Below are 213,518 nucleotides of genomic sequence, written 5' to 3' on the forward strand. Positions count from 1 at the left end.
TGGCGGGGGCTCGTCTGATAAAGATACATCGCCCAATCCCGATCAAGGTAATCGCGTGCCAACCGTTACTATTAATGGTGATAACAGCGCACAAGAAGCGAGCGTCGTAACACTTAATGCTGCGGCGAGCGATAGTGATGGCTCGATCAGCAAATATGCGTGGTCTATCACATCGGGTGAGAACGTTACTTTAAACAATAGCGATCAAGCTTCGGTCGATCTCACTTTGCCAGATGTAGATAGTGATACTCAAATCACTATTAGCGTAACGGTAACCGATAATGATGGCGCAACCGCGCGCGATGAACACACACTTACTATTGTCGATAACGCAGATAACCAAGCGCCGAATGTGGTAATTAATGGGGTTGCTGAGGTTGATGAGCAGAGCGAGCTTAGCCTTACCGCTACTGCCAGCGATAACGATGGCGAAATTGTCAGTTATTTATGGCAACTAATAAGTGGTGAAGGGGTCACGTTAAGCGATACCGATAAAGCACAAGTAAAAGTCACCACAACAGATATCGATGAAGATCAGCAAGTTACTATTGCCGTTACGGTAACCGATGATGATGGCTCAGTTGCGACTGCACAGCATCAGCTGCTAGTAAAAGCCAGCGCGCAAACGCAAGTATTTACATTGAAAGGTCGCGTTAATAGTGGCGCTAATTCAGCCGTAAATTTAACGGTTGGCGATCAAGTTTTTACAGCAACTACCAATGACAGTGGCGAATTCAGTTTGCCCGTTGAACTCGATGAAAGCTATAACTCACAATTGGCTAAGTTATCCGCACCCAGTAATTCGGTATTTTTTTCTGAGTTTAATTTCGTTTCGCAATTGCTGACATTAGGCGAGCTAAAGCAACGTGCTGGCAGTGATAATATATTAACTGATGATGAGTACTTTGCCGTTAACGTCGGTAATATATCAACGACTCTATATTACATGCTTGATGACAAAGAGAGTATTACGACCGCAGAGCAGTTAGAAAAAAATTACGGCAGAGTTTATACCGAGGTGCTAACAATGCGCGCAGGTGTGCTGCATATGTTACTTAACGGTAATCAGGGTGAAGCCTACCCCATACCTACAGGCGTTACAACACTAGAACAATTGTTTGAAAATGATGAATTAATTCGTGAGTTTGAACAGCGCATGTCTGATACCTATCCGGAAAGTATGGCTCACGGTCAAGTACTACGCTCTGAAACAATTGCTTACCCTGCAATTAATGAAACTAAGCAATTAGTTTTTTCACCACAGCTACCTTTTATGAGCGATGGTCGTCATTTTACGCTAAACCCAGATGGTACGGGCAGTACAGTACTAGAGAATGGTAGTAGTAGCGAACTTACCTGGCTTATTGATGAGCTAGGCAATTTAACCCTAGAATATACATCGCCCATTACCTTGATACATAGTGAAATAGTGATACATGAAGTGCAGTTAGTAACGACTGAATTTTATGCTTTTTTTCAGCGTGGTAACACAATCGAAGGGGTTGTAGCTGAAAGGTTTCGTATAGTCGATAAAGACGGAAATGTCGTTGATGACAATTACGGAAGTTTACGCCACGGCGGGTTTACAGAAAAGCGAAATGCAACCAAGTTATCCGAAGCGGATTTCTTAGGGACGTGGTTAATCGGTGATGTGTTCACTCCTGAAAATGCTATTTTGTCTGAGCCAGCAGTCGCTAATCTAATGGCGGACGGTTCTGCAAGCATTGAAGTGCCAATCACAGGTTTTTATACTAATAATGCCAAGTGGCAAGTGACTAATGGCAATTTAGAGATAATCTCAGGTAGTGGCGATAATGAGACTCGCTTTACTTACTATATTCTAAACAAAAACGAAATCGGTTATGCGTTTGTCGCAGATGTAACTAGCGGCGGCCAACAATTTGCACGTAATGGCATTATGTTGAAACAGCAAACTGCTACAGGTTTTAGCGAAAATGACATTGTAGGCCATTTTAAAGAGGTGACAGGGTATCGTCTTTATGGACATGAAAACTTAGTTATCTATGATGATCTGATTGCGCGAGAGGATATCGACGAGGATGATAGAGTTGCCCGTATTGATGAAAACGGTGTTTTGCGATTGGAAACGTATTTAGATAAAGATACTTCTACGCGATGTCGTTCAAGCGACAACGGGCGTTGCTACCTGTCGCAGCAAACGTCTTATCGTTTATTTGCTAAAGACACAAATCAGTATGTTGTATTGCGTACAATCGCACTGTACAACATTAATGGTGATCCTGGTTACGGCTTTAGTAATATTACTCGCATAGAAAAACAAGACGGCATCAATATTACGCAGTTTGACTATGGTATGTTGCACAGTTTGCGTGTAAGGGAGCACTTACCAAACGGTCAAGAAAATGATTATGACTTCAGTGAGTCATATGTCAGTGATGGGGAAAACGAACCTAGATATTCACTCAGCGTTAGCTATGCAAATGGTGAGTATGAAGACACACCATTCTATCTTGATAATGGTATTGCTTATTTCACATTAGCGGGCAAATCGATGCAAATGTCGCTTGAGCAGTTTGAGCGAGATACACTGACTGTTTGTTTGCATGAAGCGGGCGGCACATGTACCGACGCAGATAAAAAGCAGCTAGATATGCGTTGGAATGCCGCAGAAATGCCGGCACAATAATTAAAAAAGAGAGGCTTAGTTAAGCCTCTCTTTTTTTACTTTTTAGTCGGTTGCTACAGGCTATACCATAGACCAATCCAGCCCCGTACCTCATCTTGAATGGTATCGCCTTCAATTTTGGCAATGCCAAAATCAATATTAATATCATTTAATACAGAAGGTGCAACGGCAAAGTCGAATTGGCTATTTAGCTTAATTCCGTAGCTAGTGGCGAGTTCGCTGTTATTGAGCTCATGCTGAGATACATAAAGCCAAGGTGTATTTTGCTTAAACGCAAACCCAGCTCCAAAGCGCTGATAATCATCACTTAATGCGGTATAAAACGGTAGTTCATTAATGAGTGAGCGATCAGCTTGTGCTTCTGGCTTAATTAAACTGGACGCGAAGCCACCAATATTCATTAGCATGTCATCACGTTGTTTTGTTTGGTAATCAACGTAAAGTGGCATATTCCAAGCTTTACCGAATAGCGCTACGTTTGCATCAAAGCCTTGCCAACTGCCATGTGAGCTATCACCACTGTAGATACGTGCGGAGGCAGTTTGACCAATCGCAAATGTTTGCCAATCACGTTGCCAAATTTGATTCGCGCCGAGAGCAAGCCATTGGTTATGGCTATCACCAATATCTTTGTAGCCATACGCAAGATGACTATTCAATTTAAATGCCCCGTTGCGATAAGGGTAACTGGCCTGCAGATAGGCTCCGGTAGCGTCTTCCTCAGCAGCTAAGACATCAGGGTGTTGATATTGATTTGCGGCTTTAAGTTTATAATCAAATGCGTGTGCTAAAAATTGCCATTTATCGAGTTGATATTTCACGTCTAAATAAGCACCGTTTAAAGCATTTTTATTGTCGATTGCGCCACCAAATTGCCAACTCAACTTATTGAGCAGATCTTTACCTTTTACACCCACGTGTAACAGTGCAGTACTGGCACTATTGTATTGCTCAGCAAGTGTAAACGACATTGTTTGATTTGATGGTGAATAATCGCGTTGTGTGCCAGCCGTTTGCTGATAAATCTTAGCTGGCGGTAAGCTTGGTTGCTCTGCTTTATCGATTGTGGCTTTTGGTGATAATTCGCGCTCTGTTACTTCAGTTACGCTTGCATTGTCACTTAGTTGGTAAATATCAGGCCCCTCGGAATTCACAGCTAAATACAGTAAACCGTGCTGTTTGCTTGGCATTGGGTATTGTATAACTTGCTGCCCAGCGCTGAGCTGTTCTAACTTGTCTGATGCAAAGGTATAACGATAAAGATTTGTTTGACCATTTACCCCTGCAACATAGTAAATACTTTCGCCATTTTCGTTCCATTTAGGATATGACAAAAATTGGTAGCCCTTTGGCATTGGCACACTTACATCGTTATTTGATGTTAAATCTTTTACCCATAGTGCCCAATTTTGGTTAAGCTCAGTTTTAAGATAAGCCAGCTTGTTATTTTGGTATTGCGGGAAGTCGTAAACTGTTTGTAGTGATGGTTGGGTTAAATCGCTCATTTCACCCGACGTTAAATTAATTTTTACCAGTTGTGAGTAGCCATATTCAACACGCTCGGCATAAGCCGTATTGCTGTCAGCTAAGGTAAAGCGGCGCACATTAGCAAACTGAGTAAGTTGTTTAGTTTCACCAGTTTCGCTATTCCAGCTGAAGAGATCTTGGTGCAGTGTATTCATTTCGTTGTTAGCAACGCTAAATGCACCGTATACAAGGGTACTATTATCACGCCAAACTGGGTTTAAAATACCTTTGCGATTAATTGAGTTAAGGGTTTCTTTTGTTTCTTTTTTGAAGCTGGTGGGTTTGCTATTTGCAATGTCTTTTGCATCGTCTTCTAGCAGCTCTTTCTGCGCTTCTTCAAACTCTTTAATGGCGTCAGCATTTTCTTCTGTTGCATAAATTGTGAGCTTGGTATTGCCATCTTTGTCTTTACTAACAATGGCAATTTTATCTTCATCGGGTGACAGGCTCGGCGCTGTTTGAATGTAATTGAGATCAAACCAGCGTTTCGTTTCAAGTGCTGTTTGATTCGCTTCTTGTGTTAGTGCTTTATGGGTATATTCAGCAACAAAGCGACGATACAGTTTACTTGGCTTTTCAAGAAATACGCCGGTAAACGCACTATCGAAGTCACGTTTTTTAACCGCTTGCATACGTGTCCATACAGCATCTAATTGCTCTTTGCTGTAGTTATGTTCAAGCCATTGTAAAAAACGCACACCAACGAGATACGCCATAGAACCTGCCATATAGCCACCATCTTCTTCGCTTAGCTGGCTATAACTTGGCAAACTTCCTTCTTTAGCAAATTGCGTGATGAGCGATTCAACATAGTTATCGTGTAAACGGCCGCGGCCAGTCATTTGCGATTCAAGCAACGTTGCATAGCCTTCAGCAGCCCAGCGCGGTGTTGGGTTGTGAGCAATATCATAGGCGCTTGAGAAGTTACGTAGCTTTTGGCGCCACTCACTGCGTGTTGGCTGTGCTAAATGCACTAAGTGCACATATTCATGTAATACGAGTAGTTGCTGCCAGCCCGAACTATTTGAAATAACCGTATCTGATTGGGGTGGTGTGGCAAAAAATGCCATCATAGGGTCAACACTGCTTGGAATAGCAAAACCGTTTGACTGGTTATAAGGGTCGAAAACAATCACATCAACTTGTTTTTCTAAGACACGATTTTGCTGCTCTTTTACTTTTTCGCGAACAACCTCAAGTTCGTTGGCAGCTGATGTAGCCCAGCTTTGGTAAGCTTTCGGGAAATGAACTTTAAAGTTCTCAGTTTCAATGGTTTGCCAGTTATCGTTTGCTGAGGTTGCAAAGCTTGCGGCAACCATCAATGAGAGTAGCGACTTTTTCATATTATTTGTTCCTTTAATTTTATGCGAGCTAGCTTACTGCACGCATAAAACTAAAAAAAATAATAGTGATAAGCGGTTAATCTAAATTATTGATGGTTACATCCAGCGCTTTTTCGATGTCTCTGCCAGCAGTACTAGCCTGTTCATAAAGTCATTTACGTCACTTTGTGGTAAATAGGGCACGCTAATACCACCACTCGCTAACTGAAAGCGCAATGAGCTAAGATGTTGTTTGCGCATTGGCGGTGTTTGTGTGGTAGCAATTTGTTGAATTTTAAAGCCTTTAAACACTTTATAGCTTACGCCAATCAGCCCTTTTCGCGTGAATACTTGCTCTCCGTCAAAGTAAAAGCCAAAGCGCTTGTAGCGCAAAAAACTCAAAACCACACCCAGTAACAATGGTGCAATTAATACTGGCCACGCGCCATCAAGTAGTGGATTAAACAAAAAAGCACTTATGATGGAAATAGGCAGAAGCCAGTAAAGCACGAAAGTCTTGTAAAAGTAGTTAATGGCGATTGGCTGAAATGGCACATTAGTAATGTTTAACTGTTTATCCCAGCATAAATTCATAACATCGTTCACTTGGCTTTTTGTCAGTACAGGCACAATTAACGACTGCCCTTTTTTTACCGTATTTGCATGGCTGTTATTAATTTGTTTGCAGTTAATGGTGTAGCGTTTAAGCAGTTTTGCAATCCAGTTTTGTTTGACTTCAATTGACTGAATTTTACTAACGCTTAGCGACATTTGATGGCGCTCAAATAATCCTGAAATACGCTTTATTTTGTTGTTTTCTAAGCTAAGTTCATAGTTGTAAAAGCGAATAACTGCGCCCAGTACCGATGCGAATACAAACAAGGCAATACCGCTTAGAATAATGGTGGCACCCGCGGCCATCTCGGCATATTCATTATTGGTCACAAGATTATTAAAAAACAGTGTAAGCGGCGCGGCAAAGTCTTGTTTAATATAGTCAGTAATTTGCTCAGTGAAAGGCGCAAGTGCCGCTAATACTAAAAACATCATGCCTGACATTAAGCCAAACTTTGCCACTTCAAAATTCGCTAATGTTAAATCGGGCGACTGCGCAGCTTGTTGCGATTCGCTTTGTTGCTCGGTTTGCTCTGGCTTGGCTCGGTAATTAAATATTTGGTCACGCAACATATTTGCGTAGTGATCCGATACCCCCGGTAACACAACTTCTTGCTGGGCTGAGCCCGCAGCATCAAAGTGGCAGTTCACCGCTGAAAATGGTGAAAAGTAAAATGGTATTGCTAAATTAACGTTTTGTACTTTGGCAAAGTTAAGCGTGACGCGCTCTTTTTTAAATACACCTTTACGCAAAATAATTTCGTGGTCGGTAACTTTGTAGCGAAAATTAAAGTAATAAAGGGTCGCGTAAGTCACTAAAATCAATGCTAATACGCTGGCACCTGAAGCAAACCAAAACAGTTTATTCTCAACTTGGGTGACCCAAATAGCAAAGGCTGGCGCAATATTAATGAGTCCGTCTTTTACAAAACGCACGATAAAGTGCAGCACAAAATAAATAATCGCAATTGGCGACAGCTTTTGCCAAGTGGCTGTATTGTTATTACTCATCGTCGTGACGCTCACTTGCGGTGTTTGCCAAGATAAACTGTCTTAGTTTACTGGCGCGCTCTTGGCTTAGACCATGAATTTCGAGATCAGCGCCTGCACCGCCAGCGGTAAACAATTTTAACGTGGCGAGTTTTAGCTTGCGCTCAATAGGATTACGGTGGGTTTCAATATGTTGAACACGATTAAAAGGTATGGCGATGGTGCGCTGCCAAAACACTCCGCGTTTTAATAGTAGATCGTGTTCTCTCAGTGCGATAGATGTCATTGCGACGCTACGCTTGGTAAACCAAGCGACGTATAAGTTTATCAATACTAATGCACCTGCAACCAATGCGGTTATGATATTTTCAACTGGCGATAAAAAATAAAGAAAGATCACAACAGCGATACTTGCTGGTATTAAAAATACAAAGGTGCCAATTAGTGCTTCTTTGCTTGCCAGTTTATCCAGAGGTTTAAAATCTGCTTGGGTAAAGTCAGGTAGTGTTTGTTCGGAAATTTGATGGTTGCTAAACACGTGATGTCTCTTTGTTTTTATAATCTTTGCCTATTAAAGCAAAAAACTCAGCAAATGCTGAGTTTTTATGATTTTCGGCAATATAGCGTGATTAAAGCCAGCGCACAGTATGAATTAACGAATGGCTTTCGCCTGGTTGCAATGTCACTTTGTCATCCATCACGTTAGCGGCTTCTAAACACAGCATGGTATGGAACTCGTCATCGCGAAAGTTACTTAGGCGCTTTGATTTTTCAATCCACGGATTCCACAGCACACACGAACTTGAATTTTCACGGCCAACTTCAATAATACCGTCAGGCGTATTAATGGTTTGAACCAAAGGTGTGTTTTGATAAACCATATCGGTTTCACGGGCAAAATTCACAATGTCGTTTTGTGCAAATGGGCCTTCGCCAAACTCAATATAGTTAGCACCTTGCAGGCCATCGACTGTGGTGTTTTCAATTTCAGCGGTAGGGAAATAGGTATGCAGTGCTTGTGTTAACTCAAATGCAGCATTGCCAGTATTCGTGTTTACCAGCGCAATGTGCAAACTATCGCTTAGCGTGAATACGACTTTTAAGCTCGATTGATGTGGCCAGTATTCTGGATTTACTTGGCCCATCGGCAATGAAAAACTCACAACAATATTATTGTCGTTTTCTATCACTTCTTCTGCGCGCCAAAGCATAGTGCGGGCAAATCCGTGTTGCGGCCAACCGTCATTAGCACTCATGCCAAACCAAGGCCAACAAATAGGAATACCACCGCGAACGCCTTTGCCGACTTGATAGTCTTCATCTTGCGATACCCAAATTAAAGGCTTTTTGCCTTTTGGCGTAAATTCGGTAAGTTGCGCGCCTTGGAGAAAAATTTTAGCGCTGCAAAAGCTCGATTCAACTGATAGGTACTCTAGTCCTGAATCAGTATGCTTAACGGTAACAGAAGGAGATAAATTCATAAGGCATCCTTATAAAAGGGAACTCAATTTAATGCAGAAAACAAGATAACCAATGCGTGATCAATTAGCAAATCAGTAAATTTCATATAGTTCTAGTTAAACTAACGTCATCTTATCGCAAACTTCATGTGATTTAGTTATTTGCCTTGATATACTGAAATTCTTTTTCACAATATGAACACACACATGAAAAAATCTCTTATTGCACTTGCAGCAGTGGCAGCATTACTGGGCTGTCAGCAACAAGAACAGGTGTCATCGCCGAGTGTTGTAGCAAGTGATACTACTAATTTAAAATTAGTGAGCTGGAATATTGAGCATTTAGCTGACGAGATTGGTAAAGGCTGTAAGCCACGTAGCCAAGCTGATTACCAAGCGCTTGCAAGTTACGCCGCAACCTTAAATGCCGACATAGTCGCACTGCAAGAAGTGCAGTCAGAAAAAGCGCTTAAGCGCGTTTTCCCTGAATCACAGTGGCAGTATGTGGTTTCAAGTCGTGCCGATAACGAGGCGTATGAGTGTCGTGGTCACGATGGTTTGTTTTCAACGCCGCAGCGTACAGCATTTGTTGTTAAAAAAGGTATTAACTTCATCGCTCAAGATGACTTTAAAGCACTAGCCCTTGATAACCCAGGATTGCGCTACGGTACCTCAATTAGTCTCAATAATGGTCAACTAGAACTACTGAATGTGCATATGAAAAGCGGTTGCTTTGTTAGCGACTATCGCAAAGATACTAAAAAAGCCTGTACTACTTATCAGCAGCAAGGGCCTATTTTAGAAAAGTGGGTTAACCAGCGTGTTGAAAACAAGCAAGCGTTTGTTGTACTGGGTGATTTTAACCACCGTTTAGTTGACCAAAACAATCGTTTTTGGCAAGAGCTAAGTAAAGAAGACGGCGAGCGCATTTTATTAAGCAGTATGCAAAACTTAAAAAGTTGCCACCCAAAATACAAAGCGCCAATCGATCATATTATTACCGGCCCAATTTCAACTCAGTGGATTGTTGATGGCTCTCAAAAAGTAGACGCGTTTGGTAAGCAAGGCGAGCTAGATTACAAAGATATGTTAAGTGATCACTGCCCAATAAGTTTAACGCTATCAATTAAATAGTTGAAAAGAAAGCGCACGATAGTGCGCTGTCTTTTCTTTCTAACCTTTCTCTACTCTTCGCATATAAATAAACCTGTACACCCAAGCTAACATCAAACTGGTGTTATATTGCTTGTTTTTTAGCTACCAGTTGAGCCAATATAATACGTACATAACGTGATTGGGCTTTTACATGGATGAATCTCAACTAAATCAAGCGGATGCTCAGCAGAGGGTGGATCAGATACACGCCTTTGAATCTGAACTGGCACAATTACAACATGCTGGCGTGATCACCATGCCAGTTGAACAGCAACAGGCTGTTTTTCAGTATCATCAGCAGCTTTTACCCAGTTAGCCAAGCAATTTGACGTTGATACGACACCTCAGTCTAAGCACCTAACATTAGGTATGAAAATCGCTTCGCTGTTTGGTGCCTTGGCGATGGCGGTGAGCTTATTCTTTTTGTTTTATCAATTTTGGGGCTATTTAAGCACAAGTGTGCAAGTGGGTATCTTGGTTACTACGCCCATTGCATTGTTCTGTGGTGCGATAAAGTTAGCTGAAAATGAATCCCACGGTTATTTTGCTAAAATAGCGGGTCTGGTTGCGTATGCGGGGTTCGTACTTAACGTAATGCTGCTTGGGCAGATTTTTAATTTAACCTCATCGCCTAATGCGTTTTTGATTTGGGCCGGACTCGCCTTTATTTTGGCGTATGCTGTTAACGCGCGAGTATTGCTGTTTTTTGCAATTGTGAATGTGTGCAGCTTTATTGCAATGAAGGTGGGCGCATGGAGTGGCATGTATTGGATCAGTTTTGGCGAGCGCCCTGAAAACTTTATTGTGCCGAGTATATTGCTGTTTTTAGTCCCGGATTTTATCAATCAGCGTGCATTTAGTGGCTTTGCTGCAATGTATCGTGTTTTGTCTCTGATCATACTGTTTTTAGTTGTGCTTATTTTGTCAAACTGGGGTGGCGTAAGTTATTTCAATTATGATGATGACCTTGTTGAAGGCGTTTATCAAGTTGCTGGGTTTGCGTTAAGTGCAGCGGCGATTTGGCTTGGAATTCGTAAAGAGTGGTCGGGCGTTGTGCAAACTGGCAATGTATTTTTTGTGCTGTTTCTTTACACCAAGTTCTTTGATTGGTGGTGGGATTGGATGCCTAAGTATCTATTTTTCTTTGTACTTGGGTTATGTGCGCTGCTTGCATTATTGGTATTTAAGCGAATTCGTAAGTTAGCCAAACACACGAGGACAAGCGCATGAAAAAGTACTTAATTTGCGGTATCGCGTTAATTGTTTTTACCAATATTTTTATTTTAGGTGGTGTTTTTTATAATCGCTCTGGTGAGCCAACGGCACAGCTCGTTTTATCTGAACGAGAAGCACGCTTGCCATATTTATCTGGTTTTGAAAAAGAAAACTCGGGCGTAGGGCTTTCAATTTCTTGGCGTGCATTGGCAAACAAAAAAGACGAGCTTGCTTATTACAACAACCGCAGTATAAACCTAACCAAGCAGCAGTTAATAGCGTTAGGGTTTACTGAACTTGAAATCTCTGAAGATGGCTGGGCGCAGGAACGTACGTTATTTTTTGCCCTTGAATACAATGGCGAGCAATATCAAAAGTCACTAGCAAATGCGCAGAGTTATTATGAAAAAGCGCTTGCTCGTTTTGAGTTGGATACTAATGATGAACAGCTCAAATATGCCAAAGAGCGAGCCTCTGAGGCATATCAACAAGAGTTGCATCGCAATAGTCGTTTGTTCTTTTTAGAAGCGGCACAAGACTATAAAACACTTGCAACTAAATATGCAGCGCAAAGCAATATCGTTATCGTTAAAGGAAATGCGAAGCCCTACTTTAATGACTACAGCAAAGATCACTCTTTGCATTTGCGTGCGCTATTGGTGAACAGAATTAATGTACCTGCTCATTTCGTAGAAACCTTGGCAAGCTTAAAAACATCACGAGGACAAACAAAGCCAGACTATAGCGTGACGGTTAATTGGGGCAAACGTTTGGAACCTTGGATTGTAGATATACAGATCAACTAATACACAGTTTTAAAGCGTATATTTTATAGCTTGATAAAAGCGCAAAATACAGTGCGGCTGCAAAGTTACGGCAGCCACATGTTTATTGTCATTTTCTTGCCGCAAATGTGACACTTAACTGTAGTCAGTTCTCAATATCGGAACAGTATATTTTCTCAAGGGACTATTACGCATCGGATGCGCCAATTCACAACTGAGAAAATATAACAATGAAAAGAACAATTCTATTAAGCTTATTGCTGCCTAGCGCACTATTTGCTGCACCCGAAGTTCACTATCAAGAATGTAAAACAACCTTTGATTATGCGCTGGCAAAATACCAAGGTACAACCGACAAAAATAATAGCGGTAGCCAGTGGTGTTATTTAAAAACACCGAAAGACGGTGAAAGTTGGGGCAATGTGCGTACTGAGTCTATTCCTGAGTTTAAAACAGTTTCAGGTAAAACGTGTTTAGCGCCATCTAGCTATCAAGGTGAAAAATTCTATGGTTGTACTACTCGCAATCATTCATCGCCATGGTGTTATGTTGCTGAAGGTGACTGGGAAGAATGTGACGCGCTAGCGCCTGAACCGCTGTTAACTCATACACAACCACAGCAAAGCAAACGTTTAGACAGAGTAGCATTAGGTAGCTGCTTTAAAACCAAAGGGGATATGCCAGCAGCGTTAGCACGCTTAATTGGTCATCAACCTGACCTATTTTTATGGTTAGGCGATAACATTTATGCCGATACCACAAACATGGCCTTAATGCGTCAGAAATACAATGATAAAAAGCGCAACCCTGATTATCAGCAGTTTTTAAAGGCTAACATCCCAGTTATGGCAACATGGGATGATCATGATTTTGGGCGCAACAATGATGGTAAATATTATCAAAAACGTGCAGAGAGCCAGCAAGAATATTTACGTCATTTTGACGTTGAAGCATCGGATCCGAGGCTTAATGGTCAGGCGGGTATTTACGAAGCTAAATTGCTCGGACCAAGTGGTGAGCAAACTCATGTGATCACACTTGATGCGCGATATTTCCGTTCACCCACTTTTAGTAATTATGGCACCTGCGAAGGTGATAACAGCACGATTTTGGGCGAACAACAATGGCAGTGGCTTGAAGCAGAGCTCAATAAACCGAGCGAAATTAAAATTATTGCCAGCGGTATTCAAGTATTACCGCCGCTTCACAAAGGAAGAAGCTTAAATAGCTACTGTGCATATGGAAATGGCAACCAGTTTAATCAAGCGATTGCTAATTTGAATGAAGAAGCGATGTCTGGTACCAGTTACGAATCATGGGCAGAAATGCCCGCTCAGCGAGAAAGGCTCTTACGACTTGTGCAAAAGTCGGTAAATGCAGGCAAGACTAAAGCAGTGATTTTCTTATCAGGCGATCAGCACTGGGGTGAATTGTTACAAAAAGAGATACCGGCTAGTCCAGAATTTGGAGCGCCCGTTACCGTATACGAAGTGACTGCATCAGGCTTTGGTCAAAATTGGCCGTATCATATTGAAAACCCATTGCGCTTGCCGATTTATGCCGATTCGCAAGGCAACGGTGATTACTCAAAACAATGCAAATTACCTTACAAATATGCGCTGGTTGAATACCAAGGGTGTATTACACGTGATCACGATAAACCTTGGTGCTATACCGAAGTGGATGAGAACGGCAAAGGTATTGAAGGGGCGTGGGGTAACTGCGCACCAAGCGGTGCTGAAATTCCAACCGGTAAAGTTGGCGTTGTGAGTAGCAATATTAGCTCACTAACAACGGGTAATCGTCATTTGATTAATAAGTCGGGCAGCAACTACGGCATGCTTGATATAGATTGGCAAAAACGAGAAGTAAAACTGTCAATTCAAACAGCCAAAGAAGTAGCCGTTTCTACGATAGTGACGTTTTAATACTGCATAAAAATGGCAATAAAAAAGGCGCTAATGCGCCTTTTTTTGAATGTAAAAATGCTTACTCGACTTATGGGACTCTCTTTACCGTAAACAGACTCCGAATATCGCTAGATGTAAGGGTTTCAGGAGACCAATTTTGAGCAAAGCAAAAAAAACGTAAACAAAATTCCTTTTTTAAAGCGATTTATCTTAGTGTTGTTTACGCTTCGGTACCTGATTAGTTAAGCTCTATATTCTCGATATCGTTTCCGTCACTTAGTACAAAAAAGTAAGTTTTTAACTATAGTTGATTTTATGCAAGCCGATGTTCGGACAACGAAGCTAATCACAACAGTCTATGTACGTTAACAATCAGTTTTTTCAGCTTTAAGGATGTCATCTGCAAACTTTTCAAAAGCCTTTGAGTAAATTTTACTCCGTTCAGTTAGAAAGTCACTTCTAGCTCCCGATATTGCAAATTGATAAACCATCAAAGAAGCCATGTCATGAGCATTGTCTTTTCCAGATTCAAATTTTCCCCCGTTATGAACAGAACCTAACCTTTCAGATAGTGCTGAAAACAGGGCATCATCATACGTTATTGCTGAGGTTATGACGGGAGAGTTTAATGCTGTTTGCGAGGTCAAATTGGCCCTAGTAAGTAGATCTATATCCGCAAGTCCCATTAATGATCCTTTCTTTATTTTGAACAGTTTTGAAATGCCCACATTCTTGTCATTCATAAATTTGCGAGCTTTTTTCTGATCTTTGTTTTGCTCGAACATTTTTCTTTCAATTGTGTTCATGAGTACCCACTTTACATAAAATGGATCTAAGTAGCTCAATTTAATATTTGGAACACTATATTCAGCAACAGCCATGGGAATTCTTATACGTCCATTCTGTTGCTCAAAATTGATCTTCCAAGACTTTTCGTTTATTTGATTTAGGGCGTTTTGAATGTTCTTTGAGTCAGCATGAAGTAGCTTTGTTTGTTTTTTAATCTCTTTGAGTGAGCTGAACCCTGTATGATAGGTAGGTATACCAAGCTCAATAGCTACATTTTCACTTATCTTTAAAACTTTTTTGTAGTCAGAAATATTTGAAATAGGTAATTGTTCATTTAACTCATAAAGTACAGCTGGTGTTATGCATAACCAAATATTAGCGTGTGCGTAATCTTCAAGAAAGCACAGTAATGCTTTAGTCGCTATGAATCTAACTTCTCTTTGACGATTATTCTTTGCGGACAATATATCTTGAATGACATTAGTATCCAGAAGGAGGGTAAATCTATTTGCCTCTATTAGATAATAATGCATAAACAACTGCTGCTTTAATAAGCTCTGTATAAAGGCCACTTTCTCTTCTTCTGTAGAGCTTAAAAGAAACTCTTTTACTTGCTCCGATCTCTTAGACTTTTGAATTAATATTTGATTTTCAAAGTCGCTGGTGACTCTCATAGCAAAGACTGTACTATCACTAGTATTTCTAGATTTTTTAAAACTAAAAATAATTTTCTCCTTTTGCTCCTGCAATAAATAAAAGCAAGCCTAATTAACCAACTAAAAGTATATTTATAGTGAAATTTTTAAAGGCTATGTGGTAGTTAAGATCGAAGAGGCCCATGATAAATTATTTACAAATTTTACATTCAAGCTAGATAACTCTGTGTCAATTGGCTGGCGTAATTTGTTTGGCTCTCCAAAATCGGATTTGTTTGAGCTTGAAAACACTATATCTTTACTAAATGAAGCCACTCTTAATTGTCTACACAGTTCAAGGTAGTGTTCATAAATAGTACAGTCCTTTGATTCATCTTTCCCCAGAGCTGAGGGGGCAATATTTTGTACAACTCGCCCCATAGCTCTACCAGCACACTCATTGTCTAAATCTATCACTAAAGCTTGTTGTTGTAATTGCTCAGATAACAGTTTTAGTTCATTGTGAAGACCGTACTCACTAGGTTTTCTCGTATAGTTAAATGTTCCGGACGCTGGAAGTTTCGATAGCGTGTTTTGGAACTGAACAAGGTTTTTATCTAGTTTTTTTAAATGTTTTTCTACTTCCGTATAGACAGTTTCTATATTCTCTAATAGTTCACTTTGAACTATTTCACTTATGATCATCCAAACACTATTCTGATTAAGAAAACTTTGAGCTGCAAATATTGTGTTCACATCTGCGCCTTCCCTTGAACAAGTGCGAACTAAGTCTAAAAGAACGCATGTATCTAATAGCAATACAGGTCTTGGCTCTTGCATTATTTTTTGGCTTAAGTCTGACAAGCTATACTTCATAACTTGCCCCTACTTTAAATATTCAAGAAGTTCAATTGAATACTCATAATCACATGCGAGCTCTATAGATGAATTTTCACTCCAACCATCTTCAACCAAAAACTTTTCTAACTGCTCAGGTGAGATTTTATAGCTTGATTCAGCAGTTAACTTTATAAATTCAAACCACCGTTTTTTATCAAGTGGGTGACCATGACCGGTTGATTTATTTGCCAATCTAGAAAAAGATCTGAGAGCCTGAGCGGCTTCTGAACACACTAAATCTTCTAGCTCTATTGTTTCTTTTGATAACTCTATATTTAATTTGAATTTTTTGTCCGCTTTGGATAGTAATTCGCTACAAAATTTCCTTTGTATTTCATTATATTCAGAAATACTCAAACGATTTGTCATAACAGGAACGATATTAGATGTGTATAAAGTATCTTTTTCTTTTTCAGCTAACCACAGACTTGAGTGAACCTCATCGTTAAGCATATAGTTGAAACAGAACATCATACCATCTGTAAATTTGGTTACGTCATGCTCTTTACTAAAGTCTCTTTGCCAGTTCCCAGGCTGTTGACCCAAGTAATTTATAAATTCTTCAATATCATTTTTATTTATCGTTATCTTTAAATCTTGAAATTCTTGCATTTTTCTTCTCGCTTTATATTTTGAATACCTTATGAACGCGCACTTGTATTATGTTGAGTCTCCATAGTTTGAGATGTCAAAGTTTTCTTTTAATAAAACTTACGGTGACAATACCAACACAATTAAACCATCCAAATTTTTCCCTCTATTAAGGCCTGGGGTATATCAAAGTCATAGTCTTTACAAAGAGGGTGATTGCTTAATGCATGACGAAGAATCATCAGTGCTTCGTAAACTTCTTGCATTAAACCTCTTTGCTCTTGAACAAGAGATTTATCATATTTATTTTCTGTAATGCTATGTGCTGGCGATTGCCTTTGTTTTCTAATTTTTTTAAATACAGATATTGCAAAGTCCCATGGACTCCAATCTGTAGAGTTATAATTTTTTCTAAGCCACTCGTCTAGTAGTTGAATTGTTCCCTTTGGGACTACTTGCACCTTCCCATCTCGCCGTTCAATTTCTTGCTCTAAGTGGAGTTCGCCCTTAAAAAATTTCTTATTGATGTTGTCAGACATGATCTTGTCTAATAAATGGATAAATGATTCATACTCTTGTATTGTCGGCCTTAAAAGAAAGGCAAATTCTTGTGGCTTACTTTCTAAATATTTACCGAATTCACTTTTAAATAAGTTGGGCTTCCCTATTTTATTGACCATTGCATTGATGATTTTTTGCTCGTATAGCACGGCATCGAATACTGAGATATGAGTGGGCCATCTCCCTAGAATTTGCGATCCATAGAAGTCGGGATGGACTTTTAATTGTTCTTCAACGAGTTTTGATTTCCAAATATTTTGATGTTCTTGACTTAGGTCTGCTACATCACTTACAAATGCGGCTAGATATCTGTTAAAATCATCGTCGTAAGCTATGCCAAAAGCTTTAAGTAATATCTTATCCTTTTCCTGTGTTGATTCTGACAAATAATAGTCATCTTTTATACATATCCTACCTCCAATATCGTTGCACTCGTAAAAGTAACGAGGATCTCGTCGATAAAAGTCTAATAACTCTAGATCAAAGAATATAATCTCTAATTGACCAATTCCCTCAGCAAGCATACGTTTAAAGGGGCTATCAGACCATTGCTCTGAAGATAACTTGGCCTTTGCTAAAGATTTTGAAGGATACACGCACGTGTGATGTATATTATCTTCTTTAATTGCTGATAATTGTTGTAATTTATCTGGAAATCCTTGTCTTATTATGTGTGGATTCATCTCAAAATCAGACGATGTAACCCTAAGTCGATCTTCTTCTATTCCTCTTGATAGCAATATTGAGAGATCTAAAAAAGTTATACTTAATTCATCAATTAGATTAGATATACTAATGCCATTAAAGTCGCCTGAATTAAAATAGTAATCTATGACTTTTTCTTCTAATTCTCTTAGCGAAGTCAAAATTTTCATTTATTAAGTTTCCATTAGATTGGTGCTTACACATCACTGCTCTTTATTAACGAAATAAGCTTAAATTCGCACCCAAACATATCTTTTAACTGATTATAAACATCAGGTCTCACAATAATGTCACAGCCCTGAATACTGGGAGATTCGACATCAAATTGCTTGCCTTGTACCCACCAATGACGACAAACCAGAATCGGCTCTCCCTGACTATTTTTCCATTCAAACTTTTCACCAAAATTTGGAGGCACTACATCGAGAAGCATCAAAATTTCAGGTGGAGGTACTAATAAAAACTGATTCCCAAACCAGTCTCTGTGCTTACTTAAGCCAATTAGTGGTGTCCAGAAATCATAAGGCCTCTGATAAACTTCAACTTCTCCTTCACACCACCACAGCGAATTATCATCCAGTGGCATAAAAGGGAAGTGCATGTCTCGTGATGATTTTTCAAGAGGTGTGACCGCCGCACCCGAAAATAAGGTTAATAGCTCTACGGGCCTAGAAAAATCATGTTGCCCTTTTAGATATTGCTTTTCTATACAACCTAGTTGTATCCAACCGTTATATCTTGAATCGCCTGAGACTTCTTTGAGTTCACAATGCCCTTGGGCTAATTCGTTAGGTAATTCCCAATTTGGGCGAGGAACTCTGCTGTTCATTATCGCTAAATACATTCGCAGGTCAGGCAGCATTTGTTCGACAAATAACTGTTGATCATTAGAGTCTAAAATATTTACAAATGAACATGCTTGATCATTTAAGACCGAAAAAAATAATTCAAATTGCCAAAAAACGATTTCTACGGGGGGGTAACCTTTACCATCTCTACCCAAAGATAATTTTAGTCTTTCACGAGTTCGTTCAATATTTGCACCTAACCGCTCTATAGAATGGAATTGTTTCCACATTCGCTCTGCAAGCGTGTTATCAATATCGCACAACCACTCTAGCGATTCATTTATGTCGTAGTTAAAAATAGAATTAACCTCGTCAGCGGTGCATTCTGGTAAGTTTTTAACATCTGTTGGCTGTACATTGTTATTGAATGAAAAATCAACATTTGCTCTTTTAAGTAAGGCTGATGCTAAAACTGATACACTAAAACTTTGTGAGTTAGTGTAATTAATCAACGTGTCCTTAGAGAGGTTAGTTATCAAGTAAGGAGAAACTTCGCAACTAATAAGAAGATAAAGTACCAATGATTGATCTGTTAATTTGCTATCTCGACATAACCACCAATTCAAAGGTCTACTAACCGATTCTGGATGATGAATAATGGCTTGCATAAGACTGTTAAGAGCTGAAATTTTTCTTGAAACTCTCGGTTCCAATAGCCTAGCAAGTAATAATAAAACAACTCCTTCATTTACATCCCAATGTATCCTTTCAGATGCCCTGAAAATAGCAAACCACGTATTCTCAGAGGTCAAGGGGAGTCGCCTTGATATAACTTCAAATGCCTCTTTCCAACAGTCAGCAGCTATCTGATGATTTCCCCATTCAGAAATCCTAAGCATCAACCCTTTAGTAATGCCTGCTCCATAATCTGTATTTCTCAGCCTGTAAGATACTTCTTCAGCAACTGTTCTTTCGGCTAATTCTTTATCTAAGAGAATACCTTTCTCTAAAACTCCCTTATGATCTTCGCCGCCAAAACTATACCAACCACCACCTCCTCTGGATTGAGTATAAGCTAGTGCATATGCAATAGACGCGAGAGAATTTAATCCGCTATTTTCAAGTGCCTCAGCTAAATAAACAATTGGATGCACCTTAACTGAAAAAAGGGAGACTTCTCGGGCAAAAAAATAAAGTAATCTTTTGGCTGAGGCATGATCTTCTGCGCTAGTTAGCTCATCAATTTTGTAAGATAAATAAATGGAAAGTTTGACAAATACTTTGGATTCATTGGATTCAGACAATTTACCTATATTTCTAATACCTCGTATAATTTCAGCATGTGAAGGATTTTCGGGGAAAATAGGATATTCGAATGTTAAGCCTAAATTAGTAGGTAATGTTCTTCTTTTCGGAGTAGTCTCCTTTTTCTGAGTTTTAGTTTTGAGATCTTGGCTGCATTCTATAAAAATGTTGTTTTCTACAGCAGCGCTTTCTACTGCCTTGACCGCACTTTCTTTATAGTTTGTAGCATCATTTGCTACTTCAGCTGCTAGTTTAACTAACCGTTTTTGCGCCATTTTCGGTGTTAGTAATGCTACCGAATCCAAACGCTCTCTAGCTACTTTTTGCCCCTCATTTTCATATTCAATTTTGAACGGGATAGTTTCCCAAAGGCCATTGACAAGAATGGGGAATGCTTTGTTTTGAAGATGTTTAGCAACAGATTTTAATGCCGATATTGTTGGCCAGCTTTCAATACCCTCTTCTTCAGATATTGTACGAGCTAGAACTACAATTGCATTGACGGGATCTATTTCCAGAAAAGCATCAAACCAAGCATTTGGGATGTGGTTAGTTGAACGCTTGTCAGTATGGCGAAGAACTGCACCAATCAAAGGTTGAACCTCCTCAAGTGCTTCAAGAGCTAACTGAGAGCCAATATTACTTAATATAGGAATCGTCTCTACGATATCGAACAGTGTAATATCTTTTCGCCATCCATACCCACTTAAATAAGTTCCTACTTCAGCCCAAGATTCTAGCGCTTTTTCTTTCTGATTAGTTTTATGCTCAATAAGCGCCCTCTTCATCGAGTATTGAGCGTGAGTTGAGTAATAAGAACCTCTGTTATTCAAATACTTAATTTCATTTTCAATCGAAGTAAATACCATTTTTCCTGTTACTTCAGAGGTCGCATAAGGAAGAAGTATATCTATAAAGGTTCCAACAGATATTGGGCCTCCATCTTCTTGATCGAATCTCGTGGCGGTACTTGAGCTAACATTTTGAATTATTCCTAAAACTGAACGCCATTCATCCTGAGTTTTTATCAGAGACAGTCCAAGCTCCAAACTTTCCTTTATTAAACCGTGAAGCTTATACAAGTCACATGCTCGGGGATTACCCGAAAATGGATTAACATCCTCATTAAGGAGTGAGAAAATGTAACAAATATCATATGGCTCATTTGAACGCTTCGCTGACTCAGCAATCACTAGTTCAAGTACATATCTTAACCAACATTTGTACCAACCAATTCCTTCCAATCGTTTTAACTCACCTTTGACTAAAGCTTTCCCTGAGTTGGAGAATGCAAGTGTACGTAAAGTTGATATCCAACTATTGACGTATTGAGTTTCAGGGAATCCAGAGTCGATTCCTAAGTCAAAACTTGAGGGTGTAGGAGTACTGTTCCAATCGATTTGAGGTGTCGAACCGAATTCTATACACATTGAAGCGATAATAGGAGAAGATGTAATTAGCTCATTAGCCGTATCCGATATAATTTTGGCTGTGTTTTTATCACCTTTTTCTTTGTAACTATCCGCTATACCTAAGCGAATAGCTATACTTATAATCGCACTCTTAGAGTCAAACCTCTGTGCTAATTTCAGTAGTGTATTCTCGTACCCATTCCTAGAAAAGCGCCACGATACACAACGTATAAAATGAAATGCGGGCTCATCGATATTACTCAATAAATACTCATAAAACCTGCGTAATATCGACCATACTCGCCCTAAACTTATCTGCCCTTGTATCTCTGCGAGGTTAACCTCATTTTCCGAAGTAAGTTGTTTGTTTGTGTCAAAATGTTCCCCGTAAATTGATTCTCCAACATTGTCTCCCAGAGCGAGGTATTCTTTCCAGGGAGCAACTCCTCCAGAATCATCGACAAACAGACACGCTAACAAACCATCTTCACGAGCTAAGGTGGGCTTCCCATCAAATAGTAGTCGTTCAGCTAAGTTAACTTCACCAAATAATTGGCCATATGCAAACCAAAAGTCATCCCAAGTATGACCTTCATCAAAGCAGGTTGATAATGCTCGCCTAAGTTCTGAACAGCGGACAATTATTGGCCAATTGCATTCCCTGCCAGCTACATCTGCAACAATTGCAATATTCGATTGGATAGCTTGTATTGGATGGCCATGGCTAACACTAGTAGCAACAAACGAGTGATCTATTAATCTATATATTTCGTTATGATTCTTAGCTCTTCTCAATGCAGGAAGTAAGAATCGATAGCTTTTGGAACTTTGATAAAATCCGATAGATTCAAGCCAATCGATAACGGGAGACAATACATTATTTAAACTTTGTCCCTTAGCTCTCATTTCATCCAGCATGAATCGTCGAAAGCTTTCATGAAAAATTCGAAAACCTCCCTGAGCGCTAATATCCGTCAGTATTGGTGAGAGGGCAGTTAAAGCTTGAGGGATGTATGAAGATATTATGTTTGGAACAATTTCGGTCAACTCTTCTCTGTTGACAGCAAAATCAATTACTCCAAAAATATCTGCAATAGCTTGGGCTTGCTCCGCAATTTTTTTATATAGATATTGATAATACACTGCAATGTCGCCATTGATAGATGGTGACATTTGTAACCATTCTTGCGGAGTGTCATAACTTCCACTTTGTATCGCCGTTGTAAGCCCTTTGCATAAATACCTTACATAGAGTGGGTTACCGTCACATTTTTCAGCAAGATGTGTCAGAACTTCATCTACCGTCTCATCAGCTACGATTCCGATAGATGCTAATGACCGAACTACACCATGTAGTCTTGCTAAAACTTTAACCTCATCACTATTCCAATTAGGTAGATTATATGTAAATACATCATTTTCTTTTCTAGAAATTATTGGTTCTAAATGTTCACCAGGCTGTGAACCTATAATGACTTTTACCCCTTTGGGGAGTGATAGAGTGGATAAACGCTCTATAATGTCAGTGTCATCGTCACTGAGTGTATTTGATGAAGTTTTAACTCTAGATATATGATCCAACCCATCAACTATGAGAACAATCTCTTGCCCTAATGTAGATGCATTTTTTAGTGCCAATTCAAGAGTCTGTATATCTGCTGAAAGCCGATTCAATTCTTGACTTAACTCTGGTAATACTTCATATAACTCAGCAATGATATTTGCATAAAATACATCCGATGTTACTCTGCGTTCAATTAATTCATCCCCAGGTTCTAGATAGCAGTAATGACGCGCTACTATGAAATCAGGTGAAAGCTCTTCGGCAAGAGATGTTAAATCCCATGATTTACCTGCTCCTGGAGGTCCTGTTACGATGTGGAAGCCATCTTTGGAGATCTCACTTCTAATTTTGTCCCTAAAAGCAGTACGGTTGAAAAAATGATTTTTATCTAATGGAAAAGCTTGTGCAACTCGACCAAAGTCGGTTCTAATCTCTAAGCTTTTAATCACTTCGTTAGGGAATAAAGTAGCTTCCTGTGTTCTAGCCAGTGTTGCTAACGAAACGGCTAAGGCAGCAACATCTTCACTTTGTCTTCCTGTGTTAGGGTACTGACCGATGCCGACGTATTCTTGAAGCATTTTTAAAACAGCGTTTTCTAAGGGGCCAGGGTGTAAAAGGTTAGTTGACGCAAGAGGTAGGTTTAATTCAATAATAAATTTGTCGCAAAAAACAACAAAATCATTTCTATCAAATTCGACTGCTGTATCTATTGAGCGATGGAGAGGCGTCCAAATAGGTTCTTCCCCTAGTGGCCAAATTTTATCTGCATTTAGCTTAAAGCTTTTAACAATAGTGCCGTCAAATGTTGGCTCTGTGATTATCGGTTCAATTAAATTAATCAATTCGTCGGAAGAGCTCGGCGGTTGCCAAGTAGCGCATAACCTATACTCTTTAACTAGGTATGGACTTCGAACATGAGTTAATAATAATCTATCAATGCGAAGTGTCGATTGATTACCTGTAAAGTCGTTTTTTTTAATTGCTCTTGAAGCATCTGGACTAGATTTAATTTGTTTGCGAAATACATTGCCTGAAACAACAACTTCTAAATCATCTAATCGATCATCTTCAACCTGCTTCTTATCTACTGTAACGCTGTCACATTTTCCAAGAGTACTTTTTATAAGAAAATATGCAGTAGCTATATCTTGGTAACGGTAACCTGCATGGGCTGGCTTTAAATTCCCTTTATTCATTGATTTCCTTAAAACTATTTCAGAGCTTTGTTTAACGTTGGCCGACTTACATCAAAATGCCTAGCTACTTCAGCTTTGGTCATATCTGGATCGAGCAACATAGCGTGTGCTTTTTTTATATCAGCAGGTGTTAGCTTTTGCTTCCTACCGCCTTTACGGCCTCTGGCTCTCGCTGCTTCAAGACCTGCTTTAGTTCTCTCTGATATTAATCTACGTTCAAATTGAGCTATGGAACCGATCATATGAAACGCTAGCTCACCCACAGCCGTTGTTGTGTCTATGTTTTCATTGAGGCTGATAAACTGAACCCGCTCAGATTTAAAGCCATCAAGTAATTCAATTAAGTCCTTTAAACTCCGACCAAGCCTATCTAGTCGCTGGACTATTACTACATCATTAGCACGTAGCGCATCAATCATACGTTCAAATTCCGGTCGTTGCTTTGATCTACCACTGCACTTTTCTTTATATATACGTTCGCAGCCCGCTGCTTTTAAAGCATCAAGCTGGGCGCTTTCTGATTGTTCGTCCGTGCTTACTCGTGCATAGCCGATTCTCATTACTATCCTAAAATAAAGGTAGGTTAACTTTACATTGATTACTTTACGGATTGTTTTACGTTTGAGCAAGCCAATTGAAATATATAAAGCGGCGTAATCATAATAGTAAACTAACGACCGTTTGATTTACGTTTGAATGTTATTCACAAATTAGTAACGCTCCATCCCGATCACGAATAAGCCTTGATTGTAATATTGACTGCCTGTTATGCCTTGATTCTGATCTGCATATTTAAATAAGGCTTCATTCCGATCACAAATAAGCCTTGATTGTAATATTGACTGCCTGTTATGCCTTGATTCTGATTTGCATATTTAAATAAGGCTTCATTCCGATCACAAATAAGCCTTGATTGTAATATTGACTGCCTATTATGCCTTGATTCTGATCTTAATTTTGTTGAGATACTGATTTCTTTCATAGTTGTGTTAGCCTGTATTTGAAACATTTTGGATATTTTTAATATGTCAAAAGAGAGCAAACCACAGCACATAAACCCATTTAAAACTGGCTCACTTAAGAACCCTGGAGTTGACGTTTTTACGTCAAGAAAAAGAAGCAAGAATAAACTCAGACAAATCAACGGTCCTAATTCAAATATCTCGTCGCCAGCAAGATTAGACATTGACGCATTAGTAGAAGGTTTAATTTCTATTGATCAAGATACTGATGCTTGCGGTTTTGTTAACGTCCCTAACAACAAACAATCATTGCATCCAGCAACATTTTTCATGCTTTTATATTTGATCAAAGTCCGAGCAAATGGCCTAGATGACAAAGAGGTTATCGCCAGCTTAGGTATACCTGAACTCCAATTTTATGATTTTCTGAAGCAGGAAGTCCCAGTTACTAAGGCTTTAGCGAGTAAGTTAAGAATGCTTACACACATGCCCGACGAGTTCTGGTTACGAGTTCAAGCTAAATTTGATAATGCTGACATTGAACACATTGATTGTAATAGCATGAAATTATTTGAAATCAGCATTCATTTGAACGTTGGTGACTTGTCGCTCAGTATGGATGATATTGATAACCGTCTATATGAAGCGGGATTTGACGACGCATTCATTGGTCACAATGGGAAAGGTGCGATATCGGTATCTATAGAACGAGAAGCGACGAACAAGGAAGAATTATTAAAACAGGTAAAAATACATCTTTTAAATATTTTCCCGAACCTTAAATATAAAGATTCAGTAGAATGAATAAAGTCCATCATTTTTGTTCTCAAAACTCTCTTGAGAGAGTCGTAGTATTAGATATAGAGCATACTTGCACAAGCAACAACTCTATTCCTAGGGAAGAGAGAGAAACTATAGAGATTGGCGCAGTATTAATTGATACGAAACAGTTTCATGTTATTGATGAATTCCAATCCCTCATAAGACCAATTCGGCACCCAGTAATTAGTAAATTTTGCGCCGAATTAACAGGTATTAAACAATCTGAATTAGTGAAATCTGAGCCATTTCAAAATATCTATAAGGATTTTCTGAATTGGTTACCATCGAACGATGAATTTCTATTAGTCACTTGGGGATCATATGATTTAATTCAAATCAACATAGACTGTTCTTTTCACCAATTAACACCATTTTCTCCATCAAATACATTGAACTTGAAACAGGCATATAGAAGAGCCTGTAAATTAAAAAAACCAGTTGGATTAAAAAAAGCCATCGAAATTTCAATTGGTACATTTACAGGTAATCACCACCGCGCACTCGATGATGCTAGAAATACAGCGAAGCTTCTTCCTTCCATCCTACCTTTGCTTTAAACGTTCCTTACTAAGTTGTCACTACTCTAGTGCAGCATACTTGTAATCAATACTTAAGAAGTTTTGCTTTTAAAAATTGAAAATCACATATCAGCTTTTTATATCAGACGAGGAAGATGAAATTGTTTTTGCATTAAGAGCATGGCAAAGCCTTGAACCTGCTATTTAGATCAGAATCAAGGCTTCATCATAATTTTTCTTACGAGTACCTCTGGCTGATTGTGTAGAAATTATCTAGTTCTTTCACATTTACCTTAATTCTATCTGCTAGCATAGTTCTTCCTTCTGAGTCTAAAAAACGTGACTTCGCTAGCGCCCTAAGATTATCTTTAACGCCTAAGAACAACTCCATTTTATCGTTTATATAACTCTCGTCTAATCCCTTTGCTCTTAATACAGCTTGAACATCATACACAATAGAAGGTTTACTGCGGTGTATATTCTTAGATTGATCATTAATTTCGTACTTCTTTTCAGCAAGTTGAAGAGCTAGCTCAAAATCAAAGGAACCGTCAGCTAAAGCATATTGCTTTATATGTCCAAAATGTTCTCTGTAATTAAGCCCACAGTGCTGCTCATCACCATTGCGCCAAATATCTAGGTAACCAGCAAAAGGGGTGTCAGATCTGATAATGAGGTAATCAAAAAGCTGCCAAAACATCAAGTAAGCTGACTCACTTGGTTTTAAGTAGTAGAGTTTCTTATCAAGAACCTTGTCATAGACAAATAGCATATCAACTGCGGAAACCCACCAAATTTTGAGTCCATCTTCATTTCGAATAAGAAGAAGCAATTCTGACAAACCCATTTCGACCGTTCCTAAGTCATTTAAATTATTGTTCATCTTAACCACCTGTATTTCTGTATGATCTATCTAACTGTTCTTCAGTAAAACCCTCTTGAGCTGCATTGTATGCCCACCGTTTGAATTTTGCCTTGTACCAGTCCTCTTTTGCTTTCAAGCGCTTTATTTCTATCAGTGCTTCGTCTAAACGAGTTTGCATATAGTTAAAAGCTTCATCGTCATTCCCAAGCTTTATTCCTCCTTCACCGCTAGTCTTTTGTTTCGAACGAACGTAGGCTAGATCCCATGCCTTTTTAATTTCCTCGTGTTTAGATAGTCCTGCTTTGGTATAACTGAAGCCAATTTCTGTCTGTAAAACAGCAATGAATCGAGTCCAGGATAGTTCATCCGTCCAACTATTAAGAAGCCGCACAGCTTTAGCAATCATTTCAGGTGTCATGTTTGGAGATCTTGCCTTCATAGATTCCTCCGCGAAGAAAGTAATGCTTCGAAATGCTCAACTTCGTCAGATTCATCTAAGGATTGTGAATTTTTTATCTCAACCGATAAACCAGCCTTTGATTGGGAAAAAGTAGGAGGGGATAATGTGAATATTGTCCCATCTTCAATTAACGGATCCGTGAGCTGTTCTAATGCCTCAGACCATCGCTTAGCAGTTTGTTGGTGTTTCTTCATCCATCTATCAACGCCTGGCTCTCCCATTTTGTTAGCCGCTTCGCAATGTTCAATCGCCTTTAACTCGATTCTGAGTTGACTTTCAGCTTCTCCAATCTGTCGTTTGTCCCCTTTAATAAACGTATGCTCGCCGCAACCAATGCAGTCCTTATCTTTCGGGCATGGTGTAAGAGCATAATTGTGCCGACATAAACCAAAGCGCGTTGAAATGATTGAACCTAACTCAAGCTGCAAAGCCTGATCATAACTAATTGCTTCTTTGATTCTTCTCTCTTCGGCCTTGGTCGACAAAGAGCCCAATACATTGATCTCTTTAGGAGCATTTTTTCCCATCGCCACATAAGCCTCGATAAACGCTTCTTGCGGGATATGGTTATACCAATCGTTTTGGTCGACACTATCACGTCCTGACCAAAATGCTATCAATGTTTGAGTAACGTATTTTGATTGAGCTAACGTATTGAGAAAGTGCCTAGGTTGATGTGTGGTCATCTCCCAGTATTTGCGTGTTTCAGGATGAAATAGATTGTGACGCTGGAAAATTGATTTACATTTCCCTGTTGCTTTACCTAAATCTTTTAGAATTTGTCCTTCGTTTACTAAAGAGGGGATATGTATTTGGTCTGAGACATTGCTTCGCAGACAGTGACGAGGAACGCAAAACAAAGCATTATGTGCCAATGTACCCAGGACTTTATCGGCTACCCATGAATCTGGGAGCTGACCTAACACCCATTTTTCAAGTGAATCAAAGTAATACAATCTTCCCCGCAGTGAGTTTCCAATCCGTTCAGGGTCTCTCGTTGTATTAGATGTGGGCAGTATTCCCATTTTTGAAATAGTGGCATCGTGAATATAATCTGAACCAATAATTTTCATAATTTCATGTTTAGTAATATGCTCGCCACGAAGATGCTCAGTTCCTATAGGTAAGTACAATTCATTTGGATGATCTAAATACCATTTCGCGGCTTTTCGAGCTGATTTACCGTATTCTATCAAACGAGATATTGCTTTTTCTGCAACCTCGTCCCATTCATCTGAGAGACTATATTTGGGGACAGCACCTCCACGCTTAGACGGCTTCCAAGACAATGCAAAGACACCATCCATTTCAGTAATACAGTTTTCAGAAAGGCTAAGAATTTCACTTATCCTACTCGGTGAATACATAGCCAATGCAAACCAAGAAGTAGTTATAATATCGCCTCCGGATGATGGTTTAGTAAAAGCTAAACTTAAGTCAATAATGCACTTCAAATGTGGTATTTTACTTGACGGTATCGGCACCCCAGTGGGTAACACATTGACACTGCGGTCATTATTCCTCTGAAATTTAGTGGGAAACTTCCAGTCAAAGAATTTAGATGTCAGACCTAATTCATTAACTAGCTCAACAATTTTATTCATATCCGGGCCGCACTCACTAACAGTACTAACACCTTCTTTAATTATTAAATCAGCTGCTCTATCTAATACCGAGCACTCCAATTGTGTTAAATCTGCTGTTCTGCCCATATCGCGAAATGCCTTTTCTATATACCGTAAAACGATATTCCATCTGTACGGTTTCGTAGCTGCAATGCCAAACGCATAAACTACTAGAGCTTTAGCTGCATCGATAAATGATGGTGAGAGAAATTGTATATTTTTTTTAGCATTGCCTTTTGATTCAAGGTTAACGAAACGTACTGAATAACTTCTATTGCTGCCTCTGTACTTAATCCAAGGCTCGAAATCAAAATCCTCCCTTTCCCATATATTCGCTTTTTCACCTTTAAATATTTTTGAAGACTTAGCGTGGACTATAAAACGCTGTAAGTTTTCTTTTGCCGATAACTCAGATCGACTGACAAATGGAATTATCACTCTCATTTGAAGCTCTCCTTCTCCTTGGTTTTAATTGAGTTCAAAATTTCTTTTACTGCGACATATTGCTCAACTGTTATAAGCCTAATTCTTTCCTCAATTTCACTATCAATGTCACTCTGAAGAACAGTCAATAACTCATCCCATGGAGCATCCTGAAACGGTTCAAATTTCCTACACGTCAAACATGCTCTTGGCGCGTGCTGGTAGCAATTGGCCATTGTTCCGCATGCACCAATGGGCTGACCGATAAGATTCGCAAAATCTCGAATGAGAGCCCCGCTATCATGTTGCCTTGTGGCCTCCTCTAAAGACGATACCAGACGCCCCTGAAATGCCTGCCCAATAAAGGACATCTCTTTCCCTATAGCATCTCTAAGTGGTTGTTGAACTGACGGTAATGATGCACGGTAATGCTTAATACATACGGTTTGTCTATGAGTTAGCAACCTAGCGGCTTCATGATCCGTCGCCCCTAGCGCTATGGCTCGCGTTCCCAAAGTGTACCTGAATCGGTAAGGGTAAATTGGTATCTCCCCATTTAATCGCTTGGAATATGTTTTTACGGACCGAAATGCAACTTTTAGGTCGTTAGAAATTTTTCTTGATTGGTCTGCAAAAAGAGGATCTTCAGGGTTTTTATTAGTTTGTTGATTTAAGTAATTGATTAGCACTTCACTTAGCACAGATGGAGCTTTTCTCTTCCACTTTCCTTGATTTGCGGATTTCTCTCCCTTGGCCATGGGAACTGCCAATGTGACTTCTTTACCTTCTGGCCCAGATGTATGATGACATCTTTTACTTTCATCCTTGCTATTTGGACAGGTCTAACACCAGTGCCAATCAACAGCCAAATCAATGCCCAATAATATGTATCTAAATCCCCACTTTCGTAGGCTCGATTAACTCCTTCTCGGATGTTTCTCAGCTCTTGCTCAGTAAAAGCTCCTCTTTTAGGGTCATTTACGATAAGCGCGAAATAAGCTCCTTTACCTTTTTCTTCAAACTTTTCTGGCGATTTCAAAAAAGCGATTAGTTCTACATCAAGTCCCGGCAAGCCTAATTTTTGGCATCGACTTAATACTGCTTGCAAAAAAGGCCAAGCAGAAGGTCTATGGTTATCAGTCCACATTTGAATATCATTTAAAGTAACCGATTCACCTTCTTGGCCTTTAAAAAGGTGTCCAATATAGCGATTACAATTCTGTATGTAAGAAAGCGAATGAGTTCTGAACATTTTCCTAAGACAGGTAAGTAAGGATTTTTTTGCAGTCCCATGTGGCATTGTCCAAGAAAAATCAAAGGTATGATCACCCATATCCGAAGAAAGAATGGTCTTGCCACTGAAATCAATTTCTACAACTGATTTATCAAGCAGAAGAACTTCTTCGATATTACTATTGAGGGGTTCTTTAGATTTTGAAGTATTCAAAGTCATTACTTATCCTTCATGATTTGTTGCGTTACTCGCTCTGCGATTGCATCCGACTTTCTTCGTATATGGCGGCGAGCATATTTAGCGCCCATATCAGAATTTAGGCTCCAACCTTGAAGGCGATTTCTAATTTGTGTTTCTTTTTCAACAGAAGGTCTTTCGCTGTCAGGCATGCTATCGATAACCTCACTAAAGTTATCATTCCATGATCGCCTTAAAGTGTGAGGGGTTACATGCTCAGGCAATGTTAACTTAGATCTAATCTCTTCAAATATTCTATTTATCTGCCGTGGGGTAATTTGTTCTCCTAAAATACTGGTAAATATGAAACCACGTTTACGCGCACTCAAAGGTAACTTCGACCAATGTTTCTGTATGAAATAATCAAAAGCCTCTGCCGCTTCAATTGAAATTGGTACTGTTCTAGCTTTAGTTTTCGAAACGCATATATGAAAGCGCTGAGTTGAATAATCAATATCGCTGACTCGGGCCATATGCACTTCTCCACGTCTAGCTCCCGTATCAACATATAATCGCCATAAAAGATAATTCCTTACCTGAAGGAAATCGCTTTGGTAGTGTATTGCAGGTTCATTGAGTTCTAATGCCTCATTAATCTTTTTCAGCGTACTATTTGAGGCCCCCTCCAATTTCGTTTCATCATCTTGAGCTGATTTTGTATCGCCCCTCTCTCGAAGCTCATGTAAGACCGCATTAGCATGATTTCTAAGCTCGTAGGTGTTGTTACCATTTCTGCTTAACTCCCCAAGCCTTCTAACTAGATGCCATTTCATATATTTAGCAACCCAGTTAATACGATTGATTACGTCACTATCATTTTTTAAACGAATGAGTTTCATCTTTTTTGATTTTGGTTGAGCTGAACCTTGCTTGCATAATTCAGTTTTAATTCGCAGAGCAAGCTGCCTTTGGGACTTAACTTGGTAAGATAAAAAATCAGCGAGGCTTGCAATTTTCTCAACTGAGAAAAAGCCGCCATACCTTAGTTCTTCGTCAAAATCTTTGGAATTAGACCACGCCCAGAGATGAGCAGAGCCAAGAGCTCGGAGTACTGAATCACTAGTGTTTACAGACTTTTCAGATCTATCGTATTTTGAAACTATGTAAACATTAGGCCAAAAAATAGGGGTGAGGGTTTCCCTATTTAGCAGGATCAGTTCCACACCATATTCGGTACAAATTCGGTCAACTTGAAAATCAAAAAATATATTTTTAGATGGAATTTCAGTAGTAGGTGTCGGTTTTGTTGAAACCAACGATAAGGAAGTTTTGGTTTTAGACATAAGCAATACCCAGCACAGCATTTAGCTGTGTTGTTAGTTATGACATTGCTCTATGTCAGTTGTCGAAATATGCGACTGTACTTTGAAACCAACCAACTAAGAAGTTAAAGAATATCTTCAAAGAGGTTAATTAATGTTTAGGTCAGTAAACATCGTAAGTAAAGCTAACAGTGTAAATGTAATATGTCAAAGAATTACTTTTTTCATAATTCATACTCCATTATGTTTACACTTAAAATACGTCTCCATATGAAGAATTTGATAATTTTTTTGTTTACTGTTTTTTAAATGGGGAATAGAAAGTAACCAACTAATATTAAAGTAAATTATTAATAGATTAGCTGGTTACTGTTTACATTAAAGATTAGGTCTCATCACTCAACCGTAACTGATTTTGCCAGGTTACGCGGTTGGTCAACGTCAGTACCTTTAATTACTGCTACGTAGTAAGACAGTAATTGCAGTGGGATGGTGTACACAATTGGTGCTAATACATCGTCAACTTGATTGACGTTAATAACACGCATTGTGTCATCTGAGACAAATTCAGATGCTTTATCAGCGAATACATAAATAATACCGCCGCGTGCACGCACTTCTTCAACGTTTGATTTCAGCTTTTCCAGTAGCTCGTTATTTGGTGCAACAACGATGATTGGCATATCGGCATCAATAAGTGCCAATGGACCGTGTTTTAGCTCACCTGCTGCGTAAGCTTCTGCGTGAATATACGAGATTTCTTTTAGCTTAAGTGCACCTTCCATTGCGATAGGATATTGATCGCCACGACCTAAGAAAAGTGCGTGATGTTTATCTGCAAACTCTTCAGCTAAGTCTTCAATGCCTTCAGCAAGAGACAGTGACTCTTCAAGCTTGTTTGGTAACGTTTTAATAGCGTTAACAATTTCAGCATGCTCAAGGCCTTTTTCTTGGGCAATTGAAGCTACTAACATTAATAAACCAACAAGTTGAGTAGTAAAGGCTTTTGTTGACGCAACGCCAATTTCAGCACCCGCTTTCGTCATAAACGCAATATCTGATTCGCGCACTAGCGAGCTGCCAGGCACATTACAAATCGTCATTGAGCTCATATAACCTTGCTCTTTAGCTAGGCGCAGTGCAGCTAAAGTGTCGGCTGTTTCACCTGATTGTGAAATGGTTACAAGTAGGCTGTTTTCATGAACAAATGATTTGCGATAGCGGAACTCAGAAGCAATTTCAACGTTACAGCTAACACCGGCATATTGTTCTAACCAGTAGCGTGCAACCATACCTGAGTGGTATGAAGTACCGCAGGCAATAATTTGCACATGCTTAACTTGCTTGAAAATATCCGATGCCGTATCGCCAAATGCGTCAACCGCTACTTTATCACCGTCAATACGTGCTTCTAGGGTGTTGCGAACCGCTACTGGCTGCTCGTAGATTTCTTTGAGCATATAGTGACGGTATTCACCTTTGCCTGACGCATCTTGGGTGATGTTAGATTCAACTACATCGCGTTCAACAGCGTTACCATCGATGTCGAAGATTTCAACTGAATCACGAGTAATACGGGCCACGTCGCCTTCTTCTAAAAAGATAAAGCTGCGTGTTACAGGTAGTAACGCTAGTTGGTCTGAGGCAATAAAGTTTTCACCTAAGCCTAAGCCAATCACCAGCGGGCTACCAGAGCGAGCCACAATAATTTCATTAGGGTTTTCTTTATCAAAAACCACGGTGCCGTAAGCGCCTTCAAACTCTTTAACAGCCGCTTGCACTGATGCAAGTAGCGAATCATGGTTTTGGCGTAGCTGGTGGATTTTATGCACCATTACTTCGGTGTCAGTATCTGACAAAAATTCGTAGCCGTCACCGCGCAGCTGGGTGCGCAATTTATCGTGGTTTTCAATAATACCGTTATGTACAAGCGCAAGCTGTTGACTTGAAATGTGTGGGTGAGCGTTGGCTTCAGTCACGCTACCATGAGTTGCCCAGCGAGTATGCGCAATTCCCGTTGTGCCTTTTACATCTGCATCAGTAAGTGCTGTATCGAGGTTGGCAACCTTACCTACTGCTTTTACAGTGTTAAGTGTTTTGTCGTTGTTGCCTAATGCTACACCTGCTGAGTCGTAGCCACGGTATTCAAGGCGCTTTAGGCCTTCAATTAAAATTCGGTTAACTGGGCGTTCTGCCACAGCGCCAACAATGCCACACATAATAATCTCCTTAAATTGCACGGTATGTGAGCGTTAAATGGGTTACAGGTTTGTTGTCGGAACCTGTAAATTCGTTACTTGGCGCAAATAACAGTAACCTGATGTTGTTCAATTGCCTGCTTAGTGTTGTCGTCTAAGCCATCATCCGTTACTAAATAATTTACTTGCTGCCACGGTATTTCTAAATTCGGTATCTTTTTACCAATCTTGTTCGATTCAACAAGCACAATTACTTCTCTTGCTGAATCAGCCATAACGCGACTCAAACCGATCAATTCATTGAATGTAGTAGTACCTCTATCAATATCAATGCCATCGGCACCAATAAATAATTGATCGAAGTCGTAAGAGCGCACAACTTGCTCGGCAACTTGTCCCTGAAAAGATTCCGAGTGTGGATCCCAGGTGCCGCCAGGCATTAATAAAGTTGGCTCATTTTCCAATGAAAGCAATCGGTTAGCTACGTTGATGGCGTTAGTCATAACGACTAAGCCACGCTTGTGTGAAAGCTCAGGGATCATAGCTGCTGTGGTACGACCGCTATCAATAATAATGCGGTTATGATCTTTAATGAGATCAGCTGCGGCTTTTGCTATTTGCATTTTGCGAATTGGATCGAGCTTTTCGTCGCTATTTGCAACGATCTCTTGCGGTAATGCCATTGCACCACCATAACGGCGCAACAGCAGGCCGCTTTGTTCAAGTGCGGTAAGATCTTTTCGAATCGTAACTTCTGACGTTGCAAATTGTTCTGCGAGTTGTTCAACGCTAACTTCACCAAGTTCGTTCACTTGCTGCAAAATAGTATGGCGTCTTTGTTGGGTGTTACGTTTCGTCATTTCATTAATAAGTTTCGTTTCGAAAGTTATGATATTTTAATCGAAACTTAACAGATCGCAAGCGCTTATTTTATGAGTCTGCTTTGCATCTAAATCCTGCTTGTGTGAAAATATTCAATGGAAGTAAAAAATTACAAGGAATCAGAATGTTAAATGGATTTAAATCGATATTTCTCATCGCGTTATTATACTTATCTCCTAATGCACTTGCTGGTGCAACACAATGGATGGACTTTAAGTTAGAGCATGGCCATATCAAAGTGCCAGTAATTGTTGGTGGTGTTAAAGCACATGCTATCTTAGATACAGGTGCTAATGTAAACGCAATCAATGGACAGTTTGTTAGACATCATAATTTAGACCTAAACAAAGGTTCGAGTATTTATGTCAAAGGTGTTTTCGATACTGAAAAGCGTAAAACTTATAAAAATGTCCCGATCAACTTATTTGGCACCGATATTGAGTTAGACGATATGGTCGACTTTCAATTAGGCCCATCTGATGATGCTATTTTGCTTGGCTCTTCATTTTTTTCCCTTTTTATCGTTCAAATTGACTATCCCAATAATAAAATGCGTTTACTAACGCGAGATACTTTTGACTTAAAAAAGCTAAAAAATATTGAAATGCATAATCAAAAGGGAACAGGTCTGCCTATCGTTAAAGTTAATTTCAATAAAAATGATTCTGCATGGTTGTTGTTAGATACCGGTAATACTGGCGGTATTATGGTTGAACGTAGCTATGCAAATAAGTTGGAATGGTTGGAAAGCTATCAGACAGAAACAGGTTTAGTTATTGGGGTAAATAAAATAAAAGGAACTGAAAGCTTTCGCATTGATTCACTGAAATTTGGACCTTATACCCTTGAAAATGTGTTGGTGACAGTTCCAGCAGAAGGAGAGCGAAGTAATTTGGAAAGTCGCTATGAGGTGAGTACAGGTTCTCGTTTGAGAGGAAGAAGAGTTAGAGGTTTGCTTGGGTACGACATTTTAAAGCATTTTGTTTTGACGATAGATTATAAAACAGGGTCTGCACATATTAGTTTACCAGAAGAATAGTCTGAAATATCAGATAGCTGAACATTGTAGTTATTCAGTGATTTATTTATAGTGCGTAAAGCGTTAATAAAAACAACAAGATGCTATGAAGGAAAAAAAGCAATCCAAACTTCACTTTTCGCAAGATAAGGTGAATCTATTTTTGGCGCTATGCGCCATTATTATTTCAGCAGCCTCATTTTATGCCACTTTTTTACAAGCTAATGCGGCAGAAAAGCAGGTAAAAGCGGCAACTTGGCCTTGGATGCAGTTTGTTTCTGGTAATGCGAATATGGAAAAACGCAGCCAAGAGATTACCTTTACCTTAAAAAACTCTGGCGCAGGTCCTGCCCTTGTTAAATATTTGAAGTACACCTACCAAGGTAAAGAGTATTACGATGTTTATGACTTTATCACTGCATGTTGTTTTGACATTAAGGCCTATGAAACGGCGCTGAAAGAACTGCAAAAAAAGTCACCGAAGGTCAATTTCTTTAGAGAATTTGGCTGGATCACCACCTCATTTGCGCAAAACGCACTTGTGCCACCGGGAGGTTCAATTAGTCTTTTAGCGCTTGAAAAAACCAAGTACAACGAGAAATTTTGGCAGATTCTTGATAAAAAACGCTTTAAAGTAAAAGCTGAGGTGTGTTACTGCTCCATACTCGAAAACTGTTATATCAGTAATGGCAAAGGTGATACCCAAGAAGTTGAAGCGTGTCCAGCAATTGTTGAATCAAAACCAATTGTAAAAACCACACCCGTAGAAACAAAAAAAGCCGCTAAATAGCGGCTTTTTCAATAGCGTTGCTGTTAGCTTTTCTTGATAGGGCGCTGCCAACCATCAATATTGCGTTGCTTTGCACGTGATACCGCTAGTTGCTGCTCTGCAACATTAGCTGTAACAACTGAGCCTGCGCCAATTGTGGCTGTTTGACCAATTTCAACAGGCGCTACCAGCGAGCTGTTTGAGCCAATAAACGCGTTATCGCCAATAATGGTTTTAGATTTATTCACACCATCGTAATTACAGGTAATGGTGCCGGCGCCAATATTCACTTTTTCGCCTACTTCCGTATCGCCAAGGTACGTTAAATGATTCGCTTTAGAGCCTTTGCCTAAGCGGGTCTTTTTCATTTCGACAAAGTTACCAATGTGCGAGTCTTCTTCCATAATGGCACCTGGACGAAGGCGTGCAAATGGGCCAAGTGTACATTTAGCAGCAACTTTTGCCTCTTCAACAATAGAGTTAGCTTTAATCACCACGCCATCGCCAATTTCGCAGTCTTTTAGCACGCAGTTCGGGCCAATAACCACATCGTCACCAAGTACTACTTTGCCTTCAAATATGACGTTTACATCAATTTGTACGTCTTGACCTGTGGTGACTTCACCGCGTACATCAATACGCGCAGGATCAGCCAAGCTTGCGCCATTTAGCATTAAATCTTCAGCTTGCCACGCTTGATAAGCGCGCTCTAATGCAGCTAGTTGCACGCGATTATTAGCACCTTCCACTTCCATTAAATCGCTTGGTTGGGCAGAGGTAATTTCAACGCCATCAGCGTGCGCCATAGCAACAATATCTGTTAGGTAATATTCGCCTTGCGCATTGTTATTTGATAAGCGGCCGAGCCAATCACGTAACAAACCGCCGTTAACCGCCATAATACCTGAGTTAATTTCAGTGATTTTTAGTTGCTCTGGGTTGGCATCTTTTTGCTCAACAATACCCACAATATTGCCATCTTTACGCTCAATGCGGCCATAGCCCGACGGATCATCTAAGTTGACGGTTAAAATAGCGAGGCCTTTACTTGGTGTTACATCAAGCAGTGCTTCTAATGTTGATTTCTTAGTAAGTGGTACGTCGCCGTATAGGATTAATACGGTATCGTCATTCGCGATATGCTCTTTTGCCTGTGCCACCGCGTGGCCCGTACCAAGTTGCTCTGCTTGTAATACCCAGTTCACATCGTTATGCGCTAGGTGCTCTTTTAATAACTCGCCGCCATGACCGTAGACTAAGTTAGTGGTGTTAGCGCCAAGCGATAATGCATTATCAATAACGTGTTGCACCATAGGCTTGTTGGCAACAGGGTGCAGTACTTTCGGCAGCTTTGAACGCATACGAGTACCTTTACCCGCAGCGAGAATAACAGTGGTTAATGCCATTAAATTAATTTCCTTTTTTCACATCGATAACAATCCAACATGGTTAGCGTTAAATAAACCCACTCCCTGTGCCGATTAAACTCACGTTTTAACATGAGTACCTAAATCATACTGAATTGTAAAAACGGCGGATATTTTAACCTGCATTGCAATTAGTTAAAACAGTGTAAGCGTAATAATAAAACTCAGTATAAAATCGTATTATTGTCTTAATTTCACCAGTTCTTTTTTAATTAAATACTTATTAATCGTTTGTTAAATACTGATTTTAAATGCTTTTTTAGTAATTTTAGATGTTGAAAGCCTAGAGCAGATACTTTAATCTTAACGCGAGTGCGAATGATTATCGTTAAGGAAAATGTAAATGAACTTCTCTCGTACGCTAGTTTCAACAGCCATTCTTTTAGGCTTATCTACCACAGCGTTTAATGCACAATCCCAAAATAACAATGAAAAATCAGCAGGTGAGCAAGATATTGAAACGATTTCAGTATTTGGTCACAAGCTAACAGTGGCAAAGCATGATGCCGCGGCATCGATCTCACAAGTTAACGACGAACACATTAAGCGTAACCAAGAAGCTGAACTAAGCAATATTTTGAAAGAGTTACCGGGTGTTGATATGACAGGCAGTGTAACGCCACTTTCAGGTCAACCAGCGATTCGTGGTTTATATGGCGAACGTATTTTTGTATCAATTGATAATGTGAAACGCAAAACAGAATCAGATGGCGGCAGCAATATTGCAACTATTAATAGCTTAGGTATCGATCCAGCCCAATTAAAGCAAGTTCAGGTACTGCGTGGCGCAGATTCGTTAACCGTAGGTTCTGGCGCAGTAGGTGGTAGTATTCGTTTGGTCACTAAAGATGCAAGCGATTACTTAAATGGTGAAGAAGGTTTTGGCGCTCGCGCTCAGGTAATGCACCAATCTGTGTCTGACTCGAATAGTTTTAGCGGTTCTTTATTTGCATTAACTGCGCAAACAGACACGGTTTTGCATGCCTCTTATGTTGAATTTTCAGATATTGATGTTGTACCAAGCGACGATAAAGGTGACGAAGTTGGCGAGTTAGCCAAGTTGGAAAAAATCAGTAATGACTCAGCTAGAACCAACGCAACAATTAAAAACACGTGGTATTTTGCACCAGGTCATAGCTTACAAACCAAATTAGATTGGAGTGAAACCGAATCGCTTAATCAGCCTTATGGGCAGCGTTTAGATTTAGCACTGCGTTATCCTACATTGTCTGAAGACTATAAAAATGACTACATTGAATTAATGAGTAGTTATACCTATCAGCCAACCTCACCGCTTATCGATTTAGATGTGCAGGCGGTGTTCTCAAAGAAAAGTTACGATGAAGTAACTATGGGCTACATTGTAAATCGTGGTAATAAAATAGCGTTCGATAAATTAAGCGATGGCAGAAACACACGCACAGGTTTAAGGATTGCTAACTTATCTGAATTTGAAGGCGTGATTAATCACAAATTAGCGCTTGAGTTCAATTTTGAATACGAAGAATTTGAACAAAATGAGTTTGAAGAAGGTGTCAGCTCAACGTTCTACGGTAAAAGTGATTCAACTAATTTCTCATTTGCGGCAATTGACCAAGCCAGCTTTTTAAACGATACATTACTGACCACAGCGGGCTTGCGCTATGATGTCTTCGATCGCAGTAGTAACACATTTGATGATTACGATAATAGCGATAGCGGCGAGTTATCTAGTGAATTAGGTATAACCTATAAAGCGACTGACTTCCTTAATTTTTATGCCAAATATGCAGAGGCATTTCGCGCACCTTCAGTACAAGAACTGTATAAAAAAGATGAGTGGCGCTGCCACATTGGCGGCAAGATTTGCTATCAAGAACCGCAGCCTGATCTAAAACCAGAGCTATCAGAAAATATTGAGATGGGCTTTGGTTTAGATTGGTCTAACGTTGCTTTTGCCGACGTGTTTACTGTTAAAGCCATGTATTTTAATAACGATATCGAAAACTTTATCGATAACGTACCGTTTATGTATTACGTTGACGAAAATGGCAATAAGCAGCTGGGTTCACCTGGCCCTAACCCTAACAATGGTGTGCCGGTTGCCACGCACCGTGATTACAGTGCGAAAAACATCGGCAAACTTGAAAGCAGCGGTGTTGAATTAGAACTGCATTACTCGCTTAGTAAATTTGATGCGTATTTAGGGTATTCTACAATTGAAATGGATGCGTACGGTGTACCTAACTTCTTTTTAGGTACCATTGAAAATGACAAACAAGCCTACACAGAAGCGCCTGCAGATAAACTAACGCTTAATCTAAATTACCAAGTGCTTGATAGCCTTAATGTGGGTGTGCAGATGCTTGCATATGCTGAACAAAAACGCTTGCCAGAAGCCTATTTAGACCGAGGTTGGGGCACAGATTCATACCAACTTTATAATTTAAATGCGAGCTATCAAGGCGAAGGTGTGCTTTCAGGGCTAGGCGTTGTTGTGGGGGTGGATAATATTACCAACGAACGCTATTTACGTGCACCAGCCAGTAATGCAACAGATGCGGGTGAACTAGGGCGTAACTATAAAATTACGTTAAGTTATCAATTTTAATATAAAAAAGCAGGCACACAGTGCCTGCTTTACTTGTCTGTTTATAGCTTAGGTTTTACAAACTTAAGCGTGAAACGGTTACTTTCACCAATAGATAGGTACTTGGCTTTATCTTTATCACCTAGTGCAAGTGTTGGTGGTAATGTCCATACGCCTTTTTCGTACTGCGCTTGATCAAGCGGATTGGCATTCACGCCCGAACTGGCAACCAATTTAAAGCCCGCTTTTTTAGCAGCTGCTTCAACTACACTTTGTTTAATGTAACCCGATTGGCGAAAGGCTTCGGTGTCTAGGTTTTCAGGTAATTTGTGATCGACGACACCTAAAACACCGCCAGGTTTAAGCGCTTTAAATGCAGCATCAAGTGTTGATTGCATCATCTCGTCGCTAGTCATATAAAAATTATGTAAGTTACGGAAAGTTAGCACCATGTCGGCACTGCCTGCAGGGGCCATTTCTGGGCTAAATTTAGGGTGAAATTCGGTGATTTCAGTTTTACTGAGTGCCGGTGTATTTTTAATTTTTGCCTGATACTTTGGTAAATGTTTATTGAAGTAACCAATATCTGTACCTGACGGAAAATGCGCTGCAACAAATTTACCTTTTTCAGCTACCATAGGCGCAATAATTTCGGTGTACCAACCGCCGCCTGGCCAAATTTCTACTACATTCATATCTTTGCTTAAACCAAAGAAATTCAGCGTTTGTTGTGGGTTACGAAATTCATCACGTGCTTTATTTTTATCGCTGCGCACTTCGCTTTTTACTGTGTCTTGTAGCGTTGTTGCATGAGCGACCGTGATAGATGCGGTCGCAATTGCTGCACTAATCGCTAGGTTAAGTAAGGTTTTCATGTTTAGTCCCTAAAGGTAAATTATCGGTACAAGCTAAACATAAAACTGTTGATTGTTTAAGCATTTTGCGTCGTAACTTGTTGCAAAATATTTCTATTTAGCCAATTGCTAAATTTTTAATCGATTTTTTAGGTGGTTTTAACTCAAGCAAACTAGCTAATTAATCACGATTTTGTTTCAATTCGTTACAGAATAAACGTGACAACTAGAAGACTCCGAGATGAAGCAAATATTAAAGACCTCACTTGCGATGGCAGTGAGCTTAGCGTTGTGCTCACAGGCAGGCGCAGAAGAAGCGAAAAAAGAAGAGAAAAAAGAGTGGCAAGTTGAAGCGCCACAAGGTGAATTTTTAGATGCCAACATCAAAGTGCAACAAGGTACTTGGATGAACGTAGATGTAAGCCCAGATGGAAAAACACTGGCGTTTGATCTACTTGGTGATATTTACACAATGCCAATTTCAGGCGGTAAAGCAACTAAGCTAACGTCAGATATTCCTTGGCAAATGCAGCCGCGTTTTAGCCCAGATGGCAAAAAGATCGCGTTTACGTCAGACCAAGGGGCGGCGACAATATTTGGCTAATGAACATTGATGGCTCAAACCAAGTTGCGGTAACCAACGAAACATTCCGTTTATTAAATAGCCCTGTATGGAGCCCCGATGGTGACTTTATTGCTGCGCGCAAACACTTTACGGGCACACGTTCACTTGGTGCTGGTGAAGTATGGCTTTACCACAAAGCAGGCGGCAAAGGTGTACAGCTAACTAAGCGTGCAAATGACCAAAAAGATTTAGGTGAACCAGCATTTTCACCTGATGGTCGTTATGTTTATTTCTCACAAGACGCGACACCAGGTAAAACGTTCCACTACTCAAAAGATTCAGTTGCGGGCATTTATAAAATTAAACGCTATGACCGTGAAACTGGTGAAATTGAAACCATTATTGAAGGCATGGGTGGCGCAATTCGCCCAACACCATCACCTGATGGCAAAAAGCTTGCTTACGTAAAACGTGATGATTTCCAATCAAGCCTTTATGTATATGACTTTGCTACGGGTGAACACACAAAGCTATATGGTGCGCTTGAGCGTGATATGCAGGAAACATGGGCAATTCACGGTGTTTATACGACCATCGCTTGGACCCCTGACAATGAAGAGCTGATCTTCTGGGCGGGCGGTAAACTTCACAAGCTGGATGTTGAAAGCAAAAAAGTAAACGACATTCCATTTGAAGTGGAAACTAGCAAAAAGCTACAAACGGCATTACGTGTTGCACAAAATCTTGATACCAAAGAATTTGACGTAAAAATGCTACGCAATGTGCAAGTTTCGCCAGATGGTGAAACTGCGATTTTTGAAGCTATGGGTCATATCTACAAGCGTGATTTAGAGTCGGGCAAAGTAAGACGCTTAACTAAACAAAGCGACCACTTTGAGTTCTTCCCGTCGTTTTCTCGCGATGGTAAGAAGATAGTGTACGTAACTTGGGATGATAACGAGCAGGGCACTATTCGTGTGGTGTCAGCACGTTCAGGCCGCGGTAAAGACATTGTTGAAACTAAAGGTAAATACGTTGAACCAACCTTTAGTCCAAATGGCGATACTGTGGTGTACCGTAAAATTAAAGGCGGTGCGATTCTAGATCCAAGTTACTCGGTAAAACCGGGTATCTATGCTGTAAGCAGCCGTGGCGGTGACGAAGAATTTATTACCAAGCATGGCATTCAACCGCAATTTGGTGCTGAGAACGATCGTATTTATGTAATGCAAGCATGGCCAAAACCATCGCTTTCTGTGGTTGAACTAGCCAGCAAAAAAGAGCGCAAACTATACGAAGCAAAACACGCGACTGAATTCCGTGTATCGCCGGATGGTAAGTACTTAGCGTTTGCTGAGCGTTTTAAAGTATTTGTAACGCCATTTGTGGAGCGCGGCAAAACCATTAATATCGGTCCGAAAGATAGCCAGTTCCCAGTGGAGCAACTATCAGTTCGTGCTGGTGAAAATATTAGCTGGAACACAGCAGCAGATAAACTTTACTGGTCGCTAGGTCCTGAGCTTTACCATGCTGACTTAAACGGTGTGTTTGATATTGCCAAAGATGAGTCAAAGTCGTTTAAAGTTGAAAACGGCCAAAACATTGGCTTTAAACAAAAAATGGATGCACCAAAAGGTGTAATTGCACTGACTGGCGCACGCATCATTACCATGAAAGGTGATGAAGTCATTGAAAATGGCGTTATCGTAACGGACGGTAAGCACATTAAAGCGGTTGGCACAGTAGCAGATGTGAGCGTACCAAGTGATGCATTAATTATTGAGATGAACGGCAAAACCATTATGCCGGGTCTTGTTGATGCACACGCGCACGGTTCGCAAGGTTCAAATGAAATTATTCCTCAGCAAAACTGGGAAAACCTAGCAGGCTTGGCATTTGGTGTAACGACAATTCACGATCCATCAAATGTCACAACTGAAGTATTCGCAGCCAGCGAAATGCAAAAAGCCGGTAAAATTGTCGCGCCGCGCATTTTCTCAACGGGTACGATTTTATATGGTGCGAACATGCCTGGTTACACTAGTCATGTTGATAGCCTAGACGATGCGAAATTCCATATTGAGCGTCTACAAAAAGTGGGTGCGATTAGTGTTAAATCGTACAACCAGCCTCGTCGTAATCAGCGTCAACAAGTTGTGCAAGCTGCACGTGAACTAGGCATGATGGTAGTGCCAGAAGGCGGCTCATTACTGCAGCATAACTTAACCATGGTGGTGGATGGCCACACGGGTGTTGAGCACTCACTACCAGTGGCGAATATTTATGATGATATTAAGCAGCTGTGGAGCCAAACTAAAGTAGGTTATACACCAACGTTAGGTGTTGCCTATGGTGGTATTTGGGGTGAAAACTACTGGTACGATAAAACAGATGTGTGGTCGCACCCAATTCTGTCTAAATACGTACCTAAGAACAAGCTACTACCGCGCTCAATGCGCCGCGTTAAAGCGCCTGATCATCATTATAATCACGTAAATAACGCCCGTGTTTCGAAAGAATTACAAGACTTAGATGTACTAGTAAACATTGGTGCTCACGGTCAACGTGAAGGCTTAGCGGCACACTGGGAAATGTGGATGTTCGCGCAAGGTGGCATGGCACCACTTGAGGTGATCCGCACTGCAACCATCGACCCTGCAACGCACTTTGGTTTAGATAAACATATTGGTTCACTTGAAGTAGGTAAGCTTGCTGACTTAATGGTGATCGATGGCAACCCGTTAGAAAATATTCGCGATACCGATAAAGTAACGCACACTATGATTAACGGTCGTTTATTCGATACTGCAACGATGAATGAAGTAGGTAAGAAAAAACGCGAAAAGCTGTATTTTGAAAAATAAGCTTTACGTAATCTGATTTCAGGTTAAATAACGAAAAGGCTGAACTTAGGTTCAGCCTTTTTATTTCCTCTAACAATATCTATTTACCTACCGTTATCGCACTTTTTCAAATATATTCAAAGACTTTTCGAACATGAATCTCAATCGATTAGTAGCAAATTTACACTAGCAGATTACCGAGCGAGAGAGCTGCTCTGATTAGTTGAGAACATGCAGCTATATTTTTGTTTAAGTTATATACTTATAGCCATCTAGATGCAGTAAGGTGTTGTGTGAAAGTGAATAGTGTCGTGCGTGTTTGGTTGTTTTTAATGCTGCTGATGTGGTCAGTATTTGCTAGTGCCAATTCCCATATGAAGGTTGTTTTTATTAACCCGGGTTATGCTACAGATAATGATTCTGGCGACTTTTGGCCAAATGTGAATCACTTTATGGTTGCCGCTGCAAACGACCTCAATATCGATCTCGTATCATTGCATGCTGAACGCAATCATATTCTGATGAAAAAACTGGTTAGCGATGCGATAGCGCTAAAGCCCGATTACTTAATTCTCGTAAACGAAAAGCAAATGTTACCGCAAATGCTAGAGCAACTTGTCGGCACCGAGATTAAAGTGTTTTTGCTGCTCAATAAATTTAGCCGTTCACAGCAGGCATCGCTGCCAAAGGCGATCACGAGTAAGGTAATAGGGTGCTTATCGCCGAACAATAAAGAGGTTGGTGAACAGCTTGCACAGGCATTAATTAAACGCGCTAGTAAGTTTAAAAAACAGCAACTTACTATGTATGCACTGCTTGGTGATTACAATACACCGGCGGCAGAGGAGCGTCGCTTTGGTTTGCAGCGCGCCTTAAAAAAACACCCTCATGTGAGTTTAATAGACTCAACGGTTGCCAATTGGTCTGAGTCGAAAGCTTATAAAAAAACCTATGGCGTATTGTCAAAGCATCCCGCTGACATTATTTGGTCGGCAAATGACGCAATGGCGTTTGGTGCAATTGCAGCGGTAAATAAGCTAAAGCAATCAGATAAGGTCATTATTGGCGGCATTAATTGGGATGTTCATGATAAAGGGTATGCGACCGATGTTTCTTTTGGTGGGCATGTAACGTTGGGCGCAAAAGCATTATTGATGCTGCATGATAATCACCTTTACCCAGAAAAAGCGGGCGCTATGAGTCAGCAACTCGCAATTTTTGAGTCCTCGGACTCACCAGCTCGAGCGCCGTTTGGCAAACTATTACGTGAACAAGAGTTCGAACAAATCGATTTTTCGCGTTTTTCTGTGTCGTCGCAGCAACCGCTAGAATTTAACTTGCAAAACTTGGTTAATACTCGGCATTAGAGTCTTGCTGTGAAAGAGAATTTTTGATGCGCTCGATGCGTAATCACGCAAGGACTTAGCGCAGGTTGCAAATCATTACGCCGATGATTTGCTCGGCGCTAATCGGTCCTATTTGGCAGCACGCTAAACTGTTAGGGTCGTCACCAGCTAACCAATAAAGACCATTTTTATCTTGATAGGCAATGCGTTGAATTATGGCGCCAAAAATAGGGTGTGCGACTTTAACTATTTGCCCTTTTTTTAAATGTTTCATACTGCCAAAGCTATGTAATAGCACATAATTATTGGGCATTATTGCGGGCGACATGCTGTTGCCAGTTACTTTATTTATGCTTAATCCGAACATTTTTTGTGTTCTCTGTTTTAAGCGATGCGTCGCAATTTGCCGTAACAACTTCAAATTTAAATAGTTTATCGAGCTGAGTTAGAGCCCTATTCAAGCTTGCTGCTTTTTTCATATTCCCTCCTTAGCAAGGTTACGCATTTTTATCTTGTAACTGACAAAAACAAACAGTAATACCGTTGGTGTTATCCATGCTAAGTGAATGAACAGGTCAAACAATGGGCTATGATCATGTCCTGTATGTGCCATAAGGCTGCGTGGTAGCAATAAACATACTGCTATGATTTTGATGTATAAATTAGACATACCAACCTCCCTAACTAGTGCACTAACGCAGCTTTTAATTTTGCGTTTTTAATATCTGCGGGGGCGGCACACACATGATCAAGCACATCTATACAGCGAGTGTAATTTGCATGCTTTCCTTTAAATGTCGAAATGCTTTTAAATGTGACCGAAGACATCTGTAAGGCATGGCTTTGCGCGTGCTCTGAGATCGCTTTATTGTTGGCTTGTTGTAATACGCGATAATGGGCGTGCAATAAACATTGCAGTGCACGTTCTAGCTGGCCTTGTTGTTCGTAGGTGGCAGCGAGGTTCTGATAACCGCATACCCAAGCTTGCATCGCTTCTAAGTTGCTAACTTTTTGTTGCCATAGCAAATCAACCAGCTCAATAGCGCGATTGTAGTAGCGTTCCGCCTCTAGCCAATTATGTGAATCAAAACACTCATTGCCTTTAATCATTGTGGATTGCCAGCTCATATTAAAATACCTAACCTACCAACTTAATGATAATGATTATTGATCGCGTTTGAGCTGTTGTAAAGAAAAAAGGCTCAATTAGATTGAGCCTTGCGTGCTAGGGAACTTAGCTATAAGTTGATTTTACAGCTTAGGGTTTATAAAACTTAGACTGTTTAATGATTTGGATATCCGGTTGCTCGATAGCTTGAACTTTAAAACGAACATCCGTAACTTTTTGTTTTAAATCATAGCCATCAGCCGTAATCGTGACTGGGAACTGGCTCATCTCACCAGCTGGAATAACAATGTTTTGTGGTGCGCTTAGCACAAAACGTGAATCTTCGAGCAGTGTTAGCGTGTAATTCAGTGTATTTTGCGTTTTATTGGTAATTCTTAGCGTGTAGGTGTTCTCAGTTAACCCTTCGTAATTCACGCGATAAAGCGCATTTCGGTCACGTAGAATACTGGTTTCAATAGGTACGCGTAGGTTCATCCAAATCAACATAGTGACGATTACTAAGCCAGTAAAAAATCCATAACCTACTAGCTTTAAACGGAATTTATTGGTCTTTTGGCCAGCTAGTTGGTGTTCACTGGTGTAACTAATTAAACCTTTTTGGTAATTAAACTTTTCCATGGTTTCGTCACAAGCATCAATACATGCGCCACAGTTAATGCACTCGTATTGCATGCCGTTACGAATATCAATACCGGCAGGGCACACTTCAACGCACAGATTACAGTCAACACAATCACCTAAACCAAGTTGTTTCGGATCATCTTTACGTTTGCGGCGACCGCGTGATTCACCACGTTTTTCATCGTAGGCAACGACATACGTATCTTTGTCGAACATTACTGCTTGAAAGCGAGAATACGGGCACATGTAAATACACATTTTTTCTCTTAAAAAACCTGCGTTACCGTAAGTACATACGGCAAATAGACCTACCCAAAACCAAATCAAGCCAGACCAATCTAAGGTTACTAAATTGCTATATAACTCTTTAACAGGCACAAAGTAGCTAAGAAAGGTGGTAGCAGTTAAAAATGAAATACTCAGCCAAGCTAAATGCTTGAGGCCTTTTTTGCGAAATTTTTCAAATGACATCGGTGATTTATCAAGCTTAATGCGTTTATTACGGTTGCCTTCTACTTTTTCTTCAACCCAAATAAACATCATCATCCATACCGTTTGCGGGCAGGTGTAACCACACCAAACTCGACCGAGCCAGGTGGTAACAAAAAATAGCGCAAATGCACCCGCCATAAATATCCATGCTAGCAAGGTGAAGTCTTGAGGGAACAAGGTAGTATTAAAAAAGCGAAACTGCTGCGCGCCGATATCGAGTAATATGGCTTGCTGGCCTTGGTAAGGAATAAAAGGGATTAAGATAAATGCCAACATTAATGCCCAGCCAATATAGCGGCGTAACTTTTGGTATTTACCTTTTTGTGATCTGACGTAAATTGGCCCCTCAGTTTTGTAGGGCTTAATGATCAGATCTTCTTCTTTGATATCAAACTTCATAATATTTCTCGACAGTAGATAGAGCATTGCGCTTATCTAGTGCTTAACAAATACTATGCCAAAAAGAAGTTGTCGTAACCTTATGAAATATAAGGTTAATTATTGTTTTTAGTTTTTGTCCAAGCCGCGTTATTTCGCGTGTCCGCGATATGTCGTGGATTTTAGCTGTTCTTTTTATGATAAAAACAGCTAAAAACGTCATTTTATACTCGTGTAATCCCAAGTTTTTTCATTTTTGAGCGCAAGGTGCTTTCTGGTAAATCGAGTAGTTTGGCTGCGCCATTGCTCCCGCCTATCTTACCTGAGCATTGTTCAAGCACCTGCTCTATGTAAGAGCGTTCCATTTCTGCTAGCGTAAGTTGTGCAAAGTTACTGGCATCTAAGTTGGCTTGAAAATCTTGCTTGATTTGAATTAGCGAACTCTGACTTAAGATAACTTCGCGTTCGAGTACGTTTTGCAGTTCACGAATATTGCCGGGCCAATGATAGGTTGCAAGGCGCTTTAAACTGGCCTTGCTGATGCCTTTGATTGGTTTACTCAATTTGCGAGCAAGCTCTGAAATAATGTTATGACAAAGCAAAGGCAAATCATCTAAGCGCTCTCTGAGGGCTGGCATAGTAAGGGGAAAAACGTTCAGGCGATAATATAAATCCATGCGAAACTCGCCTTGCTGAACCATTTTTAATAGGTCTTTGTTCGTTGCTGCGATAACGCGAATATCAACCTTAATGGTTTGGTTACCGCCAACGCGTTCAAATTCTTGTTCTTGCAGTACACGCAGCAATTTGCTCTGTGCTTCAAGGCTCAGTTCGCCAACTTCGTCTAAAAATAAGGTGCCTTTGTCTGCTAGTTCAAAGCGTCCTTTACGTCTTTCGGTAGCGCCAGTAAATGCGCCTTTTTCATGACCGAACAGCTCGCTTTCTAACAAGCTAGGCGTAAAGGCTGCGCAATTTACTTTAACCAAAGTATTGTGACAGCGTTTGCTTAAGCGATGAATATTACGGGCTATCAGCTCTTTACCTGTGCCGTTTTCACCTAAGATCAGCACAGTGCTGTCGGTTTTACTGACTAAACTTACTTGTTCAAGCAATTGCTTAAATCGCGGGCTTTGTCCTACTAAGCCAGAGTCGCTCCAGTTCTCGTCGATTTCACTTTGAAGATAAGTATTTTCTGCTTGTAATTGTTCAGATAAGGCTTGCACTTGGGCTAGAGCTTCACGCAGTGCGCGATCGCTTTCTTGCTGCTTAGTTACATCGCGGAAGATTGCAACAGCACCAACTATTTCGCCATTTTTATAAACGGGAGTTGAGGTGTATTCCACTGGAAAGCTTGAACCATCTTTGCGCCAAAATACTTCATGGCTAATACTGCGCTCTTGTCCGTCTTGCATGGTGGCATAAATATTACATTCATGCGCTGGGTATGGGCTGCCATCGGCGTGGCTATGATGATGATATTGATGAATTTTTTCGCCGAGTAATTCGCCGGCTTGCCAACCTGTCATGCGTTCTGCTGCAGGGTTTATAAATACTGCTTTTCCTTCTAAATCAAAACCATAAACGCCTTCACCAACTGCATTTAACAATAGCTCTGAGTCTGCTAGCAAGTTTTTAAGATTATCCATATATCACAACCCACGAAATATCGAGGGTCAATAATGCCAAGCTTAACATCAAATTACCAGCAACTAATCATCTGTATTTTAATGATAAGTGGCAATATAAAATGACGAGCGATCTGTTTATCCCTTTGTTTACCCGTAAAATATTGCAAACAATAAGAAAAAGCGGGAAAAACAATGACACAGGCAATGATCCGTGTGGAAGAGGTAAGTAAGCAGTACGCCTCAACTAAAGCGGTTAATCAGTTAAGCTTTGCGGTAAATAAAGGCGAAATTTTTGCCTTATTGGGGCCTAACGGCGCAGGTAAATCATCGCTGGTACGTATGTTAGTAGGTTTTACAAAACCTGATAGCGGAAAAGTATCAATTCAATTAGATGGTCGCTACTTTAGTGAAATTCCGGCGAATAAACTGGGCTACTTACCAGAAGACCGCGGACTCTATGGCGAAAAAACCTTACTGCAAAACCTTCATTACTTTGCTGCGCTGCATGGTGTAAGTAAACAACAAGCAAAACAAAATATTGATTACTGGCTAAAGCGATTTGATTTACTAGGCCGCGAAAATGAACCGCTTAAATCACTTTCAAAAGGTAACCAGCAAAAAGTACAGCTGATCACCGCAATTTTACACAGTCCCGAAATTGTTATTTTGGATGAGCCATTCTCTGGACTCGATCCGATTAACCAAGAAAAAGTTGTATTGTTTTTAGCAGAATTAAAGCAACAGGGAATGACGGTTATTTTAAGTGCCCACCAAATGGCCATGGTAGAAAAAATGGCCGACAGAATGATGTTGATGAACAAAGGCGAAGCTGTTTTATATGGTTCACTTAGTGCGATTAGAGAGCAAATTGGTGGTGCATTAGAGCTAGAGGTGAGCTTTAGCGGTGAATTAAATGCCGAAGCGCTGCAAACGCATTTTGGTGACATTAACTACCGCCTAAATAAAGCGAATACCTTGGTTGTTACGTTAAACGATAAAGCACAGCTAAATGATGCGTTAGCAATCCTGCCCAAGTTAGGTCAAGTAGAGCATTTATCAAGCCGCACCATGGATTTACATCAAATGTATTTAAAAGCAATTGAATCGCACCAAAAGCATGCGTTAACTGAGGAGAGTAGTGATGAATAACCAAGTAACACAAGTTGCTAAATGGGAGTTTATGCACTTTTTCAAATGGAAACAGGAGCTTATTAGCAAGTTAATTATGCTGGTAATCGCTGTGGTTGTGTTTTTTTGGCAAAGTGCGTCAAGTTTTACTAGCAGTGATTATCGTATTGCCATTTCGGCTAATAGTGCTTTTGACATGACCTTAGATGGGTATGTGTTTACGCAAACACAAGACGATAAAGACAAGCTTACCTCTGCCCTTGAGGCGCAAGAATTTGATGCTGTGTTACTCATTGATGAAGCCGTAAGCCCTGTAAACATTGAGTTTATTAGCAAAGGCAAAATGGCGTGGCAACAGACTCTGCAAAACGCGCTAAAACAGCACTATGTTGAAAAAGTCAGTGATAAACTTTCGCTTTCGGCGCAGCAATTAGCATTGATTAATAACCCAATTGTAGTTTCAGCTGTGTATTTAGACCAAAATATCAAAAGTGAAGAAAGTCATTCAAGCGCTACAGCAATAGGTGTTTTAGTGTTGTTATCGGTTGGTATTTTTATGTCGTTTGCTCAGGTATTTGTCTCGATTACAGGCGAAAAGCAGCAGCGTGTAACAGAACAACTCTACGCCACAATGAGTGCACAAACTTGGGTCGACGGAAAAATTCTAGGTCAAGTATTACTCGCATTAAAAGCCATGTTAAGTACCGTTATTTCAGTATTGCTAGGCGTTGCATTTTTACAGGTGATTATTCAAGGACAAGCACTCGACTTGTCGTTTATTGATTGGTATTTGTTGCCCTGGGTATTGGCGTTTGCGTTGCTCGGCCTTTATTTCTCAACGGCATTTATGGCAGCAATTGCAGCTGCAATTGATGATCCAAACCACAGTGGCAAGTCGTCATTTATGATGATCCCGCTTGTACCAATGATTTTAGCGTTTGTATTAATGGATAGCCCCAGCGGTTGGGTTATGACGTTTTTAAGTTACTTCCCACTTACGGCGTTTGCTGTAATGCCAGTTAAAATGGCGTTGGTTGATGTGGCGATTTGGCAACCTATTTTGTCACTGGTACTGACGCTGGCATTGTGCATCTATATGCGTGGTGTGGCTGGGCGCTTATTTAAAATGGGCATGGTGATGTATGGTAAAGAGCCAAGCTTTAAACAAATGTTAGGGTGGGCGATTTCAGAACGCTAATATTAAAAAGAGGCTTCGGCCTCTTTTTTTAAGCATATTTACTGCCAATTATTTCTTGCTCGGTCGAATTTTTGAGCTAAATCAAGTTTCGAATCGGCTGGTAATTGGTTAGGAAATAAACTTGATTTAAGTCAATTCTCAATCTCAAAACGGGCGCATACTTAATTCCAGAAACCGATTTATCACCGATAAGTTGGATAGTTTAAGAAGGAATTTCGTTATGAGAAATGTGCAAAAATCAGAAATTATCGTTACGGTTATCGCAGTATTAGCATTAGTTGTTACTGTTGTGGGTCACTTAGCTGGTGCAAGCATTGCTAACTCAAGTTCGTTTGGCATTATTGCAGCGCCTGTACCTTTGCTACTATTTATTATTGCATTTGCAGCGTATAAGTATGCTGCATCTCATGACGAAGATTCAGGTCATTAAACTTGTCCCAATTAGTTTTACTTTACTTGCGACAAAGGCAGCGTTAGCTGCCTTTTTTCGTACTAATTTGAAAACAATTTAACTTAGTTTAAGTAAGCGTTTAACATCCAAACCAGTTTCTCTTGCTCTTTAATATAATCACTCATTAGTGAGGCTGTACCTTCATCCTCAGCGTCACCGGCTAATGTTAGTAATGAACGCTGTGTTGCTATTAACTCACTAAAGCCAGTTAGTAGGTTACTAATCGCTTCGCGCCCCGCACTAATGTTCTTTGCTTCAGTGATCTTGCTGTTGGCAAGGTAGTCTGAAAAACCGTGTAGCGGTTCACCACCTAACGTTAAAATTCGCTCAGCGATTTCATCGACTTTCAACAGTAAATCGTTGTAGATTTCTTCAAATTTAGCATGCAACTCGAAGAAGTTTTCGCCTTTAATATTCCAGTGAAAGCCACGGGCATTCATGTACTGAATTTGGTAACTGCTAAGTAAGGTATTTAGTTCAGCAACTAAGTTGTTTGTGATTGTTTTGTCTAATCCAATAATTGAAACGTTTCTCATAACCCACCTCATATTCAATGTATTTAATATGTTTAATTTGTTTCGATGGGTTTATTATCAGACAAGTTTTTAATTGAATAAATCACTTAAAGTCGATTGCTGCATTCTGTTTTTGTGATGATAAAATGGACTCAATGTAATCCATTACTTTGCGGGAATAAATGAGGCTGGTATGGCTTAAATGAAAGACTTTGTGTTCTGCCATACCTTTGAGTTTAGTTTCATCAAGCAATACAGTGCCGTCAGATTCACTGTTTTTCTTAATGAGCGGCATTAAACCAAGTGGCAGATCACCTGCAATGCTGTAAAGCTTGGCGCTAAATGGCCAATCGTGGTTTTCAGATAAAAGAAACTCAACACTATTTTTTAAAAACAAGTCAAACCCTTTATCTTTCATGTGTTTGGCAAGTGTGGCGCCTTTGTGGGGAGTGCCTAATGTGATGACTTTTTTTACACTTGCTGCGTGTTGGCTATTGGCTTCAAGGTAGGCGCGTGCAATTAACCCCCCCATTGAGTGGCAAACAAACGCGGTATTTTCACCGTCAATAAAGCTATCGATTTGCTGAAAAATAGTTGCAGTATTTGGCGATAAGCTTTGATAACTTAAGTTCAGGGTATCAAAGCCAAGTTTTGTTATGCGTTTACTGAGCGGCAGCATAACAAAGCCCGACATATACAGGCCGTGTAAAATAACTACTTTTTTTATCGCCATACTACTTTCACTTATAAAATGGTGATCGGCTCGATAAGAATTGAATCGGTATCGTTGCTGACCCAAACTTGACCATCTTGCACAGTAACAGACAACTGCATATGTCTTGCTGCTAATGGAATAAGTTGTTGAGACTGCTCAAATGGAAGGCTAAACACGCGTAAGTTGGTGTGCTGGAAAAACTTACCTTGGTGCTTTTCAAGCCACACTTTTTGGTCGCCGTCGCCATAGGTATATAAAATGGCTTGTTTTGACTGGTTGCAGGCTTTTTTCAGGCGTTTTTCGTCAGGTAAACCAAGATCGATCCAAGTTTCGATTTCGTCGCTTAATGACTTTTGCCAAATTTCAGGCTCATCGTCAGCGCACAATCCTTTAGTAAAGCTCAACGTATCTGTAGCATTTAATGCAAATGCCAAAATGCGGATCATTAAACGGTGGTCGTTTTCAGATGGATGTTGAGCAATTGTTAGACTGTAATCACCGTAGTGGTGTCTATCCATGTCGCTTAGGTTAAGCGATAGCTTATGTACTTGTGACTTTAACGCCATAATTTCTATTAATGTAAGAAAGGTTACTGCTATTGTAACTGAATATAGTTAAAATACGCGTACTTTCATGCTTTGGAGAAAATAAATGGCGATTCAGTGGTTTCCTGGTCATATGAATAAGGCGCGCAATGAGATAAAAGAAATCATGCCGCAAATGGACGTGATTATTGAAGTGCTGGATGCGCGTATTCCTTACAGTAGTGAAAACCCTATGGTTGGCGACCTGCGTGGTGATAAACCCGTGATTAAAATCTTAAATAAAGCTGACCTTGCCGACCCTGAAATGACCAAAGCGTGGATGACGTATCTTGAGCGTGAAGCGGGTGTTAAAACCTTACCGCTTGATAACAATAAATCGAGCGAAGTGCATTTAATCAACGACCTCTGCAAAAAGTTAGTACCCCACAAAGTAGGCGCAGATAAGCAAATTAAAGCCATGATTATGGGTATTCCAAATGTTGGAAAATCAACGCTTATCAATACATTAGCTGGCCGCATTGTGGCTAAAACAGGTAATGAACCAGCGGTAACTAAGGCGCAGCAAAAGATCCGTTTAGAAGATGGCATTATGTTGTACGACACGCCAGGAATGTTATGGCCAAAAGTTGAAAATGAAAATTCAGGTTACCGTTTAGCGGCAACCGGTGCGATTCGTGATACCGCGATTAACTATGAAGAAGTGGCGAGTTACACTGCTGAGTATTTATTGTCAGCCTACCCAGCGTTATTAAAATCACGTTATAAAATGGATGAATTACCAGAACAAGACTGGGAATTTATTGAACAAGCAGGGCGTAAACGTGGCTGCATTCGTTCAGGCAACCAAGTTGATACTCACAAAATGTCTGAAATTCTGATCAATGAACTGCGCGATGCCGTGATTGGTCGCATTTCGATGGAAACACCAGAGATGCGCGAAGAAGAAGAGGTTATGGTAGCTGAATTACGAGCCAAGGCTGAAGCTAAAAAGCAGGCTCGTGAAGAAGAGAAAAAACAACGCCGCGCTCGTGCCCGTAAAAATCGCCGCTAAGCTTGGATTTAGAGTAATTATTCACTACAGTTAAAACAGTGTTTAACTGTAGTGAATACGTAGTGCGTTGCCTATCTAATTGTTTACCCATTCTTTTTTTAATCAGTTTTGTTTGCTCAGCTAAGCAAGAAATTTATTTTGCCACTGACCTATTGCCAGAAGAAGGTACACGCAAAGCAGACCTCGTATCACAGCTAGTTTATTACGTTACCGATGAGCTTAAAAACGACTACCGAGTAACATTTCAGCAAACCAGTCGTGAGCGAGAGTGGCGACTAATTGAAAAACAAAGCAACATTTGTGTTTATAACAAAACACACACACCCAAAAGAGCAAAACTTGCCGTATTTGCAAGCCAACCATTAATTGTTTATGCGCCTAATCGCTTAATTTTAAATCGCGATATTGGTACGGCTCCATCGCTATCGTTAACAACAGCATTATCGCTTGGTCTAAATATTGGCGTTGTAAAAGGACGCAACTACGGCGAAAAGCTTGATGAGTTAATTATGCAAAATTCTGAGTTGTTGTATGTTGGCGCGGGAAGTTACAAAGCAGAGCGTTTAAAAGTGATGCTCAAACAGGGTAAACTCGATGGTATTATTGAATATTCTTCGGTATTCAAAAGCCGTCAGCCCGACGCCAATATCGGTAAAGACTATTTTATTTATGCGTTAACGGAAGCTCAGCACGCAGTAAAAGGTTACTTAGCGTGTGCAAAGTCAGATGTTGGTGAAAAGTTTGTTGCCGATTTTGAAAACGTTATGAACAGTGCTGGCTATCGTGCATTTGCCATAAGTAAATTTCACGAGGCAAGCGGTTTAATTGAGGCTGACTTTATTATTGAACAGTTGGGATACAAATAAAAAAGACCTCGTTCTGAGGCCTTTTGGTTTCATATCTACCGTCACCGATATGAGCAATGTAGCAAGTAATTCGTATAAAGTGGCTACTAGCAACTTAGCTTCAGGGGCGTGAAGCGCTGCTGCTAGCAGCCGTAGCTTGTTAATTAAGTATAAAAAGCTACTAAGGTCGAGAAACACAAAGAAGAGTGAGTGCGAGTTATGCTTCTTTGTTGAGATTGATTATCAATTAGATCTTAGTGGCTGTCAAATACTTTTTGATAATAATTCTCATTAATGTTGTAACAACTTAATTACACGATTAAAAATAAAAAAGGCCTCGTTCTGAGGCCTTTTGGTTTCATATCTACCGTCACCGATATGAGCAATGTAGCAAGTAATTCGTATAAATTGGCTACTAGCAACTTAGCTTCAGGGGCGCGAAGCGCTGCTGCTAGCAGCCGTAGCCTAAAAAGCTACTAGGGTCGAGAAACACAAAGAAGAGTGAGTGCGTGTACTGCTTCCTTGTTGAGATTGATTATCAATTAGAACTAAAAAACTGTCAATACCTTTTTGAGAATAATTCTCATTATTTTTAAAGGTGTGCTACACAATCAATTTAATTTATTGATTTATATTGATTTTCAATCTTTTAAAATGTTTGTTAGTTTTTCTTGTTTCTGAACTGGTTACAGGTTTGGGGGCTTTTTGTGCAGTGACTTTTTCTAAAAAAAGCATAAAATTTTATATTCTGGTTACCCTCTTTGTAATAAAAGTGAAACTTACTGGCCGTATACTAATTTCAAATACTTCGCTGCTGAACGAACTATTTCCCTTAGGTTATTTGGCCGACTTCGCTTTTTGCAAAGTCGGCTTTTTTATGTCTAATTTATTTGAATTTTACTGTTTTTGTACTGCGGCTATAACTGCGAGATTCAGGTTTAGTCCACTCACCTTGTTTGAAGTAGCTGGTGCTCACCACAATTTTACCGTCGCTTAAACGGCTTGAAGATTTTACTTTGGTAATGCCATCTTTGTTGCCCGTAACATCCTCATACGCTACGAATTCATTTTCTGCCGTTATTTCCAGTTCACCTTGAGTATAAAATCCAGCCGTAGTGAAGTAGAAAAATACCAGCTTTTGCTTTTTGTTATCCCAAAAAATTAACGACTCACCACCGTATGCGCCGTCATTAATTGAGTGTAGGGTGCGCAATGTTGTGCCATTTAGTGCGCTTTCCCAGTGACTTACATCAACGGCACCATTACTAAAAGTTGACTCCCACGTGCCTAAATAAGGCTCGAAAATTTTCAGTTTTTCGTCTAATGCTTGGGCTTGGTTAGCGAATGTTTGCAGCAACAAACACATGGCTATAACAAATAGTTTTTTCATTGGGGTTCTCTTTCGTCTTATTATTATTGAGTAAGTGTGTATTAAAAATACAACTTGCTTTGCAATCACCTAAGCTTAGTGAAAATTAGGCAAAAGAAAAGCCCTAACATTTGTTAGGGCTTAGGTATGCCGTATGGCATGAGCAAGTATTAAAGCGCTGTAAAGCGAATTGCTACGCCACCGCCCGCCGCCATTTTCAGGGCAAGTTCGTCATTTTGCGTAACGGTTTTGTTGTAGATCGCCATTTCGTATGGTTTGTTGACCCAATTAGCGTTTTCGCCATCGCTATACACTTGGGCAATGTATTTGCGATTTGGTTCGAGAAAGTTAAGGTTAATTTTCTCAGTACGTGCATTTTCATCGGTTACTGCACCTAAGTACCAATCATCAGAATGCTTATCTTGGCGCGCAAATATAATGTACTCACCTACTTCGCCAGCAATCGCTTTGCTCTGTTGCCAGTCTGTCGGTACATCTTTGATAAACTGGAACGCTTCTGGCTTTGCGCGGTAATTACGCGGTAAATCGGCTGCCATTTGAATTGGGCTGTAAAGTACAACATAAAGCGCTAACTGTTTTGCTAGCGTGGTTTGCGGTCGGTTAGTGTCACTTCCTAAACCATTAAACGATAAATCAAAAATACCTGGTGTAAAATCCATTGGTCCAGATAGCATGCGGGTAAACGCTAGGGTAGGCACATGACTTGGCGGATTAGGCGGTGTTCCCCACGCATTGTATTCTTGTCCGCGTGCGCCTTCACGAGAAATCCAATTTGGATAAGTGCGACGCAAACCTGTGTCTTTAATTGGTTCATGGGTATTAATGCTAATTTTATGTTTGGCAGCAAGTGCTACGTTGGCTAAGTATTCATTTACCATAAATTGGCCGTCATGCCACTCACGCTTTACTTGGCCTTTTTCGTCTACTCGTTTGATATTGCCACCATCGGCAACGTAGCCGGTTTTAACTTGGCTAACACCGTGTGTTTGGTAAAGTGCAAAGGCATCTTGCATTTGATTTGCGTAGTTGCTGACATTGCCAGATGTTTCATGGTGACCGACAATCGCCACGCCTTTGGCTTTACCATAAGCTGCTAGCTCGGCAAAGTTAAAGTCAGGATATGCTTGGGTAAAATTAAATACATCCCCATTGTGGAACCAGTCTCCATCCCAGCCAATATTCCAACCTTCAACCAATACACCTTTAAAGCCATTTTCGGCAGCGAAATCGATATATTCTTTGGTTAGCTGGGTTGTGGCACCGTGTTTATCACCGCTGCCCCAAGTATTTTCACCAATATGCATTCCCCACCAAATACCTACGTATTTGCTTGGCTCTACCCAATCAACATTACCTAGTTTATTTGGCTCATTGAGGTTTAGAATTAAGTCTGAATTAGCAAGGCCAATTGCTGATTCACTGATCTGAATAGTACGCCATGGTGTTGTGAAGCCATCGTTTGTTTTGACTAATGTGCCATCGCTCCAAGGAGTTAAATCGGCGCTAAATTGTCCATCGCGGCCTTGCTTTAACGTCATCGCAGCAAAATCAACGAGCGAGGCTTCATGAATGCTAAGGTGAATATTGTCGTCGCGCTTAAGGGTAATTGGCGTATGAACATGACGCGCTAAATTAAGCGGTGTTTTGTTGTAAACATATTCGTAGCGATTCCATTCACGTGCAGGGATCCACCAAGATTGTGTCGCGTGTGAATCGGTAAGGTTAAATTGTGTCAGTTCTTTGCTGATTTCTGCCCCAACATAGCCTTGTTTAGCAGCTAGTTCGTATCGAAAACCAATGCCATCATCAAATACTTTAAATGTGATGTTAAACGTGGTGCCAGCTTGTGAAAAAGTTAACGTGAGTTTGTTGTGATTATCTTGAACTGACTGGCGCTCCCCCCAAGGTTGTTGCCATGTTTCATTATGTGAGGAAATGGACGAATTGCTGATTTTTGCGTTATGGCCAAGACTTGGGTGCTGGCGAAAATCAAAACCAAGACTTGATGGGCTAATTAGTGTTTGATCGTTGAAAATTACTTGGTAGCTCGGCAGTTCTTGCTCATCGGATACAACTACTTTAATTTGCTGATTCGGCGAACTTACAGTAACAGTTTTTGCTTGCAGGCACGGTGCAAGCATAAGCAGTAAAAGCGCTTTTTTCATCTTGTTTCACTTGTTGTCAATGTGGGAGCATCAAGAGTAAAAGCTTGTGAAAAATCACACCAGCGCTTGCAAACGTATTCAATAACGCAAAAAGCCCTCAAAGAGGGCTTTTATAAAGTTGTTAACTTGTTAGTTGTGCTTACTTAGCTAATGCACGCTTTAAGAAGTTAGGTGTTGCTAGTGCGCCTTGATGAATGCCTACGTTGTAGTATTCAGTGTCAAATGCTGCATTTTCAACGTCTTGTGCTCTAAACGCTGTGAAGTTTTCGCCTTTGCGCGCCATCGTTGCTGACCATAAACCCGATGGGTAAATTGGTTGTGGGAATGGCAGTGTTTGTAAATCGGCAAAACCAACGTCTAACATTGCTGCACGGGTTTCACGCAGTAGTTGTTGGTGCATTAATGGTGATTCGCTTTGTTGAATCAAAATGCCGCCAGTGCGCAATGCTTTTAAACAGCTAGTATAAAATGCATGGTTAAATAAACCTTCGCCCGGGCCTACTGGATCGGTGCCATCAACAATAATGACATCAATTGATTCTGGTGCAGCTTCAGCCATAAATTTAATGCCATCATCAAACATTACCGATGCGCGAGAGTCGTCGTTTGATTCACATAACTCAGGGAAGTACTTTAACGACATTTCAGTTACTACTTCATCAATATCAATTTGATGAACGGTTTCGATGTCCGGGTGTTTTAGTACTTCACGTAATGTGCCGCAATCACCACCTCCAATGATCACAACATTTTTTGGTGCAGGGTGTGAAAACAGCGCAGGATGGCTCATCATTTCATGATAGAAAAAGTTCTCGCGTGTACTTACCATAGTACAGCCATCAATAATCATTAAATTACCAAAGTCTGTTGTTTCGTACATTTCAACAAGTTGAAAAGGCGATTGTTTTTACTCTAGTTTTTTATTAATGCGCAGTGAAAAAGCACTGCCATCACGATCACTTATTTCAGTGAACCAAGTATTAGCATCTAAATTAGACATAGTAGTTTTCACTTACCATTTATGTGTTTAAAAATTGCGGCAATTTTGCCAGCGAAATGCGTGTTACTCAATTAGAAAATAAAATTATAGCCGAACAAATGAATTTTTATGGCTAGTGTGTAAAAAGCAAATTAAAATATCGCTAACTATCTGACTTTATGAAGACCTTACATTGGCTATAACTAACGCACGTGAAACATACAATATCGCTCATTGGAGTGAAGGCTACTTTGATATTAATGAGCAAGGAGAAGTGGTTGCATTTCCAGATAAAGATCACAGCAAACCGGGTGTTTCGCTGGCAACCTTAACAGAGCAATTTAAAGAGCAGGGGTTAACGTTACCTGTGCTTGTGCGTTTTACCGATATTTTGCAATCGCGTGTTGATACCTTAGTTAATGCATTTGCTGATGCTAAAAGTAATCGTAATTATCAAGGTAATTACACCTGTGTCTACCCGATTAAAGTGAATCAGCAATCATCTGTAGTTAAAAAGCTACTCGCTCACCAAAGCAATAAAGTAGGGTTAGAGGCAGGTTCTAAACCTGAACTAATGGCTATTTTGGGTGTAGCGGATAAGCCTATTCGCATTGTATGTAATGGCTACAAAGACAGTGAATTTTTACGTTTAGCGTGTATTGGCCAAGCCATGGGGCACGATGTGAATATTGTGGTTGAGAAACTTTCGGAGCTTGATGTACTGCTGCAAGAAATTGAAAAGTTAGGTATCGAGCCGGGAATTGGTATTCGCATTCGCTTAAATTCAGTAGGTAAAGGCAAGTGGCAAAATACTGGTGGTGAAAAAGGTAAATTTGGCTTAACTGCCAGTCAGGTGCTAAGTGCAATCGAACGCTTAAACAAAGCGGGCAAAGGGCATTTGTTAAATTTAGTGCATTTTCATATTGGCTCTCAAATTGCCAATATTCGTGATATTCATCGCGCTTTAAAAGAATGTGCGCGCCATTATGCAGAGTTATGCCAAATGGGCGTTGCTTTAAAAACCATTGACGTGGGTGGTGGCCTGGGTGTGGATTATGAAGGTTCAGGCTCGCGTAATTCATGTTCAATGAACTACACGGTTGCCGAATATGCACGTAATGTAGTGAATACCTTTGCCGATACCTGCGAAGCACTTAACTTACCGCAGCCAGATATTATTACCGAATCAGGGCGTGCACTTACGGCGCACCACGCAGTATTGATTACCGATGTGATCGATGTTGAAGAAGCGCCAAAGTTACACAGCGATATTGTACTTTCAGATAATTCGCCGCAAGTATTACAAGAAATGTGGCAAGCCAAACAGCGTTTAACACCGCGTCTAGCGCTTGAAATTTATCACGATGCAATGCACTTGTTTAGTGAAGCGCATGAACAATATGTACACGGTTTATTATCGATGACCGATTGGTCGCAGATTGAAACCTTGTATTTTGACATTTTGCGTGCAGTACGTGGCCAACTTAATGCCAGCGCCCGTTCACATCGAGAAGTGATTGATGATTTAAACGAAAAATTAGCAGATAAACTCTTTGTTAACTTCTCTTTATTCCAATCATTGCCAGATGTATGGGGTATTGAGCAGCTGTTCCCGGTTATGCCAATTGAGCGCCTCGATGAGTCATGTTCACAGCGTGCAATTATTCAAGATATTACTTGTGATTCGGATGGTCAGATTCGTGAATACGTTGATGGTGCAGGTGTTGAAGCAAGTTTGCCGATTCCACCTTACCGTCCGGGTGAACAGTATCACCTAGCAATGTTTATGGTTGGCGCGTACCAAGAGATTTTAGGTGACCTACATAACTTATTTGGTGATACAGATTCAGTGCATATCGAGCTCACCGAAGACGGCTTTACTACCACTAATGCACTGAAAGGCGATAGCGTTGAAGATGTACTGAAATACGTGCATTACAATGAAGGCGCTTTAAAAGCGAACTATCAAAGTCGCCTTGCTGCGAGCAATTTATCAAGCGATACCCAACAAGCGTATTTCGATGAATTGGCCGCAGGCTTAAGTGGTTACACTTACTTCGAAGACTGACCTGTTGGTTAGGCTATTTATTGCTGAGTGAAAAAAGGCTAAAATATGGTCTTTTTTAGCTTGTTCATCCAGTAAATTCGATAAGTTGCGTGATGTTGTATTATATAAGAGCCGTTATTTCACTACTGTTTTATACCGTTAATACCTTATTTTGGTTTGTGCCAATTTTTATTTCTGGGGTATTAAAACTTTTACCGATCAAGCCATGGCAAGCAATGTGGAGTGCCGTTGCTAAGTGGTGCGCGAGTCGTTGGGTTGGTACTAACAGTATTATTCAATACATTTTCACGCCAACTAAAATGGTGGTAACGGGCGATCACGATTTTACCTATAAAGATTGGTACCTAGTGGTTGCCAACCATCAATCTTGGGTTGATATTTTAGTGATGCAGCGCGTTCTGCATAAGAAAATTCCATTTTTAAACTTCTTTTTGAAAAAAGAGCTTATTTACGTGCCATTTTTGGGCTTAGCGTGGTGGGCGCTTGATTTTCCATTTATGAAGCGCGCGAGTAAAAGTCAGCTAAAAAAGAACCCATCACTGCGCACCAAAGATATGGAAACGACTAAAAAAGCGTGTGCAAAGTTCAAGCATGTTCCCGTAAGCATTGTGAATTTTGTAGAAGGTACGCGCTTTACAAAAGATAAGCATACACGCCAAAAAAGCCAGTTTGATAACCTGCTAAAACCTAAAGCAGGTGGTGTTGCGTTTGTAATGGAAGCAATGGGCGAACAACTTAATAAACTTGTTGATGTGACTATTTGCTATCCAAATGGCACACCAAGCTTCTTTGATTACTTAGCGGGTAAAGTGCCCGAAATTCGTGTGCACATTGAGGTAAAGCCTGTTTCAGCAAGTTGGGTAGGTAATTACTCGAGTGACTCAGAGTTTCGTGTGCAATTTCAAAACGAATTAAATACGCTTTGGCAAGGTAAAGATCAGCAGCTTGTTGAGCTAAAACAACAGCAAACTGAGGGCGTCTAATGTTATCGAGATTCCTGCCAGGTGTGCTGTTAGCACCGATTATTTTTACCATTTTAGTCGGTAACGTCGTGCTGTGGGGCGGTGTTATTTTTGTTATTGGCTTACTGAAAATTGTATTACCACTACAAATTATCCGAGATATTTTACACATTGCTTATGCAGCCTGGTGTAAGGGCAACTATTTAGGCGTATGGTTGGCGTGTGACAACTGGCAAGTTGACATTGAAGGTGAGCTCGACGAGAAAGCGTGGTATTTGCTTATCGCAAACCACCAAAGCTGGCTTGATATTATGGTGTTGAGTGGCTTAGGGCGTTTACCTGCACCTAAGTTCTTTTTAAAAGATGAATTAAAATGGGTGCCTTTTGTTGGTGCTGGCGCATGGGCCATGGACATGCCGTTTATGAAGCGCGTAAGCAAAGCTAAAGTGGCTAAAAACCCAAAACTTAAAGGCATGGATGTAGAGCGTACTAAACGCGCTTGTCGTCATTTTAGATTAAACCCTACAACCATTATTAATTTTGTTGAAGGCTCACGCTACACCGAAGCGAAGCACAAAAAGCAGCGCAGTCCATTTAAATATTTACTTAAACCGAAAGCAGGGGGTATTGCCTTTGCCCTTGAAGTACTTGGTGAAAAAATGGATGGCTTGTTAAATACCAGTATTGTGTATCACGGAACATCCGAGACAATTTGTAAAGACATGCTGTTTGGCAAGCTCACTAAAATACACGTCGATATAAAAGTACAACCCATCTCTGCAGAGCTAATTGGTAATTATCAGCATGACCGGGAGTTTAGGGTTGAGTTTCAACAAAAACTTAATGTAATTTGGCAAGATAAAGATCTGCAAATTAGTTTAATGCAAGAAAATGAGCAGTTACCAACGATTAAACCAGCGCATTCGAGTTAAAAAGGATTTATATGAGCAAGGTAGAAAAGCTAATATCCCCTTGGGTTAAAGAGGCATTTCCACATTTAGATTGGCTGTCACAAGTGCTTTCTATTTGCTCTGGCGTATTGCTGCTAGTCATTATTTACTATGTTGCACGCTGCTTGGTATTACCGGGCTTTGAAAAACTAACCGTTTATATTTCACCACATCGATTAGGCCAACTTAAGCCGCTATTTAGCAAACTTAATAGGCGCCTAGCGGGGTTTATATGTAGTGTGGTGTTTGTATCTGGCTTTCGTTATTTTTACTTACCTGGTGATGAAGGCGAGGTGTTTTACCGCTCAATTGGCCAAATTATTGCCATTATCTACAGTGGCTTTATTTTTAGCTCGGTTATTAGCATTGCAGGGGCTGCATATAATCAGCTGAGTTTTGCGAAAGAAGTGCCAATCTTGGGCATTATCCAAGTAGCTAAGCTTATTACCTTTATCGTAACGTCTATTCTCATCATTAGTGTGTTAATTGACGAATCTCCGGCATATATTCTATCGGGCTTTGGTGCGCTAGCGGCGGTGCTGTTATTGGTATTTAAAGATACTATTTTGGGCTTTGTTGCTAGCATTCAAATTGCCGCAAACCGACTAGTAAAAGATGGCGATTGGATCCAGTTTGACCAATACGGAGCTGACGGTGAAATTGAAGAGTTAGGGTTAAATACAGTTAAAGTACGTAACTGGGATAAAACCATTACTACTGTGCCAACCTATGCACTTATTTCTCAGTCATTTAAAAACTGGCGCGGCATGCAAGAGTCTGGCGGCAGACGCATTAAGCGTGCGATTCACCTTGATCTTAATAGTATTCGTCTTATCGATAGTGACTTCTTAGAAACCCTGAAAAGTAATGAATTTATCACCCAAGTGCTCAGCAATGAAGAGTTAAATAATGCAAAAGCACAGAGTAATGTGAAGTTATTCCGCGCTTATGCAGAAGAGTATTTGCGCCAGCATGAGGCGCTGAATCATAATTTAACTTTAATGGTACGCGAGCTTGCGCCGAGCGCAGAAGGTTTACCGGTAGAGCTTTATTGCTTCAGTGCAGATAAGCGCTGGATCCCTTATGAGCACTTACAAGCCGATATTATGGATCACTTGCTAGCAAGTTTAACGATGTTTGGTTTACGCCCTTATCAGCACGTTACAGGTCAGCTTACAGGCTAATAATCAGGCTTAATACCTTATTGTGATATTGAATGCTCGCTTGTTGGCTGGCAAAAAATTCAACGTAGTGGCTTTTTATTCGCGAAATAATAAGGCGTGGTTGATAACTAAAGCCTGTAACGCTCACAACACAATTTTGTTGTTCAAATGTAACCTTTACGTGCAGCGGTTGAGACACTTTCAAGTTTAGCATATACAGCAAGTTGTAGACTAACAACGGCGGCACAGTGACCGATTGCTGTGCTAATTCTGGCGCGACCTCTACCGTTAAATCGCCTGCATTCGCTAGCCGTTGCATGTATGACAATGCACTTAGCTCTTGTTGTAATTCAACTAGATCTTGTTTTCCGGCTTGTAGTTTGTAACGCAGCAGCTCAGCTAAATCGGTAATAGACTCGCTTGCCTTATCGGCATCTTTATCCATTAACGCTTCAATGTTGTCTAAGCATTGATAGAGAAATGCGGGCTGAACTTGCTGCGATAGCATTTTAAGTGAATGGCTTTTAATGCTTTTTTCGATACTGGCTTTTTCTCGAATGGCTTGTGCACTGACATAACCAATAGTCCAAACAAGGCTTAAAAATAGGTTAAATTTGGTGAGTAATTTTACTAACTGCTGTCTGTCATTGGCCTCGACATACCAAATATAACTAAGCAAAGTACTTGGTAAATATAAAATAGCGACCGCAATAATTACTGCACTCAATACCACTAACGCACGATAAAAACGCTGCTTCTGCAGCATGCGCTTGATAAAGCTGCGGGTAACAAAGTGCCAAACAGATACCAATAAAAGGGTATACAGCAACCATTCGTGAGCATATTTAAATAGTTTTTCTGGTGCAAAAAAGGTCACTGCAACTAACGGGAAAAACAAGATTAATACCGTGATAATGCCTTGTGCAACGTAATAATCGTACGACTTATTCACCTGTCTTGTCCTTTTTCAACGGGATCTGTAATTCAACGCTGAACTGGTCATCACTGCGTTCTGAATTGATTGTGAAATTATCACGATAAAGTAATGCTAAGCGCGCTTCAAGATTAGCTAACCCTGTGCGAGTGCCATCAGCTTGACGCGCGGTTTTATTAATTGGATTACTTACGGTGATTGACAGTTTTTTATCTTGCTTGGCAACGGAAATAGCGATGGTACCGCCTGAAGGAATTTGCCCGATGCCATGTTTAATCGCATTTTCTATCAAGGTAAAAATACTCATACTCGGCACAAGCATAATTTCACATTCGCTAGGCACCTTTAAGTCGACATTGAGGCGCTCTTCAAAGCGCACTTTTTCAAGCTTTAAGTAATGGCGGCAAAGCAATAGCTCTTGTTTAAGTGCAATACAGTGTTGTTTATTATCGAAATGGTGCTTAAACAGCTGGCGGAACTCTAATAATAGCTTTTTAGCTTCGCTAACGTCCTCGTACAGCATACCGCGAATGCTATTTAATGAGTTAAATAAAAAGTGTGGGTTAAGTTGATATTGCAGCACATCGAGTTGTTGCTGCTTTAGTTTTTCTTTTAATTTGTGCTTGTGCATAATGCCGTAAGCTTGCAGATAACACAGCATGTAAAAGCAGTAAAAAATACTGTGTAGAAACGCTTCAACGTAAAAATATGCCGGACCAAGCGGTTTGTCGTAACCCTTAATACTGGTGCTAATAGTGAAGGTCATATAAGAGTTATTTTCGCCCGAATGGTCATAGTCGGGATCAGTTATTTGTTTTGTGCCACCTTCTATTTTAAATAAAAAGCTACCAGGCACAGAAACCGTATGTGTGTAAGTCGCGCTGGCAAGACCTGCTAATACGCACAAAACTAAACCCGCAAAATAGGCTTTTTTACCACTGTTTGACCTTTGCCTAATGAGTTTTAGTGGTAGGTAGATAATCAGCAGTGGTAACAAAATAATGTGTATGGTGTAGTGGATTAGGCGTTCAGAATCAACACCCTCAACTCGCAATGGGCCAAACTCCCAGATAAAACTGACAAGAAGAATAAGTGAAAACAGCAGTAAGTTTATACCTATTACTACTTTATGTTTTGTCAGCCAATGCAAGTGTCACCTAATGTGAGGGAAAAACTGTTTGCAAAATATAGCTTTTTAAAATAAATGGCAATAATTGATTGCTTATAGGGCTATGCCATAATTAATAACATATGCTGAACTGAGCGCTAAGTTTTGTTTTAATCCGCGGCAAACGCAGCTATATCGTTGTACTACGGGTAAATTAATAAATATTTACATTTGTTTAAATATTGTAGCCTAGGGTTTTTTTGGGGGGGCTTTTTGGCTAGAATCACGAAGGTCTATTAAACTTTGTTGTTTTATTTGGTTTTATTGGGCAGTGTCTAGCGCAATATAATTGCTTAAATTACAATAGACTCTAGGTATGCAACCGCAGAACAAGGATTTTTTGCCACTCTGTAGTTAAGGCAGAATTGTGAAAATAAAATACGTAGCACCCTTTATAATCTTTGTTTCGCTTCTAATGGCAGCGCCAAGCTTTGCTAGTAGTCGTTTGGTGGTTGCTGTTGATCATGCACCTCCATACAGTTACACCCAAGGTGAAACCCGCCCCCGAGGCTTATTAATCGACATTATGATGCGCATTTCTAAGCAGCTTAATGTATCTTTACAGCTTATTCCATGTCCTATTTCGCGCTGTGTGCAGTTAATTAAATCAGGTCAAGCCGATATTGGTGGGGCGTTTATTAAAACACTAGAACGTCAACGTGATATGGCATTTCTTGAACCGGCCTACATGGTATTGAACTCACCATTTGTATTTTATGCACAAACCGAAAGCAAAACAGTGGTTAATACATTTGATGACCTTTACGGGAAGCGTATTGGTATTGTGCGTGGTGCGGCGCATTTTGCTCGTTTTGATAATGACCAAAAGTTAATGAAAATCGCGGTGCAAAGCGAAAAAGTAGCGATGGATTTACTTTTAAAAGGTCGTTTAGATGTGGTTATTGCTGTTGAGCAAACAGCTGACCATTCACTGAGTGTCTTAAATCAGCCTTCACACAGGCTTAAAAAACTAACCTACCGCCATGATGAGCCGATTCTCGGTTACGCAGTGGCCTCAAAGCGTTCAGAAAAGCAGAAGTTGATCGAGCAAGTGCAAGTTGCCCTGCTGGATTTAGCAAAAAGTGGAGAGTTGTCACAAATCGTTGATCTGTACGACTTACCACCAGTTGATGTGAAATAACTTCGCAATTCAGCGTTTATTCAGACATACCACACTACATTTTTATAAAACTCCAAAGATAAAGAGAGAGACAATGACTTACTTCTCGTCACGTAAATTACTGAGTGTTTCTATTTTGGCTGCGGCTATTGCAGCGTCAGGTTGTGCTACAACCAATGCGGAAAAAGGAGCGATGATAGGTGCTGTAACTGGCGCAGTAATCGGTAAATCTACCTCTAACCACAAAAATAAACGCGCAGTGATTGGTGCTGCTGTAGGTGCCATTGCAGGTGCCGCGATAGGTGATTATATGGATCGTCAAGAAGCAGAAATGCGTGAGCAGCTTTCAGGTTCAGGTGTTGAAGTAGTCAGGGAGGGCGATAACTTACGCTTAGTGATGCCATCAAATATCACTTTTGCGAGCAATCAATCAACCATTACGCCACAATTTCACGACACCTTAAACTCAATTGCGAATGTATTGAGCCATTATGATAAAACGTTTTTGAGCATTGAAGGACATACTGATAGCAGTGGTAGTGAAAGTTATAACCAAACGTTATCAGAGCGTCGAGCACGTAGTGTGCAGCAATACTTAGTTAACCAGTCAATTATGCAAGCGCGTTTATCTGTTGTTGGCTACGGTGAAATGCGTCCAGTTGCGAGCAATGAAACCGCTTCTGGTAAAGCCAAAAACCGTCGTGTTGAAGTACAAATTGTACCTAACCAAGCGTAATTAAAAGCTATACCTTATCAGCTAAATTAAGGCTTCCAATCGGAAGCCTTTTTTATGCTTTAGCAAAAAGTCTCACATACATTTTCAGCTTTGCAGCTGATCACTGTTACCTTGTTATAACCAATACGTTGCAGTTGTTCTGCCGCTAAAGTAGCACGCCCGCCCGTTGCACAATGCAAGTAAATTGGTCGTTCTGCGTCTTTTTCAATTTCAATCAACTTCATTTCGAGCACGCCACGGGGAATATTGATAGCACCTACTGCATTTTTAATTGCGTGTTCAGCGGGTTCACGCACATCAATAAGTAAGCCATTGTTCTTGGCTATTTCACTTTTTGCTTGTGCAGCATCCATTTTTACAACATGTTCAGATGCAAGTTTAATAAGATCTGGAATAGTCTTCAGCACAGTTAATCCTCCAAGCCAAATTTACGAAGTATCGTCATCATTGGGCACCACTTAGTAAACGCTGACTGTAATAAATTAACAGCGATAAATAGCGTGAAAAAGATCCAGTTAGGGTGCACAAAGTGCGTTAGTAACAGTGACACTATCAGCATCACACCGGCAATTAATCTTAGTGCATCATTTACTTTCATTCGAATAACCTACTTAAAAGTGGAGTTGCATTTAAATATATTAGAAAAACCTAAATTAGTAAATTCTAATATTAGACTTTTCTAATATAACAGCTTATACTTTGCTCAAATTTGAGAATAAAGAATTGACGCCTATGATGTTAGATATGGACAAAATGCTTGAAAATGCAGCAGAAGCAGAGCAGTTTTTAAAATTGATGGCAAACAAAAATCGCTTAATGATCTTGTGTACATTAAATCAAGGTGAGCTAAGTGTTAGCGAGTTGAATCAAGCTGTACCATTGGCGCAATCTGCATTGTCACAGCATTTAGCGAGTTTACGTAACTCGGGCTTAGTAGAGACGCGTCGAGAAGCGCAAACTATTTATTATCGTATCGTCGATCCGCGAGTGAGCGCCATGTTAAGCGCGCTTTACGATATGTTTTGTCAGCCTGAATAGCAAGGATAGGGTCATGAGCACATCACACCCAATTGATCGTTTAGTTGCAAGTTCACTGCAAGGGCGTATTCCACTGGTGATTTTTATTTTCGCTTTGTTAAGTGGCTTGTTAGCGCTTAAATTCACCGCGCGAGAAGAAGAGCCACAGATAGTGGTACCTATGTTGGATATTCTGGTATCGGTGCCAAATATCAATGCCAATCAAGTGGAACGACAAGTAACTATTCCCCTTGAAAAACTGTTGGCGCAAGTGCCAGGTGTTGAACATGTTTACTCAGTAACACAAACCGGTGGAACAACCGTTACGTTGCGTTTCTATGTAGGTGAAGACCGCGAAAAAGCGATTTTAAACACTTACAATAAATTGTATGCCAATCAAAATTCTATGCCGAATATAGTGGCGAATTGGCAAGTAAAACCAATTGAAGTGGATGATGTAGCTATTATGATGCTCGGCTTATGGAGTGAGCAGCCGCAACTTTATGATGATTATGAATTACGCCGCATTGCACAAGAAGTTTCAACTCACTTACAAGCGATAGACGATACCTCTGAAGTAAAGGTTATTGGTGGTCGCCAGCGCAGCGTGCAAGTTTACTTAAATACCACTAATCTTGCTGCCTTTAATACAACCGTAATGGATGTTTATAACGCGATTAACGTATCAAACCAATTAGCAGCGGTTGGTGTGCAGGTATCGAATAGCGAATCTGTAGTGCTTGAGGTGGGTGATGTATTCAGACAAAGCGATGAATTAAATCATTTAGTAGTTAACGTTATAAATGGTAAGCCCGTGTATTTATCGGATGTTGCAACGATTCAAGATGGACCAAGCGAAGCAACAAGTTATCAGTGGTATAGCGAGGCAAGTGCCAATTTAGCCGATCACCCTATGGTGACGATTAGTATTGCGAAACAAGCAGGCAGCAATGCAGTTAACCTTGCCAACAAAGTACTAGAAAGTATTGATGTGTTAAAAGGGCAGTTGATACCCAAACATGTCAATGTTGCAGTATTGAGAGACTATGGCGAAACGGCAAATGAAAAGGTTAATAACCTTGTTTCGTCATTAGCATTTGCAGTATTTACCGTGGTGGTATTTATCGGAGTCTTTTTAGGTTGGCGACCAGCCATTGTTGTTGGTTTAGCTGTGCCGATTTGTTATGGCTTAACACTTATTTTGGATATGGCCTTTGGTTACACCATTAACCGAGTCACCTTATTTGCGCTGATTTTATCACTGGGTTTGCTGGTAGATGACCCAATTACCGGCATAGATAACATTAAACGTTTTATGCTAAAAGGCGACGGTAAAACGAGTCAGATAGTGGCCGCAATGAGCGAAATTCGCCCCGCTCTAATAATGTCTACAGTATCGATAGTGTTGGCGTTTGTGCCAATGGCCTTTATTACCGGCATGATGGGGCCTTATATGGCACCGATGGCGTTTAATGTGCCAGTTAGTGTGATTGTGTCTACTTTGGTTGCGTTATTCGTCACCCCGTGGTTGGCAAGTAAATTACTTAAAGATTCAACAAAACAACAAGAAAGCAGTAATAGTGGCGACCTTTACCATAAAATTTTAACGCCAATTCTAGCGTCGAAATCGCGTGCCAAAACAGCATTATGGTTAACGCTGGGGCTTTTCATTGCCAGTGCATTACTACCTGTTTTTCGCACTGTGCCGCTCAAATTATTGCCTTTCGATAATAAAAATGAAGTGCAAATACTTATCGATTTACCTGAGTCAGCCAGTTTAGAGCAAAGTGCAGCACTCTCTAGCGAAATTGCTCAACAAGTAAAGCGTGTTGCGGAAGTTAAAGCGGTTGCCGTTTATGTCGGTGAGCCCAGTGCAATCGACTTCAACGGCATGGTTCGCCAATACTATATGCGTACGAGAGAAAACCTCGCTGAAATACGCGTATTGCTGGTAGATAAAAGTGAACGAGAACATCAATCTCATGGTGTCGTCTTGCGCTTACGAGAATTACTTGCGCCATTTAATAAAGATGGCGTGAATGTAAAAGTTGTTGAGGTACCACCTGGCCCACCGGTGTTATCAACGTTAGTTGCCGAAGTATATCGTGACCCATTTGTTGCACTCGAACAGCAACAATTAGCGGCACGCAATATCGCGGTGCGTTTGGCAAGTGAGCCACATGTAGTGGAGGTTGATACCACAATGCAGGCAAAGCAACAGATTAATCGTTTTGTGGTAGATAAAGAAAAAGCCGCACTTTCTGGTATCGCAACGGAAGATATTAAACGCACATTAATGATTGCAGGATTCGGCGTAGAGGCGGGCAGTATCGCCAATCAATATGAAGCTGAGCCTCTGGCAATAAAATTACGCATACCTTATCAAACGCGCAACCAAGCTAGTGAGCTTGATGGTCTGTATATTCGTGGCCGAGAGGGCATTGCGCAAACCGATTTAGGTCTTGGTTTAGAAGCTGCACCGCAACCATTAGTTGCCTTAAGTGAATTAGGCCAGTACCAAACGTTGAACGTTACTCAGCCTATTTACCGTAAAGACTTACAGTCAGTGATTTATGTCACCGCCGAGTTAAATGGTCGCACGCCTGCGGAAGTAGTCGCAGATATTAATGCTGACCAACGTGAACAACTTAACGATCAGCAAACAAACCATGTTGCTTGGCAAGATCGTCATTATCTTAATAACGGTGGTGGTGAGTTATGGTCAATTCCAAAAGGCACTTGGCTTACGTGGAGTGGTGAAGGCGAGCTAAGAATAACCGCGCGCGTATTTAGAGATATGGGTATCGCGTTTGCCTTTGCACTCACGGGGATCTTCTTTATTTTACGCTTACAAACTGGTTCTTATGCATTGTCGGGTATTATTATGTCGGCTATTCCGCTGACAGTAATTGGTATTATGCCGGGTTTTTGGTTAATGAATCAGTTTGGTGAGCGAGAGATTGCAGCGAGCCCAGAACCTGTTTTGTTTACCGCAACAGCGATGATTGGCATGATAGCGTTGGCCGGTATTGTGGTTCGCAATTCACTTATTTTGGTTGAATTTATAAGTGCTGCACGTGCACAAGGTGCTGCGATAAAAGAAGCGCTATTAATGGCAGGCAGTGTGCGCATGCGCCCAGTATTGCTCACGGCTGGTACCACATTACTTGGTAATTTAGTGATTATTCTTGACCCCGTATTTAGTGGTTTAGCGCTAGCAATTATCTTTGGCATTATTTCTCTACCTTATTCAGTTTGATCATTGTGCCTGCTGTTTACTATCTGGTTTTCGACGACACAAAAAACAGCGCGCAAGACGCTCAGGAGCAATAAATCATGACAAAAAAAACGTTATTAATTCCGATTGTTGCGATTCTCGCGTTAGTGGCAATGATCATCATGATGGCAGGTGGTTTCAGCGACAAAATTGCGCCGAGTACCGCATCGCCTCAATTACAAAATGTGCAAACTATCACTATTGAACCCTACGCATATACCGATAGGCTTTGGTTACCAGCCAACCTTATCGCAAAGCAAAACACACAAGTAGCGAGTCGTATTTTAGCAAATGTGACCTCAGTAAATGTTCGTGCTGGCGATATGGTGCAAGCAGGTGATGTGATTGCTGAGTTAGACAACCAAGATCTCAAAGCGCAAGTGCGTCAAATTGAAGCGCAGGTTGAAGCCGTTTCGGCTCAGTTAACGCAAGCGTCGTTACAATTAAAGCGTAATAAAGCGCTTCGTGAGCAGGGGTTGATCTCTGTTAATGATCTGGACTCTGTGCAGTCTACATTTGATCAATTACGAGCAACTAAACTAAGTTACGAGCAGCAGCGTGATCAAGCTAATGTAACGCTAGCTTACAGCAAGATCATTGCACCGATAGCAGGTAAAGTGGTTGATCGTATGGTTGAACCGGGGGATTTAGTGAATCCGGGGCAAGCCGTTGTAGCGCTTTACAATCCGAGCAGTATTCAAATTAGTAGTTATATTCCTGAAAGCCAAGCGGTAACCCTAGCCTTAGGTCAAGCGTTGCAAGTGGAACTATCGGCATTACAGCAAGTAAGAACTGCGCGGATCAGTGAAATTGTGCCGCTTGCTGACAGCGCAGCTCGCAGCTTTGAAGTTAAACTCGATTTAGCGGGTGATAATCTTGATGGTTCGGGTTTGATGCCTGGAATGTATGCCAAAGTGGGTATTGATAAGGCCACACGCGATGTTATCGCAATTGATAAGCGATATATTCAGCAATTTGGTCAGTTATCAAAAGTGTCGGTATTGGAAAACAATCAAGTAAGTGAGCGATTTGTGCGTTTAGGTCAGCAGCTTGATAATAATCTGGTGATTATTATCTCGGGTTTATCTGCTGGCGAAAAATTGGTTATTTAGCTTATTGATTTAGCTGCCCTCTAACTTGCTATTGCCACATTACTAAAATAGCAGCGAGGGCAATGAGGATTAAACCGAGCAACTCATTTTTGCTCGGTTTTTGTTTTAGCCAAAATATCGCAAGTAAAATAGTAAACAGTACTTCTATTTGCCCCAACGTTTTAACATACGCGACGTACTGTAAACTCATTGCACTAAACCAGCCGATTGAACCAATACAACTCGTTACACTTATAGCGAATGTGGTGGGCAAGTGCTGTTTTAATTTGCTAAATGTATGCCTTTCTTTTATCGCAATGTGCGCAATTAAAATGATACTTTGCAGTGTTAATACCCAGAGTAATACCCATGCAGCGCTGTGTGGGAATGGTAAATCAAGGGCAATACTGGCTTCACGTACTGAAAGAGAGGTTAAAGCAAATGCGCTGCCGCAGCTCAAACCAATCAGCACGGTTATTAATTGAAAGCCTTGATTGAACCTTAATCCACTTAAAACAAATACTGCCAAAGCGCCAATCAACACGCCAAACCAACCGAGCGGTGTAAGTGCACTACCAAAAAATAATGCACCTAATATAGCGGCAACAAGCGCCTCACTTTTTGCCAGCCCAGCACCAATTGCGAAATTTTGTTGTTTAAATAAAACCACCATAAGTGCTGTCGCAATGATTTGCATGCCCGCAGCAATGGCAACATAACTTATGAATTGACGGTTAAACTCGGGGTGAGCGATTGGCTCAAATTGATAGAGCAAAACAAGGTAGATAAGCGCTATCGGAGTGGCAAATAAAAAACGCGCTAAGGTTACACCGAGGGTGCTGACATCTTTACTTAACTTACTTTGCAGGCCATTGCGAAACGTTTGCATAAATGCTGCTAACACAGTAAAGAAGACCCAAAGCATTAATAAGTACCTTAATCAACAAAATAGCATAGTAACAGGTATTGCTAGGCTAGGTCGGTGAATTGCTATGGATGTGAAAAAAATTCATTAAAAGTGCGACATTATGTCGCAGGCAGTTTTTTATAACTGTTTTATACTCTGTTTTGTAGCTCGCTCATTGCTACATATTTTCCACACAATGCTATTGTTGATTTGCCGCAAGTTTTGCGGCTTATTTTTTTCTTAGCTCGTCTATTTTTTATTCTAGATCAAAGTTTTTTCGGCCAAAAAATCTAAGCTACACCCAGCTTATATAAAGCTTACTCTTTTTTATTAATGTTTGAATCAACCCCTGATTTGGTTTAGCACAACAGCAAGGAATTGTTATGAATACCAATAAATTTTTAGAGCTTTCTTGGGAATACTTAGACGTAATTGTAACGACAGTATTTTTTATTGGCACTATGGCTTATCTAGCGATGAATGGTATGGAAAAAGCGTTACTACCGGGTGGTTTGATAGCAAGTCTTTATATGTATGTTCGATTCAGGAAGTAATCTGGGCTTTTGTTATTTCACAGTACTTGCCGGGTGTAAGATTAAGCTCGGCAAGAGATAAACTTGCTATTCTTACTCTCTTTAAATCAACCACATAATTACCACAATATTTTGTCATGCGGCGGATCTGACGGTTTAGCCCTTGCGTTAATATAATACGAAATTGGGTTTCGTTGATTTGCTCAACCTCACAGCGGCGGGTAATAACGCCTTTTACAGGCACGCCACTCATCATTTGCTGACAAAACTCATCGGTAATAGGTTTACTCGTGGTGACGATATACTCTTTTTCTTTATCAAAGTCAGGATGATTGAGTTGTTGGCACAGCTCTCCGTCATTTGTAAGCAGTAATAAGCCGTGAGAGTCTTTATCTAAGCGTCCGATTGGAAACAGCCTGATTTGTTTTGGCAGTAAATGCACTAGGCTAGTGGGATCGCTCTCAATAAGCTTGCAGTCAACGCCAATCGGCTTATAAATCGCGAAATAGGATTTTGTCGTAAGCGCTTTAACCTGCTGACCGTTGACCTCAATAACATCACTGGCATCAACATGGTCAATATGATTTGCTGGGCGACCATTGACGAGCACACATTTATCGTCAATTAAGCGAGAAGCTTGGCGTCTTGAACACACGCCAGCATCGGCAATAAATTTTGCCAATCGTATTTTGTTCACGAAATGTAATTTATCCCGAGTGCAGGTTAGTTTAGTTAACTGTAGTAATTTGCAGGCACATGCTATCAGCATCGACAACCTTGATACGGCTGCCTTTATTTATCTGACCTTCAAATGTCACTCTCCAAAACGTATCGCCTATTTGAATACGGCCATGTCCACCGCTTAAGTCGTGCTCAACTACCAGTTCGCGGCCTATCAGGCTGGCTGCGCGTTGATTCAGTGGGCCGTGGTCAGAACGGTTGTTAAATTCTTTAAAGTATTTCCAGTATGCGATAGAAAAGCCAAGCGCAGACAGTGCAAACAAAATAATTTGTGTTTGCCAGCTTAGTTCTGCAAATAACGCGTTAATAATCGCAAGCAAAAAAGCAGCAATGGCCGTACCGAGTAAAAAACCAGATGCACCTAATGCTTCGGCACCAAGCAGCAATAAGCCGAGTGATAACCAGTGCCATGGTTCTAAATTATTTAATAGTTCCGAAATCATAACTGCTCCTAAAACACAGCACAGCGGCAAGCTGTGCTGTTGTTAAGTATACATGTTTGTATAGTTTATTTCTTGCCAAACGCTTCTTTTGCAATTTCAGCAACACCAGCAATCGACCCGAGCATATTGCTTGCTTCTAGTGGGATCATCATTACCTTGTTGTTATCTGATTCGGCTAATTTACCGAGTGATTCCATGTACTTTTGTGCGATGAAATAATTAATTGCGCGCGAGTCACCATTTTGAATTGAATCAGATACTAAGCGAGTTGCTTCGGCTTCTGCTGCCGCTAAACGTTCACGTGCTTCGGCTTCGCGTTTAGCTGCTTCTAATTGGCCTTCAGCTTTTAAAATTTCAGCCTGCTTTTGGCCTTCAGCAACCTTAATTGATGCTTCACGTTCACCTTCAGCTTCTAAAATACTGGCGCGCTTTTCACGCTCGGCTTTCATTTGGCGAGCCATGGCATCCACTAAGTCCATTGGTGGTGCAATATCTTTGATTTCGATGCGGGTTACTTTTACACCCCAAGGATCGGTTGCTTCATCTACTTTTACCAGCAGTGAGCCATTAATCTTATCGCGGTTCGAAAGCATTTCATCAAGCTCCATCGAACCAAGAACTGCACGGATATTGGTCATTACTAGGTTACGCATAGCGCGTTCTAAGTCATTTACTTCGTACGATGCTTTAACTGGGTCAAGTACTTGATAGAAACATACTGCATCGGTAGTAACTTGTGCGTTGTCTGATGAAATGACTACTTGTGGTGGTACATCAAGTACTTGTTCCATCATATTTTGTTTACGGCCAATGGTATCTACCAATGGGATAATTAACTGTAGGCCTGGCGGTAAAGTACGGGTGTATTTACCAAAACGCTCTACCGTGTAGGTGTAGCCTTGTGGCACCATTTTCACCCCTAGGGCTAAAATAATAAATACGACGGCTAAGCCAATTATTATCGTAATATCAAACTGTTCCATAATTGCATCTCCTGTTTAACTGGCTTCAATTTAACGTTTTTTAACATGAAATAACAGATTTAATGATGAGTGGGGAATGGCAGTGTTGAATGGTCTTTGCTTTTTTAATGAAATCACGCAAGCTGGTATTAACACTAAACGGAGGGTTTATGAATTATCTTATTTTGGGTATTAATGGGCATGTCGTTGCAATTAATAAAGACGATGGCAGTGAGCTTTGGCGTAAAAAGTTAAAATCAGGCACAATCACTGTAGTAAGCAGTGATAATACCAAGGTGTACGCGTCTTCCTCTGGTCACTTATTCTGTTTAGATAAAGCCACAGGTGAACAGATATGGACTAATTCGCTAAAAGGCTTGGGTTACGGCACATGTATTATCGATGTCGGTAATCACGCAGCGTCTGTAAGCGGAACTATTGCGGGTAATGCAGCTGCCACTGCAGCAACCACGGCGGCGACAACAGCAGCTATTGCGGCGTCGGGCAGTGTATCAGCTGGTGATGGTGGCTAATGGCTGTTTTCTAAATCTTGGTGAGTTAAAACTCATAACTCAATGTTGCGCGAACATTGCGCCCTGCCTGCGGGTATGGGTGTAATGTTGTGCCCCCTTGCTGATACTCGGCATCCAATAAGTTATGCGCAGTTAATGCTAGGTTTAGGCTGTTACTTAACTGATAATCAAGAGCTGCGTTGAGTAATATAACGTCATCGACTTTATAATTAGGCGCATTGAAATTAGCACCTTGATTTGGATAAGGATCGCTAATTTCTTGGCCATTCGAAATAATATGAATGGGTGATGTTTGCTCACCAATGTAGCGCACAGTGAGACTCGCATTTGCATCTTCAAAAATTGGCCAGCTGGTAACTAAGTTTGCCGTGATGCTAGGTACATTATTAATATCATCACCGCTCGTGGCAAAACGTTCAGAGTCAATAACCGCTTGATAACCCAAAGTGGCATGCCATGTAATATTACGCTTGGTAATACGAGATTCTAACTCTACGCCCCAAGTTGTTAACTCGCCGGCATTAGAATAATTGGGTTCATTTGCACCAGCATAGTTATCGCGAAAGATAAAGTCATCAAGCTGATTGTAAAATACGTTAACGGCGCCATAAAACTGATGTTCAGGTAGCTTTATGCTAGGTGTCAGTTGTAATGAGGCGAGCTTTTCGGGTTTAAGTGTTTGCGCACCACGAAATGAGCTTAAGGTACTAAAGCGGTTCCAATAGGTTGCGTCGACAAATGAAGTGGCATAAGACGCTTTAAAATTATAGCCGTTTTCCCCTTGGTAAATAATCGCCAAACGCGGGCTAAAATCGTCAATATTATCGCTGCCAGTACGATTTTTTTGATCGTACCTTGCACCTGCGTTTGCTAGCCAACGTTCTGACAATCGGTATTTAACTTGTGCAAATACTGAATAAATTGATTCGCTGCTTTCTTTTAACAGTGGTGTTTGCTGGTCAGCCGGAAGGTAATCATCACCATTTAGCGATGCCTTGAAATCAGAATCGGTTACTTTCATATGATCTAGCTGTAAACCGACCAAATAATCCCATTTACCAATACGTTTACTGAGGTGAGTTAGTAGCCCTGAAGAGCGCTCCTGCCAATAAACGCGAAGGGCATTATTGGTTGTTGGCTGTGTTACTACCACCGTATCGACTTCATTTTGATCAAAATAAAGCTCTTGATGCCACTGCCAATCAAATAAAGTATCGCTGTGATTTACATTGAAGTGTGATGCGGTGTAACTAAAGCCTGGTCCCGTACCTTGGTATTTACGGATCTTGTCATACACATAACCTTCACCACTAAGGCCGCCCGTTGTAAAGGGTTCAACATAATGTGAGCGTCTAGTGTTGGTGAAAATGCGCCAATCTTGGTAGTTAAGTTTAGCGCCAATATCATATGTATTGGTGTCTTGATAAGCACCTAGGTTCGCTTCTGCATCAACAATCGGGTTGGGTGAGTAATTGTCTTGTGGGGAGATTGCGTGTGTTTCACCTTCTGCGGAAAACACTTGTGCCCATGCCAGTAAATCCCAGCTATCACCCTGTTTACCATAGGTTAAACTAGCTTGTTTATGTCCTTGATTCCCGACAGTTACGGCTAGTTTTGAGTTTTCGAGCTCTGTAGCTGATTTTAAAATGATATTAACGGTGGCTGTGAGCGCCACATTGCCATAAATTGAACTCGACGGCCCTCTTAGCACTTCTATTTGTTTTATTTTGTCGAGGCTAATGGCGTAGTCGGGTGATGCCATTGAGTAGCTTCGGCTGTTTAGCCTGTGGCCATCAATTAAAAACAATATTTTTTGTTGTGAAGACGTAAATACCCCACGAGCTGCAATGTTAGGTTCATTTTGATCTTCAACATGGGTGATGTTTGGCACATAGGTGACGAGCAAATCTTTAATGTTGCGAGCACCTGATTGCGAAATCATATTTGCGGTAATTACGGTGACCGGAACAGGCACTTCACTCAGTGTCTCTTTTGTTAGAGACGCAGAAGAGACCTCGACATTGAGCAGTTGTTCTAATGAGAGGCTAAATAAGTCATTGTCCTCACTGGCTGTTAAAAATGATGAATTTAGCGCTAGCAACAAAGTGCTGGGTAGTGTGAGCCATTTTTTTGTTTTGTTGATGTTCGCTAAATTCATTTTGCCACTCTTAACACTTGAGTATGTTTGTAAATACCTGAACTCAAATAAAAAGCCTTAAGGCCTAGGATGACTTAACATCTTGCCATATTTATAAATTCGCGCAAGCTTATTGCAATGGCTTTTGCTCGCCCGACATTAAACCACGTTTGAATTCGCCATTTTGCCAAAGCAATATTTCGCCTTTTTCTCCTCGCTTGATTGAGCTATCAATCGCGATGATCTTGCTGTTAAAGCGTGTTTCAATGGTTGGCATTGAGGTATGTCCTACAATAACCTTTTTGGCATTAAGTTGTGATAAAACGGCATCGACTTGTGTATCGTTGAGCGCGTCATCTCTAAAGTAGCCGCGGTACCAAATAGGGCCGTTACTGCCATGTAGTGTTAGCCATGTTGGGTTTTCTTTTAACGCTTTTTTGCCTAAACCAATGGTTTGACGAAACTCACTATTAGCTTGCTCTAAGCTCAGTTTAAGATCTAAGAAGTCTTGGTGAATGCCGCCGTGTAGAAAAATAAAACCATTGATATTAATGATCGTCGACTTGCTGCGCAGCCAGCGGCCTAATACGCTTTTGTTACTGTATTGCTGACGTAAGTCGTTATTAAAGTGCGATACTGCATGCACATATTTCGGGTGCAAATATCGTTGATCATCACGTAGTACCATGTATTCGTGATTACCTAGCAGGTAGTGAAGTTTTCCGCCCGCTGCTAATGCCTGTTGTTCTAATTTATAAATTAACCACAGTGCCTCAGTAACTGTGTCGCCACGGTCAAAAATATCACCGGTAATCACCAAATGCCCTTTACCGAAAGACCAATTTAGAGATTGATCGATAACCTTGTTATTCACTAATAAAGTTTTGAAAATATCAAACTGCCCATGGATATCACTGATTGCCGCAATCTTTTCGACGCCCTGAAAGTTGTCGATGCGATTTGCGTTAAAGGTTGGCGTTATTGTGAGTGGGCCATTGTACTCTGACACCGTTTTTTTATTGGCAACGATATCAATGCGTTCAACTTTATTATTGTTATAAAACAGATATGGGCCATCGTTGTATAGCGTGGATGCACTGAGTGCGCCTGAAAAGGCGATGCTGATAAGTGCAGAAACAGCAAACCAAGATTGAGTCATAACATTTTCTTATATGATTATTAGTCGATGCCTAGCGTGGCGAAGCCGTGGCGAACACGCAACTCTTTCTTGCTCGTTTTTATATCTATTTTATATTTAAGCCATTTTAATTCTTTGAATTTAAATGATTTTGCTGTTTATAGTTGCTCGCGTGCATACTTTAAATAACTTGTTAAGCTTTGCTGCCAAAGTTGTTTTAAATATTCGTTATCAAATATTAACTTGTTATTTAGTAAGTCTCGTTCACTTTGTTTTAGTGCCAATCCGAAACGGTTAAAGCCTAGTTGTAATGCCGTACTGGCTAAGCGATGTAAGGTGCGAATTGTTTCATCAGTTTGTTTTTCAAAACCTGTTTCGCAGCGCGCCAGTTTGTCGCGTAGCGACATAATAAATTCATCGTAAATGGCATTAAACTCTTCTTGCGCAAAAGATGCACTCAGGCTTTGTGCTGCGCTTGCATCAAATAATATGTCTTCGACATTCTGGCTGGTTTGCGAAAAAGACTGTTGTTGCGAGTTAAAAATGGCTTGGCGCAGCTTTTCGAGTTTAATTGGCTTGCCGACAATATCTTTGATGCCGAGCGTTAAATACTCTTTTACCTCGTCCGGGCTTAAGCTAGCGGTAAACGCTAAAATTGGCGTGTGAGAATTGATATGGTCAATGTCGTTTAGTTTCTTTACAACCTCCTGACCTGAGAAATCAGGTAAATTCATATCGAGTAACACTAGGTCAAATGCCTGTTGTTGTAGTATTTGAATTGCTTCTTCACCGGAACTTGCCAGTGTGACTTGGTGTTGATCCATTGCCATAAACTCAATTGCGAGCTTTTGATTTAACGGAAGATCTTCAACTAGTAACACAGATAACCCAGTTAGTGTATCGGCTTTTTCTTTGGTTTGTTCAACAAGGCTTAGCTCGCCAAGACTAAAGCGAATATCAAAACTAAAACGGCTACCTAAATCGAGTGTACTTTCAATATTGAGCTCGCTCTGCATTTTATTAAGTAATCGCTCACTTATTGCTAATCCAAGGCCAGTTCCACCTTTTATTTTTCCAGCATCACTTTGTACATAAGGTTCTTTTAATTGTTCAATTTCTGATGCCGCAATGCCTGGGCCTGAATCTGTTACGGTAAATCTTACAATATGCTCTAGAGGTGCTTTAGAAAGAACTTCAACCGACAGTGTAACTTGGCCTGTGTCGGTAAATTTAATCGCGTTACCGAGTAAATTAATCAGTACTTGGCGCACGCTTTGTTGGTCAAAGTAATAGCACGCTTTTTTCGGTAAGTTATTGTTGAGCTTGAAATCTATGCGTTTTTGTTGGGCGAGAGGGCGATATAACAAGCATAAGTTTTCTAACCAAGGTGTTAGCTCTATGTCTTCCTCTGTTCCTGTTTCAGCATTTTGTTCTAAACGTGCGTAATCAAGTACTTTGCCAATTAGTAAGTTGAGTGATTCTGATGAATTGATGATTGCTTCACAATAAGGCTTCACTTTGGCGCTAGGTGATTGGTTTAAAATTAATTGAGCACTACCCATAATGCCGTTAAGTGGGGTTCTTATTTCATGACTCATGGTACTTAAGAATAAACCACGTAGCTCCGCATCTTGCTGGGCTTTATCTTTTAGGACTGAAAAGTGAAGAGCTTTTCGTTCACTGCACAAATAGGCCATACCTAGTGCGTAAAGTAATGGGCTGACAATGCCCGTAACCATAGCTCCTATCGCAAACCATTCATGTTTAAATAATTCGGGTGTGCCTAGCGGCATAAGGTAGTACGTACGAATTGGGTAAACGGTAATGAAAATAAGCGCGTGGCATAAATAGATATGTTTAGAGAAGCGGTGATTGGACGTATCCATTGTGAACATAATCCATAGGATCATAACGCCTTCAAGAAACCGCTGAAGGTTAAATATTAGTAATCGATTGTGTGCATTTGATTCGCCATAGGTGTACCAAGAAAACATGATGATGCAGCAGACAGTCACCAGGTTAAATAGCTTTATAGCGATACTGTTAATCGCAAAAAAACGCTGCAGGCAATGAATACTTAATATCGAGCAGCTAAGAATGATTAAACTTGCAATACCCGCTTTTATATCGATAACGCGATATAAATAAAGAGAGTAACTAAACAGAGCTAGTAACATTAAGCTCGGTAAAAGCAGATTGGTAAACGCCCCATCGACGCTTTTATTTTCTCGCCAAACTTGAAAACTAATAAACCACGAGAGTAATAAAACAACGCCACTAACAATGTAAAGGGTATTTAAATCAAGCATATCAAGACTTCTGTAAGCTGTATTTAGCTATGCTATCTTAACGGTGGCTAAAAAAGCAAAAGGCAAACATTAATTGCTCGCCTTTTAGTTATTGGATTGGGATGTCATAACTAAGATTAGTTATGTTGCTTTACAAAAGCAAGAAGCTTTTTAACATTTATTTTACAATATTGTTGTTTGCAAGTTGTTCTTGGCTTGGCTCAAGTCTTAAGTGCGCAATTGCTTTGTATGAATTGTGCTTTTGTGCAAATTCAGAAAGAGAAAGGCCATTACAAAATAGCACCTCTTTAGCTTGATGTTTACGTAATCTCGCTTGCTTTAAGCGTTTTGTAATAACCACTGGTTTATCTTTAATAATTGCAGCGCAAAGGCTTGAATCTGCTGAAGAGTCTGTTGTAACTACTTGCTTGCTATGTGCTGAAGATGGTGCGCTAGTTAATGAGAGTAGTGCGATTCCTGCTGTGATTAATAGTGTTTTCATTTTCGTGTCCTTTAATGTGGCGTTGGGTAAAGTGCACTGAAAAGGTAACTTAAAATTTTCATAAGAGTGTTTGAAAACTATTATGTGCTGTAACCAAGTATGTAGGAATTTTCTGTTTAAAAAGTAATCGATTAACAAGTTGCATAGTAAAACATAGGTATTCACATCTACATTGTTGCTTATTTTGCAATTAAATTCCGTTCGCCATTTAAATCAATCCGACTGTCTTAGGTTATTTAGTTAAAAATGTAAAAAGGAGCAAAAAGGTTAATTTTTTAGTGCTGGGTCATAACAAATAATTTGTTACACATGTATAGCGAGAACAAGCATAAAAAAGACCATTTGGGTCAATACGCGCTGTTGATTTAATAACTAAATTTGTCTGATGTGAGTACTATCAAGGCAAGCTTGAATTAAGTTACGACTAAGGCAGGCTGTATTGCTGCCTTTAGTTGTTGCAATAACGCCACGCATGTACAGTGCAACAAAGCTAAATTATGTGTTGTCTGTATATCAATACAAGTAAGCAGTAGATTTATAGTTTACTGTTTTTCAGATAGTTTTTTATCTTAACAGCTCCGCCCAGTGATTCTCTTATTGCAATAATTTCAGATGCTTGTAAATTAAGCATTCTGGCAACAAATAAGTTCATCATAAGGAGATAAAAGGTGACTGACCAGGTAGTTGAAACTAACGAAAAGCAAGATGCGTCGGCAAAAAATGGCGCTAAGATTAACTATGTACTTTACCTAGCGAGTATTATTTTAGGTATTACAGGTTTGATCGGCGTGATCATGGCATATGTTAATAAAAAAGATGCACCAGAATGGCTACAAACACATTATCAGTATCAAATCCGTACGTTCTGGATTGGTTTATTGTATGTTGTGATTGGAACAATTCTTTCTGTTGTTGTAATCGGCTTCGCAATCATTCTATTTTATCTTGTATGGCTAATTGTACGTTGTGTTAAAGGGCTTAAAGCGCTGGACAAAAACGAGCCAATCGAGAATCCAACATCTTGGATGTTCTAATCAGTTGATTTGAGATGTAGAAGGGCGCCTTACGGCGCCCTTTTTGTTTTACCATTTCCAAAATGAGGTAGGAAGTGATTTGGTTTTGTTGGTTGTAGGGGACATATACCAAGTTTCGTTCTGGCTACTACCATTGTTGGTATAGTCTAAAAACGTACTATAGGCTTCGCCCAAATCTGTATATTCAAGCGGTGGCAACCACTGATCAGGGAATACCAACGCATAAGGGTAGCCAAGTTGGTCTTTATACTCACTATTAAAACTGCCGCTATTGGTTGACTGAGAAAGTTGGGCTGTATTGCCAGAAAGATGAATTTCATAGCCTGTTGTCAGCACATGCAAATAAGGGTCATAAGGTGCAGCTGGAATAGCATCGAAACTAAGTGGTGAGTCCAAGTCAAATGAAAAGCTGAACTTGTGGCCTAGAATCGGCGTTTGCTCACTCAATGTATTCGCAAAATCAGAGCCTTCAACTTTCATCAACGCTTTGGTATTTTCAAATAGTCTTAAATTTAGGTTTCCATTCACCGCTTGCAGCTGTGGGTAACCAATCGCTTGTTCGGAACTTCCTGGTTTAAATAGGTTAACTTGCGCGTTGCCCGACACATAGTCACTGAAAGGTACGTGTAGATACCAATCGTGATTAGCCGAGGCGCCTCGGGCGATCATATAACCAACGCCAATCACAGAAACGACCTGTGAGTTTGACACACCAAAGCCAACGCGATAACCAATTACCAAATCATTAAAATCGTAATCACCGCGATTGGGGTACTGATCTTCATAAGCAACCACAAAATATGACGCACTGCTAGGATAATATACCCATGAATCAACGGTTTGTTCTACTTGCGATTGTGCGACTACTAAGGGAGCTTCATCGACACCAGGAGCTAGCTCAGTTAATACTTGAGCATCATAAGGGTTAACAACCGCGATATCTTCGTAACCGCCCGTATAATCATAAAATGCCTCGGGATCGCCAAGTGATTTGTTGGTTTGTTGTAATCTTACGGCAAGAAAAATAGCGTCTGCATTAGCTATTGAGTCAGGTACCAAAATAGTAAGTAAACTATCAAACTCCGAAGTGATGTCATTCAGCGTGGCGCCGGTAATGCGTGATGAGCCCGATTCACCGATCATGGTGTAGCGAAAAGTACGGGAAGTTTCGCTAATCGCGGCAACTAGGCTGGTGGTTGGTGTATAAAACTCATTGTAACGAGACTCACTGCCATTTCGTACAACGATAAGTTCGACCGTATCGACAGTAACGCCTTGGGTTGATGCTTTTTCAGTGCCATTTGCCGCTTCGTTTATATCTACTGCAAATACAAGTTTGTTGCCATGCGCATTACGTAGTGATTCTAAGTCATCTACCGTTAGGTTATTAGTGCTTTGTTGTGCTTTAAAAAGGTCAATGTAGCCGTAACCTTGTTTGATGGTATCGGCTAGTTTTACTGATTCCACCGCAAATGTCTGGAAGCTTATAAAAAGAAATAATAGGATACTGATTTTCATAATGAAATCTCCCCAGTTACCTGCTCATCATCACTAAAATCCGAAAAAATATCGTATTTAATAGTTTTAACCTTGTTAGGTACGTGGATTGAGAAAACGTGTTGTTCTGGTACTTTGCCCAAAAATAGCGTTTGCTCTGCATCAACATATACTTTGATGAAGATGTTGTTACCATTTAAGGTAAGCTCTTGCAGATTAATTTCGACTTTATGCTGTTGAAATTGAGCGAAGTTAGCATTTTCATCAACAGGGTTATCGATAAGCTTATTTGATTTAACCGACACTGGGGTTGGAATAGATTCAGGTGTATCGCTTGAGCCACCACCACAGGCGATGAGCATAAGGCTACATAAAATACAGGCAATGTGTTTCATAGAAAACGTCCTTCTTCACAATCGTAAATAGCCTGTTCAAGAAATGAGCCTAATTTAAGGTTATGAATTTTCTATGATTATTTTTTGGGGTTTAGTTTTGCGTTGCATTTTGCAATGCTTAAAAACCAATTATGGTTACTCGACCTTGAGCCAAAGGGGGGATTTGTATCGAGATATCAAGTCGCCTATTAGCGGGCGTCTTGTAGAGACTTTCTAATTTGGGAAAGGATTGGTCTATAAAGTTAGTACTTTTTAAGCGTAAACTTTTTCGGCTTTGGTGATCAAGAAATGCAACAGCGACCTTTTGCAGTATCTGTTGACTGGTTTCCATCACATACTTACTTGGGCGTTTGGTTTTAATAACGCGTTGAATATGTCCATTTGTTACGTTTGGGTTGCTTTTTGCCAAGGTGCACGCGGCATAAATATCGAGTAATGCCACAGAACGTACTTTTTGTGTTTCACAGTCTTCAAATACCGCCATAATACAAGGCAGTTTAGATTCATCAAATACCTGTGCTTTGATAGTGTTAATTGTTAGCTCGTTTGAGGTGAGCTTTACTAAGCTTTTTTCGAGTTGAGCTAGATTAGGCAGTGCCAATCCCTCTGAGAGCTCTTCTATCTCGTCCAGTATAATTTCGCTTTGCTCAGCGCCTTGCACCAAAGGCAATAGTTTTTCGTAAAGCTCTTGATCATCAAATGGTTTGCTGAGTACAAAGTCAGCCCCCGCCTTTTGCGCTTGTGCGAGTTGCTTTGTATCGTCGATGGTGGTGATCATACCGATTTGCGTTTTTAGCTGCTTTTTACGAATCGCCTGAATTAATGCAATTCCGCTGAGCTCGGGCATATTCCAATCAGTCAGTAAAATATGAGGTTGCCATTGCCCAATGATGGAAAGGGCATCAATCGGATTATTTGTTTTTTTTATTGAAAGGTGACGATAACCAAAACCTTCAAGCGAGCGTCTCACAATTTCAAGGGTCGCTTTGCTATCGTCTACAACAAGTATTCTCAAAATTAACATCTGCAGTTGTAGATAATTTATTCAGTATAGTCGCAAAAAATAATCAAGACTATACTTAACTCACTGTCTTACTGGAGAAGTTATGAATATCCCAGGTTTAACCTCATTCAAAGTTTTAGAAATACTCGCGCTGGACCTAGGTTTGCTTATTCTTTTGGGTTGGTTTGTTATTTTATGGCTGATCCTTCGAGAGTTTAGAAAATTTGCACATAAAGTGGGTGGCAATGGCTCGCATATCGACGATAAATTGATCGCAGAATATCAAGATTCAATTGAGATGGCGCTTAATTACAGCGCTGATAACCGCGATACGCTCGATGCGTTAATTCGTGTGCAACAAGGGCTAGAAAATCAACTTGCAAATATTAAGGCATCGACATCAGATCACATCAGTAAAGAAGAAAAAGCGTCAATGGATGATTTGAATGCGCGTTTAAAAAAGGCGCATAAATTAATTCATAAGCTGAAAGGTGATTTAGACACCAGTGTGAAAAAGCTAAAAATTACCCGTGAAAAACTTTACTCTCAATACGACACAGTTGAGCGTTTAACCAAAGAAAACAAAAAAATTAGCGAGCAGTTTGAACAATTAGAACGAGAATATGTGCAATTAACATCAAACGCCTCCACAACTTCAAGTAATGACGAAAACAACAATTTAAAAAGAGCGCTACAGCAATACAAAAAGCAAATGGCCGAGCAAGATCAAGTTATTCAACAATTAATGGCTCAAGGCGCAGATAATACAGATGCCGGTGAGGCTAAAAAATTACAGCAAAAATTGTTAGAAGCCGAAGAGCGATTAACACATCTAGTAAAAGAAAAAGATTTTGTAGAGAAGAAGTTTCTCGACTTGCTACAACAAGTCGAGAAAAAATAACTTAGATGATTTGGCGTTGCTTTAAAGCAGCAATGATTTGGTTAACTGAATCGGCAACTGTATTTGCACCGGTATCAAGCGTAATTTCAGGTGTTTCAGGTGCTTCATAGGTTGAATCAATACCTGTAAAGTTTTTAATTTCACCAGCACGCGCTTTTTTATAAAGTCCTTTCGGATCACGCGTTTCACACACAGCTAACGGGGTATCTAGGAAAACTTCAATAAACTCACCGTCTTCTACTAGCTCACGTACCATTTTGCGTTCTGCTTGGAATGGTGAAATAAATGCGCTTAATACAACAAGCCCTGCATCAACCATTAACTTAGCAACTTCGCCCACGCGACGGATATTTTCTTGACGATCTTCATCACTAAATCCTAAATCACCACAAAGGCCATGACGCACATTGTCACCATCGAGTAAGTAGGTATGAATACCCATTTCATGAAGAGCGGTTTCTAGTGCGTTAGCAACGGTACTTTTACCTGAGCCTGACAAACCTGTGAACCATAAAATGCATGGCTTATGGCCTTTTTGCTCTACCCGTGCTGATTTTTCGACATGGTAGTTGTGCCAAACAATATTTTCGTCACTCATAATGGGTTCTACAATCCGTTAATTAAAATGGAAAAACAATAGGTATAAAGATCAACGCAGTAATTGAATATACTAACGACATGGGAACACCCACTTTGATGTAATCTTTAATTTGATAGTTGCCTGCGCTATACACCATAAGGTTGGTTTGATAACCAAATGGCGAAATAAAACTGGCAGATGCGCCAAATGCAACCGCCATAATAAATGGCAGTGGGCTAACACCAAAGCCAATCGCTAATGAATAGGCGATAGGGAACGAAAGCGCAGCTGCCGCGTTATTAGTAATTAATTCTGTACAAAGTAAGGTCAAAAAGAAAATAACCACAAGTGCGGTGTAGGGACCAAACTGACCAACTAGACTTAGCACAAATTCCGAGATTTGCGTTGCCACACCGGTGTCGATCATCAATTTTGCAAGGCCTATGGCGCTTCCAACGATAACAAAAAGCTCAAGTGGAAAACGGCGCTTTACTTCGCCAACCGAAACCACGCCCCACAACATAAATGCAATTAATAATACAATTAAGCCTTTAACAAGCGGGACAATGTCGAAAATACTGAGTGCAATGACAGCAATAAAACCCGCAAACACACAGTGAGACTGTTTTTCATCAAGGTGGCTTTGTAAGTCGAGGCCTGAGATATAAACAAATTCGCGTTTGAGCTTTTTGTTTGATTGGAAATCACTGCTCGGAGCTAAAATAAGGCTGTCACCAGCTTGTAATTGAATATTGGCGAAGCTACCTTCTAAACGACTGTGGCCGCGACGAATAGCCACTACTGCTGCTTTAAACTCCTTACGGAAGTTAGCATCTTTTAGTGTTTGACCAACCAACGAACTGCTATGACTGATAACCACTTCAACAAAGTGTTCAACCGCCATTTCGTGTTTATCGTGAATAACTTCTAATCCGTCAAACTGCTTCAATAATGGCACCGATTTTAAGTCACCTGAAAACAGTAAAATGTCGCCAGCTTTAATTACTTGCTTTGGCGTTACTGCGGCAATACGCTTTTCACCGCGTATAATCTCGGCTAAAAAAATATCTTTTAATTCACGTAAACCGTTCTCTTCAACCGTTTTGCCAATTAATTTAGAGCTCGCTTTTACTTTACCTTCGAGATAAAACGGCGTGACTTCATCGTCAGCTTCTTGATAATTGGGCAGAAATTTTAACAGCAGCAAAATTGCAATTAAACCGGCACTTAAAACCGCAAGACCAACCAAGGTGAAGTCAAAAAAGCCGAGAGGCTCCATACCAGCTTCAACGGCAAAGCCATTGACAATAAGGTTAGTTGACGTGCCAATTAAAGTGAGTGTGCCACCTAGTATTGCCGTATATGACAAAGGTAATAATAGCTTTGAGGGGGCGTGGGTTTTGTTTTCTTTTACCGCAGAGATAAGGCTTGCTACCACAGCCGTATTGTTGGTAAATGACGATAAAAAGGCGGTTGATAAGCCTAACTTAGTGACTGACTTTGATAAGCTTCCTTTTGCTAAGGAAGTTGACAGTTTACGAACAAAGGCCGTTTTTTCGATGCCAATACTTATCAAAATCAACAACACAAGTGTAATAAGAGATGGGTTAGTGAAGTTAATTAGCACGCCTTCTAAATCTATCAGACCTGCTAAATAACTTACACTAATTGCGCCAGCAAAAACCCACGCAGGTTTTAGTCGCGTGCCAAATAGGCAGGCGACTAAAACGAACATAATAAGGCTAAGGCTGACTTGCTGATACATACTTATAGCTTTGAAATATCAATTGCTTGCCAGTGAGGGAAGTGTTTACGCACTAATGCATTAAACTCAACTTCAAAGGCACTAAAATTTGATGGTGCTTGTTGTGTATCGGCAGTGTCAAGTACTTGTTCAATCATACCAGCTGCAACCGTTAGGTTTGATAGGCGATCAATCAAGATAAATGAGCCAGTTTCACGGTTGGCAACATAAGCGTCAGCGAGCACTTGCTCATCAATTTCAATTGTAACAATGGCGATTTCATTAAGCTGTAGGCTGTCTGCCTGACCGTGTGCGAGCGTGTTAACATCGATAGTGTGGTCAATCGCAACGACTTTTGCAGTTGTTTTCTTAGTTGCCAACTTAACATTGTATTCTTTGCCTAGTACTAACGGAGCTTCGTGCATCCATACTAATTTTGCTTGCAGGCGGTTTGAAATCTTGGCCGTACTATTTGCTGGCACAATAACATCACCACGACTGATATCTATTTCATCGTTAAGTGTTAATGTAACGGCTTGTCCGGCTTCTGCGCGCTCTAAATTACCATCAAAGGTTACGATTTCTTTTACTGTAGACGTTTTGCCTGAAGGCAGTGCTTTTACTGCTTCACCTACCGTTAATTCACCCGCAACTAAAGTACCTTGAAAACCACGGAAGTTTAGGTTGGGGCGTGTAACTAGTTGTACTGGTAAACGTGCTTCAAACTCGGTATTAGCCGCTGCCGCAGGCGAGTCTTCAAGTAACTCAAGTAGCGGGGCGCCTGTGTAATACGGTGTTTTTTCAGAGCGTGTTACAACGTTATCGCCTTTTAAGGCAGACATTGGAATAAAACGAATGTCTTCAACATTAAGTTGCTTTGCAAAGTCTAAATAGTCTTGCTGAATTTTGCTGTAAACGGCTTCATCAAAATCCACGATATCCATTTTGTTGATCGCAACAACAAACTGTTTAATACCAAGCGAATCGCAAATAAAGCTGTGACGTTTGGTTTGCACTTGCACACCGTAGCGCGCATCAACCAGAATAATCGCTAAATCAGCAGTCGATGCACCGGTTACCATGTTGCGCGTGTACTGTTCGTGTCCTGGTGTATCAGCAATAATAAACTTGCGCTTATTTGTTGAAAAATAACGGTAAGCAACGTCGATGGTGATGCCTTGTTCACGTTCAGCTTGCAAGCCATCAACGAGTAGTGCAAGGTCTAGTTCTTCACCCGCATTACCTACTTTTTCGTTATCTTTATGAAGTGCAGCTAGCTGATCTTCATAAATTTGGTGGCTGTCGTGTAACAAACGACCAATAAGTGTTGATTTACCGTCATCTACGCTACCACAGGTTAATAAACGCAATAAGCTTTTATCTTGTTGACGCGATAGGTATTGCTCAATACCTAATTCTCTTACTTCATTTGCTGTCGACATTAGAAATAGCCCTCACGTTTTTTCTTTTCCATAGAACCAGACGAATCGTGGTCAATTGCACGGCCTTCGCGCTCAGATGATGTTGATAACAACATTTCTTCAATGATGCCGGTTAAGGTATTTGCTTCAGACTCAACCGCACCTGTTAGTGGGTAACAGCCTAAGGTACGGAAACGTACAGAGCGTAGCTCTGGCTCTTCGCCTTCACGGAGTGGCATACGTTCGTCATCAACCATGATAAGTAATCCATCGCGTTCAACAACAGGGCGCTTGTCCGATAGGTAAAGCGGCACAATTTCGATGTTTTCTTGGTAGATGTACTGCCAAATATCAAGCTCAGTCCAGTTTGATAGTGGGAATACACGAATGCTTTCACCTGGATTTACTTGGCCGTTATAGTTGTTCCAAAGCTCTGGGCGTTGATTTTTAGGATCCCAGCGGTGATTTTTATCACGGAACGAATACACACGCTCTTTTGCTCGTGATTTTTCTTCATCACGACGTGCACCACCAAATGCCGCATCAAAGCCATACTTATCAAGCGCTTGCTTTAAGCCTTGGGTTTTCATAATGTCAGTATGCTTAGATGAACCATGGGTAAATGGGCCAACGCCCATTTCGATCCCTTCAGGGTTTTTATGCACAATTAGTTCAAAATCGTATTCTTTTGCTAAGCGGTCACGAAACTCGATCATTTCGCGAAATTTCCAATCTGTATCTACATGCAGTAGTGGAAAAGGAATTTTGCCTGGGTAAAAAGCCTTGCGCGCTAAGTGCAATAACACCGATGAATCTTTACCAATTGAGTAAAGCATCACAGGGTTTTCAAACTCAGCCGCAACCTCGCGGATAATTTGAATACTTTCAGCTTCGAGTTGCTGAAGATGGGTTAATGCCATGATTTTGTCCTAAAACGTAAAGTTAATTCTAAATTCTTTATGCCGCATTGGTGAGCAGCTGGCTGCTCGACAAATGTGACTGTTGTGAATTACCAAACCAAGCAAGCTCTTTGCTAAGGTTGGCTACTTCACCAATAATCAGTAATGCTGGCGATTTAATTTGCTCGCGTTCAATTAAATTTGCCAAGTCATTGAGTTCACCTGTTACCACACGCTGTTCTTTACGTGTGCCGTTCTCAATAATTGCTACAGGTGTCTCAGGTGCGCGCCCATATTCAATCAGTTTTGCTTGAATATGCGGCGATTTTATCACACCCATATAAACAGCGAGAGTTTGATTTGCTTTTGCCAGAGATTGCCAATCAAGTTCTTGGCCCTCTTTTTTACAATGGCCTGTGACAAATTGAATTGCCTGCGCATGATCGCGGTGCGTAAGCGGAATACCCGCATATGCCGAGCAGCCTGCTGCGGCAGTAATGCCTGGTACAATTTGAAACGCAACTTGGTGCTTTGCCAGCTCTTGTACTTCTTCACCGCCGCGACCATAGATAAACGGGTCACCGCCTTTTAAACGGCATACTTTTTTACCTTGCTTAGCAAGCTCAACCAAGATTTGGTTGATTTCATCTTGCGGCACGCTGTGATTACCTAAGCGTTTGCCAACACACACCAGCTCTGCGTCTTTACGCACCAGTGCCATAATTTCGTCAGACACTAAATAGTCGTATACGATAACATCCGCGGTTTGCATTGCTTGCAGTGCTTTAATCGTTAAAAGCTCAGGATCACCTGGGCCCGCACCGACCACAAACACTTCGCCGCTCAACTGGTTGTCACCTGCTAAGATGTTTTCAAAGGTTTGTTCTGCAGCAGCGATATCGCCTTTAGCTACTTGCGCTACTGCATCTGAAGTAAATGCTTTTTCCCAAAACATGCGACGTTTGCTAAAGCTATCTAACTGGCTTTTTACTTTATCGCGGAAGTTACCCGCAAGCTGCGCTAATGGGCCAATATGCTGTGGGATTATGGTTTCAAGCTTTTCACGTAAGCGACGCGCAAGCACCGGCGCTTTGCCTGCGCTCGAAATCGCGATGGTAATAGGGCTGCGATCCACAATCGATGGAAAAATAAAACTGCACTTTGGTTGATCATCAACCACATTTACGAAAATATTCTTTGCTTCGGCTGCATCGAAAACTGCTTTATTAACGGCTTCAAGATCTGTTGCCGCAATAACTAAGCTCTGGTTGTTAACATGTTGCTCAGTAAAGTAATCGTGGATAAGGGTTACTTTTTTAGCGTTACTAAGTGCTATTAATTCCGCACAAAACTCGGGCGCAACAAGGGTAATGCTGGCGTTAGCCTGCAGCATAGCTTGGCATTTGCGATGTGCTACATCACCACCACCAACAATTAATACAGGCTTATTTTCAAGCTTGGTAAAAATTGGAAAATAGTCCACGTGTTGTCCCCTAAGAAAGCGATAATTTTGCGCTGTGTTATCAGGCTGATTGCGTTACAGGCAAATATTTAGCATGGAGCATAGAGAAGAGCATGGAAAGAAAAAAATAACTTTAAATCTAGCTATATTCTTTTTAGTTATATATCAACTTTGATTTTGGTTTAAGCAAGTAAAAACAAGGGGTTTAATTAAAAACGTTGTGTTTAGTGGCGATTAGCCATTATAGTTATTAGATATAAATTTTTATTTTGAGCTGAGACAGCGATGTTGCAAGTGATTTATTTATGCCTATTTGCCTGTTTTGGCGCAACGGCAACCTGTTTTTTGCAGTTTATGTATTTTTATTGGATTAAGCGAGAAATGAAGTTAGTTTATTTGCAGCGCGCAGGCGCAGGCCTTTTGCTTGCGATACTCTGCTATGGTTTTATTATGGTGCTGCATTAAGGGTTATTAAATTGTGCTGCGCGGCGATAACTTTGCTGGCAACAATAAAAAAGGGCGCTAAGCGCCCTTTTCTGTTTGTTTCTCAATATTTGCTTTGATTGCTAGGCCACACATCAAGCGCCGCGATAAAAGCACGCTCAAACAGAACAAAAATAGAACAGCAAAGATCAACAGAGCCTAGTCTTTTTCGTTTAACCAAATCGCAGCTTTCTTAGCGAAGTAGGTTAAAATGCCATCGGCGCCAGCGCGTTTAAAAGCAAGTAATGACTCCATAACGATTGGTTTTTCAGCTAACCAACCATTTTCGATAGCCGCCATGTGCATCGCGTATTCACCGCTTACTTGGTAGGCAAAGGTTGGTACGCCAAATTCATCTTTTACGCGGCGTACCACGTCAAGGTAAGGCATGCCAGGTTTTACCATTACCATATCTGCACCTTCTTGCAGATCTAATGCGACTTCACGTAGCGCCTCGTCTGAATTGGCAGGGTCCATTTGGTAGGTCTTTTTGTCAGCACCTTTTAAATTGCCGGCAGAACCGACTGCATCTCTAAATGGACCATAGTAGCTCGAAGCATATTTTGCCGAATAAGCCATAATGCGCGTGTTGATAAAACCGGCATCTTCTAATGCTTCACGAATCGCACCAATGCGACCGTCCATCATATCTGATGGGGCAACAACATCTGCTCCTGCCTCGGCGTGAGACAGAGCTTGCTTAACTAGAATGTCTGTTGTGATGTCGTTTAGTACGTAACCGTCTTCATCAATAATGCCGTCTTGACCGTGTACCGTAAATGGGTCGAGAGCAACATCAGTTATGACGCCCATTTCTGGCACTGCTTGCTTAAGTGCTTTAACGGTACGCTGTGCAAGACCTTCAGGGTTGTACGCTTCTTCTGCTTCAAGTGATTTTTTATCTGCTGGCGTCACTGGAAAGATAGCGATCGCAGGTACACCAAGTGCCGCAAGTTCTTTTGCCTCTTCAATAAGTAAATCTATCGACAGACGTTCAATTCCTGGCATAGAATCAATTTTTTCACGACGACTTTTACCCTCTAATACAAATACTGGATAAATTAAATCGGCCGTTGTAAGTACGTTTTCTTGCATTAATTTGCGTGAAAAAGGGTCTTTACGCATACGGCGCATGCGTGAATATGGGAATAAATCTAAACCTGATTGGGCCATTATAACTCCTCGGGGTCTTTGGGTGACTGGGTTGAATCGGCAATAAAAACACGATTACGACCTTGCTGCTTGGCGCTATAGAGTGCCTTATCTGCCCAGTCGGTATATTGATTTGGATCTAAGCTTGCATCGGCAGTCTTGCTAAATATGCCGGCGCTAATAGTCAGTTTTACATCACCAGAGCTGGTTTTTATCGCATGTTTTGCAATATTTTGACGAATGGTTTCAGAAACTAACTTAGCACCTTGGCTATCGGTATTTGGTAAAATCAGGGCAAACTCTTCACCGCCATAGCGACATGCGATATCCGATGGACGACGCAATGCCCCTTTGATACTCGCTGCAACATACTTAATCGCTTCATCACCCGCTAAATGACCATATTCGTCATTGATTGGTTTGAAATGGTCGATATCCAACATTACTACAGCCAAAGGTGTTTGCTCACGGCGAGAGCGACGAAACTCCATGGTGATTTTCTTATCAAAATGACGGCGATTACGCAGCCCAGTTAATGCATCAAGTGTATTTAGTTCTTCGAGCTCAAGGTTCTTTTCTTGTAGTTCTCTAAGGGTCACTTCTAGCTCAAAAGTACGCTGCTGTATTTTACTTTCTAATTCTTCTTGGTGTAACTCTTGTAAGCGAATTGTTTCACTCTGAATGGCTTCGTTAGCTTCCGCTTCTGCAAGGCGTTTTTGTTGCTGACTTACTTTAATATCGCGCTGTTGAATATATTGGCTAATTGCAATTAAAGTGAGGGCAATACAGCTAATCAGATAACTTACACCAAACACCACCATAAGTTGGCTAAAGTAGATACTGTAAGAAAACAGCAATGCGCCTTTATACAAAAGGGTGATTAGCAGCGGCAAAATGCACACTACAAGTAATTGTGCCTTGGTGTCTTTTTTCTGCGCGCGAATGCCGGTTATCAGTAACAAAATAAGCACATGAATAAGCGCAAAAATAACCGCTACAGTAAGCGCTATGGTATAGCTTAAAAAAGGTGTTATAACTACTAAAGCTAAGCTGATACCAAGCGTAATGCGCAAACAGGCAACGTGTGGCTTAGCGAGGCTATGTAGCCCTAAAATTCGTTCGGTAAGAATGTTTAGTGGGACGAGCACAAAGATGGTTAACGCCGGAATAATGGTATGAATTAGCCAAAAGCTTTGGTCAGAAATATAGCGATAAACATAGCCGAGTAGCCACGCAAATAAAAACCAAACGCAAATATTAAACACTGCTGCAAGAGCAAAGCTTTGCTTTTTAGTAATTAAAAACAGCACAGATAAAATCAGCGATGAAGCAAACATCACTCCTAATATCAGCCCCATAATCAGGTTGAACTTGGCTTTTTTCTCAATGTACTTATCGTGCTGCCAAAGCGATAAGTTAAGCTTCATTACACCTGCTGTTTCAGCTTTTATATAGTATTCATAGTGTGTATTTGGTGACAGGCTGAGTTTAAATATCTGATCAGCATCTTTTAAATAGCGCGTTTTAATCGGCATGCTATCACCAAGTGTAAGCTGGGTTTGCGCTAAGTTGTTGCCTTTTTGAAATAACGTGAGCTTATCGATATGAACAAATGCGTTAAACAAAAAGAGCTCTTGCTGCATCTGTGTATTATTATTTATCTTAAATTTCAGCCAAACAGGTGAATTACCCAAGCCAAGATTGACTTGCCCTGATTCAACACGTTGCCAGGTATTTACTGGGATTTTCTCAGGAGAATCACTTGGTACTAGGCTGTAGTCAAATACTAACTGGGTGTATCCGTTTAATTTAGTATTTAAGGTATTTGCTTGCAGTGCACATGAGAATAATAGGCAAATAAACAAGATCAGTCGCATGCACTCACTTCCAAAGCAAAGAGTTTATGCGCATTGTTAAATGCTGCATCAGCGACTTCTTCTACAGGTAACCCATACAACTCAGCGGCTTGGGCAACAACATGTGTAATATGCACTGGTTCACAGCGGCGAGATTTTGGCTTAGGTTTAATATTGCGTGGTAACAAATACGGTGCATCGGTTTCAAACAACAGCTTGTCGAGCGGAATTTGTGGCAATAATTGACGCAACGTATCTCCGCGGCGTTCATCGCACAGCCAACCCGTGATGCCAATATAAAAACCGAGTTCTAAATACGCCTCTAAAGCTTGCTCACTGTCAGTAAAACAATGCACAACGCCTGGTACTTCAGCTTCTTTTACTATTGCTAAAAAGTCTTGATGCGCATCACGCTGATGCATATAAAGCGGTTTATTAAGTTTATTTGCCAGTGCCACTTGTGCGGCAAATACTTCGCGCTGTTTGTCGCGTGGTGAAAAGTCCCGATTATAATCGAGGCCACACTCACCAATTGCAATTACGGCGCTATCGCTTGCCAGTGACGCGATGGTTTCGCAATAATTGCCTTGTGCTGTTTTCGCATCATGCGGGTGAATGCCCGCACTTGCTGTTAGATTAAAGGTGTGGGCGAGCGCAATAGCTTGGCGGCTATCATCAATGTTTGAACCAATTAGTAGCATATTCTCAATGCCTGCCGATTGGGCACGGCAAATTACATCTGCTCTGTCTTTGGCAAATTGCTCGCTGCTGAGGTTTACACCGATATCAAAGTAACGCATACGATTATTTACGTTTTACTTTAATTCCTCTGTTTCTACCTTCAACTTTCATCGTAAATGAATTAAACATGCCGCGAGAAACGATAACTGTCTCACCTTCTTTAACCGTAAAGTAATCAGAGCCAATTTGGTGCCAAACATGGCCGTTCTCTAACATTATCATAAGCTCGCCGTGTGGTTTTTTCTTAACGCCAACCACAACAGAGGTTATTTCATCCGCCTCTTTTTTTACATTTTTATGCTCAAGGCCAAAATCGTCTTTTGCTGTTTGTGGTTTTGCTTTGTTGTTTGCTGCTTGCGCAGCGGCCGCAGGCTTAGCTTTTTTATTGTTGTTCGCTTTTGCTGCTGTAAGCTCTTTTCCTGCAACAACTTGGTCATAACACTGCAAGCGCTGAAAATCATTTTCGATAAAACTACATGCTTTTAATGCCTGTGTATTAATTTCTTGCGCACTTAGCGGCAAAGTAAGTAGTGAGAATAAAACAATAGATAACTTTTTCATTTTAGTTTTTAGCCTCTTCAGGGTCTGTGTTCTTTTGATAAAATCCTGCTAGCAGTAAGCCTAACTCAAAAAGGGCTAGCATGGGAATAGCCAACAATGTTTGTGATAAAACATCTGGTGGCGTTAAGAACATCGCAATAACAAATGCGCCAACGACAACATAAGGTCGCTTTTCTTTTAGTTTTTCTTTTGTTGTCGCACCGCTCCAACACAGCAGCATAATGGCGACAGGAATTTCAAACGCAATACCAAACGCGAAGAATAGCTTTAAGACAAAGCTTAAATAACTGCTGATATCGGGTGTAATGGTCATTACTTCAGGGCCAATGCCAGTGAAGAATCCCAGTACAATTGGCATTACAAGGTAATAACAAAAGGCAATGCCGCCATAAAATAAAATTACTGAGGCTGCCAGAATTGGAATTAGCGCGCGCTTTTCATTTTGATACAAGCCGGGCGCAATAAACCCCCAAATTTGATGCAAAATAAACGGGAAGGCTAAAAACAACGCAGCGAACAATGTGAGTTTGAATGGCGCAAAAAACGGCGCCGTAACATCGGTTGCAATCATGCTCGCATTTTCGGGTAAGTGCGAAATAAGCGGTGTTGCAACGAATTCGTAAATATCATTAGCAAAATAAACCAATGCTAAAAATATCAACAAAATGGATGCGAGTGCTCGCATTAGTCGGTTGCGTAATTCTACTAGGTGACTAATAAAGGTTGGCGCTGGTTCAGCGTTACTTTGGTTGTTGGTCATTATTGCTGTTCTGCGCTTGCTCTGTATTTTGTTCGGTATTTTTGTAACTGTGAGTTACCGATTGCGCCGCTTCTGAAAGTTCAGTAACTGAGCGTTTTAGCTCTGGCGACAGGTTATCCATACCTTGTTGTTCTGCTTTCTTTAAGTTTTGGTGCAATTCATGAACGCGCAGTTCTTCATTAATTTCAGCCTGTACATTTGTTGCCATTTGTTTGACCGTTTTTATCCAGCGCGCTACTGAGCGTACCGCAGTAGGTAAGCGTTCAGGGCCGAGTACAATTAGGCCTACAACTAAAACAACAAATAGCTCCCAAAAGCCCATTATTTAAACCTTATCGTGCTTTTTTTCGCTGTCGGTAACTTTATCGCTTTCGCTTTTGTTTTGAATTGCGTCAGATTGTTTGTCTTCATCTGATACTGCTTTTTTAAATCCTTTAACAGCGCCACCTAAATCACTACCAATACCGCGCAGTTTTTTAGTACCAAACAGTAATACGATAATTGCCAAGATAATAAGTAGCTGCCAAATGCTAATACCACCAATACCCATAATATGTTCTCCAAATCAGTAGATGGTTAAATTATACCTAATGATTGCTTGAATGTCGCAAAGCTCGCCAAGCGCTCACTGTTGCAGCCGTAAACAGTGCAGCAGCAGGAATAATGAAGTTAGTAACAAAAAATACTGTGCCAGTTAATGTGAATGTCATGGCAAATATTGCCCAGACTATAGCACGATTAGATTGTTGTATTGTGACGTTTGCACTCGAATTAGTGTGTTGTTTAAGTGCTTTGTAGAGTAAATCTGGCATTTCAGGCAGTTTTTCACCCCAAAATGGCAGATTTTCTTTAATTTGTGATAATACCGCTTTCGGGCCAATTTGCTGTTTTACCCATTCTTCTAAGAATGGTTTAGCGGTTTTCCAAAGATCAAGTTGCGGATAAAGCTGACGGCCCAGCCCTTCAATATAAAGTAAGGTTTTTTGCAGTAACACAAGCTGCGGCTGTACTTCCATATTAAAGCGTCTAGCGGTATTAAACAGGTTTACCAGCACTTGGCCAAATGATATTTCGGCTAGTGGTTTTTGGAATATAGGTTCGCATACGGTGCGAATTGCAAACTCAAACTCTTCAACATTTGTATCGGCTGGCACCCAACCTGAATCAACATGAAGCTCTGCAACTTTGCGATAGTCGCGGTTAAAGAATGCAATAAAGTTTTCCGCTAGATAGCGTTTATCTTCTTTATTGAGCGTACCGACGATACCGCAATCTATACCAATATACATTGGGTTTTCAGGGTGCTCTCGCGATACAAAAATATTACCAGGGTGCATATCAGCATGAAAAAAGCTGTCGCGGAATACTTGGGTAAAGAAGACCTCAACACCGCGTTCGGCAAGTAGCTGTAAGTTAGTGTTTTGTGCTTCTAGCGCTTCAAGATCTGATACTGGAATGCCATATATGCGTTCCATAACAAGCACGTTTTTACGGCTTAAATCGCTATAAACGTAAGGAATATAAAGACTATCTGAATCTTCAAAATTACGTTTAAGCTGAATTGCATTAGCACCTTCACGCTGTAAGTCGAGTTCATCTAACAGGGTTTTCCGATACTCGTTAATGACTTCCACAGGGCGTAATCGTTTGCCATCGGGCATAAATTGACTGACTAACTTGGCCAGTTGTGCCATTAGCTTGAGATCAGAGTAAATAGCGTCTTCAATGTCAGGACGAATAACTTTAATCACAACTTCGTGTAGCTCGCCTGCGTGTTTTAGTTGTGCAGTATGAACTTGTGCAATAGATGCGGAAGCTAGCGGTGTTTGTTCAAACTGTTCAAATAGCTGATGAATATCATCGAGTTCTAGTGCTTGTTCTATTAGCTGTTGCGCTTTATTGCCGTCGAATGGTGCGACATTATCTTGTAATAAACTAAGTTCTTTCGCGATATCAGGGGGTAATAAATCACGGCGAGTTGATAGCATTTGGCCAAATTTAACCCATACAGGCCCCAATGACTCAAGGGCTAAACGCAAACGCTGACCGACACTTTTATCTTTATGTTTATTGCCAAGCCAAAAAAAACAACTGCGCGCGAGTTTGCCATACCAAGGAAACAGGTGTGCCGGAATTAGTTCATCTAAACCATAGTTAAGAAAGGTTTTAATAATTTTATAAGCACGTGAAAAATGCACTAATTGAGCCCTTAAATTGCGTTACAAAGCTTATCTACGCGCTGCTCTAATTGCGCTAAGCCTTGCTGTAATGAGCGACACTGCTGTTTAAATAATTGCGCTTCCAGTGGGTGAATAGACACTTTTAACTCGTCTTGCAGTAAGCTGGTAAACGTTGTCTGTGATACCGCACTTTGTTTTTTTGCGTTACTAACCGCGTGTTTAATGCCATTGACTAGCGTGTATGCCGGGCCATCACCTAAATACGATGACAAATTATCAGCCCAGTCGATGTTCAGCGCGTTAAATGCCTTGCTATATTGTTGGGCTAGGTTTAAATCACCTTCAAGGTCGAGTTTGCCGCTGCGAATTAGTTGGGTTACTTTTTCTGGTTGCTTGAGTTCAAGCAAGGTACTTAAATCTGCGCGAATGAGGCAGTCGCTTTGGCTATCGCCTTTTGGTAAAACATGAAAGCGTTGACCATCAAATAACAGCGTAATAAACAACGAAATATCGGTAACATCAATGGTAAGCTGTTTACGCGTAGCTGCATGTAACTCAGAGACAAACTGCCCATCAAGCTTGGTTAGTTGATTCAGCAGTTGTTCTATTGCGGCAGAAATTAGGCTCGACACCATAAGCTTAGAATTTAAACCCTTTATGAAGTGCCACAATGCCACCAGTTAGGTTTTCGTAGCTAGTCATTTCAAAACCCACATCTTCCATCATTTGCTTAAGCGTTTCTTGATCTGGGTGCATGCGAATTGATTCCGCTAAATAGCGATATGATTCAGCGTCATTCGCAACTAACTTGCCCATATTCGGTAACAGGTTAAACGAGTAGAAATCGTAGGCTTTACTCAGTGGTTCGTGAATAGGTTTTGAAAACTCTAATACCAGTAAACGACCACCTGGCTTTAATACACGCTGCATTGACGCCAGAGCTTTGCTTTTATCGGTTACGTTGCGAAGGCCAAACGCAATTGTAATAAGGTCAAAGGTGTTATCTGGGAATGGTAACGCTTCGGCGTTCATTTGTACGTATTCAATGTTACCTACTTTACCTAGGTTACGCAGTTTTTCGCGACCCACTTTAAGCATTGAGTCGTTAATATCGCCTAATACTACTTGGCCTTCTGGGCCAACGATATCGCTAAAACGTGCCGTTAAATCACCTGTGCCACCGGCTAAGTCAAGAATTGTTTGGCCAGCGCGGGCACCCGAGCAAGCAATTGTGTGGCGTTTCCATAAACGGTGAATACCAAACGACATTAAATCGTTCATTACATCATATTTAGCTGCAACAGAATGGAATACATCGGCGACTAGGCCCTGCTTTTCTTCTCGTGCAACAGATTTGTAACCAAAGTCAGTTTGCTCGTCGTGTGGCTTCATTTTCAATCCTATGATTATTAACGTCCATAGTTTACTCGAATGGAATAACAAATGACAATCATCAGCGTGCCTTAGCGCTTAAATTGGGCACTTTTATTGATCTCACACTAAACTGGAATTATGGAATAAAAATTAGTCAAAACAATCGATGACCCTGAAAACCTATTTTAATGTGATTGTTGCTTTCATTATGGTCTCACTTTTTATTGTGATAACCAGTTTTACCGTGAGCAATAGCAAAGCATTTATGAAGCATCAGCTCGCTGAGCAAACTGAATTGTTGGGGTTAACGTTAGTGCAAAGTATTTCGCAGTCTGCAAATGCTAATCACCAGTTATTGACGGAGCATGTTTCACAGTTTAGCCGCTTACATCGATATGCTTATATTAGAGTGCAGCACCTTGATAAAACTTTAATTGAAAAGCGTGCTACACAGCCCTCGACTATGCCGAAATGGCTTGCGAATTACCTGTCTGTTTCTAGTCCATTATTTCAACAAAGTTTCGCACTTGCGGAGCAAGAATACATGGTGCAATTGCAGCTACAGGCTTCGCCCGCGAATAACTATATCTATGGCTCATTTAAAGATGTGTGTGCGGTATTTGCTTTTTTCATCTGTTTTGCTTGGTTTATTTTACACATTGCAATTCGCGCGCTTAAAGCCCCGATAGATGCTTTGCATCAACACACCAATAAACTTGCGAATAAAGAGTTTACCGAAGCACCTGAGATACAAAGTGTGTCTGAAATGAACGCGTTAATGTCGAGCCACAATCGCATGACAAATCAAGTGAAAGAGCTGGTCAACGAGCTAACTCAGCGCTTGGAACATGCTAAAAACGCGTTATACAGAGATGAACTTACGCAACTTGGTAATCGCCGTTTGTTTTGCGCGCAATTTGAACAATTGCTAAGTGATGAGAAAAACCAAAGCGGAGCACTAATATTAGTGCGCTTAAGTGAGTGGGAAACGGTTCGTCGTAAAGAGGGATTTTCGGTAGCGCGGTCCTTTTTAGAAGATGTGATATACACCTTGCAAACACATTCAAAGCAAGGTGTTAATGCACGAATTTTTCGCTTAAACGACAATGAATTTGCGTGTGTTTTACAGCATGTTACGCGAGATGAGCTAGTTAAAGTTTTGAGTGATATGGCGTCGCACTTGGCGCGTTTGCAAGGGCAATACCAGCAAAAGAAAGAAGTATTAGTAGGCGCTGTGTTATGGCAAAGCGGTGAAGCAATGTCGGAGGTTATGAAAGCGGCAGATGAAGCCGTGTTAATCGCCGCGAAAGAACGCAGAAAATATCATTTATATGAACCGTCTCAACGTATTAAAAAAGTATCAGATATGCTGGCGACACGTGAGCGTGTTTTAATGGCGATTATGAATCAACACTGGGCTTATCGCAGCATAGCGTAATGATGTCAGATCAAGTTAGTTTAATGTTTTCAGAAGTGCTCACGAAAATCACCTATCAGGACGAAGTGATCCCTACTTTGTTACTGCAATCAAAAGCCGAGCAATTTTCAGCAAGTGGCGAACTCGATAAGCGTATTTTTAATTTGATTAGAAGCTGGTATGTAAAAGGACAATTGGATTTGCCAGTGAGTATTAATGTATCGGTTCACAGTGTATTAGACGATACCTTTTACGCGTGGTTAGCTGAGCAGGCACATCAGTTCTCTGATTTGTTTACCTCAATAATTTGGGAGTTTGATGAGCAAATGCTGTCGCAAAGCCAGCTTGCACCGCAGGTTATTTCTAAGTTACATAAATTGGGTTCTAAAGTAGCGATTGACCACTTTGGCACTGGAGACAACACATTACTCGCATTGAGGAAGTGGCCGGTTGATATTGTTAAGCTCGATGGTAGTTTTATTCGTGAGTTAGAACAGAAGCAAGACTCTTGGTACTTTCTTGAGAATATTATTAAATTGGCGCACAGTTTGGGTGTTGTTGTGGTATGCGAGCAGCTTGAATCTGAAGAGCAGGTCAAATGGGCGCAGCAGTTAGGTAGCGATGGCTTTCAAGGCTTTAAGCTCGCACTACCTCACGCGATTGGGTAACAATTCCATTAAATTTTACGCCGATTTTAGGTTAAATAGCCTTATAGCCATAAAACCTAATGAGTATTATAAAATACGTTATTTTTACCTTGAAGTTTGGCTCTTGCGACTGAGTGTCTGGCGCTTGCAGTTAACTGCTTAAGATCTTGCTCTTTTTCTTTCATCTCGCTAATACCTAACGAAACGGTTAATGTTGGTAAGCGCTTACCACTGCGAGAGCTTATAAATTTTAGCTTTTCTACACCAGAGCGCATGCGTTCTGCAATTTCTTTTGCTGTTTGTACGCTTACGTCAGGCAGTAAAATCATAAATTCTTTGCCTTTAGTGCGCACTGGCAGACCACTGTCTTGCACGTATGAACGAATTTTTTTGGCGACTTTACCAATTACAACATCACCAACTGCTTGACCATATTTCTCATTAAAGTCATTAAAGTCATCAATATCAATGGCTATAGCACACAGGGATTTACCTTGTTCAACCCAAACCGCAGCTTTGTCCACCATGTAGGTTTCTTTATATAGGCCGGTTAGTGGGTCAACATGGCGATGCTTTTCAATTTGTTGCAGTTGCTGCTGGCAATTTTTAAGCTCTTGTCTAGCTTGTAGTAATGATTCATGCACGTGTTGTTGCGAACCTTTGAGCTCATAGCTCGCATCAATTAAGTCAGCAATAAGCTGTTTTGCTTCACTGATATCAGCATCGTCAATGGCAACTAAACTGCTATCTAATGTGGCGATATACTTGTTTACGCTATCACTACTTTGGTCAACTGAATTATCCATAATATCAATTGTTTCTGACACACCTTTAACAAGTTGCTTCTGGCTTGAATCGTGTTCAGATAAATAGCGGCTAAATAGGTTTTCTAGGATGTAACTATCTAATTTTTCGTCGGCAGCAAGCAGTGCTTCAATTTCTTCGCACAGCGCATCATGAGATTTTGAGATATAGCTATAGATCGTATGATAATTGATCGGAATTGGTGGTAAGTTATACCTTTCTAAAAACCAGCAAACCTCCGTCATTTTTTGCTGTGCCTGTGCCATGGAATCATGGTACTTCATAAAATCCCAACCTCAGTGGTTAATTACTGCTTAAATATTCACCCTAAATTACTAGCAACCTTCATCCCTTGAAGTCCAAAGTAATTAGAAAACAATTTTTATCTTTTGGGAATAGGAAAAGTCTATTAATTATTAAAAAAAATCGCTTTTATTTAGCTTAAATTTAACCGGTGGCACGATGTGATTTCAGTGAGATATGTAAAAGGTGTGTGATTACTGTATTTACTATGTTGATTTTATTGGACTTAAGTGTTTTTGAGTTAAGTAATTTATGATTTTTTGCAATTATTTACTTACTTGGTCGCAAATTGGTTGAGATTAAAAATTGAATTTGCGTATGCTGGGTCAATTTTCTATTTTGGTTATTGTTTATGAAACCGTTCAATTTATCCCTAGTTGCGTTGACATTATCTAGTACTTTATTGGTAGGCTGTCAATCTACTCAAGATATCACAAAGCCTAGTTCAACGAGCGTGCAAGCGCAGAGCGTGAATGTCTTTGAAAGTGTCGCGAATGACATTGTGGCATATCGTAAAAGTGTTGATCCGTATCAGCAAAAAGAAGGTGTTAACGGTTATTTTTTACCAAATTTATCACCTGAGTTTCTAGCTAATAATCATGCCAAGAATGTTGCGTTTTTAGCGCGATTAAACGCTGTTGATGTGAGCGCGTTGGATGAGCAAAACCGAATTAACCACGCGATTATTGTTTCTCAAGTGCAAAACTCGGTAGATGAGTATGACTTTAATGCACACTACATGCCGTTAACCTCTGAGTTTGGTTTTCACTCTGCATTGTCATTTATGGTGTCGCGCAGCAGCTTTAAAACCGTTGAAGATTATCAGCTTTACTTAAAACGCCTTGCAGGTGTACCGCGTTATTTTGAGCAGAATATAGCGTGGATGAAAAAGGGGATTGCGATAGGGCTAACTCAGCCAAAACCAGTGCTGTTGGGTTATGAGGATTCAATTAATGCATTTATTGTAAAAAGCCCAGAACAGTCGGAGTTCTATAAGCCATTTAAAAACAAGCCAGAGCACATTTCTGACGTTGATTTTGCAAAACTTAAAACGCAAGCGCAATCGATTATAAGCAATAGCGTGATTCCATCGTACCAAAGCTATTTATCGTTCTTTGAAACCGAATATGCGCCGAATGCACGTGCCGAAATTGGTATTTCAACCACGCCAAATGGCAGTGAGTTTTATCAAAATCGTGTTAAGCATTACACCACAACTGATATGACCGCCGAGCAGGTACACCAGCTGGGTTTAGCTGAGGTGAAGCGGATTCGAGATGAAATGCAGCAAGTAATTGCGAAAACTGGCTTTACCGGCAGTTTTGCTGAATTTGTGCAATTTTTACGAACTGACCCGCAGTTTTACGCTAAATCGGCAGAGCAACTACTAAAAGAAGCGTCGTTTATAGCGAAAAAAGCAGATGCGCAGTTACCTAAGTTTTTTAAACTGCTACCACGTACACCTTATGGCGTAGCGCCAGTACCAGACGCAATCGCGCCTAAATATACAACAGGTCGTTATGTCGGTGCGAATAAAGACACTGCGCCAGGGTATTATTGGGTAAATACATATGGCTTAGATAAGCGTCCGCTTTATGTGTTAGAAGCATTAACATTGCACGAAGCTGTGCCGGGTCACCATTTACAAATATCACTCAATAAAGAACTAGAAAATGTGCCGGGTTATCGTCGCAGTCACTATATTTCGGCATTTGGCGAGGGCTGGGGCTTATACTCTGAATACCTCGGCAAAGAAATGGGTTTTTACCAAGATGCCTACAGTGATTTTGGCCGTTTAACCTATGAAATGTGGCGTGCGGCACGTTTAGTTGTCGACACAGGTATGCATATGTTTGGTTGGAGCCGTGAGCGCGCAATGACCTTTATGCAGGATAACTCTGCGCTTTCGCTGCACAATATTAAAACTGAAACAGATCGTTATATTTCATGGCCTGGACAGGCGTTATCATACAAAATTGGTGAGTTAACCATTAAGCGCTTACGTAAAAAGACAGAGCAAGCGTTAGGAGCTGAGTTTGATATTAGAGAGTTCCACTTTCAAATTTTGAAAAACGGTTCACTTCCTCTGAATTTACTCGAAGCACAGATTGACGCATACATCGAAACGGCGAAAAAAGCGTAAGGGTGCATTGCTAAAATAAAGGCTGCACCAAAGTCCCATGATTCTTATATTCGTGAGATGGTTTCGAAGCAGCCTACATAGCCCCCGACCTGTTATCGTGGCAGCTTCGCAATCATAGGAATGCTCCCTTAGACCGATAGCTTTGCGTCATCAGCTTTCGCTGAGTTTGCCTTTGTCGAACTTAACAGTTCAAATTAAGTCTAGAACGGGTTTTAATATTTTGCCTATCAATTTGCTGTTTTTTTACTGCAATCTAAACTGAGATAATTTCACGTACTGCTTGCTCCACTTATTAGATGGCGCTACAGTGCGTATCATTAGTAAAATAAACAATAGTTATCATGAACTTAGTTATAAAGAAAATTCTAGTAGCTATTCGACGCCATATTCACTACGTAAGTTGGACGTCGGTTGTTTCTCTGCTGGCAGCACATATGCTCTTAACTTGGGTGTGTTTATTTGCAGCGAAAGAAACAGAGTTATTAGGGATAAATCAATTTATTTATTACTACATAGTGACCACTTCGACGGTTGGGTATGGCGATTTAAGTCCCAGCTCCGATTGGGGAAAACTATTTGTAGCCTTGGTGCAAATTCCTATTGGATTAGCACTGTTTGGTGTGGTGTTAGGTAAAGTTGGACAAAGTATTACGGGGTTAATCAAGGCATCTATGACGGGCGATAAAGATTATTCAGGACAAAGCGAACATATTCTAATTTTTGGTTATCATCCTTCGCGCACACGTAAGATGATTAATTATATTTTGGCTGATAACAAGCGCCTTGAGCGACGAATTTTATTGGCCGTTGACGAGCAGATGACGCATCCGTTTTCAGATAACCCACACGTGGATTTTGTTCGCCTTTCAAGTTTCACTGATGTAGATGAACTTAAGCGTGTGGCAATTGATGGTGCTGATAAAGTAATCGTTGATGGCAACGATGATGATCATACGTTTACTACAGCGCTGAAAATCAGTCGTTTAGTGCATTCATCTTGTCATATCAGCGCGTACTTTCTTGATGAAAGTAAAAGTGAGATGTTGCGAGAGCACTGCAAAAACGTGGAATCTACGAGCTCGAAGTCGGTAGAAATTTTGGTTCGCTCGATGCAAGATCCAGGTTCAAGTCGTATTCAAGAAGAGCTGCTTTCAACGTTACATGGTGATACTCAGTTTAGTTTGGAAGTCGGTGATATTAAGCAAAATGTTAAATTTGAAGTGTTATTTTTCCACTTTAAAAAGCAGTTTGATGCGACCATTTTAGGTGTAGCGCATAACCGTATCGGTGAGGGATTAGACTTGAATCCGCCACTAGAAATGGAAATAAAACAGGGCGACATTTTGCATTATATGTCTGTTGAGCGAGTGCTCAGTGACGAAGTCGATTGGCAATCGATGTAATAGTGCATTAAACAATAAATAAAAAGGCAACCTAGGTTGCCTTTTTTAGCGAATGCGAAAATGTGGCTCCATATCGACCTCGCCAAGATAGTCGATTGTTGCATAGCTAGTATCACATCTTGCGAATGCTAGGTAGTTTTCTTCTAGTTTTCGCGCAAAAGCAAGTTGATAACCATAGCGATTTAATTTATTTAATTCGACTTTTTGGGCAAAACTTAAGTTGCTCCAAAAGGCATTTAAATCGCCTTCTCCTTGCCTTCTTTCCGCTGTAGGCTTATTTGTTAAAGCAGACATAATCTTTCGCAATTAAAAATTAGACAACTTATACTAAACTATTAAAAAGAATACTGTCTAGTCCGATCTGCTTACTTTGTATACTTGTAAATCGTGGTGCAATTTCATGATTGCAACAGCGAGAAACACACTGAACGTCACTCCTCTGGTAATCAATTCACTCTTTAAACAAACTCTTTGGCTGCTCGTTTACGTGGCTATTTAATTGAATTGCTAGTGTAATTATCGAGTATATATTGCCACTCAGATTCTCTCACTGGTTGAATTGATAGTCGGCTGCCCTTTTGCACTAAATGCATGTCAGCCAATTGTTGATCGGCTTTAAGTTTGGTGAGTGGAATAATACGTAACTTTTCAACGAACTCTAATGTAACACTTATCCATCTTGGGTTGTCGGGTGTTGCTTTAGCATCAAAGTATTTTGATTGCGCATCGAATTGAGAAGGATCGGCAAAGGCTGTTTTAATTACCTTAGCAATGCCAACAATGCCGGGTTGTTTACAGCTAGAGTGATAGATAAATACGAGATCGCCTAACGCCACTTGGTCGCGGAGAAAGTTACGTGCTTGATAGTTGCGAATACCATCCCAAATCTCGTCATTTTTTGCTTTTAAATCGTCGATAGAAAATTCGTCAGGCTCTGTTTTAAATAACCAATAATGCATTACCTATTCTCGCTAATGTTAAAGTGGCGGGTGTTTGCTATTATAGCGATACTAGGAAATTACGAAATAGTGTTATGAGTCAGGTACTAAACGATCTTTTAGCATTGCTGAAGTTAGAAAAAATAGAACAGGGGCTGTATCGTGGCCCTAGCCAAGATCTTGGTTTTAAAGCTGTTTTTGGCGGTCAAGTTATGGGGCAAGCGCTATCTGCTGCAAAAGAAACCGTTGCAGAAGATAGGCAAGTGCACTCGCTGCACTCATACTTTTTAAGACCTGGCGATGTTGATCACCCGATTGTTTATGATGTAGAGAACATTCGCGATGGCCGCAGTTTTAGCACGCGCAGAGTTAAAGCGATTCAATTTGGTAAGCCGATATTTTATATGACTGCTTCTTTTCAAGTGGATGAAGAGGGGGTGACTCACCAAGCGGCGATGCCTAATGTACCAGGCCCTGAAAAACTGCCATCGTCACTGGATGTTTATCGCGAACACAAAGAACTGATCCCGGAAAAAATTCGCAATAAAATTATTTGTGACAAGCCAATTGAAATGCGACCGGTTAATTTTCAAAACCCGTTTAAGCCAGAAGTAACCCTTGCTGAGCGTTATGTATGGTTTAAAGCTAATGGCGATATGCCAAATGACCCGCGAGTACATAAATATTTACTGGCATACGCGTCTGATTTTGAATTTTTACCTACAGCGTTACAACCGCACGGTTTGTCATTTTTACAACCGGATATGCAAGTAGCCACCATTGACCATGCGATGTACTTTCATCGTCCATTCCGTTTGGATGAATGGATTTTATATGCTGTAGATAGCCCTTCTGCCAGCGGTGGTAGAGGGTTAGTGCGAGGGCAGTTCTTTAATCAAAAAGGTGAGTTAATTGCCTCGACGATTCAAGAAGGTGTGATTAGAAAATATGGATAAAAAAGGCGGTGTATACCGCCTTTATTTTTATTGCCAATAAGGGCTAGTCTTCAAGTGCACTGGCAATACTTGGATTAAGCTGCTTTAGAATAATTTGACTCAACTGTTTTGTTGTCTCATTGCCTGTGATGCGACCTTGTTCGCAATCATCAATCATGTGGTTTTGCTTAAGCGTGCTAATAAAGCCAGACAACACTTTTTTATCGAAGAATTCTGGTGTATCGATACCAAATAGCTGTGCAAGCTGTTGTGCAAAATCTTGGCTTTGCGTTTCAAGCTGGTCGCGCGAAATACTGTCACTTGCCAGAATTAATTTAATTACGCTGGCATAGCGAATTAATGTGCACTGGATAAAACGTGCTAACAAGTTAAGCTGAGCAAGAGACTTGCTGCTAGGGTTAACTGAAATCGCATCGTTTTCAACGGTTAATAACCCAATACCGCTCAAGGCTTCAAGTGAGTCATTTAGATACGTTTCGCAATACGGTTGCATAAACCACTCCTGTTTAAAGAGTGGATATAACGCGTTAACTTGCTTGATTAGCTGGTCGCGAGAAATGTGTTTTTGGCTAATTAATATTGAGCTAATTAGACTTGGTACTGCGAATAAATGCAGTACGTTATTGCGGTAATAGTTCAATAATACTTTTTGCGTGTCTTGAATACGGATTACTTTAACTCGCCCTTGCGTAATCACTTCAAATTTATCTAATGTGAGTGCATGTTCAAGCAGCTCTTCAGCGCTTTTGTTTGGCACACTGACATCTTTGCTGTACGGCGCTAATTCAAGCAATCTCATGTAGTTTGTCATACAAGCAATGAGCTCGTTACGCGTCATCGCCTGTTTTTCGGTGTTTAACAAAATTGATGACATTAAAGTAACGGCATTGATCGCAGCCGCATTGTTGATATTGACCATCACTGAATCAGCAAGTTTGCCTACCATTGGTGTTAGCCAGTTAGGCTTTTCATCTGCAGCAATGCTGTCGCGCCAATTTGATTGGTGCTGGGTAAGGTATTGATTAATATTGATTGGCTCGCCAAAATTTACATTACCTTTGCCGTAATTCTTGAGCTTACGTAGAGTTTTGAAGACGCCCAGTACTGACTCATTTTTCTTCTTTTGCCCAGCAAGTTCACCAAGGTAGGTGTTAACTTCCATTACATGCTCGTAACCAATATATACAGGCACGATTGAAATTGGACGATCAATACCGCGCAAAATTGATTGTAATGTCATCGCTAACATACCGGTTTTAGGTGGAAGCAAACGGCCAGTTCGGCTGCGGCCGCCTTCGGTATAAAACTTAACTGCGTAGCCTTTTATAAATAACTGACTTAAATATTCACGGAATACTGCGGAATAAAGCTTGTTGCCTTTGAATGAGCGGCGCAAGAAAAAGGCACCACAGCGTCTAAATATTGGGCCTGCAGGCCAAAAACTTAAGTTTATACCTGCTGCAATATGTGGTGGCACATAACCTTGATGGTAAATAACATAAGTGAGTAATAAGTAATCCATATGGCTGCGGTGGCACGGCATATAGATAATTTCGTGGCCTTTGTCGGTCAGCTCTTGAATTCGTTCCGGGTTATTTACTTCAATACCGTTGTATAGTTTGGTCCACAGCCACGTCAGAATGCGTTCAGAAACCCCGATCATTGATTCGTTATAGTTGGCAGCAATTTCATCAACTAGTTTTATGGCATTTTGTCGCGCTTCTACAATTGAGATGTTTTTACTTTTTGCTTCATCTTCAATCGCGGCTTTGACAGTGCTTGATGCTAAAAGACCTTGATATAACTGATCGCGAGATGGCAGTTTAGGGCCAAGCGCAGCAAGTTTCTGACGTTTAAAGTGGACACGGGCAACACGAATGAGTTTATGCGGTAAGTCATCACTTTGTTGCTTGCTGGTAAGCTGCGATAGTTCTAATGGACGACTAAAACGAATTAAGTTGTCGCGGCCAGACAGTAATACGACAAATACTTTACGCAACCAGCTTGGTGTAAGAGAACTGGATAAAATAGTGCCAAGGCCTGGCTTTTCTTTGCCTGGATTGCGTCCCCATAAAATGGTGACCGGAATAACTTGTAAATCGGTAACGTCAGATTGCTTTAATGCTGCAAATATTTCTTCGCTGATTTCGAGCGCTGGACTGTCTTTTTTTGCTTTACCAAACAGTGGCGAGCGATGGTGAATTGGAATGTACCTTGGAACTTGTTTATCACCAATTTGCTGAGTGACTTGAGGGTCTGGTAAGCCGAGCTTTTTACAGGTGCTGCGCAACGCGGCTGAATCAGAAAAAGAATTTAATAATGTGATGTAAACGGTCGGCTTGTTTTTATCTATTGCTAGGTTGTCTAACGGGTGTTCAGGTACTATTTTCGAACGCACTAAAAGCTTGTTCATACCGTTTGCAAACCACTGAATCATAGAGCCAACCAACTTCATAACACCAACCTAAAAACAAAAGGGGCGCTAGCATACCAGTTAACTCTAAAAGATTAAACAACTGGTCGTGCCAGAGGAAAAATAAAGCAATTTACTGCGATGATTTTTGATTTGCAGCAATTATCGTCTGTAACTAAGCATAGTGCTAATTATCAAATAATTAAAAGTTGCGAAATAAGAATAACTGTATATACTCACAGTTATCTGTACTGTATGGAAAACCAGTGAATGAGACCATTAACAAAACGTCAGGCACAAATCTTAGAACTTGTTAAAGTATTTATTAAAGATACTGGCATGCCGCCAACGCGCGCAGAAATCGCATCGACACTCGGTTTTAAAAGTGCAAACGCTGCAGAAGAGCATTTAAAAGCATTAGCCAAAAAAGGCGTCATTGAAATGGTGCCGGGCGCTAGCCGTGGTATTCGTTTAGTGGAAGAAGATGAACCCGAGCAATTAGGTTTACCGTTAATTGGTCAAGTTGCTGCAGGTTCACCTATTTTGGCTAATGAGCACATTGAAAGTCATTATCAAGTTGATCCTAACCTATTTAACCCATGTGCAGATTTCCTGCTACGTGTACGTGGTGAGAGTATGAAGGATATCGGCATTATGGATGGTGATTTGCTAGCTGTTCATCGCACGCCAGTGGCTAATAATGGCCAAGTGGTTGTAGCCCGTGTTGATGAAGATGTAACGGTAAAGCGTTTTGAAAAAGCAGGCAAACAAGTATTGTTACATGCAGAAAATGACGAATTTGACACAATTAAAGTCGATTTAGAGCATGACCATTTTAATATCGAAGGCCTTGCGGTTGGCGTTATTAGAAATGCCGACTGGATGTAATACACTTTTGTTGACCTTGGCTAGTGAGTAATTTTGCTAGCCTCACCCTGCTTTAAAACACCCTATTTCTTACTATAACCCCTTCTGTTTTTACATCTTCAAAAATCGCTAACTTATAGATTTATAAAAAATTTATCTTAAATTTGACTTGCGTAAAATTTAATCGTTTACTAGACCTTAGTAGTAACCTTGTTTTCTTTTTAAGCAAAGTGCGGCTTTTAGAAAACAAATATAATAAAGAAAATGGAGTGATGCTGTAGTGCGTCGTGCGATTTAATCGCTAAAACTTTCACTGACCATTTCCTAACAACATAATAATAATTAGCTAAGGAGCGAGCATGAGGCTAGTGAAACTATCCTTATGGTTACTATTGAGCTTTCCTTTTTTAGCAGTTGGGACGAGTCAATATAACTTACCTGTTGGGGTGACAGACATCAGCCGTGATGTCTACGAGCTCCATATGACAATTTTTTATATCTGTTGCGTTATTGGATTAGTAGTATTTGCCATTATGTTTTGGGCAATAATCCATCACCGTAAATCAAAAGGAGCAGTGCCTGCTCAATTTCATGAAAGTACCAAAATTGAAATACTTTGGACCGCAATTCCATTTGTAATTTTGATAGGTATGGCGGTGCCTGCAACCAAAACCTTGATTGCCATGGAAGACACCACCAAAGCTGACCTTACGATTAAAGTTACAGGGTCACAATGGAAGTGGCATTATGAATATCTTGACCACAATGTGTCGTTCTATTCTGTTCTTTCGACTCCGCGTGAACAAATCACCAATCAAGACCAAAAAACAGAAACCTACCTGTTAGATGTTGATAAACCGCTTATTATCCCAAAAGGAAAAAAAGTACGCTTTTTAATGACTTCGGACGACGTAATTCACTCTTGGTGGGTACCTGAGTTCGCGGTTAAAAAAGATGCGAACCCAGGCTTTATTAACGAAGCGTGGACTAAGGTCAATGAGACCGGTATTTATCGCGGTCAGTGTGCTGAGTTATGCGGAAAAGACCATGGCTTTATGCCTGTGGTTGTTGAAGTTAAAGAGCCTGCTGAATTTGAACAGTGGTTGGCAAATGCGCAGCTTGAAAAAGCGCAAGCGGCGGCCGCCGAAAAAGCGTCACTTGATCTTACATTATCTCAAGATGAGCTAATGACGCTAGGAGAACAAGTGTATATGGCTAATTGTGCTGCGTGTCACCAACCTACTGGGATGGGATTGCCAGGTGTGTTCCCAGCGCTAAAAGAGAGCCCTATAGCACTTGGCGATGTTAAAGCACATATCGATATTGTGGTTCATGGCAAGCCAGCAACAGCAATGCAAGGCTATAGCAAAATGTTGTCACTAAAAGAATTAGCGGCAGTAGTGACCTATGAGCGAAATGCTTGGGGTAACAACACTGGCGATTCAGTGCAACCAAGTGATATTCAAGAATCTGTGGGAGAAGCACAATAATGACAACACTAGCTGAATCTCATCACCACCATCATGCGCCAACAGGTTTAAAACGTTGGTTATTTACAACTAACCATAAAGATATCGGTACGCTTTATCTGTTATTCGCTCTGTTAATGTTTTTAACGGGTGGCGCAATGGCACTGGTTATTCGTGCCGAATTATTTCAACCAGGCTTACAATTTGTAGAGCCACACTTTTTTAACCAAATGACTACAGTTCATGGCTTAATCATGGTTTTCGGTGCAGTTATGCCTGCGTTTACTGGCTTGGCAAACTGGATGATCCCTATGATGATTGGCGCGCCAGATATGGCACTACCGCGCATGAATAACTGGAGTTTTTGGATTTTACCATTTGCGTTTTTCATTCTGCTTATGTCGTTATTTATGGAAGGCGGCGGCCCAGCTTTTGGTTGGACGTTCTATGCCCCACTATCAACCACATACAGCAATGATAATACGGCACTATTCGTCTTCGCTGTGCATATTATGGGCATTAGCTCAATTATGGGGGCAATCAATGTAATTGTAACCATAGTGAATATGCGTGCACCGGGCATGACGTATATGAAATTACCGCTGTTTGTATGGACGTGGTTAATTACCGCATTTTTATTAATTGCGGTGATGCCGGTACTTGCTGGTGCAGTGACTATGGTGCTAACTGATAAGTACTTTGGCACAGATTTCTTTAACGCGGCAGGTGGTGGTGACCCTGTAATGTTCCAGCATATTTTCTGGTTTTTCGGGCACCCTGAAGTTTACATCATGATTTTACCGGCGTTTGGTGTTATCTCGACGATTATTCCAGCGTTTTCACGTAAGAAACTGTTTGGTTATGCCTCAATGGTGTATGCCACAGCATCGATCGCGTTTTTGTCGTTTATTGTATGGGCGCACCACATGTTTACCACTGGCATGCCATTGGCGGGGGAGTTGTTCTTTATGTATAGCACCATGCTGATATCTGTGCCTACGGGGGTTAAAGTTTTCAACTGGGTAGCGACAATGTGGCGTGGCTCGATTAGCTTTGAAGTACCGATGCTGTTTTCCATCGCGTTTATTGTGTTATTCACCTTAGGTGGTTTCTCTGGATTGATGCTAGCAATAACACCGGTCGATTTTCAGTATCACGATACTTACTTTGTGGTTGCTCATTTCCACTATGTGTTAGTAACGGGGGCTGTATTCTCGATAATGGCAGGGGCTTATTATTGGTTACCAAAGTGGACAGGCAACATGTATCACATTGGTCTTGCTAAAACCCATTTCTGGTTATCACTAATTAGCGTAAACATTCTGTTCTTCCCAATGCATTTCGTGGGCTTAGCCGGTATGCCGAGACGTATTCCTGACTATGCACTGCAGTTTGCTGATTTTAATGCATTGATCAGTGTTGGTGGCTTTGCCTTTGGTTTATCTCAATTACTTTTTGTTGCCGTTGTTTATAAGTGTGCAAAGGGTGGCGAAAAAGTACCTGCCAAAGTGTGGGATGGGGCTGAAGGGTTGGAGTGGGAAGTTGCATCGCCTGCACCTTATCATACGTTCTCTGAGCCGCCGGAAGTGAAGTAATGAATAACGTTAAGCTACTCAAAAAGCTAATCTTAACCAGTTTATTAATGTTTGCGTTTGCCTTTGCGCTGGTGCCACTTTATGACGTTTTCTGTGATATCACAGGATTGAATGGAAAACCTAATATGGAGCAGGCTCAAGTGAGTGCACAAAGTGATGAATCGCGCAGTGTACGCGTTACATTTATCACACACGCGCAAGCTGGCGCACCGTTTAAAGTCAAAGCTAAACGCTACAGTGTTGACGTTAGCCCGGGTGAAATGGAGCGCATAGAGTTTATTGCGCAAAACCTTTCGAGTAGCAACAAGATAATGCAAGCCGTACCGTCAGTAGCACCAGGTCGGGCGGCTAAATATTTACATAAAGTGTCTTGCTTTTGTTTTAATCAACAGCCGCTGACAAGCAAAGGCTCAGCGGATTTGCCATTGCTCTTTTACCTCGACGAAACCTTGCCAAATGATATTCATGAAGTGACCTTGTCGTACACCATTTACGATATTACAGCAGATGTTGAAGGTAAAGTTGCAAGCAATAGCAAGCGCGATGGAGAGTTAGTCAATGAAAACTCAATATGAAAAATATTATGTACCTGAGCAAAGCCAATGGCCGATTGTGGGTGCTGTTGCTCTGTTCTTAATTGCCATTGGAGCTGGCTTAGCGGTAATGCAAACTGCTAAACAGCAAGGTGGTTTTGGTTTTCACATTTTAATCTTAGGCATTGCGGTTTTACTTTATATGCTGTTTGGTTGGTTTAAAAATGTGATTGATGAGTCTCAAGGTGGGCTTTATTCATCGCAAATGGACCGCTCGTTTAAACAGGGGATGGCGTGGTTTATTTTCTCTGAAGTGATGTTTTTTATGGCATTTTTTGGAGCGCTATTTTATGCCCGTACATTTGCTGTACCGTGGCTCGGTGGTGATAGCAATAACGCGATGACAAACGAGGTGCTATGGCCTTCATTTGAAGCCGTGTGGCCTTTAGTTAGTACGCCAGGTGGTACAGAAACGCAAGTAATGGGTTGGCAAGGTTTACCACTTATCAACACTATTATTCTTTTAACCTCATCGGTGACTTTGCATTTTGCACACACCGCAATTGAGCATGGAAAACGCACGCAGTTAAAGGCAATGCTTGGTTTTACTATTGCTTTAGGGGCGATATTTTTAGCGCTACAGGGTGAGGAGTACGTTCATGCATATCAAGATCTAGGTTTAACACTGGACTCAGGTATATATGGCAATACGTTCTTTTTGCTAACTGGCTTTCACGGCATGCATGTCACGTTAGGCACGCTCATTTTACTTGTCGTATTTATCCGAATTTTAAAAGGGCACTTTAGTGAAGAAAAGCACTTTGCTTTCCAAGCTGCAGCTTGGTATTGGCATTTTGTTGACGTTGTATGGTTGTGTTTGTTTGTCTTTGTTTACGTACTTTAAATGTCAATAACCACTAACCAACAATATAAGGATTGCTGTTTGGTGTGATGATGCCAAACAGCATTGCCAGCAAAATAATCATCAGAACAAGTGCAGAAAATAACACTCGACGCCCTAAATAATGGGACATAGAGTTTGCAGCAGCGTCGCTTTTAAGCATACAAAACAGTGCTTTAAACAAACTAAAAACGATGTAGAACAATAAGAATACGATAATTAATTTTATCAACATAAGTTTAGGGAGTTTGCTATATGCGGTTAATCCAGAATAGTGCAAAAAGCATCACTCTGCTAGTGTGTACAACAACTGTCGCATTAATATGCGCGAGTTTAGCTGTGTGGCAGTATCAAAGATCACAGCAAAAAATAACGATTATTAAAAAACTAGATCAGCTTAGCCAACAAGGAGTTATACCTTGGTATCAGCTAACTAGTTTACCAAGCGATTGGCTTGCAACGGGACTCAAAGTATCCCTATCAGGCGAAGTCTCTTCACAGTTTTGGTGGCTTGATAACCAAGTGGTTAATGGCCGTTTTGGTTACGACTTGATCGTTGCCGTGAAACCAAAAAACTCTTCACGCTGGTGGCTGGTTAACCTTGGCTGGTTTGCGGGCTCATTAAATCGAGATCAATTACCAGAAGTAAGCTTGCCGCAGCAACTAACACTCACCGCATTATTAAAGGTTGGTAACTTTACCAGCTTCAACTTGGTATCAAATGATCTTGAATTACGCCAAGGACAACGGTTGCAATACATTACGCCAGAGTTTGCAGCAAGTGCGCTCCAGCAGCCATTCGCGCCATATATTCTTTACGCGCAGCCGGACAGTGCGCTGGGCGAATTTCATTACCAAGTTATTAATATGTCGCCAGATAAACACAAAGCGTACGCCTTGCAGTGGATTTTACTCGCTCTCGCTGCGGTTGTGATTGGTGCGGTTATGTATCGAAAAGGAAGTGCACATGAATAAGACTCTTGGACTTTTTATTATTTGTTTTTTAGCGCCAGCGTTAACTGCTTTTTTGGCGTTAAAGTTTGATTGGCTTGAGCCCGCACAAACTAATTTCGGACATTTTGTTGAAAATGAACAAAAAATTGAAAAGTGGCCAGCGGAATCTCAACTTAAATGGTCGCTCGTTACTTTATCGGAAGAGGTTTGTACGCAACATTGCGAAACTCGAAAACAACTAATTAAAAATGTGTTTGATGTGCTTGGTAAACATAATTTATATGTGGGGGCATTTTCCCTTTCGAGCAGCCAGCAGGCATTGCAGCTGACCAATTTAACTGCACATGAAAATGTTGTTACACAACTTGAAAATCAAACTCTTGCTATTGAATCAGATGCAATTTATTTAGTCGATCATCACGGTTTAATAGTGCTTGAGTATCCCGTTAATTATCAGCTTCAGTCAGACAATAATATGAAACGCGGGCTTATAAAAGACCTTAAAAAACTGCTCAATTATAGCCGCAGCAGAGCATAGGAGGCGCGAATGAATCAATATCATAAAATTGTACTGTTTGGCTGTGTTTTTGCATTTATTGTGGTGGGATTGGGCGCGTATACACGACTTAGCGACTCGGGCTTAGGCTGCCCTGATTGGCCAGGGTGTTATGGTTTTTTAACAGTGCCAAATGAAGTGCATGAGCTAGAAAAAGTCGAAACACATTTTCCAACACATGAAGTCGATCAAGGAAAAGCGTGGAAAGAAATGATCCATCGCTATTTTGCTGGCACGCTGGGTATCATTATTTTGCTTATTGCGATAATGGCATTTAAGCAACGGCAACACCGATTAGCGCCAGTGAAGCTACCGTTACTAATTTTGGGGCTAGTCGTATTTCAAGCTGCGTTAGGCATGTTAACAGTCACTATGAACTTACAGCCGCTCATCGTTATGGGGCATTTGCTCGGTGGCTTTACGATTATGAGCTTGTTGTTCTTGCTCTATATCAGGCTTACCACAGAGCGCATACCTGGTGGAGATTCGGGCGCAAAACCTCATTATGGTTTGGCAATAATCGCTTTGAGCTTTGTTGTTTCGCAGATTGCATTAGGTGGATGGTTAGCGGCAAATTACGCGGCGTCACATTGTGCAGATTTTCCTTTGTGCGGCGCTAATACATTTGAGCGTTTTTCATTTACGAGTATTTTCCAATTACCGAATGATCACGCCAGTTATGAGTTTGGGGTGTTGTCGGCTGAAGCGCGTATGTCGATTCATTTTCTCCATCGCATTTGGGCAATGGTTACCACGTTTGTCGTGCTTTGGGCTGGTTTTAAAATTCTAAAAGACTGTTATTCAACAATAATAAAACGAGCTGTTTATCATATTTGGGTGGTGTTGCTTTGTCAGATTGCGCTGGGTGTTAGCTTAATTTTGATGCATATCCCGCTCAATATTGCGCTTATTCATAATATGACAGCATTATTGCTACTTTTAAGTTGCGTTCGGCTTGCATATCTCATTAAAAGCAAGTGCTAGGGAGTAAACTATGACCAGTTATGTTTTACAATTTCAGCGCTCACTAAGCGCTAAAGTTCATGAATACTTAGTGCTTTGTAAGCACAAAGTTGTGATGTTGCTAGCGCTTACCGCTGTGGTTGGACAAGGTTTGGCACCCCACGTTGGGCGAAGCTTGCTAGAGCAGATGTTAACCATAGTAGGTATCGCATTATTAGCCAGTAGCGCTGCGGTGATTAACCATATTGTTGATAGCGATATAGATAAAAAAATGAAGCGAACCGACTCGCGTCCAGTCGCAACTGGCAGTGTGACAAATCGTCAGGCGTTTGTCTTTTCAATGACGCTGTTAGTTATTGGGTTTTGCATGTTAGTTGCTTACGCAAATTGGCTGACCGCTTGGCTTACCTTAGTTGCTTTAGTAGGTTATGCGTTTATTTATACCCTGGTATTAAAAAGACGCACGCCACAAAATATTGTGATCGGGGGTTTTGCTGGCGCGATGCCGCCATTGTTGGGCTGGGTGTCTGAAACTGGCTCAATGTCAGCAGAACCTTGGTTATTAGTAATGATAATTTTCACTTGGACACCACCGCACTTTTGGGCGTTAGCCATTGATCGTAAAAAAGATTATGAAAACGCAAAAGTCCCCATGTTGCCTGTAACGCATGGTATTGAATTCACCAAAACAATGGTGTTGTTATATAGCGTTTTATTGACATTGGTTTGTGTTTTACCGTTTTTAATTGGTATGTCAGGAAACTTTTATTTAGCGATAAGTGTGTTACTTAATGGCGTGTTTATGTATCGTGCTTGGGAGCTAAAATTTGCTGCCAAAGAAAAGTCTGCGATAAAGCTATTTATCTATTCCATTTGGCAACTTATGATACTATTTATCGCACTATTTATTGATAAGTGGTTGATTTAAATGAGCCAATTTAAGCTATTAATTGTTACATCTTTAATCTTTATGGTTTTGGGTTGCGGCCCAAAATCACCTCCGCAAACAAACGCATTACTCTATCAAGAGGCTAAGATTGTTAAGCCATTTGTATTGCAAGACCAAAATGGCCAACAGGTTACTAATCAAAACTTAAAGGGCAACTGGACGCTATTATTTTTAGGTTATACAAGTTGCCCAGATATTTGCCCAATGACGTTGGCAAAATTAACTCAGATAACAAAAGAGTTATCGCCTAACTTTGTCATAAATGTATGGTTTGTATCGGTTGATCCTAAGCGTGATAACGCAGAAAAACGCAAGCTGTACATTGATTACTTTAACCCCGATTTTACTGCTGTTTCAGCAGAGCATAAGCATTTATTTCCATTTGTTCGAAACCTAGGTTTAGTGTACGCCATTCATGATGATGGTGAGTCGGAAAATTACACAGTTGACCACAGTGCATCAGTCACGTTAGTCGACCCAAATGGCGCGGTTAGAGCCATTTTTAAACCTGAATTTGCCAAAGGCAAAGTACCGTTAATTAATCAGAGTGAAATGACACAAGATCTGACCTCAATTATTGGTTACTACAGCAATTAGTATCGATTTATGATCTGCTAACGCATTAATTAGCTTTAATTAAATCGATATTATTTTGGCAAATTTTCATTCTGGGTCTACGCTTAATTTTAAGCGAACAAGGAAAGAAAATTATGTATCAGTTACCTGCTGAGCTTGTCATAAACTCAGTCTCTGAGCTTAAAAGAATCTCTCTTAGATTTATTATCGAAACAATCGAGCATTGATCTGGATATTTCCTCGGTTACTCGTGCTGATACCGCTTCAATTCAATTACTCTGTTCGTTGCAAAAAAATCTAGCGGAAACTCAGCATCAAATTACGTGGCATGGCAAAAGTGATGCGTTATTTGCTGCAGCAAAAACATTGGGAGTGCAAGATTTTCTTGCCTTATCAGAACAATAATTTGGGGTCTGTATGAAAAAGATTTTGGCGGTTGATGATTCTGCATCAATGAGACAAATGGTTGGTTTTACGCTTAAAAAAGCCGGTTTCGATGTAACAGAAGCGAAAGACGGAAGCGAAGCGTTAGAAATCGCTAAAGGCAACAGCTTTGATGCGGTCATTTCTGATGTGAATATGCCGATTATGGACGGCATTACACTTATTCGAGAACTAAGAGCGCTACCTGCCTACAAGTTTACGCCTATGCTAATGCTTACTACCGAATCGGGACTGGATAAAAAAACCGAAGGTAAAGCCGCTGGCGCCACTGGATGGATCGTAAAACCATTCAATCCAGATCAGTTATTAGCAGTTATCAAAAAAGTCATCCGATAAATCAGGAGGCGGCATGAGCATAGACTTAAGCCAATTCTTTGAGGTTTTCTTTGAAGAGAGCCTTGAAGGTTTGGATGTCATGGAATCGGAGTTACTCAACCTCACACCTGGTGATGTAGACAACGAGACGATTAATACTATTTTCCGTGCCGCGCATTCTATTAAAGGCGGAAGTGGAACCTTTGGCTTCACACATGTTTCCGATTTTACTCACGTTTTAGAAACCCTTTTAGACCAAATCCGTGAAGGCAGCAGAGAATTAACCGCCGAACATGTGAATCTGCTTTTGCAGTCGGTTGATTGTTTGCGCGAAATGTTAGGTGATTTACAAAATAATCAAGAAACAGACCTAACGACGGCAACTCAGTTAAAAGAAAAGTTTGAGGCAATTTTAGCGGGTGAGTCACAGCCAGCTAGTACACCAGCTGCTACAAAAAGTAGCAACGATAATCCACCTGTGGAGCACGGTGCACTTGATACCTACGAAGTGATTTTTAAGCCGCAACATCATTTATTTAAAACGGGTAATGAACCCATTTATTTGATTGAAGAGTTGGCAGAACTAGGTCAGCTTGACGTAACGGCAAATTTAGATGATGTGCCTGATATTCACAACCTTGCGGCTGACGAATGTTTTTTAACTTGGTGCTTTTACCTTGAAACCGATAAAGGTGAAGAGGCGATAAAAGAAGTATTTGAATGGGTTGAAGATGATGCCGAAATCACTATCACCTTGTGTGGCGGATTATTTGGTGACGATCCCATAGAATCTGAACCAGAAGATGTTAGTGAGCCAGTTACTGAAGAGGCACCAGCGCCCACAGCTGAAAATAAAAGTGACAAACCTGCGCCAGCAGCAAAAGCTGCTGCAAAAAGTGCTTCCACAGAAAGTACGTCAATTCGAGTCAGTATTGATAAAGTAGACTCACTAATTAACATGGTTGGCGAGCTGGTAATCACTCAAGCAATGCTTACACAGCTTGGTGAAGGAGAAATTACCGAAAACAAATTAATGGCCTTGCAAGAAGGACTTGCACAACTTGCTCATAACACACGTGACTTACAAGAAAGTGTGATGCGAATTCGCATGCTGCCAATCAGTTTTGTATTTAGTCGTTTTCCGCGTTTAGTGCGAGACACATCGCAAAAGCTAGGAAAAGAAGTCGAACTAAAACTTCTTGGTGAGCAAACTGAGCTTGATAAAACAGTAATGGAAAAAATCTCAGATCCTATGGTGCACTTGGTGCGAAATTCACTGGATCATGGCCTAGAAACACCAGAGCAACGGGAAGAGGCGGGAAAGCCAAGAGTTGGTACCGTAACACTTAATGCATTTCACCAAGGCGGTAACATAGTTATTGAAATTATGGACGATGGTGCTGGCTTAAATACACAAAAAATCAAACAAAAAGCGATTCAAAACGGCCTAATTAGCGATTCAGACGACTTATCGGATGATGAAATTAATGAGCTAATTTTTATGCCCGGTTTTTCAACTGCAGATCAAGTGAGTGACATCTCTGGCCGTGGTGTGGGTATGGACGTAGTAAGACGTAATATCCAATCGCTAAATGGCTCAATTGAGGTTACTTCAGAACAAGGTATTGGTTCTACCTTTACGATTCGCCTGCCGCTTACTTTGGCTATTTTAGATGGTCAATTAGTGACTGTAGCGCAACATACTTACATCATTCCGCTTATTTCTATTGTGGAATCATTGCAAATTGATTTGAAAATGGTGAATTGCGTGGGCGGCGGCTTAAACGTTTTACGCTTACGCGATGAATACATTCCTATTTTACGACTACATAAAATCTTTAATCACAGTGGTGCAATTGAAGATCTCGATAAAGGCCTGCTGGTTATCGTTGAAAGTGATAACCAAAAAGTCGGGTTATTAGTTGACGATTTACTGGCACAGCAACAAGTCGTTATTAAAAGCCTAGAAGCTAATTATCAGAAAGTAGAAGGGGTTTCTGGCGCGACGATTCTAGGTGACGGAAGAGTATCGCTAATTATTGATATTACAGGGCTAATCAAATTAGCGGGCCTGAAAAAAGCAGGCACTTCTGAGCTTGCAATTGAGCCGATAGAAAGTGAGGAAGCTTGATGGAAGCGATAGCAAATGATCTTCTCGAATCGAGCGAAGAGAATCAAGAAGAGAATATCTGCCAGTTTCTGACTTTTATGATGGCAGATGAAGAATATGGTGTGGATATTCTCGCAGTGCAAGAGATCCGTGGTTGGGAAGAAATAACTCAAATTCCCAATTCGCCAAGTTATGTCAAAGGTGCCATTAATCTGCGCGGCACAATAGTCCCTATTATTGATTTGCGGGCGCGATTTGGCTTGCCTCAGGTGCCGTATAGCTCAGTCACTGTAGTAATTGTGGTCAAAGTTGACCTAGAAAGTGGCGACAAAATTATGGGATTAGTGGTGGATGCAGTATCAGATGTTTACAGCATTTCAGAGTCTGATGCGCGCGATGTGCCTGATGTAACCAATACAGAAAATACCGAGTTTGTTCATGGTCTGGTCAATGTCGGTGAAAAAATGGTTGTGTTGTTAGATTTAAAACGGGTGTTGAATCTTTCTAAAGAGCCGGACTAATAAAAACAATAGCTCATCAACTGGTGAGTGCTAAGTGAGTGTAAAGCCGATAATGAAATGCAATCAAATAAAAAAGGGTGGAGATTGATATGTGGTGGTCTAGCAAAACACCAGACGCAGCATCTGGGAAATCTGAGAGTGATTTAATTTTAGCAGCCTTAAGTCGATCTCAAGCTGTGATTGAGTTTAATCCTGATGGTACTGTAATTACGGCTAACACCAACTTTTTAAATGCGTTGGGTTATCGCTTAGAGCAAATCCAAGGACAGCATCATCGCATGTTTGTACCCCCTGCACATGCCAATAATGCTGAGTATAGCCAGTTTTGGGCTCGGCTAGCGCGTGGCGAGTTTATCTCTGGTGAATTTAATCGTATTAATGCCGAAGGCAAAGAGATTTGGATTCAAGCGTCATACAATCCTGTTGTCAACGAACATGGTGTTGTTACTAAGGTTGTAAAATACGCAACGGATATCACAGAACGTAAACTGGCTGCCGCGGATTCCGAAGGGCAGCTAGAAGCAATTCGTAAATCGCAAGCCGTAATAGAGTTTAATCTTGATGGCACAATCATTACAGCGAACGATAATTTTTGCAGTGTTATGGGTTATCGATTAGATGAGATTGTTGGCAAACATCATAGTATGTTTGCGGAGCCAGAATACGCTTCGAGTCAAGACTATAAAGATTTTTGGCAAAAATTGAATCGCGGTGAGTTTTGTACTGGTGATTATAAACGAATTGGCAACGGCGGAAAAAATGTATGGATTAGGGCGTCGTATAATCCGATTTTTGATCCGAACGGTAAGCCTGTTAAAGTTGTGAAATATGCAAGCGACATTACTGAGCAAAAAGAAGCTGAATTTGAAGCGCGTTTGGCCGCCAACCGTGCAAACGCACTTAAAGTATGTCAAGCAAATGTAATGATTGCAGACAATGACTTAAAGATAGTTTTCATTAACGATGAAAATTTAAAAATGCTAAAAAGTCGCGAAGCATCAATTCGCAAAGTGCTGCCAAACTTTGATGCCAATAACTTAATCGGGCAGTGTGTTGATGTTTTCCACAAAGACCCTAGTCATCAACAAAAAATGCTAGCTGCGCTTAAAGATGTGTATCGCACCAGAATCACGGTTGCTGAATTAACCTTTTCGCTAATTGCTACACCTTGGCTGAATACCGAAGGTGAACGCATTGGTACCATTGTCGAGTGGCAAGATTTGACCGATGAATTGGCAGCGCAAAGAAAAGCAGAGGCAATTGCCGCTGAAAATTCACGAGTTCGCCAAGCACTTGATACGGTTAATACCAACACTATGATTGCTAATGCGAGCAATGAAATTGTGTATATGAATAGTGCTGTGTTAAATATGATGCGCAATGCCGAATCCGACATTAAGCGCGATTTACCTAACTTTAATGCGTCGTCATTAATGGGTTCAAATATGGATGTATTCCACAAAAACCCGGCGCATCAGCAACAAATGATAGAGCGATTGACATCAACGTATAGCACTGAAATTTTGGTCGGCGGTCGTACCTTTGCGCTTACTGCGAATCCTATCTTCTCCGATAATCAGGAGCGTTTGGGCACGGTTGTAGAATGGCTAGATAGAACTGCTGAGGTGGCAATTGAGAAAGAAATTGACGAGCTGGTAACCGCGGCATCGCAAGGTGAACTAGATACACGTATCGATCAATCGGGTAAGCAAGGCTTCTTCTTAAATCTTGCGCAAGGACTTAATAGATTAGTTGAAATATCTGATGAGGTAATTACTGAAGCGGCAGAAATGCTTGATGCCATGGCGCATGGTGACTTAACCAAGCGCATTCAGAGTGATTACTTAGGCTCATTTGATAAGTTAAAACGCGATGCAAATACAACCGCAGAAAAGTTAACCGAAGTGATAGAGAAAGTTAGTGTGTCTTCTAATCTTGTTGCCAGTGGCGCGGAAGAAATTTCGCAAGGTAATACTGATTTAAGTCAGCGTACCGAAGAGCAAGCGTCTTCATTGGAAGAAACGGCTTCAAGCATGGAAGAGATGACCAGCACCGTTCGCCAAAATGCAGATAATGCAAAAGTTGCGAATGAACTTGCCAACGACACCCAAGTGAAGGCTAAACAAGGCGGTGAAGTGGTTGAGCGTGCGGTAGAAAGCATGGCCGAAATCAATCAAGCCAGCAAGAAAATTGCAGACATCATAGGTGTTATTGACGAGATTGCATTCCAAACTAACTTACTAGCACTGAATGCTGCAGTAGAAGCTGCAAGAGCAGGTGAGCAAGGGCGAGGCTTCGCGGTTGTCGCCGGTGAAGTGCGGAATTTAGCACAACGTTCAGCCGCAGCAGCGAAAGAAATAAAAGAGCTAATCCGAGACAGTGTGAGTAAAGTTGAAGACGGAACGCTACTGGTGAATGAATCGGGTAGTACGCTGCAAGAGATAGTTGCCTCTGTGCAACGAGTGACAGAAATGATCGCTGACATAACGGTAGCATCCGAAGAGCAAAGCTCGGGTATTGAGCAGGTTAATAAAGCCATTACGCAAATGGATGAAATGACTCAGCAAAATGCCGCGCTTGTAGAGCAAGCCTCTGCGGCGAGTGAATCCATGGCGGAGCAAGCAAATGGGATGCGTCAGTTATTAAGTTTCTTTAATACTAGCGGTAATCATAGTATTGAGTCTCCGATGATTACACAGCGACCAGCAGCAAAAAGCGCCCCAAAAGTTGCTTCACGTAGTGAGCGCCTGCAAATAACCTCGGTTCCATCGGGCGATGATTTCGCCGATAGCAGCGAAGAGTGGGAAGAGTTTTAACTGTTCGTTAAAGCTAGGCAAAGGTTTCTACCTAGCTTACTCTAGGAGTCATTGTGGCGAAGGAATTTCTGCTAACAGATCAAGAGTTTGAGTTGATCGCGAAAATGGTTTATGAAGCCTGTGGTATTGTGCTTGGTAGCCATAAACGCGAGATGGTTTATTCTCGTTTGGCGCGCCGTATTCGTGCATTAAATTTGGCAAGTTTTGCACAGTATATTACTTACCTTGATCAGCATAAACGCGACGAGTTCAGTCATTTTATTAATGCAATTACCACCAATTTAACGTCATTTTTTCGTGAACCGTACCATTTCGATTTTTTGCGTGAAACGCTTATTCCTCAAATTCTTGAACGCAATAAAAGCTCAAGGCGAGTAAGAATATGGTCTGCGGGCTGTTCGACAGGTGAAGAGCCTTATACGATAGCGATGACTTTGGCTGATAAGTTTCCGTCTAATTGGGATGTAAAGATACTAGCAACGGACTTAGATTCAAATGTACTGGCGAAAGCAAGCGCAGGTGAATACGCAGAAAACTCAATTACAGGTTTAGATAATGGCTTAAAAAAACGTTTTTTTCTGCGCAATAAGCAAAGTGGCCTGTTTAAAGTGAGGCCTGAATTGAGAGACAAAATTTACTTTAAGCGACTTAACTTATTACAAGAGTGGCCTATGAAAGGTGAATTTGACGTGATCTTTTGTCGTAATGTTGTGATCTACTTTGATCAGCCAACAAAAGAACTGTTATTTCAACGCTATGCTGCTCAGCTATGTTCGCAAGGGCATTTATTTTTAGGCCATTCAGAAAGTATGAATAAGACACAAACGGAATTTGTAGCGCTTGGTAAAACCATGTACAGGAAGGCACTTTGAACGAGAATTTTAAGCAGTGCCTAAACGGCTTTGAAAACATAAAACGTTATTGGGATAGAGGCCGTGACGCCGTTGTCGCGAAAATTTTACCCGGCGAAGTGTATGTTACTAAACAAAATGAATTAATTTCTACGGTGCTGGGCTCGTGTATATCAGCATGTGTTTATGACTACAAAATGGGGATAGGCGGCATGAATCACTTTATGCTTCCGGCAAATAATAATGCGAGCATTGATAGTCTAAGCTGTCGCTATGGTAACTGGGCGATGGAGTTTTTGATTAATGAAATTATTAAAAACGGTGGCAATCGCGATAACTTTAAAATTAAAATTTTTGGTGGTGGTAAGATAATTCGCGGAATGGGCGACATTGGCGAAGGTAACATTATATTTGTGTCGCAATTTTTAAAAAATGAAGGACTGCAAGTTGAGTCCCATGATGTTGGTGGGCCTTGGCCGCGAAAAGTGCTGTTTAATCCCACTACAGGCAAAGCACAGGTAAAAAAACTTCGAAGTATGCATAACGATACAATTCAACAACGTGAATTTAAATATCTTCACGAAATTGAAGAGCAAGATACGCATACTGATATCGAGCTATTTTAGGAATTAAGATGATCAGGGTTTTAGTAGTTGATGACTCACCATTGATTCGAGCGGTACTGACTGAGGTCTTACAGCAAGCACAGGATATTGAAGTAATTGGTACGGCAAATGATCCGTATCAAGCAAGGGATCTGATTAAAAAACTTAATCCAGATGTGCTAACGCTCGATGTAGAAATGCCAAAAATGGACGGCGTGAGTTTTTTAAAAAACTTGATGCGACTAAGGCCAATGCCAGTTGTGATGATTTCGACCTTAACTCAGCAAGGCGCACCGATTACGCTTGAATGCTTAGAGTTAGGAGCCGTTGACTTTGTTGCTAAACCAACACAACAAGTTGGCGACAAACTGCATGGTTACGCGCAAACCTTACACGAAAAAATAAGAGCGGCAGCAAAAGCTCGTGTACGAGCGATAAAACCCGTAACTCCCCCTGTGGCGAGTGTGGCTACGGGCACGTTTGATAATACTAAGCTGGTGGCAATTGGTGCATCAACCGGTGGCACTGAGGCAATTAAAGAAGTGTTAACAGGCTTGCCTGACAATTTCCCACCGATTGTTATTACTCAGCATATTCCACCTGTTTTTTCAGCCTCGTTTGCAGAGCGTATGGATCGTTCAGTCGCGTTAACGGTTAAAGAGGCGGAAGATGATGAGGAAATTAAGCCTAATCATGTTTATATCGCACCTGGCGATTACCACTTAGCAATAATTAGCAAAGGTACGAAGCTGATGTGTAAAGTAGTTCAGTCTGCGCCTGTTAATCGTCATCGCCCAGCTGTCGATGTGTTGTTTAAATCAATTGCTAAATTAAATTTGGGTAAAAAAGTGTGCGCGTCGTTACTTACCGGCATGGGGGCTGATGGTGCCGCAGGTTTGTTAAAGCTAAAAGAGTGTGATGCGTATACTTTAGCGCAAGATGAGGCGTCGAGCGTGGTTTGGGGTATGCCACGCGCTGCAGTCGATTTGGACGCAGCGCAAAAAGTTCTTAGTTTAGATTCGGTTGCAAATGAAATTGCAAATTGGGCAAAAAAATAACCGTGCTATTTAGCAATCACGAAAGGGTGAGATAACCAGTAAAATCGGCCCGCTTTAGATTTACTTGGCGCAGTACAATTGTAACGCGAACGTCCTTTGTTTAGCTCACCTTCACTTTGCACAGTAACTTCATTTTCACTTTGCCAAGTAATTTTGGCTGTGTTACCGCTGATAAAACAATTGAATTGTGAATTGTTAAAGTCTTTTTCGGTAAAGGTTAATTCGAGTACTGGTGTTGTGTTGGTTGTAACCGATTGTGCTTTTAGGTTAAATGAAAACGGCAGACTTGCGATTTTTGTTTTTAACGTGTCTAAATTGGCATAGAACCCTGATGCCGGAAAGCGCGGCACGCGCGTTAAGTCGGTATTTAATCCAACAGCGCCTGAATGCTGACCAATACCAACATAGCCTAACTCTTTTACTAACGTTTGTAATTCACGATTAAACTCACCATAGGGATACGCGACATACTTAAAGTTGTGGCCAATCTCCTGCTTAATACGTTGTTCAGAATGCGTAATATCCTTACGTATTCTCTCTCGCCATTGCGCTAGTGACTCGTTATCTTCGCGAATATGCAAGTAATCGTGCTTTGCGCTGTGGTTTGCAATGTATGCACCTTCTTTTGTCAGTGCTTTTAGCTGCGGCCACGTCATCACATAGCTTTTACCTTCATCTATCAGTTGTGGGTTTACAAAAATGGTATAGGGATAGTTAAAGCGCTTTAAAATGGGGGCAGCTTGCGTGAAGTTATTAATAAATCCATCGTCAAATGTGAGTGCAACTGTTTTGTCAGGTATACTCTTTTGCTCTTTAACTGCTTCAATAATGTGCTGAAGTGGAACAACACTATAATTATTATCTTTTAAATAACTTAAGTGGGCGCTGAATTCACTTTCAGATAGGCTTGTCACACGTGGTAAAGTTTCTGATACATGGTGATATTGTAAAATCACAGCGGCATTAGCAAACGTAAAATAACAGATTAACCATAATCCAATAAATAAATGAAAAACTTTTTTACTCGTCATAAATCGTTCCATGTTGGGCTGCTAGTACTTGCTTGGCCGATGATTGTATCAAACATTAGTGTACCACTTCTCGGTTTGGTAGATACAGGTGTAATCGGCCACCTCAGTGACGCTAGCTTTTTAGCCGGCGTGGCACTTGGCAGCATGGTTATCAATTTACTTTTCTGGCTCGCTGGTTTTTTACGTATGAGCACAACCGGCTTGGTTGCACAGGCTTACGGCAAAGACAGTAAAAATGGTTTGCTGCAAGAGCTAAAGCGCGCAGCACTATTTGCATTCGCTGTTGCGCTATTGTTACTAGCAATAAGCCCTGTGATTAGCCATTTTATGGGACTGTTTTTGTCGGGCAGTGATGCCGCGATAAAGCACGCACAAACGTATTTTAATATTCGTATTTTTAGCGCACCTGCTGCATTACTCAATATGGTGTTATTGGCGTGGATGTTAGGCACGCAATACAGTAAAGGCACGTTAATGATCGTGCTGGTGACTAATATCGCCAATATTGTTCTCGATATTGTATTTGTAGTTGGTTTTGACTGGCAGGTTGAAGGTGCTGCACTTGCTTCGGTATGCGCCGATTACATTGGTTTAATAGCTGCTGTGTTGTTGCTCAAAGCACGTTTTGCTAAGCATGGATTATCGTTCTCCGCGCTTATGAAAACATCACTCGACGGCCTAACTAGTGCGCTTAAGTTAAATCGAGATATCTTTATTCGTTCACTGTTTTTGCAGCTTTGCTTTGCCTTTATGACTTACTATGGCGGTTTCTTAGGGGATGCAACGCTTGCTGCAAATGCTGTATTACTTAACTTCTTATTGTTAGTAAGTTTCGCGTTAGATGGTATTGCCTATGCTGTAGAAGCTAAAGTGGGTCAAGCGAAAGGGCGCAAAAAGGCGCAAGCAATTCATCTTTGGGTTGTTATCGGGCGCTTTTGGGCCTTTATATTTGCTTGCTTATACAGCGTAATGTTTTTGCTGCTAGGTAGCTGGATTATCAGTATGTTAACCGACCTGCCGAATGTCTTGGCGACTGCCGAGAAGTTTTTAATTTGGTCTATTATTTTACCGCCAATCGCTAGTTTTTGCTTTTTGTATGATGGCGTATTTGTTGGCTTAACCAGAGCAAAAGAAATGCGTAATACCATGATTTTTTCAGCACTAGTTGGCTTTGCGGGAGTATTTGCCGTTAGCTACCCTTTGGGTAATCACGGGCTATGGCTGGCTATGACGTGTTTTATGGCGTTAAGAGGATTAACGCTGGCTAAAAAATATCACGATTTTTGGCGCTCTCGTCAGCTTTTGCAATAACTTGTGAAAAGCGATTAGCAAAAATACCTAAATAGCCGTAAATGGCAAAGTACAGCGCGATAGGTAGTAGAACAAGCCCTGCTATTTGAAAATAATGACTGTTGAAGTAGCCATAAACAATTAAGCTGGCAGCAATAACAAACAAGCCTAAACCGCTGAAAAAGCGTTTTAGGCTTGTTTTAGGTTCTTGACCTAGTCGGTAGACTAGATGTTTGAATTTAGTAATATGAATGCTCGCCAGACTGGTGTTCAGTAATATCACGTACACCTGTGATTTCATCAAACTTAGCAACCATTTGCGTTTCAATGCCATCTTTAAGTGTTACATCGATCATTGAACAGCCGTTACAACCACCTCCAAACTGGACTACGGCAATACCGTCTTTGGTGATTTCTACTAAGTTAACCTGACCACCGTGATTCGCTAGTTGTGGGTTAATTTCTGTTTCAATCATATGTTGCACACGCTCTTGCAGTGACGCGTCATCACTTAGCTTTTTCGCTTTTGCGTTTGGTGCTTTAAGTGTTAGTTGCGAGCCCATTTTGTCAGTAACAAAATCAATATCGGCTTCTTCTAAAAACGGTGCGCTTTCTTCGTCAACAACGGCATCGAATCCATTAAATGGTAACTTAATGTCCGTTTCTTCAACGGCATCTGCCGGACAATATGACACGCCACACTCGGCTTGTGTTGTACCTGGGTTAACCACAAAAACGCGAATGTTAGTGCCTTCAGCTTGATCTGCTAGCAGTTTGGCAAAGTGGCTTTGTGCTGCCTCAGAAATGGTAATCATAATTCGACCTATACCTGACTAATTTACTCGGTTTTTAGTATATCACTTTTTTGCTTTGCTAAAATAGTAGGGCAAGTTGAAAAGGTTTTAACTTATCTTATTTTTTTGCTGCTTCAACTTAAAGCTGTAGGTTTGCGTAGTAAACATTGTTACTGTGAATATGCATAAAAATGCAATAAATATAACTAACCTATCATTATGGCATCACTATGAAAAAGCTGTCCTTTTTTTTAATAACAGCCTGTTTGGCACTGTTTAGCTGTATCAGTTCAGCAAAGAACTTAAACTTTTATTTTGACGATAATATTCGTTTCGATCCTTCTATTCCTACGCCAGAGTCTGTGCTGGGTTATCAGGTAGGCGATTGGCATGTTCGCCATGATCAGCTTGTTAGCTACATGAAATTGTTAGCTGAAAAAAGTGAGCGCATCAACATTGAGGTGATTGGTTACAGCCATGAACAACGTCCGTTATTATTGTTAACGATTGCTAACCCAACACACTTAAATAACATTGAAACTGTGCGTAAACAGCACTTAGCGCAATCAATCGAAGGTGCAACAATCAATGCTGATGCACCTGTAATCACGTGGATGGGCTATAGTGTGCATGGCAACGAAGCCAGTGGCAGTAATGCTGCGTTATTAGTTGCCTATTACCTTGCTGCAGCGCAAGGTGAAAAAATTGATCGCTTATTAGACGAAACAGTTATTTTGTTAGATCCTGCATTAAACCCAGATGGATTAGCGCGATTTGCACAGTGGGTGAATAGTCACAAAGGCAAAAACTTAGTCGCAGATGAAAACCACAGAGAGCACAATGAAGCGTGGCCGAGCGGCAGAACAAATCACTATTTTACAGACTTAAATCGAGATTGGTTGTTGCTTCAGCACCCAGAGTCGCAGGCGCGTATTGCTAAGTATCATCAATGGATGCCTCATGTATTAACTGACTTTCATGAAATGGGTCCACACAGCACTTATTTTTTCCAACCGGGTATTCCATCGCGTAAGTTTCCACTTACTCCTGAGCAAAATGTAGAACTAACAAAAGAAATAGCGACCTTTCACGCAGCCGCATTAGATCAACAAGGTGAGCTGTACTTTACCGAGGAAAGCTTTGATGACTTTTATATTGGTAAGGGTTCTACCTATCCAGATATTCACGGCACCATTGGTATTTTGTTTGAGCAAGGCAGTGCACGAGGCCACAAGCATGAAACTATCAATGGTGTACGCGAGTTTTATGATGCAGTAAAAAACCAATTAACGACTTCTTTATCTACTTTTGATGCGGTTGTATCGGGCAAGCAAGGCTTGCTGTCTTACCAGCAGAAGTTTTATCAAGATACCGCAAAGCTTGCGAAAAAAGATAAAGTAAAAGGTTATGTAGTTGCAGCTGGTAACGACAAGTCACGGTATGAGTTATTTTTGTCGCTATTGCAGCAGCATCAGATTAAGGCATACCCGCTTAGTAAAGACGTTAGCGTTAACAAGCAAGATTTCTCAGCTAATAGCAGTGTTTATATTCCGCTAAATCAGCCTCAATATCGCTTAATTAAAGGCGCGTTTTTAGAACAAACAAGCTTTAATGATAATACCTTTTATGATGTTTCAGGTTGGAACTTAGCGCATTCATTTAACCTTGAATTTTCTGCTGTAACCTCAACCCGCGGTATTAAATACCAAGACGTGTGGCAGCCAGCTAATCAAACTGAAAACCAGAACCTAGCTTCAAGCTATGCATTTGCCTTTGAATGGAACGATTATCTAGCGCCTAAGCTGCTATCACAGCTACAGCAAAACGGTGTTATTGCTCGAGCGGCAATGAAGCCATTTACCGCATCTACTGCAAATGGTGAACAACGCTTTGCTGCTGGCGCAATTATTATCGCCAAGGGTCTGCAACAAGATGCTGATGGTTTAACAAAGTTCAGCAATTAGCTAGCAATTCACCGGTAAAAGTACATCAAATATCATCGGGATTAACAGCGCAAGGTGTTGATATTGGTTCGCGCAATATCATGCCGTTAAAAACACCAAAAGTATTACTATTAGGCGGTAAAGGTACCAGCCAATATGAAGTAGGTGAAGTTTGGTATTACCTTGACCGTTACTTAGATATTGCCGCGACTTTGGTTGATTTAGACCGTTTGGAACGCATTGATTTAGCATCTTATACCCATGTTATTTTGACCAATGGCAGTTTTTCGACTGTAAATGCAAAAATGGTTGAAAAGCTAAAGTATTGGGTGCAACACGGTGGTGTAATTTGGGGTCATAAATCGGGCGCTAAATTCTTAGCGGACAAAGGTATTTTGAAAGCCGAATATCTTTCAAGCAATGACATGGCAAAAGCTTTTCCAACCGATAATTTGAGTTACGCTGATAAAGATAGTTACCATGGTGATAAACGAATCGCAGGTGCTATCTTTAACGCGAATATCGATTTAAGCCACCCATTAAGCTTCTCATTTGAGCGTGGCACATTGCCAGTATTTAAAAATAGCACCTTTGTTTTAAAGCCAAGTGAAAAGCCGTTTGTAAATGTTGCAACCTACACTAAAACACCGCTATTAGCGGGTTTTAGTCATGAGTTAAACAACCAGCAAATAGCTGGTGCCGGGGTTTTAATGGCGCATAACTATGGTAAGGGCAAAGTGATTGCAATGTCAGATAACCCAGTGTTTCGTAGTTATTGGTATGGCACAAGCCGTCTATTAAGTAATGCTATTTTCTTTGGTCATGCGATTGATGCTAAATAACGTACGTTACTAAAAGTGTCTATTTAAAAGGCGTCTTGGACGCCTTTTTTGTTTACTGGATGAACTTAACTAGGTTTAGCTGGATCGCTAATCGCAAACACCCAAACTGACACCTGTTTCACCCCAGCGCTTTTTAACAACCTTGCAATTTCATTAACCGTATAACCTGTCGTTATGATGTCATCAACAATTGCCACATGTTGATATTGGTGTGTGAGCTCACAGCTAAACGCCCCTTTTATATTGGTTTTACGAGCGCGTTTATTTAGTTCGCTTTGCGGCTTAGTGCGTTTGACGCGGGTAATGGATTGGGTATCAACCGCAATACCGGTACGTTGCCAAATTTCCTCACTTTGATTGAAACCACGAACAACGCGCCGCTGCCAATGCAATGAAACTGGCATTAGCACATCAGGTGTTTGCCAATTTTGTTCTGCTTGAGCATCTTTTAATTGCGCTTTAATTAACTGATGTAATGCCGCTTTGTACGTTAGTTGTTTATTAAATTTCATGCCTTTTAGCCAAGCTGAAACCGGATGTTGATACCAACAGACTGCAAAAAGTGAGTCAAATGTAGGGTTGGGTATTAGTTTGTTGATATCTGGGCGGTGAAGTAGATTTGCTGAGCTTTTAAAATTTAACCGTGCAATATCAGACAGACATATGCGGCAAATTTTTGCCGGAGATCGAACCGGTTGACGGCAACACACACATAAATTCGGTAATGCCCAATTGAAAAGTCGGTAACAGTAATTCATATAGGATTTCCATATCGCTAACTGTTAGTATAGCGGCAAAAATTTAAAGTGAGGGCAAAGCATGGCTGATGTAGTTCTACTGCATGGTTGGGGCATGAATAAAGGTATTTGGCAGTTACAAAAAGATGCACTTGAGGCGCAAAGTAACCATACGATACATACTTTGAATTTACCTGGTTTTGGCGGTAATCAATTTAGCGATTCTGTGTATGATCTAGAGTGTGTTGCAAGGCAACTAGCCACAGATATTGTAGACCAGTCTGTGTTGGTTGCTTGGTCTTTATCAGGTCTTATTGCGTTAAAAATTGCTGCGCTTTTCCCACATAAAGTAAAGAAAATAGTGTTGGTTGCTTCAACTCCATTTTTTGCAAGTAGTGAACAGTGGCGTGGTATTGACGACAAGGTGTTAGACACGTTTATGGCGCAATTGAGCACCAATCACCAAAAAACGGTAGAACGATTTTTGGCAATTCAGGCGATGGGAAGTGAGCATGCAAAGCAAGACATTAAGCAAATAAAAGCCCTGCTTGCTGAATACCCAGCGGCGCAAGAGATCGCGTTATCAGGAGGTTTAGCTATTTTGAAAAATGCAGATTTGAGAGAGCTTTTTGCGCAACTTCCTTTGCCTATCTCTGGTATTTTTGGCCGTCTTGACTCCCTTGTGCCAGTTAAAGCTGTCGCAAAAATGCAGCAACTTAACCCTCAATTTGAGGCAGATATTCTAGCTAAAGCATCTCATGCACCTTTTATTTCTCACCCGCAAGAATTTACTAACTTATTGTTATCTCATATAGAAAGTTAAAACATTTCCAGGGCGGCAATTTATTGCCGCTTTAACTTTATTTTGATGGAATTTTGAGCGATAATAAAGCTATCACTATTCTTTATGAATAAAGGAGTGTTTATGGACGTTTCAAACAACTTGGGGTCTGCATTTAATGCTGGCTTACAAGGCCTGCAAAGTGCTTCTGATGGTATTACTGAGTCTTCAGCAAATATTGCACGTGCGCAAACGGAACGAGAAGTTGAACGCGCCGAGCCAGCACCAGAAACGCGTGAAGCGCAAAGCCCGCCAGTTAATGTAACTAACGAGCTAGTTAACCTTAGAGTTGAACAATTTAATGCGCAGGCAAATACCCGTTCAATTCAAACGGCTGACGAGGTGTTGGGCACGTTAATTGATGTAAGAGTTTAGCTCAGCAAAATAAATGAACATCGTAACTACTTATCCAAACATTAGCTTAAACACGGCTAATGTACATACTGAAACAGCGCGACGTGATAATCAGTTGCGCGAATTAGTTACGCCTGTAAAGCAAGCAGAAGCTGCCGCTGCAAATTCTCGCCTCGCAGCGGATCAAGATAAAACACGTCAACCTGGCAGCAGCCAAATTGAAAACCAAGACGCGCTCGAAAATAAATCCGAAGACATCACTAAAGTAAGTGAAAAAAAGCAAGATCAGGATCAGCAAGAGCAGCAAAGTAAGCAACAAGAGCAAGAGAAGCAAAAACAGCTTGAACAAGTAGAGGCACAAGCACTTTCTCAGCTCAAGCAAAGAGATCGCGAAGTTAAAGCACACGAGCAAGCACATGCGGCAGTGGGTGGTCAGTATGCTGGTAGCCCAAGTTACGAATATGAGCGTGGTAGCGATGGCAACAATTATGCAGTTGCGGGTGAAGTGCCGATTGATGTAAGCGAAGTACCTAACGACCCGCAGGCAACCATAGACAAAATGCAGCAAGTACGCGCTGCAGCATTAGCCCCACAAGAACCGTCAGGAGCGGATCGCTCGATTGCTGCTGAAGCAAATCAGAAAATGAGCGAAGCGCGAGCTGATTTGAATGCTGAGCTGAGTACGTTTTTTGATAAAAACGAAGAAAACTCAGATACAGAGGCTGATGATGGCGAGGCTAAGCAAACTAACTACGATTTTAGTGAGCGTCGTGATTCTGAAGTTAATCAGCGAGCAGAGCGCATCGCTAAATTCTATCAGGCTGCAACGTCGCCGTTTGAACGGCCTAACTTAGCAAGCTATGCATAAATAAAAAAACCGCACACTGTGCGGTTTTTTTTTATGATTGTGTTTATAACAATTCGGCAGCGCTTGATTGGGTTTTCTGCTGTGTTATCGGCTGACTAACATAGAATAACTATGCCACGCAGCCTCTGCCTTGTATAAACCCCAATCAAACTGCTGCAAAAACGAACTTGAAAGATCAACAGCACGTAGTTTAAATCACGTTATTTCTTTAGCTTTGCGAATGCTTCAGCAAATGCGTTACCCATAGCAGCATTATTATTTTGCTTAGGCTTTGCTTTTTTTGTTGTAGCTTGCGCTGGTTTATTCGCTTTTGGTTTAGCAGCTGGTGCTTTCTCACGCACTTCTTCGTCTAGGCGCATCGTAAAGCTGATACGTTTGCGTTCGACATCTACTTCAAGCACTTTTACTTTTACAATATCGCCTGCTTTTACCACTTCACGTGGGTCTGAAACAAACTTGTTTGTTAATGATGAAATATGCACTAAGCCGTCTTGGTGTACGCCCACATCGACGAAGGCGCCAAAGTTTGCAACGTTTGATACAACACCTTCTAAAACCATACCTGGCTTGAGATCTGCGATTGTTTCAACACCTTCTTTAAAGCTTGCTGTTTTGAATTCTGGACGAGGATCGCGACCCGGTTTATCAAGTTCAGCTAAAATATCGCTGATGGTTGGTAGGCCAAACTTATCCGTAACAAAGTCTTGTGGTGAAAGTGATTTTAGTAAACCTGAATTACCAATGAGTTCTGCCACTGAAACATCCGCCTTTGCAGCGATACTCTTCACAATCTCATACGCTTCAGGGTGAACAGCAGAGCTATCTAGAGGATCTTTACCTTGGTTAATGCGTAAGAAACCAGCAGATTGCTCAAATGCTTTAGGACCAAGGCGTTCAACTTTCTTAAGCTCTTTACGTGAATTAAACGTACCGTTTTGGTCGCGGTAGCTAACAATATTTTGCGCAAGGGTTTTGTTTAAGCCTGCAACACGTGTTAATAGTTGTGCTGATGCCATGTTTACATCTACACCAACGGCGTTTACACAGTCCTCAACAACAGCTGTTAGGCTTTGGCCTAATTGGCTTTGTGATACATCGTGCTGGTACTGACCAACACCAATTGCTTTCGGCTCAATTTTAACAAGTTCAGCAAGAGGGTCTTGTAAACGACGCGCAATAGAAACCGCACCACGAATAGATACGTCTAGATTTGGAAATTCTTCCGCTGCGACTTCAGATGCTGAGTAAACCGATGCGCCAGCTTCGCTGACCATAACTTTGCTCATTTTTAGGTCGGCTTCTTGTTTTAACAGTTCGGCAATTAACTTGTCACTCTCACGTGATGCAGTACCGTTACCAATAGCAATAAGCTCAACTTTATGTTGGCGGCATAACTGGCTTAGTGTGCGCAGTGACTTATCCCAATGATTTTGCGGGGCATGTGGGTAGATTGTTACGTTATCGAGCAGCTTGCCGGTTTTATCTACCACCGCAACTTTACAACCTGTACGTAAACCAGGATCAAGACCTAACGTGGTTTTTGCACCTGCTGGCGCAGCCATTAATAAATCATTTAGGTTCTTAGCAAAGACATCAATTGCACCTTGCTCCGCAACTTCCCTAATTTTACCTAAAAACTCGTTTTCTAAGTGAAGTGCTAATTTAATTTTCCAGGTCCATTGCGCCACTTGCTTAAGCCATGGGCTCGCTAGTACGTCTAACTTATAATGATCGGCGATAATACGAACGCACTCAGCGTTGCCATCTTCTAAGCTTGGATCAGGATTAATTGTTAGGCTGATAATGCCTTCATTACGCGCACGCAGCATTGCTAATGCTCGGTGTGACGGTACACGGCTTAAGGCTTCGCTGTGTTCAAAGTAATCTTGATATTTGGCGCCGTCTTTTTCTTTGCCAGCAATCACTCTGCTTTCAATAAACGCATGTTTTTGTAGCATGCTTCTTAACTTAGCAAGCAATTTTGCATCTTCCGCAAAACGCTCCATTAAGATAAATTTAGCACCATCAAGAGCGGCTTTGCTGTCTTCAATGCCTTTTTCAGGGTTAATAAAGTCAGTTGCTGTTACTTCTGGGTCAAGCATTGGGTTATCTAATAATTGATTTGCCAGCGGCTCAAGACCTGCCTCAATGGCAATTTGCCCTTTAGTACGGCGTTTTGGTTTATAAGGCAAGTAAAGATCTTCCAGCTCTGTTTTACTGGTTGCCTTATCGATGTCGGCCTTTAACTCAGCACTTAGCTTATCTTGTCCTTCAATGGTCTTAAGAATAAATGAGCGACGTTCTTCTAACTCACGAAGATAACCAAGGCGCTGTTCAAGTAAACGCAGTTGGCCATCATCTAAACCACCGGTAACTTCCTTTCTATATCGAGCAATAAATGGAACGGTTGCTCCATCGTCTAATAATTGTGTTGCAGCAGTCACTTGCTGTACTGAGGCGTTTAGCTCGTGAGCTAATTGATTAGCAATAGCGTTCATTAAAAACCTTTAAATCGGTAAAAAGTGGGTGGTTTGTAATTTTGAGAGACCACACCAGAAAATTTGTTTTATATATATTGCCTATAGATCTTGTATCTAAACTTAAATTTTTCAATCATAAGCAATAAATAAATTACCACACCTAGTTATTTAACTATGAGAAAACCACCTAAGCAGGTATTTCCTAAGCGTTCCAATTATATTACACGTAGCGGCTATGATGAACTAGAAAGGGAATTACGTTACTTATGGAAAGAAGAGCGTCCAAGAGTAACACAAGCCGTATCGGAAGCAGCAGCATTAGGCGACCGTTCGGAAAACGCTGAATACATTTATGGTAAAAAGCGATTGCGTGAAATTGACCGCCGCGTACGCTTTTTAACCAAGCGTCTAGAACAAGTGAATATTGTTTATCCCAAGCCTGAACAAGCAGGAAAAGTGTTTTTTGGTGCCCGTGTCGAAGTGGAAGATGAAGAAGGTAATACCTTTAACTATCAGGTCGTTGGGCCAGACGAGTTTGATGTGAAAAATGGCAAAATTAGCATCGATTCACCCTTTGCTCGTGCTATGTTAGGTAAACAAGTTGATGATGAGTTTGAATTTAAAAATGCTGAGGGTGAAGCATTATTTTTTATTAATGCCATTACTTATGATGCATCATAGTAAGAGTTTGTAATACCTAGTAACACTCTTCCTTTACCTAATTGTCAAAAAAGTATTTATAGTAGGCTATATTGCCAAAGAAAAAATAACAGAAGAATGAAATCATGGGACAAGAAACAACAAAAATACTAGTAGTCGATGATGACATGCGTTTACGCAGCTTACTTGAGCGCTATTTAGTAGAACAGGGCTTTATTGTGCGCTCTGCGGCAAACTCGGAGCAAATGGACCGCTTAATTGAACGAGAAAACTTTCATTTAATGGTATTGGACCTGATGCTACCGGGCGAAGATGGTTTATCGATTTGCCGTCGTTTACGCCAAAAAGAAAATGACATCCCAATTGTTATGCTTACGGCAAAAGGCGATGAAGTTGATCGTATTATTGGTTTAGAGCTTGGCGCTGATGACTATATCCCTAAGCCGTTTAACCCGCGTGAACTACTTGCACGTATTAAAGCTATTTTACGTCGTCGTGCCAGTGATGTACCAGGCGCGCCTTCGGCTGAAGAAAACGAAATACGCTTTGGCCAGTTTTCATTAAACTTAGCAACACGCGAAATGAGTAAAGGCGATGAAACAGTGTCGCTTACCAGTGGTGAGTTTGCAGTATTGAAAGCCTTAGTTTCACATCCTCGCGAACCGCTAAGCCGTGATAAATTAATGAACTTAGCACGTGGTCGTGATTACAGTGCATTAGAGCGTAGTATCGATGTGCAAGTATCTCGATTACGCCGCATGATTGAAGAAGACGCTGCTAATCCGCGTTACATTCAAACCGTATGGGGCTTAGGCTACGTATTTGTGCCAGATGGCAAAGAATAACCACAGCTAAGCTAACATTATGCGTATTTTTCCGCGCAGTGCATTTGGTCAAACCGTTTTTTTGGTTGGTGCACTGCTGCTTATCAATCAAATCGTATCTTATATTTCGGTTACGCTTTACGTTGTAAAGCCTTCTATCGAGCAAGTTAACTTAATGCTGGCGAAACAAGTTCGCACGGTATTTATTGGTCATCAAGATGGTGTGGAAATGTCGGATGAAGTTGCGGAGCAATTTTATTTGGCGACTGGCGTTGAGATGATGAGCGAACGTGAAGCGATGCGACACGGCTTAGAACAAGCCAGCGAATATCCTTATTTGTCTCGGGTGATGTCTGAATATTTGCAGGGTGAGGCGCGTGTACGCATTAGTCAGACCGATATTCTTGTGTATTGGGTTGAGCCACCACAAGCGCCAGGCTACTGGGTTAAAATTCCGTTAGTCGGTTTTCAAGAGGCGAATGTAAAAGTACTGACTTTCTACCTCGCCTTTATCGGTGTGTTAAGCGTGTTAGGCGGTTGGCTATTTGCAAGTCACTTAAACCGTCCTCTAAAGGCAATGCAAAAAGCGGCCAATAAGGTAGAAGTGGGTGATTATTCGAGCCAACTTCCCGAGCTAGGTTCAATTGAAATGATTGAAGTAACGCGTGCTTTTAACCAAATGTCACGTGGCCTTGCTGCAGTAGAAGAAGATCGTAGGCTGTTAATGGCCGGTGTTTCCCATGATTTACGCACACCATTAACACGTATTCGTCTTGCAACAGAAATGATGTCGGAACATGAAGATTACTTACGAGAAGGCATCATTACCGATATCGAAGATATGAATGCGATTATCGATCAGTTTATTGAGTATCTACGCAATCATAAGCTAAGTGATTTAGCGCCAGACGATATAAATGCGCTTGTTTCGGAAGTGGTTGCATCGGAACAAAAGCAAGGCCGAGAAATTAGCTTTAGTGCTAACGAAGCGTTACCAAATATTCCAATAAGCCATGTTGCCATGAAGCGCGTAATCACCAATATGATTGAAAATGCGCTGCGCTATAGCGAAGAGGATGTCACCGTTGTGACTCAGTACTCTGCGAATAAAGAGTATGTTGAGATCCTTGTGCAAGACAAAGGCCCAGGTATTCCTGAACACGAGTTAGAGCGAGTGTTTCAGCCGTTTACCCAAGGCGATCAGGCGCGCGGTAGTGAGGGAAGTGGCTTAGGACTTGCAATTATTAAGCGCATTGTCGATATGCATCAAGGAAAAGTAACACTGCGCAATCGTGCTGAGGGCGGTTTAGAAGCAAAGGTTAGCTTGCGAGTTCATTTAACAAACTAACCTTATGGTGCCTAGCTTATTTAGGCACCATAAATTTGTTCTGCGGTATTGAACAGCACCCATGATGTGACAATGTACTTATCATTGGAAATTGGAATACAGCCTCTGTGGGTGTGAGTGAAATACGCCGGTGCAATTACCATAGAGCCTTGCTTTGGTTTAATCTTTTTATTTTGATAATAGAATTCAGTTTCACCACCTTCTTCCACATCATTTAAATAAAACATAAACAGTAAAATACGGTGCAAGCTATCGTTATGACCTTTTTGTGGATATACCTCACTGTGCCAGTAGGGGTAACCACCTTGGCCTGCGGTGTATTTTTGCGCTTGAATTTGACCTAAGCGAAAAATTTGCTGCACTAAAACGGGTAACTGAGGGCGACCTACTTCATCGAAATTTTCTACCGTTAAGTCAACCGGCTGTTTGGTTTTTGGGTGATAAACTTTTAAACCAAATGCGCCAATAAGTGCAAAGAAGTGTTCTTCAAAATACTCAAATACTTTTTCGGTGGTGTTTTGCAGAATATGTTGTAGCTCAGTTTGATATTCGATGTGTTGGTTCAAATATAAGTCTTGGCTATTCTTTTTACTAAGGTCAACGCCGCCACTGGTTTTGCCTTGTGTTAAAAACGGGCTGTTATCAAACTTAGTGAGAAAGTTGTCACAAAACTCCTTACTAAGTACATTGTCGTATACTCGAATAAAATCCTGCATTATTGACCTTATTATTTTAATTATTAATAAACATAACTATAGTGAGCACATATTTAGTTTATAAAGCTCATTTACTATGTTTAGTGAAACACTTATGCCGCGTTTTAGCGAAACAGATGCGTTAGGACATATCAATAATACAGCGCTACCGGTTTGGTTTGAAGCGGCGCGTACCCCTTTTTTTCGTTTCTTTACACCAGACTTAGATTGCAATAAATGGAAACTAATTGTCGCTAAAATCGAAGTGGAATTTAAAGGTGAGCTATTTTATGGTCAGGAAATTACCATAAACTCCAGCATTAGCCGTATTGGCAATTCATCGTTTGTAATTTGCCAAGAAGTGTATCAGCACAATGAACTCTGTGCGGTAGGTCACGCGACAATGGTGCGCTATAACTTTGATAAAAAAGCGTCGGTAGCACTTAACGATGCTGAGAAAGCACAGTTAATGGAACATTTTAAAGCGAGTTAATTATTTTTGAATAAGTGGCTCGCAGGTGAATCACACACTGTAACGGTAAATTGGTAGCCATACTGTGCGTTGTTATCTTTTCTAATGAGTAACACCTCATGGTCATTTAGTTCAACCGCTTTAGTGTTGTTTGGTTTACTGCAGCGTGAATATTTGTCGGCTTCTTGACGATATGCAAACATGGCTACTAGATGATGAATAACTGACTCGTAGCCTTGGTTTATCGGTATTGTTAATTCGTCAGTGGCGCCCGAATCATCATTAAAGCTAATGCTAAATGTTTCTTTCTCTGGCTTTTCTGGTTCAGGTGTATCAGATGGCGTTAACCTATTCTGCTGTTCGTTAAACTTAGCTTGCTCCTTTTCGGTGGTGCTGACGTTTGGGTCAATACTTTGGAAGATTCTATCAATTTCCTGTTGATCGCCTAACCACAGCGACATCAGCTGGAACAGTACGGTAAAACAAACAGTAAAGCGCATCGCATTAGAAAAGAAAGGATGATTGCTTTTTGAAAAGAAGCGCACAATTTTAATGCCAAACGGTTTTGCCAATAAAATAGTAAATAAGTAAAAAGGAACAAACAGTTGGTAAATAAATAAGGCAAATACACTAATGCCTAACAGCCAGCTTGGCAGCACCATTAAAATGGCAAAGTTATGGGTATAATTAAAGTGCGTAGCAGACACACCGGTTACTTCATTTACTAACGACGCACTCGAGGCTAAAGCAAAGTTAGTTATGACTGCATAAAACAGTAAAATCACCGCTTTGCCAGCTAACGTGTCCCAAGCCTTGGTAAACCTCGGCCAAAATTCCATAATTAGGCCAACTAAAGTCAATAACGCTGCAAGCTGATAATCGCCTTGAAAAACCACAAGCAAGGCAAATGATAAACTATAGAGTTTTTCTGGCAGCGATAGCGACTGCCAAAAGTTAACTAGCTTTAATTTTACTAATGTTAACTTTGGCAGTTTTTGACTAATTAATTCCATTTAGGCGCTTTATTTTTATTATTAAGTAAGAGTAACTTATAGCATTTGTTTTAAGTAGCGACCAGTATGAGACACAGGATGTTGTGCAACTTCTTCAGGCGTACCTGAAACTAAAATCTTACCACCGCCAGAACCACCTTCAGGGCCTAAATCAACAATCCAGTCGGCAGTTTTGATCACATCAAGGTTGTGCTCGATAACCACAATGGTATTACCGTGATCACGTAAGCGATGCAATACAACAAGTAATTGCTGAATATCAGCAAAGTGTAAACCTGTCGTCGGTTCATCCAGAATATATAACGTTTTACCGGTATCGCGTTTAGATAATTCGCGGGCCAATTTAACACGTTGCGCCTCACCGCCAGATAGCGTTGTTGCCGCTTGGCCTAGGCGAATATAACTTAAGCCAACATCCATCAAGGTTTGTAATTTGCGTGCAATAGCGGGAATTTTGTCAAAAAATTCGCGCGCATCTTCCACGGTCATATCAAGCACTTGGTGAATATTTTTGCCTTTGTATAGTACTTCTAAGGTTTCACGGTTGTAACGTTTACCTTGGCATACATCACAAGGTACATATACATCAGGTAAAAAGTGCATTTCTACTTTAATTACACCGTCACCCTGACATGCTTCACAGCGACCGCCTTTTACGTTAAAGCTAAAACGTCCTGGTTTATAACCACGTGAACGGGCTTCTTGCGTGCCTGAAAATAACTCTCGAATCGCAGTGAAAATACCTGTGTAGGTAGCAGGGTTTGAACGTGGAGTACGTCCAATAGGGCTTTGGTCAATATCGATGACTTTGTCGAATAAATCCATACCAGTAATGGATTTATAGGGTGCAGCTTCGGCAGTTGTTGCGCCATTGAGTTCAGTATGCGCCACTTTGAATAGGGTGTCGTTGATTAAGGTAGATTTACCAGAGCCAGAAACGCCCGTAATACAGGTCATTAAACCAAATGGAATTGATAGGTCGACATTTTTTAAGTTATTACCTGTTGCGCCTTTTAACTCCAGCCATTTATCTTGAGGCTGGTGGCGAGTCGCAGGTATTTCAATTGCTTTGGTGCCCGCTAAATACTGTCCGGTAATTGAGTCCTTACAGTTTACAATGTCGTCTCGGGTACCTTCTGCAATAACTTGCCCACCGTGCACCCCGGCACCTGGGCCAATATCAATAATATGGTCCGCAGCACGTATCGCATCTTCATCGTGTTCAACCACAATTACAGTGTTACCTAAATCGCGTAAATGGGTTAGCGTTGCAAGCAATCGGTCATTATCTCTTTGGTGCAAACCAATTGAGGGTTCATCTAAAACGTACATAACGCCAACAAGGCCAGCACCAATTTGGCTGGCAAGGCGAATACGCTGTGCTTCACCACCCGATAACGTATCGGCGCTGCGCTCAAGTGATAAGTAATTAAGGCCAACGTTTACCAAAAACGATAAGCGATCACTAATCTCTTTTAAGATTTTCTCGGCGATTTTTGCTTTTTGTCCGCTAAAGCTTAGCTCGCTGAAAAAATGCTGTGCTTCACCGATACTCATGCGCGTTACGTGAGGTAGATTAGTAGTGCCAATAAATACATTACGCGCTTCTTCACGCAAACGTGAGCCATGACAGCTAGGGCAGTCTTGATTCGTTTGGTATTTGGCTAGCTCTTCACGTACTGAATTTGATTCAGTTTCTTTGTAGCGGCGCGCCATATTATTAAGCACACCTTCAAATACGTGATTTCTTACCACGACATCGCCACGGTCGTTACGATATTGAAATTCAATTTTAGTACGGCCCGAACCATTTAGTACCACTTTTTGCGCATCGGCTGGCAGTTGTTCAAACGGTGTTTCAACATCAAAGTCGTAATGATTTGCAACGGCTTGCAGCATTTGGAAATAATAAAAGCTGCGCTTATCCCAACCGCGAATAGCACCGCCAGCAAGGCTAAGTTCTGGGTTTTGTACCACACGGCTTGGATCAAAATACTGGCGGACCCCTAAACCATCACAGCTTTGACAGGCACCCGCAGGGTTATTAAATGAGAATAAACGCGGTTCAAGTTCAGTCATGGCATAACCACAACTCGGACAGGCAAAGTTCGCTGAGAAAACAATTTCGTCTTTTTCTGGCTCATCCATGTAGGCGATTTGTGCCACGCCATTTGATAATTCTAATGCTTGTTCGAACGATTCAGCTAAACGAAGTTGTAAGCCATCTTTTACCTTGATACGGTCGACAACTACTTCAATTGTATGTTTTTTATGGAGTTCTAGCGTTGGCGGATCTGAGAGATCGCATACTTCGCCATCAATTCGCGCGCGAATAAAACCTTGTGCTGCTAAGTTCTCAAGTAACTTGATATGTTCACCCTTACGCTCTTTCACGACAGGGGCAAGCAACATTACTTTTGTGCCTTCGGGCAGCTCAAGTACCTGATCGACCATTTGACTAATGGTTTGTGCGGTAAGCGGTAAATCATGAGTTGGGCAGCGTGGTTCACCAACACGGGCGAAAAGCAGCCTTAAGTAATCATAAATTTCGGTGATAGTGCCGACGGTAGAACGTGGGTTATGAGATGTTGATTTCTGTTCTATCGAAATAGCTGGCGATAAACCTTCAATATGGTCTACATCTGGTTTTTCCATTAAGGATAAAAATTGACGCGCATACGCAGAAAGTGACTCAACATAACGGCGCTGACCTTCGGCATATAATGTATCAAATGCCAGCGATGATTTTCCTGAGCCAGATAAACCAGTGATAACAATCAGTTTATCGCGTGGAATGGTTAAGTTGATATTTTTTAAGTTGTGCGTGCGGGCGCCGCGAACCTCGATATGTTCCATTGTTATCCTATAGCATTAGCGAACAGCAATATTGCGCCTAGTATTGCATTATATTGTATAAATATACAGCCCTAACTTATACCGATGCCCCAAATGGCTTATCATGTTATAAGGCTAAATTGCGTATTTAATAGAGCTTGGTAGGCGCAAATTTTAATGGGTAATAGTTTATCTAAGCAGAAATTACCTGCTTGGATCACCTTAAGTAGCGGAATTAGTCGAGTACCTGAAGCGAGAAACACTTTTAACCAAATACGGGTTAGAATAACCAATAAGGTTTATGGTAAACTTGCCGCCTTAATTTTCTAATCATTATTTGCTAATTCGTTAATGTCAGCTTCTTCATTAAATGCTCTTGAAAAACGCACAGCGGTGTCGCTTGCATGCGTATTTGCATTTCGCATGCTTGGCTTATTTATGCTTATGCCTGTGCTTGCAATCTACGGTACTGAATTAGAAGGGTTTTCGCCTTTATGGATTGGTATTGCGATAGGCGCATATGGCTTAACACAAGCGCTTTTACAAATTCCTATGGGCTGGTTATCAGATAAGTTTGGCCGTAAACGGGTGATTGTAGCGGGCTTAATTATGTTTGCGATTGGCTCGATAATAGCGGCTATGGCCGAATCAATTTACACCGTAACCCTTGGGCGTGCATTACAGGGAATGGGCGCAATTGCCGCCGCTGTATTGGCGCTAGCGGCCGATTTAAGCCGTGATGAGCAACGTCCTAAAGTAATGGCTGTTATTGGTATGTGTATTGGTCTTAGCTTTGCTGCAGCCATGTTGCTAGGCCCAATGATTGCGGCGTCGTTTGGCGTGAGTGGCATATTTTGGCTGACGGCATGTTTGGCTGTGTTGGGTATTTTTATAGTATTAACTGTGGTACCAACCGCGGTAAACCGTGCACCAAAAGGCGATACATCAGCCTCTTTGAACGATATAAAAAACCTAGTGAAACACCCGCAATTAGTGCGTTTAAATTTAGGTGTGATGTTACTTCACTTAACTTTAACGGCGGTATTTGTTGCGCTGCCGGCTGAACTTATTAAAGATGGGTTAGCCGCAGAAATGCACTGGAAGCTTTATATTCCGGTTTTATTATTGGCGTTTGTATTTATGGTGCCAATGATGATTATTGCGATTAAAAAACAAAAAGAAAAAATGGCTTTTTTAGTGTCAATCGCACTGATTGTCGCAAGTTTAATGAGCTTAAGTTTGTTTGGTTCAAGCGCACTTATTATTGGCGTGTGCATGCTTATTTATTTTATAGCGTTTAACTTTTTAGAAGCCACAATGCCGGCATTGGTTGCGCGCATTTCTCCTGCAGGCCAAAAGGGATCAGCAATGGGGGCTTTTAGTTCTACCCAGTTTTTAGGCGCGTTTTTAGGCGGTATTATTGGTGGGTATTTCGCGCAAGTAAGCGATGCTCAGACAGTATTTGCCGCAGCAACCTTGGTTGGGGTAATATGGTTTGCTATAGCGTGGGGAATGGAAGTACCACCAAAAAGTAAGCTGATAAGCTTACTCACTGAATTACAAGGGGAGAAAGAAAATTTTGACCCTGAAAAAGCAGCCGAAAAGTTAGCAAATGACCTTGCTGATTTACCGGGTGTATTAGAAACCACCGTAGTACTTGAAGAAAATCGTACATACTTAAAAGTAAAAGAATCAGAATTCGATTTGCAACAAGCGAAAGCGGTTGCAGGTATAGTTTAATTAAAGGAGACAGACCATGGCTCGTGGTATTAACAAAGTGATCCTAGTTGGTAATTTAGGCCAGGATCCAGAAGTGAGATATATGCCAAACGGTAACGCAGTTGCCAATATCACACTTGCAACGTCTGACAGTTATAAAGATAAAAACACGGGTCAGTTAGTCGATAAAACCGAATGGCACCGTGTGGTGTTTTTTGGCAAGTTAGCTGAAGTTGTTGGTGAATATTGCCGTAAAGGCTCACAAATTTACGTTGAAGGTAAATTACAAACGCGTAAGTGGCAAGATCAGCAAGGCCAAGAAAAGTATACAACTGAAATTGTAGTTGATGGCTTTACCGGTCAAATGCAAATGCTAGGTGGCCGCGGTGATAACGCGGGTAGCAATTCTGGTGGTGGTTTCCAACAGCAGAATCAACAGCAATCAGGTTTTGCACCACAACAATCACAAGGTTTTAACCAAGGTGGTCAACAGCAACAAGGTGGCTTTAACCAGCAACCGGCACAGCAGCAATCAGCGCCAGCACAACAGTCTGGCGGTTTTGCACCACAGCAAGGTGGTCAGCAACAATCTGGTGGTTTTGCGCCACAGCAGCAATCAGGCGGCTTTGCACCTAAGCAAAATGCACCACAAGGCGGCGCATCAAACCCAATGGAACCACCAATTGATTTTGATGATGATATTCCGTTCTGATCACTAAGATTAGTTAATAAAAAACCAGCATTTTGCTGGTTTTTTTATGCGGTTATTTTACTTCAAGCGCATTTTTAGCGAAGTTCACACCCGCCCAACCTGTATTTATAAAGTTGCGAATATTTTGGTGATCGTCACCATCTGGGTGTTGTAACACATCTACTCGGTAGTAATCGCCAAAGCAGTTTAGCGTTTGCTCTTCATTTAAGTTGCTAAGCTTTGCAAAGCTGAAAATTTTGCAACTACCCGCATTTTCACCAGCGTTATTGGTGAGCTAGCCATTGGTAAAGTGCTGCGCTGTATAGTTGTATGTTTCCTCAATCACAGCCATTACCTGTTGAAAAGTAACACTTTCAGGAGAAGTCTTAAGTTGTTCAAGTAGCGTTTCTAGGGTCATAATGCTTACGTCAAAAAGTTAAAAGCACACTATGCAACTTATTGGATTGTCAGTGAAATAGTATTTAGCTATTTGATATTTTGCTGTTTGAGTTTGGTTGCGGTAATCTGGGTGGTCAAACCAGTTGAGTTGAAAAAATAGTATGGCAAATAAATTAAGCAAGCTTGTTAATAAAATCTATAAACTGCCAAAGTCGACCCATGAATTTTTACTGACTAAGTTATTTACCAGTCAGGTTAAATTTGCGGGCACTGCAAAACTACGGGTTTTATCGATTAGTAATGACAAAGTAGTGGTTAAACTTGCAAATAAAAAGCGAGTACAAAACCATATTGGTGGTATTCATGCGGTTGGTGCAGCATTAGCTGCTGAATCAGCGTCGGGCATAGTGTTTGGTATGAATGTGCCTGATAGCCACTTACCGTTACTGAAATCAATGACGCTAGAATACAATAAGCGCATGCAAGGTGATATAATGGCAACAGCGCAGCTATCATCTCAAGTGATCACAGCAATCAGCAGTGATGAGAAAGGGGACTTAATTGTGCCTGTAGTCCTTTCTGATGAAAGTGGTGATAGCCCAATACATTGCGAAATGCGTTGGGCTTGGGTGCCGAAAAAGCGTCGTTAACAGCAGGCCTTTTGGGTTAGCGTGTTAGCAGCTAAATACGCTTTTAGCGCATCGATTTCTAACGGTTTGGCATACAAATAGCCTTGTTCTATGTCTATGCCTAAGGTGCGCACTATTTCATGTTGGGCTGTAACTTCAATGCCTTCTGCTACGGTGACAATATCGTGGCATTTGGCAATGGAAACAATCTGATGCAATAGTGCCGCATCTTGATCTTTTTCATGGATATGAGTGATAAAGCTGCGATCGATTTTTAACTCGTGAATTGGGTAGTCTCGCATTTGAGAAAGTGATGAATAACCTGTACCAAAATCATCGAGTGAAATTAAAAAGCCATAGCTCATTAGTTTTTCAAACAAGCCCTGCACCGCGCCTTTATCTTCAATAAAAATAGATTCAGTGACTTCTAAAATCACGCGATTTGGCGAGATTTGGTAATGCTCGACATGATGCTTAAGAATATCAAATAGCGGTGTGTACATTAGCTGATACGCCGATACATTTATTGATAAACTGATTTCAGTGTATTTCAAATTTTGCGCATAGTCGTAAAGCGCTTGTTGAATAACAAACTCCCCGATATCGGCAATTAGCCCTGTTTCTTCTGCGATTGGAATAAATTTATCTGGTGCAATTAAGCCGAGCTTTCTATTGTGCCAGCGCAACAGAACTTCAACACCCTTAACTGAGCCATGAGCAGAGCAAATTTGCGGCTGATAGGTTAAATAAAGCTCTTTATTTTCAATCGCATGTTTTAGTTCAGTTTCAATGTCTACGCGCTGATGTAATTGTTCTGCTAAGCCTTTATCAAAAAAACAGTAACGATTTTTTAGCTTTTTAGCTTCGAACATGGCTATTTCCGCATAAATTTCAGCGGTTTGTGGATCAATATGTTCATCAGCATGGTAAATGCCGATGCTTGCGGTTATTGAAAGCTGTAAATTATCGAGCATCATTGTTTGCTCAATCACGTTTAAAATATTACGTGCTAACGAGCTACTTATACTGCGATCAACTGTTTGTAAAATAACAAAAAATTCATCGCCACCGGTGCGTACCGGCAAAGCGTTTGATGGGCAAGATTGCGATATGCGTTCGGCAATTAGTTGCAAGGTTTTGTCGCCAGTGTGGCGACCAAATCGGTCATTAATATGTTTAAAGTTGTCTAGATCGATGCACAAAAGGGTGTAGCGACCTTGATTATGAATTTGTTCATTAACTAATGTGTTATCAAAGAAGTAGCGGTTCGCTAGTTTGGTGAGTTTGTCGAAGTTGGCTTGTTGATACAGTTTGTTTTTGTAGCCAAGATCAAGTTGGTACAAGTGTCGCGTAATAAAAAAAGTGGCAACAATAGTAAGCAAACCAAACGCGCCAATCCAGCTGGCAAAGTTGCTTACTTCGTTGTAGATAGTTTTTAACGGCACTCTAACCGCAATAAAAGTATTAAAATGCGTATTGTAGGAAATGCCAACTCTTACATTGGCAATACCTCGGGTGCGGTTGGTGTAAATAGACACACCGTCACTTTGTAAGTACTTATCGACTGTGCGGCCAGTGGCTTTTTGAACGCTTTTATTTACGTAGGCAACAAATGCAGGTGGCATAGGTTGGTTGTAGGCTTTACCAAGATCACCATGCAGTGACTTTGGTGCTGTGTGGTAAAGGCTCCAATACTGATCTTTAATGCGTGGTTTTTGCGTAACCAATATCTCCATGCCTTTATCTAAAATATTGTAACGCCAAGGGTTATATTGTGAGTTTAAATTTATCTCAGCCACCATTAAAAGCGGAGGTTGAGCATTGCTTAACTGCGATAAATAGCTAATCGCCATGCGCAGTGAGCCATCGTTCGCTTCGTAATACGGAATACTAAACAGCAATTTATTACTTTGAATAACCTGCTTAATGCCAAGCTCAGATAAATTTGTTGCAGGCTTAGCAGAGGTTTTTCGGGTTGTGTGTAACGCCGTTAGCTGCTGATTATTAGTAAGTTGGAAGTAACTTACATTCAAATAGCGAGGAAAGTTGGCGAACGTTTCTTGGCTTATTTGTGCCAGCGCTTGCTGACTGTAAGGTTGCTTTAGCTCTGATAGCAATCTCTCAGCCATAGTAAACACGACTAAATGTTGTTCTAGCTGAGTAACTGAAGAATCCATAATGAATTCTGAGTGTGCTCTTATTTTCTCATCGACTTTGGCCAAATGATTTTGATAATGCATAGCGACAAGCGTTGTTGCTAAAACAAAAATTAGCGCAACAATAATGATAAAGAGGCGGCCAAGAAAAGAGCTGTAAAAATGTTTTATTTCAGACAAATCGTACATACATTAATGAAAAACGTTCCATTGCCTTGTTAGCAAGTTAAAACTTTTAGAGTTTTATAGTATATCAACAATAGGCATGAAAGCCCTGTTTTAAATCAATCAAGTAATATAGATAACGCTAACTGTAGCGCAATTTTGGTGGTTTAACCTGCTAGCGTTTGGCTTTTACTAACTTTTGTATTGCCAAACCACACACTATAAAACCCAAACCTATAATCGTGGTGGAATGAATTGCTTCTCCCAGTAAGGTGTAGATAAAGATAAGTGATAAAAACGGCGAAATAAAAATTAAGTTACTAACACTCGCTGTGTTTTCAGCTTTTTTCATTGCCATTAACCACAGCACAAATGTAATACCCATTTCAAATAACCCAACATAAGCTGCTGCTAGCCAAGCTTTGCCTGTAGGAATTTGCCAAGCGTTTTGCCAAGTCAGTACTAAGGCAATAAATGGTAAGCCGATAGAAAAACAAATAAATAAACTAATTACTGGTTTATCAGTGTTTTTGGTACTAAAAATCCAATACAGTGCCCAAAGTAGTGTTGATAATAAAGCAAGCCCAACACCCAGCGGGCTTTCAAAATTAAGCTCAGTAAATTGCCCTTTTGTACTAATAATCAGCACACCTAAATAGGCAAAAAGCAATGCGGCAATATCAACTTTTCGTAGGCGTTGACCGAGCATTGGTACTGCAAGCAAACTTAGTGCAATCGCCCACGTGTAATTGAGTGCCTGCGCTTGCTGTGCGGGTAGTAAATCATACGCTTTAAACAGAATGAGGTAATACAAAAATGGATTAAGTATACCTAATTTTAAATACAGTAAAGGTTTAGTTAAAAACGCCGTTTTGACGTGTTTGTAGTCACCGTTCACAAGCAAAAATATAGCTAAAAACAACCAGCTAAATGCAGAGGCATAAAACACCAACTGAAGTGGTGTAAGTTGCATCAATGCGAGTTTAAATGCAGTAGCTACCGTCGACCATAAAAAGACCGCTGATAACGCGTACAGAATTGCATGTTTTTGGTTTTTTACCATTAGTCGTTTAATTTAATTGCAAAGATAAAAATGAGTGTATGTATATTTTATAACATCTAGATGGCTATGTTAGTTAAATATGCTGATCTATATGGTTATTAATATGTTAAAAGCGGTATTTTAATTTCGAGCGCATTGTTTTGGTATTGATCTTTAGTATCTAGGACCTACTGATTTGCGTTATAAAACGAAGTTGTAGTAACAACAGATGCTTGCCTTGGGGCTAGCTAAGTTTTATACAATCACGTATACTTTTTTACGTTATGCGAATTTTATATTTAATGCTTATTTTCAGTATTTTTCTAAATCCACTTGCGGCAAACAGTATGCAAGGGGAGGAAATGTCGTGCGCTGAAATGCATCAAGTAGAAAAAAGCATGGAAAGTTCAAATCACAGTTGTTGTGATGACAGTCAAATGCAGCAAGAAATGGCTAAGCATGATTGCGAAACCTGTAATGATTGCAGTGCAAAATGCCATACCTCATGTTGTGTCTTTTCGGCATTCGCCTTCTCAGAGCCAATAGCAAAAGAGCTCGCGTATTTCACCATTGGGCTTTCAAACTACCCAACGCCACTGCAAGTTAGCATTATACCGCCAATAGCTTAATTCAATGTTTTAAGCCGTATTTGCCAACGTCAAATACACCTTATTTATTTGAATTGAGAACTAAATCTATGAAAAATTTATTAATTATTTGCTTAACGCTTTTTGCAAGCCTGAGTTTTGCAAACGTGTCATCGCCTAATCTGGTAAATGAATTGACACAATCACCTGCCAAAAACACCAAATTCGTCTGTCCAATGCACAGCCATATCGTTAAAGATCACCCAGGCAAATGTCCAATTTGTGGTATGGACTTAGTGGAGCTTTCAGCACCTGAAAGTAGTGAAGAAGTGGCGATTTCAGTATCAGGGCATACTCAGCAGAGCATGGCGTTAACTAAAGCACCCGTTGAGCGTTCTACATTGTGGCGTTTTATTGAGACCTTCGGCAAGGTTGAGTATGACGAAAATGGCCTAACCCATATTCACCCAAGAGCAACGGGCTGGGTTGAAAACCTACAAGTTAAAACTTTAGGTGCGCGCGTAAAAAAAGGAGAGTTACTTTATGAAATTTACGCGCCTGAATTAATTGTTGCCCAAGACGATTATTTATCCCTGCTTAAAACAAATCCAACCAATAAAGGCTTGAAAGAACGTGGCCGCACACGTTTACGTTTATTAGGTATGTCTGAAAAACTAATCGACCAAGTTGAGAAAACTAAAGAGTCATTGTTTCGCGTGCCTTACTACGCACCACATGATGCGATAGTTTCTGAGCTGGGCATTCGTGAGGGGATGTATGTGCAGCCAGCCGTAAAGCTGATGACCTTGGCGGATCTTTCAAAGGTCTGGGTGTTGGCAGATGTGTTTGAGCATCAAATTGATTGGGTTGAAAATGGTAAGTGGGTTGAGTTTGACCTACCTGCGATTGGTGTTTATGCCATTGAAGGTAAGATTGAATACATCTATCCAGCGCTTGATCCTAAAACCCGTACATTGAAGGTTAGACTGTCTTTAAATAATGGAAACGGTTCATTTAAGCCAGATATGCTAGCAAATGTACGTATTTATGGTGGCCCGAAAGAAGATGTGCTTAACATTCCCGTTGAAGCGCTTATTCGCACTGGTAAGCAGAATCGTGTAGTGGTAGAACAACACGATGGCACCTTTGTCTCCCGTGAAGTGATGGTGGGTATGATCACCCAAGGCCGCGCTGAAATTATGCAAGGGCTAGCACAAGGTGAACAAGTGGTAACTTCTGGCCAATTCTTAATAGACAGCGAATCGAATATTCGCTCGGCTATATTGAAAATGAGCCAAGATGGCAAACCAGCCAAAGCAATGCAGTCGCATCAACACTAGGAGGCGATTATGTTGCAGTGGATTATTCAAACCAGTTTAAAGTACAAAGTATTGGTACTGTTATTGGCTGTCATGCTAGCGATATTGGGCGTTTACTCGGTAAAGCACACACCGCTTGATGCTATTCCTGATCTTTCTGATGTGCAGGTCATTGTTAAAACCAGTTTTCCGGGGCAGGCACCTGAAGTAGTTGAAGAGCAAGTAACATATCCGTTATCAACCAGTTTAATGGCGGTACCAAAAACAAAAACGGTGCGAGGTTTTAGCTTTTTTGGTGACTCTTACGTCTACATTATTTTTGAAGACGATACCGACTTGTATTGGGCGCGCTCGCGGGTATTGGAATATCTAAACCAAGTTACCGCTAATTTACCAAGTGATGCTAAGCCAACCTTAGGGCCCGATGCATCAGGGGTTGGTTGGGTTTATCAATATGCCTTAATTGACAAAACAGGTCAGCAAAACTTAGCCCAGCTACGTACTTTGCAAGATTGGTTTTTAAAGTACGAATTGCAGTCAGTGGCAGGGGTAAGTGAAATTGCTACCGTTGGCGGCATGGTGCAAAGTTATCAAGTAGTCGTTGAGCCACTGAGGTTAATGCAGTACGGCGTAACACTCACACAAGTAAAGTCAGCAATCGAAAATGCCAATAGTGAGGTGGGCGGCTCGGTGCTTGAAATGGCTGAAGCCGAATACATGGTGCGCAGTCGCGGCTTTTTAACCGATTTAGCTGCGTTTAAAGCCATTCCCTTAGGCATTATTAATGACGACGGTAGCCCGTTATTGCTAGAACATGTTGCGACTATTCGTTTGGGTCCGCAAATGCGCCGAGGCATTGCCGAATTAAACGGTGAAGGTGAAGTGGTTGGTGGCATCGTGGTGATGCGCGATGGCGAAAATGCACTAACAACCATTGCCAATGTAAAAGCGAAAATTGCACAAATTACCCCGAGCCTACCTGAAGGGGTTGAGATTGTAACGGTTTACGATCGCTCAAACTTAATTGAACGCTCGGTTGAAAACTTACAGTCAAAACTGATTGAAGAAATGATTGTTGTTGCTTTGGTGTGCTTAGTATTTTTAATGCATGCACGCTCAACGCTAGTGGCTGTGATTTGTTTACCGTTAGCGGTATTAGCGGGCTTTATACTAATGCGCTTAATGGGCATTAATGCCAATATTATGAGTTTGGGTGGTATTGCGATTGCAATTGGTGCGTTAGTTGATGCTGCAATTGTGATGGTAGAAAACTGCCATAAACACCTTGAGCATTATCGCGCTGAAACTGGCGAAAACGCTAAGGGAAAAGCACATTGGCAGTTAGTCAGTAAAGCCGCTGTGGAAGTTGGGCCTGCGCTTTTCTTCTCGCTAATTTTAATTACGGTGAGCTTTATGCCAGTGTTTGCCCTTGAAGCACAAGAAGGAAAATTATTTAGCCCGCTTGCCTATACCAAAACCTTTGTAATGGCAGCTGCGGCACTGTTAAGCGTGACCTTAGTGCCTGTACTAATGGGGTATTTAGTGCGTGGCAATATACCAAGTGAGCAAAATAATTATCTAACACGTGCGTTAGTAGCAATCTACCGCCCGATTCTAGACCTGTGCTTAAAAGTACCTAAATTTACGCTGTTGGTTGCTATTGTGATTGCGGCATCAAGTTATTACCCGCTTTCTAAATTAGGCAGTGAGTTTATGCCTGAGCTAGAAGAGGGTGATTTACTCTATATGCCAACCACGCTGCCGGGAGTTTCCATTGCGGAAGCGGGTGAAATACTGCAACAAACCGACCGCTTAATTAAAACTCAACCAGAAGTGCTTAGTGTATTTGGTAAAGTAGGCCGTGCAGAAACCGCAACCGACCCTGCGCCGCTCACCATGCTTGAAACCACCATTCAGTTAAAACCAAAGAGTGAATGGCGCGAAGGAGTTACCCTTGAAACCATTATTGCTGAGTTGCAAGCGAGTGTGAATTTTCCGGGACTTGCCAATGCCTGGGTGCAACCGATTAAAACCCGTATTGATATGCTATCAACTGGTGTTAAAACGCCAGTTGGCATTCAAATCTCGGGCGATGATTTAGCGCAAATTGAGCAAATAGGCCGTGATGTGGAGCGTATTTTAGCGGATGTTCCGGGTACCTTATCGGCTTATGCTGAGCGGGCGCAATCAGGGCGCTATATTGATATTTCACCAAGACGCAAAGATGCTGCCAAATACGGTTTGAATATTGCCGATATTCAAAATCTCGTTAAGTATGCTTTGGGTGGCGCTAATATTGGCCAGTCGGTGCAAGGCAAAGAACGCTTTCCAATTAACTTGCGCTACCCACGTCGTTACCGCGACCAAATTGAAGAGCTAAAAACATTACCGTTTTTATCACCAACGGGGGCATGGGTCACACTAGAGCAGGTTGCTGATATTGAAATTAAAGATGGCCCAGCAATGATTAAAAGCGAAAATGGTCGTTTTATTGCGTGGACATTTGTCGATTTAGCGCCAGATACGATTATTGGTGATTATATTGCGGCTGCCAAGGTGGCGCTGGATAATGCGTTAGTGTTACCAGCCAAACACAGCATTCGTTTTTCAGGCCAGTACGAGTATATGGAGCGAGTTATCAGTAAATTGGAATTACTAATTCCAATCACCTTGGCGATTATTTTTATTATTCTTTACCTCGCCTTTAACTCGTCATTGCAGGCTACATTAGTGATGTTAACACTACCTGTGGCACTGGCGGGTTCATTGTGGTTTGTTTACTTGTTGGATTATCAGTTATCCGTTGCGGTTGCGGTAGGTATGATTGCCCTTGCGGGGGTTGCGGCTGAATTTGGTGTCGTGATGCTGATCTATCTTAATCAGGCGCTAAAACAACATCAGGATATTTTAACTGCGGTTAAACAGGGCTCGGTACAGCGTGTTCGCCCTAAAGCGATGACGGTACTGACGATCGTAATTGGTTTAACACCGATTATGTTAGGTGGCGGCACGGGCAGTGAGGTGATGCAAAAAATTGCAGCGCCAATGCTTGGCGGTATGGTGATTAGCCCACTGGTGAGTATGTTGGTATTACCTTGCGCTTATTACTTGTTGTATCGCAATAAAAAATAAACACACCTCAACGTAAAACAAAAAAGCGCCAATCGGCGCTTTTTTAAGTCAACAGACCTAATAGTTTTACCTTCTACGAATTGCTAACAGCGACATCAGAAGTAATAAGTAAATAGGTAAACTACCGCTCGATGAACTCGATTTTTCAGGCTCTGGTGGAGCAACCGGTGCAACAACAGTAATGGTTAATTCATCACTGCTGCTTGCGCCATGTTCATCGGTAGCAGTAAATGAAATGACGGCAGTTCCAGCGTCGCTAGTGGCAGAAATGCTAGGCGTTAAGCTGTCTTCATTGGCGATATTAATTGCAACACCAGATACTCGTTGCCACTGATAAGTCAGTTGTTCAGTGCGATCATCGCTGGCAGTTGCTGCATTTAAAACCGTTGATGCATTTGTTGCCAGTTCGATATCGTTACCTGCGTATACCTCAGGTGCGCTATTGCTGTCATCATCTGAAATGGTGATTTCAACCTGTTGATTGCTTAACAAGCTGTCATCATTATTAGTAAGTTTGATAATAAAGCGTTCGGCATCTTCAATTTCTTGATCGTCCGTAATGCTAAATGAAATGGTTTTATTAGCTGTGTCGCCTTCAGCCCAAGTTACTGTGCCATTCTCAAAAGAAATATCGTCACTGCTCGCTGTTAGGTATTCAACTTGGTAGTCAAAGGTAATTTGACCACGGCTGCCACCCATGCGGCTTAATTCAATATTTACATCACCTGTTTTTTCAGAGAAGGTGTGGCTTGTTTGAACAAAACCAACCTTGCCTTGGCTGGCAAGGCCATTAATTGTGACTTTCATAATACGATTGTCGCCAATTTCAAGGTTGCCTGATGCGTTGTGTAAGCGAATATAAAAGTCTTTAAGTGATGTTTCACCGTTTTCAGTAAGCGCTATGCCAATCACTTTAGGAGCGGTATCGTTGGCTGCCCAGGTTAACACTTGCGTGCTGTTACGTTGGCTCATATCGCTATTGAGTTGTGCACTACCATTGATGATTTCAAATTCAACGCTGGCTTCATCGTTAACTGCGGATGGCTTAGTGACGACAAGGCGCAGTTCATCACCGCGCTCAGCAGTTAATTCGGTGCTTTCAAACGCCACGTTAACACTGTTATTGCGAGAGGTATCTTTAACAATGTATAAGCCGCTATTGATATCACTAATTAAAATATTACCTGAAGGCAAGTAAGGGTAAGTACCCCAAGCACCATTAAATGATGGATTATCTGATGTTGGGAAAGTATCGAAATAACCGACTTCTTGCGGGTTGATTGGATCGCTAATATCTAAAATGGTTAAACCACGCTCGTAATTAGACATGTAATAACGGTTGCCTTTAACAAAGCCGTTGTGGTCTATGGTGCGGTTATTACTGGTCCATTTACCAACAATCGTTGGTTGTGTTAAATCGGCTAAATCTAGAATGCGAACTGTGGTATTTAAACCGCCTTTATTTTCATCAAACTCATCATGCACATACACGTAGCGTTTGTTTTCGTGCCACCAACCTGAGTGAATATACTGGCTGCTGCTATCGACATCATCATAGCCTACTTGTCCTAAACGTTCGGTATTAGCAGATTGTGTTGCATCCCAAATGCGAATTTCATTTTCGTTAAAATCGATAAACACATCACACACACCGCTCGTGGCATTAACGCAATCTCGCGTAGCACGGGTGTCGTTTATTGACATGCTGGTGGCGTCATGTGTGTAGTTTGCGCGTGATGTTGAGCCAATATCAAAGCTTTTGCTGGGATTGTTGGGCGTTGTTAAATCATAGGTAGTAAACGAGCCGCCATATTTGTTTGAACCAACAATTTGCATTTTTGCAGATTGGCCGTTGAGCGGCAGATTTAAACTGTAATCAACATTACTGATATACACGTTATGTGCGCTATTTACTGTGAAATTTGTGCCTGCAAGCGATACCGATGTAGGTAAATTATTTAGATTAATAATCTGCACGCCAGTGTTTGCTTCAGCTGTTACATAGGCGTACGCTTGATAGGCGTTTAATGTATTGTCGAAGTATTGCAGTACTTTTATATCGCGCCACGTCGTATTTGCCCCAGCAACATGACCAACTAATGTTGGGTTTGTTGGGTCCGCTAAACTGTATACGCGAATGCCATCAGAGAACCCCATAATGGCGTATTCAATGCCATTATTTAAATCAACATGTCCCCAAATATCATTGCCTGAGGTGTTTGCTGGCAATGGCACATGCGCGACTAAATCTACATTGTTACAGGAATACGAACCGGCACGGCCATTTTCACATGCTGTGCTACTTTGCTGTTCAAAAAGCGCTTGGTGACGAGCTAGTTTTTGTTTTAACTGTTTTGAAATTGTTAAGCTTTTAGTGTCTGCAATGACATTAAAGCCAGCCTTTTGCAACATGTCATGCAAGGCGAGTGGCGCACCAACAATTTGTGTTTTATTGCTATTTGGGTTCTGTACTTGAAAGTGATCAAAGCGGTTAAAACCACCTAACACGGGCACTAACTCGCTTTGTAAGTAAAAAAGCTCAGACTCATTTTTTAATTCGTATTGACCACTGGCGACCAATACTTTGTCCCCTTTACTGGCTTGCGATACAGCGTAGGCGATGGATTTACATGGCCTGACGGGGTTGTTGCAGTCACCTTTATCCATTCCGTTGGTGGCTACAAAACGTGCTTTGTCATGTTCGGTGTGGGCAAGCGCACTGAGGCTAGTAATGCTACTTGCCAAAGCAAGTGTTAGCAGTGTAAGTTTCTGAGTCATCATAACTTTGTTAGGATCCTGTTCCTGTATTAATTACAGTGTAACTAATCAATCAAGAGAGTAAACCACCTTGCTGCGGTCATTTTGTATACTTTTGTTAATGAGTTTTTTGTTTGCATGTCAAAAACCATCAAAGACTAAAATTGAATTTGTTGTAAAACAACATGGCGTTCAACACACATGTGATGAGCGGCAAACGCTTATGTGGTTTGTCTCAGAATTTGCATCAAAGACGGCAATCTCAATTAAGCCCAGTCATTTTTCATCAAACAGCGTTGCCTTAATTGGTGCAAATTGTGAGAAAAGCAGTTGGCAAGTTGAGCTTATGGCAGGTGATTTAGACGGGGACAAGCTATCATTTTCGATGGCGGTTCCGTTTAATGAAAATCATCTTAATCCACTTACTGCGGCATCACCACTTCACATTAGTGAAATGTTTTGGAGTTGGCAGTTAGGCCATAAATTTTTCCGCTTTGATGGCGACAATGGGTTTGCTTTCCATTTAGGCAGTACCGGCTGTAAAAGTGCATCGCGTTTGCGGGCGCCTTCAGCACCGTGTGCTTACCCAAACCGTTATCGGTTTGAACTAGCCCAATTCGATGCGCAAAAACCAGTTATTTTAGATTTAGATCGTTTACTTTCTGAGGTGGATCGTTCTCGCTCTTGTATGAGTGAACAAGCGAACGAGATTTGTCAGCAGTTGTTTAGCAACTTAACAACTAAGATATTTTATCAGGAATAATATGCGTCGTTCTTTACTATTGTTGGCACTATTACTTGTCGGTTGTAGCGAACCAAGCAAGCCATATCAATGGCAACTACCTGAGGGCTTTCCGCAGCCTCAAGTACCTTCAACGAATCCGATGAATGATGCCAAAGTTGAACTTGGTCGCCATTTATTTTACGACAAAAACTTGTCAGCAAATGGGTTGCAAAGCTGTGCGTCATGTCATCAGCAAGATAGAGCATTTGCCGAAATGATCCCAACTTCGATTGGTTCGACAGGTGAGCTACATCACCGTAATGCGCAGGCCTTAGTGAATGTTGCTTATAATAAAACACTGACCTGGGCTCACTCTGAAATGACCGAGTTGGAACAGCAAATTTTGCTCCCGCTATTTGGAGAAGCACCGCTTGAAATGGGTGTAACAGGGCATGAAGAAGAGGTATTAGCACGCTTTAATACGCCAGAGTACAACGCATTATTTGAGCGCGCTTTTGGCAAACAAGAAGCGAGTTTCGATCACATAGTTAAAGCGCTTGCTAGTTTTACCCGTAGTTTGATTTCGTTTCAAAGCCGTTTTGATCAATATGCTTACGCCATGCAGGATGATGCACTGACAGCAAGCGAAATACGCGGTATGGATTTGTTTTTTTCAGAGCGTTTAGAGTGTCACCATTGTCATGGTGGCTTTAACTTTACGCAATCAACGACCCATCAAAAGCAGCAATTAGACCGTCATCCATTTCATAATACAGGCCTTTATAATATTGATGGCAAAGGAGCTTTTCCACAAAGCGATCAAGGATTATTTACTATCACAGAAACGCCACAAGATATGGGTAAGTTTAGAGCGCCAACATTGCGTAATATCGCCTTAACAGCCCCTTATATGCACGATGGTAGTTTACAAACGTTAGAGCAAGTAATTGATTTTTATGCCGATGCTGGCCGCAATATTACAACGGGCAAGCATCGCGGTGATGGCCGTGAAAACCCATATAAAAGTGCATTTATTAAAGGTTTTCAGTTAACTGAACAAGAAAAGCAAGACTTAGTGGCATTTTTACACACTTTAACTGACGAAAAGTTTATTAAAAACAAAGCATTCAGTAATCCTTTTAAACAATAGCTACTTACCCAAGCAGGGCTTTATATTGATTTTAATATTTACAAAGGTATATTGTATGCAAATATTGATTTCGATATAGAAAGCTAAATATGAACACAAATGCGTTTGCAAATTGGCAACCAAGCAAAGCAATGCAGCAAATTACCACTTTAGAAATGCACACAGGTGGTGAACCGTTACGCATTATTACATCGGGGTTTCCTGCATTAAAAGGCGACACCATTTTAGCAAAACGTCAGGATTGTTTAGCTAATCATGATGATTTACGAAAAGGCTTGATGTTCGAACCGCGTGGTCATGCAGATATGTATGGCGCATTGATTGTTGAGCCCGAGCGCGATACCAGTGACTTGGGTGTGCTGTTTTTACATAACGAAGGCTACAGCACCATGTGTGGCCATGCCATTATTGCACTATCTAAAGCGGCAATTGAAGCGGGTGTGATACACAAAAAAGAAGGCGTTAATCAAATTAATTTTGATGTGCCTTGTGGTCAAATTCGCTCATCGGTAACCGTTAATAATGGTGAAGTTAGCGATATTCGCTTTTTAAATGTGCCTTCATTCTTAGCGCTAAAAGCACAGCAAATAGAAGTTGAAGGCATAGGAACTGTGACTTTTGACTTAGCCTACGGCGGCGCGTTTTATGCCTATGTAGATGCAGATACCATTGGTTTGTCTCTTAAGCAAGATAACAGTAATCAAATTATTGATTGGGGTAAGCGTATTAAACAGGCGGTGATTGCCGGCACCGAAATTAACCACCCTTTTGAAGCTGATTTAAGCTTTTTGTACGGCACTATTTTTGTTTCGCATAGCCAAATGGAACACCTAGATTCGCATAGCCGCAATGTGTGTATTTTTGCTGAAGGTGAGTTAGACCGTAGCCCAACAGGTTCGGGTGTAGCGGGGCGAGCAGCGATTCACTTTGCTAAAAACGAAATTGAAGCACAACAAGAGATTGTGATTGAAAGTATTTTAGGCTCTCAGTTCAGCGTTAAGGTAGTTGATACACTAGAATATGGTGATTACATGGCGGTGATCCCCGAAGTGAGTGGGAACGCCAATGTGGTGGGTAAAAACACTTTTTATTTTGATCAGAACGATGCATTAAACACAGGATTTATTTTCCGATGAGTACCCCATTTTTATCGCGCCAAGCGACGTTTCGCAGTTTATTAACAAGTTCACAGCTCGATAGCGCTTTGATTTTTGGCTACGAGAATATTCGTTATTTATCTGGTTTTAGCGGCCATGCCGCGTATTTAGTGATTAATCAAAATAGTGGTTATTTAGTCACTGACTACCGTTACGCAGAGCAAGCCACAAATGAAAGCCAAGGCTTTGAAGTAATTTGTCGCGACCGTGATAACGAAACGTTAGGCCATTGCTTTAATCGCCTTATCGACAAAAATGCTAAGTTAGGTTTTGAAGCTGATCATATTAATGTTGGGGCTTGGCAAGCAATAAATGCAGAGTTGTCAGTTGCACAATTAACACCAATACAAGGTGTTGTTGAGCGTATGCGCGCAGTTAAAGATGATTGGGAAGTGAAGCAAATTGAGCTTGCAGCGGCGATTGCTGACCAAGCACTTAATGAAACCTTGCCTTACTTTAAAACCGGAGCCAGTGAGCGCGATATTGCACTAGAGCTTGAATATCGCATGCAAAAGCTCGGTTCAAACGGCATGAGTTTTGACACGATTTTGTTATTTGGCGAGCGCACCTCTTTGCCACATGGTATGCCGGGTGATCGCAAACTCGCTGTTGGTGATTTTATTACCCTAGATTTTGGCGCTGTAATTAATGGTTATCGCTCTGATATGACGCGCAGTTATATTTATGGCGAAGCCTGTGAAAAACAACAATTGGTTTATCAAACTGTCGCAGATGCACAGGCCGCAGCTATGGCTGAAGTGGTTGCAGGTGCTGCGGCAACTGATGCTTTAAAAGCAAGTCATCGAGTTATTGTAAATGCCGGTTTTGCTGAGTATGCAGGTGAAGGATTAGGTCATGGCGTAGGGTTATTTTTACATGAGTTTCCGATTATTAAACCTAACTGTGACTATCAACTTGAAGCCGGTAATGTCATTACGGTTGAACCGGGAATTTATATTCCAAACTTTGGTGGTGTGCGTTTAGAGGATGATATTTTGGTTACTGAAAATGGCTACAAGCTGCTTACTCATGCTCCTAAGCAAATGATTTTACCTGAAAGACGTTAAGTGGATACGCCATGAAAATAATTGAAAAAGAACAGGTGTTATCTAGCCTCTCGTTTGATGCCTTAATTAATGCACTTAACACGAGTTTTGCCGCAACTTTTTAATGCCACAGCGACAAGTGTTTGAATTACAGCCGGGTGATCCTTCACATAATGCATTTGCTGTTTTGCCTGCTTGGGATGAAGAGGTGATTGGGGTGAAATCCTTTACTTATTTCCCGCAAAATGGCGAGGCGGGCTTTGAATCCTTATATTCAAAAATTATGCTGTTTGACCGAGCGCATGGTGTACCGCTTGCGCTGGTGGATGGCACAAGTGTGACGCTTTGGCGCACTGCTGCGGTTTCCGCACTGGCGGCACGCTATCTAGCACGTGAAGATGCAGAGCATTTGGTGTTTTTTGGTAGCGGTAACCTTGCCAGTTATATGATTAAAGCGCATTTGTCAGTTCGTAATTACCGTAAAGTGACCATTATTGGCCGTAATCGCGACAAATTAGATAGCTTGATTAGCAAGTTACAAAGCGAATTTAGTCACGTTGCATTTGTTGCTGGGCAATCTGATAAAGAAACGATTGCAAGTGCTTGCACAATTAGTTGTGCAACTGGCTCACCTGAGCCGTTATTTGATGGTAACTGGGTCAGTGCTGGTGCGCATATAGACCTAATCGGTAACCATCACAAACATTGCCGAGAGTGTGATACGCAAACAGTAACACAAAGTGAGGTTTACGTGGATGGCCTAACAAACGTGTTAAATGAAGCGGGCGAATTGTTAATCCCGATAGCTGAAGGAGCGTTTAGCCAACAGCAAATAAAAGGTGAATTAGCCGACTTATGTGCTAAACGCGTTTTAGGCAGACAGCAAGAAAGTAGCATCACATTATTTAAATCGGTGGGCACGGCGCTTAGCGATCTTGTGGCTGCTAACCTCGTTTATAAGTTATCTAACTAAGTTGGGAATGGGCATGAAATTAGAGCTGTTATTAGTTGGCGGGTTAATATTACTTTGGGGCTTGGAGCCTTGGGTATATTATTTTTTGTGCCGCCAACGAAAACGCTCTTGGCGTGCTTGCGCTATTGAAAAAGCCACATTAGTTGGCTTACAAGATTTGATGCCATTTTATAGCTTTAAAGATAAACAAATGATGCTGCAATATTGTTTTGAACAAGAAAAATACAGTGTTATTTTGGAGTATGATAAAAGTTGTTTAAATGCGCTTAATGAGAATCAAACAGTGTATTTGTTTGTTGACCCAGCTAACCCGGAAAAAGCATTTCTTTACCGTATGCCTAATCGCATAATTGCTTATTTATTTCCATTACTTGGCTTTCTTTTATTTACGCTAGCACTCACCTAGACTAACAGTATTGTCTTCTTTTATTGAATATGCGATGTGGCGACGTTGGACAGGGGTTAGCTTTTTATTACTGATTGTTGTATTTGTGGCTACCCGCGTATGTGCTGTTGAACTTGAAATGGTTGTTACAGAGCATTTTCCTCCTTATCAGGTTAAGTCAGGGGAAAAACTCGATGGCGTTGCTGTCGATATTGTTAAGGCGTTATTGCGCCGAGAGCAAATATCCACCGAGCATTTAGTATTGCCTTGGTCCCGTGCTTATCATATTGCTACCACAGAAAAAAACGTATTAATTTACTCAATGCGCCGAACGCAAAAACGTGAAAGTAGTTTTGAGTGGATTGGGCCGGTTTTTCCAAATAGCTCAATGCTACAAAGCAAAAGTTCGTTGTTTCTATGGCAATTGAAAGCACGTGAACAAGCAAACGTCACGACTCAGTCAATGCAAACTCTAACCTTAGTCGTCGCAAGAGATGATTACATTATGGATGAAATTGTTGCACGCTATCAGTGGCCTGAAAAAAACGTAATGAAGGTCAGGCACTGGCCTGAAGCAATTAACGCATTAAAAGAACAGCGTGTAGATGCGATTGTATTGCAGAAAAACAATTTAATTGCGCTTAGTAAGCAAATGGCATTTGATTTAAACGATTTTGTGCCTGTTGTTGATTTAGGGCGTACTCCTCAGTTGTATGTTGCTCTTAGTAAAGGATCTGATAAACAGCTAGTTGAGCGTTTACAGCAAAGCTTAGCGAGCTTACATGCTTCTGAAGAATATAATTTAATTGAACAGCAATGGCGTTCATCATTCATAAAAGTTAATTTTTAACTCCTTTCTATTCATGCAACTTATGATAAGCATAAACATGCTGGCCTTGGATCGTAATATAAAACCCTTATACTAAAGGTGAATAACTAACCAATACCTGACGCTTTTAATTAAAGTGCTACAGTTTATTAAAGTGTTTGAAGTCGTTCAAATACTCAAGCCATGTTAGGTATTTCACGTCACCAAGGAGGTATTATTGTGCTTCAAGAATATCGTTTACATGTCGATCAGCGTGCAGCCCAAGGTATAGTGCCAAAACCGTTAGATGCACAGCAAACCGCTGAACTTATCGAATTAATTAAAAACCCACCGGCAGGTGAAGATGAATTTATTTTAGATCTACTCGTTAATCGTGTACCGCCAGGTGTTGACGATGCGGCATACGTAAAAGCGGGTTTCTTAGCTGCGGTCGCGAAAGGTGAAGCATCATCGCCATTGATAACAAAAGAATATGCCGCTGAACTACTGGGCACCATGTTAGGTGGTTACAACATTGCCCCGATGATTGAATTACTAGACGATGAAGCGTTAGCGCCTATTGTGGCAAAAGGGTTATCCAAAACATTACTAATGTTTGATGCGTTTTACGATGTAGAGGAAAAGGCAAAAGCGGGTAACAAATATGCGCAACAAGTGATTGAGTCATGGGCAAATGCTGAGTGGTTCACCGACAAGCCCGCTGTTGCCGAGAAAATCTCTGTTACTGTGTTCAAAGTAACAGGCGAAACTAATACTGATGATTTATCTCCAGCGCCAGATGCATGGTCACGTCCAGATATTCCACTACATGCGCTCGCAATGCTTAAAAACGAGCGTGAAGGTATAAAACCAGAAAAGCCGGGTGAGATTGGTCCAATCTCTCAACTTGAAGAGTTAAAAGCAAAAGGTTTACCACTTGCGTATGTAGGTGATGTGGTAGGTACGGGGTCTTCTCGTAAATCCGCGACTAACTCAGTGCTTTGGTTTATGGGCGATGACATTCCATTCGTGCCTAACAAAAGGGTTGGAGGAGTATGCTTAGGGGGAAAAATTGCCCCTATTTTCTTTAATACCATGGAAGATTCGGGCGCATTACCAATTGAACTGCCCGTTGATGAATTAAATATGGGTGACCAAATCGATATTTACCCATATGAAGGCGTTGTTAAACGCTTTGGTAGCGATGAGGTGATTTCCAACTTTAAGCTTAAATCAGAGGTGATCCTTGACGAAGTGCAAGCTGGCGGCCGTATTCCTTTAATAATTGGCCGTGGTTTAACCGATAAAGCACGAACATCACTTGGTCTTGCTCAAGAAACAATATTTCGTAAACCGGCAGCTGCAGCCGATACTGGCAAAGGCTACACGCTCGCGCAAAAAATGGTGGGCAATGCGTGTGGCGTTAAAGGTGTACGCCCTGGTCAGTACTGTGAGCCGAAAATGACGACTGTTGGTTCACAAGACACCACAGGCCCAATGACACGTGATGAACTAAAAGACTTAGCATGCTTAGGCTTTTCAGCAGATTTAACCATGCAGTCGTTTTGTCATACTTCTGCCTACCCAAAACCAATTGATGTAAATACGCATCATACATTACCCGATTTCATTATGAATCGAGGAGGGGTATCGCTTCGCCCCGGTGACGGTATTATTCATTCATGGCTAAACAGAATGCTGTTGCCTGATACCGTGGGAACGGGGGGTGATTCACATACACGTTTTCCTCTGGGTATTTCTTTCCCAGCAGGCTCTGGTGCGGTTGCTTTTGCCGCTGCAACGGGAGTGATGCCGCTCGATATGCCGGAGTCAGTATTAGTAAGGTTTAAAGGTGAAATGCAAGCGGGCATTACGTTACGCGACCTAGTACATGCCATTCCTTACTATGCAATTCAGCAAGGCTTATTAACGGTAGAGAAAAAAGGCAAAGTTAACGAGTTCTCAGGGCGAATTTTGGAAATTGAAGGGCTGGAGTATTTAACCGTTGAGCAGGCATTTGAACTGTCTGATGCATCAGCAGAGCGATCTGCGGCGGGTTGTACCGTGAAGCTCTCACAGCAATCAATCGAAGAATACTTAAACTCGAATATTGTTATGCTTAAGTGGATGATCACAGAAGGCTATGGTGATGTACGTACTATTGAGCGCCGAATCACCAAAATGCAAGAATGGTTAGAAAATCCAGAACTTATGTCAGCGGATGCAGACGCAGAGTACGCCCATATCATTGAGATTGATTTAGCAGAAATTAACGAGCCAATTTTATGTGCGCCAAACGATCCAGATGATGCTCGCCTGCTATCAGAGGTGCAAGGCGAAGAAATCAATGAAGTGTTTATAGGCTCGTGTATGACAAACATCGGCCATTTCCGTGCTGCGGGTAAGTTACTTGATAATTTTAAAGGCCAATTACCAACGCGAATGTGGATTGCACCACCAACCAAAATGGACCGTGATCAGCTTACCGACGAAGGCTACTATGGCATTTATGGTCGTGTAGGAGCGCGTATTGAAACGCCAGGGTGCTCGTTGTGTATGGGTAACCAAGCGCGAGTTGCAGACCAATCTACCGTGGTGTCTACTTCTACACGTAACTTTCCTAACCGCTTAGGTACGGGAGCAAATGTATTTTTAGCATCTGCCGAACTTGCTGCAGTAGCTGCAATTATAGGTAAATTACCTACGCCAGCTGAGTACCAAGAATACGCGACAATGATAAATGCAACAGCTGCTGATACATACCGGTACTTAAATTTTCATAGAATGCCGCACTATACTAAAAAAGCTGAGCAAGTGATTATTCAGCAAGCGGTGTAACGAGTTAGCTGTGTAATTGAGTGTGATGGTTATAAAAGCCGATGTTATTTAGCATCGGCTTTTTGCATTTTAAGATAATTTAATTCTTTAAATCTGGGAATTTATTATTAGCTATGATGTAATATTTTCAATAATTGTTGTTAAATTAACCATTTGTTAATTTTCATAAATGCGAATTTAAACGCGAGGCAAGGAAGTGTATTTCAGAGTATTGCTATATGTGTTCAGCACGTTGCTGTTGTTGGGTTGTGTAGGTGAAGGCGAAACCAGCAAATCAGTTAGTGAAGATGCGGCACAAACACCGGTACCCGTAGGCAGTGAAGGGGGAGTTATACGCTTTGATGGCACAGGCACTTTAGACCTAGAAGTTGGCGCTGTTGCCGATGGCTTGACACTGTCAGTTGATGTAGGGCAATCGCAAGCCTTTCCCGATGCGCAAAATTCGCTTTCGAAAGTGTATTCGATAACACCAATTGAAACCGCATTATTTGATAAAGCGGATCTGTCAATTCCATTACCAAGTGATTATCAAGCGGATCAGCAATATGTACTGGCTAGACTTGTTAACAATACATGGGTACCTAATTTTAATTCGCGCATAGAAGGTAATTTTATTAGCGCTGAAATTTATCACTTAGGTATATACGGCATTCGTAAATTACCGAATGTTTCTACCTTTAAATCCATTGGACCAGCTTGTGACACAGCTGCTGTACAACAAACGATTCGTTTTGTGCATGTTGCTGATTTGCATTCTCGCTTCGGCTATAAAGAGCGCTTATACAGCCGTTTGAAATCATTGCATTTAACTTCACTAGAAGAAAACCCTTACACTGTTTTTACTAATGGTGGCGATGATTATGAAAAAGGCAATGTGGCCGAGCAAGTATCTATGGGTCGGGCCTCATCACTGGCGACACAAGCTATGGAGTTTGATGTGCGTGTGGTGGGGAACCATGATTATGCTTGGGGAGAAGATGAATTATTAGCGTATGCACAAGATGAAACCGCACTGGTACTTGCTTCAAATACGCAATATGTTGGTGAAAAAGCACAAGGCTTTGCTACACATAAATTTGGCATTATTGATGTTGGTTGTGTCAAAGTTGGCTTCTTGGGTATGACCTCAGGTCCATGGAATGAGCTTGATAAAGAATACAAAGAACGCCCACTACCAGACTTTATTGATAACTTTGTTATGGATTATGAGTTTACCGAAGTCGCAGAAGGTTTAGTGCGTTTTTATGGTGAGCAAGTTGATTATCTTGTAATGGTGAGCCATTTAGGTTGGGTGGATGATCGCATTGCGCAAAATGTACCTGAGATTAATTTAATTCTTGGTGGTCATAGCCATGATAAGCCGCAAATTCATAGGTATAACGACAATCAATCGATTGTGATTGAACCCGATATTTACGGCATGGGCGCAACCGTGATTGATATTGACTTTAACTTATTCGATAAAACGTCACGCCCGGTGCGCTTTGAAAATGATGAAATTCAAATTGATACTTTAGATATCAATACATTTCATGAACCGCTTGATAACAAAATAGCAGAAATCGTTAAAACCTATTTAGAAGATCCAAACTATAAAGTGGCGATTTCTGAAAATTACCCCGACCGCAATGATATTGAAAAAGTACTAGCCGATGCGCTGATTTTTACTCACAAAGTAGATGCTGTTTTGTTGGGGGCTTATGACTTGGCAGACCCGTTTAGCTTGTATCCTTGGCAAGCTGGGGGAGTAACCCAGCAAGAGTTGCATGATGCGTTTCCGGTTGAGCGTCAGCCTTCGAATACATTGGGTTTTAATGCGGTTTACTCGGTTGAAGTGTCAGGTGCGGATTTAGAGTCTATGGTGGGTCAGCAGCCCCAGTGGCAATACTTTGGTGAGCAGCAATTTAATCCGGATAGTAGCTACACGGTAGCGCTTTACAAAGGTGCTGCATTAAATCCATCTTTGTTTTTTAATGATGTGAACTTTGAAAATCCCACTGCGCTAGATGATAGCTGGCGAGTGATTGAAGAATATGGCCGTTATCGCACTGGCCAATGTTTGCACTTAGACACAGATACACAATTAAATGCCTGTAAAGAAGATGAATTTATAACGCTTTGGCAGTTTGATAATAGCGAAGATCCATTTTTAGCGGACTATGGTCCATCGACCATGAAGTTGTTTAACCCTGATCGTAAAAGTTATAGCGATGAGGTGATTTTCGAAAAAATTTCGCAACTTGAAGAATCAATCCCAAGTCTTTCTGGTTTTGATGCAACCGTTATGAAATTCCCACGCTTTAAAATAAACGAAGGCTTAAAAGTGCGCCATAACGTCGATGCCAACGGTGATTTTGTCGAGCAAGGGTTGGTGTCAGATTATTCACTGGTAATGGATTTATTGTGGCCAAGTGAAAGTGTGGCGAAATACCGTCCGTTATTACAAACATCTCTCAATTATGAAAGCGAAATCGAAGACGAAAAAAAGGCAGAAATCCGCTTTGAATCAATAGAAGGAGAGCGCACAACTGGCGGTGTTGGATTTGATGGCTTTTGTGGTGAAATGCTCCCTGACACTTGGTACAGAATTGCACTGGTATTTTATAGTGCCCCATTTGATGGCACCTTTAAGGTTTACATTAATGGCGAATTAGCCTGTGAAAAAACAGGGCGCAATATTACCGAACGCTTTGCGCTAGGTGAGCAGTTCTTATTACTAACTGATGGCACATGGGCAGCCCAACCAGGGTATTTAAATGCAGCGTTGTTTGCTGGCCGCAGCTTAAGTGAAACAGAAATTAAAATGATGGGTGGGCCATCAGCAAAAATGACGTTCTCGCAAGAAAAAGCCAAAACCAGTGAAACAATTTTGCGCCATCAACAAAGTGCACCAGGGCGACCGTACAACCCATGGCTTGAACAGCGCAATAAGTTCTTCAAATGAGTTAGTTGCGTTATAAGCTGCTTCGATTTATAACGCTTTTTAACAAATCAAATTAGCCGCACAATGTATGTTGCGTTAAAGTCGGGAAAATTAATTTTTAAGAAGCATTATGAAAACAAAAATTAGCGCCGTTATTTTATTACTTGTTAGTATTGCATTGCTTATCCCTGGGGTAACTCAGCCTGTGTTAACACTGCAAGGTAATATTGATAAAGCCAAAATAGTGGATGTGGGTATTAACATGCTTGCCGAAGAAGGCGATGGCAATACACGCGGCATGTTACGTATGTTCTCGGGTATGCTTGGCCTTGATAAGTTAGAAGGTGAAGTTGAAGCCTATCGCAAAACTCGCAGTATTGTTGGCACTATTGAAGAACTTGCCAATAATCAAAACCATGTGGTGGCAGTATTAGTTGGGTTATTTGCTGTGATCATTCCATTTTTAAAACTACTGATGCAGCTACTCAGTGTGTTATTGCCCGCTAAAATTAAGCTCACTCGTTTGCTTAATACCGCTGCTTCTAAGCTTAGTAAGTGGAGTATGACCGACGTATTTGTGATTGCACTTATTGTTTCTTATTTGGCTGGCAATGCCGATGGGCAAATGGGCGATATGTTAAAAATGAAAGCCGAGCTAGGCATCGGCTTTTGGTTTTTTACTGCGTATTGTATTGTGGCAATTGCCTCTTCTCAGTTTGTAGAGCGCATTCATAAAGCTCGCTAATAAATCAATTCGGCTGAGTCTTTATCGCCACGAGCATAAAGGCTCTGTTTTATTTCAGCTCGTGTTTCACTTGCCTTATCTTGGCTCAGTTTGAAGTTACCAAGGATTTCAGTAATTTCCACTCTAAACACCATTATGTACTTTAACGACTGAGACAGCTCATTTTCACCTACTTGAGAAAGTTGCCACTGCGTTGCCAGTTTATCTTCAAATTGTGCAACGGAATAAGCCATTATCTCGCGCTTTTGTGAGGGAGCAGAAATAGGTTGTGCTGTCCCTTTTACCTCTAATTTGGCGTAATGCCATGTAGGTAAATAGACCTTTTCGGCATCATTGGGTGAAACATAACAGTCTGCACCATTAAATAGGCATTTTATGTTTAAAGGCTGCTTAGCAAGTAGCTTGGCAAGCGGGTTATTTGCTGCCATATGCCCCAATAAATGCTGCTTATTTTCATCAAGCACTAATGGAATGTGGCAAAGCTCAATGTCGCCTTGCGCGTTTTGATAAATCAAACTTGCCAGCGGAGACTTCTCAATGTGCGTTAACAGTCGAGCAAAGTCATTTTCAATATATTGGCGTGGTGGATACATATTATAACTTTGCCTCTAATTGTTGTTTTACATTTGGCCAGATTATATGAGTGACACTAAATACTGCGCTATTACGATAGCTACCGTCAATCAGCTTTCTATCTTGCCATGCAATGCCTTCAAATTGCGCGCCTAGTCGGGCAATGGCATTTCGTGATTTTTGGTTATTTTCATGGGTGCGAAGCTCTACTCGGGCTGCACCAAGTTGTTCAAATGCGTAACTTAACAGTAAGTATTTTGCATGTGTATTGATATGGCAACGTTGAAATTCAGGGGTAATAAACGTGTGGCCAATTTCAAGTTTATCGTGATTAAAATCAAGGGCAAATAAGCGTGTGCTGCCCACCAGTTGATTACTTTTTTTATCAATAATCACTAACGGCAACTGCTTATCAGCATGGTACTGTGCTGTTTCATTAAACCAATGCTCAAGCGTATCTTTGTCTTTGCAGTAATTGCTATGTACATATTGCCAAATTTTCGGGTTTTTCCCTGCTTGTAATAAATCATCTAAATGGTGGTGTTGCAGCTTTTGCAAAACGACTTTGTTAGTTTCAAATTGTGTTTGTGTTAATTGTTGCATGGTAACCTCATTCCAAATTTTTCATGCTTTATGAGGTGTATTAAAAAAGAAATCTGGTATAACGTTAACAACCAGTTTTTATTATTTGTATAGACCAGAAGTTGAATGCGTTTACTGACCATTTCATTGAATCCACATGAAAAAAAATACCTCGCCATTGCTGCGAGTATTCGAGAGGCCATTTTATCGGGTCAGTTAAAACCACAAGACCGATTGCCGGCAAGCAGAGATTTAGCAAATCAGCTCAATGTGAATCGTCATACAATTATGGCGGCTTGCGATGAGTTAGTGGCGCAGGGGTATTTAGAAAGTTTACCGCGTATCGGTTATCAAGTGGTTTCGGTCTTACCGGTTGAGGGCTGTGTACCAAACGAATTGAACGAAACTCAGCAATTTAATTTGGCTCACTTATTTAAATCGCCAAAAGCGAGTCTTTCTAACGCTGATTTCAATGTGCGCTTTAATTTTGCTGGTGGATTACCAGATATAACCCAATTTTCAATGAAAGTATTTAAAAGCCATTTAAATACGGCGTTAAAGCAGTTAGACCTGGGCAGCTTGCATTATCAGGGCACGCTCGGGAATGAAACATTACGTGAACAAATAAAAAAATACTTAGTAAGAGCCCGCGGTCTTTCATCTGGCGAAATATTAATAACCAATGGATCGCAAGAAGCATTGTTTATTGTCGCGCAAGCGGTGTTACAGGGCGGTGACAATGTGGCGGTTGAGCAACTTAGTTATCCGCCTGCATGCGCTGCGCTCAGGTCAAATGGTGCAAACCTGATTACCATTGAACAAGATGAGTTTGGTATAAAACCTGACAGCTTAAAGCGCGTGTTAGCGCATACTAAAATAAAGCTTTTGTATTTAACGCCGCTACACCAGTACCCAACAACAGTGACCTTATCGCCACAACGTCGCAGCCAAATATACCAATTAGCTCAGCAGCATGATTTTTTAATTTTAGAAGATGATTATGATCATGAGTTTCATTATCGCTGTTCACCGTTAGTACCCATGGCGGCAAATGACCCTGACTGTCGAGTCATTTATATCTCAACTTTTTCAAAAATTATGTTTGCAGGCGCGCGGCTAGGTTATGTTTCGGCTCACCCTCAAGTTATTGAGTATTTGGCTAATAGTAAAAAAATTATTAACCACAAAACCGAGTGTGTATTACAGCAAGCAGTAGCTAATTGGATGAGCGAAGGGGACTTTGAAAGACATCTTCGCAAAATGACACAATTGTATTTAGCGCGCAGAGATCACCTTGTGTTGTTGTTAGAAGGTTATAAACAAGCGGGTTACCCGATCACCTTTGCTGTTCCCGATGGGGGCATGGCTATTTGGCTTGGTTGTAAGCGTGATTTAACTGGTTTTACTGAGTTGGCACAGGCGCATGGAATATACATTCAATGTCAGCATGACTTTAACTCACAAGTAACCAATTGTGACGAGCAAGGTTTTCAGTATCTGCGTTTAGGGTTTGCCAGTATGGAAGAGCAAACCCGTTTAGAGGCGGTTAATGCGTTAATGGCGTTATTATTCCCCGCTTTGCGTACTTAGCCAATTGAGCGCTTGCGCTTTATTGTTGAAACACTGATGTGTTAGTCCTGCTGTAGGGTAAACATAGTCACACACTTGTTGTGTCATCGACCTTGTTACACAATGTTCAAGATTTACTGCGACAGCTTTGGCACTGGAGGCTTTTAAAAACTCAATATGTGCATTTTGTGCGTCTGGCGTTGGCAGTGCCTCGCCATGAATGTTAAGTAATACATCAAAATCAGTAATTTGCTGATTACGCACCATATCAATTAATTGCTCATGTAAATGCATAAAAAACTCAGCATTCCATGGCCCGGTTGTGTTTATTTCTAGCGTTTTTCCTTGCCAATTAAGGCTGACATCGCCATGCATTTTAAATTTTTCAAACATATAGCGTTTAAATTCAATTTTTAGTTTTGCTGTACCTTTATTCTAGCTGAGAGTTTTCAGTTGGAGTAGTTATGAAACAAGCAATTATTGTTGGTGCAGGTCATGCTGGTTTAGCAACCGCCTATTTATTGAGGCAAAAAGGCTATCACAAAGTGGTTATTTTAGAAGCATCAAATGCTGTTGGCAGTGCGTGGCGAAATCGTTATGAAGGGTTAACTTTGTTTACTTCTCGGCGCTATAGTCAGTTGCCAGGGTGGAATATATCTGGCAACGCAAGCGAGTACCCGTCAAAACAGGAATTGGTTGAATATCTTGAACAATATGCTGCTGCACTGTCATTAGATATTAGATTTGGCCGTAAAGTAGTTGATGTGCGAAATGACACCATTGGCTTCACAGTAAATTGCAGTAATGGTGAAACCTACCACAGCAAAATGCTGTTTGTATGTACTGGTGCATTTCAAATCCCCCATTCGTATCCGCTGGATAATAACTCTTTTTATCACGGTAAAGTGTTTACGCCAGAATCTATTGGTGATCGGCACTTAACATGTGAAAACGAAAACTGGTTAGTGATTGGTGATGGTGCCAGTGGCCGGCAACTGGCAAAAATGTTGGTTAAAAAGAACCACGTATTTTTATCTATGGGCAAGGCGCGTTCTTTTTTGCCACAGCGTTTATTGGGTAAGGATATTTTCTGTTGGTTAGATAAGCTTGGCCTGATTCGTTTGGCAAAGCAGCATTGGTTAGCGAAAAAAATGCGAAAGAAAGACCCATTTCCTGCAACTGGTAGTCGTAATTATCAGTTAGCTAAGGCTGGAATAACACTTTGTAAGCGCTTTAATTTGAATAAGTTAAATAGCGAAAAGCCAATAACACTTAAAGGGCAAGTGATAGATAAGGTGATAATTGCCACAGGCTATAACAATGATTTTTCTTGGCTTGAAAGCTGTTTAGCGCAGCAAGCTAGCAATAAAGATTTTTTTGATAAAGTATCCGACATATCGGGATTATATATCCTGTCTCAACCTTGGCTGAGCTCGCGTGGTTCGGGCTTGATTATGGGCCTAGAGCACGATTTTAAATTATTAGATTTGCTCGAATGTTAGCGTTCCTTTTAATTGCTTTGGCTGTATGCCAAATAACTTTTTACATTCGCGGCTTAAATGTGCGGCATCACTAAACCCTACTTGATGGGCTGCTTTTGTTAAATCAAAGCCATTTGCGAGTAATGGTATTAGGCGTTTTAATCGTAAGTAACGTTGGTAACTTTTAAATGGCATGCCAATTTGCTCACTAAATAAATGTGATAACCGGCTTTGCGATAAATTAACTATTTTTGCTAATTGTGAAAGATTTAGCTGGGCACTGTCACACAGTTGTAAGTGATTAAGTATTTTTGCAATACGCGGATCCGTGGGGGGCTTTGCTTGGGTATGGTGGCATAAAATACTAGTTAAAAATTCAGTCATCGCATAATCAAAGCTGCCTGTTTTATCTATAAAATATTGCCAAAGGTATTGCGATTTGGCTTGTTCAAAGCAGGTGTAAACATTGTTTTCATTTTTTTGGCAGTTAATAAGGTGTGTTAGTTTTTTGCCGAGTACACTAAAGTTATCAATCAATATGGTGATCACCGGTTGATCACTTTTTAAAGTATGGTTTACTTTACTTGCAATTATTAAACAGGTTGTGGAAAGCGTTTTTTGGTCAACAGTAATACTGGCTTGTGGCGACAATAAGTTAATTTGAATAAATTGATGGCTATGTTCATTTGCCGTCAATTTATCATTAAATGCGATATAAATGCCTTGGTAGGCTAAAAATTGGGTTTTCAAAGTTCCACTTGTTCCAAATACTCAGCCACCTTGGCGTCAATGCCAAGCTGCTCCTTAATGTGGCAACGCATTGCTTCACATGCACTGACTTCACCATGGTTAATATAAATTTGCTTTGGTAATGCTTCGCCTTGCTGCAACCAATTTAGAATATCTTGATAATCACCATGGGCCGAAAGTGAATCTAGGTTTAGAACATTTGCTTTTACATCAATATATTCGCCATGAATTTTTATTCTTTCGGCGCCATTAATAAGCGCTTCGCCGCGTGTGCCAGCTGCTTGAAAGCCTAAAAATGCGACTGTGTGTTTATCATCTGGCAATAAACTTTTTAAGTGATGTAATACCCGTCCACCGCTTGCCATGCCGCTTGCTGATACAATAATACAGGGTAGATTGCGGCTATTGAGCATTTCCGACTCTTCTTGCGTTTTAACAAACTCTGTCATGTCATCAATTGCTTGGCATTGTTCTTTTGTTAGTTTGTGGTGCTTGTGGGCTTTTTCATAAAGATCGGTGACCTTTATTGCCATCGGGCTATTGAGATAAACCGGTACATTCGGAATTCGCTGCTCTCTTTTTAGCTCAGAGATTAAATGCAAAATTAACTGTGCGCGGCCAACGGCAAAAGAGGGCATAAGAAATATACCGCCACGCTTAAACGTGTCATTTATGGCATCGGCGAGAATTTGCTTGGTGTCGGTTGCAGTATGACGTCTATCACCATACGTTGCCTCTACAACTAGTAAGTCACAGGGTGAAATCGGCTCTGGCGGATACATAATTGGATCGTCTTGCCTACCAACATCTCCGCTGAAAACTAACGTTTTACTGTTTGCGTTTAACTCGATACTTGAAGAGCCGAGAATGTGTCCATTTGGTTTTAAGTTAATTGTTATATTTGGCAAAATTTCGACATTATGTTGAAAATCGAGCGGCACAAAAAGAGATAACGACTTTTTAGCATCATTTAATGTATACAGTGGTTCAGCTGGAGAGTGCTTAGAGAAGCGTTTTTTATTTGCATATTTTGCGTCTTCTTCTTGTAAAAAACCCGCATCAGGCAGTAATACTTCACATAGTTTTAGTGTTTCGTGAGAGCAAAAAATAGGGCCTCTAAATCCTTGCTTGTATAAAAGCGGAATATAACCCGAATGGTCGATATGTGCGTGGGTTAATAAAACGGCATCTAACTTAGTTACATCAAACGGAAGAGCTTGCCAGTTGCGAGTGCGATAGTTTTTTATGCCTTGGTAAAGGCCGCAATCAATTAAGATCTTTAGGTTGTTTACTTGCAGTAGGTGTTTTGAACCTGTAACTGTACTTGCTGCTCCGATAAATGTTAATTTCATGGCAAGCTCCATATTTAGTGTAATTAGCTCTATTTTAGTCAATCTTACTAATAATGAATTGTTAGCAAGATACGAAATTAAGCTAACACACTGAAAGTTATATTAATATATATTTGGCATAGAGTTTGATTTAAATTAAATAAATTGGAAATTTGAGAGGTTTATATGGCAGAACAAGGATCAGCAGGCAATGTAATCGCTGCTATTTGTAACGTGTTTTTCCCAGGTCTTGGGCAGTTGGTACAAGGGCGCATTGGCGCGGCACTGATATTTGCGATTGTAGTATTTGGTGGCTACGCTTTATGGTTTTTTGTCGTTCCAGCAATCATTGGCGGTATTTTCCACTTGTGGGCAATAATTGATGCGGCTAAGTTTCGTAAAGTTGAAATATATCGTTGATGTTAATTAAAGTTTAAATTTTTGCATTTTAGTAAGGTGACGTTTTAGTTACCTTGCTAAAATTACGTTTTTCCTACTCTAAACTATCGATCTTAACCTTTAACACGCCCAGGTCCTCCTCTTGTAACATCAACAATTTCAGATGTAGTGTAAATGATTGTAAACAATTAAATTGTGTGTAAATTAAATTTTACTATCGATATTTTTGTAGTTTATTGTTTTTTCTGTGTTTTTCTGTGTTTTTCTGTGTTTTCCTTTTTGGCTTAGCTTAGATGTAAATAATGTTATTTGTCGAATAGTACTCATGTTTTGTAATTTTTATGTTAAAACTGTGTTGTTCGGATTACATTTTTAAACAAAGAGAAACATTTGTGTAATTTGTGACAATTAACATTTAGAAAACTTCAGGGAAATCTCATTTTGAAAAAATTAAACTTATTAGCACTTAGCGTTAAGTCTGCGCTATTTGCAGGTGCAATAACCAGCTTTGCAGGTGTTGCCGCAGAAGAAGAAAAAAATAATGCGGAAGACGAGGAAATTGAAAAGGTTGTAGTGACTGGCTCTCGAATTCGTAAAGCTGAATTTTCGAACGCATCACCAATTCAAGTCATTAGCGGCGACCTTTCTCGAGAGATGGGCTTATTCGAAGCTGGTGAAATGCTTCAATCAACCAACCAAGCAGCTGGTGTTCAGATTGATAACACGTTTGGTGGTTATGTATTAGATAACGGACCAGGAGCGGCGACAATTGGTTTCCGTGGTTTAGGTGCTGAGCGTACACTTGTTGTCATTAATGGTCGTCGTATGGCTCCTGCAGGGGTTGGAGGCGCGCCTACTTCACCAGATCTCAATTTGATTCCAGGCGTAATGATTGATCGTGTTGAGAATTTATTTGATGGCGCTTCAACGGTTTATGGTTCTGACGCAGTAGCTGGCGTAGCGAACGTAGTATTAAAGTCAGATATTGAAGGTTTTGAAGTTCAAGGTTCTTATCAAGCGCCGCAAAGTGGTGGCGGTGAACAATCAAATCTTTCTGTTATGTGGGGTGACACTTACGACAATGGTTTCATTACTGTTGGTCTAGAATACGCTGATTCAAAAGCACAATCATACTCAGAAACTGCTTTTGCAAAAGGTTGTGAAGAGCGTATTTTTGAATCTGAAGAAGGTGATATCATTACACGATTTAGCGGTATTGGTCCTACAGCTGGTGGTGAAGATACCTGTGATATTTTTCCGCTAACAAACCGTGTTTTCGTTCCAGCTTTCTGGGGTAGTCTATATGTAACTCCTGGATATACTAACACAGGCATTCCAAATTTAAGTGAAACGACAGTTCCTTCACAATATGCTGGTTTATTCCCTGAGTGGGTTTTAGCAGACTTCAATGGCGATGGTATTATTGACGACCTTGACGGCGCTATTGTAGACGGTAATGGAGATGGTTTGCGTGATGTTGACTTCCAAGATCCATTATATGCATTCCAGCAGTCTGATTATTATAAGAGTGGTGATTACCGCAGCCGCAATGAACGTCTTTCATTCATGGTAAATGGTGAGCATAACTTTGCCGATGACAATGATACAACTTTTTATTACGAAGGTTTGTATGCGCAACGTAACTCTCCAGTATTCAGTCCTGGTGCTCAGTTATTTGAAACTGTTCCGGCTTCAAACCCATATAATCCATGTGGTGTAAATGGTGAGGTAGATTGTTTTGGTGTACTAGGCTTTGGTGATGCTGGTCCATTAGATGTTGATCCTATTATTAATATTCGTGGTGACCGTGATCGTTTTGAAGTTGATGTTGCCCAATACCGATTAGTAACAGGTGTTACAGGTAATTTACCAGGCCTAGAGTCGATTAACTTAAATAATTGGTATTATGATGCATATGTTTCTTACAGTGCATCAAAAGGTACTGATGTCCGTAATGGTTTTAACGAACAACGACTACTACATTCATTGAACACGTCTGTTCTAAATGCTGATGGTACTGTAACGTGTGGTGATGGCACTGATGGCTGTGTTCCAGTTAACCTGTTTGCGGATAATATTTATCAACCAGGTGGTGGTACGTTGACAGACGCAGAATACAATTATCTGTTCGATCAACGTAAAATTGAAACGAAAGTTAATCAATTAGTTGTTAATGGATTCTTAGGTGGCGATCTGTATACTTTGCCTTGGAACAATGAAACAGTATCAGGTATTTTTGGTGCTGAATATCGTCGTGACGAGATTGAATCAGATCCTAACGCAGTAGCTGCACAAGGCTTGCTATGGGGTTATTTCTCAGACCAAGGTGCGGATGGCTCTCGTAGTCTTCGTGAAGTATTTACTGAAATTGACCTACCACTTGTTAAAGGTGTAACAGGTGTTGAAGAGTTTACATTGACTGTATCTGGTCGTATTTCTGACGAAAGCTACTATGACCCAGAAAGTACATACTCTGTAAAAGCTGTTTATCGTCCAGTTGAATGGATTACGCTTCGTGGTACTCAAGGTACATCATTCCGCGCACCTAACTTACGTGAGCGTTTCTTAAACGGTACTTCAGGCTTCTTGACTGTGAGTGACCCGTGTGTTGTTCCAAGTGATGCTCGTATCTCAGATCCAATCAACCCAGATGCAATTCCAACATATGATGCAGCTAATGACCCGCGTGATGATGTAACTCTAGCTCGTTGTGTTTCTGATGGTTTAGATCCAACTTCATTAGGTTTGGATCCTACCTTCACTGAATCAACAAGTACTGAAGTTATCAGCGGTGGTACAACAGAGTTGAGCCCTGAAACGTCACTAGCTAAGACATATGGCTTTGTTATTGAGCAGCCATTTATTGAAGACGTAGATATAACGCTTTCTGTAACTCGATTCGATATTGAAGTAACTAATAGTATTGCTGAACCATCAGCTTTCTATAGCATTAACCAATGTTATGGTGCAGATGGTAATGCAGCTTTCTGTAGCCGTATTAGTCGTGATGAAGGCGGTCAAATTAGTCTAGTTGACCAATCATTCATCAACGTAGGTTTATTAACGTCTCAAGGTTATGACTATAATATTTACTATAATCAAGATTTTGTTATTTCAGAACAAAACTTGGGTGTAACAGTTGACCTTCAAGCAACCAAGATGACTGAAGCCCTGTACGATGTGTTAGGTGTTGTCGATGATAATGTGGGTGAACCAGATTATCCTGAATGGCGTGGTACAGCTCGTCTAATGCTTTCTTATGACGACTTCCGCTTTAACTGGATGGCTCGTTACATCTCAGGTGGTAAAGAAGACGATTTAGGAGAGTTTGAGGAAGATACAACCGGTTGTACAGGCTTGTTTAATAGCGCTGGTGAGCGCCTTAAATGTCGCCCTGTAGGCTTTACTGAAGACTATTGGAAGCATGATGTATCAGTTTCATGGTCTTCTGATGAATATCTAATCTCTGCGGGTGTTCGTAATGTATTTAATGAAGCTCCACCTAAAGTTGATCCAAGTGGTTCATTCTCTAATACTAACGTACCTCTAGGTGTTGGTTATGACATGTATGGCCGCATGCCTTATATCAACTTCTCAGTTAACTTCTAATTGAGCGTTGTAACTTAGCAAATGGCCTCTGATGAGGCCATTTTTAATTGAGGTCTATGATAATGACAAAAATAATATTGGCCCTTGGAGTGCTTGCTGCAAGCTTGGCTTATCCAACTAATTCATTAGCTAGTGAATTAGCTAACTCATCGAATGTTACGCTTGAGGCATTTACAATGATGCCAATGATACGAAGTGTTTCTGTATCTCCAGATGGTAAAAAAGTAGCGATTCTCAGAGCGACAACTAAAAATGGCGATTATGTAATTGAAATAAGAGATCCATTTAATTTAAAGAAAGAGCCAGTAGTTTTAGGGGCCAGCAAGATGATGGTATCGAGTGTTGGCTTTCTTAATAATGAAAAAATAGGCGTTAGCTTTCGCCAAATACTAGAAGATGGAAACTCTAAACGTTGGGTTAATGAATTTGCAATTACGGACGCTGATGGTAAAGGCAAGTGGGTTATTCCCTCAAATAACAAACGTTTAGGTTTCTTTCAAATATTTGATCTGTTACCTAAAGAAGATAACACTGTTCTGGCATTGACTGATGTAAACGATAATCGTATCCCTGATGTAGTTAGATATAATCTTGATAACGGTAGTTTCAAAACAGTTATGCGAGGTAACACTGAAATAACTGGTGGGTTTGTTGCTGATGCGGACGGTGATATTCGTGCAGCTAGAGGATTTGATAGGGCTACAAACTCCATAGAGTTGTTTGCGCGTAGGAAAGGGAGCACTAATTGGAAAAAGATAAAAACAATTTCTCCAAAAAGTCGTGAAAGCTATGATTTTTTAGGTTTTTCAAAGGAATCACCTAACGACATGTATATCAGCGCAAATTTAGGGCAAGATAAAACCGGTATTTATACATTTAATATTGAAACTGGAGAAATATCGGAACGCTTATTTGGGCTGAAATCTGTTGATGCTGGCAGTATTATACAAAATAAATGGGGTTCTTTGCTCGGTTATTCATACACAACAAACTGGCCTAAGCGATATTTTACAGATCCTAATGAAGATGCTTTATACCAAAGCTTAGAGGGTTTATTTCCGAGGAAGTTTGTCAATATTACTAGTCGTTCTAATAGTGATGATGTGTTAGTCGTTCAGACAAGTTCTAATAAAGATCCTGGTACTTTTTACATAATTACTAATAAACAAAAGTTAGATAAAATTGGCGGGCGTTTACCTTTACTTACTGAGGATAAATTAGCCGACGTAAAATACATTAGCTATAGCGCTCGTGATGGTAGAAAAATACGCGCTTATGTGACAACGCCAAATACAAAAGGACCTCATCCTGCAATTGTGCTACCGCATGGTGGTCCGTGGGTACGTGACACGATCATCTTTGATGAATGGGCGCAGCTTTTAGCGGCGAATGGTTATGTTGTAATTCAGCCTAACTACCGTGGTTCTACGGGCTATGGCTTGGAACATTGGGTTGCAGGGGATAATAATTGGGGTCTTAAGATGCAAGATGACCTTGATGACGCCGCAATGTATTTGGTCGAAAAAGGCTATACCACAATAGATAAATTGGCAATGTTTGGTTGGAGTTATGGTGGTTATGCTGCATTTGCTGCATCAATGCGAGAAAAGAATATTTATCAATGTACTGTAGCCGGTGCTGGTGTGAGTGATTTAAGTAGAATCAATGCTACACTGAATGAAGATGAGTTCCTTAGCGAACTTCAACAACCAACTATCACAGGTATTTCTCCTATAGATAAAGTTGAGAAAGTGAATATTCCAATTATGGTGATCCACGGTGATATTGATGAGAGAGTACCTGTTGTTCATAGTCGAAAATTTGTGACTGAACTAGAGAAGTTAAACAAAGTTCATAAGTATGTTGAACTAGAAGATGCCGACCATTTTTATGATACTTTGTTTCATGATCATAAAAACGAGTTCTATAGCAACTTAATTAACTGGTTAGATAATGATTGCGGATTAAAGAACTAAGTTTAGCGTGGCTGTCAATAATCAGTTACACAAGTTAAGTGCACTTTTAAATGAAGTGCACTTTCAGCTAGCATTAATTTTGTTGTAAATTACTTTTGTGAGTAATTTTACCGCTCTCATCTGAAATGAAGAGATGCGTTGCTTTGGGTAACAAAATATCATTTTCTAGTCGGAGACTTCTTGAGTACAGCATGGTTACTCGATCACTATTTATTACACCTTCTTGATATTCACAAGATTTATAATCTTTTTTCCGAGAACCTAACTTTACGTAACCAGTACAGAAAACAATAACTGGGGCTGGTGTGTCTTTGGTGTTTTTGAGTAAGTTACTTAAAACATAGGGGTTTGAACCGTCCCAAACTAATATGTAGTTTTGTTGTCCTTTAAATTTTTCATAACTAATTTCTTTATGTTCAAATGTTTTACCAAGGTCCTGTGGTAATGTTGAACCAATATCTAATCGCTCAGCAAACGTGGGTGCAGAGAATAAGATTGCACCTATCAACAGGTTTGTAATTATTTTTAAATGCTTTGCCATAACTAATGTCCTTTTATGAATTTTTGTACAATAAGTTCGTGAGCAATCAATACAAATATTTAACATCACGGTATTCGCTATAAAATAATATATGGAAGTGGTTAAAGGGAATATTATATGAGAAATGGCGTAAAAAGCTGATGAATGGTAATTATTGGGAGTAACAGCGGTTTCTTATGTAGGCATCTAAGTTTTATTATGCAACTATAGCTTTAAATTGGGAAAAGGTTGAGCAAGCAAACTCGCACAACCTGAACTAAATAATCTTTACTTATTCATCTGTGCTATAAACTTATTTGAATCTGCAATGGATTTATTCATTTCGCTCATAAGTGTTTTAATATCGCGTTTTAATGTAGAAAACTCACCTTTTATTGCGGCAATTGCTTGCGCATTAAGGTTATGTTTTAGGTATAAAACGTTGTCGTTTAACGCGGTTAAAACCGGTTCCATTTTGCTTTCAGAGCGACGCATTGAACGTAATAGTTGCTCAAACTGGCGCTTAGTCGCGGAAAGTTTCTTTTGACTATCGCGTTTTAGTTTAGCGTTTGAATACTGTTCTAATTCTTCTTCCCACTCATCAAACAGTGCTTCGGCTACGTCTTCAACGGCATTAATTTTACTCGATACATCTTCGGCAGATTTTTTACTCGCCAAATAATCATCGTTAAGTTGGTCGTAAACTTTTTGTAGCTCACCACCATCAAAATTAATTAATGTTGTTAAGCGCTCATAGGCTGATTGGAATTCTTCTTGAGAATCTTGTTGCGACTCTTTTGCTTCTTCTACACGGTCAATCAGAATGTCGCGCTTGTGAACACCTACGCTTTCCATTGCAGAGTAATAAGCTGTTTGACAGCCAGAAAGGGTTAATAAGCTTGTGGTTGCGACAGCGAGCAGTAATTTTTTCATAGTGTGTTCAATTCTCTTTATGCTTTCCATTATCTTGTTATTATATGGCAATATTTTTTTATTAGTAGCGCTTACGATGCAGAATAAAGTCGATTACTCCCAGATGTTTCAGCAATTTGGTAAAGCAATACGCTACGCCGCCTTTTGGTTTAAGGGGTATGGCAAACGTTGCTTAGATGACCAAATTACCGTTAATGCTGGTTATTTAGCCTATGTAACCTTGTTGTCATTGGTACCAATGCTCGCTGTGGTCTTTGCTATTTTTTCTGCGTTTCCTGTGTTTCAGGACTTTAGAGCGGTTATCGAAAATTTTATTTTTAATAACTTTGTGCCAACGTCTTCAGAAACCATTAAAGAGCACATAGGTGCGTTTACTGGTAATGCGAGTCAAATGACAGCAATGGGTATTGGTTTTTTAATCGTTGTAGCGCTGTTTTTGATTCGTAATGTAGATGCAACGCTCAATCGTATTTGGCGCACGCAGAAGAAGCGCCCAGTTGTGATTTCGTTTGCGGTTTATTGGATGGTATTAACGCTTGGCCCGGTTTTATTGGGTGCAAGTTTAGGTATGACATCGTACCTTGTCAGCTTGGCAGCGTATGCCGATGAGGGGATCCCTGGTTTTAGCGGCTTTTTACTTGGGTTGCTACCTTACGTGATTTCTACCGCGGGTTTTATGCTGATTTATACCGTAGTACCTAATATCCGAGTACCTATTAAAGCCTCTTTGCCAGGCGCGATGTTTGCCGCACTGTTATTTGAGCTCAGTAAAAAAGGGTTTGCAGCTTATGTAAGTAACTTCCCATCATATGAAGTGATTTATGGGGCACTTGCGACCATTCCTATTTTGTTTGTTTGGGTGTATCTGTCATGGATTGTTGTGTTATTAGGTGCTGAATTCACAGTATCACTACAACAGAGTTTCGGCGAGAGAAAGAAGCCGTTAATCGTTGAGCAAGAGGAAGAATAATATGCAAGGGTTAATTCAACGGGTGAGTGAAGCCAAAGTGGTCGTTGATGGGAAGGTTGTTGGTGAAATTGGTCAAGGTATTTTACTGCTGCTAGGGGTAGAAAAAGGTGATGACCAGCAAAAAGCAGATAAGCTATTGCACAAAGTATCTGGCTACCGCATTTTCTCTGATAGTGAAGGGAAAATGAATTTGAGCCTAAAAGATATCGGCGGTGATTTGTTAGTTGTTTCGCAATTTACACTAGCAGCCGATACTAAAAAAGGAATGCGTCCTAGCTTTTCGTCTGCAGCTGTTCCAGCGCTCGGTGTAGAGTTATACGAATATTTTGTAAGCCAAGCTAAGCAAAGATTAACAACCGTGCAAACAGGTCAATTTGGTGCCGATATGAAAGTGCACCTAGTGAACGATGGACCCGTGACGTTTCGTTTAGAAGTGTAAGTGCACTATTTTGTTGTTGTAGTCCTTAATCGCGTAAATTGTCACATCCGCTTTAAATACGCTCGTCAGTACAGTGCGCAACGAATTTAACTGTTGCGCGCTTTCACATATAAAATTAATAAATAAGTGCCGATTAGCGTCATCAACAAACAGCGACTTCACTCGTTGATAAAACTCGCGTTGAAACAGAAAAATAGGGCAGTCTTGCTTACTAAATAAATCAAGCACAATCCAATTATACGAGTTGGAAAAATGATAAGTTGTAATATCACCGGCAATGAGATTTGATTGTGGCAGTGACGCAAAATACTGCGTATATAACTCGATAATATCTTGGCTTTTCTCAATAGTAGTAATGTTGCAATGCGGGTAACTTGCATTGAGATAATTGCGAATTGCACCGCCACCTAATCCTACTTCTAATATATTGTTGGGCTCAGGTAAGGTTTGCCATAAGCTGGCTAATTGTTGCAAATGTGGCAGTAAAAACTGCTGAGGTTGTGTTAAATCGCTAACTGACTGTAATGTGTTGTCTATTAATAGCCACCTAACATCTTCAAGCTGCCTAACAGTGCATGTGCCTATTGGCGTTTTTCTTAAGCAAACTAGGGTGCCAAGCATGTTTGCGTTATTTACAAAATCAATAGATACCACATTAAGCCCTTGTAAACGCGTTCAATATTAAGCTTAGGCTAATACCAAAGTGTTTACCATCGAGTGATTTTATATTGTGCATTTTTAGGTTAATCTGTTGCCAATTAAAATTATAAGGAGTCGCTATGTTACAAGTTACGACACCCCAAAGTAGTCAAGATTGGCAGGATTATTATCAACTTAGATGGCAGGTGCTACGCGCCCCTTGGCAGCAGCCTCGAGGTTCTGAACAAGACGAGTTCGAGCAAGAAGCGGAACATCGTTTTATTAAAAATGAACAAGGCCAAGTGCTAGGCGTTGCACGTTTGCATTGGAATACCGGTGAACAAGCGCAAGTGCGTTATATGGCGGTGAATAAAGATCATCGCGGTCATCACCTTGGCAGCCGTTTATTACATGAGTTAGAGAAGCTTGCATGGCAGCAAGGCGCTAAAGAATTACTTTTGTTTGCTCGTGATAGAGCGGTCGATTTTTATAAGCGCCACGGTTATGTGGTTGTTGAAAAAGCGCACTTGATGTACGGCGATATTCAACATTGGAAAATGGTTAAAGTATGCCCGTCATGTCCTGGCTGGTTCCGTCGCCCTGAATGGACTAAGGTGCTGCAAAATACGTGGCGTGAGGATATTCCAATCAGCGATGCTATGGGCATTAAGGTTGAGAGTTATACCGATTGGCAATTTACTACGAGCGCTGAATTTAGTGCTAATCAAAACCTTCACGGTACAATGTTTGCCGGTTCTATTTATAGTCTTGCTACTTTAACAGGTTGGGGAGCAACTTATTTACATTTGAAAGAGATCGGAAGCGACGCTGCAATTGTGCTATCTGATGCAAGCATTAAATATCTCAAACCGCTAAAACAAGATCCTATCGGCAATGTTGATTTACACAAGTGCTCAGGTGATCTTTCTAGCTTAGAGCAAGGTGAAAAAGCAGTTTACACAGTGCCAGTGCAAATTTTTGACGGTGAGCAACTGGTTGCTGAATTTGTCGGTGAGTACACCTTGTTGCCAAAGAAGTAGAACTAAGGTGATATAAGCGTAATAGCTTATATCACGGTAACAGGAAGTAGGTTGCAGTGCCAAGGAAGGCAAAAATACCTACTACATCTGTAACTGTTGTTAGAATTACCCCGCCAGCGAGTGCTGGGTCGATATCTAATTTCTTTAAAATAAGTGGAATTGTTACCCCGGCACAACCGGCGGCAAATAAATTCATAAACATCGCAAAGGCAATCACTAAACCGAGCGTGAAGTCCCATTGCCAAAGCGCTACTACCGAGGCAATTAACACCGCCCAAATCACGCCATTGAGCATACCAATCGCTATTTCTTTACCAATTAACCAACGCTGGTTGGCATCGTTAATGTGGCCCACAGCCATACCGCGAATAACTAAGGTGAGTGTTTGGCTACCGGCAATGCCCCCCATTGAAGGCACAATGCCGTTAAGCACAGCTAAAATCGGTAATATACCTAAGGTTGATTCAAAAAAACCTGCCACAAATGCAGCAAGGATTGCAGTAATTAAATTTACACCAAGCCACACCGAGCGGCGCTTAGTACTTTTTACAACGGGAGCGAAGGTATCTTCTTCGTCATCAAGACCCGCCATACTCATCATGCTGTGTTCGGCTTCTTCACGAATTACATCAACAATGTCATCGATGGTAATACGGCCAAGTAATTGGCTGTCTTCGTCGACAACAGGGGCTGAAATCCAGTTATGACGTTCGAATAATTGCGCAACTTCTGACTCACCCATACTAACAGGGATTGCTTCAGATTCATTATCCATCACTTCACGTACAGTGAGTAACGGACTTTTTGTCAATAATGTCGCAAGCTGAATATCACCCAAAAACTTATTTTCTTTATCGACAACGTAAAGTTCATCGGTGCCTTCAGGCAATTCGCCTTTTAAGCGTAAATAACGCAAAACGACGTCAAGCGTGACATCAGGGCGAATCGTGATGGTATCGGTACTCATTAGAGCACCCGCGGTTTCTTCCTCGTAAGATAAAACAAATGTCGCGCGCTCTTGATCTGTTTTATCCATTGAGCCCAATACTTCTTGGTATACGGTATCGGGTAAGCTACGTAACACTTCTGCAAGGTCATCATCATCCATTTCTTCCGTTGCAGCGGCAATTAGCGCAGGATCCATTTGCGCGATAATGCCGTTACGCACATCTTCAGAAAGCTCTTCTAAGGTTTCACCTTGCAGATCCGGGTCAACCAATTGCCATAAAACAGTACGGCTTTTATGCGGTGAAGACTCCAACAATAAAGCAATATCACACGGTGGCATATGCGCTAACATGCGTCGAACATGCACAAACATGCCGCTACTTAGGGCTTTTGTAACCTCATGTAGTTGTGTTTGTGAGTAGTCTTGTTCTAGTGCTTCTGGCATGTTCACCCTATTATTTATTGAAGGTTGGAGTGAATGATTGCAACTCTTTGATTTATTAGAGTTAACTTACGTCTAACTTATTGTAGCATTATTGCAGAAAAATGTTTTAACTAAGTTAGCTGTTTATTCGTCTTCGTTAAACTTAGCTTGAATTAAATCGCCTATGGCAAGTAACGCTTGATCTTGGTCAGGACCCTCACAACGCACTAATACCTCTTTACCTTGCGAGCTTTCTAACAGCATTAAACCCAATACACTATCAGCTTCAGCCGTTTTACCGCCTTGGGATAAACTAATTTTCGCATCAAATGCCATTGCGAGCTTTGCTAGTTGGGTTGCAGCGCGAGCATGTAGCCCTAACTTGTTTTCGATTAAAAATCGTTTTTCAACTGACATAATAGTCGCTTATGCTTATTTGTTTACTTGCTCACGATGGTGGGCTTTTACGTTTTTATGGTGTTTGGCGAAGCTATCAGCCAGTGTTTGCGCTAAATAAACTGAACGATGCTGGCCGCCAGTACAGCCAATTGCAACGGTTAAATAGCTACGGTTATTACGCTCTAAATGCGGTAACCAAGTTTCAATAAAGGTTTGCACTTGCCATGCAAATTTATGAACCACAGGCTGGCTAGAAAGGAAGTCGATTACCGGTTGGTCTAACCCTGTTAACGGCTTAAGTGCTGGTTCCCAATGTGGGTTTGGTAAAAAGCGGGCGTCAAAAACATAGTCAGCATGTTTTGGAATACCGTGTTTATAACCGAATGACTCAAACGTGATAATTAACTGATTTGATTTTTTACCGAGTACTTTCTCTCGTATGCTATCGGCAAGTTGGTGAACACTTAAGCCTGTTGTATCAATAAAGATATCCGCTTGTGAGGCGATAGGATCGAGCAGCTTTTTCTCAGCTTCAATGGCTTCTTCAAGGGAGATATTATTCAGTGATAACGGATGCAAGCGGCGCGTCTCTGAAAAGCGCTTAATTAGCGTGCTGTCATCGCTATCAAGGTAAAATAAGGTTGGTGTTGCAAAACCAGGTAAATAGTCGAGTACTTCTTCTATTTCCTCTGGCTCTTTAGTCATATTGCGAGCATCAACACTCACTGCAATTTTGTCGTATTTATCTGAAACTGAGCGGATCAACGAAGGCAATAAATTAACAGGAATATTGTCAACAACATAATACCCGAGATCTTCCAATACTCTGAGTGCGACTGTTTTTCCTGAACCAGAACGACCACTGACTAAAATAAGTTGCACTTACATCTCCCTTAGTTAACTCGCCTCACTACTAATGATTTGATATAGCTGATGATTATTTTCAGCGTGACGTAGTTGACGGCAAAACTGCTTATCTTTTAGTTTATCAGCGATGGTGGCTAAAGTCTGCAAATGTTGCTGGCACTTTTGTTCTGGTATGAGCAGTACGATAAAAATATCAACGTCTTTATCGTCAATGGCATCAAACGGAATAGGTGACTGATTTACAATTAAAAAGCCAATGGTATTTTGTAGGCCATCAATGCGGCCATGAGGAATGGCGAGGCCTTTACCAATACCCGTGCTACCTAGCTTTTCGCGTTGCAGTAAGGCTTCAAGAAACTCTTGAGAAGTAATATCAGGGGCTTGCTGATGGGCAAGGTCGCTAATAAATTCAAACAGTCTTTTTTTGCTATTAAAAAGGACCGCGGTTTTAGCGCAGTCCTCAGCAATAATATCGGTTAATTTCATTTTAGTGGCGAGAAAGTTTCTCTTTGTGCTTAATTACTTGGCGGTCTAGTTTGTCGACCAGGCCATCGATTGCTGCATACATATCTTGATGCTCGGTAGAGGCAAACAATTCGCCACCGTTAACATGCATAGTAGCTTCTGCTTTTTGTGATAGTTTTTCAATATCTAGAATAACGTGCACGTTATTTATATGATCAAAATGCCTCTCTAGTTTTGCAAATTTGTTAGTGACATAGTCTCTTAAAGAATCAGTAATTTCTACGTGACGACCTGTTAAGTTTAATTGCATAAGCATTTTCCTTCTATTTGGTCTAGATCAGGCTCTTGCGCTGATTAGACGGTGGTATGGATAGCGACTCACGGTATTTTGCGATAGTGCGTCGCGCCACTTTAATTCCTTGTTCCGCTAGTAAGTCGGTAATCTTGCTATCACTTAATGGTTTAGCAGGATTTTCCGCCGCAACTAGCTTTTTGATCAGTGCTCGAATCGCGGTGGATGAACACTCACCCCCATTTTCCGTGCTAACGTGGCTTGAAAAAAAGTATTTAAGCTCATAAATGCCACGTGGTGTATGCATGTATTTTTGCGTTGTTACACGCGAGATAGTCGACTCATGCATCTCGACCATTTCGGCAACGTCGTTTAAAACCATAGGTTTCATTGCTTCGTCACCATATTCAAAGAATGCCTGTTGTTGTTCAACAATGCAATTGGCTACTTTTAATAAAGTATCATTGCGACTTTCTAAGCTTTTAATAAACCATTTTGCTTCTTGCAAATGGTTGCGAATAAACTGGCTGTCAGTGCTTGATTTCATCGAGCGAGTAAGCGCAGCGTATTGTTCATTCACGCGGATCTTTGGCATGCTATCGTTGTTTAAATCAACGCGCCAGCGTCCTTTAATTTTCTTTACTGAAACATCGGGAACCACGTATTCAGGTTCTTCTTTTATGATGCTTTCAGCTGGTTTTGGATTAAGGCTATGTATTAATGTTAAGACTTCTTTTAACTCAGGCTCCTTGAGTTTAGCCTTCTTCATTATTGTACGATAATCACGTAATCCTAAAAGTTCCATATGGTTTGAGATTACGCTCTTTGTTTCGTTTAGCCAAGGGGTATTTTTGTCGTACTGATTGAGCTGGATCAATAAACATTCTTGTAACGAACGCGCAGCAATACCAACAGGATCAAAGAGTTGAACGCGTTTAAGTACAGCTTCAACTTCGTCTAGTTCAATTTGTTCTTGGTCGTCAGATTGCTGTACCGCTTCTAAAATTTCTTCGCTACTTTGTGTTAAATAACCTGAATCGTCTACCGCTTCAACAATAGTGGTTGCGATCATCTCGTCGGTGTCGCTGAACGGCGTTAAGCGTAATTGCCACATTAAGTAATCTTGCAATGATTCGCTGGTTGAGCCTTGATACACAGTATCGTTGTCAGGAGCTGGGGCGTTACTGACAGAAACCGGTGCGGCGCTGATATAATCGTCCCACGACACATCCATAGCTAAATCTTCAGAAATATTCTCGTTGCTAAGTGCGTCGCTTGATTCAATTTCACTTTGGCTTGGCGCTGCTTCAATATCATCGCCGTTTAATGATTCGTCTTTGTTTGACTCAGTGTTTTCGTTGTTTTGTTTATCGTCACTGTAGTCAATGTCTTCTTCAAGTAAAGGATTGGCATCAAGCGCTTCTTGAATTTCTTGCTGCAAATCTAACGTACTCAACTGCAACAAGCGAATAGCCTGTTGCAATTGTGGAGTCATTGTTAGTTGCTGCCCAAGGCGAAGCTGTAAAGATTGCTTCATGTAGTTATTCTAATCCTTCTTTCGATTTCAAGCCGCTAGTTAACAATTCAATTCCAAATTTAAGGCCTATAACTATTACTATAGTCTGAATTGTTCACCTAGGTATACATCGCGTACTTTTTGGTTGTTTAAAACGTCTTCAGCCGTGCCAGATGCGATTAATTCGCCGTGAGAAACAATGTAGGCTTTTTCACATACATCTAAGGTTTCACGCACGTTGTGGTCTGTTATTAACACGCCAATGCCGCGATTTTTCAAATGCTCAATTATTTTCTTTATATCTATCACTGAAATAGGATCAACACCAGCAAAAGGTTCATCTAACAGGATAAATTTGGGGTTTGCGGCTAATGCGCGCGCAATTTCGACACGACGACGTTCACCACCCGACAATGCCATACCCTGTGAATCTCGGATATGGCCAATGTTAAATTCTTCTAATAAATCATCGAGCGCTTCTTCGCGTTGCACACGATTAAGTTCTTTGCGTGTTTCTAGAATCGCCATGATGTTTTGATACACAGTGAGCTTTCTAAAAATCGACGATTCTTGCGGTAAATAGCCTATGCCTAAACGGGCGCGACTATGCATTGGTTGCAGTGTAATGTCATTATCGTCAATACGAATAACGCCATTGTCGCTCGGTACTAAACCAACAATCATGTAAAACGTCGTAGTTTTACCGGCACCGTTAGGACCAAGCAAACCAACAATACTGCCAGCCTTTACTTCTAAACCAACATTTTTTACCACTTGGCGTGATTTGTAACTTTTAGCCAGCTTTTCGGCAATTAATGTGCTCATTGTTCGCCTTGTTCATTTTGCGTATTGATGATGGTTTTTACTTGGTTAGTTGAGTTTTCAGCTTTTTTAGACGTCACTGTTTCAGCAGCGCGATCATAGATGATGGTATCTGCTGACATCATGTCGCCATTTTGTTGAAATTTGGCGCCACCAGACATTGTAAATAATGATTTAGCCACATCGTAAGTGACTTTTTTAGCACTTGCGACAATGATTGACCCATCTTCTTGTTCAGCAATAAATTTTACCGGGTCACCACTGGCAATAAGTAATTGCTGGTTATCTCCTAACTCAGCTCGTTTATGTGCCTCAAGGTAATCGGCGGTGATGGTCATATTGCCATGCTTAATTTGCACATTATGGCGAAAAATACCGACATTTTCTTTTAAGCGAGCAGCTTGCTCATCGGCGTCAATCTCAAGTGGGTGCTTAAGTTTGATCTGCTCAGCGATAGCGTGTCCACTTGTGATACACAAAGTGAAGGCTAGTCCAGCGATTGACAGTAATTTCGTCATGTTATTGGTCATAATAAGTGGTCTTTGTATGGTTTATTAACTTAATAACTTGCTCTTCTAAATTAGCATTGAGGCCTTGTCCTTTAATTTCAAGTCCCGGACCTGTCATTTTTACTTCGGATTGAGAAGTCATTAGTTTGCTATTAATTAAATATTCTACGCTTGCCGCTTCAATTATATTGAGCATGATATTTGGCGTTAGACTTTTGGCAATAACGTTTTGTTCCAAAATGAGCTTTTCGTTATTGTAGAGCGTGGCCTCATCGGCTGTGAGTTGCCACACACCTTGTTCTGAAAAAATAGTAAATTGCGGTTTTTCAAAGTGGGTAAAACCTAAATCTTGATACATCGACATTTTTCGCGCCATCACTTTATGGCTAACAGTACCAGATTTATTAAAGTTGGTTTGTTTTAAGTCGGTTGCAATGTAATCAGGAATACTGGCAACGTTTTCAACAATCGGCTTTGGTTCTTTAGGTGTAAAGAAGTAAGGCAACCAAAGCCAAACCATAGCAATGGTGAAAAGTATAGTAAGTGCAATACGCGCCGACATTAGCTGCTACTGCCTGCATGGCTGAGTGTTTTGTCTTGGCTCAGCATAATTAAATCGGTCAGTTCTCTTACAGCTCCAAAACCGCCTACCATGGTAGTTTTATAATCAGCGATGCGTTTTACCAGAGGGTGAGCATCATTGGTTGCTACGGCAAAGCCAACTAATTCCATTACGGGTAAATCAGGGCTATCGTCGCCAATATAAGCAATGTTTTCGTCATCAAGTGATAGCGCGTGTTTTAAGTTATTAAAAGCGACTATTTTATCTTCTTGCCCTTGATAGATATGCTGAACAGTAAGGCTTTTCATGCGGTTTTCCACAATCTTTGAGTTACGCCCAGTAATCACCGCAACCTGTACGCCACTATTGATAAGCGACTTAATACCAAAACCATCTTTAGTGTGAAATGCTTTAAGTTCTTCGCCATCATTACCAAGGTAAATGCGACCATCAGAAAATACGCCATCGATATCGCAAATTAACAGTTTAATTTTGCTTGCTTTTGCAAATACGTCAGCACTGGTTTGTGCATATAATTCGTTAAAAAGCTGTTGTGATGCAGTTAAACTCATAAAACACCTGCCTTAGTAAATCCTGCATATTAAGTGCGCCAATTGGCTGTTGTTGCTGGTCAACTACAAGCAAGCCGTTTATTTTCTTTTGTTCCATTATGTTTAAGGCTTCAGCAGCAAGCATCGATTCATTTGCTGTTGTGCACTGTTTAGTCATCACTTCTGAAATAGCTGTAGCGTGAATATCAATGCGTTGTTCTAAAATCCGGCGCAGGTCACCATCGGTAAAAATACCTGAAAGTAATCCGTTATTGTCGACAACCGCTGTCATACCAAGCCCTTTGGCTGTCATTTCTAACAGAGCGTTTTTAACCGTTGTGTTTTCAGCGACCACAGGTAATGCTTCGCCTTGATGCATAATGTCTTTAAGCATTAACAATAGGCGCTTACCTAAACTGCCGCCAGGGTGTGATAAAGCAAAATCATCGGCGGTAAAGCCTTTTTCTTCAAGCAATGCAACAGCAATCGCATCGCCCATCACCAAGGTTGCTGTAGTACTTGCTGTAGGTGCTAGTCCTAAAGGGCAGGCTTCTTCTGAAATAGCGATACAAATATGCACATTAGATTGTTGTGCAAGAGTTGAGTGTTGTTTGCCACTCATGCCTACGATTTTTGCACCAATGCGCTTGATTACGGGGATCAGGTTAATCACTTCTGCGGTTTCACCTGAATTAGAGATCATCAATAGCACATCATCTTGTGTGATCATGCCTAAGTCGCCGTGACTTGCTTCGCCTGGGTGGACAAAAAAAGCGGGTGTGCCAGTGCTTGCTAGCGTTGCTGCTATTTTATTACCTATATGACCCGATTTTCCCATACCAATGACAATAACACGGCCTTTGCAGTCATACATCAACTGACACGCATTGCTAAAGTCATCGTTAATATATTGAGCGAGTTGCTCAATGGCATTTTTTTCGATTTCTAAAACGCGTTTACCGCGAGCAATAAAGTTCATGACTTTGCCTTAAGCGCTTACTGTTGAGAAAATAAGGTATTGGTATCCTAAAAAGGTAGCTAACAACAAACCACCTTCAACACGATTAATACGGCGTGAACCGCGAATACTCAAACTCATCGCAATAAGGGCTGCTGTTGCACCTAACATAATTAAGATATCGCGACTTGATACTGCAGGATCAACGCTCGATGGATTAATAATGCCTGCAAGCGACAATACCGCTAACAGGTTAAAGATATTTGAGCCAATAATGTTGCCTAGTGCTAAGTCGTCTTCATTTTTAAGTACGCCAGCAACACAGGCCGCAAGTTCAGGTAAGCTGGTACCAATTGCAATAATAGTTAAGCCAATCACCAAATCGCTAATACCAAATAGTTTGGCAATGTCGGTTGCTGATTCAATAATAAAATGTGAACTGATAGGTAAAATCGCCATGCCGATAACTAACCACATAAGCGCAATCGGTGTGCGCACATTGTCAGGCACTTCGTCGCAGGCTTCGTCAACGAAGGGATCGTGTTCGGCATTGGCTGCTTTGCTTTGTTTTACCGAGATAATGGTTACTGCTGCAATAAAAATGAAGAAACTCACCATCAGTGCAACGCCTTCACCGAATGCTAAATAGTTGTCCGATAAAATGTACCAAGCACCAAGGGATACTAGCATTACTACTGGCATTTCACGTTTTAGTGTACTCGATGACACACTCAGCGGGCGCAACAGTGCAGTAATACCTAGTACTAGCAGAATATTAGTAATATTTGAACCAACCGCGTTACCGACAGCAGTGTCTGTTTGTTTTGCTAGCGCCGCTTGCGCCGATACCATCATCTCTGGTGCCGATGAGCCCATCGCGACAATTGTTAAACCAATAATTAATGTTGGAATACCATAGTTCTTTGCCAGTGCAGCCGCACCAAAAACAAAGCGATCCGCACTCCAAACTAAGCCGACAAATCCTGCAATTAAAATAGCAATTGATAACAACATTATTGAATAAAAACCTAAATTTAGATAACACCAAATAATATCAAATCTGGATTTAAAACACAGCTTTTGTAAGTGTTATTACAAATATTTACTTTTTCATAGGTTTCACAACATTTTTAAAACGCTTAGAATACAGTGCGCAATTAATTCTAGGAGAGCGACTTGTCGCAAAGTTTAGTTGAAATAAAGGACGTTACCTTTTCTCGTGGCGATAGAGTGATTTATCAAAACATGAGCTTTAGCGTTCCTACAGGAAAAATCACCGCGATAATGGGACCAAGTGGTATTGGTAAAACAACCATGTTGCGTTTGATTGGTGGTCAGCTGAAACCCGATTCAGGCGACATTTTGTTTTCAGGTGAATGCATTCCGAAAATGTCACGCAGCGAGTTATACCAAGCGCGTGAACGTATGAGTATGTTATTTCAAAGCGGCGCTCTATTCACTGATATGAGCGTGTTTGACAATATTGCTTTTCCACTTCGTGAACATACTAAACTGTCAGAAGATGTTATCCGCATTATCGTATTAATGAAATTAGAAGCGGTTGGGTTACGTGGCGCGCGTGATTTAATGCCGTCAGAGCTTTCAGGTGGTATGGCAAGGCGTGCGGCACTGGCTCGGGCAATTGCACTCGACCCTGAATTAATCATGTACGATGAACCTTTTGCGGGCCAAGATCCAATCTCAATGGGCGTGTTAGTTAAGTTAATCAAATCATTAAATCAAACACTTAACATCACTTCTTTGGTGGTAACGCACGATGTGACAGAGGTGATGAGTATTGCGGATCATGTCGTGATTTTAGCGGATAAAGGAGTGATTGGCGAAGGTTCACCTGAACAGGTCGCTCAGTCAAAATCGCCGTTAGTTCAACAGTTTTTACAAGGGCTATCTGATGGTCCTGTGCCATTCCACTTTGATGCTGCGCCATACGAACAAGATTTATTAATGGGAAGCGAACGTGGTTAATACTATTCAAACAATCGGCCGCAATACACTAGACACACTAGCAGGCATAGGCCGTGCGCTAATTATGTTGTTAGGCGCTATTTTTAGTGTGCCAAATTTCAAAAAGGGCACACCATTATTGATAAAGCAACTTTATATGGTTGGCTTTTTATCACTGATTATTATTTTAGTTTCAGGCCTTTTTATCGGCATGGTATTGGCGTTACAAGGCTACACAGTATTGGTGGATTACGGTGCTGAAGACAGTCTTGGCCCATTGGTTGCGCTGAGCTTATTGCGAGAGTTAGGCCCAGTAGTTACGGCTTTGTTATTTGCTGGTCGTGCAGGCAGTGCATTAACTGCCGAAATTGGTTTAATGAAAGCAACAGAACAGTTAACTAGTTTAGAAATGATGGCTGTAGATCCCCTAAAGCGTGTGATTGCGCCACGTTTTTGGGCTGGCATGATTAGTATGCCGTTACTTGCGATGATTTTCTCGGCGGTAGCGATTCTTGGTGCACATATTGTTGGTGTTGATTGGCTTGGTGTGGATTCAGGTAGTTTTTGGTCAATTATGCAGGCACAAGTATCGTTTGAAAAAGACATTTTAAATGGCGCAATTAAAGCTGTGGTATTTGCTTTTGTTGTGACTTGGATTGCACTTTATAAAGGCTACGATTGTGTACCAACTTCTGAAGGTATTAGTAAAGCAACAACAGAAACCGTAGTGCAGTCATCACTGGCAGTTTTGGGATTAGATTTTGTGCTAACAGCAATTATGTTTGGCGCGTAAAGGGTAAAAAATGAATTCGAAGAAAATTGAAATATTAGTAGGCTTTTTCGTTAGTTTAGGTATAGCAGCAATTGTGATGCTGGCACTTAAAGTAGCGAATGCGGGCATGAGTGGAAATGGCGATACTTACAGCCTTTTTGCAAAATTCGACAATATAGGTTCGCTTAAAGTGCGCTCACCAATCAAGGTAGGTGGTGTTGTAGTGGGTCGCGTTGAAGCAATTAATTTAGACCCTACGGACTATGTTCCTGTTGTGCACATGAAAATTGCGACAGAATACAGCAATTTTACCGAAACTACGTCGGTCAATATATTAACTTCAGGCATTCTTGGTGAGCAGTATTTAGGTATTAACCCTGGTGTGATTGCGCACAAAGATATGAATGGCGAGGATGAACTAAGTGAAATGTTTGGCCTCGAAGAAGTAAAGGTTTTAAAAGATGGTGACTTTATTACTGATACGAAATCAGCTCTGGTATTGGAAGAGCTTATAGGTCAGTTTTTGTTTAACCAAAGTAACGATTAATTAGGATTGTAATAGTTAAGATGATGAAATATTTATTTGCGATTTTACTGGTATTGGCATCGAGCGTATCAGTTGCTAAAGAAGTGGACGAAAGTAACCCGTATTTAATGGTGAGAACGGTTGCAGAGAATACCTTTGCTCGTATCACTCAAGATAAAGCGATTATTGAACAAGATAAAAACCATTTAAAAGTAGTGGTTGAGCAAGAACTACTTCCTTATATCGATTATCGTTATGCGGCGCAGCGTGTGCTTGGTAGCTATATTTCTAAAGTGCGTAATATTAAAGATAAAGAACAGCAAAAGGCGGAAATTGAAAACCTTAAACGCTTTATTGATGTATTTCGCGAATATTTAATTACGTCTTATGCGGGTATTTTTACGCAATATCGTGGTCAAGAGGTAGAATTTGCACCAGCTCAAGACTTTTCAGACGATAAGTTAGTGCTTGTTAAAACTAAAATTGTTGAATCAGGTAAGCCAGATATCAACATCGACTTTAAAGTACGCAAAACTAAATCAGGCGAATGGAAAGGTTTCGATATGTTACCTGAAGGCATTAGCTTATTAGATGCTAAGCAATCAGAGTTTCACGGTATTCTGCGTACAGAAGGTCTTGGTTACGTAATTGATATGCTAGATAAAAAGAGCAAGTTGCCAGTGCAATTTGCTGGTGAATAAGTAATGTCTTTACTTACGTTAAAAGCGGTTGATGATACAACTTATGTATTGAGTGGCGAGCTTAATCGCTACTCAGTACCGAGTGTTAAACTACCCAAAGTTCCAACTCAATCAACCCTAACGCTCGACTTGAGCGAGGTTGCGAAAGTTGACACTGCCGGCCTTGCTTGGCTCATCTATAATTTCTCACAATTGCAACGGAACAATATAAGCCTTAAACTTGTCCACTTACCTGAGCAACTCAAAAAGCTAATGCAATTGGGTCACGTAGAGAATTTATTTGAGTAGAGTTAATGGATCCTAAACAAGTCGAAGATATTTTATCGCAAGCATTATCGCTTGATTTTATTAAAGTAAAAGCCGAAGGCAGTCATTATGAATTGATTGTTGTAGGTGAGTGTTTTGCTGGCGCGTCGCGCGTTAAACAGCAGCAAATGGTTTATGCGCCATTAATGGAAAAGATTTCTGACGGCACAATGCATGCCGTATCAATTAAAGCCTACACGCCAGAGCAATGGGAACGTGATCGCAAATTGATGATGCTATAGGTGGCATAAATGGATCAATTTGTTATTCAAGGCGGCAGCACTATTGCCGGAGAAGTGACTATTTCAGGCGCTAAAAACGCCGCACTTCCAATTTTATTTGCAGCAATCCTCGCTAACGGCAAAAGCCGTTTTACCAATGTACCGCGTTTGCGCGACATTAATACTACTGAAGCACTACTATCAACATTAGGCGCTAAAGTTGAGTGGCAGCAAGATGATTTAATCGTTGATGGCGCGACTATAGATAAAGTGCTTGCGCCATACGAGCTTGTAAAGCAGATGCGCGCATCTGTGTTAGCTTTAGGGCCATTGTTAGCACGTTTTGGTGAGGCGCAGGTGTCGTTACCAGGCGGTTGTGCTATTGGTGCTCGTCCAGTTGATCTTCATATTTCAGGCCTTGAAAAAATGGGCGCGGAGATCACGGTAGAAGGCGGTTACATTAATGCCAAAGTAAATGGTCGCTTGAAAGGCGCACATATCTTTATGGATGTGGTGAGCGTAGGTGCGACCGAAAACTTACTAATGGCGGCAACCTTAGCTGACGGTGTCACTGTATTAGAAAACGCAGCACGCGAACCGGAAATCACCGACTTAGCTAAGTACCTAAGTGCTATGGGTGCGAAGATTTCAGGTGCTGGTTCGGATCGTATTGAAGTAACCGGTGTAGAGTCGCTAACAGGTTGTCAGCATCGTATTTTGCCAGATCGCATCGAAACGGGTACTTACTTAGTTGCAGCGGCAATGGCGAAAGGCGAAGTGCTATGTCATGGCACTGACCACTTTAGTTTAGAACCGGTTATTGAAAAGCTACGTGATGCTAACGCACACATTGAGCTTGCGGATAACAGTATTTACCTTGATATGCGTGGTCGCATGCCAAAAGCGGTTAATATTAAAACCTCTCCGCACCCGGGCTTTCCAACCGATATGCAAGCACAATTTACAGCGTTAAATGTGGTTGCTGAAGGTAGTGCAACGATTACCGAAACGATTTTCGAAAACCGTTTTATGCATGTGCCAGAGCTAAAGCGTATGGGAGCGAATATTCGCTTAGAAGGCAATACCGCCATTTGTGAGCACACTGAGCAACTTAGTGGTGCACAGGTAATGGCTACAGACCTTCGTGCTTCTGCGAGTTTGATTCTGACAGGTGCGATTGCACAAGGTGAAACCGTGGTAGACCGCATTTACCATGTTGACCGAGGTTATCAGCGCATTGAAGATAAACTAGGTGGTTTAGGTGTTAAAATTAAGCGTCGCAAAGCTTAGGGTCTGTTGATCTTTGCTGTTCTATTTTTGTTCTGTTTGAGCGTGCTTTTATCGCGGCGCTCGATGTGTGGCCTAGTAATCTAAGCGAATATCGAGCAACAATGAGAAAAGTGCGCTCAAAAAGAACCCTTCGGCAGCGCTTGATTGGCTTTTCTACTGTGTTATCGGCTGGCTCACATAGAATAACTATGCCACGCAGCCTCTGCCTTGTATAAAACC

At 40.9% G+C, this 213,518-nt stretch carries 184 protein-coding genes, 7 pseudogenes and 1 riboswitch; of the genes and pseudogenes, 94 read left to right on the forward strand and 97 right to left on the reverse strand.

From position 1 onward, the window contains the following. Window positions 1–2,668 (forward strand): PKD domain-containing protein (locus C2M30_RS20080; protein WP_442792818.1); only part of this gene is annotated, 2,668 nt, incomplete at its 5' end. Between the two features lie 53 nt (window positions 2,669–2,721). On the opposite strand, the gene C2M30_RS20085 is transcribed toward C2M30_RS20080, so the two are convergent. The 4 genes from C2M30_RS20085 to C2M30_RS20100 form a co-directional block, all read right to left on the reverse strand. Next, on the reverse strand, window positions 2,722–5,538 hold the full coding sequence (locus C2M30_RS20085) for a TolB family protein (protein ID WP_105173082.1): 2,817 nt from the start codon (window positions 5,536–5,538) through the stop codon (window positions 2,722–2,724). Between the two features lie 96 nt (window positions 5,539–5,634). After that, window positions 5,635–7,143, reverse strand: a complete 1,509-nt coding sequence (locus C2M30_RS20090) for a PH domain-containing protein (protein ID WP_105173083.1) — start codon at window positions 7,141–7,143, stop codon at window positions 5,635–5,637. Next, window positions 7,136–7,660, reverse strand: a complete 525-nt coding sequence (locus C2M30_RS20095; protein WP_010561409.1) for a PH domain-containing protein — start codon at window positions 7,658–7,660, stop codon at window positions 7,136–7,138. Before C2M30_RS20095 ends, C2M30_RS20090 begins: the two co-directional genes overlap by 8 nt. A 91-nt stretch (window positions 7,661–7,751) precedes the next feature. Further along, window positions 7,752–8,603, reverse strand: a complete 852-nt coding sequence (locus C2M30_RS20100) for a D-hexose-6-phosphate mutarotase (RefSeq protein WP_105173084.1) — start codon at window positions 8,601–8,603, stop codon at window positions 7,752–7,754. A gap of 186 nt (window positions 8,604–8,789) precedes the next feature. Between C2M30_RS20100 and C2M30_RS20105 the strand changes: the two genes are divergently transcribed. The 5 genes and pseudogenes from C2M30_RS20105 (at window position 8,790) to C2M30_RS20120 (ending at window position 13,665) form a co-directional block, all read left to right on the forward strand. Continuing rightward, a complete protein-coding gene (locus C2M30_RS20105; RefSeq protein ID WP_158683604.1) occupies window positions 8,790–9,716 on the forward strand; it encodes an endonuclease/exonuclease/phosphatase family protein in 927 nt (308 codons plus the stop codon). A gap of 172 nt (window positions 9,717–9,888) precedes the next feature. Then, window positions 9,889–10,053: a hypothetical protein gene (locus tag C2M30_RS21895; protein WP_234004809.1), complete on the forward strand. Its 165-nt coding sequence runs from the start codon at window positions 9,889–9,891 to the stop codon at window positions 10,051–10,053. A 32-nt stretch (window positions 10,054–10,085) separates the two neighbouring features. Continuing rightward, window positions 10,086–10,967, forward strand: a pseudogene (locus C2M30_RS20110) (DUF2157 domain-containing protein); the annotation flags it as partial. After that, window positions 10,964–11,758, forward strand: a complete 795-nt coding sequence (locus tag C2M30_RS20115; protein ID WP_105173086.1) for a DUF4824 family protein — start codon at window positions 10,964–10,966, stop codon at window positions 11,756–11,758. The pseudogene C2M30_RS20110 and the gene C2M30_RS20115, both read left to right, overlap by 4 nt. A 209-nt stretch (window positions 11,759–11,967) precedes the next feature. Continuing rightward, window positions 11,968–13,665, forward strand: coding sequence for an alkaline phosphatase D family protein (locus C2M30_RS20120; RefSeq protein ID WP_105173087.1), 1,698 nt, complete (start codon window positions 11,968–11,970; stop codon window positions 13,663–13,665). 347 nt (window positions 13,666–14,012) lie between these two features. Here the strand turns inward: C2M30_RS20120 and C2M30_RS20125 are convergent, their stop codons facing one another. From C2M30_RS20125 to C2M30_RS20150, 6 genes are all read right to left on the reverse strand, one after another. Further along, on the reverse strand, window positions 14,013–15,185 hold the full coding sequence (locus tag C2M30_RS20125) for a hypothetical protein (RefSeq protein ID WP_105173088.1): 1,173 nt from the start codon (window positions 15,183–15,185) through the stop codon (window positions 14,013–14,015). A 60-nt stretch (window positions 15,186–15,245) separates the two neighbouring features. Beyond that, the gene (locus C2M30_RS20130) at window positions 15,246–15,947 is read right to left on the reverse strand and encodes a PIN domain-containing protein (RefSeq protein ID WP_105173089.1); all 702 of its coding nucleotides are present in this window, start codon (window positions 15,945–15,947) and stop codon (window positions 15,246–15,248) included. 9 nt (window positions 15,948–15,956) lie between these two features. Next, the gene (locus C2M30_RS20135; protein ID WP_105173090.1) at window positions 15,957–16,583 is read right to left on the reverse strand and encodes a hypothetical protein; all 627 of its coding nucleotides are present in this window, start codon (window positions 16,581–16,583) and stop codon (window positions 15,957–15,959) included. Window positions 16,584–16,705: 122 nt separating this feature from the next. After that, window positions 16,706–17,998 (reverse strand): AAA family ATPase, encoded by a 1,293-nt coding sequence (locus tag C2M30_RS20140; protein ID WP_105173091.1) that lies wholly within the window; start codon window positions 17,996–17,998, stop codon window positions 16,706–16,708. Window positions 17,999–18,024: 26 nt separating this feature from the next. Continuing rightward, window positions 18,025–24,093 (reverse strand): ATP-binding protein, encoded by a 6,069-nt coding sequence (locus C2M30_RS20145; protein WP_105173092.1) that lies wholly within the window; start codon window positions 24,091–24,093, stop codon window positions 18,025–18,027. Between the two features lie 14 nt (window positions 24,094–24,107). Beyond that, complete coding sequence (locus C2M30_RS20150; RefSeq protein ID WP_105173093.1) at window positions 24,108–24,653, reverse strand: recombinase family protein; 546 nt, start codon at window positions 24,651–24,653, stop codon at window positions 24,108–24,110. 450 nt (window positions 24,654–25,103) lie between these two features. Between C2M30_RS20150 and C2M30_RS20155 the strand changes: the two genes are divergently transcribed. Beyond that, complete coding sequence (locus tag C2M30_RS20155; RefSeq protein ID WP_234004810.1) at window positions 25,104–25,859, forward strand: hypothetical protein; 756 nt, start codon at window positions 25,104–25,106, stop codon at window positions 25,857–25,859. Next, entirely contained in the window at window positions 25,856–26,434 is a 579-nt protein-coding gene (locus tag C2M30_RS20160; RefSeq protein WP_105173095.1) for a 3'-5' exonuclease, read from the forward strand. Before C2M30_RS20155 ends, C2M30_RS20160 begins: the two co-directional genes overlap by 4 nt. Before the next feature lie 199 nt (window positions 26,435–26,633). Here C2M30_RS20160 and C2M30_RS20165 read toward each other — a convergent pair whose 3' ends face one another. The 8 genes from C2M30_RS20165 to C2M30_RS20200 form a co-directional block, all read right to left on the reverse strand. After that, entirely contained in the window at window positions 26,634–27,278 is a 645-nt protein-coding gene (locus C2M30_RS20165) for a hypothetical protein (RefSeq protein WP_105173096.1), read from the reverse strand. A 1-nt stretch (window position 27,279) separates the two neighbouring features. Further along, the gene (locus C2M30_RS20170) at window positions 27,280–27,699 is read right to left on the reverse strand and encodes a hypothetical protein (protein WP_105173097.1); all 420 of its coding nucleotides are present in this window, start codon (window positions 27,697–27,699) and stop codon (window positions 27,280–27,282) included. Then, window positions 27,696–29,789, reverse strand: a complete 2,094-nt coding sequence (locus C2M30_RS20175; protein ID WP_105173098.1) for a hypothetical protein — start codon at window positions 29,787–29,789, stop codon at window positions 27,696–27,698. The genes C2M30_RS20170 and C2M30_RS20175 overlap by 4 nt, the downstream gene beginning before the upstream one ends. Continuing rightward, window positions 29,786–30,526, reverse strand: coding sequence for a hypothetical protein (locus C2M30_RS20180; protein WP_158683605.1), 741 nt, complete (start codon window positions 30,524–30,526; stop codon window positions 29,786–29,788). The genes C2M30_RS20175 and C2M30_RS20180 overlap by 4 nt, the downstream gene beginning before the upstream one ends. Further along, the gene (locus C2M30_RS20185) at window positions 30,463–31,221 is read right to left on the reverse strand and encodes a hypothetical protein (protein ID WP_105173100.1); all 759 of its coding nucleotides are present in this window, start codon (window positions 31,219–31,221) and stop codon (window positions 30,463–30,465) included. Before C2M30_RS20185 ends, C2M30_RS20180 begins: the two co-directional genes overlap by 64 nt. Then, on the reverse strand, window positions 31,221–32,522 hold the full coding sequence (locus C2M30_RS20190) for a tyrosine-type recombinase/integrase (protein WP_158683606.1): 1,302 nt from the start codon (window positions 32,520–32,522) through the stop codon (window positions 31,221–31,223). The genes C2M30_RS20185 and C2M30_RS20190 overlap by 1 nt, the downstream gene beginning before the upstream one ends. 374 nt (window positions 32,523–32,896) lie before the next feature. Continuing rightward, the gene (glmS, locus tag C2M30_RS20195) at window positions 32,897–34,720 is read right to left on the reverse strand and encodes a glutamine--fructose-6-phosphate transaminase (isomerizing) (protein WP_105173102.1); all 1,824 of its coding nucleotides are present in this window, start codon (window positions 34,718–34,720) and stop codon (window positions 32,897–32,899) included. 74 nt (window positions 34,721–34,794) lie between these two features. Beyond that, window positions 34,795–35,559, reverse strand: coding sequence for a DeoR/GlpR family DNA-binding transcription regulator (locus tag C2M30_RS20200; RefSeq protein ID WP_105173103.1), 765 nt, complete (start codon window positions 35,557–35,559; stop codon window positions 34,795–34,797). Between the two features lie 146 nt (window positions 35,560–35,705). Between C2M30_RS20200 and C2M30_RS20205 the strand changes: the two genes are divergently transcribed. Beyond that, window positions 35,706–36,620, forward strand: a complete 915-nt coding sequence (locus C2M30_RS20205; RefSeq protein ID WP_100914393.1) for an aspartyl protease family protein — start codon at window positions 35,706–35,708, stop codon at window positions 36,618–36,620. 85 nt (window positions 36,621–36,705) lie between these two features. Continuing rightward, window positions 36,706–37,389, forward strand: coding sequence for a hypothetical protein (locus C2M30_RS20210; protein ID WP_105173104.1), 684 nt, complete (start codon window positions 36,706–36,708; stop codon window positions 37,387–37,389). Window positions 37,390–37,412: 23 nt separating this feature from the next. On the opposite strand, the gene glmU is transcribed toward C2M30_RS20210, so the two are convergent. Further along, entirely contained in the window at window positions 37,413–38,774 is a 1,362-nt protein-coding gene (glmU, locus tag C2M30_RS20215; protein WP_105173105.1) for a bifunctional UDP-N-acetylglucosamine diphosphorylase/glucosamine-1-phosphate N-acetyltransferase GlmU, read from the reverse strand. 364 nt (window positions 38,775–39,138) lie between these two features. Here glmU and C2M30_RS20220 point away from each other — a divergent pair, with 364 nt between their 5' ends. Beyond that, complete coding sequence (locus C2M30_RS20220) at window positions 39,139–41,385, forward strand: TonB-dependent receptor domain-containing protein (RefSeq protein WP_105173106.1); 2,247 nt, start codon at window positions 39,139–39,141, stop codon at window positions 41,383–41,385. Window positions 41,386–41,426: 41 nt separating this feature from the next. Here C2M30_RS20220 and C2M30_RS20225 read toward each other — a convergent pair whose 3' ends face one another. After that, the gene (locus tag C2M30_RS20225) at window positions 41,427–42,239 is read right to left on the reverse strand and encodes a class I SAM-dependent methyltransferase (protein WP_105173107.1); all 813 of its coding nucleotides are present in this window, start codon (window positions 42,237–42,239) and stop codon (window positions 41,427–41,429) included. A gap of 220 nt (window positions 42,240–42,459) precedes the next feature. Between C2M30_RS20225 and C2M30_RS20230 the strand changes: the two are divergent. Beyond that, window positions 42,460–45,647, forward strand: a pseudogene (locus C2M30_RS20230) (amidohydrolase family protein). A 272-nt stretch (window positions 45,648–45,919) separates the two neighbouring features. Beyond that, window positions 45,920–46,993, forward strand: coding sequence for an ABC transporter substrate-binding protein (locus C2M30_RS20235; RefSeq protein ID WP_105173108.1), 1,074 nt, complete (start codon window positions 45,920–45,922; stop codon window positions 46,991–46,993). 55 nt (window positions 46,994–47,048) lie between these two features. On the opposite strand, the gene sodX is transcribed toward C2M30_RS20235, so the two are convergent. The 4 genes from sodX to C2M30_RS20260 all read right to left on the reverse strand — a co-directional run bounded on the left by sodX (window position 47,049) and on the right by C2M30_RS20260 (window position 51,238). Continuing rightward, window positions 47,049–47,339, reverse strand: a complete 291-nt coding sequence (gene sodX, locus C2M30_RS20240; RefSeq protein WP_010561425.1) for a nickel-type superoxide dismutase maturation protease — start codon at window positions 47,337–47,339, stop codon at window positions 47,049–47,051. A 317-nt stretch (window positions 47,340–47,656) separates the two neighbouring features. Next, entirely contained in the window at window positions 47,657–48,100 is a 444-nt protein-coding gene (locus C2M30_RS20250; RefSeq protein WP_105173110.1) for a hypothetical protein, read from the reverse strand. A gap of 130 nt (window positions 48,101–48,230) precedes the next feature. Continuing rightward, window positions 48,231–49,613 (reverse strand): cytochrome c oxidase accessory protein CcoG, encoded by a 1,383-nt coding sequence (gene ccoG / locus C2M30_RS20255; RefSeq protein WP_105173111.1) that lies wholly within the window; start codon window positions 49,611–49,613, stop codon window positions 48,231–48,233. A gap of 203 nt (window positions 49,614–49,816) precedes the next feature. Continuing rightward, window positions 49,817–51,238: a sigma-54 interaction domain-containing protein gene (locus tag C2M30_RS20260; RefSeq protein ID WP_054980914.1), complete on the reverse strand. Its 1,422-nt coding sequence runs from the start codon at window positions 51,236–51,238 to the stop codon at window positions 49,817–49,819. A gap of 174 nt (window positions 51,239–51,412) precedes the next feature. On the opposite strand from C2M30_RS20260, the gene C2M30_RS20265 reads away from it, so the two are divergent. From C2M30_RS20265 to C2M30_RS20275, 3 genes are all read left to right on the forward strand, one after another. Further along, the gene (locus tag C2M30_RS20265; protein WP_105173112.1) at window positions 51,413–52,369 is read left to right on the forward strand and encodes an ABC transporter ATP-binding protein; all 957 of its coding nucleotides are present in this window, start codon (window positions 51,413–51,415) and stop codon (window positions 52,367–52,369) included. Continuing rightward, window positions 52,362–53,546, forward strand: a complete 1,185-nt coding sequence (locus C2M30_RS20270; RefSeq protein ID WP_105173113.1) for an ABC transporter permease — start codon at window positions 52,362–52,364, stop codon at window positions 53,544–53,546. The genes C2M30_RS20265 and C2M30_RS20270 overlap by 8 nt, the downstream gene beginning before the upstream one ends. Before the next feature lie 220 nt (window positions 53,547–53,766). Further along, on the forward strand, window positions 53,767–53,976 hold the full coding sequence (locus tag C2M30_RS20275; RefSeq protein WP_010561433.1) for a hypothetical protein: 210 nt from the start codon (window positions 53,767–53,769) through the stop codon (window positions 53,974–53,976). Window positions 53,977–54,059: 83 nt separating this feature from the next. Here the strand turns inward: C2M30_RS20275 and C2M30_RS20280 are convergent, their stop codons facing one another. The 3 genes from C2M30_RS20280 to C2M30_RS20290 all read right to left on the reverse strand — a co-directional run bounded on the left by C2M30_RS20280 (window position 54,060) and on the right by C2M30_RS20290 (window position 55,793). After that, window positions 54,060–54,533: a Dps family protein gene (locus C2M30_RS20280; RefSeq protein WP_105173114.1), complete on the reverse strand. Its 474-nt coding sequence runs from the start codon at window positions 54,531–54,533 to the stop codon at window positions 54,060–54,062. A gap of 82 nt (window positions 54,534–54,615) precedes the next feature. Further along, window positions 54,616–55,245, reverse strand: coding sequence for a DUF7379 domain-containing protein (locus tag C2M30_RS20285; RefSeq protein ID WP_105173115.1), 630 nt, complete (start codon window positions 55,243–55,245; stop codon window positions 54,616–54,618). Between the two features lie 11 nt (window positions 55,246–55,256). Beyond that, window positions 55,257–55,793 carry a YaeQ family protein gene (locus C2M30_RS20290; protein ID WP_054980909.1) on the reverse strand — a complete coding sequence of 179 codons (537 nt, stop codon included), beginning with the start codon at window positions 55,791–55,793 and terminating at the stop codon, window positions 55,257–55,259. An 85-nt stretch (window positions 55,794–55,878) separates the two neighbouring features. Between C2M30_RS20290 and ylqF the strand changes: the two genes are divergently transcribed. Beyond that, window positions 55,879–56,823: a ribosome biogenesis GTPase YlqF gene (gene ylqF, locus C2M30_RS20295; RefSeq protein ID WP_010561437.1), complete on the forward strand. Its 945-nt coding sequence runs from the start codon at window positions 55,879–55,881 to the stop codon at window positions 56,821–56,823. Between the two features lie 62 nt (window positions 56,824–56,885). Beyond that, window positions 56,886–57,689 (forward strand): ABC transporter substrate-binding protein, encoded by an 804-nt coding sequence (locus tag C2M30_RS20300; RefSeq protein ID WP_158683607.1) that lies wholly within the window; start codon window positions 56,886–56,888, stop codon window positions 57,687–57,689. A gap of 865 nt (window positions 57,690–58,554) precedes the next feature. On the opposite strand, the gene C2M30_RS20305 is transcribed toward C2M30_RS20300, so the two are convergent. The 3 genes and pseudogenes from C2M30_RS20305 to speE all read right to left on the reverse strand — a co-directional run bounded on the left by C2M30_RS20305 (window position 58,555) and on the right by speE (window position 62,223). Then, window positions 58,555–59,058 (reverse strand): hypothetical protein, encoded by a 504-nt coding sequence (locus C2M30_RS20305; RefSeq protein ID WP_054978273.1) that lies wholly within the window; start codon window positions 59,056–59,058, stop codon window positions 58,555–58,557. Between the two features lie 149 nt (window positions 59,059–59,207). After that, a complete protein-coding gene (locus C2M30_RS20310; RefSeq protein WP_105173117.1) occupies window positions 59,208–61,223 on the reverse strand; it encodes a glycoside hydrolase family 97 protein in 2,016 nt (671 codons plus the stop codon). Between the two features lie 139 nt (window positions 61,224–61,362). Further along, window positions 61,363–62,223: pseudogene (gene speE, locus C2M30_RS20315) on the reverse strand (polyamine aminopropyltransferase). Window positions 62,224–62,395: 172 nt separating this feature from the next. On the opposite strand from speE, the gene speA reads away from it, so the two are divergent. The 4 genes from speA (at window position 62,396) to C2M30_RS20335 (ending at window position 67,366) form a co-directional block, all read left to right on the forward strand. Then, window positions 62,396–64,270: a biosynthetic arginine decarboxylase gene (gene speA, locus C2M30_RS20320; protein WP_105173118.1), complete on the forward strand. Its 1,875-nt coding sequence runs from the start codon at window positions 62,396–62,398 to the stop codon at window positions 64,268–64,270. A gap of 95 nt (window positions 64,271–64,365) precedes the next feature. Then, window positions 64,366–65,253, forward strand: a complete 888-nt coding sequence (locus C2M30_RS20325) for an acyltransferase (RefSeq protein WP_105173253.1) — start codon at window positions 64,366–64,368, stop codon at window positions 65,251–65,253. Beyond that, a complete protein-coding gene (locus tag C2M30_RS20330) occupies window positions 65,253–66,164 on the forward strand; it encodes an acyltransferase (protein ID WP_105173119.1) in 912 nt (303 codons plus the stop codon). The genes C2M30_RS20325 and C2M30_RS20330 overlap by 1 nt, the downstream gene beginning before the upstream one ends. Window positions 66,165–66,175: 11 nt before the next feature. Next, a complete protein-coding gene (locus tag C2M30_RS20335) occupies window positions 66,176–67,366 on the forward strand; it encodes a mechanosensitive ion channel family protein (RefSeq protein ID WP_100914374.1) in 1,191 nt (396 codons plus the stop codon). Here C2M30_RS20335 and C2M30_RS20340 read toward each other — a convergent pair. Further along, window positions 67,356–68,297, reverse strand: coding sequence for a histidine kinase (locus C2M30_RS20340; RefSeq protein ID WP_105173120.1), 942 nt, complete (start codon window positions 68,295–68,297; stop codon window positions 67,356–67,358). The genes C2M30_RS20335 and C2M30_RS20340 overlap by 11 nt on opposite strands. Continuing rightward, complete coding sequence (locus C2M30_RS20345) at window positions 68,290–69,429, reverse strand: sensor histidine kinase (RefSeq protein WP_105173121.1); 1,140 nt, start codon at window positions 69,427–69,429, stop codon at window positions 68,290–68,292. The genes C2M30_RS20340 and C2M30_RS20345 overlap by 8 nt, the downstream gene beginning before the upstream one ends. Window positions 69,430–69,814: 385 nt before the next feature. On the opposite strand from C2M30_RS20345, the gene C2M30_RS20350 reads away from it, so the two are divergent. Both C2M30_RS20350 and C2M30_RS20355 read left to right on the forward strand, forming a co-directional pair. After that, on the forward strand, window positions 69,815–70,588 hold the full coding sequence (locus tag C2M30_RS20350; protein WP_157813519.1) for a substrate-binding periplasmic protein: 774 nt from the start codon (window positions 69,815–69,817) through the stop codon (window positions 70,586–70,588). 73 nt (window positions 70,589–70,661) lie between these two features. Then, window positions 70,662–71,303: an OmpA family protein gene (locus C2M30_RS20355; RefSeq protein ID WP_105173122.1), complete on the forward strand. Its 642-nt coding sequence runs from the start codon at window positions 70,662–70,664 to the stop codon at window positions 71,301–71,303. A gap of 59 nt (window positions 71,304–71,362) precedes the next feature. On the opposite strand, the gene C2M30_RS20360 is transcribed toward C2M30_RS20355, so the two are convergent. Both C2M30_RS20360 and C2M30_RS20365 read right to left on the reverse strand, forming a co-directional pair. Further along, window positions 71,363–71,710 (reverse strand): rhodanese-like domain-containing protein, encoded by a 348-nt coding sequence (locus tag C2M30_RS20360; RefSeq protein WP_105173123.1) that lies wholly within the window; start codon window positions 71,708–71,710, stop codon window positions 71,363–71,365. Window positions 71,711–71,712: 2 nt separating this feature from the next. Next, window positions 71,713–71,901, reverse strand: a complete 189-nt coding sequence (locus C2M30_RS20365; protein ID WP_010561454.1) for a YgaP family membrane protein — start codon at window positions 71,899–71,901, stop codon at window positions 71,713–71,715. 134 nt (window positions 71,902–72,035) lie between these two features. Between C2M30_RS20365 and C2M30_RS20370 the strand changes: the two genes are divergently transcribed. The 3 genes and pseudogenes from C2M30_RS20370 (at window position 72,036) to C2M30_RS20380 (ending at window position 76,709) form a co-directional block, all read left to right on the forward strand. Then, window positions 72,036–72,341, forward strand: coding sequence for an ArsR/SmtB family transcription factor (locus C2M30_RS20370; RefSeq protein WP_054978265.1), 306 nt, complete (start codon window positions 72,036–72,038; stop codon window positions 72,339–72,341). A 13-nt stretch (window positions 72,342–72,354) separates the two neighbouring features. Beyond that, window positions 72,355–75,653, forward strand: a pseudogene (locus C2M30_RS20375) (efflux RND transporter permease subunit). A 3-nt stretch (window positions 75,654–75,656) separates the two neighbouring features. Then, the gene (locus C2M30_RS20380; protein ID WP_105173124.1) at window positions 75,657–76,709 is read left to right on the forward strand and encodes an efflux RND transporter periplasmic adaptor subunit; all 1,053 of its coding nucleotides are present in this window, start codon (window positions 75,657–75,659) and stop codon (window positions 76,707–76,709) included. Window positions 76,710–76,737: 28 nt separating this feature from the next. Here C2M30_RS20380 and C2M30_RS20385 read toward each other — a convergent pair whose 3' ends face one another. Beyond that, the gene (locus tag C2M30_RS20385) at window positions 76,738–77,613 is read right to left on the reverse strand and encodes a DMT family transporter (RefSeq protein WP_105173125.1); all 876 of its coding nucleotides are present in this window, start codon (window positions 77,611–77,613) and stop codon (window positions 76,738–76,740) included. Window positions 77,614–77,978: 365 nt separating this feature from the next. On the opposite strand from C2M30_RS20385, the gene C2M30_RS21580 reads away from it, so the two are divergent. Next, window positions 77,979–78,149 (forward strand): hypothetical protein, encoded by a 171-nt coding sequence (locus C2M30_RS21580; RefSeq protein WP_157813518.1) that lies wholly within the window; start codon window positions 77,979–77,981, stop codon window positions 78,147–78,149. Here the strand turns inward: C2M30_RS21580 and C2M30_RS20390 are convergent. The 3 genes from C2M30_RS20390 to C2M30_RS20400 all read right to left on the reverse strand — a co-directional run bounded on the left by C2M30_RS20390 (window position 78,139) and on the right by C2M30_RS20400 (window position 80,295). Next, a complete protein-coding gene (locus tag C2M30_RS20390) occupies window positions 78,139–78,810 on the reverse strand; it encodes a pseudouridine synthase (protein WP_105173126.1) in 672 nt (223 codons plus the stop codon). The genes C2M30_RS21580 and C2M30_RS20390 overlap by 11 nt on opposite strands. A 46-nt stretch (window positions 78,811–78,856) precedes the next feature. Then, complete coding sequence (locus C2M30_RS20395; RefSeq protein WP_105173127.1) at window positions 78,857–79,312, reverse strand: NfeD family protein; 456 nt, start codon at window positions 79,310–79,312, stop codon at window positions 78,857–78,859. Window positions 79,313–79,377: 65 nt separating this feature from the next. Further along, on the reverse strand, window positions 79,378–80,295 hold the full coding sequence (locus tag C2M30_RS20400) for an SPFH domain-containing protein (protein ID WP_105173128.1): 918 nt from the start codon (window positions 80,293–80,295) through the stop codon (window positions 79,378–79,380). A gap of 149 nt (window positions 80,296–80,444) precedes the next feature. On the opposite strand from C2M30_RS20400, the gene C2M30_RS20405 reads away from it, so the two are divergent. Then, window positions 80,445–80,807 carry an outer membrane protein assembly factor BamB family protein gene (locus tag C2M30_RS20405; protein ID WP_100914568.1) on the forward strand — a complete coding sequence of 121 codons (363 nt, stop codon included), beginning with the start codon at window positions 80,445–80,447 and terminating at the stop codon, window positions 80,805–80,807. Window positions 80,808–80,832: 25 nt separating this feature from the next. Here the strand turns inward: C2M30_RS20405 and C2M30_RS20410 are convergent, their stop codons facing one another. From C2M30_RS20410 to C2M30_RS20425, 4 genes are all read right to left on the reverse strand, one after another. Beyond that, window positions 80,833–82,965: a TonB-dependent receptor plug domain-containing protein gene (locus tag C2M30_RS20410; protein WP_105173129.1), complete on the reverse strand. Its 2,133-nt coding sequence runs from the start codon at window positions 82,963–82,965 to the stop codon at window positions 80,833–80,835. A 109-nt stretch (window positions 82,966–83,074) separates the two neighbouring features. Then, a complete protein-coding gene (locus C2M30_RS20415) occupies window positions 83,075–84,103 on the reverse strand; it encodes a metallophosphoesterase (protein WP_105173130.1) in 1,029 nt (342 codons plus the stop codon). A gap of 137 nt (window positions 84,104–84,240) precedes the next feature. Further along, entirely contained in the window at window positions 84,241–86,391 is a 2,151-nt protein-coding gene (locus C2M30_RS20420) for a response regulator (RefSeq protein ID WP_105173131.1), read from the reverse strand. Between the two features lie 157 nt (window positions 86,392–86,548). Further along, window positions 86,549–86,872, reverse strand: coding sequence for a DUF3718 domain-containing protein (locus C2M30_RS20425; RefSeq protein ID WP_054978254.1), 324 nt, complete (start codon window positions 86,870–86,872; stop codon window positions 86,549–86,551). A 668-nt stretch (window positions 86,873–87,540) separates the two neighbouring features. On the opposite strand from C2M30_RS20425, the gene C2M30_RS20430 reads away from it, so the two are divergent. Then, window positions 87,541–87,906 (forward strand): DUF4870 family protein, encoded by a 366-nt coding sequence (locus tag C2M30_RS20430; protein ID WP_010561467.1) that lies wholly within the window; start codon window positions 87,541–87,543, stop codon window positions 87,904–87,906. Between the two features lie 48 nt (window positions 87,907–87,954). Here C2M30_RS20430 and C2M30_RS20435 read toward each other — a convergent pair whose 3' ends face one another. The 3 genes from C2M30_RS20435 to C2M30_RS20445 all read right to left on the reverse strand — a co-directional run bounded on the left by C2M30_RS20435 (window position 87,955) and on the right by C2M30_RS20445 (window position 90,822). Then, on the reverse strand, window positions 87,955–89,424 hold the full coding sequence (locus C2M30_RS20435; protein ID WP_105173132.1) for an LruC domain-containing protein: 1,470 nt from the start codon (window positions 89,422–89,424) through the stop codon (window positions 87,955–87,957). Then, window positions 89,421–89,798: a hypothetical protein gene (locus C2M30_RS20440; RefSeq protein WP_105173133.1), complete on the reverse strand. Its 378-nt coding sequence runs from the start codon at window positions 89,796–89,798 to the stop codon at window positions 89,421–89,423. The genes C2M30_RS20435 and C2M30_RS20440 overlap by 4 nt, the downstream gene beginning before the upstream one ends. Window positions 89,799–89,916: 118 nt before the next feature. After that, window positions 89,917–90,822, reverse strand: coding sequence for a response regulator (locus C2M30_RS20445; protein WP_199775916.1), 906 nt, complete (start codon window positions 90,820–90,822; stop codon window positions 89,917–89,919). An 82-nt stretch (window positions 90,823–90,904) separates the two neighbouring features. Here C2M30_RS20445 and C2M30_RS20450 point away from each other — a divergent pair, with 82 nt between their 5' ends. After that, window positions 90,905–91,702 (forward strand): chromosome partitioning protein ParA, encoded by a 798-nt coding sequence (locus C2M30_RS20450; protein WP_105173134.1) that lies wholly within the window; start codon window positions 90,905–90,907, stop codon window positions 91,700–91,702. 1 nt (window position 91,703) lies between these two features. Here the strand turns inward: C2M30_RS20450 and cysC are convergent, their stop codons facing one another. From cysC to ubiE, 15 genes are all read right to left on the reverse strand, one after another. Then, complete coding sequence (gene cysC, locus C2M30_RS20455; RefSeq protein WP_105173135.1) at window positions 91,704–92,300, reverse strand: adenylyl-sulfate kinase; 597 nt, start codon at window positions 92,298–92,300, stop codon at window positions 91,704–91,706. Between the two features lie 22 nt (window positions 92,301–92,322). Next, window positions 92,323–94,047, reverse strand: a complete 1,725-nt coding sequence (locus tag C2M30_RS20460; RefSeq protein WP_105173136.1) for an SLC13 family permease — start codon at window positions 94,045–94,047, stop codon at window positions 92,323–92,325. Window positions 94,048–94,049: 2 nt separating this feature from the next. Then, window positions 94,050–95,468, reverse strand: coding sequence for a sulfate adenylyltransferase subunit CysN (cysN, locus tag C2M30_RS20465; protein ID WP_105173137.1), 1,419 nt, complete (start codon window positions 95,466–95,468; stop codon window positions 94,050–94,052). Further along, on the reverse strand, window positions 95,468–96,367 hold the full coding sequence (cysD, locus tag C2M30_RS20470; RefSeq protein ID WP_105173138.1) for a sulfate adenylyltransferase subunit CysD: 900 nt from the start codon (window positions 96,365–96,367) through the stop codon (window positions 95,468–95,470). Before cysD ends, cysN begins: the two co-directional genes overlap by 1 nt. A 37-nt stretch (window positions 96,368–96,404) precedes the next feature. Next, window positions 96,405–97,829, reverse strand: coding sequence for a siroheme synthase CysG (cysG, locus tag C2M30_RS20475; protein WP_105173139.1), 1,425 nt, complete (start codon window positions 97,827–97,829; stop codon window positions 96,405–96,407). Between the two features lie 621 nt (window positions 97,830–98,450). Then, window positions 98,451–99,464 (reverse strand): porphobilinogen synthase, encoded by a 1,014-nt coding sequence (gene hemB, locus C2M30_RS20485; protein ID WP_100914350.1) that lies wholly within the window; start codon window positions 99,462–99,464, stop codon window positions 98,451–98,453. After that, window positions 99,464–101,320 (reverse strand): sensor domain-containing diguanylate cyclase, encoded by a 1,857-nt coding sequence (locus C2M30_RS20490; protein WP_105173141.1) that lies wholly within the window; start codon window positions 101,318–101,320, stop codon window positions 99,464–99,466. Before C2M30_RS20490 ends, hemB begins: the two co-directional genes overlap by 1 nt. After that, window positions 101,311–102,099: a TatD family hydrolase gene (locus tag C2M30_RS20495; protein WP_105173142.1), complete on the reverse strand. Its 789-nt coding sequence runs from the start codon at window positions 102,097–102,099 to the stop codon at window positions 101,311–101,313. Before C2M30_RS20495 ends, C2M30_RS20490 begins: the two co-directional genes overlap by 10 nt. A gap of 4 nt (window positions 102,100–102,103) precedes the next feature. Then, window positions 102,104–102,601: a type VI secretion system-associated protein TagO gene (locus tag C2M30_RS20500; protein WP_105173143.1), complete on the reverse strand. Its 498-nt coding sequence runs from the start codon at window positions 102,599–102,601 to the stop codon at window positions 102,104–102,106. A 1-nt stretch (window position 102,602) separates the two neighbouring features. Beyond that, entirely contained in the window at window positions 102,603–103,361 is a 759-nt protein-coding gene (gene tatC / locus C2M30_RS20505; RefSeq protein ID WP_105173144.1) for a twin-arginine translocase subunit TatC, read from the reverse strand. After that, a complete protein-coding gene (gene tatB / locus C2M30_RS20510) occupies window positions 103,342–103,683 on the reverse strand; it encodes a Sec-independent protein translocase protein TatB (RefSeq protein ID WP_100914345.1) in 342 nt (113 codons plus the stop codon). Before tatB ends, tatC begins: the two co-directional genes overlap by 20 nt. Before the next feature lie 3 nt (window positions 103,684–103,686). Further along, window positions 103,687–103,911, reverse strand: coding sequence for a Sec-independent protein translocase subunit TatA (gene tatA / locus C2M30_RS20515; protein WP_010561481.1), 225 nt, complete (start codon window positions 103,909–103,911; stop codon window positions 103,687–103,689). A 37-nt stretch (window positions 103,912–103,948) separates the two neighbouring features. Beyond that, the gene (ubiB, locus tag C2M30_RS20520; RefSeq protein WP_105173145.1) at window positions 103,949–105,559 is read right to left on the reverse strand and encodes a ubiquinone biosynthesis regulatory protein kinase UbiB; all 1,611 of its coding nucleotides are present in this window, start codon (window positions 105,557–105,559) and stop codon (window positions 103,949–103,951) included. An 11-nt stretch (window positions 105,560–105,570) separates the two neighbouring features. Continuing rightward, on the reverse strand, window positions 105,571–106,176 hold the full coding sequence (locus C2M30_RS20525) for a ubiquinone biosynthesis accessory factor UbiJ (RefSeq protein ID WP_105173146.1): 606 nt from the start codon (window positions 106,174–106,176) through the stop codon (window positions 105,571–105,573). Window positions 106,177–106,180: 4 nt separating this feature from the next. Continuing rightward, entirely contained in the window at window positions 106,181–106,933 is a 753-nt protein-coding gene (ubiE, locus tag C2M30_RS20530) for a bifunctional demethylmenaquinone methyltransferase/2-methoxy-6-polyprenyl-1,4-benzoquinol methylase UbiE (protein WP_100914342.1), read from the reverse strand. A 247-nt stretch (window positions 106,934–107,180) separates the two neighbouring features. Between ubiE and C2M30_RS20535 the strand changes: the two genes are divergently transcribed. Together C2M30_RS20535 and C2M30_RS20540 are read left to right on the forward strand one after the other, a co-directional pair. Beyond that, window positions 107,181–108,353: a GGDEF domain-containing protein gene (locus C2M30_RS20535; protein WP_158683608.1), complete on the forward strand. Its 1,173-nt coding sequence runs from the start codon at window positions 107,181–107,183 to the stop codon at window positions 108,351–108,353. After that, a complete protein-coding gene (locus C2M30_RS20540; protein WP_105173148.1) occupies window positions 108,353–109,000 on the forward strand; it encodes an EAL domain-containing protein in 648 nt (215 codons plus the stop codon). Before C2M30_RS20535 ends, C2M30_RS20540 begins: the two co-directional genes overlap by 1 nt. 56 nt (window positions 109,001–109,056) lie before the next feature. Here the strand turns inward: C2M30_RS20540 and C2M30_RS20545 are convergent, their stop codons facing one another. Then, window positions 109,057–110,067: a GGDEF domain-containing protein gene (locus C2M30_RS20545; protein WP_100914340.1), complete on the reverse strand. Its 1,011-nt coding sequence runs from the start codon at window positions 110,065–110,067 to the stop codon at window positions 109,057–109,059. A 371-nt stretch (window positions 110,068–110,438) separates the two neighbouring features. Here C2M30_RS20545 and C2M30_RS20550 point away from each other — a divergent pair, with 371 nt between their 5' ends. After that, on the forward strand, window positions 110,439–112,229 hold the full coding sequence (locus C2M30_RS20550) for a DUF885 domain-containing protein (protein WP_105173149.1): 1,791 nt from the start codon (window positions 110,439–110,441) through the stop codon (window positions 112,227–112,229). 96 nt (window positions 112,230–112,325) lie between these two features. Continuing rightward, window positions 112,326–112,410, reverse strand: a riboswitch (cyclic di-GMP riboswitch). Between the two features lie 160 nt (window positions 112,411–112,570). Next, window positions 112,571–113,632 (forward strand): potassium channel family protein, encoded by a 1,062-nt coding sequence (locus tag C2M30_RS20555; RefSeq protein ID WP_105173150.1) that lies wholly within the window; start codon window positions 112,571–112,573, stop codon window positions 113,630–113,632. A 45-nt stretch (window positions 113,633–113,677) separates the two neighbouring features. On the opposite strand, the gene C2M30_RS20560 is transcribed toward C2M30_RS20555, so the two are convergent. Both C2M30_RS20560 and C2M30_RS20565 read right to left on the reverse strand, forming a co-directional pair. Further along, window positions 113,678–113,926 (reverse strand): hypothetical protein, encoded by a 249-nt coding sequence (locus C2M30_RS20560; RefSeq protein WP_010561489.1) that lies wholly within the window; start codon window positions 113,924–113,926, stop codon window positions 113,678–113,680. A 197-nt stretch (window positions 113,927–114,123) separates the two neighbouring features. After that, window positions 114,124–114,591 (reverse strand): EVE domain-containing protein, encoded by a 468-nt coding sequence (locus C2M30_RS20565; RefSeq protein WP_105173151.1) that lies wholly within the window; start codon window positions 114,589–114,591, stop codon window positions 114,124–114,126. 74 nt (window positions 114,592–114,665) lie between these two features. Between C2M30_RS20565 and tesB the strand changes: the two genes are divergently transcribed. Further along, entirely contained in the window at window positions 114,666–115,526 is an 861-nt protein-coding gene (gene tesB, locus C2M30_RS20570) for an acyl-CoA thioesterase II (protein ID WP_010561491.1), read from the forward strand. A 43-nt stretch (window positions 115,527–115,569) separates the two neighbouring features. Here the strand turns inward: tesB and plsB are convergent, their stop codons facing one another. Further along, entirely contained in the window at window positions 115,570–117,981 is a 2,412-nt protein-coding gene (gene plsB, locus C2M30_RS20575) for a glycerol-3-phosphate 1-O-acyltransferase PlsB (RefSeq protein WP_105173152.1), read from the reverse strand. A gap of 228 nt (window positions 117,982–118,209) precedes the next feature. On the opposite strand from plsB, the gene lexA reads away from it, so the two are divergent. The 5 genes from lexA to C2M30_RS20600 all read left to right on the forward strand — a co-directional run bounded on the left by lexA (window position 118,210) and on the right by C2M30_RS20600 (window position 123,307). Then, window positions 118,210–118,827: a transcriptional repressor LexA gene (gene lexA / locus C2M30_RS20580; RefSeq protein WP_054978231.1), complete on the forward strand. Its 618-nt coding sequence runs from the start codon at window positions 118,210–118,212 to the stop codon at window positions 118,825–118,827. Window positions 118,828–119,165: 338 nt separating this feature from the next. Further along, window positions 119,166–120,296, forward strand: a complete 1,131-nt coding sequence (gene coxB / locus C2M30_RS20585) for a cytochrome c oxidase subunit II (RefSeq protein WP_105173153.1) — start codon at window positions 119,166–119,168, stop codon at window positions 120,294–120,296. Then, window positions 120,296–121,870, forward strand: coding sequence for a cytochrome c oxidase subunit I (gene ctaD / locus C2M30_RS20590; protein ID WP_010561495.1), 1,575 nt, complete (start codon window positions 120,296–120,298; stop codon window positions 121,868–121,870). The genes coxB and ctaD overlap by 1 nt, the downstream gene beginning before the upstream one ends. Continuing rightward, window positions 121,870–122,445 (forward strand): cytochrome c oxidase assembly protein, encoded by a 576-nt coding sequence (locus C2M30_RS20595; RefSeq protein WP_010561496.1) that lies wholly within the window; start codon window positions 121,870–121,872, stop codon window positions 122,443–122,445. Before ctaD ends, C2M30_RS20595 begins: the two co-directional genes overlap by 1 nt. Then, window positions 122,429–123,307, forward strand: coding sequence for a cytochrome c oxidase subunit 3 (locus C2M30_RS20600; protein ID WP_054978228.1), 879 nt, complete (start codon window positions 122,429–122,431; stop codon window positions 123,305–123,307). The genes C2M30_RS20595 and C2M30_RS20600 overlap by 17 nt, the downstream gene beginning before the upstream one ends. Window positions 123,308–123,320: 13 nt before the next feature. Here C2M30_RS20600 and C2M30_RS20605 read toward each other — a convergent pair whose 3' ends face one another. Continuing rightward, window positions 123,321–123,539: a DUF2909 domain-containing protein gene (locus C2M30_RS20605; RefSeq protein WP_105173154.1), complete on the reverse strand. Its 219-nt coding sequence runs from the start codon at window positions 123,537–123,539 to the stop codon at window positions 123,321–123,323. Between the two features lie 20 nt (window positions 123,540–123,559). On the opposite strand from C2M30_RS20605, the gene C2M30_RS20610 reads away from it, so the two are divergent. The 13 genes from C2M30_RS20610 (at window position 123,560) to C2M30_RS20670 (ending at window position 136,022) form a co-directional block, all read left to right on the forward strand. After that, entirely contained in the window at window positions 123,560–124,279 is a 720-nt protein-coding gene (locus C2M30_RS20610) for an SURF1 family protein (protein ID WP_105173155.1), read from the forward strand. Then, window positions 124,272–124,796: a hypothetical protein gene (locus C2M30_RS20615; RefSeq protein ID WP_105173156.1), complete on the forward strand. Its 525-nt coding sequence runs from the start codon at window positions 124,272–124,274 to the stop codon at window positions 124,794–124,796. Before C2M30_RS20610 ends, C2M30_RS20615 begins: the two co-directional genes overlap by 8 nt. A 9-nt stretch (window positions 124,797–124,805) precedes the next feature. Then, window positions 124,806–125,798 carry a COX15/CtaA family protein gene (locus C2M30_RS20620; RefSeq protein ID WP_105173157.1) on the forward strand — a complete coding sequence of 331 codons (993 nt, stop codon included), beginning with the start codon at window positions 124,806–124,808 and terminating at the stop codon, window positions 125,796–125,798. 10 nt (window positions 125,799–125,808) lie between these two features. After that, window positions 125,809–126,705 carry a heme o synthase gene (gene cyoE / locus C2M30_RS20625; RefSeq protein WP_105173158.1) on the forward strand — a complete coding sequence of 299 codons (897 nt, stop codon included), beginning with the start codon at window positions 125,809–125,811 and terminating at the stop codon, window positions 126,703–126,705. After that, window positions 126,706–127,323, forward strand: a complete 618-nt coding sequence (locus C2M30_RS20630) for an SCO family protein (RefSeq protein ID WP_105173159.1) — start codon at window positions 126,706–126,708, stop codon at window positions 127,321–127,323. Window positions 127,324–127,536: 213 nt separating this feature from the next. After that, the gene (locus tag C2M30_RS21900; RefSeq protein WP_234004814.1) at window positions 127,537–127,707 is read left to right on the forward strand and encodes an STAS domain-containing protein; all 171 of its coding nucleotides are present in this window, start codon (window positions 127,537–127,539) and stop codon (window positions 127,705–127,707) included. 12 nt (window positions 127,708–127,719) lie between these two features. Next, window positions 127,720–128,082 carry a response regulator gene (locus tag C2M30_RS20640; protein WP_010561505.1) on the forward strand — a complete coding sequence of 121 codons (363 nt, stop codon included), beginning with the start codon at window positions 127,720–127,722 and terminating at the stop codon, window positions 128,080–128,082. A 13-nt stretch (window positions 128,083–128,095) separates the two neighbouring features. Next, window positions 128,096–130,192, forward strand: a complete 2,097-nt coding sequence (locus C2M30_RS20645) for a chemotaxis protein CheA (protein ID WP_105173160.1) — start codon at window positions 128,096–128,098, stop codon at window positions 130,190–130,192. Beyond that, window positions 130,192–130,692: a chemotaxis protein CheW gene (locus tag C2M30_RS20650; protein WP_054978221.1), complete on the forward strand. Its 501-nt coding sequence runs from the start codon at window positions 130,192–130,194 to the stop codon at window positions 130,690–130,692. The genes C2M30_RS20645 and C2M30_RS20650 overlap by 1 nt, the downstream gene beginning before the upstream one ends. Window positions 130,693–130,781: 89 nt before the next feature. Then, the gene (locus tag C2M30_RS20655) at window positions 130,782–133,508 is read left to right on the forward strand and encodes a methyl-accepting chemotaxis protein (protein ID WP_105173161.1); all 2,727 of its coding nucleotides are present in this window, start codon (window positions 130,782–130,784) and stop codon (window positions 133,506–133,508) included. Window positions 133,509–133,561: 53 nt separating this feature from the next. Next, window positions 133,562–134,380 (forward strand): CheR family methyltransferase, encoded by an 819-nt coding sequence (locus tag C2M30_RS20660; RefSeq protein WP_105173162.1) that lies wholly within the window; start codon window positions 133,562–133,564, stop codon window positions 134,378–134,380. Further along, entirely contained in the window at window positions 134,377–134,985 is a 609-nt protein-coding gene (gene cheD, locus C2M30_RS20665) for a chemoreceptor glutamine deamidase CheD (protein ID WP_054978219.1), read from the forward strand. The genes C2M30_RS20660 and cheD overlap by 4 nt, the downstream gene beginning before the upstream one ends. Before the next feature lie 8 nt (window positions 134,986–134,993). Continuing rightward, window positions 134,994–136,022 carry a protein-glutamate methylesterase/protein-glutamine glutaminase gene (locus C2M30_RS20670; RefSeq protein WP_105173163.1) on the forward strand — a complete coding sequence of 343 codons (1,029 nt, stop codon included), beginning with the start codon at window positions 134,994–134,996 and terminating at the stop codon, window positions 136,020–136,022. A gap of 5 nt (window positions 136,023–136,027) precedes the next feature. On the opposite strand, the gene C2M30_RS20675 is transcribed toward C2M30_RS20670, so the two are convergent. Further along, a complete protein-coding gene (locus tag C2M30_RS20675; RefSeq protein ID WP_199775917.1) occupies window positions 136,028–137,053 on the reverse strand; it encodes a polysaccharide deacetylase family protein in 1,026 nt (341 codons plus the stop codon). Here C2M30_RS20675 and C2M30_RS20680 point away from each other — a divergent pair. Then, entirely contained in the window at window positions 137,030–138,364 is a 1,335-nt protein-coding gene (locus C2M30_RS20680) for an MATE family efflux transporter (RefSeq protein ID WP_199775918.1), read from the forward strand. The genes C2M30_RS20675 and C2M30_RS20680 overlap by 24 nt on opposite strands. Here C2M30_RS20680 and C2M30_RS21905 read toward each other — a convergent pair. Both C2M30_RS21905 and nfuA read right to left on the reverse strand, forming a co-directional pair. After that, entirely contained in the window at window positions 138,318–138,590 is a 273-nt protein-coding gene (locus tag C2M30_RS21905; RefSeq protein WP_100914567.1) for a hypothetical protein, read from the reverse strand. The genes C2M30_RS20680 and C2M30_RS21905 overlap by 47 nt on opposite strands. After that, window positions 138,583–139,158, reverse strand: a complete 576-nt coding sequence (nfuA, locus tag C2M30_RS20690) for a Fe-S biogenesis protein NfuA (protein WP_010561515.1) — start codon at window positions 139,156–139,158, stop codon at window positions 138,583–138,585. The genes C2M30_RS21905 and nfuA overlap by 8 nt, the downstream gene beginning before the upstream one ends. A gap of 209 nt (window positions 139,159–139,367) precedes the next feature. Here nfuA and C2M30_RS20695 point away from each other — a divergent pair. Continuing rightward, a pseudogene (locus C2M30_RS20695) lies at window positions 139,368–141,922 on the forward strand (M14 metallopeptidase family protein). Between the two features lie 65 nt (window positions 141,923–141,987). Here C2M30_RS20695 and C2M30_RS21585 read toward each other — a convergent pair. After that, window positions 141,988–142,434 carry a ComF family protein gene (locus C2M30_RS21585; RefSeq protein WP_158683609.1) on the reverse strand — a complete coding sequence of 149 codons (447 nt, stop codon included), beginning with the start codon at window positions 142,432–142,434 and terminating at the stop codon, window positions 141,988–141,990. 307 nt (window positions 142,435–142,741) lie between these two features. On the opposite strand from C2M30_RS21585, the gene bioH reads away from it, so the two are divergent. From bioH to C2M30_RS20715, 3 genes are all read left to right on the forward strand, one after another. Continuing rightward, on the forward strand, window positions 142,742–143,482 hold the full coding sequence (bioH, locus tag C2M30_RS20705; RefSeq protein ID WP_105173166.1) for a pimeloyl-ACP methyl ester esterase BioH: 741 nt from the start codon (window positions 142,742–142,744) through the stop codon (window positions 143,480–143,482). A gap of 102 nt (window positions 143,483–143,584) precedes the next feature. Then, window positions 143,585–143,875, forward strand: a complete 291-nt coding sequence (locus C2M30_RS20710) for a flagellar basal body rod C-terminal domain-containing protein (protein WP_010561519.1) — start codon at window positions 143,585–143,587, stop codon at window positions 143,873–143,875. A gap of 13 nt (window positions 143,876–143,888) precedes the next feature. Beyond that, window positions 143,889–144,722: a putative metalloprotease CJM1_0395 family protein gene (locus tag C2M30_RS20715; protein ID WP_105173167.1), complete on the forward strand. Its 834-nt coding sequence runs from the start codon at window positions 143,889–143,891 to the stop codon at window positions 144,720–144,722. Between the two features lie 200 nt (window positions 144,723–144,922). On the opposite strand, the gene C2M30_RS20720 is transcribed toward C2M30_RS20715, so the two are convergent. After that, window positions 144,923–147,220, reverse strand: coding sequence for a Tex family protein (locus tag C2M30_RS20720; protein ID WP_105173168.1), 2,298 nt, complete (start codon window positions 147,218–147,220; stop codon window positions 144,923–144,925). 156 nt (window positions 147,221–147,376) lie between these two features. Between C2M30_RS20720 and greB the strand changes: the two genes are divergently transcribed. The 3 genes from greB (at window position 147,377) to envZ (ending at window position 150,034) form a co-directional block, all read left to right on the forward strand. Next, the gene (gene greB / locus C2M30_RS20725; protein WP_100914312.1) at window positions 147,377–147,883 is read left to right on the forward strand and encodes a transcription elongation factor GreB; all 507 of its coding nucleotides are present in this window, start codon (window positions 147,377–147,379) and stop codon (window positions 147,881–147,883) included. A 104-nt stretch (window positions 147,884–147,987) separates the two neighbouring features. Then, the gene (gene ompR / locus C2M30_RS20730) at window positions 147,988–148,707 is read left to right on the forward strand and encodes an osmolarity response regulator transcription factor OmpR (protein WP_010561523.1); all 720 of its coding nucleotides are present in this window, start codon (window positions 147,988–147,990) and stop codon (window positions 148,705–148,707) included. Between the two features lie 19 nt (window positions 148,708–148,726). Then, window positions 148,727–150,034 (forward strand): two-component system sensor histidine kinase EnvZ, encoded by a 1,308-nt coding sequence (gene envZ / locus C2M30_RS20735; protein WP_010561524.1) that lies wholly within the window; start codon window positions 148,727–148,729, stop codon window positions 150,032–150,034. 20 nt (window positions 150,035–150,054) lie between these two features. Here envZ and C2M30_RS20740 read toward each other — a convergent pair whose 3' ends face one another. Next, entirely contained in the window at window positions 150,055–150,750 is a 696-nt protein-coding gene (locus tag C2M30_RS20740; RefSeq protein ID WP_105173169.1) for a 2OG-Fe(II) oxygenase, read from the reverse strand. A gap of 76 nt (window positions 150,751–150,826) precedes the next feature. Here C2M30_RS20740 and C2M30_RS20745 point away from each other — a divergent pair, with 76 nt between their 5' ends. Continuing rightward, the gene (locus C2M30_RS20745) at window positions 150,827–151,222 is read left to right on the forward strand and encodes an acyl-CoA thioesterase (protein WP_105173170.1); all 396 of its coding nucleotides are present in this window, start codon (window positions 150,827–150,829) and stop codon (window positions 151,220–151,222) included. On the opposite strand, the gene C2M30_RS20750 is transcribed toward C2M30_RS20745, so the two are convergent. Next, on the reverse strand, window positions 151,219–152,214 hold the full coding sequence (locus C2M30_RS20750; protein WP_105173171.1) for a hypothetical protein: 996 nt from the start codon (window positions 152,212–152,214) through the stop codon (window positions 151,219–151,221). The genes C2M30_RS20745 and C2M30_RS20750 overlap by 4 nt on opposite strands. Window positions 152,215–152,250: 36 nt before the next feature. Further along, entirely contained in the window at window positions 152,251–155,070 is a 2,820-nt protein-coding gene (gene uvrA / locus C2M30_RS20755) for an excinuclease ABC subunit UvrA (protein ID WP_105173172.1), read from the reverse strand. Between the two features lie 330 nt (window positions 155,071–155,400). Between uvrA and C2M30_RS20760 the strand changes: the two genes are divergently transcribed. Together C2M30_RS20760 and ssb are read left to right on the forward strand one after the other, a co-directional pair. Further along, window positions 155,401–156,789, forward strand: a complete 1,389-nt coding sequence (locus C2M30_RS20760; protein WP_105173173.1) for an MFS transporter — start codon at window positions 155,401–155,403, stop codon at window positions 156,787–156,789. 16 nt (window positions 156,790–156,805) lie between these two features. Then, entirely contained in the window at window positions 156,806–157,480 is a 675-nt protein-coding gene (gene ssb / locus C2M30_RS20765; protein ID WP_100914306.1) for a single-stranded DNA-binding protein, read from the forward strand. A 52-nt stretch (window positions 157,481–157,532) separates the two neighbouring features. Here ssb and C2M30_RS20770 read toward each other — a convergent pair. Beyond that, window positions 157,533–157,877, reverse strand: a pseudogene (locus C2M30_RS20770) (HopJ type III effector protein). 142 nt (window positions 157,878–158,019) lie between these two features. On the opposite strand from C2M30_RS20770, the gene C2M30_RS20775 reads away from it, so the two are divergent. Further along, entirely contained in the window at window positions 158,020–158,508 is a 489-nt protein-coding gene (locus tag C2M30_RS20775) for a DUF4442 domain-containing protein (RefSeq protein WP_105173174.1), read from the forward strand. Here the strand turns inward: C2M30_RS20775 and C2M30_RS20780 are convergent. Next, window positions 158,505–160,664: a putative bifunctional diguanylate cyclase/phosphodiesterase gene (locus C2M30_RS20780; protein ID WP_158683610.1), complete on the reverse strand. Its 2,160-nt coding sequence runs from the start codon at window positions 160,662–160,664 to the stop codon at window positions 158,505–158,507. The genes C2M30_RS20775 and C2M30_RS20780 overlap by 4 nt on opposite strands. A 319-nt stretch (window positions 160,665–160,983) precedes the next feature. After that, entirely contained in the window at window positions 160,984–161,871 is an 888-nt protein-coding gene (locus C2M30_RS20785; RefSeq protein WP_105173176.1) for a DMT family transporter, read from the reverse strand. Window positions 161,872–162,212: 341 nt separating this feature from the next. Here C2M30_RS20785 and C2M30_RS20790 point away from each other — a divergent pair, with 341 nt between their 5' ends. The 3 genes from C2M30_RS20790 to C2M30_RS20800 all read left to right on the forward strand — a co-directional run bounded on the left by C2M30_RS20790 (window position 162,213) and on the right by C2M30_RS20800 (window position 166,888). Then, a complete protein-coding gene (locus C2M30_RS20790) occupies window positions 162,213–162,479 on the forward strand; it encodes a hypothetical protein (protein WP_158683611.1) in 267 nt (88 codons plus the stop codon). A 68-nt stretch (window positions 162,480–162,547) separates the two neighbouring features. Next, complete coding sequence (locus C2M30_RS20795) at window positions 162,548–163,777, forward strand: efflux RND transporter periplasmic adaptor subunit (protein ID WP_105173178.1); 1,230 nt, start codon at window positions 162,548–162,550, stop codon at window positions 163,775–163,777. Window positions 163,778–163,786: 9 nt separating this feature from the next. Further along, window positions 163,787–166,888: an efflux RND transporter permease subunit gene (locus C2M30_RS20800; protein WP_105173179.1), complete on the forward strand. Its 3,102-nt coding sequence runs from the start codon at window positions 163,787–163,789 to the stop codon at window positions 166,886–166,888. A 66-nt stretch (window positions 166,889–166,954) separates the two neighbouring features. On the opposite strand, the gene C2M30_RS20805 is transcribed toward C2M30_RS20800, so the two are convergent. Further along, window positions 166,955–169,669, reverse strand: a complete 2,715-nt coding sequence (locus tag C2M30_RS20805) for a choice-of-anchor B family protein (RefSeq protein ID WP_105173180.1) — start codon at window positions 169,667–169,669, stop codon at window positions 166,955–166,957. 199 nt (window positions 169,670–169,868) lie between these two features. On the opposite strand from C2M30_RS20805, the gene C2M30_RS20810 reads away from it, so the two are divergent. The 10 genes and pseudogenes from C2M30_RS20810 (at window position 169,869) to C2M30_RS20855 (ending at window position 182,394) form a co-directional block, all read left to right on the forward strand. Next, window positions 169,869–170,408, forward strand: a complete 540-nt coding sequence (locus C2M30_RS20810) for an MbnP family protein (protein ID WP_158683612.1) — start codon at window positions 169,869–169,871, stop codon at window positions 170,406–170,408. A 1-nt stretch (window position 170,409) separates the two neighbouring features. Next, the gene (locus C2M30_RS20815) at window positions 170,410–171,519 is read left to right on the forward strand and encodes a methanobactin export MATE transporter MbnM (RefSeq protein WP_105173182.1); all 1,110 of its coding nucleotides are present in this window, start codon (window positions 170,410–170,412) and stop codon (window positions 171,517–171,519) included. A gap of 89 nt (window positions 171,520–171,608) precedes the next feature. Further along, window positions 171,609–172,655: a proline racemase family protein gene (locus tag C2M30_RS20820; RefSeq protein ID WP_105173183.1), complete on the forward strand. Its 1,047-nt coding sequence runs from the start codon at window positions 171,609–171,611 to the stop codon at window positions 172,653–172,655. Further along, window positions 172,652–173,743 carry a M24 family metallopeptidase gene (locus C2M30_RS20825; protein ID WP_105173184.1) on the forward strand — a complete coding sequence of 364 codons (1,092 nt, stop codon included), beginning with the start codon at window positions 172,652–172,654 and terminating at the stop codon, window positions 173,741–173,743. Before C2M30_RS20820 ends, C2M30_RS20825 begins: the two co-directional genes overlap by 4 nt. Before the next feature lie 11 nt (window positions 173,744–173,754). Further along, window positions 173,755–174,695, forward strand: a pseudogene (locus C2M30_RS20830) (ornithine cyclodeaminase family protein). A 13-nt stretch (window positions 174,696–174,708) separates the two neighbouring features. Then, window positions 174,709–175,101 carry a DUF3592 domain-containing protein gene (locus C2M30_RS20835; protein ID WP_105173185.1) on the forward strand — a complete coding sequence of 131 codons (393 nt, stop codon included), beginning with the start codon at window positions 174,709–174,711 and terminating at the stop codon, window positions 175,099–175,101. A 34-nt stretch (window positions 175,102–175,135) separates the two neighbouring features. After that, window positions 175,136–175,930 carry a substrate-binding periplasmic protein gene (locus C2M30_RS20840; RefSeq protein WP_105173186.1) on the forward strand — a complete coding sequence of 265 codons (795 nt, stop codon included), beginning with the start codon at window positions 175,136–175,138 and terminating at the stop codon, window positions 175,928–175,930. A gap of 198 nt (window positions 175,931–176,128) precedes the next feature. Next, window positions 176,129–178,726: a bifunctional aconitate hydratase 2/2-methylisocitrate dehydratase gene (acnB, locus tag C2M30_RS20845; protein ID WP_105173256.1), complete on the forward strand. Its 2,598-nt coding sequence runs from the start codon at window positions 176,129–176,131 to the stop codon at window positions 178,724–178,726. Between the two features lie 196 nt (window positions 178,727–178,922). Next, window positions 178,923–181,670, forward strand: a complete 2,748-nt coding sequence (locus C2M30_RS20850; protein WP_105173187.1) for a metallophosphoesterase — start codon at window positions 178,923–178,925, stop codon at window positions 181,668–181,670. Between the two features lie 109 nt (window positions 181,671–181,779). Then, window positions 181,780–182,394, forward strand: coding sequence for a paraquat-inducible protein A (locus C2M30_RS20855; RefSeq protein WP_105173188.1), 615 nt, complete (start codon window positions 181,780–181,782; stop codon window positions 182,392–182,394). Here the strand turns inward: C2M30_RS20855 and C2M30_RS20860 are convergent. After that, window positions 182,391–182,987 carry an FMN-binding negative transcriptional regulator gene (locus C2M30_RS20860; RefSeq protein WP_105173189.1) on the reverse strand — a complete coding sequence of 199 codons (597 nt, stop codon included), beginning with the start codon at window positions 182,985–182,987 and terminating at the stop codon, window positions 182,391–182,393. The two genes, C2M30_RS20855 and C2M30_RS20860, sit on opposite strands and share 4 nt — an antisense overlap. Window position 182,988: 1 nt before the next feature. Continuing rightward, window positions 182,989–183,570, reverse strand: a complete 582-nt coding sequence (locus C2M30_RS20865) for a GNAT family N-acetyltransferase (RefSeq protein WP_105173190.1) — start codon at window positions 183,568–183,570, stop codon at window positions 182,989–182,991. 105 nt (window positions 183,571–183,675) lie between these two features. Between C2M30_RS20865 and pdxR the strand changes: the two genes are divergently transcribed. Continuing rightward, window positions 183,676–185,139 carry a MocR-like pyridoxine biosynthesis transcription factor PdxR gene (gene pdxR / locus C2M30_RS20870; protein ID WP_105173191.1) on the forward strand — a complete coding sequence of 488 codons (1,464 nt, stop codon included), beginning with the start codon at window positions 183,676–183,678 and terminating at the stop codon, window positions 185,137–185,139. On the opposite strand, the gene C2M30_RS20875 is transcribed toward pdxR, so the two are convergent. Then, window positions 185,116–185,511, reverse strand: a complete 396-nt coding sequence (locus C2M30_RS20875; protein ID WP_054978179.1) for a hypothetical protein — start codon at window positions 185,509–185,511, stop codon at window positions 185,116–185,118. The genes pdxR and C2M30_RS20875 overlap by 24 nt on opposite strands. A 71-nt stretch (window positions 185,512–185,582) precedes the next feature. Here C2M30_RS20875 and C2M30_RS20880 point away from each other — a divergent pair, with 71 nt between their 5' ends. Then, window positions 185,583–186,620: a flavin-containing monooxygenase gene (locus C2M30_RS20880; protein ID WP_105173192.1), complete on the forward strand. Its 1,038-nt coding sequence runs from the start codon at window positions 185,583–185,585 to the stop codon at window positions 186,618–186,620. On the opposite strand, the gene C2M30_RS20885 is transcribed toward C2M30_RS20880, so the two are convergent. After that, a complete protein-coding gene (locus tag C2M30_RS20885) occupies window positions 186,600–187,349 on the reverse strand; it encodes a helix-turn-helix domain-containing protein (protein WP_105173193.1) in 750 nt (249 codons plus the stop codon). The two genes, C2M30_RS20880 and C2M30_RS20885, sit on opposite strands and share 21 nt — an antisense overlap. After that, complete coding sequence (locus C2M30_RS20890; RefSeq protein ID WP_105173257.1) at window positions 187,346–188,701, reverse strand: MBL fold metallo-hydrolase RNA specificity domain-containing protein; 1,356 nt, start codon at window positions 188,699–188,701, stop codon at window positions 187,346–187,348. Before C2M30_RS20890 ends, C2M30_RS20885 begins: the two co-directional genes overlap by 4 nt. Window positions 188,702–188,866: 165 nt before the next feature. Here C2M30_RS20890 and C2M30_RS20895 point away from each other — a divergent pair, with 165 nt between their 5' ends. From C2M30_RS20895 to C2M30_RS20905, 3 genes are all read left to right on the forward strand, one after another. Continuing rightward, window positions 188,867–189,100: a hypothetical protein gene (locus C2M30_RS20895; RefSeq protein WP_010561556.1), complete on the forward strand. Its 234-nt coding sequence runs from the start codon at window positions 188,867–188,869 to the stop codon at window positions 189,098–189,100. Between the two features lie 420 nt (window positions 189,101–189,520). Further along, window positions 189,521–192,688 (forward strand): TonB-dependent receptor domain-containing protein, encoded by a 3,168-nt coding sequence (locus C2M30_RS20900; protein WP_010561557.1) that lies wholly within the window; start codon window positions 189,521–189,523, stop codon window positions 192,686–192,688. A 62-nt stretch (window positions 192,689–192,750) separates the two neighbouring features. After that, complete coding sequence (locus tag C2M30_RS20905) at window positions 192,751–194,664, forward strand: alpha/beta hydrolase family protein (RefSeq protein WP_010561558.1); 1,914 nt, start codon at window positions 192,751–192,753, stop codon at window positions 194,662–194,664. Between the two features lie 73 nt (window positions 194,665–194,737). Here C2M30_RS20905 and C2M30_RS20910 read toward each other — a convergent pair whose 3' ends face one another. Together C2M30_RS20910 and C2M30_RS20915 are read right to left on the reverse strand one after the other, a co-directional pair. Further along, window positions 194,738–195,205 (reverse strand): hypothetical protein, encoded by a 468-nt coding sequence (locus C2M30_RS20910; protein ID WP_010561559.1) that lies wholly within the window; start codon window positions 195,203–195,205, stop codon window positions 194,738–194,740. A gap of 267 nt (window positions 195,206–195,472) precedes the next feature. Beyond that, a complete protein-coding gene (locus tag C2M30_RS20915) occupies window positions 195,473–196,117 on the reverse strand; it encodes a DUF2959 domain-containing protein (protein ID WP_010561560.1) in 645 nt (214 codons plus the stop codon). 76 nt (window positions 196,118–196,193) lie between these two features. On the opposite strand from C2M30_RS20915, the gene C2M30_RS20920 reads away from it, so the two are divergent. Together C2M30_RS20920 and dtd are read left to right on the forward strand one after the other, a co-directional pair. Beyond that, entirely contained in the window at window positions 196,194–197,087 is an 894-nt protein-coding gene (locus C2M30_RS20920; protein WP_051320887.1) for a virulence factor BrkB family protein, read from the forward strand. Between the two features lies 1 nt (window position 197,088). Next, window positions 197,089–197,526: a D-aminoacyl-tRNA deacylase gene (gene dtd, locus C2M30_RS20925; RefSeq protein ID WP_105173194.1), complete on the forward strand. Its 438-nt coding sequence runs from the start codon at window positions 197,089–197,091 to the stop codon at window positions 197,524–197,526. On the opposite strand, the gene C2M30_RS20930 is transcribed toward dtd, so the two are convergent. Continuing rightward, window positions 197,515–198,180: a spermidine synthase gene (locus C2M30_RS20930; protein WP_105173195.1), complete on the reverse strand. Its 666-nt coding sequence runs from the start codon at window positions 198,178–198,180 to the stop codon at window positions 197,515–197,517. The two genes, dtd and C2M30_RS20930, sit on opposite strands and share 12 nt — an antisense overlap. Before the next feature lie 125 nt (window positions 198,181–198,305). Between C2M30_RS20930 and C2M30_RS20935 the strand changes: the two genes are divergently transcribed. Continuing rightward, window positions 198,306–199,205: a bifunctional GNAT family N-acetyltransferase/hotdog fold thioesterase gene (locus C2M30_RS20935; protein ID WP_010561564.1), complete on the forward strand. Its 900-nt coding sequence runs from the start codon at window positions 198,306–198,308 to the stop codon at window positions 199,203–199,205. A gap of 31 nt (window positions 199,206–199,236) precedes the next feature. Here the strand turns inward: C2M30_RS20935 and mgtE are convergent, their stop codons facing one another. The 12 genes from mgtE to C2M30_RS20995 form a co-directional block, all read right to left on the reverse strand. Then, entirely contained in the window at window positions 199,237–200,598 is a 1,362-nt protein-coding gene (mgtE, locus tag C2M30_RS20940; protein WP_010561565.1) for a magnesium transporter, read from the reverse strand. A gap of 123 nt (window positions 200,599–200,721) precedes the next feature. After that, window positions 200,722–200,994, reverse strand: a complete 273-nt coding sequence (locus C2M30_RS20945) for an HPr family phosphocarrier protein (protein ID WP_010561566.1) — start codon at window positions 200,992–200,994, stop codon at window positions 200,722–200,724. Window positions 200,995–201,009: 15 nt separating this feature from the next. Beyond that, window positions 201,010–201,858 (reverse strand): RNase adapter RapZ, encoded by an 849-nt coding sequence (rapZ, locus tag C2M30_RS20950; RefSeq protein ID WP_010561567.1) that lies wholly within the window; start codon window positions 201,856–201,858, stop codon window positions 201,010–201,012. A 15-nt stretch (window positions 201,859–201,873) separates the two neighbouring features. Continuing rightward, window positions 201,874–202,329: a PTS IIA-like nitrogen regulatory protein PtsN gene (ptsN, locus tag C2M30_RS20955; protein WP_010561568.1), complete on the reverse strand. Its 456-nt coding sequence runs from the start codon at window positions 202,327–202,329 to the stop codon at window positions 201,874–201,876. A 1-nt stretch (window position 202,330) separates the two neighbouring features. Beyond that, on the reverse strand, window positions 202,331–202,618 hold the full coding sequence (gene hpf / locus C2M30_RS20960) for a ribosome hibernation promoting factor (protein ID WP_010561569.1): 288 nt from the start codon (window positions 202,616–202,618) through the stop codon (window positions 202,331–202,333). A gap of 22 nt (window positions 202,619–202,640) precedes the next feature. After that, window positions 202,641–204,137 (reverse strand): RNA polymerase factor sigma-54, encoded by a 1,497-nt coding sequence (locus C2M30_RS20965; protein ID WP_100914281.1) that lies wholly within the window; start codon window positions 204,135–204,137, stop codon window positions 202,641–202,643. A gap of 78 nt (window positions 204,138–204,215) precedes the next feature. Then, complete coding sequence (lptB, locus tag C2M30_RS20970; RefSeq protein ID WP_010561571.1) at window positions 204,216–204,941, reverse strand: LPS export ABC transporter ATP-binding protein; 726 nt, start codon at window positions 204,939–204,941, stop codon at window positions 204,216–204,218. Further along, the gene (lptA, locus tag C2M30_RS20975; protein ID WP_234004811.1) at window positions 204,938–205,456 is read right to left on the reverse strand and encodes a lipopolysaccharide transport periplasmic protein LptA; all 519 of its coding nucleotides are present in this window, start codon (window positions 205,454–205,456) and stop codon (window positions 204,938–204,940) included. Before lptA ends, lptB begins: the two co-directional genes overlap by 4 nt. A gap of 1 nt (window position 205,457) precedes the next feature. Beyond that, entirely contained in the window at window positions 205,458–206,009 is a 552-nt protein-coding gene (gene lptC / locus C2M30_RS20980; RefSeq protein ID WP_105173197.1) for an LPS export ABC transporter periplasmic protein LptC, read from the reverse strand. After that, window positions 206,009–206,581, reverse strand: a complete 573-nt coding sequence (kdsC, locus tag C2M30_RS20985; RefSeq protein ID WP_105173198.1) for a 3-deoxy-manno-octulosonate-8-phosphatase KdsC — start codon at window positions 206,579–206,581, stop codon at window positions 206,009–206,011. Before kdsC ends, lptC begins: the two co-directional genes overlap by 1 nt. Further along, complete coding sequence (locus tag C2M30_RS20990) at window positions 206,550–207,539, reverse strand: KpsF/GutQ family sugar-phosphate isomerase (protein ID WP_105173199.1); 990 nt, start codon at window positions 207,537–207,539, stop codon at window positions 206,550–206,552. Before C2M30_RS20990 ends, kdsC begins: the two co-directional genes overlap by 32 nt. Window positions 207,540–207,548: 9 nt before the next feature. Then, window positions 207,549–208,532 carry a calcium/sodium antiporter gene (locus C2M30_RS20995; RefSeq protein ID WP_105173200.1) on the reverse strand — a complete coding sequence of 328 codons (984 nt, stop codon included), beginning with the start codon at window positions 208,530–208,532 and terminating at the stop codon, window positions 207,549–207,551. A 162-nt stretch (window positions 208,533–208,694) separates the two neighbouring features. On the opposite strand from C2M30_RS20995, the gene mlaF reads away from it, so the two are divergent. The 7 genes from mlaF to murA are packed head-to-tail and all read left to right on the forward strand — an operon-like array spanning window position 208,695 to window position 213,299. Beyond that, window positions 208,695–209,504: a phospholipid ABC transporter ATP-binding protein MlaF gene (mlaF, locus tag C2M30_RS21000; RefSeq protein ID WP_105173201.1), complete on the forward strand. Its 810-nt coding sequence runs from the start codon at window positions 208,695–208,697 to the stop codon at window positions 209,502–209,504. Continuing rightward, a complete protein-coding gene (gene mlaE / locus C2M30_RS21005; protein WP_010561578.1) occupies window positions 209,497–210,276 on the forward strand; it encodes a lipid asymmetry maintenance ABC transporter permease subunit MlaE in 780 nt (259 codons plus the stop codon). The genes mlaF and mlaE overlap by 8 nt, the downstream gene beginning before the upstream one ends. A gap of 10 nt (window positions 210,277–210,286) precedes the next feature. Beyond that, window positions 210,287–210,802 (forward strand): outer membrane lipid asymmetry maintenance protein MlaD, encoded by a 516-nt coding sequence (mlaD, locus tag C2M30_RS21010; protein ID WP_100914276.1) that lies wholly within the window; start codon window positions 210,287–210,289, stop codon window positions 210,800–210,802. A gap of 20 nt (window positions 210,803–210,822) precedes the next feature. Then, window positions 210,823–211,482, forward strand: coding sequence for an MlaC/ttg2D family ABC transporter substrate-binding protein (locus tag C2M30_RS21015; protein ID WP_054978165.1), 660 nt, complete (start codon window positions 210,823–210,825; stop codon window positions 211,480–211,482). A gap of 3 nt (window positions 211,483–211,485) precedes the next feature. Then, complete coding sequence (locus C2M30_RS21020) at window positions 211,486–211,770, forward strand: STAS domain-containing protein (protein ID WP_054978164.1); 285 nt, start codon at window positions 211,486–211,488, stop codon at window positions 211,768–211,770. 5 nt (window positions 211,771–211,775) lie between these two features. Continuing rightward, window positions 211,776–212,030: a BolA family protein gene (locus C2M30_RS21025; RefSeq protein ID WP_010561582.1), complete on the forward strand. Its 255-nt coding sequence runs from the start codon at window positions 211,776–211,778 to the stop codon at window positions 212,028–212,030. Between the two features lie 9 nt (window positions 212,031–212,039). After that, on the forward strand, window positions 212,040–213,299 hold the full coding sequence (murA, locus tag C2M30_RS21030) for a UDP-N-acetylglucosamine 1-carboxyvinyltransferase (RefSeq protein WP_100914274.1): 1,260 nt from the start codon (window positions 212,040–212,042) through the stop codon (window positions 213,297–213,299). Window positions 213,300–213,518: the final 219 nt, after the last annotated feature.

Origin of the sequence: Pseudoalteromonas sp. T1lg24, from assembly GCF_002964745.1 — a bacterium.
Taxonomy (GTDB): Bacteria; Pseudomonadota; Gammaproteobacteria; order Enterobacterales; family Alteromonadaceae; genus Pseudoalteromonas; species Pseudoalteromonas spongiae.

What these genes read in the sequence shown, in the direction of transcription:
- C2M30_RS20675 (WP_199775917.1), bottom strand. Translation starts at nt 137,053, where the DNA reads ATGACGAGTAAAAAAGTTTTTCATTTATTTATTGGATTATGGTTAATC.
- C2M30_RS20860 (WP_105173189.1), bottom strand. Translation starts at nt 182,987, where the DNA reads ATGTATCCACCACGCCAATATATTGAAAATGACTTTGCTCGACTGTTA.
- C2M30_RS20425 (WP_054978254.1), bottom strand. Translation starts at nt 86,872, where the DNA reads ATGAAAACACTATTAATCACAGCAGGAATCGCACTACTCTCATTAACT.
- ubiE (WP_100914342.1), bottom strand. Translation starts at nt 106,933, where the DNA reads ATGAAGCCACACGACGAGCAAACTGACTTTGGTTACAAATCTGTTGCA.
- lexA (WP_054978231.1), top strand. Translation starts at nt 118,210, where the DNA reads ATGAGACCATTAACAAAACGTCAGGCACAAATCTTAGAACTTGTTAAA.
- C2M30_RS20645 (WP_105173160.1), top strand. Translation starts at nt 128,096, where the DNA reads ATGAGCATAGACTTAAGCCAATTCTTTGAGGTTTTCTTTGAAGAGAGC.
- C2M30_RS20535 (WP_158683608.1), top strand. Translation starts at nt 107,181, where the DNA reads ATGAAGCATCAGCTCGCTGAGCAAACTGAATTGTTGGGGTTAACGTTA.
- C2M30_RS20710 (WP_010561519.1), top strand. Translation starts at nt 143,585, where the DNA reads ATGGACGTTTCAAACAACTTGGGGTCTGCATTTAATGCTGGCTTACAA.
- C2M30_RS20335 (WP_100914374.1), top strand. Translation starts at nt 66,176, where the DNA reads ATGAGCAAGGTAGAAAAGCTAATATCCCCTTGGGTTAAAGAGGCATTT.
- C2M30_RS21895 (WP_234004809.1), top strand. Translation starts at nt 9,889, where the DNA reads ATGGATGAATCTCAACTAAATCAAGCGGATGCTCAGCAGAGGGTGGAT.
- tatC (WP_105173144.1), bottom strand. Translation starts at nt 103,361, where the DNA reads ATGACCAACAACCAAAGTAACGCTGAACCAGCGCCAACCTTTATTAGT.
- C2M30_RS20310 (WP_105173117.1), bottom strand. Translation starts at nt 61,223, where the DNA reads ATGAAAAAAGCGCTTTTACTGCTTATGCTTGCACCGTGCCTGCAAGCA.
- C2M30_RS20550 (WP_105173149.1), top strand. Translation starts at nt 110,439, where the DNA reads ATGAAACCGTTCAATTTATCCCTAGTTGCGTTGACATTATCTAGTACT.
- C2M30_RS20365 (WP_010561454.1), bottom strand. Translation starts at nt 71,901, where the DNA reads ATGAAAGTAAATGATGCACTAAGATTAATTGCCGGTGTGATGCTGATA.
- C2M30_RS20835 (WP_105173185.1), top strand. Translation starts at nt 174,709, where the DNA reads ATGAAATTAGAGCTGTTATTAGTTGGCGGGTTAATATTACTTTGGGGC.
- C2M30_RS20750 (WP_105173171.1), bottom strand. Translation starts at nt 152,214, where the DNA reads ATGGAATTAATTAGTCAAAAACTGCCAAAGTTAACATTAGTAAAATTA.
- ptsN (WP_010561568.1), bottom strand. Translation starts at nt 202,329, where the DNA reads ATGAAATTAACCGATATTATTGCTGAGGACTGCGCTAAAACCGCGGTC.
- C2M30_RS20090 (WP_105173083.1), bottom strand. Translation starts at nt 7,143, where the DNA reads ATGAGTAATAACAATACAGCCACTTGGCAAAAGCTGTCGCCAATTGCG.
- hemB (WP_100914350.1), bottom strand. Translation starts at nt 99,464, where the DNA reads ATGGCCCAATCAGGTTTAGATTTATTCCCATATTCACGCATGCGCCGT.
- C2M30_RS20920 (WP_051320887.1), top strand. Translation starts at nt 196,194, where the DNA reads ATGCAGAATAAAGTCGATTACTCCCAGATGTTTCAGCAATTTGGTAAA.
- lptB (WP_010561571.1), bottom strand. Translation starts at nt 204,941, where the DNA reads ATGAGCACATTAATTGCCGAAAAGCTGGCTAAAAGTTACAAATCACGC.
- C2M30_RS20260 (WP_054980914.1), bottom strand. Translation starts at nt 51,238, where the DNA reads ATGGATAATCTTAAAAACTTGCTAGCAGACTCAGAGCTATTGTTAAAT.
- C2M30_RS20150 (WP_105173093.1), bottom strand. Translation starts at nt 24,653, where the DNA reads ATGAGAATCGGCTATGCACGAGTAAGCACGGACGAACAATCAGAAAGC.
- C2M30_RS20895 (WP_010561556.1), top strand. Translation starts at nt 188,867, where the DNA reads ATGGCAGAACAAGGATCAGCAGGCAATGTAATCGCTGCTATTTGTAAC.
- C2M30_RS20820 (WP_105173183.1), top strand. Translation starts at nt 171,609, where the DNA reads ATGAACACAAATGCGTTTGCAAATTGGCAACCAAGCAAAGCAATGCAG.
- C2M30_RS20380 (WP_105173124.1), top strand. Translation starts at nt 75,657, where the DNA reads ATGACAAAAAAAACGTTATTAATTCCGATTGTTGCGATTCTCGCGTTA.
- C2M30_RS20355 (WP_105173122.1), top strand. Translation starts at nt 70,662, where the DNA reads ATGACTTACTTCTCGTCACGTAAATTACTGAGTGTTTCTATTTTGGCT.
- C2M30_RS20440 (WP_105173133.1), bottom strand. Translation starts at nt 89,798, where the DNA reads ATGAAACACATTGCCTGTATTTTATGTAGCCTTATGCTCATCGCCTGT.
- C2M30_RS20205 (WP_100914393.1), top strand. Translation starts at nt 35,706, where the DNA reads ATGTTAAATGGATTTAAATCGATATTTCTCATCGCGTTATTATACTTA.
- sodX (WP_010561425.1), bottom strand. Translation starts at nt 47,339, where the DNA reads ATGTTCGGATTAAGCATAAATAAAGTAACTGGCAACAGCATGTCGCCC.
- C2M30_RS20265 (WP_105173112.1), top strand. Translation starts at nt 51,413, where the DNA reads ATGACACAGGCAATGATCCGTGTGGAAGAGGTAAGTAAGCAGTACGCC.
- coxB (WP_105173153.1), top strand. Translation starts at nt 119,166, where the DNA reads ATGAGGCTAGTGAAACTATCCTTATGGTTACTATTGAGCTTTCCTTTT.
- C2M30_RS20965 (WP_100914281.1), bottom strand. Translation starts at nt 204,137, where the DNA reads ATGAAGCAATCTTTACAGCTTCGCCTTGGGCAGCAACTAACAATGACT.
- greB (WP_100914312.1), top strand. Translation starts at nt 147,377, where the DNA reads ATGAGAAAACCACCTAAGCAGGTATTTCCTAAGCGTTCCAATTATATT.
- kdsC (WP_105173198.1), bottom strand. Translation starts at nt 206,581, where the DNA reads ATGAGTTTAACTGCATCACAACAGCTTTTTAACGAATTATATGCACAA.
- C2M30_RS20995 (WP_105173200.1), bottom strand. Translation starts at nt 208,532, where the DNA reads ATGTTGTTATCAATTGCTATTTTAATTGCAGGATTTGTCGGCTTAGTT.
- C2M30_RS20670 (WP_105173163.1), top strand. Translation starts at nt 134,994, where the DNA reads ATGATCAGGGTTTTAGTAGTTGATGACTCACCATTGATTCGAGCGGTA.
- C2M30_RS20810 (WP_158683612.1), top strand. Translation starts at nt 169,869, where the DNA reads ATGTGGTTTGTCTCAGAATTTGCATCAAAGACGGCAATCTCAATTAAG.
- C2M30_RS20555 (WP_105173150.1), top strand. Translation starts at nt 112,571, where the DNA reads ATGAACTTAGTTATAAAGAAAATTCTAGTAGCTATTCGACGCCATATT.
- C2M30_RS20935 (WP_010561564.1), top strand. Translation starts at nt 198,306, where the DNA reads ATGTTACAAGTTACGACACCCCAAAGTAGTCAAGATTGGCAGGATTAT.
- C2M30_RS20540 (WP_105173148.1), top strand. Translation starts at nt 108,353, where the DNA reads ATGATGTCAGATCAAGTTAGTTTAATGTTTTCAGAAGTGCTCACGAAA.
- C2M30_RS20680 (WP_199775918.1), top strand. Translation starts at nt 137,030, where the DNA reads ATGAAAAACTTTTTTACTCGTCATAAATCGTTCCATGTTGGGCTGCTA.
- mgtE (WP_010561565.1), bottom strand. Translation starts at nt 200,598, where the DNA reads ATGCCAGAAGCACTAGAACAAGACTACTCACAAACACAACTACATGAG.
- C2M30_RS20130 (WP_105173089.1), bottom strand. Translation starts at nt 15,947, where the DNA reads ATGAAGTATAGCTTGTCAGACTTAAGCCAAAAAATAATGCAAGAGCCA.
- cysD (WP_105173138.1), bottom strand. Translation starts at nt 96,367, where the DNA reads ATGGCATTAACCCATCTTCAGCAACTCGAAGCTGAAAGTATTCAAATT.
- C2M30_RS20560 (WP_010561489.1), bottom strand. Translation starts at nt 113,926, where the DNA reads ATGTCTGCTTTAACAAATAAGCCTACAGCGGAAAGAAGGCAAGGAGAA.
- C2M30_RS20605 (WP_105173154.1), bottom strand. Translation starts at nt 123,539, where the DNA reads ATGTTGATAAAATTAATTATCGTATTCTTATTGTTCTACATCGTTTTT.
- C2M30_RS20525 (WP_105173146.1), bottom strand. Translation starts at nt 106,176, where the DNA reads ATGGTGTCGAGCCTAATTTCTGCCGCAATAGAACAACTGCTGAATCAA.
- C2M30_RS20180 (WP_158683605.1), bottom strand. Translation starts at nt 30,526, where the DNA reads ATGGCCAAGGGAGAGAAATCCGCAAATCAAGGAAAGTGGAAGAGAAAA.
- tatA (WP_010561481.1), bottom strand. Translation starts at nt 103,911, where the DNA reads ATGGGTATTGGTGGTATTAGCATTTGGCAGCTACTTATTATCTTGGCA.
- C2M30_RS20740 (WP_105173169.1), bottom strand. Translation starts at nt 150,750, where the DNA reads ATGCAGGATTTTATTCGAGTATACGACAATGTACTTAGTAAGGAGTTT.
- C2M30_RS20200 (WP_105173103.1), bottom strand. Translation starts at nt 35,559, where the DNA reads ATGACGAAACGTAACACCCAACAAAGACGCCATACTATTTTGCAGCAA.
- glmS (WP_105173102.1), bottom strand. Translation starts at nt 34,720, where the DNA reads ATGTGTGGCATTGTTGGCGCTGTGGCAGAACGCCCAGTTAACCGAATT.
- C2M30_RS20655 (WP_105173161.1), top strand. Translation starts at nt 130,782, where the DNA reads ATGTGGTGGTCTAGCAAAACACCAGACGCAGCATCTGGGAAATCTGAG.
- C2M30_RS20500 (WP_105173143.1), bottom strand. Translation starts at nt 102,601, where the DNA reads ATGAAAAAGTTATCTATTGTTTTATTCTCACTACTTACTTTGCCGCTA.
- murA (WP_100914274.1), top strand. Translation starts at nt 212,040, where the DNA reads ATGGATCAATTTGTTATTCAAGGCGGCAGCACTATTGCCGGAGAAGTG.
- ompR (WP_010561523.1), top strand. Translation starts at nt 147,988, where the DNA reads ATGGGACAAGAAACAACAAAAATACTAGTAGTCGATGATGACATGCGT.
- C2M30_RS20400 (WP_105173128.1), bottom strand. Translation starts at nt 80,295, where the DNA reads ATGGAACAGTTTGATATTACGATAATAATTGGCTTAGCCGTCGTATTT.
- C2M30_RS20405 (WP_100914568.1), top strand. Translation starts at nt 80,445, where the DNA reads ATGAATTATCTTATTTTGGGTATTAATGGGCATGTCGTTGCAATTAAT.
- C2M30_RS21580 (WP_157813518.1), top strand. Translation starts at nt 77,979, where the DNA reads ATGAATACCAATAAATTTTTAGAGCTTTCTTGGGAATACTTAGACGTA.
- glmU (WP_105173105.1), bottom strand. Translation starts at nt 38,774, where the DNA reads ATGGCATTAACCACTGTTATTCTCGCTGCGGGTAAAGGTACTCGTATG.
- C2M30_RS20650 (WP_054978221.1), top strand. Translation starts at nt 130,192, where the DNA reads ATGGAAGCGATAGCAAATGATCTTCTCGAATCGAGCGAAGAGAATCAA.
- ylqF (WP_010561437.1), top strand. Translation starts at nt 55,879, where the DNA reads ATGGCGATTCAGTGGTTTCCTGGTCATATGAATAAGGCGCGCAATGAG.
- C2M30_RS20385 (WP_105173125.1), bottom strand. Translation starts at nt 77,613, where the DNA reads ATGCTTTGGGTCTTCTTTACTGTGTTAGCAGCATTTATGCAAACGTTT.
- C2M30_RS20905 (WP_010561558.1), top strand. Translation starts at nt 192,751, where the DNA reads ATGACAAAAATAATATTGGCCCTTGGAGTGCTTGCTGCAAGCTTGGCT.
- C2M30_RS20190 (WP_158683606.1), bottom strand. Translation starts at nt 32,522, where the DNA reads ATGTCTAAAACCAAAACTTCCTTATCGTTGGTTTCAACAAAACCGACA.
- C2M30_RS20875 (WP_054978179.1), bottom strand. Translation starts at nt 185,511, where the DNA reads ATGTTTGAAAAATTTAAAATGCATGGCGATGTCAGCCTTAATTGGCAA.
- C2M30_RS20280 (WP_105173114.1), bottom strand. Translation starts at nt 54,533, where the DNA reads ATGAGAAACGTTTCAATTATTGGATTAGACAAAACAATCACAAACAAC.
- C2M30_RS20565 (WP_105173151.1), bottom strand. Translation starts at nt 114,591, where the DNA reads ATGCATTATTGGTTATTTAAAACAGAGCCTGACGAATTTTCTATCGAC.
- C2M30_RS20745 (WP_105173170.1), top strand. Translation starts at nt 150,827, where the DNA reads ATGTTTAGTGAAACACTTATGCCGCGTTTTAGCGAAACAGATGCGTTA.
- C2M30_RS20305 (WP_054978273.1), bottom strand. Translation starts at nt 59,058, where the DNA reads ATGAAAAAACTATTTGTTATAGCCATGTGTTTGTTGCTGCAAACATTC.
- mlaD (WP_100914276.1), top strand. Translation starts at nt 210,287, where the DNA reads ATGAATTCGAAGAAAATTGAAATATTAGTAGGCTTTTTCGTTAGTTTA.
- C2M30_RS20775 (WP_105173174.1), top strand. Translation starts at nt 158,020, where the DNA reads ATGGCAAATAAATTAAGCAAGCTTGTTAATAAAATCTATAAACTGCCA.
- C2M30_RS20175 (WP_105173098.1), bottom strand. Translation starts at nt 29,789, where the DNA reads ATGAGAGTGATAATTCCATTTGTCAGTCGATCTGAGTTATCGGCAAAA.
- C2M30_RS20545 (WP_100914340.1), bottom strand. Translation starts at nt 110,067, where the DNA reads ATGAAGTACCATGATTCCATGGCACAGGCACAGCAAAAAATGACGGAG.
- C2M30_RS20370 (WP_054978265.1), top strand. Translation starts at nt 72,036, where the DNA reads ATGATGTTAGATATGGACAAAATGCTTGAAAATGCAGCAGAAGCAGAG.
- C2M30_RS20890 (WP_105173257.1), bottom strand. Translation starts at nt 188,701, where the DNA reads ATGAAATTAACATTTATCGGAGCAGCAAGTACAGTTACAGGTTCAAAA.
- C2M30_RS20275 (WP_010561433.1), top strand. Translation starts at nt 53,767, where the DNA reads ATGAGAAATGTGCAAAAATCAGAAATTATCGTTACGGTTATCGCAGTA.
- C2M30_RS20330 (WP_105173119.1), top strand. Translation starts at nt 65,253, where the DNA reads ATGTTATCGAGATTCCTGCCAGGTGTGCTGTTAGCACCGATTATTTTT.
- C2M30_RS20720 (WP_105173168.1), bottom strand. Translation starts at nt 147,220, where the DNA reads ATGAACGCTATTGCTAATCAATTAGCTCACGAGCTAAACGCCTCAGTA.
- C2M30_RS20165 (WP_105173096.1), bottom strand. Translation starts at nt 27,278, where the DNA reads ATGAACAATAATTTAAATGACTTAGGAACGGTCGAAATGGGTTTGTCA.
- C2M30_RS20595 (WP_010561496.1), top strand. Translation starts at nt 121,870, where the DNA reads ATGAATAACGTTAAGCTACTCAAAAAGCTAATCTTAACCAGTTTATTA.
- C2M30_RS20250 (WP_105173110.1), bottom strand. Translation starts at nt 48,100, where the DNA reads ATGAGCTGGCAATCCACAATGATTAAAGGCAATGAGTGTTTTGATTCA.
- C2M30_RS20460 (WP_105173136.1), bottom strand. Translation starts at nt 94,047, where the DNA reads ATGTATCAGCAAGTCAGCCTTAGCCTTATTATGTTCGTTTTAGTCGCC.
- cyoE (WP_105173158.1), top strand. Translation starts at nt 125,809, where the DNA reads ATGACCAGTTATGTTTTACAATTTCAGCGCTCACTAAGCGCTAAAGTT.
- C2M30_RS20120 (WP_105173087.1), top strand. Translation starts at nt 11,968, where the DNA reads ATGAAAAGAACAATTCTATTAAGCTTATTGCTGCCTAGCGCACTATTT.
- C2M30_RS20415 (WP_105173130.1), bottom strand. Translation starts at nt 84,103, where the DNA reads ATGACTCAATCTTGGTTTGCTGTTTCTGCACTTATCAGCATCGCCTTT.
- C2M30_RS20715 (WP_105173167.1), top strand. Translation starts at nt 143,889, where the DNA reads ATGAACATCGTAACTACTTATCCAAACATTAGCTTAAACACGGCTAAT.
- C2M30_RS20285 (WP_105173115.1), bottom strand. Translation starts at nt 55,245, where the DNA reads ATGGCGATAAAAAAAGTAGTTATTTTACACGGCCTGTATATGTCGGGC.
- C2M30_RS20270 (WP_105173113.1), top strand. Translation starts at nt 52,362, where the DNA reads ATGAATAACCAAGTAACACAAGTTGCTAAATGGGAGTTTATGCACTTT.
- C2M30_RS20990 (WP_105173199.1), bottom strand. Translation starts at nt 207,539, where the DNA reads ATGAACTTTATTGCTCGCGGTAAACGCGTTTTAGAAATCGAAAAAAAT.
- C2M30_RS20600 (WP_054978228.1), top strand. Translation starts at nt 122,429, where the DNA reads ATGAAAACTCAATATGAAAAATATTATGTACCTGAGCAAAGCCAATGG.
- C2M30_RS20785 (WP_105173176.1), bottom strand. Translation starts at nt 161,871, where the DNA reads ATGGTAAAAAACCAAAAACATGCAATTCTGTACGCGTTATCAGCGGTC.
- C2M30_RS20160 (WP_105173095.1), top strand. Translation starts at nt 25,856, where the DNA reads ATGAATAAAGTCCATCATTTTTGTTCTCAAAACTCTCTTGAGAGAGTC.
- C2M30_RS20815 (WP_105173182.1), top strand. Translation starts at nt 170,410, where the DNA reads ATGCGTCGTTCTTTACTATTGTTGGCACTATTACTTGTCGGTTGTAGC.
- C2M30_RS20795 (WP_105173178.1), top strand. Translation starts at nt 162,548, where the DNA reads ATGAAAAATTTATTAATTATTTGCTTAACGCTTTTTGCAAGCCTGAGT.
- bioH (WP_105173166.1), top strand. Translation starts at nt 142,742, where the DNA reads ATGGCTGATGTAGTTCTACTGCATGGTTGGGGCATGAATAAAGGTATT.
- envZ (WP_010561524.1), top strand. Translation starts at nt 148,727, where the DNA reads ATGCGTATTTTTCCGCGCAGTGCATTTGGTCAAACCGTTTTTTTGGTT.
- C2M30_RS20790 (WP_158683611.1), top strand. Translation starts at nt 162,213, where the DNA reads ATGTCGTGCGCTGAAATGCATCAAGTAGAAAAAAGCATGGAAAGTTCA.
- C2M30_RS20395 (WP_105173127.1), bottom strand. Translation starts at nt 79,312, where the DNA reads ATGATTTCGGAACTATTAAATAATTTAGAACCATGGCACTGGTTATCA.
- C2M30_RS20445 (WP_199775916.1), bottom strand. Translation starts at nt 90,822, where the DNA reads ATGTTAATTTTGAGAATACTTGTTGTAGACGATAGCAAAGCGACCCTT.
- tatB (WP_100914345.1), bottom strand. Translation starts at nt 103,683, where the DNA reads ATGGGCTTTTGGGAGCTATTTGTTGTTTTAGTTGTAGGCCTAATTGTA.
- C2M30_RS20840 (WP_105173186.1), top strand. Translation starts at nt 175,136, where the DNA reads ATGTGGCGACGTTGGACAGGGGTTAGCTTTTTATTACTGATTGTTGTA.
- C2M30_RS20495 (WP_105173142.1), bottom strand. Translation starts at nt 102,099, where the DNA reads ATGCGTTACTTTGATATCGGTGTAAACCTCAGCAGCGAGCAATTTGCC.
- C2M30_RS20760 (WP_105173173.1), top strand. Translation starts at nt 155,401, where the DNA reads ATGTCAGCTTCTTCATTAAATGCTCTTGAAAAACGCACAGCGGTGTCG.
- C2M30_RS21585 (WP_158683609.1), bottom strand. Translation starts at nt 142,434, where the DNA reads ATGAAATTTAATAAACAACTAACGTACAAAGCGGCATTACATCAGTTA.
- lptC (WP_105173197.1), bottom strand. Translation starts at nt 206,009, where the DNA reads ATGTCGGCGCGTATTGCACTTACTATACTTTTCACCATTGCTATGGTT.
- C2M30_RS20185 (WP_105173100.1), bottom strand. Translation starts at nt 31,221, where the DNA reads ATGACTTTGAATACTTCAAAATCTAAAGAACCCCTCAATAGTAATATC.
- C2M30_RS20945 (WP_010561566.1), bottom strand. Translation starts at nt 200,994, where the DNA reads ATGTCAGTTGAAAAACGATTTTTAATCGAAAACAAGTTAGGGCTACAT.
- nfuA (WP_010561515.1), bottom strand. Translation starts at nt 139,158, where the DNA reads ATGATTACCATTTCTGAGGCAGCACAAAGCCACTTTGCCAAACTGCTA.
- ccoG (WP_105173111.1), bottom strand. Translation starts at nt 49,613, where the DNA reads ATGAAGTTTGATATCAAAGAAGAAGATCTGATCATTAAGCCCTACAAA.
- C2M30_RS20640 (WP_010561505.1), top strand. Translation starts at nt 127,720, where the DNA reads ATGAAAAAGATTTTGGCGGTTGATGATTCTGCATCAATGAGACAAATG.
- cysC (WP_105173135.1), bottom strand. Translation starts at nt 92,300, where the DNA reads ATGAGTGACGAAAATATTGTTTGGCACAACTACCATGTCGAAAAATCA.
- C2M30_RS20610 (WP_105173155.1), top strand. Translation starts at nt 123,560, where the DNA reads ATGCGGTTAATCCAGAATAGTGCAAAAAGCATCACTCTGCTAGTGTGT.
- ssb (WP_100914306.1), top strand. Translation starts at nt 156,806, where the DNA reads ATGGCTCGTGGTATTAACAAAGTGATCCTAGTTGGTAATTTAGGCCAG.
- lptA (WP_234004811.1), bottom strand. Translation starts at nt 205,456, where the DNA reads ATGACGAAATTACTGTCAATCGCTGGACTAGCCTTCACTTTGTGTATC.
- C2M30_RS20220 (WP_105173106.1), top strand. Translation starts at nt 39,139, where the DNA reads ATGAACTTCTCTCGTACGCTAGTTTCAACAGCCATTCTTTTAGGCTTA.
- C2M30_RS21025 (WP_010561582.1), top strand. Translation starts at nt 211,776, where the DNA reads ATGGATCCTAAACAAGTCGAAGATATTTTATCGCAAGCATTATCGCTT.
- C2M30_RS20435 (WP_105173132.1), bottom strand. Translation starts at nt 89,424, where the DNA reads ATGAAAATCAGTATCCTATTATTTCTTTTTATAAGCTTCCAGACATTT.
- C2M30_RS20410 (WP_105173129.1), bottom strand. Translation starts at nt 82,965, where the DNA reads ATGAATTTAGCGAACATCAACAAAACAAAAAAATGGCTCACACTACCC.
- C2M30_RS20225 (WP_105173107.1), bottom strand. Translation starts at nt 42,239, where the DNA reads ATGAAAACCTTACTTAACCTAGCGATTAGTGCAGCAATTGCGACCGCA.
- C2M30_RS20615 (WP_105173156.1), top strand. Translation starts at nt 124,272, where the DNA reads ATGAATAAGACTCTTGGACTTTTTATTATTTGTTTTTTAGCGCCAGCG.
- C2M30_RS20135 (WP_105173090.1), bottom strand. Translation starts at nt 16,583, where the DNA reads ATGCAAGAATTTCAAGATTTAAAGATAACGATAAATAAAAATGATATT.
- C2M30_RS20620 (WP_105173157.1), top strand. Translation starts at nt 124,806, where the DNA reads ATGAATCAATATCATAAAATTGTACTGTTTGGCTGTGTTTTTGCATTT.
- cysN (WP_105173137.1), bottom strand. Translation starts at nt 95,468, where the DNA reads ATGTCGACAGCAAATGAAGTAAGAGAATTAGGTATTGAGCAATACCTA.
- C2M30_RS20780 (WP_158683610.1), bottom strand. Translation starts at nt 160,664, where the DNA reads ATGGATTCTTCAGTTACTCAGCTAGAACAACATTTAGTCGTGTTTACT.
- C2M30_RS20880 (WP_105173192.1), top strand. Translation starts at nt 185,583, where the DNA reads ATGAAACAAGCAATTATTGTTGGTGCAGGTCATGCTGGTTTAGCAACC.
- plsB (WP_105173152.1), bottom strand. Translation starts at nt 117,981, where the DNA reads ATGAAGTTGGTTGGCTCTATGATTCAGTGGTTTGCAAACGGTATGAAC.
- C2M30_RS20105 (WP_158683604.1), top strand. Translation starts at nt 8,790, where the DNA reads ATGAAAAAATCTCTTATTGCACTTGCAGCAGTGGCAGCATTACTGGGC.
- dtd (WP_105173194.1), top strand. Translation starts at nt 197,089, where the DNA reads ATGCAAGGGTTAATTCAACGGGTGAGTGAAGCCAAAGTGGTCGTTGAT.
- C2M30_RS20115 (WP_105173086.1), top strand. Translation starts at nt 10,964, where the DNA reads ATGAAAAAGTACTTAATTTGCGGTATCGCGTTAATTGTTTTTACCAAT.
- C2M30_RS20450 (WP_105173134.1), top strand. Translation starts at nt 90,905, where the DNA reads ATGAATATCCCAGGTTTAACCTCATTCAAAGTTTTAGAAATACTCGCG.
- C2M30_RS20910 (WP_010561559.1), bottom strand. Translation starts at nt 195,205, where the DNA reads ATGGCAAAGCATTTAAAAATAATTACAAACCTGTTGATAGGTGCAATC.
- C2M30_RS20085 (WP_105173082.1), bottom strand. Translation starts at nt 5,538, where the DNA reads ATGAAAAAGTCGCTACTCTCATTGATGGTTGCCGCAAGCTTTGCAACC.
- C2M30_RS20490 (WP_105173141.1), bottom strand. Translation starts at nt 101,320, where the DNA reads ATGCGACTGATCTTGTTTATTTGCCTATTATTCTCATGTGCACTGCAA.
- C2M30_RS20915 (WP_010561560.1), bottom strand. Translation starts at nt 196,117, where the DNA reads ATGAAAAAATTACTGCTCGCTGTCGCAACCACAAGCTTATTAACCCTT.
- tesB (WP_010561491.1), top strand. Translation starts at nt 114,666, where the DNA reads ATGAGTCAGGTACTAAACGATCTTTTAGCATTGCTGAAGTTAGAAAAA.
- pdxR (WP_105173191.1), top strand. Translation starts at nt 183,676, where the DNA reads ATGCGTTTACTGACCATTTCATTGAATCCACATGAAAAAAAATACCTC.
- C2M30_RS20420 (WP_105173131.1), bottom strand. Translation starts at nt 86,391, where the DNA reads ATGCTTGATTTAAATACCCTTTACATTGTTAGTGGCGTTGTTTTATTA.
- uvrA (WP_105173172.1), bottom strand. Translation starts at nt 155,070, where the DNA reads ATGGAACATATCGAGGTTCGCGGCGCCCGCACGCACAACTTAAAAAAT.
- C2M30_RS20800 (WP_105173179.1), top strand. Translation starts at nt 163,787, where the DNA reads ATGTTGCAGTGGATTATTCAAACCAGTTTAAAGTACAAAGTATTGGTA.
- C2M30_RS20855 (WP_105173188.1), top strand. Translation starts at nt 181,780, where the DNA reads ATGAAAACAAAAATTAGCGCCGTTATTTTATTACTTGTTAGTATTGCA.
- C2M30_RS20805 (WP_105173180.1), bottom strand. Translation starts at nt 169,669, where the DNA reads ATGATGACTCAGAAACTTACACTGCTAACACTTGCTTTGGCAAGTAGC.
- C2M30_RS21020 (WP_054978164.1), top strand. Translation starts at nt 211,486, where the DNA reads ATGTCTTTACTTACGTTAAAAGCGGTTGATGATACAACTTATGTATTG.
- C2M30_RS20210 (WP_105173104.1), top strand. Translation starts at nt 36,706, where the DNA reads ATGAAGGAAAAAAAGCAATCCAAACTTCACTTTTCGCAAGATAAGGTG.
- C2M30_RS20100 (WP_105173084.1), bottom strand. Translation starts at nt 8,603, where the DNA reads ATGAATTTATCTCCTTCTGTTACCGTTAAGCATACTGATTCAGGACTA.
- C2M30_RS20865 (WP_105173190.1), bottom strand. Translation starts at nt 183,570, where the DNA reads ATGCAACAATTAACACAAACACAATTTGAAACTAACAAAGTCGTTTTG.
- C2M30_RS20630 (WP_105173159.1), top strand. Translation starts at nt 126,706, where the DNA reads ATGAGCCAATTTAAGCTATTAATTGTTACATCTTTAATCTTTATGGTT.
- C2M30_RS20140 (WP_105173091.1), bottom strand. Translation starts at nt 17,998, where the DNA reads ATGAAAATTTTGACTTCGCTAAGAGAATTAGAAGAAAAAGTCATAGAT.
- C2M30_RS21015 (WP_054978165.1), top strand. Translation starts at nt 210,823, where the DNA reads ATGATGAAATATTTATTTGCGATTTTACTGGTATTGGCATCGAGCGTA.
- hpf (WP_010561569.1), bottom strand. Translation starts at nt 202,618, where the DNA reads ATGCAATTAAACTTAACAGGTCGTCACGTAGAAATTACTGATTCTTTA.
- ctaD (WP_010561495.1), top strand. Translation starts at nt 120,296, where the DNA reads ATGACAACACTAGCTGAATCTCATCACCACCATCATGCGCCAACAGGT.
- C2M30_RS20145 (WP_105173092.1), bottom strand. Translation starts at nt 24,093, where the DNA reads ATGAATAAAGGGAATTTAAAGCCAGCCCATGCAGGTTACCGTTACCAA.
- C2M30_RS20290 (WP_054980909.1), bottom strand. Translation starts at nt 55,793, where the DNA reads ATGGCGTTAAAGTCACAAGTACATAAGCTATCGCTTAACCTAAGCGAC.
- C2M30_RS20170 (WP_105173097.1), bottom strand. Translation starts at nt 27,699, where the DNA reads ATGAAGGCAAGATCTCCAAACATGACACCTGAAATGATTGCTAAAGCT.
- C2M30_RS20825 (WP_105173184.1), top strand. Translation starts at nt 172,652, where the DNA reads ATGAGTACCCCATTTTTATCGCGCCAAGCGACGTTTCGCAGTTTATTA.